Annotated in this window: 213 protein-coding genes, 2 tRNA genes, 1 other RNA gene, 6 pseudogenes and 1 riboswitch (2 of these 223 only partly in view); of the genes and pseudogenes, 50 read left to right on the top strand and 172 right to left on the bottom strand. The window is 41.5% G+C overall.

Annotation, left to right across the window (positions count from 1 at the left end):
- Nucleotides 1-1,227 carry the 3' portion of a nucleobase:cation symporter-2 family protein gene (locus GOM48_RS02525; protein WP_235098164.1) on the top strand. 36 nt of this gene lie to the left of the window's left edge, so 1,227 of the gene's 1,263 nt are visible here — the last part of the coding sequence; its start codon lies off the left edge, out of view; it ends in the stop codon at nucleotides 1,225-1,227.
- Between the two features lie 321 nt (nucleotides 1,228-1,548).
- On the opposite strand, the gene GOM48_RS02520 is transcribed toward GOM48_RS02525, so the two are convergent.
- Together GOM48_RS02520 and typA are read right to left on the bottom strand one after the other, a co-directional pair.
- A complete protein-coding gene (locus tag GOM48_RS02520; protein WP_000262659.1) occupies nucleotides 1,549-1,803 on the bottom strand; it encodes a DUF3165 family protein in 255 nt (84 codons plus the stop codon).
- A gap of 19 nt (nucleotides 1,804-1,822) precedes the next feature.
- Complete coding sequence (gene typA / locus GOM48_RS02515; RefSeq protein ID WP_235098162.1) at nucleotides 1,823-3,664, bottom strand: translational GTPase TypA; 1,842 nt, start codon at nucleotides 3,662-3,664, stop codon at nucleotides 1,823-1,825.
- A gap of 159 nt (nucleotides 3,665-3,823) precedes the next feature.
- Between typA and GOM48_RS02510 the strand changes: the two genes are divergently transcribed.
- Entirely contained in the window at nucleotides 3,824-4,549 is a 726-nt protein-coding gene (locus tag GOM48_RS02510) for a 16S rRNA pseudouridine(516) synthase (RefSeq protein ID WP_235098160.1), read from the top strand.
- A gap of 40 nt (nucleotides 4,550-4,589) precedes the next feature.
- Here GOM48_RS02510 and GOM48_RS02505 read toward each other — a convergent pair whose 3' ends face one another.
- From GOM48_RS02505 to GOM48_RS02495, 3 genes are all read right to left on the bottom strand, one after another.
- On the bottom strand, nucleotides 4,590-4,790 hold the full coding sequence (locus tag GOM48_RS02505; protein WP_235098724.1) for a DUF4190 domain-containing protein: 201 nt from the start codon (nucleotides 4,788-4,790) through the stop codon (nucleotides 4,590-4,592).
- Between the two features lie 119 nt (nucleotides 4,791-4,909).
- Entirely contained in the window at nucleotides 4,910-5,290 is a 381-nt protein-coding gene (locus GOM48_RS02500; protein WP_235098158.1) for a rhodanese-like domain-containing protein, read from the bottom strand.
- The gene (locus GOM48_RS02495; protein WP_000646473.1) at nucleotides 5,287-5,520 is read right to left on the bottom strand and encodes a YqgQ family protein; all 234 of its coding nucleotides are present in this window, start codon (nucleotides 5,518-5,520) and stop codon (nucleotides 5,287-5,289) included. The genes GOM48_RS02500 and GOM48_RS02495 overlap by 4 nt, the downstream gene beginning before the upstream one ends.
- A 102-nt stretch (nucleotides 5,521-5,622) precedes the next feature.
- Between GOM48_RS02495 and GOM48_RS02490 the strand changes: the two genes are divergently transcribed.
- A complete protein-coding gene (locus tag GOM48_RS02490) occupies nucleotides 5,623-6,531 on the top strand; it encodes a LysR family transcriptional regulator (protein WP_001222585.1) in 909 nt (302 codons plus the stop codon).
- Between the two features lie 57 nt (nucleotides 6,532-6,588).
- The gene (locus GOM48_RS02485) at nucleotides 6,589-8,388 is read left to right on the top strand and encodes an N-acetylmuramoyl-L-alanine amidase (protein ID WP_235098156.1); all 1,800 of its coding nucleotides are present in this window, start codon (nucleotides 6,589-6,591) and stop codon (nucleotides 8,386-8,388) included.
- Nucleotides 8,389-8,419: 31 nt separating this feature from the next.
- On the opposite strand, the gene GOM48_RS02480 is transcribed toward GOM48_RS02485, so the two are convergent.
- The 18 genes from GOM48_RS02480 to GOM48_RS02395 all read right to left on the bottom strand — a co-directional run bounded on the left by GOM48_RS02480 (nucleotide 8,420) and on the right by GOM48_RS02395 (nucleotide 24,583).
- The gene (locus GOM48_RS02480; protein ID WP_235098153.1) at nucleotides 8,420-8,737 is read right to left on the bottom strand and encodes a LiaF transmembrane domain-containing protein; all 318 of its coding nucleotides are present in this window, start codon (nucleotides 8,735-8,737) and stop codon (nucleotides 8,420-8,422) included.
- A gap of 189 nt (nucleotides 8,738-8,926) precedes the next feature.
- Nucleotides 8,927-8,999: transfer RNA gene (locus tag GOM48_RS02475), tRNA-Thr, on the bottom strand.
- Nucleotides 9,000-9,099: 100 nt separating this feature from the next.
- The gene (locus GOM48_RS02470; RefSeq protein ID WP_235098152.1) at nucleotides 9,100-9,885 is read right to left on the bottom strand and encodes an ABC transporter permease; all 786 of its coding nucleotides are present in this window, start codon (nucleotides 9,883-9,885) and stop codon (nucleotides 9,100-9,102) included.
- A 1-nt stretch (nucleotide 9,886) separates the two neighbouring features.
- Nucleotides 9,887-10,705 carry an ABC transporter permease gene (locus GOM48_RS02465; RefSeq protein ID WP_235098149.1) on the bottom strand — a complete coding sequence of 273 codons (819 nt, stop codon included), beginning with the start codon at nucleotides 10,703-10,705 and terminating at the stop codon, nucleotides 9,887-9,889.
- Nucleotide 10,706: 1 nt separating this feature from the next.
- Complete coding sequence (locus tag GOM48_RS02460) at nucleotides 10,707-11,699, bottom strand: ATP-binding cassette domain-containing protein (protein ID WP_235098147.1); 993 nt, start codon at nucleotides 11,697-11,699, stop codon at nucleotides 10,707-10,709.
- A 310-nt stretch (nucleotides 11,700-12,009) separates the two neighbouring features.
- Nucleotides 12,010-12,216, bottom strand: a complete 207-nt coding sequence (locus GOM48_RS02455) for a hypothetical protein (RefSeq protein WP_235098145.1) — start codon at nucleotides 12,214-12,216, stop codon at nucleotides 12,010-12,012.
- A 58-nt stretch (nucleotides 12,217-12,274) separates the two neighbouring features.
- A complete protein-coding gene (locus tag GOM48_RS02450; RefSeq protein ID WP_235098144.1) occupies nucleotides 12,275-12,679 on the bottom strand; it encodes a hypothetical protein in 405 nt (134 codons plus the stop codon).
- Between the two features lie 328 nt (nucleotides 12,680-13,007).
- Nucleotides 13,008-13,901 carry a helix-turn-helix domain-containing protein gene (locus GOM48_RS02445; RefSeq protein WP_235098142.1) on the bottom strand — a complete coding sequence of 298 codons (894 nt, stop codon included), beginning with the start codon at nucleotides 13,899-13,901 and terminating at the stop codon, nucleotides 13,008-13,010.
- A gap of 292 nt (nucleotides 13,902-14,193) precedes the next feature.
- The gene (locus GOM48_RS02440; RefSeq protein WP_001019005.1) at nucleotides 14,194-15,075 is read right to left on the bottom strand and encodes a class II fructose-bisphosphate aldolase; all 882 of its coding nucleotides are present in this window, start codon (nucleotides 15,073-15,075) and stop codon (nucleotides 14,194-14,196) included.
- A 139-nt stretch (nucleotides 15,076-15,214) separates the two neighbouring features.
- Nucleotides 15,215-16,543, bottom strand: coding sequence for a sensor histidine kinase VncS (vncS, locus tag GOM48_RS02435; RefSeq protein ID WP_235098140.1), 1,329 nt, complete (start codon nucleotides 16,541-16,543; stop codon nucleotides 15,215-15,217).
- Nucleotides 16,540-17,196, bottom strand: coding sequence for a response regulator transcription factor VncR (gene vncR / locus GOM48_RS02430; RefSeq protein ID WP_235098138.1), 657 nt, complete (start codon nucleotides 17,194-17,196; stop codon nucleotides 16,540-16,542). Before vncR ends, vncS begins: the two co-directional genes overlap by 4 nt.
- A 247-nt stretch (nucleotides 17,197-17,443) precedes the next feature.
- Nucleotides 17,444-18,823, bottom strand: coding sequence for an ABC transporter permease subunit Vex3 (vex3, locus tag GOM48_RS02425; protein WP_235098136.1), 1,380 nt, complete (start codon nucleotides 18,821-18,823; stop codon nucleotides 17,444-17,446).
- Between the two features lie 50 nt (nucleotides 18,824-18,873).
- Entirely contained in the window at nucleotides 18,874-19,521 is a 648-nt protein-coding gene (vex2, locus tag GOM48_RS02420) for an ABC transporter ATP-binding subunit Vex2 (RefSeq protein WP_000173741.1), read from the bottom strand.
- A gap of 127 nt (nucleotides 19,522-19,648) precedes the next feature.
- On the bottom strand, nucleotides 19,649-20,926 hold the full coding sequence (locus tag GOM48_RS02415; RefSeq protein ID WP_235098135.1) for an ABC transporter permease: 1,278 nt from the start codon (nucleotides 20,924-20,926) through the stop codon (nucleotides 19,649-19,651).
- Between the two features lie 267 nt (nucleotides 20,927-21,193).
- Nucleotides 21,194-21,279: transfer RNA gene (locus tag GOM48_RS02410), tRNA-Leu, on the bottom strand.
- 80 nt (nucleotides 21,280-21,359) lie between these two features.
- On the bottom strand, nucleotides 21,360-21,935 hold the full coding sequence (locus GOM48_RS02405; protein WP_084973289.1) for a cysteine hydrolase family protein: 576 nt from the start codon (nucleotides 21,933-21,935) through the stop codon (nucleotides 21,360-21,362).
- Nucleotides 21,935-22,723, bottom strand: coding sequence for a GTP-sensing pleiotropic transcriptional regulator CodY (gene codY, locus GOM48_RS02400; RefSeq protein ID WP_125394844.1), 789 nt, complete (start codon nucleotides 22,721-22,723; stop codon nucleotides 21,935-21,937). The genes GOM48_RS02405 and codY overlap by 1 nt, the downstream gene beginning before the upstream one ends.
- A 282-nt stretch (nucleotides 22,724-23,005) precedes the next feature.
- Nucleotides 23,006-24,583 carry a DEAD/DEAH box helicase gene (locus GOM48_RS02395; protein WP_235098133.1) on the bottom strand — a complete coding sequence of 526 codons (1,578 nt, stop codon included), beginning with the start codon at nucleotides 24,581-24,583 and terminating at the stop codon, nucleotides 23,006-23,008.
- A 347-nt stretch (nucleotides 24,584-24,930) separates the two neighbouring features.
- Between GOM48_RS02395 and GOM48_RS02390 the strand changes: the two genes are divergently transcribed.
- From GOM48_RS02390 to GOM48_RS02370, 5 genes are all read left to right on the top strand, one after another.
- Nucleotides 24,931-26,247 carry an FAD-containing oxidoreductase gene (locus GOM48_RS02390; RefSeq protein WP_235098131.1) on the top strand — a complete coding sequence of 439 codons (1,317 nt, stop codon included), beginning with the start codon at nucleotides 24,931-24,933 and terminating at the stop codon, nucleotides 26,245-26,247.
- 605 nt (nucleotides 26,248-26,852) lie between these two features.
- Entirely contained in the window at nucleotides 26,853-27,608 is a 756-nt protein-coding gene (locus tag GOM48_RS02385) for a hypothetical protein (protein ID WP_084852572.1), read from the top strand.
- A 291-nt stretch (nucleotides 27,609-27,899) separates the two neighbouring features.
- On the top strand, nucleotides 27,900-29,243 hold the full coding sequence (gene murT, locus GOM48_RS02380; protein ID WP_235098128.1) for a lipid II isoglutaminyl synthase subunit MurT: 1,344 nt from the start codon (nucleotides 27,900-27,902) through the stop codon (nucleotides 29,241-29,243).
- Nucleotides 29,243-30,025, top strand: coding sequence for a lipid II isoglutaminyl synthase subunit GatD (gatD, locus tag GOM48_RS02375; RefSeq protein WP_235098126.1), 783 nt, complete (start codon nucleotides 29,243-29,245; stop codon nucleotides 30,023-30,025). The genes murT and gatD overlap by 1 nt, the downstream gene beginning before the upstream one ends.
- Nucleotides 30,026-30,152: 127 nt before the next feature.
- On the top strand, nucleotides 30,153-31,235 hold the full coding sequence (locus tag GOM48_RS02370; protein ID WP_235098124.1) for a M24 family metallopeptidase: 1,083 nt from the start codon (nucleotides 30,153-30,155) through the stop codon (nucleotides 31,233-31,235).
- Nucleotides 31,236-31,337: 102 nt separating this feature from the next.
- Here the strand turns inward: GOM48_RS02370 and GOM48_RS02365 are convergent, their stop codons facing one another.
- The 35 genes and pseudogenes from GOM48_RS02365 to recJ form a co-directional block, all read right to left on the bottom strand.
- Nucleotides 31,338-31,799, bottom strand: a complete 462-nt coding sequence (locus GOM48_RS02365) for an ECF transporter S component (RefSeq protein ID WP_000814969.1) — start codon at nucleotides 31,797-31,799, stop codon at nucleotides 31,338-31,340.
- Complete coding sequence (locus tag GOM48_RS02360) at nucleotides 31,777-32,550, bottom strand: bifunctional hydroxymethylpyrimidine kinase/phosphomethylpyrimidine kinase (RefSeq protein WP_235098123.1); 774 nt, start codon at nucleotides 32,548-32,550, stop codon at nucleotides 31,777-31,779. Before GOM48_RS02360 ends, GOM48_RS02365 begins: the two co-directional genes overlap by 23 nt.
- Entirely contained in the window at nucleotides 32,540-33,289 is a 750-nt protein-coding gene (gene truA, locus GOM48_RS02355; RefSeq protein WP_235098121.1) for a tRNA pseudouridine(38-40) synthase TruA, read from the bottom strand. The genes GOM48_RS02360 and truA overlap by 11 nt, the downstream gene beginning before the upstream one ends.
- Nucleotides 33,290-33,385: 96 nt before the next feature.
- The gene (locus GOM48_RS02350; protein ID WP_235098119.1) at nucleotides 33,386-34,537 is read right to left on the bottom strand and encodes an MFS transporter; all 1,152 of its coding nucleotides are present in this window, start codon (nucleotides 34,535-34,537) and stop codon (nucleotides 33,386-33,388) included.
- A 112-nt stretch (nucleotides 34,538-34,649) separates the two neighbouring features.
- A complete protein-coding gene (locus tag GOM48_RS02345; RefSeq protein ID WP_000775202.1) occupies nucleotides 34,650-35,273 on the bottom strand; it encodes a Pr6Pr family membrane protein in 624 nt (207 codons plus the stop codon).
- Between the two features lie 2 nt (nucleotides 35,274-35,275).
- Nucleotides 35,276-35,614: a zinc ribbon domain-containing protein YjdM gene (locus GOM48_RS02340; protein WP_001061600.1), complete on the bottom strand. Its 339-nt coding sequence runs from the start codon at nucleotides 35,612-35,614 to the stop codon at nucleotides 35,276-35,278.
- A gap of 209 nt (nucleotides 35,615-35,823) precedes the next feature.
- On the bottom strand, nucleotides 35,824-36,342 hold the full coding sequence (locus tag GOM48_RS02335; protein ID WP_000229891.1) for a Dps family protein: 519 nt from the start codon (nucleotides 36,340-36,342) through the stop codon (nucleotides 35,824-35,826).
- A 149-nt stretch (nucleotides 36,343-36,491) separates the two neighbouring features.
- Nucleotides 36,492-38,273: an ABC transporter ATP-binding protein gene (locus GOM48_RS02330; protein WP_235098117.1), complete on the bottom strand. Its 1,782-nt coding sequence runs from the start codon at nucleotides 38,271-38,273 to the stop codon at nucleotides 36,492-36,494.
- 8 nt (nucleotides 38,274-38,281) lie between these two features.
- A complete protein-coding gene (locus GOM48_RS02325) occupies nucleotides 38,282-40,018 on the bottom strand; it encodes an ABC transporter ATP-binding protein (protein ID WP_235098115.1) in 1,737 nt (578 codons plus the stop codon).
- A gap of 179 nt (nucleotides 40,019-40,197) precedes the next feature.
- Complete coding sequence (gene tpiA / locus GOM48_RS02320) at nucleotides 40,198-40,956, bottom strand: triose-phosphate isomerase (RefSeq protein ID WP_000087893.1); 759 nt, start codon at nucleotides 40,954-40,956, stop codon at nucleotides 40,198-40,200.
- Between the two features lie 96 nt (nucleotides 40,957-41,052).
- Entirely contained in the window at nucleotides 41,053-41,730 is a 678-nt protein-coding gene (locus tag GOM48_RS02315; RefSeq protein WP_235098114.1) for a DnaD domain-containing protein, read from the bottom strand.
- Between the two features lie 8 nt (nucleotides 41,731-41,738).
- Nucleotides 41,739-42,683, bottom strand: a complete 945-nt coding sequence (metA, locus tag GOM48_RS02310; RefSeq protein ID WP_235098112.1) for a homoserine O-acetyltransferase MetA — start codon at nucleotides 42,681-42,683, stop codon at nucleotides 41,739-41,741.
- A gap of 186 nt (nucleotides 42,684-42,869) precedes the next feature.
- Complete coding sequence (locus tag GOM48_RS02305; RefSeq protein WP_235098110.1) at nucleotides 42,870-43,382, bottom strand: adenine phosphoribosyltransferase; 513 nt, start codon at nucleotides 43,380-43,382, stop codon at nucleotides 42,870-42,872.
- A gap of 118 nt (nucleotides 43,383-43,500) precedes the next feature.
- Nucleotides 43,501-43,937: pseudogene (locus GOM48_RS02300) on the bottom strand (GNAT family N-acetyltransferase).
- A 73-nt stretch (nucleotides 43,938-44,010) separates the two neighbouring features.
- Nucleotides 44,011-44,700, bottom strand: coding sequence for a 50S ribosomal protein L1 (rplA, locus tag GOM48_RS02295; protein ID WP_001085675.1), 690 nt, complete (start codon nucleotides 44,698-44,700; stop codon nucleotides 44,011-44,013).
- A 96-nt stretch (nucleotides 44,701-44,796) separates the two neighbouring features.
- Nucleotides 44,797-45,222 (bottom strand): 50S ribosomal protein L11, encoded by a 426-nt coding sequence (gene rplK, locus GOM48_RS02290; RefSeq protein ID WP_001085808.1) that lies wholly within the window; start codon nucleotides 45,220-45,222, stop codon nucleotides 44,797-44,799.
- A gap of 122 nt (nucleotides 45,223-45,344) precedes the next feature.
- On the bottom strand, nucleotides 45,345-46,061 hold the full coding sequence (gene ldcB, locus GOM48_RS02285) for an LD-carboxypeptidase LdcB/DacB (RefSeq protein WP_061453363.1): 717 nt from the start codon (nucleotides 46,059-46,061) through the stop codon (nucleotides 45,345-45,347).
- A gap of 15 nt (nucleotides 46,062-46,076) precedes the next feature.
- On the bottom strand, nucleotides 46,077-46,538 hold the full coding sequence (locus GOM48_RS02280) for an HIT family protein (protein WP_235098108.1): 462 nt from the start codon (nucleotides 46,536-46,538) through the stop codon (nucleotides 46,077-46,079).
- 1 nt (nucleotide 46,539) lies between these two features.
- Nucleotides 46,540-47,577, bottom strand: a complete 1,038-nt coding sequence (locus GOM48_RS02275; RefSeq protein ID WP_235098106.1) for a M42 family metallopeptidase — start codon at nucleotides 47,575-47,577, stop codon at nucleotides 46,540-46,542.
- A 100-nt stretch (nucleotides 47,578-47,677) separates the two neighbouring features.
- Entirely contained in the window at nucleotides 47,678-49,003 is a 1,326-nt protein-coding gene (gene brnQ, locus GOM48_RS02270) for a branched-chain amino acid transport system II carrier protein (protein WP_084946357.1), read from the bottom strand.
- A gap of 184 nt (nucleotides 49,004-49,187) precedes the next feature.
- Nucleotides 49,188-49,475 (bottom strand): rhodanese-like domain-containing protein, encoded by a 288-nt coding sequence (locus GOM48_RS02265; RefSeq protein WP_235098723.1) that lies wholly within the window; start codon nucleotides 49,473-49,475, stop codon nucleotides 49,188-49,190.
- A 21-nt stretch (nucleotides 49,476-49,496) separates the two neighbouring features.
- Entirely contained in the window at nucleotides 49,497-49,988 is a 492-nt protein-coding gene (locus GOM48_RS02260) for a prolyl-tRNA synthetase associated domain-containing protein (protein WP_235098103.1), read from the bottom strand.
- A 12-nt stretch (nucleotides 49,989-50,000) separates the two neighbouring features.
- Nucleotides 50,001-50,585, bottom strand: a complete 585-nt coding sequence (locus tag GOM48_RS02255) for a uracil-DNA glycosylase family protein (RefSeq protein WP_235098101.1) — start codon at nucleotides 50,583-50,585, stop codon at nucleotides 50,001-50,003.
- Between the two features lie 53 nt (nucleotides 50,586-50,638).
- A complete protein-coding gene (gene pepV, locus GOM48_RS02250) occupies nucleotides 50,639-52,039 on the bottom strand; it encodes a dipeptidase PepV (RefSeq protein ID WP_235098099.1) in 1,401 nt (466 codons plus the stop codon).
- 12 nt (nucleotides 52,040-52,051) lie between these two features.
- Nucleotides 52,052-52,657 (bottom strand): nitroreductase family protein, encoded by a 606-nt coding sequence (locus GOM48_RS02245; protein ID WP_131200184.1) that lies wholly within the window; start codon nucleotides 52,655-52,657, stop codon nucleotides 52,052-52,054.
- A 185-nt stretch (nucleotides 52,658-52,842) separates the two neighbouring features.
- Nucleotides 52,843-53,367, bottom strand: a complete 525-nt coding sequence (locus tag GOM48_RS02240) for a hypothetical protein (RefSeq protein ID WP_000720917.1) — start codon at nucleotides 53,365-53,367, stop codon at nucleotides 52,843-52,845.
- 151 nt (nucleotides 53,368-53,518) lie between these two features.
- Nucleotides 53,519-54,364, bottom strand: coding sequence for a metallophosphoesterase family protein (locus tag GOM48_RS02235; protein WP_235098097.1), 846 nt, complete (start codon nucleotides 54,362-54,364; stop codon nucleotides 53,519-53,521).
- Nucleotides 54,365-54,430: 66 nt separating this feature from the next.
- The gene (locus GOM48_RS02230) at nucleotides 54,431-56,221 is read right to left on the bottom strand and encodes an AAA family ATPase (protein ID WP_235098095.1); all 1,791 of its coding nucleotides are present in this window, start codon (nucleotides 56,219-56,221) and stop codon (nucleotides 54,431-54,433) included.
- Nucleotides 56,218-57,615, bottom strand: coding sequence for an HNH endonuclease (locus tag GOM48_RS02225; protein WP_235098093.1), 1,398 nt, complete (start codon nucleotides 57,613-57,615; stop codon nucleotides 56,218-56,220). Before GOM48_RS02225 ends, GOM48_RS02230 begins: the two co-directional genes overlap by 4 nt.
- Before the next feature lie 94 nt (nucleotides 57,616-57,709).
- Nucleotides 57,710-57,784, bottom strand: a pseudogene (locus tag GOM48_RS09895) (phosphoesterase); the annotation flags it as partial.
- Complete coding sequence (uvrC, locus tag GOM48_RS02220; protein WP_235098091.1) at nucleotides 57,774-59,621, bottom strand: excinuclease ABC subunit UvrC; 1,848 nt, start codon at nucleotides 59,619-59,621, stop codon at nucleotides 57,774-57,776. The pseudogene GOM48_RS09895 and the gene uvrC, both read right to left, overlap by 11 nt.
- Nucleotides 59,622-59,722: 101 nt before the next feature.
- Entirely contained in the window at nucleotides 59,723-60,424 is a 702-nt protein-coding gene (locus GOM48_RS02215) for a M57 family metalloprotease (protein ID WP_235098089.1), read from the bottom strand.
- Between the two features lie 104 nt (nucleotides 60,425-60,528).
- On the bottom strand, nucleotides 60,529-61,308 hold the full coding sequence (locus GOM48_RS02210; RefSeq protein WP_235098086.1) for an alpha/beta hydrolase: 780 nt from the start codon (nucleotides 61,306-61,308) through the stop codon (nucleotides 60,529-60,531).
- Nucleotides 61,309-61,377: 69 nt separating this feature from the next.
- On the bottom strand, nucleotides 61,378-63,039 hold the full coding sequence (locus tag GOM48_RS02205) for a ribonuclease J (RefSeq protein WP_223326183.1): 1,662 nt from the start codon (nucleotides 63,037-63,039) through the stop codon (nucleotides 61,378-61,380).
- Nucleotides 63,040-63,212: 173 nt separating this feature from the next.
- Nucleotides 63,213-65,435 carry a single-stranded-DNA-specific exonuclease RecJ gene (gene recJ / locus GOM48_RS02200; RefSeq protein ID WP_235098721.1) on the bottom strand — a complete coding sequence of 741 codons (2,223 nt, stop codon included), beginning with the start codon at nucleotides 65,433-65,435 and terminating at the stop codon, nucleotides 63,213-63,215.
- Nucleotides 65,436-65,612: 177 nt separating this feature from the next.
- Here recJ and GOM48_RS02195 point away from each other — a divergent pair, with 177 nt between their 5' ends.
- Genes GOM48_RS02195 through GOM48_RS02180 form a run of 4 tightly spaced genes read left to right on the top strand, consistent with a single transcriptional unit; the run spans nucleotide 65,613 to nucleotide 68,535 of the window.
- On the top strand, nucleotides 65,613-66,371 hold the full coding sequence (locus GOM48_RS02195; RefSeq protein ID WP_235098084.1) for an amino acid ABC transporter ATP-binding protein: 759 nt from the start codon (nucleotides 65,613-65,615) through the stop codon (nucleotides 66,369-66,371).
- 10 nt (nucleotides 66,372-66,381) lie between these two features.
- Complete coding sequence (locus GOM48_RS02190; RefSeq protein ID WP_235098082.1) at nucleotides 66,382-67,176, top strand: transporter substrate-binding domain-containing protein; 795 nt, start codon at nucleotides 66,382-66,384, stop codon at nucleotides 67,174-67,176.
- A gap of 12 nt (nucleotides 67,177-67,188) precedes the next feature.
- Nucleotides 67,189-67,866, top strand: coding sequence for an amino acid ABC transporter permease (locus GOM48_RS02185; RefSeq protein WP_000131156.1), 678 nt, complete (start codon nucleotides 67,189-67,191; stop codon nucleotides 67,864-67,866).
- Nucleotides 67,867-67,875: 9 nt separating this feature from the next.
- Nucleotides 67,876-68,535: an amino acid ABC transporter permease gene (locus tag GOM48_RS02180; RefSeq protein WP_235098080.1), complete on the top strand. Its 660-nt coding sequence runs from the start codon at nucleotides 67,876-67,878 to the stop codon at nucleotides 68,533-68,535.
- Nucleotides 68,536-68,837: 302 nt separating this feature from the next.
- On the opposite strand, the gene GOM48_RS02175 is transcribed toward GOM48_RS02180, so the two are convergent.
- From GOM48_RS02175 to GOM48_RS02165, 3 genes are read right to left on the bottom strand one after another with little or no spacing between them, the layout of a single operon-like run.
- Complete coding sequence (locus GOM48_RS02175) at nucleotides 68,838-69,488, bottom strand: ABC-2 transporter permease (RefSeq protein WP_235098719.1); 651 nt, start codon at nucleotides 69,486-69,488, stop codon at nucleotides 68,838-68,840.
- A complete protein-coding gene (locus tag GOM48_RS02170) occupies nucleotides 69,488-70,222 on the bottom strand; it encodes an ABC transporter ATP-binding protein (RefSeq protein ID WP_025168406.1) in 735 nt (244 codons plus the stop codon). Before GOM48_RS02170 ends, GOM48_RS02175 begins: the two co-directional genes overlap by 1 nt.
- A gap of 1 nt (nucleotide 70,223) precedes the next feature.
- Nucleotides 70,224-70,436 (bottom strand): AbrB/MazE/SpoVT family DNA-binding domain-containing protein, encoded by a 213-nt coding sequence (locus GOM48_RS02165; protein ID WP_000646903.1) that lies wholly within the window; start codon nucleotides 70,434-70,436, stop codon nucleotides 70,224-70,226.
- A 318-nt stretch (nucleotides 70,437-70,754) separates the two neighbouring features.
- On the opposite strand from GOM48_RS02165, the gene GOM48_RS02160 reads away from it, so the two are divergent.
- The 5 genes from GOM48_RS02160 (at nucleotide 70,755) to GOM48_RS02140 (ending at nucleotide 74,780) form a co-directional block, all read left to right on the top strand.
- Nucleotides 70,755-71,738, top strand: a complete 984-nt coding sequence (locus tag GOM48_RS02160) for an ROK family protein (protein WP_235098078.1) — start codon at nucleotides 70,755-70,757, stop codon at nucleotides 71,736-71,738.
- 13 nt (nucleotides 71,739-71,751) lie between these two features.
- Nucleotides 71,752-72,900 carry an MFS transporter gene (locus GOM48_RS02155; protein WP_235098077.1) on the top strand — a complete coding sequence of 383 codons (1,149 nt, stop codon included), beginning with the start codon at nucleotides 71,752-71,754 and terminating at the stop codon, nucleotides 72,898-72,900.
- 254 nt (nucleotides 72,901-73,154) lie between these two features.
- Nucleotides 73,155-73,247, top strand: a complete 93-nt coding sequence (locus tag GOM48_RS02150; protein ID WP_235098717.1) for an NAD(P)H-dependent oxidoreductase — start codon at nucleotides 73,155-73,157, stop codon at nucleotides 73,245-73,247.
- 334 nt (nucleotides 73,248-73,581) lie between these two features.
- The gene (locus GOM48_RS02145) at nucleotides 73,582-73,977 is read left to right on the top strand and encodes a VOC family protein (RefSeq protein WP_235098075.1); all 396 of its coding nucleotides are present in this window, start codon (nucleotides 73,582-73,584) and stop codon (nucleotides 73,975-73,977) included.
- Nucleotides 73,978-73,997: 20 nt separating this feature from the next.
- Nucleotides 73,998-74,780 carry a DUF4037 domain-containing protein gene (locus GOM48_RS02140; RefSeq protein ID WP_235098073.1) on the top strand — a complete coding sequence of 261 codons (783 nt, stop codon included), beginning with the start codon at nucleotides 73,998-74,000 and terminating at the stop codon, nucleotides 74,778-74,780.
- A 285-nt stretch (nucleotides 74,781-75,065) separates the two neighbouring features.
- On the opposite strand, the gene GOM48_RS02135 is transcribed toward GOM48_RS02140, so the two are convergent.
- The 3 genes from GOM48_RS02135 to GOM48_RS02125 form a co-directional block, all read right to left on the bottom strand.
- On the bottom strand, nucleotides 75,066-76,088 hold the full coding sequence (locus GOM48_RS02135) for a YdcF family protein (RefSeq protein ID WP_235098071.1): 1,023 nt from the start codon (nucleotides 76,086-76,088) through the stop codon (nucleotides 75,066-75,068).
- Nucleotides 76,089-76,155: 67 nt separating this feature from the next.
- A complete protein-coding gene (locus GOM48_RS02130; protein ID WP_084973052.1) occupies nucleotides 76,156-76,593 on the bottom strand; it encodes an Rrf2 family transcriptional regulator in 438 nt (145 codons plus the stop codon).
- A 56-nt stretch (nucleotides 76,594-76,649) separates the two neighbouring features.
- Nucleotides 76,650-77,492, bottom strand: a complete 843-nt coding sequence (locus GOM48_RS02125) for a metallophosphoesterase family protein (protein WP_235098069.1) — start codon at nucleotides 77,490-77,492, stop codon at nucleotides 76,650-76,652.
- A 195-nt stretch (nucleotides 77,493-77,687) separates the two neighbouring features.
- On the opposite strand from GOM48_RS02125, the gene GOM48_RS02120 reads away from it, so the two are divergent.
- From GOM48_RS02120 to thrS, 3 genes are all read left to right on the top strand, one after another.
- Nucleotides 77,688-78,062, top strand: coding sequence for a hypothetical protein (locus GOM48_RS02120; protein ID WP_001246988.1), 375 nt, complete (start codon nucleotides 77,688-77,690; stop codon nucleotides 78,060-78,062).
- A gap of 262 nt (nucleotides 78,063-78,324) precedes the next feature.
- Nucleotides 78,325-78,966 (top strand): AAA family ATPase, encoded by a 642-nt coding sequence (locus GOM48_RS02115; protein WP_235098715.1) that lies wholly within the window; start codon nucleotides 78,325-78,327, stop codon nucleotides 78,964-78,966.
- Entirely contained in the window at nucleotides 78,959-80,902 is a 1,944-nt protein-coding gene (thrS, locus tag GOM48_RS02110; protein ID WP_235098068.1) for a threonine--tRNA ligase, read from the top strand. The genes GOM48_RS02115 and thrS overlap by 8 nt, the downstream gene beginning before the upstream one ends.
- Nucleotides 80,903-80,949: 47 nt before the next feature.
- On the opposite strand, the gene GOM48_RS02105 is transcribed toward thrS, so the two are convergent.
- Both GOM48_RS02105 and GOM48_RS02100 read right to left on the bottom strand, forming a co-directional pair.
- Nucleotides 80,950-81,924 carry a sensor histidine kinase gene (locus tag GOM48_RS02105; RefSeq protein ID WP_235098066.1) on the bottom strand — a complete coding sequence of 325 codons (975 nt, stop codon included), beginning with the start codon at nucleotides 81,922-81,924 and terminating at the stop codon, nucleotides 80,950-80,952.
- Nucleotides 81,917-82,594, bottom strand: a complete 678-nt coding sequence (locus GOM48_RS02100; RefSeq protein WP_235098063.1) for a response regulator transcription factor — start codon at nucleotides 82,592-82,594, stop codon at nucleotides 81,917-81,919. The genes GOM48_RS02105 and GOM48_RS02100 overlap by 8 nt, the downstream gene beginning before the upstream one ends.
- Before the next feature lie 321 nt (nucleotides 82,595-82,915).
- Here GOM48_RS02100 and GOM48_RS02095 point away from each other — a divergent pair, with 321 nt between their 5' ends.
- From GOM48_RS02095 to GOM48_RS02080, 4 genes are all read left to right on the top strand, one after another.
- Nucleotides 82,916-83,485 carry a TetR/AcrR family transcriptional regulator gene (locus GOM48_RS02095; protein WP_235098713.1) on the top strand — a complete coding sequence of 190 codons (570 nt, stop codon included), beginning with the start codon at nucleotides 82,916-82,918 and terminating at the stop codon, nucleotides 83,483-83,485.
- A gap of 85 nt (nucleotides 83,486-83,570) precedes the next feature.
- Nucleotides 83,571-84,347: a ferredoxin reductase gene (locus GOM48_RS02090; RefSeq protein ID WP_235098061.1), complete on the top strand. Its 777-nt coding sequence runs from the start codon at nucleotides 83,571-83,573 to the stop codon at nucleotides 84,345-84,347.
- A 111-nt stretch (nucleotides 84,348-84,458) separates the two neighbouring features.
- Nucleotides 84,459-85,532, top strand: a complete 1,074-nt coding sequence (locus tag GOM48_RS02085) for a DUF2974 domain-containing protein (protein WP_235098059.1) — start codon at nucleotides 84,459-84,461, stop codon at nucleotides 85,530-85,532.
- Nucleotides 85,533-85,615: 83 nt separating this feature from the next.
- Nucleotides 85,616-86,245, top strand: a complete 630-nt coding sequence (locus GOM48_RS02080; protein ID WP_235098057.1) for an MBL fold metallo-hydrolase — start codon at nucleotides 85,616-85,618, stop codon at nucleotides 86,243-86,245.
- Nucleotides 86,246-86,283: 38 nt separating this feature from the next.
- On the opposite strand, the gene GOM48_RS02075 is transcribed toward GOM48_RS02080, so the two are convergent.
- Nucleotides 86,284-88,176, bottom strand: a complete 1,893-nt coding sequence (locus GOM48_RS02075; RefSeq protein WP_235098055.1) for a M13 family metallopeptidase — start codon at nucleotides 88,174-88,176, stop codon at nucleotides 86,284-86,286.
- 179 nt (nucleotides 88,177-88,355) lie between these two features.
- On the opposite strand from GOM48_RS02075, the gene GOM48_RS02070 reads away from it, so the two are divergent.
- From GOM48_RS02070 to GOM48_RS02045, 6 genes are all read left to right on the top strand, one after another.
- On the top strand, nucleotides 88,356-89,081 hold the full coding sequence (locus GOM48_RS02070; RefSeq protein WP_049479090.1) for a metal ABC transporter ATP-binding protein: 726 nt from the start codon (nucleotides 88,356-88,358) through the stop codon (nucleotides 89,079-89,081).
- On the top strand, nucleotides 89,075-89,923 hold the full coding sequence (locus GOM48_RS02065) for a metal ABC transporter permease (protein ID WP_049479091.1): 849 nt from the start codon (nucleotides 89,075-89,077) through the stop codon (nucleotides 89,921-89,923). The genes GOM48_RS02070 and GOM48_RS02065 overlap by 7 nt, the downstream gene beginning before the upstream one ends.
- A gap of 25 nt (nucleotides 89,924-89,948) precedes the next feature.
- A complete protein-coding gene (locus GOM48_RS02060; protein ID WP_000733079.1) occupies nucleotides 89,949-90,878 on the top strand; it encodes a metal ABC transporter substrate-binding protein in 930 nt (309 codons plus the stop codon).
- 122 nt (nucleotides 90,879-91,000) lie between these two features.
- Nucleotides 91,001-91,495, top strand: coding sequence for a thiol peroxidase (tpx, locus tag GOM48_RS02055; protein ID WP_000206544.1), 495 nt, complete (start codon nucleotides 91,001-91,003; stop codon nucleotides 91,493-91,495).
- An 83-nt stretch (nucleotides 91,496-91,578) separates the two neighbouring features.
- Nucleotides 91,579-92,229 carry a metal-dependent transcriptional regulator gene (locus GOM48_RS02050; RefSeq protein ID WP_049479093.1) on the top strand — a complete coding sequence of 217 codons (651 nt, stop codon included), beginning with the start codon at nucleotides 91,579-91,581 and terminating at the stop codon, nucleotides 92,227-92,229.
- Between the two features lie 107 nt (nucleotides 92,230-92,336).
- Entirely contained in the window at nucleotides 92,337-92,750 is a 414-nt protein-coding gene (locus tag GOM48_RS02045; RefSeq protein WP_049479094.1) for a hypothetical protein, read from the top strand.
- Between the two features lie 31 nt (nucleotides 92,751-92,781).
- Here the strand turns inward: GOM48_RS02045 and dtd are convergent, their stop codons facing one another.
- From dtd to GOM48_RS01935, 22 genes are all read right to left on the bottom strand, one after another.
- The gene (dtd, locus tag GOM48_RS02040; protein ID WP_049479095.1) at nucleotides 92,782-93,225 is read right to left on the bottom strand and encodes a D-aminoacyl-tRNA deacylase; all 444 of its coding nucleotides are present in this window, start codon (nucleotides 93,223-93,225) and stop codon (nucleotides 92,782-92,784) included.
- Nucleotides 93,226-93,254: 29 nt separating this feature from the next.
- A complete protein-coding gene (locus GOM48_RS02035) occupies nucleotides 93,255-95,471 on the bottom strand; it encodes a RelA/SpoT family protein (protein ID WP_235098053.1) in 2,217 nt (738 codons plus the stop codon).
- Between the two features lie 144 nt (nucleotides 95,472-95,615).
- Nucleotides 95,616-96,746, bottom strand: a complete 1,131-nt coding sequence (locus GOM48_RS02030) for an ABC transporter ATP-binding protein (RefSeq protein WP_084949178.1) — start codon at nucleotides 96,744-96,746, stop codon at nucleotides 95,616-95,618.
- A gap of 114 nt (nucleotides 96,747-96,860) precedes the next feature.
- Nucleotides 96,861-97,730: a helix-turn-helix domain-containing protein gene (locus GOM48_RS02025; protein ID WP_235098051.1), complete on the bottom strand. Its 870-nt coding sequence runs from the start codon at nucleotides 97,728-97,730 to the stop codon at nucleotides 96,861-96,863.
- Nucleotides 97,731-97,733: 3 nt separating this feature from the next.
- Entirely contained in the window at nucleotides 97,734-98,120 is a 387-nt protein-coding gene (locus tag GOM48_RS02020) for a Mini-ribonuclease 3 (RefSeq protein WP_000567912.1), read from the bottom strand.
- Complete coding sequence (gene cysS, locus GOM48_RS02015; RefSeq protein ID WP_235098050.1) at nucleotides 98,113-99,456, bottom strand: cysteine--tRNA ligase; 1,344 nt, start codon at nucleotides 99,454-99,456, stop codon at nucleotides 98,113-98,115. The genes GOM48_RS02020 and cysS overlap by 8 nt, the downstream gene beginning before the upstream one ends.
- 17 nt (nucleotides 99,457-99,473) lie before the next feature.
- Nucleotides 99,474-99,995 (bottom strand): dihydrofolate reductase family protein, encoded by a 522-nt coding sequence (locus GOM48_RS02010; protein WP_000301974.1) that lies wholly within the window; start codon nucleotides 99,993-99,995, stop codon nucleotides 99,474-99,476.
- Nucleotides 99,996-100,003: 8 nt separating this feature from the next.
- On the bottom strand, nucleotides 100,004-100,768 hold the full coding sequence (locus GOM48_RS02005) for a nucleoside phosphorylase (protein WP_235098048.1): 765 nt from the start codon (nucleotides 100,766-100,768) through the stop codon (nucleotides 100,004-100,006).
- Nucleotides 100,769-100,772: 4 nt separating this feature from the next.
- A complete protein-coding gene (locus GOM48_RS02000) occupies nucleotides 100,773-101,639 on the bottom strand; it encodes a GNAT family N-acetyltransferase (RefSeq protein WP_235098046.1) in 867 nt (288 codons plus the stop codon).
- Nucleotides 101,640-101,650: 11 nt separating this feature from the next.
- On the bottom strand, nucleotides 101,651-102,268 hold the full coding sequence (gene cysE / locus GOM48_RS01995) for a serine O-acetyltransferase (RefSeq protein ID WP_235098043.1): 618 nt from the start codon (nucleotides 102,266-102,268) through the stop codon (nucleotides 101,651-101,653).
- A gap of 15 nt (nucleotides 102,269-102,283) precedes the next feature.
- Nucleotides 102,284-104,497, bottom strand: coding sequence for a polyribonucleotide nucleotidyltransferase (gene pnp, locus GOM48_RS01990; RefSeq protein WP_235098042.1), 2,214 nt, complete (start codon nucleotides 104,495-104,497; stop codon nucleotides 102,284-102,286).
- Nucleotides 104,498-105,106: 609 nt separating this feature from the next.
- Nucleotides 105,107-105,973, bottom strand: a complete 867-nt coding sequence (metF, locus tag GOM48_RS01985) for a methylenetetrahydrofolate reductase [NAD(P)H] (protein ID WP_235098040.1) — start codon at nucleotides 105,971-105,973, stop codon at nucleotides 105,107-105,109.
- Nucleotides 105,974-106,067: 94 nt separating this feature from the next.
- On the bottom strand, nucleotides 106,068-108,317 hold the full coding sequence (gene metE, locus GOM48_RS01980) for a 5-methyltetrahydropteroyltriglutamate--homocysteine S-methyltransferase (RefSeq protein WP_235098038.1): 2,250 nt from the start codon (nucleotides 108,315-108,317) through the stop codon (nucleotides 106,068-106,070).
- 353 nt (nucleotides 108,318-108,670) lie between these two features.
- A complete protein-coding gene (locus tag GOM48_RS01975; RefSeq protein WP_049504738.1) occupies nucleotides 108,671-108,964 on the bottom strand; it encodes a helix-turn-helix domain-containing protein in 294 nt (97 codons plus the stop codon).
- On the bottom strand, nucleotides 108,954-109,319 hold the full coding sequence (locus GOM48_RS01970; protein ID WP_235098036.1) for a type II toxin-antitoxin system RelE/ParE family toxin: 366 nt from the start codon (nucleotides 109,317-109,319) through the stop codon (nucleotides 108,954-108,956). Before GOM48_RS01970 ends, GOM48_RS01975 begins: the two co-directional genes overlap by 11 nt.
- Nucleotides 109,320-109,475: 156 nt before the next feature.
- Nucleotides 109,476-109,841 carry a TIGR02328 family protein gene (locus GOM48_RS01965; RefSeq protein ID WP_235098034.1) on the bottom strand — a complete coding sequence of 122 codons (366 nt, stop codon included), beginning with the start codon at nucleotides 109,839-109,841 and terminating at the stop codon, nucleotides 109,476-109,478.
- Nucleotides 109,825-110,226 carry a YbgA family protein gene (locus GOM48_RS01960; protein ID WP_235098032.1) on the bottom strand — a complete coding sequence of 134 codons (402 nt, stop codon included), beginning with the start codon at nucleotides 110,224-110,226 and terminating at the stop codon, nucleotides 109,825-109,827. The genes GOM48_RS01965 and GOM48_RS01960 overlap by 17 nt, the downstream gene beginning before the upstream one ends.
- Before the next feature lie 81 nt (nucleotides 110,227-110,307).
- Entirely contained in the window at nucleotides 110,308-111,087 is a 780-nt protein-coding gene (locus tag GOM48_RS01955) for a hypothetical protein (protein WP_007517765.1), read from the bottom strand.
- 193 nt (nucleotides 111,088-111,280) lie between these two features.
- Nucleotides 111,281-112,495, bottom strand: coding sequence for an ATP-binding protein (locus GOM48_RS01950; protein WP_235098029.1), 1,215 nt, complete (start codon nucleotides 112,493-112,495; stop codon nucleotides 111,281-111,283).
- Nucleotides 112,473-113,519, bottom strand: coding sequence for a hypothetical protein (locus GOM48_RS01945; RefSeq protein ID WP_235098028.1), 1,047 nt, complete (start codon nucleotides 113,517-113,519; stop codon nucleotides 112,473-112,475). Before GOM48_RS01945 ends, GOM48_RS01950 begins: the two co-directional genes overlap by 23 nt.
- Nucleotides 113,520-113,663: 144 nt before the next feature.
- Nucleotides 113,664-114,425 carry a DUF6261 family protein gene (locus GOM48_RS01940; RefSeq protein ID WP_235098026.1) on the bottom strand — a complete coding sequence of 254 codons (762 nt, stop codon included), beginning with the start codon at nucleotides 114,423-114,425 and terminating at the stop codon, nucleotides 113,664-113,666.
- Between the two features lie 428 nt (nucleotides 114,426-114,853).
- Nucleotides 114,854-117,487 carry a DEAD/DEAH box helicase family protein gene (locus GOM48_RS01935; RefSeq protein ID WP_235098024.1) on the bottom strand — a complete coding sequence of 878 codons (2,634 nt, stop codon included), beginning with the start codon at nucleotides 117,485-117,487 and terminating at the stop codon, nucleotides 114,854-114,856.
- A gap of 135 nt (nucleotides 117,488-117,622) precedes the next feature.
- Here GOM48_RS01935 and GOM48_RS01930 point away from each other — a divergent pair, with 135 nt between their 5' ends.
- A complete protein-coding gene (locus GOM48_RS01930) occupies nucleotides 117,623-118,240 on the top strand; it encodes a TVP38/TMEM64 family protein (protein WP_065371614.1) in 618 nt (205 codons plus the stop codon).
- 46 nt (nucleotides 118,241-118,286) lie between these two features.
- Here GOM48_RS01930 and scrK read toward each other — a convergent pair whose 3' ends face one another.
- Both scrK and GOM48_RS01920 read right to left on the bottom strand, forming a co-directional pair.
- Entirely contained in the window at nucleotides 118,287-119,174 is an 888-nt protein-coding gene (gene scrK, locus GOM48_RS01925; protein ID WP_009729856.1) for a fructokinase ScrK, read from the bottom strand.
- A gap of 158 nt (nucleotides 119,175-119,332) precedes the next feature.
- Nucleotides 119,333-121,270: a sucrose-specific PTS transporter subunit IIBC gene (locus GOM48_RS01920; RefSeq protein ID WP_235098022.1), complete on the bottom strand. Its 1,938-nt coding sequence runs from the start codon at nucleotides 121,268-121,270 to the stop codon at nucleotides 119,333-119,335.
- Between the two features lie 377 nt (nucleotides 121,271-121,647).
- On the opposite strand from GOM48_RS01920, the gene GOM48_RS01915 reads away from it, so the two are divergent.
- Nucleotides 121,648-123,102 (top strand): sucrose-6-phosphate hydrolase, encoded by a 1,455-nt coding sequence (locus GOM48_RS01915; RefSeq protein ID WP_235098020.1) that lies wholly within the window; start codon nucleotides 121,648-121,650, stop codon nucleotides 123,100-123,102.
- Nucleotides 123,083-124,048, top strand: a complete 966-nt coding sequence (locus GOM48_RS01910) for a LacI family DNA-binding transcriptional regulator (protein WP_000225990.1) — start codon at nucleotides 123,083-123,085, stop codon at nucleotides 124,046-124,048. The genes GOM48_RS01915 and GOM48_RS01910 overlap by 20 nt, the downstream gene beginning before the upstream one ends.
- 35 nt (nucleotides 124,049-124,083) lie before the next feature.
- Here GOM48_RS01910 and GOM48_RS01905 read toward each other — a convergent pair whose 3' ends face one another.
- From GOM48_RS01905 to GOM48_RS01770, 28 genes and pseudogenes are all read right to left on the bottom strand, one after another.
- Nucleotides 124,084-125,358 (bottom strand): hydroxymethylglutaryl-CoA reductase, degradative, encoded by a 1,275-nt coding sequence (locus GOM48_RS01905; protein WP_235098017.1) that lies wholly within the window; start codon nucleotides 125,356-125,358, stop codon nucleotides 124,084-124,086.
- Entirely contained in the window at nucleotides 125,358-126,530 is a 1,173-nt protein-coding gene (locus GOM48_RS01900) for a hydroxymethylglutaryl-CoA synthase (RefSeq protein ID WP_235098711.1), read from the bottom strand. Before GOM48_RS01900 ends, GOM48_RS01905 begins: the two co-directional genes overlap by 1 nt.
- 118 nt (nucleotides 126,531-126,648) lie before the next feature.
- Nucleotides 126,649-127,104, bottom strand: a complete 456-nt coding sequence (locus tag GOM48_RS01895) for a threonine/serine exporter family protein (protein WP_131200896.1) — start codon at nucleotides 127,102-127,104, stop codon at nucleotides 126,649-126,651.
- A 1-nt stretch (nucleotide 127,105) separates the two neighbouring features.
- The gene (locus tag GOM48_RS01890) at nucleotides 127,106-127,864 is read right to left on the bottom strand and encodes a threonine/serine exporter family protein (RefSeq protein ID WP_000344526.1); all 759 of its coding nucleotides are present in this window, start codon (nucleotides 127,862-127,864) and stop codon (nucleotides 127,106-127,108) included.
- 87 nt (nucleotides 127,865-127,951) lie between these two features.
- Nucleotides 127,952-129,835, bottom strand: a complete 1,884-nt coding sequence (gene pknB, locus GOM48_RS01885) for a Stk1 family PASTA domain-containing Ser/Thr kinase (protein ID WP_235098015.1) — start codon at nucleotides 129,833-129,835, stop codon at nucleotides 127,952-127,954.
- Nucleotides 129,832-130,572 carry a Stp1/IreP family PP2C-type Ser/Thr phosphatase gene (locus GOM48_RS01880; protein WP_084946411.1) on the bottom strand — a complete coding sequence of 247 codons (741 nt, stop codon included), beginning with the start codon at nucleotides 130,570-130,572 and terminating at the stop codon, nucleotides 129,832-129,834. Before GOM48_RS01880 ends, pknB begins: the two co-directional genes overlap by 4 nt.
- A 15-nt stretch (nucleotides 130,573-130,587) precedes the next feature.
- Nucleotides 130,588-131,901, bottom strand: coding sequence for a 16S rRNA (cytosine(967)-C(5))-methyltransferase RsmB (gene rsmB, locus GOM48_RS01875; protein WP_235098013.1), 1,314 nt, complete (start codon nucleotides 131,899-131,901; stop codon nucleotides 130,588-130,590).
- Entirely contained in the window at nucleotides 131,894-132,829 is a 936-nt protein-coding gene (gene fmt, locus GOM48_RS01870; protein WP_235098011.1) for a methionyl-tRNA formyltransferase, read from the bottom strand. The genes rsmB and fmt overlap by 8 nt, the downstream gene beginning before the upstream one ends.
- 12 nt (nucleotides 132,830-132,841) lie before the next feature.
- On the bottom strand, nucleotides 132,842-135,238 hold the full coding sequence (locus GOM48_RS01865; RefSeq protein WP_235098009.1) for a primosomal protein N': 2,397 nt from the start codon (nucleotides 135,236-135,238) through the stop codon (nucleotides 132,842-132,844).
- Between the two features lie 65 nt (nucleotides 135,239-135,303).
- Nucleotides 135,304-135,618, bottom strand: coding sequence for a DNA-directed RNA polymerase subunit omega (gene rpoZ / locus GOM48_RS01860; protein WP_002874282.1), 315 nt, complete (start codon nucleotides 135,616-135,618; stop codon nucleotides 135,304-135,306).
- A gap of 24 nt (nucleotides 135,619-135,642) precedes the next feature.
- On the bottom strand, nucleotides 135,643-136,269 hold the full coding sequence (gene gmk / locus GOM48_RS01855) for a guanylate kinase (RefSeq protein WP_000775041.1): 627 nt from the start codon (nucleotides 136,267-136,269) through the stop codon (nucleotides 135,643-135,645).
- A 134-nt stretch (nucleotides 136,270-136,403) separates the two neighbouring features.
- On the bottom strand, nucleotides 136,404-138,017 hold the full coding sequence (locus GOM48_RS01850) for a ribonuclease Y (protein WP_235098007.1): 1,614 nt from the start codon (nucleotides 138,015-138,017) through the stop codon (nucleotides 136,404-136,406).
- Between the two features lie 207 nt (nucleotides 138,018-138,224).
- Nucleotides 138,225-138,377 (bottom strand): annotated as a pseudogene (locus tag GOM48_RS01845) (recombinase family protein); the annotation flags it as partial.
- Between the two features lie 129 nt (nucleotides 138,378-138,506).
- On the bottom strand, nucleotides 138,507-139,271 hold the full coding sequence (locus tag GOM48_RS01840) for a DUF6994 family protein (RefSeq protein WP_084910706.1): 765 nt from the start codon (nucleotides 139,269-139,271) through the stop codon (nucleotides 138,507-138,509).
- 109 nt (nucleotides 139,272-139,380) lie between these two features.
- Nucleotides 139,381-139,874: pseudogene (locus GOM48_RS01835) on the bottom strand (KilA-N domain-containing protein); the annotation flags it as partial.
- A gap of 5 nt (nucleotides 139,875-139,879) precedes the next feature.
- A pseudogene (locus tag GOM48_RS01830) lies at nucleotides 139,880-140,005 on the bottom strand (restriction endonuclease); the annotation flags it as partial.
- A gap of 208 nt (nucleotides 140,006-140,213) precedes the next feature.
- On the bottom strand, nucleotides 140,214-140,468 hold the full coding sequence (locus GOM48_RS01825) for a Txe/YoeB family addiction module toxin (RefSeq protein WP_235098001.1): 255 nt from the start codon (nucleotides 140,466-140,468) through the stop codon (nucleotides 140,214-140,216).
- A 3-nt stretch (nucleotides 140,469-140,471) separates the two neighbouring features.
- Nucleotides 140,472-140,726: a type II toxin-antitoxin system Phd/YefM family antitoxin gene (locus GOM48_RS01820; RefSeq protein ID WP_235097998.1), complete on the bottom strand. Its 255-nt coding sequence runs from the start codon at nucleotides 140,724-140,726 to the stop codon at nucleotides 140,472-140,474.
- Between the two features lie 131 nt (nucleotides 140,727-140,857).
- Nucleotides 140,858-141,955, bottom strand: coding sequence for a nucleotidyltransferase (locus GOM48_RS01815; RefSeq protein WP_235097996.1), 1,098 nt, complete (start codon nucleotides 141,953-141,955; stop codon nucleotides 140,858-140,860).
- Nucleotides 141,956-141,964: 9 nt separating this feature from the next.
- On the bottom strand, nucleotides 141,965-142,705 hold the full coding sequence (locus GOM48_RS01810; protein WP_235098708.1) for a class I SAM-dependent DNA methyltransferase: 741 nt from the start codon (nucleotides 142,703-142,705) through the stop codon (nucleotides 141,965-141,967).
- Nucleotides 142,706-142,812: 107 nt separating this feature from the next.
- The gene (gene rsfS / locus GOM48_RS01805; protein ID WP_235097993.1) at nucleotides 142,813-143,166 is read right to left on the bottom strand and encodes a ribosome silencing factor; all 354 of its coding nucleotides are present in this window, start codon (nucleotides 143,164-143,166) and stop codon (nucleotides 142,813-142,815) included.
- Nucleotides 143,167-143,760: a bis(5'-nucleosyl)-tetraphosphatase (symmetrical) YqeK gene (gene yqeK, locus GOM48_RS01800; protein WP_235097991.1), complete on the bottom strand. Its 594-nt coding sequence runs from the start codon at nucleotides 143,758-143,760 to the stop codon at nucleotides 143,167-143,169.
- Nucleotides 143,760-144,389 (bottom strand): nicotinate-nucleotide adenylyltransferase, encoded by a 630-nt coding sequence (locus tag GOM48_RS01795; RefSeq protein WP_235097989.1) that lies wholly within the window; start codon nucleotides 144,387-144,389, stop codon nucleotides 143,760-143,762. Before GOM48_RS01795 ends, yqeK begins: the two co-directional genes overlap by 1 nt.
- A gap of 51 nt (nucleotides 144,390-144,440) precedes the next feature.
- Nucleotides 144,441-144,752, bottom strand: coding sequence for a ribosome assembly RNA-binding protein YhbY (gene yhbY, locus GOM48_RS01790; protein WP_000060171.1), 312 nt, complete (start codon nucleotides 144,750-144,752; stop codon nucleotides 144,441-144,443).
- A 213-nt stretch (nucleotides 144,753-144,965) separates the two neighbouring features.
- The gene (gene yqeH / locus GOM48_RS01785; protein WP_235097987.1) at nucleotides 144,966-146,072 is read right to left on the bottom strand and encodes a ribosome biogenesis GTPase YqeH; all 1,107 of its coding nucleotides are present in this window, start codon (nucleotides 146,070-146,072) and stop codon (nucleotides 144,966-144,968) included.
- Between the two features lie 2 nt (nucleotides 146,073-146,074).
- Nucleotides 146,075-146,602 carry a YqeG family HAD IIIA-type phosphatase gene (locus GOM48_RS01780; RefSeq protein ID WP_235097986.1) on the bottom strand — a complete coding sequence of 176 codons (528 nt, stop codon included), beginning with the start codon at nucleotides 146,600-146,602 and terminating at the stop codon, nucleotides 146,075-146,077.
- A gap of 17 nt (nucleotides 146,603-146,619) precedes the next feature.
- Nucleotides 146,620-147,528: a magnesium transporter CorA family protein gene (locus GOM48_RS01775; RefSeq protein ID WP_000899717.1), complete on the bottom strand. Its 909-nt coding sequence runs from the start codon at nucleotides 147,526-147,528 to the stop codon at nucleotides 146,620-146,622.
- Nucleotides 147,529-147,585: 57 nt separating this feature from the next.
- Nucleotides 147,586-148,146: a mechanosensitive ion channel family protein gene (locus GOM48_RS01770; protein WP_235097983.1), complete on the bottom strand. Its 561-nt coding sequence runs from the start codon at nucleotides 148,144-148,146 to the stop codon at nucleotides 147,586-147,588.
- A 148-nt stretch (nucleotides 148,147-148,294) separates the two neighbouring features.
- Here GOM48_RS01770 and sstT point away from each other — a divergent pair, with 148 nt between their 5' ends.
- Both sstT and GOM48_RS01760 read left to right on the top strand, forming a co-directional pair.
- Complete coding sequence (gene sstT / locus GOM48_RS01765; RefSeq protein ID WP_235097981.1) at nucleotides 148,295-149,500, top strand: serine/threonine transporter SstT; 1,206 nt, start codon at nucleotides 148,295-148,297, stop codon at nucleotides 149,498-149,500.
- 66 nt (nucleotides 149,501-149,566) lie between these two features.
- Nucleotides 149,567-150,520 carry an aromatic acid exporter family protein gene (locus GOM48_RS01760; protein WP_235097979.1) on the top strand — a complete coding sequence of 318 codons (954 nt, stop codon included), beginning with the start codon at nucleotides 149,567-149,569 and terminating at the stop codon, nucleotides 150,518-150,520.
- A 199-nt stretch (nucleotides 150,521-150,719) separates the two neighbouring features.
- Here the strand turns inward: GOM48_RS01760 and GOM48_RS01755 are convergent, their stop codons facing one another.
- Nucleotides 150,720-152,264, bottom strand: coding sequence for a peptide chain release factor 3 (locus GOM48_RS01755; protein ID WP_235097977.1), 1,545 nt, complete (start codon nucleotides 152,262-152,264; stop codon nucleotides 150,720-150,722).
- Between the two features lie 143 nt (nucleotides 152,265-152,407).
- Nucleotides 152,408-153,094, bottom strand: coding sequence for a TIGR02206 family membrane protein (locus tag GOM48_RS01750; protein ID WP_235097975.1), 687 nt, complete (start codon nucleotides 153,092-153,094; stop codon nucleotides 152,408-152,410).
- 203 nt (nucleotides 153,095-153,297) lie between these two features.
- Between GOM48_RS01750 and gatC the strand changes: the two genes are divergently transcribed.
- The 6 genes from gatC to nusB all read left to right on the top strand — a co-directional run bounded on the left by gatC (nucleotide 153,298) and on the right by nusB (nucleotide 158,023).
- Nucleotides 153,298-153,600 carry an Asp-tRNA(Asn)/Glu-tRNA(Gln) amidotransferase subunit GatC gene (gene gatC / locus GOM48_RS01745; RefSeq protein ID WP_235097973.1) on the top strand — a complete coding sequence of 101 codons (303 nt, stop codon included), beginning with the start codon at nucleotides 153,298-153,300 and terminating at the stop codon, nucleotides 153,598-153,600.
- Nucleotides 153,600-155,066: an Asp-tRNA(Asn)/Glu-tRNA(Gln) amidotransferase subunit GatA gene (gene gatA, locus GOM48_RS01740; protein WP_235097971.1), complete on the top strand. Its 1,467-nt coding sequence runs from the start codon at nucleotides 153,600-153,602 to the stop codon at nucleotides 155,064-155,066. Before gatC ends, gatA begins: the two co-directional genes overlap by 1 nt.
- Nucleotides 155,066-156,508, top strand: coding sequence for an Asp-tRNA(Asn)/Glu-tRNA(Gln) amidotransferase subunit GatB (gatB, locus tag GOM48_RS01735; RefSeq protein WP_235097969.1), 1,443 nt, complete (start codon nucleotides 155,066-155,068; stop codon nucleotides 156,506-156,508). Before gatA ends, gatB begins: the two co-directional genes overlap by 1 nt.
- A gap of 128 nt (nucleotides 156,509-156,636) precedes the next feature.
- Nucleotides 156,637-157,197: an elongation factor P gene (gene efp / locus GOM48_RS01730; protein ID WP_000568640.1), complete on the top strand. Its 561-nt coding sequence runs from the start codon at nucleotides 156,637-156,639 to the stop codon at nucleotides 157,195-157,197.
- Nucleotides 157,198-157,218: 21 nt separating this feature from the next.
- Nucleotides 157,219-157,608, top strand: coding sequence for an Asp23/Gls24 family envelope stress response protein (locus GOM48_RS01725; RefSeq protein WP_000510598.1), 390 nt, complete (start codon nucleotides 157,219-157,221; stop codon nucleotides 157,606-157,608).
- Entirely contained in the window at nucleotides 157,601-158,023 is a 423-nt protein-coding gene (gene nusB / locus GOM48_RS01720; RefSeq protein WP_084971775.1) for a transcription antitermination factor NusB, read from the top strand. Before GOM48_RS01725 ends, nusB begins: the two co-directional genes overlap by 8 nt.
- 49 nt (nucleotides 158,024-158,072) lie before the next feature.
- On the opposite strand, the gene GOM48_RS01715 is transcribed toward nusB, so the two are convergent.
- The 15 genes from GOM48_RS01715 to GOM48_RS01645 all read right to left on the bottom strand — a co-directional run bounded on the left by GOM48_RS01715 (nucleotide 158,073) and on the right by GOM48_RS01645 (nucleotide 169,727).
- The gene (locus GOM48_RS01715) at nucleotides 158,073-158,798 is read right to left on the bottom strand and encodes a CPBP family intramembrane glutamic endopeptidase (RefSeq protein ID WP_000733000.1); all 726 of its coding nucleotides are present in this window, start codon (nucleotides 158,796-158,798) and stop codon (nucleotides 158,073-158,075) included.
- 18 nt (nucleotides 158,799-158,816) lie between these two features.
- Nucleotides 158,817-158,999, bottom strand: a complete 183-nt coding sequence (locus GOM48_RS01710; RefSeq protein ID WP_000148140.1) for a hypothetical protein — start codon at nucleotides 158,997-158,999, stop codon at nucleotides 158,817-158,819.
- Nucleotides 159,000-159,160: 161 nt separating this feature from the next.
- Nucleotides 159,161-159,928, bottom strand: a complete 768-nt coding sequence (locus GOM48_RS01705) for an acetyl-CoA carboxylase carboxyl transferase subunit alpha (protein ID WP_235097966.1) — start codon at nucleotides 159,926-159,928, stop codon at nucleotides 159,161-159,163.
- On the bottom strand, nucleotides 159,925-160,791 hold the full coding sequence (gene accD, locus GOM48_RS01700) for an acetyl-CoA carboxylase, carboxyltransferase subunit beta (protein ID WP_084921300.1): 867 nt from the start codon (nucleotides 160,789-160,791) through the stop codon (nucleotides 159,925-159,927). The genes GOM48_RS01705 and accD overlap by 4 nt, the downstream gene beginning before the upstream one ends.
- 35 nt (nucleotides 160,792-160,826) lie before the next feature.
- Nucleotides 160,827-162,194: an acetyl-CoA carboxylase biotin carboxylase subunit gene (gene accC / locus GOM48_RS01695; protein WP_000488665.1), complete on the bottom strand. Its 1,368-nt coding sequence runs from the start codon at nucleotides 162,192-162,194 to the stop codon at nucleotides 160,827-160,829.
- 11 nt (nucleotides 162,195-162,205) lie between these two features.
- Nucleotides 162,206-162,628 (bottom strand): 3-hydroxyacyl-ACP dehydratase FabZ, encoded by a 423-nt coding sequence (gene fabZ / locus GOM48_RS01690; RefSeq protein ID WP_000565515.1) that lies wholly within the window; start codon nucleotides 162,626-162,628, stop codon nucleotides 162,206-162,208.
- Nucleotides 162,625-163,113 carry an acetyl-CoA carboxylase biotin carboxyl carrier protein gene (gene accB / locus GOM48_RS01685; protein ID WP_001052302.1) on the bottom strand — a complete coding sequence of 163 codons (489 nt, stop codon included), beginning with the start codon at nucleotides 163,111-163,113 and terminating at the stop codon, nucleotides 162,625-162,627. Before accB ends, fabZ begins: the two co-directional genes overlap by 4 nt.
- 2 nt (nucleotides 163,114-163,115) lie before the next feature.
- A complete protein-coding gene (gene fabF / locus GOM48_RS01680; protein WP_038804087.1) occupies nucleotides 163,116-164,351 on the bottom strand; it encodes a beta-ketoacyl-ACP synthase II in 1,236 nt (411 codons plus the stop codon).
- Between the two features lie 28 nt (nucleotides 164,352-164,379).
- Complete coding sequence (gene fabG / locus GOM48_RS01675; RefSeq protein ID WP_001177612.1) at nucleotides 164,380-165,111, bottom strand: 3-oxoacyl-[acyl-carrier-protein] reductase; 732 nt, start codon at nucleotides 165,109-165,111, stop codon at nucleotides 164,380-164,382.
- Nucleotides 165,112-165,156: 45 nt separating this feature from the next.
- Nucleotides 165,157-166,077: an ACP S-malonyltransferase gene (gene fabD, locus GOM48_RS01670; RefSeq protein WP_235097965.1), complete on the bottom strand. Its 921-nt coding sequence runs from the start codon at nucleotides 166,075-166,077 to the stop codon at nucleotides 165,157-165,159.
- Entirely contained in the window at nucleotides 166,070-167,044 is a 975-nt protein-coding gene (gene fabK / locus GOM48_RS01665) for an enoyl-[acyl-carrier-protein] reductase FabK (protein ID WP_000857454.1), read from the bottom strand. Before fabK ends, fabD begins: the two co-directional genes overlap by 8 nt.
- Before the next feature lie 117 nt (nucleotides 167,045-167,161).
- Complete coding sequence (locus GOM48_RS01660; RefSeq protein WP_000257840.1) at nucleotides 167,162-167,386, bottom strand: acyl carrier protein; 225 nt, start codon at nucleotides 167,384-167,386, stop codon at nucleotides 167,162-167,164.
- A 57-nt stretch (nucleotides 167,387-167,443) separates the two neighbouring features.
- Complete coding sequence (locus tag GOM48_RS01655; protein WP_235097963.1) at nucleotides 167,444-168,418, bottom strand: beta-ketoacyl-ACP synthase III; 975 nt, start codon at nucleotides 168,416-168,418, stop codon at nucleotides 167,444-167,446.
- The gene (locus GOM48_RS01650) at nucleotides 168,418-168,852 is read right to left on the bottom strand and encodes a MarR family winged helix-turn-helix transcriptional regulator (protein WP_000386342.1); all 435 of its coding nucleotides are present in this window, start codon (nucleotides 168,850-168,852) and stop codon (nucleotides 168,418-168,420) included. The genes GOM48_RS01655 and GOM48_RS01650 overlap by 1 nt, the downstream gene beginning before the upstream one ends.
- 89 nt (nucleotides 168,853-168,941) lie before the next feature.
- Complete coding sequence (locus GOM48_RS01645) at nucleotides 168,942-169,727, bottom strand: enoyl-CoA hydratase (protein ID WP_093586704.1); 786 nt, start codon at nucleotides 169,725-169,727, stop codon at nucleotides 168,942-168,944.
- 202 nt (nucleotides 169,728-169,929) lie between these two features.
- Between GOM48_RS01645 and GOM48_RS01640 the strand changes: the two genes are divergently transcribed.
- From GOM48_RS01640 to serS, 3 genes are all read left to right on the top strand, one after another.
- A complete protein-coding gene (locus tag GOM48_RS01640) occupies nucleotides 169,930-171,294 on the top strand; it encodes an aspartate kinase (protein ID WP_235097959.1) in 1,365 nt (454 codons plus the stop codon).
- A 2-nt stretch (nucleotides 171,295-171,296) separates the two neighbouring features.
- The gene (locus GOM48_RS01635; protein WP_235097958.1) at nucleotides 171,297-171,668 is read left to right on the top strand and encodes a DUF956 family protein; all 372 of its coding nucleotides are present in this window, start codon (nucleotides 171,297-171,299) and stop codon (nucleotides 171,666-171,668) included.
- 213 nt (nucleotides 171,669-171,881) lie between these two features.
- Nucleotides 171,882-173,156 carry a serine--tRNA ligase gene (gene serS / locus GOM48_RS01630; RefSeq protein WP_235097956.1) on the top strand — a complete coding sequence of 425 codons (1,275 nt, stop codon included), beginning with the start codon at nucleotides 171,882-171,884 and terminating at the stop codon, nucleotides 173,154-173,156.
- Nucleotides 173,157-173,181: 25 nt separating this feature from the next.
- Here serS and GOM48_RS01625 read toward each other — a convergent pair whose 3' ends face one another.
- The 6 genes from GOM48_RS01625 to zapA all read right to left on the bottom strand — a co-directional run bounded on the left by GOM48_RS01625 (nucleotide 173,182) and on the right by zapA (nucleotide 179,826).
- Nucleotides 173,182-174,081: a TDT family transporter gene (locus GOM48_RS01625; RefSeq protein ID WP_235097954.1), complete on the bottom strand. Its 900-nt coding sequence runs from the start codon at nucleotides 174,079-174,081 to the stop codon at nucleotides 173,182-173,184.
- 108 nt (nucleotides 174,082-174,189) lie between these two features.
- Nucleotides 174,190-174,738 carry a carboxymuconolactone decarboxylase family protein gene (locus tag GOM48_RS01620; RefSeq protein WP_235097952.1) on the bottom strand — a complete coding sequence of 183 codons (549 nt, stop codon included), beginning with the start codon at nucleotides 174,736-174,738 and terminating at the stop codon, nucleotides 174,190-174,192.
- Nucleotides 174,739-174,868: 130 nt separating this feature from the next.
- Nucleotides 174,869-176,191, bottom strand: a complete 1,323-nt coding sequence (locus tag GOM48_RS01615) for an alanine/glycine:cation symporter family protein (protein ID WP_235097949.1) — start codon at nucleotides 176,189-176,191, stop codon at nucleotides 174,869-174,871.
- 90 nt (nucleotides 176,192-176,281) lie between these two features.
- Nucleotides 176,282-176,370: riboswitch (glycine riboswitch) on the bottom strand.
- Nucleotides 176,371-176,541: 171 nt separating this feature from the next.
- Nucleotides 176,542-178,878 carry an endonuclease MutS2 gene (locus GOM48_RS01610; protein WP_235097948.1) on the bottom strand — a complete coding sequence of 779 codons (2,337 nt, stop codon included), beginning with the start codon at nucleotides 178,876-178,878 and terminating at the stop codon, nucleotides 176,542-176,544.
- A gap of 100 nt (nucleotides 178,879-178,978) precedes the next feature.
- Nucleotides 178,979-179,527 carry a CvpA family protein gene (locus GOM48_RS01605; protein WP_235097946.1) on the bottom strand — a complete coding sequence of 183 codons (549 nt, stop codon included), beginning with the start codon at nucleotides 179,525-179,527 and terminating at the stop codon, nucleotides 178,979-178,981.
- Nucleotides 179,524-179,826 carry a cell division protein ZapA gene (zapA, locus tag GOM48_RS01600; protein WP_235097945.1) on the bottom strand — a complete coding sequence of 101 codons (303 nt, stop codon included), beginning with the start codon at nucleotides 179,824-179,826 and terminating at the stop codon, nucleotides 179,524-179,526. The genes GOM48_RS01605 and zapA overlap by 4 nt, the downstream gene beginning before the upstream one ends.
- An 86-nt stretch (nucleotides 179,827-179,912) precedes the next feature.
- On the opposite strand from zapA, the gene rnhC reads away from it, so the two are divergent.
- The 3 genes from rnhC to GOM48_RS01585 all read left to right on the top strand — a co-directional run bounded on the left by rnhC (nucleotide 179,913) and on the right by GOM48_RS01585 (nucleotide 183,930).
- On the top strand, nucleotides 179,913-180,794 hold the full coding sequence (gene rnhC / locus GOM48_RS01595; protein WP_235097943.1) for a ribonuclease HIII: 882 nt from the start codon (nucleotides 179,913-179,915) through the stop codon (nucleotides 180,792-180,794).
- 3 nt (nucleotides 180,795-180,797) lie between these two features.
- Complete coding sequence (lepB, locus tag GOM48_RS01590; RefSeq protein WP_125424831.1) at nucleotides 180,798-181,412, top strand: signal peptidase I; 615 nt, start codon at nucleotides 180,798-180,800, stop codon at nucleotides 181,410-181,412.
- 148 nt (nucleotides 181,413-181,560) lie between these two features.
- Nucleotides 181,561-183,930, top strand: coding sequence for an ATP-dependent RecD-like DNA helicase (locus GOM48_RS01585; protein WP_235097942.1), 2,370 nt, complete (start codon nucleotides 181,561-181,563; stop codon nucleotides 183,928-183,930).
- A 47-nt stretch (nucleotides 183,931-183,977) separates the two neighbouring features.
- Here the strand turns inward: GOM48_RS01585 and tig are convergent, their stop codons facing one another.
- The 17 genes and pseudogenes from tig to GOM48_RS01500 form a co-directional block, all read right to left on the bottom strand.
- Nucleotides 183,978-185,261, bottom strand: coding sequence for a trigger factor (tig, locus tag GOM48_RS01580; protein ID WP_235097939.1), 1,284 nt, complete (start codon nucleotides 185,259-185,261; stop codon nucleotides 183,978-183,980).
- Nucleotides 185,262-185,353: 92 nt separating this feature from the next.
- Nucleotides 185,354-186,011, bottom strand: a pseudogene (locus GOM48_RS01575) (DNA alkylation repair protein).
- Nucleotides 186,012-186,644 carry a response regulator transcription factor gene (locus GOM48_RS01570; protein ID WP_235097937.1) on the bottom strand — a complete coding sequence of 211 codons (633 nt, stop codon included), beginning with the start codon at nucleotides 186,642-186,644 and terminating at the stop codon, nucleotides 186,012-186,014. It abuts the pseudogene before it with no gap.
- 13 nt (nucleotides 186,645-186,657) lie between these two features.
- Nucleotides 186,658-187,653 carry a sensor histidine kinase gene (locus tag GOM48_RS01565; protein ID WP_235097935.1) on the bottom strand — a complete coding sequence of 332 codons (996 nt, stop codon included), beginning with the start codon at nucleotides 187,651-187,653 and terminating at the stop codon, nucleotides 186,658-186,660.
- On the bottom strand, nucleotides 187,650-188,348 hold the full coding sequence (liaF, locus tag GOM48_RS01560) for a cell wall-active antibiotics response protein LiaF (RefSeq protein WP_223326118.1): 699 nt from the start codon (nucleotides 188,346-188,348) through the stop codon (nucleotides 187,650-187,652). Before liaF ends, GOM48_RS01565 begins: the two co-directional genes overlap by 4 nt.
- Before the next feature lie 167 nt (nucleotides 188,349-188,515).
- Nucleotides 188,516-189,517, bottom strand: coding sequence for a type 2 isopentenyl-diphosphate Delta-isomerase (gene fni / locus GOM48_RS01555; protein ID WP_235097933.1), 1,002 nt, complete (start codon nucleotides 189,515-189,517; stop codon nucleotides 188,516-188,518).
- Nucleotides 189,501-190,508 carry a phosphomevalonate kinase gene (locus tag GOM48_RS01550; protein WP_235097931.1) on the bottom strand — a complete coding sequence of 336 codons (1,008 nt, stop codon included), beginning with the start codon at nucleotides 190,506-190,508 and terminating at the stop codon, nucleotides 189,501-189,503. Before GOM48_RS01550 ends, fni begins: the two co-directional genes overlap by 17 nt.
- Nucleotides 190,495-191,448, bottom strand: coding sequence for a diphosphomevalonate decarboxylase (gene mvaD / locus GOM48_RS01545; RefSeq protein ID WP_235097929.1), 954 nt, complete (start codon nucleotides 191,446-191,448; stop codon nucleotides 190,495-190,497). The genes GOM48_RS01550 and mvaD overlap by 14 nt, the downstream gene beginning before the upstream one ends.
- Nucleotides 191,430-192,308, bottom strand: coding sequence for a mevalonate kinase (mvk, locus tag GOM48_RS01540; protein WP_235097927.1), 879 nt, complete (start codon nucleotides 192,306-192,308; stop codon nucleotides 191,430-191,432). The genes mvaD and mvk overlap by 19 nt, the downstream gene beginning before the upstream one ends.
- A gap of 117 nt (nucleotides 192,309-192,425) precedes the next feature.
- Nucleotides 192,426-193,406, bottom strand: a complete 981-nt coding sequence (locus tag GOM48_RS01535; RefSeq protein WP_235097925.1) for an N-acetylmuramoyl-L-alanine amidase family protein — start codon at nucleotides 193,404-193,406, stop codon at nucleotides 192,426-192,428.
- A gap of 99 nt (nucleotides 193,407-193,505) precedes the next feature.
- Nucleotides 193,506-194,195 (bottom strand): DNA-binding response regulator, encoded by a 690-nt coding sequence (locus GOM48_RS01530; protein ID WP_235097923.1) that lies wholly within the window; start codon nucleotides 194,193-194,195, stop codon nucleotides 193,506-193,508.
- An 11-nt stretch (nucleotides 194,196-194,206) separates the two neighbouring features.
- Complete coding sequence (gndA, locus tag GOM48_RS01525) at nucleotides 194,207-195,631, bottom strand: NADP-dependent phosphogluconate dehydrogenase (protein ID WP_000158778.1); 1,425 nt, start codon at nucleotides 195,629-195,631, stop codon at nucleotides 194,207-194,209.
- A 75-nt stretch (nucleotides 195,632-195,706) separates the two neighbouring features.
- Entirely contained in the window at nucleotides 195,707-197,155 is a 1,449-nt protein-coding gene (gene mapZ, locus GOM48_RS01520) for a cell division site-positioning protein MapZ (protein WP_235097921.1), read from the bottom strand.
- A gap of 12 nt (nucleotides 197,156-197,167) precedes the next feature.
- A complete protein-coding gene (locus GOM48_RS01515) occupies nucleotides 197,168-198,325 on the bottom strand; it encodes a THUMP domain-containing class I SAM-dependent RNA methyltransferase (RefSeq protein WP_235097919.1) in 1,158 nt (385 codons plus the stop codon).
- An 83-nt stretch (nucleotides 198,326-198,408) separates the two neighbouring features.
- An RNA gene (gene rnpB, locus GOM48_RS01510) (RNase P RNA component class B) lies at nucleotides 198,409-198,790 on the bottom strand.
- A gap of 20 nt (nucleotides 198,791-198,810) precedes the next feature.
- Entirely contained in the window at nucleotides 198,811-199,140 is a 330-nt protein-coding gene (gene gpsB / locus GOM48_RS01505) for a cell division regulator GpsB (RefSeq protein ID WP_000146526.1), read from the bottom strand.
- Nucleotides 199,141-199,209: 69 nt separating this feature from the next.
- Nucleotides 199,210-199,737, bottom strand: a complete 528-nt coding sequence (locus GOM48_RS01500) for a DUF1273 domain-containing protein (RefSeq protein WP_235097917.1) — start codon at nucleotides 199,735-199,737, stop codon at nucleotides 199,210-199,212.
- Nucleotides 199,738-199,816: 79 nt separating this feature from the next.
- On the opposite strand from GOM48_RS01500, the gene recU reads away from it, so the two are divergent.
- Entirely contained in the window at nucleotides 199,817-200,413 is a 597-nt protein-coding gene (recU, locus tag GOM48_RS01495) for a Holliday junction resolvase RecU (RefSeq protein ID WP_125415673.1), read from the top strand.
- Nucleotides 200,410-202,557, top strand: a complete 2,148-nt coding sequence (gene pbp1a, locus GOM48_RS01490) for a penicillin-binding protein PBP1A (protein ID WP_235097916.1) — start codon at nucleotides 200,410-200,412, stop codon at nucleotides 202,555-202,557. The genes recU and pbp1a overlap by 4 nt, the downstream gene beginning before the upstream one ends.
- 174 nt (nucleotides 202,558-202,731) lie before the next feature.
- Here the strand turns inward: pbp1a and GOM48_RS01485 are convergent, their stop codons facing one another.
- The 13 genes from GOM48_RS01485 to GOM48_RS01425 all read right to left on the bottom strand — a co-directional run.
- On the bottom strand, nucleotides 202,732-211,074 hold the full coding sequence (locus tag GOM48_RS01485; RefSeq protein ID WP_235097914.1) for an SIALI-17 repeat-containing surface protein: 8,343 nt from the start codon (nucleotides 211,072-211,074) through the stop codon (nucleotides 202,732-202,734).
- Between the two features lie 172 nt (nucleotides 211,075-211,246).
- Entirely contained in the window at nucleotides 211,247-217,741 is a 6,495-nt protein-coding gene (locus GOM48_RS01480; RefSeq protein ID WP_235097912.1) for a SpGH101 family endo-alpha-N-acetylgalactosaminidase, read from the bottom strand.
- Nucleotides 217,742-218,024: 283 nt separating this feature from the next.
- The gene (locus GOM48_RS01475) at nucleotides 218,025-220,007 is read right to left on the bottom strand and encodes a peptide ABC transporter substrate-binding protein (protein ID WP_235097910.1); all 1,983 of its coding nucleotides are present in this window, start codon (nucleotides 220,005-220,007) and stop codon (nucleotides 218,025-218,027) included.
- A 246-nt stretch (nucleotides 220,008-220,253) separates the two neighbouring features.
- A complete protein-coding gene (glf, locus tag GOM48_RS01470) occupies nucleotides 220,254-221,354 on the bottom strand; it encodes a UDP-galactopyranose mutase (RefSeq protein WP_235097908.1) in 1,101 nt (366 codons plus the stop codon).
- A 13-nt stretch (nucleotides 221,355-221,367) separates the two neighbouring features.
- A complete protein-coding gene (locus tag GOM48_RS01465) occupies nucleotides 221,368-222,366 on the bottom strand; it encodes an acyltransferase (protein ID WP_235097906.1) in 999 nt (332 codons plus the stop codon).
- A 1-nt stretch (nucleotide 222,367) separates the two neighbouring features.
- Complete coding sequence (locus GOM48_RS01460; protein WP_084947341.1) at nucleotides 222,368-223,783, bottom strand: flippase; 1,416 nt, start codon at nucleotides 223,781-223,783, stop codon at nucleotides 222,368-222,370.
- 1 nt (nucleotide 223,784) lies between these two features.
- Nucleotides 223,785-224,726, bottom strand: a complete 942-nt coding sequence (locus GOM48_RS01455) for a beta-1,6-N-acetylglucosaminyltransferase (protein ID WP_084947214.1) — start codon at nucleotides 224,724-224,726, stop codon at nucleotides 223,785-223,787.
- A 57-nt stretch (nucleotides 224,727-224,783) separates the two neighbouring features.
- Complete coding sequence (locus tag GOM48_RS01450; RefSeq protein ID WP_235097904.1) at nucleotides 224,784-225,737, bottom strand: glycosyltransferase family 2 protein; 954 nt, start codon at nucleotides 225,735-225,737, stop codon at nucleotides 224,784-224,786.
- Nucleotide 225,738: 1 nt separating this feature from the next.
- Nucleotides 225,739-226,743, bottom strand: coding sequence for a glycosyltransferase family 2 protein (locus GOM48_RS01445; RefSeq protein WP_235097902.1), 1,005 nt, complete (start codon nucleotides 226,741-226,743; stop codon nucleotides 225,739-225,741).
- Nucleotides 226,744-226,751: 8 nt separating this feature from the next.
- The gene (locus GOM48_RS01440) at nucleotides 226,752-227,840 is read right to left on the bottom strand and encodes a glycosyltransferase family 4 protein (RefSeq protein ID WP_084947222.1); all 1,089 of its coding nucleotides are present in this window, start codon (nucleotides 227,838-227,840) and stop codon (nucleotides 226,752-226,754) included.
- Between the two features lie 13 nt (nucleotides 227,841-227,853).
- Nucleotides 227,854-228,684: a LicD family protein gene (locus GOM48_RS01435; RefSeq protein WP_084947225.1), complete on the bottom strand. Its 831-nt coding sequence runs from the start codon at nucleotides 228,682-228,684 to the stop codon at nucleotides 227,854-227,856.
- Between the two features lie 85 nt (nucleotides 228,685-228,769).
- Nucleotides 228,770-229,987, bottom strand: coding sequence for a polymerase (locus tag GOM48_RS01430; protein WP_084947228.1), 1,218 nt, complete (start codon nucleotides 229,985-229,987; stop codon nucleotides 228,770-228,772).
- Nucleotides 229,988-230,006: 19 nt separating this feature from the next.
- A protein-coding gene (locus tag GOM48_RS01425; protein WP_084947230.1) for a DUF4422 domain-containing protein crosses the window boundary here: on the bottom strand, nucleotides 230,007-230,686 show its 3' portion. 115 nt of this gene lie beyond the right edge of the window; the window shows 680 of its 795 coding nt (coding positions 116-795); its start codon lies off the right edge, out of view; it ends in the stop codon at nucleotides 230,007-230,009.

Below are 230,686 nucleotides of genomic sequence, written 5' to 3'. Positions count from 1 at the left end.
CTTGGCTTGCAGCACTTACTAGCCATGTACTCAGGTTCTATCCTGGTTCCTATCATGATTGCGACAGCTCTTGGCTATTCAGCTGAGCAGTTGACCTACCTGATTTCTACAGATATATTCATGTGTGGGGTGGCCACCTTCCTCCAACTCCAACTCAACAAATACTTTGGTGTTGGGCTACCAGTCGTTCTTGGAGTTGCCTTCCAATCCGTCGCTCCTTTGATTATGATTGGACAAAGCCACGGTAGCGGAGCTATGTTTGGTGCCCTTATCGTTTCAGGGATTTATGTGGTTCTGATTTCAGGCATTTTCTCAAAAGTTGCCAATCTTTTCCCATCCATCGTTACAGGATCTGTTATTACCACAATTGGATTGACCCTGATTCCTGTCGCTATCGGAAATATGGGAAATAATGTCCCAGAGCCAACTGGTCAAAGTCTCCTACTTGCAGCCATCACTGTTCTAATTATCCTCTTGATTAACATCTTTACCAAAGGATTTATCAAGTCTATCTCTATTTTGATTGGGTTGGTCGTTGGGACTACCATTGCTGCTACCATGGGCTTGGTTGACTTCTCTCCTGTTGCGGCAGCTCCGCTTGTCCATGTTCCTACTCCCCTCTACTTTGGGATGCCAACCTTTGAAATCTCCTCTATTGTCATGATGTGTATCATCGCAACGGTGTCTATGGTTGAGTCAACTGGTGTTTATCTAGCCTTGTCTGATATCACAAAGGATCCAATTGACAGTACTCGCCTGCGCAACGGTTACCGTGCAGAAGGTCTGGCCGTACTTCTCGGAGGAATCTTTAACACCTTCCCTTACACAGGATTTTCACAAAACGTTGGCTTGGTTAAATTATCAGGTATCAAGACTCGTCTGCCAATCTACTACGCAGCTGGTTTCCTGGTTCTCCTTGGACTCCTACCTAAGTTTGGTGCCCTCGCCCAAATCATTCCGAGTCCTGTCCTTGGTGGCGCCATGCTGGTGATGTTTGGTTTTGTATCCATTCAAGGGATGCAAATCCTAGCGCGCGTTGACTTTGCTAACAATGAACACAACTTCCTTATCGCAGCTGTATCAATCGCCGCTGGTGTTGGACTAAACAATAGTAATCTCTTCGTCAGCATGCCAACAGCCTTCCAAATGTTCTTCTCAAACGGAATCGTCGTGGCAAGCCTCCTCGCAATTGTCCTCAATGCAGTATTAAATCATAAGAAGAAATAAAAAAAGAGGTGCGAACCTCCAGATTGAAGAAAAGTTCATTTTGGACGATTTCTTCAATCTTTTTCTTTCGGTCCAAAATAAGACTACTCTTGAAAAAATTGGAATAATAGCCCTTCTGAGAAAATACACGTTAAATCAGAAATTAAATTATTTCCAAAATAATTGTAAGAGTATCCACTTTCTAATAGGTCGCTCAAAAAGTTTTAAAAATCATAAAAACGCATAATATCAGGCATTCAAAAACCTTGATATTATGCGTTTTATCAGGGAAAAATTTGCTAGATTTTCTCCTCAAATTGAGTCATTACCCAGCCTCTTCTATTATCTTCTTTTACCCTTTTTTACAGGCATGAGCGTAATGTCTCTCAAGCTAAAGTAGGCTAGGGCCAGCATGGCTATTGTGACAAAGAATTCTGTCGGTAATTGGAAGATCTGCAAGATGGACAACATCAGCAAGATCAAGAGTGCAACAACTACAAAGACCAAGATAACGATGTTGACTGTTCCTTTAATGCTTTGTGGTGTCGCAAATACATAGAGTAGTAATAAGAGGATTCCTATGATTAAATAAACCATCTTTATCTCTTTCTAGCTCTTATTCAGCTGATTTTTTCTTTTTGTTGGCTTTCTCACGCTCTGCCTTGTTAAGGATTTGTTTACGCAAACGGATAGACTCAGGTGTTACTTCCATGTACTCATCGTCGTTCAAGAACTCAAGTGACTCTTCAAGCGTCAAAATACGAGGTGTCTTGATAACCGCTGTTTGGTCCTTAGTAGCTGAACGAACATTGGTCATTTGTTTCGCCTTGGTGATATTCACTGTCAAGTCGTTTTCACGAGAGTTTTCACCAATAATCATTCCTTCGTAAACCTCAGTACCTGGGTTGACAAAGATAGTACCACGTTCTTCGATAGACATGATTGAGTAGGTTGTTGCCTTACCAGCATCGATGGAAACAAGGGCACCACGGTGACGACCACCGATTTCACCTGGAATCAATGGCAAGTATTGGTCGAATGTATGGTTCATGATACCGTAACCACGAGTCATTGACAAGAACTCAGTTGAGTATCCGATCAAACCACGCGCTGGAACAAGGAAGACCAAACGAGTTTGACCATTACCAGTTGAAATCATATCCAACATTTCACCCTTACGTTCAGAAAGGCTTTGGATAACAGACCCTTGGTATTCTTCTGGAGTGTCGATTTGAACACGTTCAAATGGCTCACATTTCACACCATCGATTTCTTTTACGATAACTTCTGGACGAGATACTTGAAGTTCATAACCCTCACGACGCATGGTTTCGATCAGGATTGACAAGTGCAATTCTCCGCGTCCTGAAACAGTCCATTTATCTGGTGAATCAGTTGGGTCAACACGAAGGGAAACGTCTGTTTGCAATTCTGCTTGCAAGCGTTCTTCTACCTTACGAGAAGTCACCCATTTACCTTCTTTACCAGCAAATGGTGAGTTGTTGACTAGGAAAGTCATTTGAAGAGTTGGCTCATCGATGTGTAGGATTGGAAGAGCTTCAACAGCGTCTGTCGGAGTGATAGTTTCACCGACAAAGATATCTTCCATACCAGAAACAGCAATCAAATCACCAGCTTTGGCTTCTTGGATCTCACGACGTTCCAAACCAAAGAAACCGAAGAGTTTTGTAACACGGAAGTTCTTGGTTGTACCATCTAGTTTAGAAAGGGTAACTTGGTCCCCAACTTTCACACTACCACGGAAGACACGACCGATACCAATACGACCTACGAAGTCGTTGTAGTCCAAAAGTGACACTTGGAACTGCAAAGGCTCATCTGAGTTATCTACTGGAGCTGGGATATGTTCGATGATGGTATCAAAGATTGGCGCCATTGTTGCTTCTTGGTCAGCAGGATCATCTGACAATGAAGATGTTCCGTTGATAGCTGAAGCATAAACGACAGGAAAATCAAGCTGGTCATCATCTGCACCAAGCTCGATGAAGAGTTCCAAGACTTCATCCACTACTTCTGCTGGACGAGCTGATGGTTTGTCGATTTTATTAACAACCACGATTGGGACAAGATCTTGTTCCAAGGCTTTTTTCAATACGAAACGAGTTTGTGGCATGGTTCCTTCGTAGGCATCTACGACCAAGACAACACCGTCAACCATTTTCATAATACGCTCAACTTCTCCACCGAAGTCCGCGTGTCCTGGTGTGTCCATGATATTGATACGGGTTCCCTTGTAGGCAACGGCTGTATTTTTAGCAAGGATGGTAATTCCACGCTCTTTTTCGATATCGTTTGAGTCCATAGCGCGCTCTGCTAATTCAGTACGTGCATCAAGAGTTTCAGATTGTTTCAATAATTCGTCAACGAGGGTTGTTTTACCGTGGTCAACGTGGGCGATAATCGCAATGTTACGGATATCTTCTCTTAATTTTGTCATGATTTCCTCTAATATTTTAAATTTTTATTTCTAACTGAACAATTATACCACAGTCTCATTCAAAAATCACAGTTCAGCTAAGTGTAAATGTTTTCACTCCGCTTTTCTAGTCAAGGCAACTCTTTTCAAAGTTAGAGACTTATGATAAGATAAGCTGGTATGCGTTTAGATAGATTATTAGCCCAAGAAAAGATCAGTCGCAAGGCTATGAAACGGGCACTTTTAAAAAAAGAAATCCTAGTGGACGATTGTCCAGCTCGCTCCCTGGCTCAAAATATCGATACAGGATTGCAGAAATTAGTCTTTCAAGGACGGCAAATCCAAGGCTACGAGCACAACTACCTCATGCTTCATAAGCCAAACGGAGTCGTTACAGCTAGCAAGGATAAGAAACTCCCAACCGTCATGAACCTCCTCCCACCTGACATCCAGTCTGACCAACTCTATGCTGTCGGCAGACTAGACCGCGATACAACGGGACTGCTCCTTCTGACAGACAATGGACCTCTTGGTTTTCAGCTCCTCCATCCCCAGTACCATGTCGATAAATCCTATCAAGTAGAGGTCAATGGACTGCTCACGTCAGACCATATCCAAAAATTCAAAGATGGGATTGTCTTTTTAGATGGGACCACCTGTAAACCTGCTCAGCTAGAAATTCTGTCCTCAAGTCCTTCCTCTAGTCAAGCCTCCATCACCATCTCTGAAGGCAAGTTTCATCAAGTCAAGAAGATGTTTCTATCTGTTGGTGTCAAGGTGACCTCTCTAAAACGAGTTCAGTTCGGTGATTTCACTTTAGACCCTGACCTAGCTGAAGGTCAATTCCGTCCCTTGAATCCAGAAGAATTAGAGATCATTAAAAACTATTTAGAGAAAAGTGGATAAAAGAAAAAAGCTTTATGTTTGAAGCTTTTTTTGTTTTTGCTTATCTAAAAACTATTGCAATGGCTAATATCCAGTTAAGGACAGAAACTACAAGTCCTACGATATTGAGAATCTTTTCTGTCTTATAGTCTAATTGTGACTCTTTTTGGTATGAAAAAGCCAAGACCAATCCTATGATCCCCAAAACCAGACCTACTATTGGAGATAGCAAACCGAGCACAATAGATAGGATACCTAAAATAAGTGAAGGTTTTTTCTTTTGTTATGAATTCATATTACAAAATCTCCTTAAAATTAATATAAATGATGATACCATAAAATGCTAGCTTTATCTATCATTCGACAGTTTTTTACAGAATCTTAGCTAGTCTTGACCTTCCCGTTCCAAGAATCCAATCCATAAGAAAGGATATAAATCTCAGAGAAACCTTGTTTTTTCAGATAAAGTGCTACATTGGTCACTCGTTGTCCGCGTTGGTTTTCATAGAGAAGGACAGGTTTATCCTTGCGAAGGGCTGCAAGGCTTGACTTCAACTGATTTGAAGGAATATTGCGAGCTCCGAGGATATGTTTTCTGTGAAATTCTGCTGGGTCGCGCAAATCAATCAATTGCCCTTTCCGAATCAAGGCTTCAAATTCTGCATTGTCCACAATCTTAGCCGCACGACGAATACGAAGGTAGTTATAACCCATCCATGCCGCCATCGCCAGAACGATTCCCCAAACAATCCAAATTGTCATAAGTTCTTATCTCCATTTTTCTCTATGTAATCTAATTCTATCTTGTGCTCTCTACGAAGAACAGCTTCCGCCTCTAGATAGTCTAACTTGTCCATCAGACCTGCATCATAGATCCGAGAGAGTTCGAGCTTCATCAGTTCAATATCATACAAGCGCTTCCCCATGTAAACAATAATGCCAAACTGTTTGAGAAATTGCTGCACATCATAGAATGTTTTCATAGCTTTCATTCTAACAGATTTTAGACTTTTTTTCAATACTGGACCGGCTCTTTCCCCCTATTTTCTTCGTCTTCATTGCCCATTCTTCCGCAAGTATGGTACAATAAAAACATGAGAATTCAACAACTACACTATATTATCAAAATCGTCGAAACTGGCTCTATGAATGAGGCAGCCAAGCAACTCTTTATCACCCAACCCAGTCTCTCAAATGCCGTTCGAGACTTGGAAAATGAAATGGGCATTGAAATCTTTATCCGCAATCCCAAGGGCATTACCTTGACCCGTGATGGGATGGAGTTTCTCTCCTATGCCCGTCAAGTTGTCGAGCAAACCCAGCTTCTGGAGGAACGCTATAAAAATCCTGTCGCCCACCGCGAACTTTTCAGCGTTTCGTCTCAACACTATGCCTTTGTAGTCAATGCCTTTGTCTCCCTGCTCAAGAAAAGCGATATGGAAAAATACGAACTTTTCCTTCGTGAAACTCGGACTTGGGAGATTATCGATGACGTCAAGAACTTCCGTAGTGAGGTTGGTGTCCTCTTTTTGAATAGCTACAACCGCGATGTTTTAACGAAAATGCTAGATGACAACCACCTCTTAGCTCACCACCTCTTTACCGCTCAACCCCATATCTTTGTCAGCAAGACCAACCCTCTAGCTAAAAAAGATAAGGTCAAACTGGCTGATTTGGAAGACTTTCCTTATCTGAGTTATGACCAGGGGACGCACAACTCCTTCTACTTTTCAGAGGAGATTCTTTCACAAGAGCACCACAAGAAATCCATCGTAGTCAGTGACCGTGCCACCCTCTTTAACCTTTTGATTGGTTTGGATGGTTACACCATTGCAACAGGGATTTTGAACAGCAACCTTAACGGAGACAATATCGTTTCCATTCCACTGGACATTGACGATCCCATTGAGCTGGTCTATATCCAGCATGAAAAAACCAGCCTGTCTAAGATGGGCGAACGCTTTATCGAATACTTACTAGAAGAAGTTCAATTCGATAGTTGATAAACCATCAGACATATTTTATAATATTTCTTAGAAAATAATGATTGGAGAATATCGTTGAAAAAGTTTATATTGGCAAGTGCTGTTGTCCTTTCAATAGCAGGATTGGCACAAGCACCTATCTACGCAGAGGAAAGTAATGCTAATCCTCCTGCTACCACCGAACAAAGCAACTCTAAGGAAGATAAGAAAGATCTTTCAATTAAAAATGAAGAGGAGACTACAACACTTCCAAAAGACAAGGTAAAAGAAGAAACCCCTAAAAAAGAAGGATGGCAGGAGGAAAACAAACACTGGCGTTTCTATGAAAACAATCAGCCTGTCCTCAAATGGAAAAAAATTCAAGATAAGTGGTACTATTTTGACAACGATGGAAACCGACTCAGTGATACCATCTTTGATGACTATGTTCTCAATAAAGACGGGGTTATGGTAGAAAATGGCTGGGTAGCTCTTGAGGGTAAATGGTACTACGCCAGTGAGTCTGGAAAAATAATCCAACAAAAATGGAAAAAAATCGGAGGAGTTTGGTACTACTTTGACAAGGATGGCGTCATGCTCAGTCAAACAATCGTTGATGGTTATCTCCTTACTAAAAGTGGGGCTATGGCGGAGAATGGCTGGGTAAAGGTTGACCAAAATTGGTATTATGTCACACCATCTGGCAGAATCTCGCAAGACAAATGGGAGAAAGTCAACAGTTCATGGTATTATTTTGACAAAAACGGCGTGATGCTCAGCAAAACGACCATTGGTGCTTACCTGCTAGGCAGTAGCGGGGCCATGGCGGAAAACTCCTGGGTGAAGATTGACCAAAATTGGTATTACGCTAATGAATATGGGAAATACAGCCAAGATAAATGGGAGAAAATCAAAGGAACTTGGTACGCCTTTGAACAAAATGGAGTCATGCTTTCCAATAAATGGAAAGGAAGCTACTACCTCAAATCTAGTGGAGCCATGGCGGAAAAAGAGTGGATCTTTGACAAGGCCTACAACAGTTGGTTCTATCTAAAAGCGGATGGCCGTTATGCAAATCAGGAGTGGATTGGAGCCTACTATCTCAAGTCTGGTGGCTATATGGCCAAGAATGAGTGGATTTATGACGACTATTACAAGGCTCGTTACTATTTGGACGATAGCGGCCATTATGTTTCAGGAACCTACAAGATAGACGGCAAGGAACATTTGTTCCAAAAATACGGCCAATGGATTTCTGAAGTTTCAACAGAAGGTGGATTTGTAAAAGGTCAATACAGCAATACCATTTTCCTAGATCCTGGGCATGGTGGTCGAGATTCAGGTGCCTTTTACTACAATGTAGCTGAAAAAGATCTCAACATGCAAGTCTATCGTAAACTGCGTAAGAAATTAGAAGAATTAGGTTATACTGTCCTCACATCACGTGACAGTGATATCGATGTTGATTTTAAGACTGAGCGTTCAAGAATGGTAAATAAAACCAACTCTGATATCTTTATCAGTATCCATTTCAACGCTACTGGAAGCATTCACTCAAAAGCAAGTGGTATTCAAACCTACTCCTATAGCGATGAACCTGACTATCCAAGTAAGATTAATAAATACTGGCACAACCATCCTGATCGTATGAGTGAAAGCAAGCGCCTCGCTGCTGCTATCCACTCCTCTCTCCTAGCCGAAACTGGTGCCAAGGATGCTGGCTTATTGGAAAGTAGCTTCGCCGTACTACGCGAAACTGCCAAACCAGCCGTCCTCCTAGAACTTGGTTATATGGATAATTTCACTGAAAATCAACGGATTCGTGATGATCGATACCAAGATAGACTAGTCGCAGGTATTGTGAAAGGCATCCAAAAATACTACGCTGGTAAATAAAAACAAAGTCTCGAGAAACCTCGAGACTTTTCTATTTATCTTCTTTTTTATCCTTATCAGGAAAGAGGTAGCCAAGTCCTACACAAGCTAGCACACCGGCACCAATCACCAAACCACTCGAAATTGGCAAAAGGTCCAAAATAGCATTTGCAATGATAAAGGCAATGATCAAGCACATCAGACTAGCCTTATAGTCTTTTTTCAAAAGATTTTCTAGAGTGAAATAGAGGAACAATCCCACTGGAATGAGTGACCAGAGGTTGACATCCAAACTTGGCCAACCAACAGAGCCGAAATACAATACTACCGCTGCTGCTACTAAAAATACAAGTCCCAATAATTTTTTCATTTTTTTATCTCCATTTTCTTTTTTTGGTTCTTGAGTTGTCTGATACTGACCCCTCACGCCCCTTACAAAAAACATTATAGCAGAGGATTTTTTCAAGAACAAGGCATTTTCCTATCTGGTCTATATCTCTGTCTAAGTGGTTGAATATTCGTAACAAAAGAAAAGAAGCCCATTAGGACTTCTTGATTCTGCCGATTGCAGGGATCGAACCTGTGACCTACGCGTTACGAGTGCGTTGCTCTACCAACTGAGCTAAATCGGCGATTACCCTTTTAGTATAGCACTCTGAGAATAGATGTCAAGAAATTTTCATCCCCATTAGAAAAAGCCTGTCCTGAGACGAGGCTTTGAGATTCTTCCTTTTACGAACCCGCACTTTCGTAGGCATCTAAGCCCCTGTCCCATAGTTTCAAAGAAATGACAAAGAAGACAAGGGAAATTAGAATCAAACCACCGATATTAAAGAAGACATCCTTATCCTGCAAGAAATAGCTGGCAGGATAGTAGGCCGTAAAGGCGAAAGGGATGATAAAGCTAATCAGCCAACGAAGGACCGAATTGTAAATGGAAATCGGATACTTGGCAAAGTCATTAAACATATAAAAAATGTAAATCATGGCGCCTGACTGCTTGGTCCAAAAAGCGATACTGGCTGTCGCGATTTTCAAAGAAGTATAAATCAAGGTCGCAAAAGGAATACAGACTAGGAAAAGCAGGAATTTCGGTAGAGTCCAAGCAACGCTTGATACTGTTGTCGCTAGTAAAATTCCACCGACCAATAGTTCGCCCAAGGCATCAATCTGAAAGGTCTCAACGAGGATATGGAAGAGCGGATTGATAGGACGAGTCAGATACTTATCAAACTCTCCCTTTCTCACCAATCGTTGCCCTAAAGCCCAGAGATTATCAAAAAAGAGATGATCCAATCCCTTGGGAATCAAGGAAAATCCATAAATAAAAGCTATCTCTTGAAAAGTCCAGCCTTCTAGCGAGGGGATGTGTTGAAAGATGACATTGAGAAACAAGAGGTTCAAGCCTTGAGTCAGAAAAACTCCTAGCACACCAACCACAAAATCCACCTTGTATTCCATGATTTGTTTGATGTATTGTCTGATAAAAATCAGATGCATGCGTTGATATTTTTTCATACTAACCTCCTTGAATGGTGATAAAGGACTGGACTCGTTTCCAAATCAACTTAGACAAGCCCACCATCACTAAGAGCCAGAAAAACTGTAGCAAAAGCGCTTGAAGAATCTGACTAGCATCGTATTTCCCAACAATGATCATGACCGGAGTGTAGATCAAAGATGAAAAAGGCAAGAAGGACAGAATATCTGAAACCACTTTGGGAAAGAAAGCCAAGGGAATCAAACTCCCAGACATAAAGGCCACTATGGAAGTCTTGAGTAGATTGGAACCCCAAAGATTTTTAAATACAAAGGCTGAAAATCCAAAGCAGATATTAAAGAAAAAGTTAATCAGATAGGCCAGCGTCAAGCTAAATAGATAAAGGGTAGTTAATCCCAGCACTTCTACAATACCTTGTCCAGAAAGGATTTTCATCAAGACAATAACACTTAAAAAAGGAAGACCAACAGAGATAAAAATCAACCACTTGGAGCCAAGCTCGGTGAAGAGATAAGAGGCTGCAAAATGCACAGGTCTCAGCAAGCGCATAATGATCGATCCGTCCTTGACCTCCTCTCCTATCATAAAGGAAGAATCCGACCTAGTCAAAAGATTGGTCACAAAACTCATGATGATGTAGAGGGTGATGTCCGCCATACTGAAGCCCTGAATCAAGGACTCCTGCGAGGAATCAAAGACCGCCTTCCAAAGATAAAAAGCCACAAAGGCCCCCATGACATCGCCAATTCGATAGAGAATAAAGTTGACTCGATAGGTAATCAACTCCTGAATCCCTGCATTGATAAAGGGTTTATAACGTCTCCACAATTTGACCATCTTAGAGCTCCTTTCGGTAGAAGCGACGGATAATATCCTCAATATCCGTATCCACCATTTTCAAATCGCGAATCTCAAAATCAGACAAGGTTTGTTTGATAATATCAGCTGACTGGTAGCGTGAACTATCAAATTCAATATTGAGGCTATTTCCTTGTCTATCAATGGTCATATCAGGCAAGCCTTCATAGTGAGAGACGAGATGACTTTGCCCTGGCACTAGGTCAAAGGAAAGAGTCTTCATCTTGCCAAAGGTTTCCTTGAGCTGACTGACCGTTCCATCAAAAATCTCCTGCCCCTTGTCAATCATAAAAATCCGATCACAGAGTTGCTCAATGTCGCTCAGGTCGTGAGTGGTCAAGAGAATGGTTGTTTCTTCCTCTTGATTGATCTGGGTAATGGCCCGACGAATGTTATCCTTGACGGAAACATCCAAACCAATGGTCGGCTCATCTAAAAAGAGAACCTTGGGATTGTGGAGCAAGGAAGCTGCAATATCCGCCCGCATCCGTTGACCAAGTGAAAGAGTTCGCACGGGATCCTTGATAAATTCCTTCAAATCCAAGACTTCATTCAAAAAGTCCATGCGCTTGTGGAAGAGCGAGTTCGGCACATCGTAAATCTCTTTCAAAACCGTGTAGGTCTCTTGCAGAGCCAAATCCCACCATAGCTGGGTGCGTTGTCCAAAGACCACACCAATATCCTTGACATAATCTTGGCGATTATCTTGCGGAATCTTGCCGTTAATCCGACAAAAACCAGATGTCGGTTTTAAAATCCCAGTTAGCATTTTGATGGTCGTCGACTTCCCAGCTCCATTGGCCCCGATAAAGCCTAGAATCTGCCCCTTGGGCACCTCAAAGGTTAAATCCTTGACTGCTTCAAAGGTCTGCTTTTCGGGATGAATAAAAGAGCGCAAAGCCCCCTTCAAGCCTGGTTCCTTAACAGTCTTCACAAAATTTTTCTGAAGATGTTCCACTTCTATCATTGCCATATCTATCTCCCTACCGTAAGGAATAGCAACATTGTATTTTAAACTACAAATATTCTAAATCCTTACTTTCTAAACTTTCTAATTGTTATTCTTACAGAAGGCTTTATACCAACCTATTATAGTCCAATAAAAAACGGAATGCAAGCGTTTGCCTACAGATTATGAAATTAGAAATTTCACTTTTAGAATAATACTTTTAATACAAACTTCTGGTTTAATAGTTTCCTTAAAACACAAAAAACCTGCCCAATGGGCAGGATAGATATAAAGTAAAATATTTCTAATTTAGTATGTTAAAACCCATAAAAATCTAAAAACCTAAACGTTCTGGATCCCAAATACCATACTCATCGTATCCAAATCCATCAGGATCCATTGCATCAATCCCACACTGTTCTAAAAAACGAAAGCAGTCTTTGCAATAATAAATTCCATCAATATGATCACTACCATCCCAATTAAGCTCTCTCTTAGTGAACTCTCCACCACATTCTTCACATGTATATAATTTTGACATAAAATTACCTCTCTTTGTCCTTTTTAAATTATATTTCAACCAAATATAGAGTATGAAACTACAAGTTATTCTCTTTACGGAACTCCTCTTTTTCTAGTTCTGTTCCTCCTCTTACAAAAGTATTTTCGCCTAGACGATATAAATGTACACAAGGAGATTTTCTTTCATCAGGATAAATATGATTAATAGCTTGTTCTTCTTGTAGCAGTTCAGAAAAGGTTGAATCATCTAGTGATCTGTCTTGCTCTGTATCTTCCAATTCATTAATCCGTCTTTGATTAAGACTATTCTTATTAGTTATCAAACTTAAAATAATTAATATAAATTGAGGATTGCTTACAACAAAATTTAGACATTCCCTCCCACCTTTTGACATACTTTTGCTAACAGATTTTGATATTCTCATGGTAATGTTTAGTGCACTATTTGCTTGATCTTTGATTCTTTGCGTATTAATTTTCATTCCTTTCCCCTTTTTTATTTTAATTTTATCTGACTTTTATTGAATTAACCACAATATATGAATTAATTAATCCAATTTTATATTTTTTGTTCAATATTTTTGCACATTCTAAAACACTTAAGTCACCAGATGCTATAAAGGATAATTCACTACTTCTATTATCTACAATATATCTAGCTAACTGTCTTTTAAGATATTCTAGTTTTAGAATCGATACTAACAATAAACAAACCAATATCATATTACAAATAATTATAAAATTCATTATTGAGCTCCTTAATTCTTATTTTTTAATTATATCGTATCAAACAAAATTTGTCGTTCACTTTTACTGAACTTTCTTCAGTTTATTTAAATAATTATATATACGCCCCACATATTTATTTTTCATTAAAGATAAATCACTTAAGATAGCAAACCCTATTTGTTGATTAATAGCATTATTAAGATTATTATCAACTACACCTAAAAAGTAACGTAAACACATAAAATAATCACTTAATTGAATTAATTCTTTTTGATACTTTAGTTCCTTTATTAATTCCAAAATAGTTTCATTTAAAAGATGATACTCTGACTGATCATTACCGAGTTTATTTAAATTTCTACTTAAATATATTTCCGAAATAAAACGTTTCAATTCTTTTTTTCTTAAACTTTTATTAGTAAATTCAAAACAATCTTGAATACCATCCCATTCCTTTCCAATTCTATTGTAAAAAGCACATAAAAGAAACATACTTACAAGGTTAGCTTTAGCTGAAACTGATTCCTCCTTATCAATTAGTTCCATATAAATATAACTTGTTTTATCATAATAGAAATCAAATTCCTCTTGATTATCTCCTCTAATCATACAGATTTTTAAATTCTTTTGACACTCAATTGCCTCAACTAACTTTAAATTTGATTTCTCAGACTCTAAAAGTATAACAGGAAATAAATTCATAAATAATTTTATTAATTCATCGACACTATAAACATTACAAAAATATTTTATAAAAGAAAACTCGGAAGTTAAATCATCATTCATTAATTGATCAATTGTAACTCCATATCTATTCGAGATTCTATATAAATTTTCTGACGAAGGAACATTATCACCACTTTCCCAATTTGCAACAGCACTCTTACTATTTAAATCTAGCGCATAAGCTAAATCTTCTTGAGTTTCACCCATGCTTAATCTTAAACTTTTAATATTATTTGCCAATTTATTCATTTTATATCACCTACATACTATACTGGAATAAAACAAAGTTTTCAAAATAATGAATTATAGAATATTCTATACTATGTAATTAAAATCAATGATACCAGAATATTTTTATATTCTAACTAAATAAAAACTTGAATTCAATTAATAATACTCATACTATTATTTTATCATAGATTAAACAATTTCTTAGAATCAAATTAAATACCACCTACTAAATTTGAAAAATAATTTATTTCCATCACACCAAAAAACCCACCCTTAGGGGCAGGTTTCTGTTTTATATTGTTCAGCTAGATTAAGCTTTACCTTCTGAACCGAATACGTCGATACGTTCTTCAACTGATGCTTGGATAGCTTTTACACCGTCAGCCAAGAATTTACGTGGGTCGAAGAGTTTTTTCTTGTCGTATTCTGCTTCGTTTGCTTCGTAGTCACGAGCAAATTTACGAGTTGCGTTAGCGAATGCGATTTGGCATTCAGTGTTAACGTTAACTTTCGCAACACCAAGTTTGATAGCTGCTTGGATTTGGTCATCAGGAATACCTGAACCACCGTGCAATACGATTGGGAATCCTGGTACAGCTTCAGTCAATTTTTGCAAGTGGTCAAGGTGAAGACCTTTCCAGTTTGCAGGGTATGGACCGTGGATGTTACCGATACCAGCTGCCAAGAAGTCGATACCAGTTGCAACCATTGCTTTAGCATCTTCGATTGGAGCCAATTCACCATCACCGATGATTCCGTCTTCTTCACCACCGATAGTTCCAACTTCAGCTTCTACTGATACACCATTTGCGTGAGCAAATTCTACAACTTTACGAGCTTTTTCAAGGTTTTCTTCAACTGGAAGGTGTGAACCGTCAAACATAACTGAAGTATAACCAACTTGAATACACTCAAGTGCATCTTCGTAGTGACCGTGGTCAAGGTGGATAGCTACTGGTACAGTGATACCCATTGATTCAACAAGGTTAGCGATCAAGTTGCGAGCAACTTTGTAACCACCCATGTATTTAGCAGCACCCATTGAAGTTTGGATCAAAACTGGAGCTTTTTTAGCTTCTGCTGCACGCAAGATAGCTTGAGTCCACTCAAGGTTGTTTGTGTTAAATCCACCAACTGCATAACCGTTGTCACGAGCTGCTTGGACAAATTTTTCTGCTGAAACGATTGCCATTTGTCAGGCCTCCTATATATTTTTTGGGACATCCCATTTACATTGTTCATTTTATCACTTTTTGATAAAAAAAGCTAGTTTTTCCCATACTTTAGATTGAATTTCTTCCAATCCAATCAATGTAACCCCTTTCTTCTCCTTAGTCCTGAGTGACTTTGGGATAACGTATGAAGAAGCTCAATCGATCATCTTGCATCTCAAAATGATAAGGTAATTTCTCGTGTTCTAATAGACTTTTGACCACAAAGATCCCCATCCCCGAACCCTTGGCCTTGCGACTGGCATTTTCAGAAAAAGACTGGGCCAATTTTTCTTGTTCTTCAGGACTACAGCTATTCTCGATAAAGAGTTCCCCTTCTCTTTCTCCGATACGGATCAAGCCGCCTAGAGTGGAGTGCTTGATAGCATTACTGATGAGATTCGATAGGATTAGTTTCATGACAGATGGGTTTATGTAAGCCTGCTGATGGGTCAAGCGATTGTCTATCTGAAGTTCTTTCTCCTTGGCGAGCAAAGCATAATCCTTGACTAGACTTTGTGTCATCTGAAGGAGGTCAACCTCTTCTTTCTCCTCTCGCAATTCCTGTACAGAAGAAAGAGACAATATCTGGAGAACGTGGTGACTGAGGTCGTCCACAATCCCCAAGGCAACTCCAAGATAGTGGTCTCTATCCTTATAACGGCCGATATTTTCTTTCATATTTTCGATTAAGATTTTCAAACTAGCCAGAGGTGTTTTCAATTCATGAGAAGCTCCTCGTAGGAACTCAACCTTCATCTTCTCCAGCTGGAGAATAGCTTCATTCTTCTCATGCAAGTCCTCAATAACTGTCAAAAGATGCTGGTAGAGGCTATTGATTTGTTCCTTGAGATCACCTATCTCATCCTTGGAATCCACACGTAATCGCACTTGAGCATCTAGTTCCATCATTCTACGGGTCACCCGCTTGATTTCCAAAATCGGGGCAACAATGGTCCGAGCATAAATGTAGGCCACCAAGAGGGAAATCAGAAAGGATGCCAGCAAGGTATAGGGGAGAAACTGAAGACTGATCTGCTCTGCTTCCTTTTGCAAATCCATGGAAGATAGAAACTGGAGAGTCATGGTGCCACCGTCTTGCGTTTTCACATCACGCTCCTCAATGAAGAGTGAAGTTGTCTGGCGAGCTGTATCTAGTGGAAAATTATCCTTGACTTCTAACTTATCCTCAGTCATCTCTCCCTTGACTGCCCCTTTAATATCACTAGTCTGGGAATACAAGTCTAAGACTTGCTCGATACTTTGCCTATCCTTTCCTTCCAGGGACTGGGCAATGGCTGTCGCTTTCTGGCCAATGGTTTCCTGACGATGACTTAGATAAGTCGATGGAAAGAGAAAATAAATAGCTAAATGAAGACAAATAACCAGAACACTAAAAATCGAGAAGGTATAGATAAAAATCTTTGTAAATAAACCTGTTCGTTTCATTTTCGCTCCAATTTATAACCAACATTACGCACAGTGAGAATACAATCCAAGTCTAGCTTTTTCCGCAGTTCCTTGATATAAACATCAATGACACGGTCAAAGGGAACCTCATCTGTCACCTTCCAGACAGCATCAATAATCTGAGAGCGGGTCAAGGCTCGTCCTTCATTTTTCACCAGATAGTCCAAAATTTCCAACTCCTTGGCATTAATGGCCACTTCTTCTCCTGCTAAGCTTGCACTGTAGCTCTCAAAGTCCACCTTGGTATCCTTGTAGGAGAAGATTCGTCCCGTATCGTAGTAGCGCTTGAAAATCGCGTCTACCCTTACTTTTAAAAGGGAGAGGGAGAAGGGCTTTTCCAGATAACCATCTGCCAGAGAAGCAAAGGCACTCATCTTGTATTCTTCATCCTGAAAGGCAGTCAGCATCAAGACAGGAACCTGACTGGTTTTACGAATCTCAGCTAGGACTTCTAAACCATTGAGTTTGGGCATCTGGATATCCAGTAAAACTAGTGCTACTTCATAGCTGGAAAATTGTTCTAGGGCTTCCTGACCATCCGCTGCTTCAATGGTTTCATAACCACAATCTGTCAGATAATCACTGATCCCCTCACGGATCATCTCCTCATCTTCTACAATTAAAATTTTCATAGAAAAACGTTTCACATTCCTTTAAATTTCTTGTAAATCATCTCGGTTTCACCCTGAAAGGAAGAGGCCTTATACTCAATGAAAATCAAAGAGCAAACTAGGAAGCTAGCCGCAGGCTGTACTTGAGTACGGCAAGGTGAAGCTGACGTGGTTTGAATTTGATTTTCGAAGAGTATTATCAAGATGAAATAGATAAAAATGCTACCTATATTATACCCCATTTAGGGGAGAATAGGTAGCAAGTTTTTTATTCGCTATCGAGCAAGAGCTCTTTTGGTTGTTTTCTGAGGAGATTGCTTGAGGCAAGCGCCATAACGAGAATCACTAGAACCAAGGCAAGTACAAAGACGATGATAAAGTCTGATGTCTGAATAGAAATATCTAAGCTCGACAAGGTCTTGCTAAAGCCATCTACTTCTGCACCACCACCAAGATTAGAGGCTTGAGCTGCCTTGCTGGCTTGCTTGGCAACACCTGAAGTAACATTGGCAAGAACAGTATTTCCGATGGCACGAGCTGTGTAGTTGGCTAGAAAGTAAGCAGAAACAAGAGCAGGGATGGCAATCAAGATAGATTCGGTGATGAATTGTCCCAAGATACTTACCTGCTTGAGACCGATAGAGAGGAGAATTCCCACTTCCTTGCGACGAGCATTGATCCAAAGACCGAGCAAGAGTGCAAGGAGAAGAACTGAGAAGCTCAAGCTACCCCAGAAGAGGAGGTTGGCCATCTTGTACATACCAGAGATGGATTGCTCAAGAGCTGGGTAGTTAGAGGAGCTCTTTACAAGTGTGTAGCTCTTCCAGTTGATACCACTGATACCATTCAACTCTTTCATAACATCATCCAAGTTCTTGTCTGCTGTTACAAAGAAGGTTGCATCACCATAAATAGCTGTGTCTTCTGTGTATCCATAAAGTTTTGCAGCAGTGTGAATGTCTGTGATAGCTGTGTTTTCATAGAGTTCTTGTGAGTAGCTTACTGCTGACTTATTGTGACCATCAAAGAGTCCCTTAATTGTCACTTCAACTGTTTCCTTGGCTCCTTTTTCATTGTCTGCATCATAGATATTGGAATCTAGTTTGACCTTGTCCCCTACTTTCCAGCCGTGTTTGGCTGCCAAGTCCTTATGCATGAGAATCTTGTCTTTGTCGTCGTTGGTTAGGTGCTCACCTTCAACCAGCTTATATGAGCCAGAGACAAACTTATCTTCTTTAGAGGAGTCATTGACACCTGTAATCATCAAGCTGCTTCCAAACCGTTTGGCACGGTCTGCAGTGAGATTTTTCTTGGTTTCTGGCGTTTCGATGAGATCGTATCCAGTCAAATCTCCGATAGCGTTGATGCGTTTAACATAAGACTCGATGGCCTTATTTTCGGTGATTTTTTTGATATCTTCACCCTTAATATTCCCAGCACCACGTGGCGTTCCTTGATTGACGCGACGATTGATTTGCATGGAGAAGCTATTGGTGATATTTTTAAAGGTCTCCTGAGAAGCCTTGGCAGTAGCTCCCTTGATCGACAAGCCGATCAAACTCAAGCTCGCCATGAGGAGAATAATCAGGAAGATAACAATCGATTTGAAAAACTTCCTTGTAACATAGGCAAATGCGTTGTGTAACATAGGTTCCCTTTCTAGATTTGATTTAATAATTCTATCAAAACAAGCTCATCTTATTTAGTAGTGTTGCGAGTTTCAGTCAGTTTCTTATTCTTCAATTCAAGTGTAATATCTGACGCTTGTGCCACTTCTTTACTGTGGGTGACGACAATCACACATTTACCCGTTTTCTCAGCAAGTGATTTGAGTAGTTCGATAATATCTCCAGCAGTTTTAGGGTCCAGATTTCCTGTTGGCTCATCAGCTAGAATAACTGGAGCTTCTGATACCAAACTGCGAGCGATGGCCACACGTTGCTGTTGACCACCTGATAACTGGAGAACATTCCGCTTGATCTGACTTTCATCCAAACCAAGCTCAAGAAGGGTATCCTTAGTCGCCTTTTTGTTGACCAAGCGGATATTTTCCAGCGGAGAAAGGTAATCAATCAAATTATAATTTTGAAAGACCAAGGAAATATGGTGCATGCGATGGTAAGAATATCCCTTATTCCGAATGTCCTCTCCTTGGAAAAGGATAGAACCTTCAACAGGACTATCTAGACCAGCCAGTAGGGACAAGAGAGTGGATTTCCCTGCTCCTGACTCACCAATGATACTATAAAATTTTCCGGGTTCAAAATTATACTTGATCTGATATAAAACTGCTTCAGCAGTGTTCTTATAACGGTAGGTAACATCTTGCAATTGTAATAAAGTCATGATTTCTCCTTCTTATACTCAATGAAAATCAAAGATTAAACTAGGAAGCTAACCGCAGGTTGCTCAAAGCACAGCTTTGAGGTTGCAGATAAGACTGACACGGTTTAAATTTGATTTTCGAAGAGTATTAACTAATAGATGATAAAATTTCCTTAGGCGATTTTCTAAATAGAAATACGAAACAAAGGGCTACAGACAAGCAACCAATCAGGAGCAGAAAAACATAGGATTCTGCAAAGGATAGGAGACTGGTTGATAGACCACTTGCTTTGGCCAGCGTGTCCTGTAAGGTTGCCTGATCTCCACTGGCTAGTACAGTTTGGAGCAGATAGGATGTAATGGCGTTTCCTGCAACAAATGCTGGAAGCAAAGCTCCAAGTGATACCAAAACTACCTCTAAACAGAACTGGAGGAAGATCGAACTCTTGCCTTTTCCAAGTGCCAGAAGAATTCCCACTTCGTAGACCCTTTCTCTCAACCAGAGGGACAAGACCAAAATTAAGGCTCCTGCTCCTGCTATCAACATCCCATAAAGGAAGATGGTGAGGAAGGTTTGGAAGGTTGCAACTGAGTCTTTAATTTGTTCAAAGGCCTTGTTTTCCTTCTCAACTTGGTAGCCTTGACTTTCCAAAGCCAAGTTTTCCACCTGCTTCATGAGTCCGTCCATTTCCTTAGGATTTTCTACATAGAAGCGCGCTGCACTGACTTGAGCTTCACTATTTCCCAGAAGGGTTTGGCTGCTTTCATAGTCTGTAAAGACTTGGTTTTCACTGAAGTCAGAAGACAAGCCTGTGAACTTCTCTTGTTTTTTTCCAGAAAAGATGCCGACAATTTCAAACTCTACTGTTTGCCCTTTTCCAGCTTCGGACTGACCAGCATCCAAGCCAATCTTGTCATGAAGCGAAAGACCGTTCTTCTTAGCCAACTCTTCGTGGATGAGGATTTTCTTGGAGTCCCCTTTTTGAAGGTGTCGCCCTTCTTTTAGATTGAAAGCCGAACTGGTAAAGGTGACATCCTTGGATGAATCCTCAAGAGCCGTTAAGCTAACCAAGTTCTTGTCCGCGGCTGACAAATCATCACGTTCTACACTCTGCTCACCACTCACCGCTTCCTTGTCTTTCAGTTTTGCGACCGTTTCGAGTTCAGGAGAGACATTTTCCAGTCCCTTAATCTTGCTCACGGATGCTAGGTCAGACAATTTGAAGGTCTGTCCATTTTCTATCTTTTTGATAGAAAAAGAGGTATTGAGTGATTTGTAAAGATTGCTTTCTACTGTTTTGTTGGACTTCATCAGAGTCAAACAGGCTGAAATTCCGGCCAATAGAACCAATAAAATCAGAAATAAAATAAAACTTCTCAGTCGTTTTCTGCTGACATAAGCCCAAGCTCTTTGGATTGGATTCATTTGTCACCTCCATATTTGTAAGGCTATTATAAAATCCAAATATGAAATGTTTATGAAATCGAAAAATTTTTTACTTTATTTTTTAAAAAAATGAAGAAAGCTAGCAACTGCCAACTTTCTTCATATAGAACACGTTTTACCAATCAAAAACCGACTCCATGCCATAAATGATAGTTCTTGATGCCAATACCTTCCGATATCCAAAATACCTCTTCTAGCCTTCTTTTTAAAAACAAAAAGAGCTAGCTAAAGCTAACTCTTATCCTATGCGGAGAGAGGGACTTGAACCCTCACGACCTAAAGCGGTCACAGGATCCTTAGTCCTGCGCGTCTGCCAATTCCGCCATCCCCGCGTCGATTACTTTACTAGTATATCAACTTTCAAAATCTTTGTCAACACTTTTTTCAGATTTTTTTCATTTTTCCAAGGGAATCATTCTTTAATTTCAGACAGATTTTCATCCAACAATTTGGCTCCCAGAGTATTCTTAAAATGTCCAAGAGCAAACTGATGATTTTCTGGCCAGATAGAAGCAACAGCAGGCTTGACAACCTCGATTTGATAACCTAAGTTATAAGCATCAATAGCCGTATGGAGAACACAAATATCTGTCAAAACACCCGTTAAGATGACTGTATCAACTCTACGTTCTCGCAAGCGGATATCTAAATCCGTTCCTGAAAATGCTGAATAGTGACGCTTGTCCATCCAAAAAACACGACTATCAGAAGCATGGACTTGGTAAAAATCTGCTAGTTTTCCATACAAGTTGCGACCACTAGTTCCAATGATGTTGTGAGGTGGGAAAAGTTTACTCTCAGGATGAAAATCATCCTCTTCCTCATGAGCATCAATGGTGAAGAAAACATAGTCTCCACGATTAAAAGCCAGTCTGGTCACCTGAGCAATCGCCTCTGATATGGCTTGAGCAGGAGCACCAGCAGTTAACTTTCCATGGTCTGCTACAAAATCCTCTGTATAGTCAATTGAGATTAAAGCCTTTGTCATTAGTAGTCCCTCTTTTTCACTTCCTCAAAGATATCTGAAATCAATACCTTGAGATATGTTCCCTTCATTCCTAGTGAACGGCTTTCAATAATTCCTGCCGACTCTAGCTTACGGAGAGCATTGACGATCACTGAACGCGTGATTCCAATACGGTCTGCAATGACCGATGCAGTCAATTGTCCTTCATTTCCATCCAGCTCAGCTAAAATAGCTGAAACAGCACGAAGTTCTGAGTAGGAGAGGGTATTGACTGCCATGGTTACAGCAGTACGACGACGGATATTTTTCTCATCTTCTTCACGCTGGAAGTTCAAGAGTTGAATCCCTACCACTGTGCTCGCAATCTCAACAAGAATCAAATCCTCATCTTCAAATTTCTTGTCATTACGCCAAATAATCAAGGAACCTAGGCGAATCCCTGATACATGAATGGGAGCAATGGTTGTCAAACCATCTGGAAAATCCGCACGGCTCTCTACAGGAAAAATGGTCAAATCATGTTCAACAGGAAGATTGGCTTCTGTATCATAGATCATGTTTGCCCCTTGTACATAGTCATCTGGGAACGTCTTGGTTTGGAAAAACTGCTCTACACGGTCTGTATTAGTTTTATAGCGCATAAAGTAGCCCAAAAGACGGCCCTTGCTATTGACAATGCAGGCATTGCAATCAATAATGTCTGCTAGTTGACGTGTAATGGCATTGTAGGGAAGTTCATCCTGCATTTGCTCTTCTGAGCGTTTTAAAATTGATGTAATTTTTCTTGTTTTTTCTAATAAATGTGCCATTTTTTACCTCGCATATAATCGCTTCCATTATAACATAGAAAAGTCTTTATTTCAATAATTATCTGAAAATTGCTTATTGAATTGCAATTTTTAAAAGCAAAAATATTTTATAAAAATGGAAATTTTTTATTGACATTCTGTTTTGATTTTTATATAATAATATTATAAGAAGATGGATTAAAGTTCCCCTTCCCATCTCACCTTTCCTTTACTTTTATACATCTTCTTTTACTATCGGTCTCCTTATATATAAAAGCGATTCACAGTGTGAATCGCTTTTTTCTATTTATCGCCCTTGTTACGAATAACAAAGCCTGTTTTCTTTTCACTTGAAGTGTTGCGAGGTTTTTTATTGTCTTTATTACGGTAACGTCTGTCTTTATCAAAACGATCGTTTCCACGACTACCTTTCTTGAAGTCATCACGACGACCATTGCCACGGCGATCACGGTCGCGACGGTCGTCTCCACGACGGCCTCCTCGACCTCCCTTAGCTTTGCCAGCAAAGCCATTACCTGATGGTTTAAATGGCAGTGGTTTTTCACGCGCAATCTCCACTTCAGGAAGGCTGTCTGGATCTTGGACTGTCAGACTCAAGATATACATAGCCAATTCTTCTGGACTAAATTCTGCTGCTAACTTACGAGCATCTTTAGCAAATTTCTCAAAGTTCCCACGAATAGTTTCATCCGCAAAATCACGTTCGATTTTTTTGAGAGCTACTTGTTTCTTAGCTTGGAAGGCTTCTTCAGCTGTCGCTGGTTTCAAGCCTTTCATGCGTTTCTTAGTCAAGTTTTCGATGATTTGAAGGTAGCCCATTTCATTTGGTGCTACGAAAGTAATAGATTGACCTGACTTACCAGCACGACCTGTACGACCGATACGGTGAACATAACTTTCAGGATCTTGTGGAATATCGTAGTTGTAGACATGGGTCACACCCGAGATATCCAAACCACGTGCTGCCACGTCTGTCGCAACCAAAACATCAAGATTGCCATTTTTAAAATCACGAAGGACACGAAGGCGTTTATTTTGATCCAAATCACCATGAATTCCTTCTGCACGGAAACCACGGATCTTAAGACCACGAGTCAATTCATCTACACGGCGTTTGGTACGACCAAATACAATAGCAAGCTCTGGTTGTTCCACATCCATGAGACGTGTCATGGTATCAAATTTCTCTTGTTCCTTGACACGGATATAGTACTGATCAACCAGCTCTGTTGTCAATTCCTTGGCAGCAATCTTGACATGCTCAGGGTCCTTCATAAACTGAACACCGATACGTTTGATAGCATCTGGCATGGTTGCTGAAAAGAGCAATGTTTGACGATTTTCAGGGACACGGGAAATGATGGCTTCAATGTCTTCAAGAAAGCCCATATTGAGCATTTCATCCGCTTCGTCAAGGATAAGCGTTTCAATATCTTGTAATTTCAAGGCCTTGCGTTTAATCAAGTCTAAGAGACGTCCTGGTGTTCCTACCACGATGTGGGCACCAGATTTAAGGGCCTTGATTTGTTTTTCAATGCTGGAACCACCGTAAACTGAGCGAACTTTCACTCCTTTGCTACGGCCAAAGCGGAAGAGTTCCTCTTGACTTTGAACAGCGAGTTCACGAGTTGGAGCGATGACCAAGGCTTGGATGGTCGCTTCTTCTGTACGGATTTTTTCAAGGGTTGGCAAGCCAAAGGCTGCAGTCTTCCCTGTACCAGTCTGAGCTTGACCGATAACGTCTTTTCCTTCGAGAGCCAAGGGAATGGTCTGTTCTTGGATAGGACTGGCTTCTACAAATCCAGCTTTTTCAATCTCTGCTAGCAAATCAGCAGACAAGTTAAATTCATTAAATTTCACGTTTTTCTTCTTTCTAAAGATGGTGCGAAGCCACCCTATAGGGCTTTAGTTTATACTTTTCTTTTCATGACGTATCTTCTTCAAAACGAGATACCGTGTTGCTTCTTTTCCACGAAAGAAAAGTACTAGTTTCTTTGCAACTTATCTAGTATAACACAAGAGAGAAGCAAAAGATAGTAGAATCCATTAGGAAAATCATGTAAACGATTTTCTAACAGTAAAGTGACCTGAAACTTGTTTTCAAAGGATTTGAAGAGACCATTTCAAACTCACTTCACTTCCCGTAGCAGATTTGTGCAAAAAGTGTTTTCTTATGCTAGAATGAAAATCGAATAGGAGGACTATAAATGTTAACATATGATTTAATCGTTATTGGATTTGGTAAAGCTGGGAAAACACTAGCTGGTAAATTAGCTTCAGCTGGCAAAAAAGTTGCCCTCATTGAACGTAGCAAAGCTATGTACGGTGGAACTTGTATCAATATCGGTTGTATCCCAACTAAAACCTTGCTAGTTGCTGCTGAGAAAGATTTGTCTTTTGAAGAAGTCATTGCTACCAAAAACACCATCACTGGTCGCCTTAACGGTAAAAACTATGCGACTGTTGCTGGTACAGGCGTCGATATTTTTGATGCGGAAGCTCACTTCCTTTCAAACAAAGTCATCGAAATCCAAGCTGGTGATGAAAAACAAGAATTGACTGCTGAAACTATCGTCATCAACACTGGTGCTGTTTCAAACGTCTTGCCAATCCCTGGACTTGCTACAAGCAAAAACGTCTTTGACTCAACAGGTATCCAAAACTTGGACAAATTGCCTGAAAAACTTGGTGTCCTTGGTGGCGGAAACATTGGTCTTGAATTTGCTGGCCTTTTCAACAAACTTGGAAGCAAGGTAACAGTTCTAGATGCCTTAGATACTTTCCTACCTCGAGCAGAACCTTCCATCGCAGCTCTTGCTAAACAATACATGGAAGAAGACGGCATTGAATTGCTTCAAAATATCCGTACTACTGAAATCAAAAACGACGGTGACCAAGTCCTTGTCGTAACTGAAAACGAAACTTACCGTTTCGACGCCCTTCTCTACGCAACTGGACGTAAACCAAACGTCGAACCACTTCAACTTGAAAACACAGATATTGAACTAACAAAGCGTGGGGCTATCAAGGTAGACAAACATTGTCAAACAAACGTTCCTGGTGTCTTTGCAGTTGGAGATGTCAACGGTGGACTTCAATTTACCTACATTTCACTTGATGACTTCCGTGTTGTCTACAGCTACCTTGCTGGAGATGGCAGCTACACGCTTGAAGACCGTCTCAATGTACCAAATACAATGTTCATCACACCTGCACTTTCACAAGTTGGTTTGACTGAAAGCCAAGCAGCTGATTTGAAACTTCCATACGCTGTGAAGGAAATCCCTGTTGCAGCAATGCCTCGTGGTCATGTAAATGGCGACCTTCGCGGAGCTTTCAAAGCGGTTGTCAATACTGAAACAAAAGAAATTCTCGGTGCAACTATCTTCTCAGAAGGTTCTCAAGAAATCATCAACATCATCACTGTTGCGATGGACAACAAGATTCCTTACACTTACTTCACAAAACAAATCTTCACTCACCCAACCTTGGCTGAGAACTTGAATGACCTGTTTGCGATTTAAGTTGAGACTTCTTGGTATCTCACAGCCCTCATCGGGCTGTTTTTGTTTCTGAGAAATCTCAAATCTGCCTTTTCACTCTTTTATGATATAATATACAAACTTCACTTAGCAGTCCTAATGATATAGATTGAGTCTCAGGTCACTCTTTCAAATATCAGCAATACATATGACTTTGAATAACTCGCTTCAGCTCATCGTTTTATGGGTAATTTAAAAAGTATATTTTGCAATGATTGTTTCATACCTAATTAGTAAATTATCCACTCTTTGCGCGGGTCGTATGTGTATTTTCATCGTTTGTGGAAAGGTTTTACCGTTTGCAAATTGATGGTTAAGTCGATATATTTTTTCTTCTTAAATATTTTCCAAATTATTTAATCTTTTTAAAGATAAGAATCACTTTCTAATCAATCAAAGGATACTTCAAATTTCTTCATTCTTGATAATATGAACAATACCCTGCAAAATGTTTAAACTTTATCATTGTAAAAAATATCGAAAGAAATCCCATATTACATTAGTATATATTTGGTATGGGATGAAATTGACTTTCGAAAACATTAACTATATAATGTCTGTAAACAAGAAATAATGAGGTAACGATTATGAATAAAACAGAATTACTGTTACAAAGACTAGATGATATTGGTCAGTCTCTAAAAGATTCTAGACAAGCACTAGCTTTGTTGGCACTTGGTTCTTGCGGAGTAGAAAGAGACCGATTGGATCAATACTCAGATTTGGATTTCTTTGTTATTGTAAAAGATGGCTACAAGCAGGCCTATATCCAGGATCTAACTTGGTTAAGTAATCTAGAACCAATTGCATTTCACTACCAAAATACAGTGGACGGACATAAAGTTCTATTTGAAGATGATGTTTTTTGTGAATTTGCTGTCTTTGAAGCTCATGAACTAGTAAACATTCCCTTCGCTGAAGGCAAGATTGTCTGGAAGGAGGTCGGTTTTGATGAAACAATCTGCCGGCCACAAAGATTGCCATCAAAAGAAAATAGAGACCGTGAATGGCTGTTGGGAGAAATTTTATGCAATCTATATATAGGACTAGGTCGCTATCAACGAGGCGAAAAATTGGCTGCTTATGATTTCATTCAAAACAGATCCGTCAAGCTTTGGACCGAACTAATCAATTTGGAAAAAACTTCTAAATCTGATTTTATAGATATTTTTAACAGCAACAGAAGATTTGAAAAAGGTTATCCAAATGAGGCCAAACAATTGCCTCACTTCTTGCAAGGTTACGAACGAATTTCTGAATCTGCTCAGGCACTCCTAGAATATCTTGATAAACACTATCCTCTTAACGCATTTATAAAAGAAAAAATTCGTAATTTATTATAAAAGAGACTTTCCAAAAAATGATCTAAATCCCAAAAGTTAGGTATCTTTGTCAGTTATAATGGATTAATGAAATTTTAAAACCTGTAGAGGATAATCGATGTCCTCTCCTTTCTTATGTTCAGAATAAGAAAGATTTATTTCTTAAATTTGCCAAAATTATCAAATCTAAAGATATTGTATTTGATTGGTTTAATCAGAACCTAAAAAGCACCTCTAAGGTTACTTCTCTAGTTGATCTTAGAGGTTACTTTAGTTATTGGACTGCTGGGCGCAGTATGATATAATAGAAACATGAAATTAAAAACTACTTTGGGCCTCCTAGCTGGGCGTTCTTCTCACTTCGTTTTAAGCCGTCTTGGCCGCGGAAGTACGCTCCCAGGAAAACTCGCCCTTCAATTTGATAAAGATATTTTACAAAATCTAGCTAAGAACTACGAGATTGTCGTGGTCACTGGAACCAACGGGAAAACCCTGACAACTGCCCTCACTGTCGGCATTTTAAAAGAGGTTTATGGTCAGGTTCTGACCAATCCAAGTGGCGCCAATATGATAACAGGGATTACGACAACTTTCTTGACTGCCAAATCCTCTAAAACTGGAAAAAACATTGCCGTTCTCGAAATTGACGAGGCCAGCCTATCTCGTATCTGTGACTACATCCATCCTAGCCTTTTTGTCATCACTAATATTTTCCGTGACCAGATGGACCGCTACGGTGAGATTTACACGACTTATAACATGATTTTGGATGCCATCCGTAAGGTGCCTACGGCTACAGTTCTCCTCAATGGCGATAGCCCGCTTTTCTACAAACCAGCTATTCCAAATCCTGTACAGTATTTTGGTTTTGACTTGGAAAAAGGACCAGCCAAACTAGCTCACTACAATACCGAAGGGATTCTCTGCCCTGACTGTCAAGGCATCCTCAAATATGAGCACAATACCTATGCCAACTTGGGTGCCTATATCTGCGAAAATTGTGGTTGCAAACGGCCTGACTTGGACTACCGTCTGACAGATTTGGTTGAGTTGACCAACAATCGCTCCCGCTTTGTCATTGACGGACAAGAATACGGAATCCAAATCGGTGGACTCTATAATATCTACAATGCCCTTGCTGCGGTTGCTATCGCCCGTTTTCTCGGGGCTGATTCACAACTGATCAAGCAAGGATTTGACAAGAGCCGTGCTGTCTTTGGACGCCAGGAAACATTCCATATCGGCGACAAGGAATGTACTCTCGTCTTGATTAAAAACCCAGTCGGTGCAACCCAAGCTATCGAGATGATTAAACTAGCACCTTATCCATTTAGTCTATCTGTCCTCCTCAATGCTAACTATGCAGACGGAATTGACACTAGCTGGATCTGGGATGCGGACTTTGAACAAATCACTGATATGGATATCCCTGAAATCAATGCTGGCGGTGTTCGTCATTCTGAAATCGCTCGTCGTCTACGGGTGACAGGCTATCCAGCTGATAAAATCACTGAGACAAGCAATCTGGAGCAGGTTCTCAAAACCATTGAGAACCAAGACTGCAAGCATGCTTATATCCTAGCAACCTATACTGCTATGCTTGAATTCCGCGAACTGCTGGCTAGTCGTCAGATTGTTAGAAAGGAGATGAACTAATGGTTTATACTTCACTTTCCTCAAAAGCTTGCAACTACCCTTATCAGCTCAACATCGCCCACCTCTATGGAAATCTCATGAATACCTATGGGGACAATGGAAACATCCTCATGCTCAAGTATGTAGCTGAAAAGCTGGGGGCTCATGTGACGGTTGACATCGTTTCTCTCCATGATGACTTTGACGAAAATCACTACGATATCGCCTTTTTCGGTGGAGGCCAAGACTTTGAACAAAGTATTATCGCTGGAGACCTTCCTGCTAAAAAAGAAAGCATTGACAACTACATCCAAAAGGACGGTGTGGTTCTTGCAATCTGCGGCGGCTTCCAGTTGTTGGGGCAATACTATATTGAGGCTTCTGGAAGACGCATCGAAGGGCTTGGTGTCATGGGACATTATACCCTCAACCAAACCAATAACCGCTTCATCGGTGATATTAAGATTCACAATGAAGAATTCGATGAAACCTACTATGGATTTGAAAATCACCAAGGCCGTACCTTCCTCTCAGATGACCAAAAACCACTGGGACAGGTTGTCTATGGAAATGGAAACAACGAGGAAAAGGTCGGCGAAGGGGTTCATTATAAGAATGTCTTTGGTTCCTACTTCCACGGACCTATCCTCTCTCGCAATGCCAATCTAGCTTATCGCCTAGTCACTACTGCCCTCCGGAAAAAATACGGTCAGGACATCCAACTCCCTGCCTATGAAGATATTCTCAGCCAAGAAATCGCTGAAGAATACAGCGACGTAAAAAGCAAGGCAGACTTTTCTTAAACTAAAGAAAACTATATCAAAGAACTCCGCTATCATATCGGAGTTCTTTTTGCCTGCTCTTTTACCCTTCTCTCTTGCATTTTCTCTCATTTTTTGCCAAAATAGAGGGATAGAAAGAAGGTAGCATATGTCTAAATTACAACAAATCGTAACATATCTTGAATCAGAAAAACTAGACGTCGCTGTCGTATCTGATCCCGTCACTATTAATTACCTCACTGGCTTTTACAGTGATCCCCATGAACGCCAAATGTTCCTTTTTGTCTTAGCGGACCGGGAACCTCTCCTTTTTGTCCCAGCCCTTGAAGTGGAGCGTGCAAGCAGCACTGTAGCTTTCCCAGTTGTGGGCTATGTGGATTCTGAAAATCCATGGCAAAAAATCAAAAACGCTTTGCCTCAGCACGACTTCAAACGTGTCGCTGTTGAGTTTGATAATCTCATCCTGACCAAATACCATGGTTTGAAAACTGTCTTTGAAACTGCTGAGTTTGAAAATCTCACTCCTCGCATCCAACGCATGCGCCTCATCAAATCTGCTGATGAAGTCCAAAAAATGATGGTTGCAGGTCTCTATGCCGATAAGGCGGTTAAGGTTGGTTTTGACAACATTTCTCTTGATAAGACTGAGACAGACATCATTGCACAAATCGACTTTGCTATGAAACGTGAAGGCTATGAAATGAGCTTTGATACTATGGTCTTGACTGGCGATAACGCCGCAAATCCGCACGGAATTCCTGGTGCAAACAAGGTCGAAAAAGACGCCCTTCTCCTCTTTGACCTCGGTGTCATGGTTAATGGCTATGCCTCAGATATGACACGTACGGTCGCTGTCGGTAAGCCTGACCAATTCAAAAAAGATATCTACAACTTGACCCTTGAAGCCCAACAAGCTGCTCTTGACTTCATCAAGCCAGGTGTGACTGCACATGAAGTGGACCGCGCTGCCCGTGAAGTCATCGAAAAAGCTGGTTACGGTGAGTACTTCAACCACCGTCTCGGTCACGGTATCGGTATGGATGTCCACGAATTCCCATCTATCATGGAAGGAAATGACATGGTCATCGAAGAAGGCATGTGCTTCTCTGTTGAACCTGGTATCTATATCCCTGGTAAAGTCGGTGTTCGTATCGAAGACTGCGGTGTTGTCACTAAGGATGGATTTGACCTCTTTACAAGCACCAGCAAAGATTTGCTTTATTTTGATTAATATTTTTCGAAAATCTTCCCACAATAAAACGCATAATATCAAGGTTTTTCAACACCTGATATTATGCGTTTTTCTGATTTTTAGAACTTTTCTCCAGCCGCTTTACTTAATTTTCTTAATACTTTGACTAAGCACAAACCCTACAACCATTCCCACGATATTTTGCAGGAAGTTTGGTAGGATTTCTGGTAGGGCTGCAGCCCAGCCATTCATCAAAGTTGAACCCAAGGCGTAGCCTCCTACCATCGCAATAGTAGCTAAGATAAGGCCTAGCCACTGAGATTTCCCTTTAAATCCTGCGAAAAATCCCTGCAAGCCATGGTTTACCAAGCTAAAGAACATCCACTGTGGATAGCCTGATAAGAGGTCAATCAAGAAACCTGCTAGTCCTCCAACGACAGCCCCTTCACGACTACCAAAGTAGAAGGCTGCAAAGAAGACACCCGCATCTAAGAGAGTTAGAATGCCTGTTGGTGTTGGGATTTTTAAGAAATAACCTAGAACCACAGAAAGGGCTGTCAAAAGAGATACAAGGGCGATTTTAGTTGTTTTGGTTTGCTTCATATTGTCTTACTCCATATTGATCTGCTTGTGCAATAGCACGGTAAACGAAAGCCTTAGAGCTCTCTACTGCTGGTAAAAGTTCATCACCTTTAACCAAGTGACTGGCAATGCTTGAGGCAAAGGTACAACCTGCACCAGCATTTTGACCTTGGATAACGGGATTTTCTAGGACAGTGAAGGTTTGCCCATCATAAAAGACATCCACAGCCTTGTCCTGACTAAGGCGATTACCTCCCTTGATAATAACTGCTGGCGCTCCTAATTCATGCAATTTCTGCGCTGCAGCCTTCATATCTTCCAAGGTTTTAATCTCCTGACCAGCTAATAATTCTGCTTCAGGGAGATTTGGCGTAATCACGCTAACATGAGGGAAAAAGCGGATCAATTCTTGACAGAGTTCACTCACAGCCACGTCGTGCGTTTCCTTACAGACCAAGACAGGATCTAGAACTACAGGCACCCCTGGGTGTTGCTTGATAAAGTCCAGTGTCTTCTCAGCTACACTGACAGTAGGGAGAAGACCAATCTTGATCCCCGCAAAGTCCACGTCACGCAAACTATCCAACTCATGTTGAAAAATAGTATCGTCCGTAGGAAAGACTTCAAAACCCTTTTCTGTCACAGCCGTCAAACAAGTCACTGCTACAAAGCCGTGCAAGCCATTCAAGGTATAGGTGGCCAAATCAGCTGACAGACCACCACCACTAAAAATATCATTTCCAGAAAGGGCTAAAATACGATTATTCTTCATAACGAATCTCCTTTAAATACAAGCCATTTGGTGCTGCCGTTGGACCTGCAAGTTGCCTGTCCTTCTTCTCCAAGATGAGGTCAATCTGCTCAACTGGCATTCGATTATTTCCGATTTTGAGCAGTGTCCCCACCATATTGCGAATCTGCTTATACAAGAAACCATTTCCTGAAAAGGTAAAGGTCAAAAATTGGCCTGTCTCATCAACACTAAGGCTGGCTTCTGTAATGGTTCGAACCTTGTTCTCTACACTAGTCCCAGAGGCGGTAAAACCGGTGAAATCATGGGTTCCCTCTAGCTTTTTGATGGCCGCCTGCATCCGTTCCACATCGAGTGGATAAGGAAAGTGAGTGGCATAGTGACGACGCATAGGATTTTTGGGACGCCCCCTATCCACGATAAACTCATAGGTCTTGCTATGCTTAGCATAACGGCAATGAAAATCATCCGCCACAATCTCAATCGAAATCACATCGATATCTTCAGGAGACTGGGTATCCAGAGCAAAACGGAGTTTTTCCTCATCCATCTGATAGGGCAGATCAAAATGAATGACCTGCCCCAGGGCATGAACCCCACTATCAGTCCTACCAGCACCATGAATAGTGACGGCTTGCCCCTTATTGAGTCTCGTTAACGTTTTTTCGATTTCCTCCTGAACGCTCCGCGTATGAGGCTGGCGCTGAAAGCCAGCAAAAGCGTAACCATCATAGGAAATGATTGCTTTATATCTTGTCATGTGTCTATTTTATCAAGAAATATCTGAGCAAACAAGTTCAAAGAAAGAGAATTGTCTGGGGACAAAAATGAAAAAGAAAAACTTAGGAAATCAATCCTAAGCTTTCTTTTGAAGTGCGTACATAACAAAAATAGAAGTGACAATCAACCAGCATCCTAGAATGGTGAAAACCAGCATCCCGTTTTGAGTGACCATGCCGACAGCTCCCAGGACGAAAGGTGTCGTAAAAGCTCCAAAGCTACATCCTAGCACTGCGAAGGACGTTGCCTGATTAAGGAGTTTAGCTGGAATTCTTTCAGAAAGAAGCTGAAAGACAGTGGTCAAGGCCACACTATAAGAAAAACCTGCCACAACACTTCCAACTACCATCACACCCAATGACGGAGACAAGGCAATCACAATCTGCCCCAATCCAAAGGTGATACCTGACCAAAGGAGCAATCTTTCTTTAAAGAGAGAAATCAAGAAAGAAAAACTCACGCCAGCCACAATCCCAATCAACTGCATGATACTTAAAACCAAACTCGATAACTGGGCATCCCCTAGACCTCTTTCTACCATCAAACTAGGGATACGAATGGTGATAGCTGTGTTGGTGCAGACAACAACTGCTGCTTCGACAGCCAATAGAAAAATCAAGCCTTTCATCTGTCCTGTCAAACGAGTCGTTTCGGCCTCTTTTTTCTTTGTTTCTTTCTTTTCTTTCCCATAAGGGACAAATAGCAAATAAAGAACCAATACTAAAAATCCCGCACTGTAGGCCAAGAAGGTCACTGTCCATCCCAAGGGTAAGAGCTGACCAACCACCAGAGTCAAAATCGACGCCCCGACAACTTCTGCCGATCCTCGAAGACCCAACATCTGGATTCGTGTCTTTCCATGATAGCGTTCACTGATGATAGAAATGGCCTTGGCATTGATCATCCCCACACCCAAGCCAAATAAAATCCGCATCGCAAAGACAAAGTTATAATCCTGATACCAGAAGGGGGCTGTTCCACCGATAGAAAGGATGAGAAGTCCTAGACTAATCTGAAGTCGCTCAGGAAACAACCGCTCCAAAAAACCATTTAAAACCAGCATAATCATAATTCCAAAAGAAGGAAGGCTGACCAAGAGCTCGATTTGTTCTTTGGGGTAGCCTTGATAGTAGTCAAACATAGCTGGCAGAGCACTTGAGATGGAAAAGGAGGTAATCAAAACGAGGGAGAGGGCCAAAATACTAGCCCGTTCTAAATATTGTTTCATGGATTTTCTTTCTGTATATTTCTCACTGTTGATCCTTTTAAAAGGAAGATGGCAAGAAAAGAAGGAGCCCGATTGAACTAGAGACTCCGTCCTAACTTTCCTAATAGGAAGACTATTTTCGCTTGATTTGCTTGATCAGATAGAAGATAAAGCCTGCAACCATATACGCCGCAAAAATGATCAAACACCATTTGATAACCACGTCCCAACCCTTGTTCACATTTAAAAAGAAATAAGGGAAGGGATTGTCCTTGGAATTCGGAATATTGAGTTTTAAGACCAAGCCATTGAACAAGGCAAAAATCATATAAACCAAGGGCAAGATAGTCCACAAGACTGGATCCCAGATCTTGTATTGACCCTGTTTATCAAAGAAGAGGGTGTCTGCTAAAAACCAGAGTGGAACGATATAGTGACAAAGGAAATTTTCCACACGGTAAAAATCTGTCGCAATCGGAGCAAGCATAAAATGGTAAATCACACAGGTAATCATGATACTCATGGTAACGCCACCCTTGAGACGAAGCAAGGTCGGACTTTGCCAATTTTCACCTGAGCGACTCATAACACGAAGCAGATAACCCGTGAAAATCGTTACCAAAAGATTGGACAATACTGTGTAGTAAAGGAGCATTCCAAAGCCACCGTGCTTGGTAATCTCTAAATAAACTCCTGTAAATGCCGCTAAGAACAAGAGCACACGACTATAAAAGATAAATTTATAATTCAGTTTCATGGCTAGATTTTCTTAACAAACTCTGACTTGAGTTTCATAGCTCCAAAACCATCAATCTTACAGTCGATATTGTGGTCACCTTCTACGATACGGATATTTTTAACGCGAGTCCCTTGTTTCAAATCCTTTGGCGCACCTTTTACTTTCAAGTCCTTGATAAGGGTTACAGTATCGCCGTCAGCCAATTTATTTCCATTGGCATCGATAGCAACAACACCTTCTTCTACTTCTGCAACTTCTGCAGGGTTCCACTCATAGGCACACTCTGGGCAGACCAAGAGACTTCCGTCTTCGTAGACATATTCTGAATTACATTTTGGGCAATTTGGTAAATTGTTCATAGGTTCTCCTTATAACATTTCACTATTCTTTGAAAATCAAAATTTCTCGAACAGCAACTATTATACCGTAAAATCCTACTTTTGACAATGTGTCCTAAGTCCAGCAGACAAAAAATCATGCAACTTTTTACAGTTACATGACTTTTAAAAGATGATTGATCATAGGCACTTATCAAGCACCTCATGATAAAAGGGGTAGCAACTATATCTTACAAACCAGGAGCTTGTCCAAGTTCTGCTGCAATCATCCAAACTGTTTTTTCAAGTTCAGCCTTAGCACCAACAAAGATATCGTTTGTAACATCATCACCTTCTTCATCAGTCACATCCAAAGCATTTTGGAAAAGAGCGATGAGGTAGCGATAAATCGCTAGAACACGTTCCAAGCTTTCTTCAACGTTACGGAATTCTCCTTCTTCTTCTTCGATTTCACTGTGTTGAAGGAATTCTGTCAAAGTTGAATAAGGTTTTCCACCAAGGGTGATCAAACGTTCACTGATTTCGTCAAGATAGCCATCAAGGCTATCCATGTATTCATCCATTTTTGGATGCCATACGAGGAAACCACGACCACGCATATACCAGTGAACTTGGTGAAGGGCAATGTGAGCCACATACAAGTCCGCTACTGCTTGGTTCAATACTTCCTTTGTTTTTGCCAATGCTACTGGCGCTGTTTTAGATAATGTTGTAACGTCTTTTACTGCTTCTTTTTTCAATTCAACCATATTTCTTACCTCTTTTCATTTTTTTATAACCACTTCACAGTAGCTATAATACAAGTATACTACTACCAGAAAATGATATCAAGGAAAATGTACTATCTGAGAAAAGTTGTAATAGACTGATAATTTAAGAATAGTCTGGGCAGTTTTAATTAGCCGACTTGCTCGGATTTACTTGAAAATTGGCTTTGATACAGGTCATAATAAAAACCTTTTGCTTGGAGCAAGCTTTCATGATTTCCCTGCTCAATAATCTGTCCATCCTTAAGAACGAGAATCTTGTCTGCTTCTTGAATGGTAGAGAGACGGTGAGCGATAACAAAGCTGGTTCTTCCCTTCATCAAGCGTTTCATGGCTTTTTGAATCAAGAGTTCCAAACGGGTGTCAACAGAGGAAGTTGCTTCATCCAGAATGAGAATTTTAGGATTGGCTAGGAGGGCACGCGCGATGGTCAAAAGTTGTTTTTGCCCGAGGGAAATATTGCTTGACTCTTGGTTCATCTCCATGTTGTAACCGCCAGGAAGAGTTCGGATAAAGTGGTCTACATTTGCTGCTTTGGCAGCTTCTATTATTTCCTCGTCACTGGCGTCAAGATTTCCAAAACGTAGGTTTTCTTTGATCGTACCTTCATATAGCCAAGCATCCTGCAAGACCATCCCAAACTGACGGCGATAGTCTTGACGTGACAACTGGCGAATATCCTGCCCGTCAACCAAGATTGCGCCTGCTGTGACATCGTAAAAGCGCATAAGCAGATTGATCAAGGTCGTCTTACCAGCTCCAGTAGGACCAACAATCGCCACCATCTCTCCCGGTTGAACTTCTAGATTAAAGTCTCGAATCAATGGTTTGTTTTCAACATACTGGAAGTCAACATGTTGGAAGGTCACCTGACCTGTTAAGGGTTCAAGGATTTCGAGTTCTTCTCCCTTGACTTCCTCTGTCTCATCCAAGATCTCGAAGATGCGGTCTAGCGAAGACTTAGCACTTTGCATTTGACCCGCAAGTTGTGTGATGTTTTGGATAGGCTGGCTGACCTGCCAAACGTACTGAACAAAGGCCTGCATATTCCCCACTGTCAAGCGACCCGCAATCACTTGCAAACCACCAAGAACTGCAACGATCAGATAGGTCAAGTCCGATACAGCATGAAGGGCTGGCATCATGAGCCCAGAGATAAAGCTGGCTTTAAAGCCAACACGTTGGAGGTCGTCTGTAATCTTAGAAAATTCTTTATGAGAGGATTCCTCACGACCGTAGAGTTTCAAGACATTAAAACCTGTAAGATTTTCCTGCACATAGCCATTCATCCGTCCTAAAATAGCCGCCTGCTCTTTAAAATAAGGCTGAGAACGTTTCAGGATGCTTCTGGCACCAAAATAGGTCACTGGAATGGATAGAATCACCACTATAGCCAGTTGAAAGTTCAAGTATAAAACCATTCCCATGACGAGAACAATCGTTAGAACAGCATTGACAATTTGTAGGAAAGACTGTTGAAGAGCGTTGGACACTGTCTCAACGTCACTGGTAAATCGTCCCAATAAATCACCAAACTGGTGTTTGTCAAAGAAAGATACTGGGATACGATTGATTTTCTCGGTCATTTCATTTCGCAGATCCTGAGTCATGGACTGGACCGCATTGGTCATGAAATAGTTGGAATAATAAGAACCAAGTTCATACAAGAGACCTCTAAAGAGGTAAATGATTAAAACAGTTCCGATGTAGCCAGTATTGATACCAGCACCTGAAAGGCCCTTAGCCATGTCTAAGAGGTTTTTTGTCAACTCCGTAATGGCCAGCCCCAAGACAAAAGGCTCCAAGACACTCATGACCACACTCAAAACTTTTAGAAAGACTGCAAAGAAGACAGAAAAACGGTAAGCTTTTAAATAACTCCACAAACGAGCTAAACTAGATTGTGTTTTCATATTTCCTCCTATTCTTCTGTTAGAGATGCATTTTTCAACTGCGACTCAGCAATTTCACGATAGATGTCATTGGTTTCCATCAATTCCTCATGGCGACCGCGACCCACGATTTCCCCCTTATCAAGAACGATGATCTGATCCGCATCCATGATGGTTCCGACACGTTGAGCGACAATTAAAACCGTTGCATTCTGTGTTACTTCCTTGAGACGACGACGTAAAACGGCATCCGTACGATAGTCCAGGGCTGAAAAGGAATCGTCAAAAATATAGATATCAGGATTCTTTATAACCGCTCTGGCAATTGATAGGCGTTGTTTCTGTCCTCCAGAAAGATTGCTTCCGCCTTCAGCTAGATGGGTCGCAAAGCCTTCGTCTCGGCTATCGATAAACTCTTTGGCTTGCGCCACGTCTGCTGCCTGATTTAAGTCTGCAGAACTAGCGTCTTCTTTCCCATAGCGAATATTCTCAGCGATGGTTCCAGTAAAGAGTAAGGCCTTCTGTGGAATAAAACCAATCTTTTTACGGAGAGACTTAAGTCGATAATCCCTCACATCGACACCATCTACTTTGATTTTCCCAAGGGTAACATCGTAAAAACGAGGAATCAATTGCACAAGAGAAGACTTACCAGATCCGGTCGATCCGATAAAAGCAATGGTTTCACCTGGTTTGGCGCAGAACGAAATGTTGTGCAAAACAGGATTCTCCGTCTCACCAGGATAGGCAAAGGTGACATTTTCAAATTTCAAATAGCCATGGGTTGCTGTCTCTCTAACACCTCCTTCATTTGGATCAATAGAGATTGGCATCTCCATGACTTCTTTCAAGCGCTCACTCGAAACGGCTGTACGAGGGTACATGGTGAAGAGGCTAGATAAAAAAAGGAAGGACAAGAGAGCGTGAAAACTATATTCGATAAAGGCTACCAGATCCCCAATTTGAAGAGAACCTTGTTTGATAGGATCCAGAGCAAACCAGACAATAGCCACTATCATGGCAATGATAATCTGAACAAACAAGGGTTCCGTTAAACCAGTTAGTTTAAACAGACGATTGGAATTAGCTGCATAGACCGCATTTTGCCCTGCAAAGCGTTCCTCTTGGAATTCCTCACGAGCAAAGGCACGAATGACACGGAGTCCCATCAGATTTTCTCTAGCGTATTGATTGATCTTGTCTAAGGTAGCCTGCTGTTTCTCGGATAAAGGGCGAGTTTTAATAGCAACATAAATGACCACCACAGCCAAGAAAGGTACTGCAAAAGCTACTATCCAAGCTAATGACGGGCTGGTCAAAAAGATCATTAAAATACTAGACAACATCATCATGGGAGTGATGACACCCAGTTTTAAGGTCTGTTCTGCAAACTGCATGAGAACAAAGGCATCACTGGTGATACGAGTAACCAGTGATGATACTCCTATCTTTTCATATTCATGATGAGAATACTCTTGTAATTTGGCATAGAGATCATCCCTCATATCCTTGACCATATTGGTCGTCAGCTTGCTAGCTGCGTAGGCCAAGACTATACGCCCCAAGGTTCCACATAGGATAATCACCAGCATGATAGCAGCCCAAACATACAACTGATCTTCATTCCCTTTATTCACACCTTCATCAATCATCCGAGCCAGAACAGTTGGCAGTCCAAGATTGACGATAACAAAGAAAACCGCTCCAAAGAAATCCAAGAATAACCACTTGGGATATTTTTTCAAATAAGACCAAATATAGAGCATAACTCCTCCTTTCATAACTTTTTGATACAGAAAAGAGCGCGCATCCGCACGCCTTTCTTTCCCTAAGGAACTTTCCTAATCTAGAAAACTCCCTCTTTCACAAGAATGCCCCAAATAAAAACAAGACAGGCAGTCAAAGTCACCTAGTACTTTCGACTGTCTGTCTGGAATAACCTAGATTATTTTACAAAATCAAGCAATGCCAAGAAGCTTTCAGCTTCAAGTGATGCTCCACCAACAAGGGCACCATCCACATCTGGGCAAGCCATGTATGAAGCAACGTTTTCAGGTTTAACTGAACCACCGTATTGAACACGAACTTTGTCAGCAACTTCTTGACCAAAGTCAGCCGCTACAACGTCACGAACCACTTTACACATTTTTTGTGCGTCGTCTTGTGAAGCTGATTTACCAGTACCGATAGCCCAGATTGGCTCATAAGCGATAACTGATGCAGCAACTTGTTCAGCAGTCAATCCTGCCAAAGCAGCAGATACTTGAGCACCTACGAATTCAGCTGCTTTACCAGCTTCGTAAGTTTCAAGTGACTCACCACAACAGATGATTGGAAGCATACCATTTGCAAAGATTGCTTTTGCTTTTTTGTTGATATCTTCGTCAGTTTCATGGAAGTAGTCACGACGTTCTGAGTGACCGATAACAACGTAGTCTGTACCGATTTCTTTCAAAACTTGTGGGCTTGTTTCACCAGTGAAAGCACCTGCATTTTCAAAGTAGCAGTTTTGAGCAGCAACTTTAAGGTTTGAACCTTTAGCAGCAGCAAGAACAGTTGTCAAGTCAAGAGCAGGAGCTGCGATACCTGCTTCAACAAGGTCTGATGAAGGAAGTTTTGATGCAACGGCTTCAACGAATGCTTTTGCTTCTTCTGGATTTTTGTTCATTTTCCAGTTACCAGCGATAAATGGTTTACGTGACATTTCACATACCTCTTTTTTCATTTTATTTTCTATTATTTTATCATATTTATAAAGAGCTTGCAAACCTTACTCTAATTTTCAAGATTTTTCAAGCGACTAATCTTGCCACAAATTCATGGCATCGAGAAAATCAGCTGAAGCTTGAACTTGTTTAGGATTGTTTGCTTCTCTCTCAGCTCGTTTAGCTTCCACTTGGGCCACAGACTGGATGCCTTCATGGCGCCAATTCCGAAGGATAGCCTGAATATATTTCCAGTTTGGTTTGCCATTTAGAACAGCCTCTCGGAGAGCTTCTTTGATCAAATCCGCCTTGATTCCGTCTTCTTTGACAGTCTTGGAAAGATCTTCGATTTCAAACGGCGTTAGCAAGCGTCCCAATTCCTGCTGAAAAGTCTCAACCAAATCCTTCAATTGATTTTGCGGATTTGGGGTAGTTGTAGCTGGAGTTTGGCTGTCCAGCAAGCTATCCAAGCGTTCAAAAGCCAAACTAGCATCAAAAATAAGCTCAATCTCCCCATTTAGTTCAATCGTTCGGTATTGTAGTAGCCCATTTTCAGTCAAATTTGAAATGGATTGGTTGACATCTGAAAGTTCTTTTCCAATAGTTTCTGCGATTTGGCTTGGCGACAGCTCATCCAAGGCAGATGTATTTTGTAGATAGAAAAATTGCCAGACGAGAAAATCATCACTGGAAGGAAAGAGTTCCTTAAAATGCAAGAGCAGGGCACTTGGCAAGACCAAGTTCCCTGATTTAAAAGCGTCAAAATATGTCATAATTCCTCTTATAAATATCCAAATGAAGCCGCATCGTCCTCTACCTTTTTCCAGTCAAAGGGAGTTTCCTGATAAACAGCATAATTAACCCAGTTACTGAAAAAGAGGGCAGCTGATGAAGACCAACAGAGACACGGTGTCTCATTCACATCATCATTTTTGAAGTAATTTTCTGGAATGTGAGGATTAAGTCCTGCCTCATAATCACGAAAATACTCTTTTGCTAGAGTATCACGGTCATATTCTAAATGACCAAAACTATAAATCTCCCGAAGATCCCGACTGGCTAAAATTGAAACGCCGACTTGTTCTCCCTCAGAGAGGATTTCCAGATTGGTTTTTCCTAGTATCTCTTCCTTATAGATTTCTGTATGACGAGAATGGGGAGCTACATAGCTATCATCAAAACCACGAAAGAGAAGATGGCCCTCTTTCAAGGTATCCTGCGGGTAAATGCCTGACAATTTCTGCTCCATCTGGTGTTTTTCAACTCCATAGCGAGCATAAAGACCTGCTTGAGCACCCCAGCAGATATGCAGGGTAGAAAAAACATGCGTCTTGGACCATTCGATGACCTGTTTAAACTCCTCCCAGTAGTCCACCTCCTCAAAAGGCAAGTGCTCCACTGGTGCTCCTGTGATAATCATTCCATCAAAAAAGTCATCCTTGACCTCTGGAAAGGTCTTATAGAAGGTTTCCATATGTTCGGCACGGGTTGTCTTGGAACGGTGTGTTTCCATATATAAGAAATCAATATCTAATTGCAAAGGGGTATTAGCCAAATGCCGTAAGAGTTGCGTTTCTGTTACCATTTTTTGAGGCATGAGATTTAAAATCAAAATCTTCAAGGGGCGAATATCCTGATGAGCAGCCCGTTGGTCGTCCATAACAAAGATATTTTCTGTCCTTAAAATCTCCACAGCTGGTAATTTTTTATCAATTCGAATCGGCATAATACCCTCCTAACAGTTCTTTATTTCGGGAATGATCTTGTCTGTTTGAAAGTAAAAACCTCCAAATACTTCTTCCCTTTATTATACTGTATGAAGATATAGTTTTCAATTATAGTTTTTCTCTAACTAGCTATAGTTAATTTATATAGCAAAGGAAGAGAAAACAGCCCCAAGGACTGTTTTTCATTAATAATGCATAAGTACCTTGTAATCGTAATCTCCGATTTTTTCACGGCCTTTAAGCTCATCCAACTCAATCAAGAAAGCACAACCGGCTACAACTCCACCAAGTCTTTCAATCATCTCAATCGTTGCCTTGACAGTTCCACCTGTTGCCAAAAGATCATCTACGATGAGAACACGATGGCCTGGCTTGATCGCATCAGCGTGCATGGTCAAGGTATCAATACCATACTCTTTTTCATAGTCAGCAGAAATCACTTCACGTGGCAATTTCCCTGGTTTACGAACAGGAGCAAATCCAATTCCCAACTCAAAGGCAACGGGACAGCCGACAATAAATCCACGAGCTTCTGGTCCCACGATCATGTCGATTTTCTTGTCCGTTGCATACTGAACGATTTCACGAACTGCATAGCTATAAGCATTTCCATCTGCCATCAAAGGGCTGATATCACGGAAGGTGATGCCTTCCTTGGGATAATTTTCAATCGTTGCGATATAATCTTTTAAATTCATCTTTTTCTTTCTTTCAAAGTTTTTACTCTCTATTATACCATATTTTCTGTGAAAGAAGAAATAGAAGATTTTTATTTGCTAATCCAAGATTTCGTCCTGCTGATTTAAGATTCAAGTTTTAATCCAACCACTGAATATAGGCTGTTTTATCTTCACTATTATAACCAGCTCCCTTATAAAAATTCCGAATACTTGCATTTTTAGAACCTGTCAGGAGCATCATCTTATAACAATTTTCCTCTTTAGCTATCTGTTTAGCATATTCAAGACAGGCACTTGCATACCCTTTCCCTCTATCTTCTTCTCGGGTCACCACATTTTCTATCAAAGCATAGGGCTCACACCTCTTGTCAAGTTGGGAATAATGATACAAATACAGGAGGAGACTATTCTTCCTTCCACCTCTTTCACGATAACATGATGGCGCTGGTCGGAAATCATCTCACTCCATACTTGCTGCAAATGAAGACTATCTTCTGGGATATCTTTCTCATGTAAGGACAGGTAGAGATTTAATAACTCAAATAAATCCTCCTGTACAGCTTCTCTCAACAATTTTATTTCCTCCAATCCTTTGTTGATAGATTTGAATAAAAAAACTCTGACCGAAGCCAGAGATTTTAGTTGATTAAAGTGAGTTCACGTCAACCTTGATACCAACACCTTGAGTAGTTGTGATTGTCAAGTTTGTTACGTAAGTTCCTTTAGCTGTAGCTGGTTTTGCTTTTTGGATTGTTTCGTTGAAAGCTTTAAAGTTTTCAACCAATTTTTCAGCTTCAAATGATACTTTACCGATGATTGCTTGAACGTTACCTGCACGGTCAGCACGGTAAGTGATTTTACCACCTTTAGACTCTTCAACTGCTTTAGCAACATCCATTGTTACAGTACCAGTTTTAGGGTTTGGCATCAAGTTACGTGGTCCAAGGACACGTCCTAGACGTCCAACAAGAGCCATCATGTCAGGTGTAGCGATAACTACGTCAAAGTCCAACCAACCGTCGTTGATTTTCGCAACAAGATCATCTTCACCAACGAAGTCTGCACCAGCAGCTTTTGCTTCTTCAGCTTTTGCACCACGTGCAAAAACAAGAACGCGTGAAGTTTTACCAGTACCGTTTGGCAATACCATTGCGCCACGGATTTGTTGGTCAGCTTTTTTTACGTCGATGTTCAAGTTGTAAGCAACTTCCACAGTTGCGTCAAATTTTGCAAAGTTAGTTTCTTTTGCAAGTGCTACAGCTTCTTCTACACTGTATGCTTTTGTGCTGTCGATTTTCTCAAGAGCAGCACGAAGTTGTTTGCTTTTTTTAGCCATTTTCTATTCTCCTTGTAAGTGGTTCAATCGATTTTCATCTCCCACGTCACTTCTCGAAATGATGAAGTCTTGCGGGTTATATTGGGGTGTTATTGATTAGTCAACAACAGTGAATCCCATAGAACGAGCAGTACCTTCGATCATACGCATTGCAGACTCAATGTTTGCTGCGTTCAAATCTGGCATCTTAGTTTCTGCAATTTCTTGTACTTGTGCACGAGTAACTGTAGCAACTTTAGTTTTGTTAGGTGTACCTGATCCTTTTTCAACACCTGCAGCTTTTTTCAAAAGAACAGCAGCTGGTGGTGTTTTTGTAACGAAAGTAAATGATTTGTCTTCGTATACTGAGATAACAACTGGAATGATCATACCAGCTTGGTCAGCTGTACGAGCGTTGAACTCTTTTGTGAATCCCATGATGTTGATACCAGCTTGACCAAGAGCAGGTCCAACCGGTGGAGCTGGTGTAGCTTTACCAGCAGGGATTTGCAATTTTACAAGTTTTTCGACTTTTTTAGCCATTTTTAAATCCTCCTTTGTGGTTTTGGCGGTAATGTAAGATTTTTACCTCCCACAAGTATGCTTTACACATACCTTTCCATTATACACTATTTATCTAAAAATGCAAGAGAAAAATTACTTTTTTAATCGACATAATCTCCACCTTCAAAGCCATAGTACTCTTCCAAACTGAGACCACTTGCAGCAATTTCTTTGGCTTCTTTTCCGACGTAGCGAAGATGCCATTCTTCCGCCATGTAGCCAGTCTCTTTTTCCTTGCCTTTGAGATAGCGAACAACAAAGCCATAGTCAGCTGCATGGTCCAAGAGCCACTGGGCCGCCTTCTCCTCTGTCACTAACTCTCCGTTAGTCCCAATCAAATCAAAAGCAAGACCCGTTTGGTGTTCACTATAACCTGGTCGAGCTGAGTAGCGATCTGCTGCTTCCTTACCGTCTTGATTCACATAGTCTTGATAAAGTTTGGTTTGAGTTTCATAACTTCTAAAACCACTGTAGTGATCACTGATTGGATAGCCAGCTGCTTGCATTGCTGCAATGAGCTTCAGCAACTCTGCTTTAGCTGTTGGATTTTCTCCTGGATTATAGTCTTTTGACAAAGGATAGTGCTTATTAGCTATGACGATTTCATCGTACTTCCCTTGAATACTATAGTAATCTCCCTTATTGACAACTTCTGCCTTCTTCTGACTAGAAGCTTGAGACTTGCTCCCTACAGTTCCTTCAGGTTGACTAGTTTGTTCCGTTTTTTGAGTGTTTTCTTCATTTTTAGGTTTTTCTTGAGAACATGCTGCTAGGGTTACTGCCAGCAAACCAGATAAAACGATGTATCTTTTTTTCATTTTTTTCTTCCTCTCTTAAACCACATACTTCTCTAGTTCATCGGATAAGGCTTTAATCATTTGTTCCAACTCATGGGATTTCACTTGGCATTCTTCTGCTGCCATTTCTTCCCAGGGCACCCACCAGACTGGACCACGGCCATTAAGCCCATGACCCTTCATATCACCTGACCGTCTTGGAAAGAGGTGCCAGTGAGCGTGGGCATCTCCATTTCCTAGCAGTTCGATGTTCATCTTTTCAGCTTTAAACGCTTTGGCAACAGCTTCTTGGACCAAACTCATTTCCTCTAGAAAACGAAGTTTTTCAGAAGTCTCCATATAGTGAAGTTCTGTGACATGCTCTTTTGCTAGAAATAAGGTATAACCCTTAAAGTATTGATGGTCTCCAATGACCACATAGCCTGTTTCTAGTTCTTTTACAAAGTAGGGATTTTCCCCTGCCTTGATCCATTCAATTCTTTGACAAATTAAGCACATATTAGTCCACCAAGGTGCTCTTGAGATAGGCGTCTACCATACGCTCTGTCGCCACTACTGAATCAATGTGTGTTCGTTCGTAAGAGTGACTGGATTCAATACCAGCTCCAAGGAGGGCATGTTTGACCTCTGCTCCTGCTGACATAGCTGCCGAAGCATCCGAACCGTAAAATGGATAAATGTCGAGCTTAAATGGAATATCTTTCTCCTTCGCCAAAGCTACCAAGTGTTGACGGAAGTCGTAGTGATAGGGACCTGAAGCGTCCTTGACACAGATAGACACTGTATACTCATCCGTCTGCTGGTCATCGCCCATAGCTCCCATATCTACAGCCAGATATTCCACTACCTGAGCAGGAATATTGGAGTTAGCACCATGGCCAACCTCTTCAAAGACTGAAAAAGCAAAATGAGTTGTTACTGGCAACTCAATTCCCTCTTCCTTATAAACACGAAGAAGATTGAGCAAAATCGCTGCACTGACTTTGTCGTCCAAGTGACGTGACTTGATAAAACCAGTCTCTGTCACGACAGTTCGCGGGTCAAAGCTGATAAAATCACCGACCTCAATACCCATGACGCGGGTTTCTTTTTCATTGGTCACTTTTGCATCCAAACGCACTTCCATATTGTCCTGCATACGTTCAGCAGTTCCTGCATCTTTGTAGACATGGCAAGAAGTCTGGTGGATGAGGATGGTTCCAGATACCTTTTTACCTGTGCTAGCCACATGAACCGTACAGTTTTCCCCCTCAATCATGTTCCAAGGAAAACCACCGATACGGTCCAATTTGAGACGGCCATCCGGTTTGACTGCACGAACAATAGCACCCAGCGTATCCACATGGGCTGTCACATAGCGTTGTTGTTCATCATTTTGACCTTTAATGGTCACATTGACACCACCCTTGGCTGTACGAACTGGCTGGTAGCCAAGTTTCTCTAAAGTATGGACTAGATAATCTGAGATCTCACGAGTAAAGCCTGTTGGAGATGCAATAGCGGTTAGTTCTTTGATATATTCTACAGTTTGATTCATTTCTTCACCTCTTTTGCTACCTATTATAGCACATTTCAGTAGAGAGGAAAAAAGAAAAATCACTCCTGTAGAGTTGACTTACAAAAGTGATTTCTATTTTTTATTCCATTTCAAAAACATCGCTTTCTTGCTTGTTTGGTAGAACCAATGAAAGCAAGATTCCGATAATAGCTGGCACTAGCCATGGAAGAGAGGCAGCTGCAAACGGAAGGGCATTAATCAGATTTTCTAGAAACTCAATCTTAAAGGAAGTTCCAAGGACACTTGCAAGAGCAATAGCTGTAACAAGCCCAATAGTTAACTGCATGCCTGGTTTTGATAGGGCTACAAACTTATTAACAATCACGATCATCACAATGGCGATGGTGATTGGGTACAAGATTACCAGTACTGGCACTGAGTACTTAATGATTGCATCAAGACCAAGATTTGCAATAGCAAACCCAATCAAGGTAAAGGCAGTTGCATAGACCTTGTAGCTGATTTGTGGGAAACGTCCGTTAAAGAACTCTGCTGTCGACACAATCAAGCCAACTGTCGTTGTGAAGCAGGTTACAGTTACCATAACAGCAAGGAAGAGTTGAGCTGTTGAACCAAAGATTTCCTGAGTTGCTTGTGACAAGATATAAACACCTGGTGTTCCACCCTTCATCACTTCTGCTGGTACCGGGAAATGATTTCCAAGGAATCCTAAACCAATGTAGAGGGCGCTGAAAGCAAGAGCTACAACGATACCAACAACCCAAATAGTTGAAATATACTCTTTCTTACTGGAGAATCCAAGTTGTTTCAAGGTTTGAACTGCAATCACACTAAAGGCAACTGAAGCAAGGGCATCCAAGGTATTATAACCTTCTAGGAATCCTGTACCAAAGGCAGAAGCTTGATAAGCAGCTGACGCAGTTTGAGGACTTGTTCCACCGTATTTGAAAGCTCCCAGTACAACCAAGATAACGATCAACAAGGCAAAAACTGGCGTTAAGATACGTCCGATTCGATCCAAAATCTTTGATGGATTGAGTGAAATCAGATAGGCTGCTGCAAAATACAGCACAGTAAAGATAATCAATCCTAGACCTTTATTTGCTTCAGACAAGAGGGGGCTAATCCCAACTTCGTAAGCTGTTGTAGCTGTACGCGGAATAGCAAAGAAGGGACCAATCGATAGATAGAGAACTGCAAGATAAAGAGTTGCAAACCAAGGTGAGATTTTCTTAGAAATCTCGTGAATGTATCCTTTAGGGTTTAGAGTTCCAATAATAAGTGTCAAGACGGCAATACCGACACCTGAAAAGACAAAACCTGCGATGGCAGGAAGAAACTGTTCTCCAGATAAAGCACCTAGAGAAGGTGGAAAAATCAAGTTTCCCGCACCAAAAAATATTCCAAACAGGAGCAAGCCTGTTAGGGCACCTTTTTTAGCCATAATAATCTCCTTCATATTTCTAAAATACTGACCTAGTATACCATGATTAAGACTCTGAAAAAAGTATCCAAAATTAATCATTGAATGTTTTCAATATTTTTAAAAATAAGAATTATCTAAAAACAAAATCCCTCACTCAGTTGGAACCGAGCAAGGGAAGATTAGGATCTATCTCCATATAGGTTTAAAGATTTTCAAAGGCCGTCATTCCACCTTGAACATTGATGACCTTGTATCCATGCTCCTCTAAAAATTGGCAAGCACGAGCTGAACGAATGCCCGACTTACAGATGACATAATGCAAGAGGTCCTTGTCCAACTGATCATAAGTATCCGCTAGTTGACTGAGAGGAAAATTCTGAGCACCTTCTAAATGAAGCGGCTCGAACTCTTCTACTTCTCTAACATCTAAGACTGAAAGGGACTCTTTCTGATAGAGCTGGTAAAATGCGTCGAAGGCTATTTCTTTCATCATTTCTTCTTTTTGATGCCATTAAGGCAAGATTAAAACCCCATAGGTAAATCCAATCGACTCTAAAAATCGGAACAAGTCTTGGGTTTTAATAAAAATAGTCTTTTCATTGGTATTGGGATGGAAAGTCATGATCTCTTCTGACAAAATATCTTTGTCAAAGTATACCTGAATATCTTTTTCTGCATTATTCAACAAACCAAAAGGTGACACCGTCCCTGCTGACAGGTTCATTTTCTCAGCCAAAGAATCTGCTGAAGCCATGCGAATCCGATTAGCTCCCACTTGAACTTTAAAGTCATCCATATCCAATCGTTTCTTGTCATCCATTATGAGTAGATAGTACTGGGTTTTCTTCCTATTGGTCAAAAACATGGACTTAGTCCGGACTCCTTCCATTCCTTCAATATAGCTATCTGCCTGCTCTGTCGTAAATACAGGTGGGTGCTCCACCACATCAAAGGTGATTCCCAACTCTTGCAAGGTATTAGCTACTTGTTGATAAGCGTCCATAGTTTTTCTCCTTTATTGATGAATAATCTTTTGTACCAATGCTTGCAACTCTGGCACCACTTCTACCTCAAACCAAGGATTTTTGGCCATCCAGATTTGATTTCGTGGTGACGGGTGAACTAAAGGAAAATACTCTGGCAAATAGTCTTTGTAGCATTTTACTCGCTCTGTTACCTTGCCACTAACCTTCTCATGAAGATAATAGGCCTGAGCATATTGTCCAATCAAAAGAGTTAATTCAATATTTGGACATTCCTTGAGGAGTTGTGGGTGCCATTTTTCGGCAAAGCCTTTACGGGGTGGAAGGTCGCCTGATTTCCCATGTCCTGGGAAATAAAAGTCCATAGGAATAACTGCAAACAACCCTGAATTGTAAAAGGTGTCTTCATCTACACCTAACCAATCTCGCAAGCGATCGCCGCTCTTATCCTTCCAGTAAATCCCAGCTTCTTGCGTTTTAAAGCCCGGAGCTTGTCCGACAATATTGATGCGAGCAGTCTTTGGCGCCGCAAAGAGAGGTTCGATTCCGCGTTCTGTATAACTGGTATTCTGTGGATCCGCCATAATGGCTTGTTTGATCTCTTCGATTTGAGACATCTGTTTTCCCTCCAAAAAGAAGTCCAAGCATAAAATCTCAGACTTCTATCGTTTTATTTGATCAATTCATAAATAGCTTCAGCATAGATTGCTGCTGCTCGGAAGAGATCGTCCAAGGCGATAAATTCGTTGGCTTGGTGCATGGTGTCGATTGAGTCCGGGAACATGGCACCGTAGGCAACTCCACGTTCCAGCAAGCGACCGAAGGTACCACCACCGATGACTTGTTCATGACCTTGAAGTCCAGTTTGTTTTTCATAGACATTCAACAAGGTTTGCACAAGTGGATCTTCCATTGGCACATAGTGAGGGGTGTGACCATGTTCAGAGAGGCTAACAGAAGCAACTGGTAAGTTTTCAAGAACTGATTTGATTTGCTCTGGGCTTGTTCCTTTTGGATAGCGGAAGTTGAGGGCAATCGTATTGTCAGCACTTGTTTCATCGAAGCGGAAAACACCTGCATTCATAGAAAGGGCACCCATTTTTTCATCCACATGAGCAACCTTGAGATTTTCACCCTCATGGTCATTCAAGAGAATCTTACCAGCGATGTCGAGGTAGTCTTTGGCTGGTCCAGCAAAGTTAAATTGGTTGAGGAAGAGTGCTAGGTAAGTAGCTCCATTGACACCTGAAGCAGGCATAGCACCATGAGCTGATTTACCAATGATGGTCACCTTGTATTTGCCAGCTTCTTCTTTGATCTCTCCTCTGAGTTTGTGTTCAGCAACAAAGGCATCTAGTTTCGCTTGCAAGTTATCCAAGTCACCTGAAACGACTGCTGTCGCTGATTCAGGTACCATGTTTTCACGCAAGCCACCTGTAAAACTGTGAAGACGAGCTGCGCCAGTATTTTCACCTGCAAAGTGGAGGTATTCAGTGATGTTTCCTTTTTCACCATTGATGATTGGAAACTCAGCGTCTGGAGAGAAACCGAAGTCTGGTTTTTCAAGTCCTACATGTTCAAAGTAGTAGTCCATGTCTGCCCAGCCTGATTCTTCGTCTGTTCCGACGATGAAACGAACTTTCTTAGAAGTTGGAAGGCCCAATTCTTTGATGATTTTCAAGCCATAGTAACAAGCTGTTGTAGGCCCCTTGTCATCTGAAGCTCCACGCGCATAAAGGCGACCGTCTTTGATAGTTGGTGTGTAAGGGTCCGTGTCCCAACCGCTACCAGCTGGCACCACGTCCATGTGGGCAAAGATTCCGAGAACTTCTTCTCCTTCACCAAACTCAAAATGTCCTGCGTAGTTATCGACATTCTTAGTTGGATAGCCATCGCGGTCTGCGATTTCAAGGAATTTTTCCAAGGCTTTTACTGGACCAGGTCCAAAGGGATGCTGCGCATCAGCCTTACTATCATCACGTTCTGAGTTGATTTCCAAAAGGCTAAACAAGTCAGCCAAGAGGTCTTCTTTGCGTTTTTCTACTTCTGCTGTAAAATCAATTGCTGTCATTTTTTCTTCTTTCTATCTTTTCTCGATAATTTCATCCACTGGCAAGCGGTAGCTTGGTTCCAATTTTTCGTCTGTGTAACCTACCGTAATCAAGAGTTCTGGACGGAAACGGTCTTCGATATCCAAAACTTCGTTGGCTTTTGATTTGTCAAATCCAAGAATAATGTTAGAACCAATTCCCTGATCTGTCAGAGCCAAAACCAAGTTCATGGCAACCAAACCTGCATTGAGGGCTAGGTAGTCGCTGACTTGTTGTTCACTATAACGCGCAAATTCAGCAGGCAAATTCTTCATAAAGTATTGAAGTTGCTCTTCAGAAAAGTTATTAGCACCACCAACTCTGGCAATCTTACGGGCACGTTTAGCCAAATCTGTGTCTGTAAACAAGGCAATGGTTACAGGTGCTGCTGATACCTGCTCAAAGTTCGAACCATAAGCCAATTTTGCCAATTCAGCATTTTTCTCACGAACCACCACAAATTTCCAAGGCTGGCTGTTGTGAGCGCTTGGGGCCAAGGTTGCGATTTCAATAGCTGTGCGAACATCTTTGGGATCCACCGGCTGATCAGTGAAATGCTTGGTCGCATGACGTTTTTTATTTAATTCAAGAAATTTCATAATCGATTTCCTTTTCTAATTCTACTGCTTCCATTCTACCATATTTTGAAAGAGCTTGCAGGGATTTTTCATAGAGTTAGTACTTCTTTCAAACTCTCTGCTATTAATTTGGAGCTCTTTAAGTAGGTATCGCTTTAGATTTGAAGCAATCAAAAAGCAGGTGATCGAACACCTACTTTCTTATATTATTGACCAGATGTGTATGGAGCAATTGCTTTATAAGCCGCTTCCAGCGCTTTCTTCATTGTGTCACGTCCAGTTTTCAACTGTTGAACAAATAGAGTACGAGTTTGTTCTGGCACTACTGTATCATCAGAACCAATACTTGAAAGGCTTTCGTTAAATGACTCTCTTACAGTCTCCATAGACTTAAGCGCTGGTTCAACTTGGGCGTTATATGCTTCTTTTCCACTCTCTGGAATTTTTTCCCCAATTTCAACTGCATGCTTTTTATAATTGTCGACTAATTTACCAAAGACTTTCTTCACATCTCCAACAGTTTTAGCATTGTCAATTTCTTCATCGGTGATCAAAACAACCTCATTATTTTCTGTCTTTGAACTAGACGTTGTTGATGAAGTCTCTGAAGAAGAAGTTTGTTCTACAGAGCTTGAAGTCTTAGTCGAAGAATCAGACGTTGTTTTCCCTGAACATGCTGCTAAAACAACAACAGATAAAAGAGCCATACTGGCTGTAATAATTTTCTTCATAATGTTCTCCTTTTTATTAAGAATTAAGTTCATTGTATAACAAAATAATTTCAATGTCAAACTTTAGCTAAGCCATCTTTTCTTCCTTATTGTCTGACTCTTTTCTAAGCGATTCGACTACAAACCTCACTTCAAATTAAGGGCGTCCATTTTATTTCTCACTTTGCAAGAAATCAAAATAGGTCTTTACATCCTCTACATACCCGTGCTTTTCGATTAAACTAGCTAAAAGTTCCAGATTGTGCCCCCGATAGTTGTCTTCTCGTCGTAGCTCTTCATACATTTCGATAAAGGGAAGACCCTTGGACTTGGCCAATTCTAGCTCCGCTTCATAATCATAAGCGACTTTACGAAAATGGATATTGACCAATTCCCCATCTTCCACTTCTATCACGGCATACTGGGCACGGTGATTTTTTAACGCCTCCCAATCAAAATAGGGCATGCCAATCGTACCTGGATTGATGATTTGTTGCCCTCGGCTTCCATAACGAAGCAACTGCTTATGAACATGACCATAGACTGCCACGTCCGTTTCATTATCTAGCAGTTGGTCAAATTTCTCCGTATCATTGTCAACCAGCAAGTCTCCTCCATAGTTCTTATCAGGCAAATTATGAGAAAGAGAAAAGCGCAATCCGTCAACTTCTTTCTTTTCCAGCAAAGGCAAGCTTCGTAGCCAAGCGATCTGATCGGGAGCCATTCGCTCCATTAAAAACTGGGTCATACGCAAGAGCTGGACTTCCTGTAGATCTTCCAAACCATATTGCCCATCTAAGGCCTCCAAGACACAATCATCCCAGTTTCCACGGACAGTCGCTGTGATAGGAAGGTCTTTTAGCAAGGCTAGCAAATCATTTTCCCCAGGACCAGGGAGAAAAATATCCCCTAGAAGCCAATATTCTGTCGCTTCCTGTCTTTTAGCATCTGACAGAACTGCCTTCAAGGCTGTGGTATTCCCGTGTATATCAGATAAAATCGCGATTCTGTGTTTCATATTATTACTTTCTATTGTTCATTTTCAAATGATTGTATTGATAATTCAAACTATTTATTTACAAACTTATTTATCCGCATCGGCGTTACTTATATTTTCTTTAATCATTGCTCTGACCTGCTCACGCTGTTCCTCATTAAGATTCAACTTCTGCAGTTGTTTTTCAATACTAAATTCTGAGGTATTGTATTTCTTATCATACATCTCTAATAATTTATTACGAAGAATAGGCTCGCTGATCAAATGAATTTCTTTTAATAGTTCTTCTTCATTTCCTTCCTGCTCCTCTTCTCCATTAAGTCTTTCAATCATAGAATTAATCTTTGCTAAGGCAAAATCACCATAAATGTTATCAATCAAATTTTCCTTCATGATTTCTTGTATATTTTTAGCGAAAGTATTTTGTAAAACTTTCCCTTCTGAATATCCCGTTTCTTGATTTTTTTCAATCATAATCACATTTCCTGGTTTAATATCAGATAACATATAGGGAGAGTGAGTTGTAAAGATGAGTTGGATCTTTCTACCCTTTCCCTCGTCTTCCAATATTTCAGAAAGATTATTAATCAGAATTTTAATTAATCTCCTAGACCATTCTAAGTGCATTCCCGATTCTAATTCATCAACTAGCAGTATAATATCCTCGGAACTTTCTTCATGCATATATAGATACGTATAAAGTTGTGAAAATATTTCAATTAGGTTCCCTTCCCCAGTTGACATATGATAATCAGGAGTCTCTTTTAACAAATAATAATTATTAAAGTTTTCATTTAAATCATAACAAAACTTATCTACTAATTTTTTCGATTTTGTATGCTGAAATAGTCTGTCATTAAGTTCTTCAAATAAAGATCTATTATTATTCGAGTATTTTAACAAAATTGAAGAAGATTTATTATCAATTAAAGAACCATTTTCTCGGATTTCTCTAAAAATATTAACTATATCAATTATTGATTCTACATAATCTTTTTTTACTTTTCTTGTTTCATCCTTTAATTTATTTTCTTCCTCCTTTACTTCATTTTGGTTTAATTCTTTTACTATATCTAAAAGTAAATTAAATCCAGAGTCCTCATAATCAGAAACATCTTCCTTTAAATATTTTTCGCATTCATCTAATAAAGATTCAGATAATAGTTTCTTTATAAATTCATCTTCTTCATAAAAAATATTATGTATGGACTTATATATTAAAAATCCTATGGCTTTTATCCCTCTCGGAATTGAGTTAGTATTATCTTTTAAACCATAAGTACTAATATCTAATGAACAAGATAAAACTGAACTAATAATGTTACGATCGCTTAACCACAAATATGAATGTATAAACATTGCTAATCCTTTTTGATTCAACGTTGTCCGAGATTCAATAACTCCTCCTTTGCCTTTACTTGGCAAATTAACGTATAATATATTTCGAGTCACATCATAACCTTCTGGATCACAATCAAAACTTCCATCTTGATTCCTGTAAAAAGTCTGGCCCCAATATTCTTGTAGTGTTGCAACAGATAAATTATTGGAAGAAACCTTAAATCTTACTTTGTCTTCTTGTTTTCCTATTTCAAAAAGGAAGAAATATTGATTATCAGAGTCTTGCTCGCGTTTAGCTGGTGAATAGCCACTAATTATGTTTAAAACTGTTGTTTTCCCAATCCCATTTATCCCTACAATTGGCGAAATATTATAAATAGAGTCTCCATAAAAATTTTCAATATAGTCTAGATTTTTATCAATTTTTAATTTATTTGTTTCAAAGTTAAAATCAACTTTATATTCGTCTGAAAAATTAAAAATCTGATTCTTAAAAAGCTCATCATACTGTTTAATCACCAAAGCAATTAATTTCATTCCTCTTCCCCTAGTAGTCCAATTTCTTTGCTAATATCTGTAACCATTTTTGAAAGTGGTCTTTTCCCATAATTTTCTTTGTCTGTATAATAACCAACTATCATTCTATCTATCTCATATTTTGAAAACTTTTTATCGGACGTAGCTAAAATTTCTTCTAACTTAATTTTATAGCTATTACTATAAACTTCCTGCTTCCACAATAATTCTTGGACAACATCTGTGTGTAGTTTATATAAACTTCTTGTATCAATCACATATTTGTCTTTCAATAATTTCTGTCTAACACTTAATTTATCCTTGCTTTCTAATTGTTTTAACTCCTCTTCCGATATGTCATCCTTGATTATAATATCAATACTTTCTGAATTATTAATAAAATCTGCAGACTTTATATTCAAAGAAAATTTCAACAATTCATCAATATCAGTTATACTTTCATCATAGGGAGAGATATAAAATTTACTCGTACTCTTTTTATTATTACAACCATAACAAGAAGGAATCAGATTGTAAAAACATAAAGCGAATAGAGGATATTCATTCTTAGGGAAAAAATGGTCTAACTGACTTGTATTAGCTTCCTCGGTTACATTTATAAAATTTCTATTACAATATGGACAAACTGTGACACCAGTTATGCGAACTAACTCTTTTTTGTCTATTTTATTATAATAGGATTCCAACTTTTCTTTGTATCGTTCAACAACATAATCCTTCAATACTATATGAGATTTTTTAGTATGAATTCCATCAAACTTGTAACTCTGCACTAAATCATTAAACGATTTTTTCGAGCTCATCATTTCGACCAAAGTATCCATTTTATCCGGAAATATATCTTCAAAGTCCTTTAAGAATTCAGATTTTAAATTCTTCTTAATCAAGTCGATAAATTCTCTTGTATTCTTTGTTCTATCAACAATAATCCGTATATTATCAGTCAAATTTTTCTTTTTTCGAATTTTATCTAGATTATCATCAGTCTCATATGATAATATTCTTTTCAGATTAATACTAGTACTTACTCCTCTAATATGCCCTATTTTTAACTGCTTAATTTCCTTATCACACTTTTCTATAAAATCGTTTTTTAAATGACTATAAATTTGATTAACCAAATCAGAAAATTTCTCCACATGTATTTTAAAAACCCATTCAACATCAGATGAGCTATCTATTTTTTCCTTTACTTTTAGTAAGGTAGAGTAGTCCGCCATCATAAGTTTTAGAAAGGCTCTATCTTGTTGTGTAAAATAGTCTTCCAATCCATTGTGAGATCCAAAATTCTTAAAAATTAACATATCTAATTCGTCTTTTTCTGGTAATTTCTCATAAATATCACGACAAAATTCATATACTTGTTTAGAATTGCTCTTTTTTATCGGAATCATTTTTCACCTCTAAAGCTTAGTTTAATCATAATTATACCACAAAAGACCGTTTTTACGGCCTTTTGTTTATATATTAACCACCTAAATCTGCCGAAGATTCTGCAATCACTGCTTCTAATGCAGTCACATTGCCATGAATATCTGATAAAATTGCGATTTTATTGTTCATGGTGATTTCCTTCCGTTTGGTAATCTACACTCTCTTCTGCTACTTGAGCCAATTCCACTTCTCCCTGAGGGTTCAACTTTCTCTGAACAGCTTCTGCGACTGCCCTTGGCACACCAACTTCGACAATTTCATCCACACTGGCTTCCTTGATTTTAGTTAGAGACTTGAAATGTTTCATAAGATTCTGCTTACGTTTAGGCCCCAATCCTTCAATCCCATCCAGTTGTGAAGAAAAGGAATTTTTTGAGCGCAGTTGGCGGTGGAAGGTGATAGCAAAGCGGTGCACCTCATCCTGGATGCGTTGGAGGAGGAAAAATTCCTGAGAATTGCGAGACAGCTCCACCACTTCCAGTGGATCTCCAAAGAGCAACTCATGGGTTTGGTGCTTATCATTTTTTTGCAGCCCAGCAATGGGAATATCCAACCCCAGCTCTTCTTGGATGACCTGCTTAGCGATATTGACCTGACCTTGTCCCCCATCAATGACAATCAAATCTGGTGGGGTCAAACCTTCTCGTTGTACTCGACCATAACGTCTGCGAATAACCTCACGCATACTAGCATAGTCATCTGGACCGACAACCGTTTTTATCTTGTACTTACGGTAATCCTTCTTACTCGGTTTGCCATTGACAAAGACCACCATAGCTGAAACAGGGCTAGTTCCCATGATATTAGAGTTATCGAAGGACTCGATGCGGACTGGAGTCGGTATTTGGAGCAAGCGTCCTAGATTTTCAATAGCCCCTTGGGTCTTTTCGACAGATTTTTCTAGCAGGTTAAATTTCTGCTCCAGACTAACACGGGCATTCTTTATAGCTAAATTGACCAGTTGTTTTTTCTCTCCACGTTGGGGCTTGAAAATCTTAGTATCCACCAAGGCCTCAACGGCTTCTTCATCGATATCCTGCGGAATCAATACTTCATTGGGAACCAGGTGGGATTTTTCTTGATAAAATTGTCCCACGTAGGTCAAGAAGTCCTCATCCGGATCATTGTAATAAGGGAAGAGGTTGACGTCGCGCTCGATGAGCTTGCCTTGACGGACAAAGAAAACCTGAACACACATCCAGCCCTTATCCACATAGTAGCCAAAGACATCCCGATTTTGCAAATCTTTCGCCATGACCCTTTGCTTGGTCCGAAGCGTTCCAATGGCCTGAATCAGGTCACGGTATTCCGCCGCACGTTCAAACTCCATACTTTGAGCTGCCTTTGCCATCTTCCCCTTGAGGTCATCGATGATTTTGTCATCCTGTCCTTTTAGGAAATCAGAAACCTCCTGAGCCATGGACTTGAAATAGGCCTCATTTTTCTGACAGATGGTGTGGGCCATACATTGACCGATGTGGTAATAAAAACAGACTTTAGAGGGCGGGTTGGTACACTTGCGAAAAGGGAAAATTCGATCCAAGAGTCGCTTGATTTCATTAGCTGCCCCCACATCTGGATAGGGGCCAAAATAAAGACCTCCGTCCTTTTTGACTTGACGGGTGATAATCAAACGAGGATAACGCTCATTGGTGATTTTGATGAAGGGATAAGACTTGTCATCCTTGAGCATGATATTGTACTTGGGCTTATTTTCCTTGATCAGGTTGATTTCTAGGAGAAGTGCCTCAATATTAGACTCAGTGACGATAAATTCAAAATCCACAATTTCAGACACCAGAGCCTCTGTCTTGGTATCATGACTGCCACGGAAATAGGACCGCACACGGTTGCGCAGATTTTTAGCCTTTCCTACATAGATAATGGTGCCGTTTTTGTCTTTGTGAATGTAGCAACCAGGGCTGGTTGGCAGGAGCTCTAGTTTTGATTTGATCAAGTTATTCATAGTTCCATTATAGCAAAAAGGCCATAACAGGACGAACAAAAAGCCCCACCAATCACTTGTTGGAGGAGCTTTGATTTCTTTTAAGATTGCACCGACTTCACCTAGTCGCTACTGGTATAGAGTTCTTGAACAGCTGTCACATCCTGCGGCTGAATTCCATAGTAGGAACCTGCCGGCTGCATAACAGAAGTCTCGTTGGTGTGATCCAATCCGATGGCATGCCCCAGCTCGTGCTCCGCCGTGTGCACGATCCGTTCATAAGAATAACCATAGTTTGGATTGGATAGATAATAGTGATTCAGGCGAACCGTTACAGATATAAATTGATTGGTTAACAAATTGGTTTGACTCTCAGCTTGACCTGCTACAGCAGTCGATCCATCATTCATCTCACTTGCCACAATATCTGCCTGGCTAGGATCCGCAACGACCTCAAAGGTAAAGGCTCCCGTTTGATTCCAGTTTTTTATGGCTTCTGCATAGGCAGCTTGGAAGGTCTCATCCATTTGAGGTTCAATATAGATGCGAGCTGAGGCCTGAACCCACTTGCCTTCTGCATGTTGGTGACTGTCTGTCTGAGACAAGACTTCCAGAGTTCCCGTCTCCTTCCACTGATTCCAACCACCTTGACCAATCTTACTCATTTTTTCAACCTGATTGACCGCAGAATGAAAATCACCTGTCAGATACCAAACCACTCCAAAGGCAATGAGCAGTAGAATGACCACAGTCCAAACCAGACGCCAGAAGAAACGCCAAATTCCCAACAGAAATCGGAACAATAATCGAATAATCCAGAACATGACGCTCCACCTTTCATAAAAATAAGAACCTATCTTGAAATCACATTCTACTTGTTCAAGATAGATTCTCTATTTTACTGAAGAAAGCTGAAAGAAATCTAAAACTAAGATAAGCGCTCTTCCAAAACAAAGTCAATTGGTAATGTAGCTAAAAAACGCTCCAATTGTTTTTCCCAGTAGTACCACTCGTGCTTACCTGGACTATGACTATAGGTCACCTCAAAACCAAGTTTTTTGAGGTTTTTCACTGCGAGATTATTTGCAGAGTAGAGATAGTCTTGCTCCCCACACCAAGCCCATAGTTTGGTATTTTTATCGGATTTTGCAGCTATGCTTTCAAGCGAATGAGGGCTAGCTGTCCAATCTTTGATCTCTCCAAAAACTCCTCTCCAGTAGGCAAGAGAGCCCAGATCCTGACTTTCAGGAGAAAATTCTTGAAAACTGAGCGCACCAGAAAAACTAGCCGCATGAGAAAAACGATCAGTTGCGAGAGCCAGCTTAAAGGAACCGTAGCCACCCATGGAGAGACCAGCAATGAAGGTCTTTTCTCGCTTGCTGGTCATATTGGGGAAGAAACGTTTCATAACCTGAGGCAACTCTTCTGCTAGAGCAGTAAAGTAGTTAAAACCGTACTGGGTATCTGTGTACCAGCCATTGCTAGTATTGGGCATGATGACAATGAGATTAGTCCCGCGCAACAAACGCTCGACATTGGTTCTCTTGAGCCAGCTATTTTGATTTCCCGACATTCCGTGCAAAAGATAAAGAACAGGAATATCTGTGCAACCTGGTTCAGTCACCCGACTAGCATCTGGATAGAGTACGGTAACGCCCCACTCCATATCCAAAACTTCTGAGTAATACTCAATATTCATAACTGCCATGGTTTTCTCCTTTATACTATTCTATAAGAAAAAGCCGAAATTCGACTTTTTCTGTAGGTATTCTGCTTATTATTTTGCTTCCATCACGACTGGCAAGATTGCTGGACGACGCTTAGTTTGATCAAAGAGATATTTGGTCAAATTATCACGAACCTTGCCTTTGAGATCTGCCCAATCAAAGTCGTCACCTTGAAGATACTCTTCTACCGTTTGGTTAATCAATTCTGAGCTTTCACGGAGAATGTCACGACTCTTCTTGAGATAAACAAATCCACGCGTGTGAACACGGGCCTTGGCCACAATTTTCTTCTCACGACGGTTGACAGTAATCGCCACGATAAAGATTCCATCTTCTGACAAGACCTTACGGTCACGAAGGACGACATTTCCAACATCTCCGATGGCATTTCCATCAATCAAGACATCACCTGCAGAAACTGCTCCAGCTGGGACAAAGTCTCCATGTTCATAAGACATGGTCGTTCCCTTTTTAGGGATGAAAATGCGCTCTGGCAACATCCCAACTGCCATAGCAGCCTTGGCATGCGCATCCAACTCACGGTATTCCCCTTGAATAGGGAAGAGGTAGTTTGGTTGCAAAAGATTGATCATCAACTGCAAATCACGCGCATTTCCGTGTCCGGATACTCGCAAGCTTTGGGTAATGAGTTTCACTACACCACCAGCTTGGTAGATCATGTTTTCAACACGCGCCATGACGGCTTCTTTGGCGATAGATGGAGTCGTTACGATATAGACCAAGTCCCCATCTTTGATTTCCACATAACGGTGGCGTCCGATAGACATCTTACGAAGTCCATTAATAGGCTCACCCATACGGCCCGTCTCAAGGATAATCAACTCATGGTCTTCAAAACGAGACATTTCTTTGGGTTTGATCAAAAGACTTTCGTTGGCTAGAGATAATTTTTTGAGTCGAATCGCAGTGCGGACGATATTTTCAATATCAAATCCAGTCAAAACAACTCGGCGACCTGTATCCGCAGCAGCATCAAAAACCTGCTGGATACGAGAGAGGTTGCTGGCAACTGCCGCAACGATGATACGACCTTCCCAGTCCGCAATGGTCTGGGTAATTTCCTCTCCAACTTCACTCTCGCTCGCCACTTGGATATTGCTATCCGCATTCGCAGAATCACTGAGGAGCGCCAAGACACCCTCACGACCGATTTCTGCCAAACGGGCAAAATCCGTCGCATAGGATTTACTAGCCGTCTGGTCAAATTTGAAGTCACCTGTATAAACAATGCTACCTTTCGGAGTTTTCAAGACGACTCCCAAACTTTCTGGGATGGAGTGAGTTGTACGGAAGAAGGAAACTACAGTTCCTCCAAAATCAATTTCTGTATCCTCATCAATCACATGGAAGTCATTGAATTTCTTAACCGTATCATTTCCTTTGACAAAGAGTTTTGCCAACTCGATAGTCAACTCAGAGCCAAACACAGGCACCTTCGCTTCTGCCAAAAGGTAAGGCAGAGCTCCAATGGCATCCGCATGCCCGTGGGTCAAGAAGACCCCAGCGATACGATCGCTATTTTCAAAAAGGTAGTCCATATTTGGAATGACGACATCAACACCTAGTTGTTCATTTTCAGGATATTTAAGCCCAGCATCCAAAACAAAAATAGAACCATCGATTTCAGCGATGTACATATTTTTCCCATTTTCTCGTACACCACCTAGTGTTGTTAAACTAATATTACTCATTTTCCCTCCGAAACTTAATTCATCTTGATTATAGGGTAAGTTTACCCTCTTATTCTAAAAGTTCTAAAACTTTCAGCCGAATCTTTTCCTACCATTATACCATTTTTTTGATGATTTTCAAAATGAAGATTTGTTTCCAAAAAAGAGCTGGTTGCCCAACTCTTTCCTATCTTCTAGTTTTCTTCCATCAAAAAATCATACATTTCTTGCACCGTACCCAACGCCATCATTTCTTGATTTTTTACAATTTGTTTGAGATTTTGGTAAATCTGACTTTCACTAATTTCCCTTTTTGGCGCTTCTTTATTGACTGTCATGACACCGTCTTTGATCGTCACAAAGCCTAGTTCTTCGAAGACTTGAATCATCTTGACCAGCAAGATTTGTTGGATATTGAGATAAGCCGCCAAATCTTTCAACTTGTATCGAATATCAAATTCCGGAAACTGGTAAATGGTCTTGTACAATTTAGTAAACTGCTCTCTAGTCCCATAACCTGTTAGATAATAGGCCTTGTCAATGTCATTTTTGAAATAGACCGCAGAGAAATTTTGTTCCTGAAAAACGGTCTTAAGCAGGGTAATGTCCTCAGGAATGTTTTTCACAACCACAGCTTCACTGGTCGCTAGATCTGGCAATTCTCCAGCAAAATCCAAGACTGGAACCCCTTCTGGCAAGGCTGCGTTCTTCCCACGAATATTAAAGAGTTGAACGCCTTCCACACGCGCATCCACCATCATCAACTGGAGGGCAGTTTGACCATTCCATTGATTGACAGACAGGGTGACTGCTAATTCTAGGTTTTTTGTTTGAGCAAACTCTGTTGCCCATCTACCTTGTCCAAAGGCCACCACTTCAAAACTCGCCTCACCCTTGGTGATCTTTAGTTTGAGGTGGGCATTGCCCGCTCCCATGGTACGAGCACTTTCGACACGAAAATCCTTGATATAAAAGACAGGTTTCTGATTGTCCATTCCAAAAGGTGCCAAGCGTTCAAAGCTTTTAACCGTTTCTAAACTAAGAGTCTCCAAATCCAACTCTTCATCTAGATTTAACTTGTTCTTGCCAGCAGCATCTGCGCCTTTTTCACGGATATAGTCTTCCAAGACCTGAGATAAATCTGAAAGTTTCTCAACCTCCAGTGTCATTCCTGCTGCGCCAGCATGGCCACCAAATGCGATGAAGAGGTCTCGATGGGGATCCAGAGCTTCAAAAATATCGACCGCTTCCACACTGCGTGCACTGCCCTTGGCACGACCATCTTCTATATTAAGAACGATAACAGTCTGCCCCAATTCTTCCAGCAAACGACCAGCCACGATACCTAGAACTCCAGGATTCCAGCCTTCCTTGGCCAAAACCTGAACCTCCTTCTCAGGATCCACCATGGTCTTAGCTTCTTCATAGATTGACTGAACGATTTCCTTGCGCTCTTCGTTTTTCTGGTGAATCATGAGGGCAATCTCATGAGCTTCCTCGTCGTCAAATCCAGTCAGCAAATCAATGGCAGGGTTGGGATCATCCAAGCGCCCCAAGGCATTTAAACGAGGGGCAAGCTGAAAGCCAACCGTTTCTTCTGTGACTTCATTAGCAGCAATCCCAGGCACGTCCAGCATTTCTTGTAGACCAATACGCTGAGTATGTCCCAACATTTCCAGACCATATTGAACCATGATACGGTTTTCATCTGTCAAGCTCACCATATCTGCAATAGTACCGATAGCGACCAAATCAAGCAATTCCACTTGCACTTCTTCTAAAAGGGCACAAGCCAGCTTGAAAGCCACTCCACAACCAGCTAGATATTTGAAAGGATAGTCCGCATCCGGATGCTCAGGGTGAACAATAGCATAGGCATCAGGAAGGGTTTCAGGCATGGAATGGTGGTCGGTCACAATGACATCCACTCCCATAGACTGGGCCAATTCAATGGCTTCATGGCCAGCAACTCCATTATCCACTGTCACAATCAAGGAAATCCCTTCTTGCTCGATAAAGTATTTATAGACACTGGCATTTGGTCCATAGCCATCGGTAAAACGATTTGGCAAATAAACACGGCATTCCGCGCCAAGCTGTTCCAAACTTTCCTTAACAATCGACGCTGAAGTCATACCATCCGCATCGTAGTCTCCATAGATGAGAATGTCTTCCCCTTCTTCAATGGCCTGACGAATCCGTTCCACTGCCTTATCCATATCATGGAGCAGGTAGGGATCATGCAAGTCCTCCAAGGAAGGTTCTAAAAACTTCTTTAGACTTTCTTCATCCTGAATCCCTCTCTCAAATAATAATCGAGCCACCTCAGGACCCAGTCCAGCCTTCTTGGCTATCTTTGTAAAATCCGCATCTTCAACCTGCGGGGCAAACTGCCATTCATAAGTAGGAGTTATCAAAAAAACATCCACTCTTTCTAAGAATTCTATCGTTTCATTATAACATGATTTAGGCATTTTCTCTATCCAGATTGCTTTTTTATAAAATTTTAGTGAATTTTTTTCAGATATGATTTGACAAGACAAATCTTTTGTTGTAAAATCGTGTTATAAAATCTAACACAAAGGAGATCTCTCATGGCTTTAGTAGAATTTAAACACGTCGAAAAATATTACGGAGACTACCACGCACTCCGCGACATCAATCTCCGTTTTGAAAAAGGACAAGTTGTTGTCCTGCTTGGACCTTCTGGTTCTGGAAAGTCCACTCTTATCCGTACCATCAATGGTTTAGAGGCTGTTGACAAAGGAAGTCTCCTAGTCAATGGACACCAAGTAGCAGGTGCCAGTCAGAAAGATTTAGTTCCTCTTCGTAAGGAAGTAGGTATGGTTTTCCAGCATTTTAACCTTTATCCACACAAAAAAGTGTTAGAAAATGTAACACTTGCACCCGTAAAAGTTCTAGGAATTGATAAAAAAGAAGCTGAAAAAACAGCCCAAAAATATCTGGAATTTGTAAATATGTGGGACAAGAAAGATTCCTATCCAGCTATGCTATCTGGTGGTCAAAAACAGCGAATCGCCATCGCGCGCGGCCTCGCCATGCATCCGGAGCTCCTCCTCTTTGATGAGCCAACATCTGCTCTTGATCCTGAGACTATCGGAGATGTTCTAGCAGTTATGCAAAAACTGGCGCATGACGGGATGAATATGATCATCGTTACCCACGAAATGGGCTTCGCCCGAGAGGTTGCGGACCGCATTATCTTTATGGCTGACGGGGAAGTTTTAGTAGATACGACAGATGTCGATGACTTTTTCGACAATCCAAGCGAACCCCGTGCCCAACAATTCCTCAGCAAAATCATCAACCACGAAAGTGACAAAGTCAAATAAGGAGGCGCCTATGAAAAAGAAATTCTTTTTATCCGCATTATTGATTAGCCTTTTCAGCCTTGCTGCTGCCAAACCAGTCCAAGCCGATACCAGCGTCGCAGACATTCAAAAAAGAGGCGAACTAGTTGTCGGTGTCAAACAAGACGTTCCCAATTTTGGCTACAAGGACCCCAAGACAGGGACCTATTCTGGTATCGAAACCGACTTGGCCAAGATGATTGCGGATGAGCTCAAGGTCAAGGTTCGCTACGTGCCTGTTACCGCTCAAACCCGTGGCCCACTTCTTGACAATGAACAGGTCGATTTGGATATCGCGACCTTTACCATCACAGAAGAACGTAAAAAACTCTACAACTTCACCAGTCCCTACTATACGGATGCTTCTGGTTTTTTGGTCAATAAATCTGCCAATATCAAAAGCATTGAGGACCTAAACGGTAAAACTATTGGGGTTGCCCAAGGATCCATCACCCAACGCTTGATTACTGAACTGGGTAAAAAGAAAGGTCTAACCTTTAAATTTGTAGAACTTGGTTCCTACCCAGAATTGATTACTTCGCTTCATGCCCATCGTATTGACGCATTCTCTGTGGACCGCTCTATCCTGTCTGGCTACACCAGTAAACGAACAGAACTACTAGATGATAGTTTTAAACCATCTGACTACGGTATTGTTACCAAGAAATCAAACACCGAGCTCAACGATTATCTTGATAGCTTGGTCACTAAATGGACCAAGGACGGTAGTTTGCAGAAACTTTATGACCGTTACAAGCTCAAACCATCTAGCCATACTGCAGATTAAGGAGGACACCCCATGACAGATTTATCATCTTGGACAGCCTATTTTCAGGATTTTGGACAATTTTTCAATGGTTTCCTCTTCACCCTTGCCCTAGCGGTTGGATCCTTTATCCTCGCCATGGTTTTGGGCATCTTCTTTGGGGCCATGTCAACTAGTAAACGCCCATTCTTGCGCGTTTTGGCTCGTATCTTTGTCGAATTTTATCAAAACACTCCCCTCTTGGTGCAGTTTGTCATCGTCTTTTATGGTTTGCCTCTTATCAGTGAACACACCATCATGATTCCGATTTATTGGACTGCTGTTCTCTGCGTGGGACTCTATCACGGCGCTTATATCGCTGAGGTTATTCGTTCAGGGATTCAGTCTATTCCTAGCGGTCAGATGGAGGCCGCCTTGTCACAAGGTTTTACCTATATCAGTGCCATGCGCTTGATTATCTTGCCTCAGGCCTTCCGTATCATCCTTCCTCCTTTGACCAACCAAATCGTTAACCTCATCAAGAATACCTCTACCGTAGCTATCATCTCTGGAGTAGACTTGATGTTTGTGACCAAGTCTTGGTCAGCTCTCAACGGAAACTACATCCCAGCCTTTCTAGGCGCTGCTCTTCTCTACTTTGCCCTTTGCTTCCCTGTCGCACAGTTTGGTCGCAAGATGGAGCAAGCCAACAAAAAAGCCTATTCACTTTAGGAGGTTACTATGGAATCTATTTTAGAAGTTTTAACCCCAGATAACCTAGCCTTTATCTTTAAAGGATTTGGCTTGACCCTCTACATTTCTCTGATTGCTATCGTCCTCTCGACCCTTATCGGAACAGTGCTAGCCGTCATGAGAAATGGGAAAAATCCTGTCTTACGGATCATCTCCAGCATTTATATCGAGTTTGTACGTAACGTTCCCAACCTCCTCTGGATTTTCACCATCTTTTTGGTGTTTAAGATGAAGTCCACACCAGCTGGTATTACTGCCTTTACCCTATTTACCTCAGCAGCCCTGGCTGAGATTATCCGAGGTGGCCTCAATGCCGTGGACAAGGGCCAGTACGAAGCAGGAATGTCGCAAGGATTCACCTCAGCGCAAATCCTCTACTACATCATTCTCCCACAAGCGATCCGTAAAATGCTGCCAGCTATCATTTCTCAGTTTGTAACTGTGATTAAGGATACCAGTCTTCTCTACTCTGTTATCGCCCTACAAGAACTCTTTGGCGCCAGCCAAATTCTCATGGGACGCTATTTCGAACCAGAGCAGGTCTTTAGCCTTTACATCCTGATTGCCCTCATATACTTCAGCTTTAACCTATCAATCTCTAGCCTATCTCGCATGCTAGCCAAACGTTGGCAACAAGCAGCAGAATAAAAAAAAGAAATGTGAACAAAAATAGACGTTCACATTTTTATATTTTCATTCAGGCGAATTGTTCCAATAATCGTCAATATCATAGCCAATCATAATAAATCCAACAGGAATTTCACCATCATAGGTACCAAACGGAAATAAAAATTTATTTTGCTACTCTGATACCTACAATTTTGGTATTTCCCATACATTTTTTCCATATGAAACACTGTTCTAACAGCTCCACAACTTTTAATTCTTTATCAGTACCATTTTCTATTGGATTTTCTCCGACAAAATACGGACACTTAATGTATTCAATTTTATAAATCAATTCTTTCGAAGTCTTTTATAGCTTTCTGATAAGAAAACCAGGTGCATAAGTTAAATATGGCAACACCAAAAAGTAATATTACTATCTGTGGTACGTTCAAATTTGAAGAATCATTCAAACTTTCTAATCCAGGAATATGGTGTAATATTTCTCCCATGAATATTATGACAGTTGCGACTGCGCAGAATAGGATAAAAGGCTTCCCAATCTTATAAGCTGTTTTAAAAAAGCCTTCGAGAAAAACACTGTTAAAGGTTGCAAATACAAGCATTATATAGCCAAGATATGCAGCATTTGCATTCATCAACGGATTTGTCACATACGGTGTGACATCTCCTAAGAGTCTCATCCGAATAATCGTCAGAAAAAGACATAATATGAAAGCTATGCACTCGATAAATAAAACAAATAAATATTTAGACGTAACCACATCTTGTTTTCTAACTGGCAACATGACCGTGTAGGTGATGTCATCACATTCTCGAACTTGTTGATAAGTATAAAAAATACCAAGACAGATAAAAAAGGAACCGACAAGAATAGGATACCTTGGAATCATCGTAATAGCTGAAAAAGTTATAAACCAATAGCTCAAAGGATTTGCTGTTAGTTTCATTTCTTTATAGAGAAGTTTTCTCATCACAAATTCACCTCTTCCCTTTCAATATGCACCATAATATCTTCAAGTGTGGATTTCTGCCCTATTTCTTTCGTGTAATGACTGATAAAATCCTCTTTTCTCTCAGATAAAAGCAATTCACCATTTTTTATATAAGTAATAGTATCTGCACACTTCTCTAAATCACTAGTAATATGAGTAGAAAACAAGATTGCTACCCCTTTTTCTGCTAGTTTTCGAAAGATTTCATTCATCTCATCTCTAGATACTGGATCAAGTCCACTAGTTGGCTCATCTAAAATCAAAAGCTTAGCATGATGAGAAAGAGCTAAAGTAAGATAAAATTTTACTTTCATCCCCTCAGACAGTTCCATAATTTTCTTATTTTCATCAAGCTTAAATGCATCAAGATAATGACGATACGATTCATCATCCCAGTTATCATAAAAAATACGAGTAATGGCGACAATATCCTTTAATTTTTTTCTTTTATAATAATTGGTTCCTCCCACTGCATAACCAATTCGTTGTTTGATTTCATCTTCATTATCCAGATAATCCATTCCAAGAATACGGACATTCCCTGCATCTGGATGAACAAGATTTAGAATGGATTTAATCGCTGTAGTCTTACCTGCTCCATTCCTACCGATAAATCCCATAACCTCACCTGATTTAATATGAAAACTTATAGGTTTCAATTCAAATGCTGAATATTTTTTTGTAATATCATTTACCTCTAAAACATACTTCATTTTATTCATCCTCCTTCTCTTCAAAAGCAATTTCCATCAAGTGTGCAAAGGCTCCCTTCGGCGGTATGGCAATTCCACGCTTTTCATCACCAAGAAGCAGAATCGTATCGCCAGGTTTGATATTAAAGACATCGCGCGCCTGTTTTGGTATTACTATTTGACCTTTTTCTCCAACTGTAGCCGTCCAAGCATATTTACCTTTTGGTGCTTTCACAACTATTACCCCCTTTATGGTATGATTTGTATAACTAATTATACCACTTATCCTAAATAATACAAGTGCAGACTACATCCAGTTACCATCATAATAAAATGCTCGTAAAAATCTGTACCACTCATCCCAAAACTAAGAAGGAAAAAATTTCATAAGCACATTGATACCATAAATCAAAAACAGCATTATCCTTTCCTACAAGAGAGGACCACTCCTAAAATCAGGAAAGCGAAACTAAGATTTTTAAAAATATCTTATTGCAAACAAAAATATAATATGCTACAATACTTTTGACAAAACGTGTCGAAAGGTAGAGAGATGGCAAAAATAATTGACTTAAAGCAAGAAAATATTTACAAAGTACGATCCTGTTTTTATCAAGGAGGAACATGGACCAAGAATCAGTTATCCAGTCAAACAGGGATTTCTCTGGCAGGAACTACCAATATCTTACAAATATTAGAGAATAGTGAAGAGATTGAATTTGTAGGAAATGCCAGGTCAACTGGTGGCAGAAAGTCTAAATTATATCAATTGAGAGAAGATTATATCCATATTGGAACTATTATTCTTAGTCACATCTTTTCTCAATACAGAATACGTGCAAACTCATTTAATCTGGGAGGCCATTCAGTTTATGAACAAATTTTAGTAAGTTCCACAGGGACATTAGATGAAATTCACAATGTAGTAAAAAAACTAATTACCAGTGATCCACTGATTCAGGTATTAGTACTTAGTTTTCCTGGTATTATTGGAGAACAAGGAGAAATTATCTATTCTGATTTTGAACAGATCAATCAAAAAAATCTTCTAACGTCACTTTCATCCCTTACAACGATACCCATTGTTTTAGAGAATGATGTTAATGTTGCTTCTCTTGGTTATTGTAGTATTCACCCAGAATTTAGAACATTGGCCCTTCTTTATCAGCCAGATACAGATTTTGCCGGTTCTGGTATTATCATCAATAAAAGATTGCATCGTGGAAGAAATGGTTTTGCAGGGGAAGTTGGCTATCTCATGAATGGATATAAACCTGCAGATCGCCAATCACGTTCAAATGATTTCACATTTCTTTTGTTAAATCAGATAACAGCATTAACATCAGTCATTGCTCCAGATGCTATTGCATATTATTGTCCATCTTTACAAGAAAATATAAAAATTTCTGACACCTGTCTTCCTAAAGAATTCCACCCAATCCTTGAAAGATTGACTGAGATAGACCCATTCATACTGAACGGAGTTCAATCAATTGGAAAAAACAAGATTCTAGAAATCAAAAGAAGAGCAATCTAACAAGGAGAACTAAATGATTTCGTTGTTGTTAGCGGTTATCTATCTGGCCTTTATTAGTTTAGGCTTACCTGATGCTATTTTAGGAAGCGCTTGGCCAAATATGTATCGTAGCTTAAATTCAACTATTACCGGGGCAGGTTCCATCTTTCTGATTATTTCTGTTTGTACAATAATTTCTTCTTTAAATGCAGATAGAGTAATTCATAAATTTTCTACAGCTAGAGTGACAGCAGTTTCGGTAGGGCTAACTGCTTTATCCTTATTTGGTTTTTCTTTTTGTCAAGAATATTGGCAGCTGTGCTTATGGGCTATCCCCTATGGTCTTGCTGCAGGAGCAGTTGATAGCGCACTGAATAACTATGTAGCATTGCATTTTTCTTCTAAGCATCTATCTTGGCTACATTGTATGTGGGGGATGGGGGCTTCTATCGGTCCTTATATCATGGGAATGATTTTATCAAGTGGTTACGACTGGCCTGTCGGTTACAGAATCATTGGAATCATACAGGTTATACTAACAACTATTATATTTATTTCTTTACCCTTATGGACTGCAAAAGAACAAGGGATGAACTTAGAAGATAATAGGGATATTCTTTCAATTTCCCAAGCCTTAAAACTTCAAGGTGCCCCTCAAATTTTGCTTTGTTTTTTTGGATACTGCGCTCTTGAACAGACGACCGGACTTTGGGCAGCTAGTTGGTTGAATGTGGTCAAAGATATTCCGGCAGAAACGGCAACATCCTTCGCTTCAATATTTTACATAGGAATCACTGGTGGCAGAGCAATTTCTGGTTTTATTGCAGAAAAACTTGAAGATAAAAATATGATTCGCTTAGGGTTCATTGTAATCTTCATAGGTCTGATTCTCCTTACCTTTAGCTTTCATTATACAATTGCCTTAATAGGACTTGCTACTATCGGCCTTGGTTGTGCACCGATTTATCCAAGCATTATCCATTCTACTCCAGAGCGTTTTGGAAGGGAAAATAGTCAGAGTTTAATCGGCATTCAGATGGCTTCTGCCTATATCGGTTCCGCCTTTATGCCAAAACTTTTTGGAATCCTAAGTGATGTCACCAATATTTCAGTTTATCCGTTCTATCTTTTGTTCTTTCTATTCCTGATGTTTATCATGCATGAGTGGGCTGAAAATAATTAATAGTGTAGAAAAATATTGATAAGAACTTTTTAACAGTCAATTAGCTTATGAATCGGTGGAAAAATAGGAATTTCACCTAGAAAAAGTGGTTTTGGCTATACCATGTCAATAATTAGTGGAAAATATAAATGGAACATTCAATTATTAATAGACCTTGGAATAAGGAAATCTCCAGAAGAATATACAATTCACGAATTATATAAAGAGAGTAAACATTAGTTGAATCACATCAAAACTTAGTTTTTCAATCTCCTATATTTAATTTCTCTAGTCCGTCGTTATTAAAAAAATGGATAGACGCTGTATTAATTTGTGGTTGGTTCTATGGTAAAAAATGGAGGAGATAAATTAGAAGATAGAAAAATCGCATTGGCGGTACTAGGAAAAGGATTATCAATCTGACGGGAAATACCACTATACTCTTGAACAAGTACTGGTTCCCTTTAAGATTTTATTGTCGTGGACATTGTCGTGATTTCTTTGCTTTTTATGGCTCAAAGAAGACACTCGATAGAACATATTTTCTACAAAGGGAAAAATTGAAAAAAGCGCTTCTGACTATATTCAATTCTTAAGGCATCTATATACTCTGTTGTATTGACTTCACTCTTTATTCCATTTTATCTTATCGTTTGATATTTTATCAAAGATAGCTATAACTTAACAAGAAAGGATAACACAATGACAATCTCTATTGAACACGTAGGTGTTTGGGTAAATGACTTAGAAAAAATGAAATCTTTTTATGAGAAATACTTTAATGCCGTTGCAACGAAAAAATATTATAATCCTAAAACGGAATTCTCATCTTACTTTTTAAATTTTGAAAATGGTGCACGTCTAGAACTTTGTCATCGCCCAGATATTGTAGAAAAGAATAAAAATAGTTTTGGATTTTACCATTTAGCTATTGCTGTAGGAGACAAAGTGGAGGTTGATGCATTTGCAAAACGCTTTGAAGAAGATGGTTTTCCCATTCAATCCGGTCCGAGAACAACTGGTGATGGGTACTATGAAGCAGTTGTATCTGATCCCGAAGGTAATTTACTGGAATTAACAACACATTTAAAATCGTAAAATAAAAAAGGAGAAAAATCATGATCCAAGAACTTTGCAAAGAATTCTCTCAACTGGAACAAGTAGAAGCTATTGCTCTTGGTGGTTCTCGTGCAGGACAAGCCTACGATCAAAACTCTGATTATGACGTTTATGTCTATCTCAACTCTTCTATTGATGAGGCGACTCGCCTCAAAATTTTGAGTAAATACTGCTCCTATATGGAAATTGGAAACCAGTTTTGGGAGTTAGAGGACGACTGTGTACTAAACAACGGTATCGAAATCGAGTTGATTTATCGTTCGCTGGAGTCGTTTGAACAGGAATTGAACTCAACCGTTTTTCAACACAAAGCTCAAAATGCTTATACAACTTGCATGTGGCATAATCTACTCCACAGCAAGATTTTATACGACCCGAATGGACACTATGCTTCTCTCCAAAAGACTTACCAGATTCCCTATCCACAGGAACTCAAAAAGCATATCATTGAAAGGCAACTCCTTTTGCTAGAACAAGCCATGCCTGCCTTCTCTCACCAAATAGAAAAAGCTATCAAACGCCAAGATCTTCTCAGTATGAATCATCGTACGAGTGAGTTTTTTGCTTCCTACTTTGACTTGTTATTTGCGCTCAATGAGCAAACCCATCCTGGTGAAAAACGAATGTTGGAGTACGCAAAGACCCATTGTACACTCCTCCCTAAGCAATTTGAAGAAACTATTAGCAAGTATTTCCAACTACTCTACCAACCGCAACAAGGAGAACAAGCGGTCGTGACCTTGCAAACTATCCTGAAGGAACTAAAAGCCATTTTGCCATAGACCAAAAAGAAAATGTGAACCTCTGTTGCTGTTCACATTTTTATTTGTCGTTGACTGTAAAATTCTAGTCTACTCATATTCAGTTGCCTATTTTTGACTCTCTCTGAAAATCTGCAACTAAGTTAGAAATTGTTCAATTGATTGACGAGCAATCATGAAACCGTTCCAAAAACCGCACTCACAATCACTTACCCTGCTCTTTCATTACTAGTGACAATTTTTCCCTTAGGGTTATACAAGATTTTTTAGAGATTCTAACAAGAATTACAATATGAATTTTACATATTACCATAGAACACCTCTATAGGAGAAAATCAGAGCTAAAATTAATAAAATATAGAAGGCGAGAAAAAGCCATCTCATCTTCACACATAGAGCAATGTATTCTCTGATAAAGGCCGATGGGATATAGTAGGCGGCTGTACGGCAACCAAGACCATCTCCCTTCATCCCAATACGGCGAGCATAGGTACTGGTACGAAAAACATGATAGTCATTGGTCACAAAGAGAAAACGTGGACTAGCCACCAGCTTCTCTCCCATTTCTTTTGAGAAGAGAAGATTCTCATAGGTCGTCGTTGAGTCTTCCTCTAGGAGAATCGCTTCTCTCGGAACATCCGTCTCTTCCAGCAAATAATTACAAATTGCCTGAGCCTCGGAAATCTTCTCATCCCCACCTTGACCACCACTTGCGATGAGTTTAACGTTGGGATTGGACGACTGACGATAAGCTTCTACGGCTTTGTCAATGCGGCTCTTGAGCAAGGGAGTTACTTTTTCTCCATTCAACAAGCCTGCTCCGTGAATGATGATAAAATCATAATATTTTTTCTTAGGAATGAAAAGATACAGAATGGAATAAAGCAGAAATCCTGCAAAGGCAAAACCAAAAATCAAATACGAATAAATCAAAAAGAAAAAGATAATATTCACTAGATGATTGGTGTAAAACAAGCCCTTGGTATCGCTCACTCGAATCGCCATGATCACAAAAAAGAATAGAATCACGCAGCCTAATCCTAGTGACAAATAATTTGCCTTGGATTTTCCTTCTTTTTTCAATAACACAAATCCATTATAAATAAGGAAAAAACCACTTAGAAAAACTAAAAGAGGCAGCAGGAGAAAAATCCCTGCAAAGAAAACCATGTGCACTTCTTTCTGCCCAGCTTCGTAAAAAAGATTGGCAATAGACAGGTAAGAAAAGAGCAGAGATAAAAGCAAGAGAGCTGGATTCCAGAGACTGCGATTGTCCCTAAAAAACGAAACGAGAAAAAGTAGGACAAAAAATCCTGTGATAAAGTACATAGTCTCCTCCTTTGATGACTACATTGTACCATAATTATAGCAATAGAAAAAGAGGACTCTAGCCCTCTTACTTTGTCATTTTATCCTGAGCATCTGCCACAACCTGAGCCAGACTCGTCTGACGAAGCTGGTTTTCCATCGCTTCTTGGATATCTAGCAATTTTTGATCTAAAACTTCATGAATATTGGCCCCTACTGGACAGTTGGGGTTGGGATTGTCATGGAAACTAAAGAGTTTACCAGATTTTCCTAAACATTCGACTGCCTGATAAACATCAAAAAGACTAATATCTTGTAGGTCTTTGAGAATCTCGGTACCGCCCGTCCCACGCGCAACTGATATCAGTTCAGCTTTTTTGAGTTGGGACAATGTTTTGCGAATAATGACCGGATTGACCCCGACACTGGCTGCGAGAAAATCACTGGTCACTTTGCTCTCTTGACTCTTAATGGCAATGATGATTAACATATGAGTCGCAATCGTAAATCGACTTGAAATTTGCATCTTCTTCTCCTTTCACATCCTATCTGATAACCATTATACCCTTTTACGTTGTAATGTCAATCATTACCACTATCCAACCATGCATCCAACTCGGCATCATGCCCCTGTTCTTGAGCAATTTCATACAGAAGTTCCTGATTATGAGTATGGTGAATCCCATTTACCAAACTTTCATAGTAGATTTGGAAATAGGGGAGCTTTACATCCTTAGCCAACTGCAATTCGGCTTCTACATCATAATCCACTCGACGAAAATCAACATCAGCCAAACCTGCTTCATCAATCTCTAAGATCATATACTGGGCCCGCAGGTCCTTACGCAACTTCGCATCTAGAAAGAAAGGTTGTCCAATGGAACCTGGATTAAGAATCAACTGTCCATCACTTCCATAACGAAGCAACTGTTGATGAATATGGCCATATACTGCGATAGAGGCGTGTGGATTCGTCACCAATCTATCAAAATCTTCTTGTTTTCCCGTATGAATCAACTCTCTACCCCAGTTTTTATCAGGGAGATGGTGAGTGATTCCCACCATCAAATCACCAAACTGACGATGAACTTGCAGGGGTTGATTATTGAGGTCTTCGATTTCTTCTGGGCTGACCTCCTCTAAGATGTACTGACTTTGACGCAGGAGATAACGATGGCTCGCTTTTGTAGGATCTAACTTGCGATGCAAGCCTCTCCAGAGACTATTCTCCCAATTTCCCAGAACTCTTACTGTAATAGGCAAGCTAGCTAAGAGGTCCAAGATCCTTCTACGTCCTGTTCCTGGCATCAGAATATCTCCTAAAAGCCAGTATTGGTCTACCTCTGCCGCTTTAGCATCAGCCAGTACAGCTTCCAAAGCTGTCGTATTTCCATGTATGTCTGAAAGAACTGCTATTTTGGTCATTCTTTCTCCTTACTCTCTTACTTCTTTTGTTAGTATTATAACAGAAAACACTCGAAAAGATCACTATCACTGATCACTGGATTAAATTGTAAGAGCCTCCAAATCGTGCTATAATATAAGTAGAGATTTCCCCTTCATTTAGGATTATGTGGTCTACAATATCTCTCAATTTTTCCAGATTGGAGGACTATTGCCATGCGGAATTATCTTAAGTATATCCCATACTACCTTGTCACTTTCTTTTTTTACTGGCCCCTCTATGAGCTCCTCTCTCTACTCATCTCTGACCCATATACACTGAAGGGACTGTACATTTATAACATCATCCTCTTCTCACCTCTGGTAACCTTTATCGTATCGCTACTTTATAGCTATCGATTTCATTTCTCACTTTGGTGGCTACTCGGTATTGGTCTGCTCTATTGCTTTACCATCATCACCTTTGGTGAGTTCATCCTACTTTACTTCCTAGCCTATGAACTCTTTGCCCTACTTGGGTTGGCTGCTGGTGTGGGGATCAAGCATGTCTTCCAGCGAGAGAAAAATAAAAAAATTATACAAAAACCTTGAAAATTCTCGCAATCATGCTATAATAATGCATAGAGACAAGTCACTTAGTCCCTTTCTACTAGAGAGTGCGTGGTTGCTGGAAACGCATAGAAAGCCTAAACTGATACTACTCTACTGACTTTTATGCAAACATAAAACGGTGGCTACGTTAGAGCCAATCAGAGGTGTCCCTCTTTTTTGAGGAACATAAATGAAGGTGGAACCACGTTGCGACGTCCTTTTATGGATGTCGTTTTTTGTTTTGTCAGAAGGAGGAAGAACGATGCTTTATATGATTGGCGGATCGCCTTGTAGTGGAAAGTCAACAATTGCCTCACTTCTTGCTAGACAGTATCAACTACTTCATATCAAACTGGATGATTTGGTAGAAGAGATGATGAGTCAAGCAAGTGCAGACTCACAGCCAATTTGCCTTCTTAGGAAGGATAGAAATCCAGAACAAATCTGGATGAGAAAGCCAGAAGAGATGGCAGATGAAGAATGGTGCTTTTATGAAGAGATTTTTCCTTATGTAAAATCTTACTTGATAAAAAATCAAAACAGACCTCTCTTGGTGGAGGGAGCAGGACTTTTGCCTCACTTGGTAAAGGAGCTTGAATGTCAAGTATCATCCTATCTATGCTTGACTCCGACAGCTGATTTTCAAAAAAAGCATTATATACAGAGAGAATGGGTTCCTTATGTCTTAGAGGGTACAACCAACCCTGATCAAGCTTTTGAAAACTGGATGCAACGAGACATTCTTTTTGCTCAAATGGTTCGTAAGGAAGCGGTGAAATTAGGCTATCCTAGCCTCGTAACAGATGGTAGTCAATCAGAGAATCAGAGTGCGGAAGAAGTTGCTCGGCTCTTAAAATTGTCCAACAAAAATAGAATAAATATTAAAGGAGAAAACCATGATTAAGTTTACTTTCCCAGATGGCGCTGTTCGTGAATTCGAATCTGGCGTTACAACTTTTGAAATTGCTCAATCTATCAGCAATTCCCTCGCTAAAAAAGCCTTGGCTGGTAAATTCAACGGCAAACTCATCGACACGACTCGTGCTATCACTGAAGATGGAAGCATCGAAATCGTGACACCTGATCACGAAGATGCTCTTCCAATCTTGCGCCACTCAGCGGCTCATTTGTTCGCCCAAGCAGCTCGTCGCCTCTTCCCAGATATTCACTTGGGTGTCGGTCCAGCTATCGAAGATGGCTTCTACTACGATACTGACAATACAGCTGGTCAAATCTCTAACGAAGACCTTCCTCGTATCGAAGAAGAAATGCAAAAGATCGTTAAAGAAAACTTCCCATCAATCCGTGAAGAAGTGACTAAAAACGAGGCACGTGAAATCTTTAAGAACGACCCTTACAAGTTGGAATTGATTGAAGAACACTCTGAAGACGAAGGTGGTTTGACTATCTACCGTCAGGGTGAATATGTGGATCTCTGCCGTGGGCCTCACGTGCCTTCAACAGGCCGCATCCAAATCTTCCACCTTCTTCATGTAGCTGGTGCTTACTGGCGTGGAAATAGCGACAATGCCATGATGCAACGGATTTACGGTACAGCTTGGTTTGACAAGAAAGACTTGAAGAACTACCTTCAAATGCGTGAAGAAGCCAAAGAACGTGACCACCGTAAACTTGGTAAAGAGCTTGACCTCTTCATGATTTCTCAAGAGGTTGGTCAAGGACTTCCATTCTGGTTGCCAAATGGTGCGACTATTCGTCGTGAATTGGAACGCTATATCGTGGACAAGGAGTTGGCTTCTGGCTACCAACACGTTTACACTCCACCACTTGCTTCAGTAGAGCTTTACAAGACTTCTGGTCACTGGGATCACTACCGTGAAGATATGTTCCCAACGATGGATATGGGTGACGGGGAAGAATTTGTTCTTCGTCCAATGAACTGCCCACACCACATCCAAGTCTTCAAACACCATGTTCACTCTTACCGTGAATTGCCAATCCGTATCGCTGAAATCGGTATGATGCACCGCTACGAAAAATCTGGTGCCCTTACTGGTCTTCAACGTGTTCGTGAGATGTCTCTCAACGACGGTCACCTCTTTGTTACTCCTGAACAAATCCAAGAAGAATTCCAACGTGCCCTTCAGTTGATTATCGATGTTTATGAAGACTTCAACTTGACTGAATACCGCTTCCGTCTCTCTCTTCGTGACCCTCAAGATACTCACAAGTACTTTGACAACGATGAGATGTGGGAAAATGCCCAAACCATGCTTCGTGCAGCTCTTGATGAAATGGGTGTTGACTACTTTGAAGCTGAAGGTGAAGCAGCCTTCTACGGACCAAAATTGGATATCCAGGTTAAGACTGCTCTCGGTAAAGAAGAAACCCTTTCTACTATTCAGCTTGACTTCTTATTACCAGAACGCTTCGACCTCAAATACATCGGAGCTGATGGCGAAGAGCACCGTCCAGTTATGATTCACCGTGGTGTTATTTCAACCATGGAACGCTTCACAGCTATCTTGATTGAGAACTACAAGGGTGCCTTCCCAACATGGCTTGCACCACACCAAGTAACCCTCATTCCGGTATCTAACGAAAAACACGTGGACTACGCATGGGAAGTTGCTAAGAAACTCCGTGACCGTGGTGTCCGTGCAGACGTAGATGAGCGCAATGAAAAAATGCAGTTCAAGATCCGTGCTTCACAAACCAGCAAGATTCCATACCAATTGATCGTTGGGGACAAGGAAATGGAAGACGGAACGGTCAACGTTCGTCGCTACGGCCAAAAAGAAACGAAAACTGTTCCAGTTGATGACTTTGTTCAAGCTATCCTAGCTGATATCGCCAACAAATCACGCGTTGAGAAATAAGTAATTAACACAAAAGCCTCCATTTGGAGGCTTTTTTTCATCTATGTTTACTCAATAACGAGCTTCACTTCAGCGAATTTGATCCGTACGGTCGTTCCTTTTCCAACCTCAGACTCAATGCGAATCTGATGTCCCAGTTCTTCAGAAATTTTCTTAGATAGGTAAAGGCCAAGTCCAGATGACTGCTGGGTTAGGCGACCATTATATCCTGAAAAGCCACGTTCAAAGACTCGGAGCACATCGCTGTTTTTAATCCCGATTCCCGTATCCTTGATACAAAGCTCTTGACCTTCCATATAAATCTCTAGCCCACCTTTCTTGGTGTATTTGAGGCTGTTTGAGAGGATTTGTTCAATGACGACCAACAACCACTTCTTATCGGTCACGATGATTTTGTCAAGATCATGTAGATTGACCGTCAGTCCTTTTTGGATAAAGAAAAGAGCATACTTGCGAACCACTTCCTTCACCAGATCCTCCACTTGAACCTTTTCAAATACCAAGTCATCGTGGAAGTTTTCCAAACGAAGATACTGCAACACCAGATTGGTATAGGAGTCAATCTTAAAGATTTCCTGTTCCAGTTGCTGCTTGACCTCACGATCAGAGACTTCTGCCACTAAAAGTCGACTAGCCGCAATGGGGGTCTTGATTTGGTGAACCCACAAGGTGTAGTAATCAAGCAAATCCGTCAGCTTGCTTTGCGCTTCAGACTTCTTTTGATACAATTCAGACTCTCGCTCTTCAAGTTTTTCTGCTAGCGCACATTCCAGAGGAGACTTGGGGTCTCTCTCAGCATAGAGTACTTCCTGACGGTAAACCTGAGCTTCTGCAAATATATCCCAAGCCAAAAATAAGAAGGTCAAAAAACTACTGAGCAGAAATAAATAAAGAAAGTAAGTTCCTAGACTAGCAAATAAAAACTGAAAGAGAAGGACGAGAAAGCCTAATGAAAAAATATAGACAAAGATGCGACTGCGAGAACGCAGATAGGCTAGAAAAAATGATTTCCAATCAAGCATGTTTCAGTCCGTATCCTATCCCTTTCTTAGTTTCGATAAAACCTACCAGGCCTTGTTCCTCCAGCTTTTTGCGCAAGCGAGCAACATTGACGGACAAGGTATTGTCATCGATGAAAAAGTCGCTATTCCAGAGTTCCCGCATCAGGTCATCACGCGCCACGATATTGCCAGCATGTTCAAACAAGACCCGTAAAATTTGAAATTCATTCTTAGTCAAACTCAGGATTTCCCCCTGATAGTGCAGGTCCATAGACTTGGTATTGAGGATCACACCCGCATACTCCAGCAGACTTTCATCCCGCCCAAATTCATAGGAACGGCGCAACAAGCCCTGAACCTTGGCAAGAAGCACCTGCTGGTCAAAAGGCTTGGTCACAAAGTCATCTGCCCCCATATTGATTGCCATAACGATATCCATCGCCTGGTCTCTCGAAGACAAAAACATAATGGGTACCTTGGAAATCTTGCGAATCTCCTGGCACCAGTGGTAACCATTAAAAAGAGGCAGACCAATATCCATGAGGACCAAATGAGGTTCTGACTGAACAAAAAGGCTCAATACCTCCATAAAATCCTCTACCAAAACGACCTCAAAACCCCATTCTGAGAGCAGTTTACCCACTTGTTGCCGAATGACTTGATCATCCTCTACTAGTAAAATCTTGTGCATGCGCTCCTCCTTTGCTATTACTCAAAGTATCAAAACCCTTCATATCAGAGCTACAGATTAGTATCTCATACTGTTTAGCAGCCTATTCTCCAAATTCAGATCAGTAAACAGATGCTATATAGAGAACATTCCCACTGATATCATACCTTATTTTTAAGTATAGTTCCAGCCTTATCCTATATTTTCCTTTTTGTGTTTATTTCATTAGCGTTTCTTTCACTTATTTAATAGATCTAGCCTTCTTATTGACAAGCTAGCCATGATTTGTTAGAATATGAATGAACAAATCAACTTATTCATTCATTAAACAAAGGAGGTTAAATCAGATTGGACAAAAAACAAGCTTTAAAGACAGCGGCCTATGAAGTTTTTTCGAAAAAAGGTTACAAGGCGACAGGAATTTCAGAAATTGCTAGGCAAGCTGGTGTTGCAGTTGGTTCTTTTTATAACTATTACGAAAGTAAAGAAGCCATTTTTCTAGACATCTATATAGATGAAAACAACCGTGTTCGCCAAGCTATGATCGAAGAACTGGATTGGGAAATTGACATGATCGACCTCATTGGTCAACTATTTGCTCAGTCCAGAACTCTCGTTTCTTCCAATAAAATCCTTGCAGAATGGTACAATCCTGCCATCGCAGATGAGTTGCACAGCTACTATTCCTCGGAAGAAGGCAAAGTCACAAATCCTTTTCATCAGTTTCTAGTTAAAACTTTTACAAATCGTATGCAGGCTGAAGGATACTCGCCAGAAAAGATTCAAGATATTTTACAGGTTTATAATCTTTTTTACTATATGGATATGCATATCACGGAAAAAGATTTTCCAGATATTGGCAAAACTGTTGAAATACTTGCAACCAACTTCATTAAAGGAATTCTAAAATAAAGAATGGATTTCTTTATTTTTTGAAAATATATGAATGAATTATTTTCTAGTTCATTCATAAAATTAAGAATAGGAGTCATAAAAAATGAAAAGAGGTAAAAAAATGTTTATTATCATTCTATCTTCACTTGGATTACTAGCCCTTATAACTTGGGGCACCATTACTTATCTTGGACGAGGCCAGACATTATCGATAAAATCCATCGAAAACCCCAGCGGAGATCTATATTTAATTCATATTACAAAACCGAGTCAGCAAATCTGGAAAGCTGGGGCTTATGCTAAGTTCACACTCCCTGATACGTCGTCTACTACTAGAAAAAATGAAGGTAAAGGGAATCAATCCAGTCGATGGCTAACCATTGCCTCCACACCTGATGAAGATGAAATCCTCATTTTAACTCATAATAGTGGTAGCCGCTTTAAGGAAACCTTGACACATTTACCGGCTGGCAGTGAAATTGAGATGAGTTGGCTGGATTCCTCTTTGACCGTTAAAGATACGAATCAGCCACTAGTTTGCTTTGCATCTGATGTCGGCATTTCTGCTCTACGCCCCCTTATCAAAGAATGGGTTGGTAAATGTCCGATTATTCTCAACCATCTTGACAAAGGAGTAACTATTTTTGATAAAGAGATGAAAGAACTGGCTCAGAAAACATCTAATTTTACTTATAAAACTAGCGATGAACTTTCTCAAAGTCAAGAATTTTTAAAACGTGCTATTGATGAATACGGCAATCAAGCTAGCTATCTCATCACCGGCCAACCTGATGATGTAAATGAGATGAAGAATTTTTTAAAGGAAAATGGAATCGATAGCAAAAATATTCAAGTAAGCTCATTTAGAGGTTTGAAATAGGAGCAGCCTGTCTTCTATGTATCTGAATCAAACCCTACTAGGTCATTCGAACAAGCCTACTAGCTAATTCTCTGTAAATGTGGTAGGATAAACATAGAGAAAGGAGCTTTTATGGCTAATATTTTTGACTACCTCAATGATGTAGCATACGATTCCTTTTATGACCTCCCCGTGAATGAGTTAGATGTTCTTTCCCTTACTGAATTAACCTATCTTCCTTTTGATGATTTAGTCGCTCAAGAACCAAAGCGTCTCATAGATCTAGCACCTCAAATCCCTGGAGAAACAACTATGTTGACCAATAAGAACCGTCTCCAGTTGTTGGATCAACTCTCTCAACACAAACGGTTTAAAAATTGCAAGCTCTCAAACTTTATCAATGATATCGATCCTGAATTGCAAAAACAGTTTGCGGCTATGACTTATCGTATCAGTCTCGATACCTATTTGCTTGTTTTTCGCGGAACGGATGACAGCATCATTGGTTGGAAAGAAGATTTCCATATGACCTATATGAAGGAAATCCCAGCTCAAAAACATGCCCTCCAGTATTTAGAGGACTTTTTTGCCCAACATCCTAACCAAAAGGTTATCCTAGCAGGACACTCAAAAGGGGGCAATCTAGCCGTCTATGCTGCCAGTCACCTTGATTCCCTTTTACAAAAAAACATTGTCGCTGTCTATACTTTTGATGCCCCTGGGCTTCACAAGGAACTAACCGAAACGCCAGGCTATCAAAACATGATGGAAAGAACGAAAGTATTTGTCCCACAAGGGTCTATCATCGGTATGATGCTGGAAATTCCTGATAAAAAAATCGTCGTTCGAAGCACTGCCCTAGGTGGTCTTGCCCAGCACGACACCTTTAGTTGGCAGGTTGAAGACAAACACTTTGTCCAACTGGATGAGACAAATAGTGACAGCCAGCAAGTCGATACTACCTTTAAGGAATGGGTGGAGACAGTTCCTGACGAGGAACTGCAGCTCTACTTCGACCTCTTTTTTGGAATCATTCTTGATACAGGCATCTCCTCTATCAACGATCTTTCTTCCTTCAAGGTCATTGAACATATTCATCAACTCTTTGTACAAGCTCAATCCCTCACTACCGAAGAAAGAGAAACCATGGGGCGCTTAACCCAACTCTTGATTGATACTCGCTACCAAGCTTGGAAAAATCGTTAAGGTAGAAAAATACTTTCTGATACCCTAAGCATTCTCTTCTGTGTTATACTGATATCAGTACATTCTTTGAGAGAGGAAATCCTATGAAAATCCATAAAACCGTGAATCCTGTTGCCTATGAAAACACCTACTATATAGAGGGAGACCAACACCTGATTGTGGTTGACCCAGGTAGCCATTGGGAAGCCATTCGTAAGACCATTGAGAAAATCAACAAACCCGTCTGTGCGATTCTCCTGACCCACACCCACTACGACCATATTATGAGTCTGGACTTGGTGCGTGAGACTTTTGGAAATCCTCCAGTTTATGTAGCAGAGAGTGAAGCTTCTTGGCTCTATACCCCCGTTGACAATCTCTCTGGCCTACCTCGTCACGATGATATAGCAGATGTGGTCGCAAAACCTGCAGAACACACCTTTGTCTTTCATGAAGAATACCAGCTTGAGGAATTCCGTTTTACAGTTCTACCAACCTCAGGACACTCTATTGGCGGTGTTTCTATCGTCTTTCCTGATGCTCATCTAGTCTTGACCGGAGATGCTCTTTTCCGCGAAACCATCGGACGAACAGACCTTCCTACAGGTAGCACGGAACAACTCCTCCATAGCATTCAGACGCAACTCTTCACCCTCCCTAACTACGATGTCTACCCTGGACACGGTCCAGCTACGACTATCGCTCACGAAAAGACCTTTAATCCCTTTTTCTAGCAAGCAAAAAACCAAGGATAATTTCCTTGGTTTTTGTCTTACCAAATAATCACACGATCCTCTGGTGCGCGCCACATACCATCACCTTCTTTGACATCATAAGTTGTAAAGAAATCATCGAAGTTTGGTACTTGGACATTGACACGGAGTTTAGCTGGCGCGTGCACGTCGACACTAGCCATAAGTTTCATCAACTCTGGACGACCTTTCATACGCCAGATACGAGCAAAGTTGTGGAAGAATTCTTCGGCTGAGAAGTCTTTTTCTCTCTTTGCTGCTTCAAGGGCTGCAGCAATCCCTCCCAAGTCGGCAACGTTTTCTGATACGGTTAGTTTTCCGTTGATTGTTGCGCCGTAAGATTCCAGCCCATCAAACTGGTCAATAACTTTCTGCGTTTTTTCTTTAAAGGCAGCGTAGTCACTCTCTGTCCACCAATCCTTGAGGCTACCATTTTCATCAAAAGAAGCGCCATTTGTGTCAAAGGCATGAGAGATTTCATGGGCAATAACCGCACCAATCCCACCGTAGTTAGCTGAAGACGACTGATGCAAATCATAGAATGGAGCCTGTAAAATAGCTGCTGGGAAGACAATCAAGTTCTTCTGAGGATTATAGTAGGCATTAACCATGTGAGCAGGCATGCCCCATTCCTTATAGTCAACTGGTTGATTCCACTTACTCCAGCTGTGCTTGATTTCCACACGCGCAAAGGCTAGGGCATTCTCAAAGAGACTGGCGGTTTCATCCACTACCTTGTCCTTGTAGCGTTCTGGTAATTCCTCTGGATAACCGATATAAGGCTTGATGACATTAAGTTTGACAATGGCCTTCTCACGCGTTTCAGGTGTAAGCCAGTCGTTCTTAGCCAAGCGTTCCTTATAAACGTCAATCATTGTCGCTACTTTTTTCTCCACGTCTGCCTTAGCTTCTGGAGAGAATTTTTCATGCGCATACCAAAGGCCGAGAGCTTGCTTGAAAGGACCTTGGGCCAAGTGATAAGCTGCCTTAACCTTGTCCTGAGCTTCTGGAACACCTGAAAGGGCACGTCCATAGGCACCTGACAAGACGCGAATCTCATCTGTGAGATAGCTTGTTGAGAGATTGACAACACCCAAAATCAAGGTTGCCTTAAGTAGAGGCCACGCTTCTTCACTGTAGAATTGCTCTGCTGCTTGCCAGAAACGTTCTTCATCTACAATAACCTTGTCTGGCGTTTGTCCAATCACCTTTTGGAAGAAATCATCCAAAGGGAGTGCAGGGGCAAATTTCTTGAAATCTTCATAAGCGTATGGATGGTAGAGTTTGGCATACTCTGAACTTTCTTCGTTAGAAAGCACTACAGCTGCAACTCGACGGTCCAACTCCAATCGTTTTTCTTGTAAATCTGAAATCTCATCCTCTGAAAAACCATAAACTCTGAGGAGGTTGCGATTTTTTTCTTTCCATAAAGTCAAGAGCTTTTCGCGTTGCGGATGTTCTTCCGCATAGTAAGTTGTATCTGGCAAAATCGTCCTTGGAGCGCTGGCCCAGAGAACATTGGTTCTGGCATCCATAAAGTCTGGCGATACACCAAATGGGAGGAAGTTTGGCTTGCCTGCTAGTTCAAATTCTGCAAGTTTGCTGGTGAAATCTGCAAAACTCTCCAAGTCTTGGTATTCCTTGAGTAGAGGAAGGACGGGCTTAATCCCATCTGCTTCTCTCTTATCAAAATCACGTACCATGCGGTGGTACTTAACAAAGTTTGAGAGGATAGCATCCTCTGGGATCTCTTCACCTGCCAACCACTTTTCTGTGGTTGCCAACATCAAATCTTCAATTTCCTCGTCAAGGTCAATAAAGCCACCGGTTCGAGATTTGTCAGCTGGAATCACAGCTGTTTTTTCCCATTCGCCATTGACTGCATCATAAAAATCATCTTGATAACGTGTCATCTTGTTCTCGCTTTCATTTTTTCACTTATTCTTAGCTTAGCAAAAAACACAGGAGAATGCAATTAAAAATGGTTTCTCTTTTCACTTCATTTTTCAGTTATTATTTTAAATTTTTCAAAAATTAACTTGACTTAATTTTTTTTTTAATGTATATTAAAAGATAGGAGGAAAACAACTGTATGATACGTATTAAAAACCTCAGTGTCTCCTACAAAGAAACGTTGGCACTAAAGGATATTTCACTAGTGCTCCACGGACCAACTATTACCGGAATAATTGGTCCAAACGGTGCTGGAAAATCAACTTTATTAAAAAGTATGTTGGGAATTATCCCACACGAAGGTCAGGCCTTTCTCGATGACAAAGAAGTCAAGAAATCTTTACATCGAGTTGCCTATGTCGAGCAAAAAATCCATATCGACTACAATTTCCCTATCAAGGTCAAGGAATGTGTCTCACTGGGACTCTATCCATCTATCCCGCTCTTCCACACTTTAAAGGCCAGCCACTGGAAAAAAGTGGCGGATGCACTTGAAATCGTTGGACTCTCAGACTATGCTGATCGCCAAATCAGTCAGCTCTCTGGAGGACAATTCCAACGTGTTTTGATTGCCCGCTGCTTAGTGCAGGAAGCTGACTACATCTTTTTAGATGAGCCTTTTGTCGGGATTGACTCGATCAGTGAAGAGATTATCATGAATACACTGAGAGACCTTAAAAAAGCTGGTAAAACAGTTCTCATCGTCCATCATGACCTCAGCAAAGTCCCTCATTATTTCGACCAAGTTATGCTTCTCAATCGAGAATTGGTTGCTATTGGTCCAACTGAAGAAACCTTTACCGAAGCCAATCTTAAGAAGGCCTACGGTAGCAAACTCTTTTTCAATGGAGGTGACCTATGTTAGCAGAATTTATCGATGGATTGCAACATTTCCATTTCCTACAAAACGCCTTGATAACAGCTATAGTCATCGGGGTGGTTGCTGGAGCTGTGGGATGTTTTATCATCCTACGTGGAATGTCTCTCATGGGGGATGCCATCTCTCACGCAGTTTTGCCCGGCGTAGCCCTTTCCTTTATCCTGGGAATTGATTTCTTTATTGGAGCGATCATCTTTGGCTTGATGGCTTCCATCATCATTACCTACATCAAGGGCAACTCTATCATCAAGAGTGACACTGCCATTGGTATTACCTTTTCATCTTTCTTAGCCTTAGGTGTCATCTTGATTAGTGTTGCCAAGAGTTCGACAGACCTCTTCCATATCCTTTTTGGGAATATCCTCGCTGTCCAAGATACGGACATGTGGATCACCATTGGTGTGGGGGCATTGATTCTCTTGATTATCGGGATTTTCTTTAAACAACTATTGATTACATCCTTTGACGAACTCCTGGCTAAAGCCATGGGAATGCCCGTCAATTTCTACCACTATCTGCTCATGGTGCTCTTGACCCTTGTGTCCGTCACTGCCATGCAAAGTGTTGGAACTATTCTTATCGTGGCCATGTTGATCACCCCAGCTGCGACGGCTTACCTTTATGCTAATAGCCTAAAGAGCATGATTTTTCTTTCATCAACCCTAGGGGCAACCGCTTCTGTTTTGGGACTCTTTATCGGCTATAGCTTCAATCTCGCAGCAGGATCCAGCATCGTGCTCACATCCGCCAGCTTCTTTTTAATCAGTTTCTTTATCTCTCCAAAGCAACGATACTTGAAACTAAAAAATAAAAAAATCAATAAATAAGGGGAAACCCTTCTGGAGGAATCTAATGAAAAAATTAGGTACATTGCTTGTACTCTTTCTTTCCGTCATTGCACTTGTCGCATGTGCTAGCGGAAAAAAAGATGCTGCTTCTGGTCAAAAACTAAAAGTTGTTGCTACAAACTCAATCATCGCTGATATTACCAAAAATATCGCTGGTGACAAGATTGATCTTCACAGTATCGTTCCTGTTGGTCAAGACCCACACGAATACGAACCACTTCCTGAAGACGTTAAGAAAACTTCTCAAGCTGACTTGATTTTCTATAACGGTATCAACCTTGAAACAGGTGGCAATGCTTGGTTTACCAAATTGGTCGAAAATGCCAAGAAAACTGAAAACAAAGACTACTTTGCAGTCAGCGAAGGCGTTGATGTTATCTACCTTGAAGGCCAAAACGAGAAAGGCAAAGAAGACCCACACGCTTGGCTCAACCTTGAAAATGGGATGATTTATGCTAAAAATATCGCTAAACAGCTCATTGCCAAAGACCCAAGCAACAAGGAATTCTACGAAAAAAATCTCAAAGACTATACTGAAAAACTAGACAAACTGGACAAGGAAGCCAAAGAGAAATTTAACAATATCCCTGCTGAGAAAAAACTCATCGTAACCAGCGAAGGATGCTTCAAATACTTCTCTAAAGCCTACGGTGTCCCAAGTGCCTACATCTGGGAAATCAACACAGAAGAAGAAGGAACACCTGAACAAATCAAGACCTTGGTTGAAAAACTTCGCCAAACAAAAGTTCCATCACTCTTTGTTGAATCAAGTGTCGATGACCGTCCAATGAAGACTGTTTCACAAGACACAAATATCCCAATTTACGCGCAAATCTTTACTGACTCAATTGCTGAAGAAGGTAAAGAAGGTGACAGCTACTACAACATGATGAAATACAACCTTGACAAGATTGCTGAAGGTTTGTCTAAGTAATCCATTAAAAAACGTCGTTCTCACATGAACGGTCGTTTTTTTCTCTTTTAATTTCCAGTCAAATCATTGGAAAAATCTGACAATTCTCGGTAAAATAAAAGAAAAAAGAATGGAGTAGTTTCATGACCACTTTTCTCGGAAATCCTGTAACTTTTACAGGTAAACAACTGCAAGTCGGAGACAAGGCACTTGACTTTTCTCTTACGACAACCGATCTCTCTAAAAAAACGCTAGCTGACTTTGAAGGAAAGAAAAAAGTCTTGAGTGTTGTCCCTTCTATCGATACTGGTATCTGCTCAACGCAAACACGTCGATTCAACCAAGAACTAGCTAACCTCGACAATACCGTCGTTCTTACTGTTTCTATGGACCTACCATTTGCCCAAGGACGCTGGTGCGGGGCTGAAGGCCTTGACAATGCCATCATGCTATCAGACTACTTCGACCATTCTTTCGGACGCGATTATGCCCTCTTGATCAACGAATGGCATCTCCTTGCACGTGCCGTCTTTGTTCTCGATACTGACAATGTCATCCGTTATGTAGAATACGTTGACAACATCAATACAGAACCAGACTTTGAAGCTGCTATTGCTGCAGTAAAAGAACTGGACTAAAATCAAAGCCATTAGGGCAGAAGGCTAGAGAAATCTAGCTTTTTTTGATATACTAGATGGAGAGAAAAGACAAGAGGAAACGAATGACTCCAAATAAAGAAGACTACCTAAAATGTATTTATGAAATCGGTACGGAGATGCAGAAAATCACTAATAAGGAAATTGCTGCCCGTATGCAAGTCTCTCCACCTGCCGTAACAGAGATGATCAAACGCATGAAAAGTGAAAATCTCATCCTCAAGGACAAGGAGAATGGCTATCTATTGACAGATATTGGGCTCAAACTAGTCTCCGAGCTCTATCGCAAACACCGGTTGATTGAAGTCTTTCTAGTTCACCATCTCGACTATACCAGTGACCAGATCCATGAGGAAGCTGAGGTCCTAGAGCACACTGTATCTGACCTCTTCGTAGAGAGACTGGATAAACTGCTTGGTTTCCCTAAAACCTGCCCCCACGGAGGAACCATCCCAGCTAAGGGAGAGCTATTGGTTGAAATCAACAACTTACCACTGGCAGACGTCCAAGAAGCTGGAACCTATCTCCTGACTCGCGTTCATGATAGTTTTGAACTACTCAAATATCTAGAAAAGCATGAAATCCATATCGGTGACCAAGTCAAAGTCAAGCAGTTTGATAATTTTTCCAATACTTTTACACTGGTCAACAAAGACGAAGACCTCCAAGTTAGTATGGATATCGCCAAACAACTCTATGTCGAAAAAATCAACTAACCCCTTATTCCTGAAAGAAATTCCTTTCAGGGATTTTTTATTATTTTGCTTGTAAGTCCCATTCGTTTGGTGTAGAATGAAGCTAGATAAAAGAGGGAGGTCTTCCTATGAAAAAACTCTTTAGAATCCATTTTGCAGCCATTGTAGTCAGCGATTTGCTACTGTTGGTAACTTTCAGACCCCGATACGAACTTTCTTTGGAGAGAGGCCTGATTTTTTGCTTCATTTTCATCCTTGCTCAAGGACTACTGCTATTTCGCTTGGTCTTCCGACTCAAAAAACATTTCTCTGAGATTTATCCTCAGATGAACAAAAAAATTCGCTTCTACTATTTAGGAGTGCTCATCAGCGATTTTCTATTATTTGTCTTTTTAGCCATCACTGGCCCTCAATATTTCTACTCTCTTACTCCAGTCTTTACTTCCTGTCATTCTACTTTATACTATATAACGGCTAGCCACCTAAGAGAAAACTATCCAGACTTTTACAACCGACATACCTCTTTATGGGAGTGTCTCTAAACAAAAACCAAGCCAGCCGGGCTTGGTTTTCTTATCTATTTTTAGTATCAAGAATGATGGTAACTGGCCCATCATTTACCAGCTCCACCTGCATATCCGCTCCAAAGATGCCTGTCTGAACAGGCACTTCCTGAGCTAGCTTTTGGTTGAAAGCCTCATAGAAGGCAGCTGCCATATCCGGCTTGGCTGCACCTGTAAAGGCGGGGCGATTGCCTTTCTTAGTATCCGCAAAGAGGGTAAACTGGGAAATAGAAAGGATTTCTCCTTCAATATCCTTGACAGATAGGTTCATTTTCCCTTCCGCATCAGAAAAAATCCGCATGTTGACGAGCTTTCTCACAGCATAGTCCAAATCTTCCTCTTGGGCCTCTGGACCAACACCGACCAGCAATAAGAGTCCCTGATTGATCTTTCCCTGAACCTGACCTTCGATACTGACTTGAGCTTTTTTAACCCGTTGGATAATGATTTTCATAATAGCCTTTCTAGTAAGAGCTAGGAGAATTAGCCGTTGGTCCGTTTGACAGAGTAGACCTCTGGCACACTCTTAATCTTGTCCACAACTGTGGTCAGTGTAGAGAGGTTGGAAATACCAAAGGAGACATGGATATTGGCAAATTTCATATCCTTGGTTGGTTGGGCGTTAACGGTTGAGATATTCTTGGTTGTGTTTGAGAGAACTTGCAGAACATCATTTAAGAGACCTGTACGGTTGAGACCATAGATATCGATGTGGGCGGTGTATTCCTTGCTTGAGAATTGATCTTCCCATTCCACATCAAGGAGACGTTGCTCATAGTTTTCTTGGGCACGGAGGTTCATACAGTCCACACGGTGAATAGCTACACCGCGTCCCTTAGTAATGTAGCCGACAATGTCGTCACCCGGCACTGGATTGCAACACTTGGCAATACGAACGAGGAGGCCTGAAGCACCTTCAATGACCACACCACCCTCATGCTTAACCTTGAGGGCTTCTTTGTTCTCGACTTTAACTTCGCCACCTTTGACAAGCTCTTCTGCTTCCGCCTTGGCCTTGGCACGCTCTTCCTCACGGCGTTCCTTTTCGGTCAAACGGTTAAAGACGGTAATAGCACCAATTTCTCCAAAACCAATGGCTGCGTAGAGAGCTTCCTCTGTCTTGTAGCTGGTCTTTTGAAGGACCTCGTCCATATGACGCTTGTCCATAAACTTATTGGCTACATAGCCGTTTTCTTGGAACTGGGCCATCAACATTTCACGGCCCTTGTTAACGGATAATTCCTTGTCTTGATTTTTAAAGAACTGACGAATCTTATTGCGCGCCTTGCTGGTCTTGACCATGTTGAGCCAGTCACGACTCGGACCAAAGGAGTTGGGATTGGTGATAATTTCAACCTGATCCCCTGTCTTGAGCTTGGTTGTCAGCGGAACCATACGGCCATTGACCTTGGCACCAGTCGCTTTTTCACCGACTTTGGTATGGATTTCATAGGCAAAGTCAATCGGTCCTGAATCTTTTGGTAGGGAGCGAACCGCACCATCAGGAGTAAAGACGTAAATCTCCTCCGCCAGATAGTTTTCTTTAACAGAGTCCACAAATTCCTTGGCATCATCAGCCTGGTCTTGGAGCTCCATCATCTCCTTAATCCAGTTCATTCCAATAGCAGATTCCTTGCTGTTGACCTGCCCTTTAATGCCTTTCTTATAAGCCCAGTGAGCCGCAACCCCGTACTCAGCCACTTCGTGCATTTCCTTGGTCCGAATCTGGAATTCAATCGGCCCTTTTGGCCCATAAACGGTTGTATGGATAGACTGGTAACCATTGGCCTTACGATTGGCGATATAGTCTTTGAAGCGGCCAGGCATGGGTTTCCAAAGTTCATGCACATAACCCAACATGGCGTAAACATCACTCTGGGTATCTAAGATACAGCGAATGGCAATCAGGTCATAAATTTCCTCAAAGCGTTTCTTCTTATCCTGCATCTTGCGGTAGATCGAATAGATATGCTTAGGACGACCATAAATTTTCCCTTTGAGATTGCGTTCGGTAGCATACTCCTCCAACTTGGTTACGACTTCATCGACCAAAGCCTCACGTTCTCTGCGTTTTTCCTTCATCATGTGAGTGATTTTGTAAAACTCAGTTGGATTGAGGTAACGGAAAGATAAATCTTCCAACTCCCACTTGACACTGGAAATCCCTAGACGATGAGCAAGTGGTGCGTAAATTTCCATGGTTTCTCTGGAGATCCGTTCTTGCTTGTCCTTTCGAAGGTGTTTGAGAGTCCGCATATTGTGCAAGCGATCCGATAGTTTGACCAAGATAACACGGATATCCTCTGACATGGCCATAAGCATCTTGCGGTGATTTTCAGCCAATTGTTCCTCGAGTGATTTGTACTCAACCTTACCAAGCTTGGTCACCCCATCAACGATAATCCGAACATCATGACCGAACTCTCGCTCCAAATCATCCAGCGTTGCCTCCGTGTCCTCAACCACGTCATGCAAAAAACCACAGGCAACGGTTACGGCATCCAGCTTGAGTTTAGCCAGGATTCCTGCTACCTGAATGGGGTGGATAATATACGGTTCACCTGATTTCCGAAACTGCCCACTATGACAATCAACTGCGTAAATCAATGCTTTTTGTACAAAAGCAACGTCTTCCTTTGTTAAATATTCTCTCGTTAAAGCGACTACCTGATCGCCCGTCAAATTCACTTCTTTCGGCATCTATTCTCTCCAATTCTTCCTACCATTTTATCACTTTTTTAAGAATATTAAAACTAGAAAAGCCTGTTTTCATGCCTAGCCTAAGCAATTAAAAGAAAAAACACTGCAAGAGAGACTCTGCAGTGCTTTGTTATTTTATTTATCTTAGTAAACTGTTTTTTCAGTTTCTACGTCGAAGAAGTGTGCTTTGTTCAAGTCAAATCCAAGTTCAACTGTTGCGCCTGTTTGCAAGTAGTCACGAGCATCCACTTTGGCAACAAATTCATCTTTACCAACTTGGCAGTAAAGGTGAGATTCTGAACCAAGCAATTCTGATACGGAGATAGTAGCTTTGACAACTGATTCTGGGAATGTTTCAAGGAAAGCAGGTTCTGCATTCACATCTTCTGGACGGATACCGAAAATCAATTCTTTTCCTTCGTAGCCTTTGTCACGAAGAACTTTCAAAGCACCTTCTGGCACTTTCAAGCGGAAACCGTCAGAAACAATTTCGTTGCCTTCTAATTTCACATTGATGAAGTTCATAGCTGGGCTTCCGATGAATCCTGCTACAAATTTGTTAACTGGGTTTTTGTAAACTTCTTGAGGTGTACCGATTTGTTCAACACGTCCGATAGTACCTGTACCAGCTGGGTTCTTAGTTGCTGACATGATAACGATACGGTCTGCAAGCGTCATCGCTTCTGTTTGGTCGTGAGTTACGTAGATAGTTGTAGCTCCGATACGACGGTGGATTTTCGCAATTTCAGCACGCATAGATACACGAAGTTTAGCATCCAAGTTTGACAAAGGTTCGTCCATCAAGAACACTTTTGCATCACGAACGATCGCACGCCCCATGGCAACACGTTGACGTTGACCACCTGAAAGGTCAGCTGGTTTACGATCCAAGAATTCTTTCAAACCAAGGATTGCTGCAGCTTCTTGCACACGTTTGTCGATATCTTCCTTGCTGTATTTACGCAATTTCAAACCGAAAGCCATGTTGTCATACACAGTCATGTGTGGATAAAGAGCGTAGTTTTGGAATACCATGGCGATGTCACGGTCTTTTGGAGCTACGTCGTTGACAACCACGCCATCGATAGATGCAGTACCTTCTGTAATGTCTTCAAGACCCGCAATCATACGAAGAGTTGTTGATTTACCACATCCTGAAGGACCTACGAAAACGATAAATTCTTTGTCTTTGATGTCCAAGTTGAAGTCTTCAACTGAGTAGTGTTCGCTGTTTGGATATTTTTTGTAAATGTTTTTAAGATTTAATTCTACCATGGAAGGTGAACTCCTTTTGTATTTTGATAGTTTCATTATATATGAAAACGCTTTATATTTCTATGGCAAGGTGACCAAAAAAATAAAAAAGTTCTGTGCAACTTGCACAAAACTTTAAAGAATATCTGGTAAAATCAACTGATAACACAAGGTCAGGTCGGTCAATTCCTTCAACTGTAGCCCTGTCAATTCTTCCCATTTATCAATCTTGTATTGGAGAGAATTGCGGTGCAGATAGAGTTGCTGGGCTGTTTTAGTTAAGACAGCACTGTTGTCCCAGAGAGAAAGAATAATTTCCTGTATCTGATCTTGTTCTAAAATCATCTGGTGTAGGAATTCTTTGATAACTTTGAGATTCACACTTCTTTCTCCCATACTCCAAAGATAGAGCTGTGAAAAAGTGTGAACACCTTGATGCCCCTGACGCCACCAAGTCTTAAACAAGTCTCGCTCTGCTTGGATTAAATCTGACAGAGCATGATACCCAGCCTGTGACCAAACCTGTCCTAACATGATAGACAGACGAAGACCAAAGTCATACTCCACTGCTTCAATCGTATCAGATAAGATTGAGCGAACAGAGGTGTACTTATCTTGTTGAAGCACAAATATATAATCCTGAGCACCGACCTGTAGCACTGTTTGGCAGTTGGGAAAAAGAGTCCGCATCATGTCTAGCCAAGAGGCTAGATTTTCCTGTTGGAAATAGGAAAGATGACAATAAACCAATTGAATCTTTTTGAAAGCTTGCGGTGCCTGTCCCTTCCCTTCAATCAGATAGGGATACCAAGGATTGTGCGAACAAGCCTGCTCTTGTTGGGTCAAAAGGGCAACCAGCTGCTTTTCACGCTCGCTGAGCACAGATTCCTCCAGCATAATCCACTGCTGAGAAGCTAAAGGGAGGGTGAGATAGCCTGGTTTCTCAATCGGCTGATCTGAAATCTGAGCCTCAGGAAACCAGTCTTGTAATTCCTTTGCAATCATATCCTAGCCCTCCACTTTTTGGATGCACCAAGAAATTAGGGTCTCTAGACGCTCCACATTTTCAGTCAGATGGAGATAGCCCATCACTGCTTCAAAACCTGTAGACATGCGATAGGTCACCACATCTGCATTTTTAGCCTTTGTATGGCTATTGGTATTGCGACCTCGTTTGTAGATTTCTTCTTCTTTTTCCGTCAAGACTTGCTCCTCCAACATGAGGGCAATCAGGCGAGCCTGAGCCTTGGCTGACACATACTTAGTTGCCTCTTGGTGGAGCTTGTTGGGTTTGGTCATGCCTTTAAGGATGAGATGGCGACGAATATACATGGAATAAACCGCATCTCCCTCAAAAGCTAGCGCAATCCCATTAATAAGATTGACATCAATCACGAGTCCACCTCACTCCATCTTTGGTGTCAAGGAGCTTAATCCCTTGAGCAGCCAATTGGTCACGGATTTGGTCTGCTGTCGCAAAATCACGATTCGCACGCGCTTCTTGGCGTTTTTGGATTAAGGCTTCAATCTCTACATCCAAAACTTCCTCAACAAAGACAATCCCAAAGACCTCTAACATAGCCGCAAGAGCTTCCTTAACACTTGTATCATAGTTGCCGGAGTTGATCCATTTGGCCATTTCAAAGACAACTGTAATACCGTTGGCAGAGTTAAAGTCCTCATCCATGGCTGCTACAAACTTATCTTTAAAGTTCTGCAACTCTTGAGCGTCTACCGTTCCAGAAAATGGTTGCTCGTAAGTGTTCTTTAGATACTTAAGATTTGTCTCTGCATCATGCACTGCTTTTTCCGTAAAGTTGATAGGCTTACGGTAATGTTGAGTCGCAAAGAAGAAACGCAATACTTGACCATCAATGGTCTTAAGGGCATCATGGACTGTAATGAAATTCCCCAAGGATTTAGACATCTTAACATTGTCGATATTGACAAAGCCATTGTGCATCCAGTAGTTGGCAAAGGTCTTGCCTGTTTTGGCTTCAGACTGGGCAATTTCATTGGTGTGATGCGGAAACTCCAGATCTGCTCCCCCACCGTGGATATCAATGGTATCGCCCAAAATCTCTGTCGACATGACCGAACACTCGATATGCCAACCCGGACGACCAGGTCCCCAAGGACTTTCCCAAGAAATCTCGCCTGGTTTTGCAGCTTTCCAAAGGGCAAAGTCTACAGGATTTTCCTTGCGAGCCGTTTCTTCATCGGTACGACCTGAAGCACCTAGCTCCAAATCTTCTAAGGTTTTATTGGCCAATTTAGCATAGTTATGTGATTTTTCTACACGGAAGTAAACATCCCCTTGACTCTCATAAGCATAACCTTTTTCAATCAAGTCAGCGACAAAACGAATGATGTCATCCATAAACTCAACTACACGTGGATGGCGAGTAGCAGGTTTGACGCCTAAGGCTGTCACGTCTTCACGAAAGGCAGCAATGTACTTGTCCGCAACCTCCTGTGGCGTGATGCCTTCTTCCTTGGCACGGTTGATAATCTTATCATCCACATCCGTGAAATTGGAAATATAGGCAACTTCGTAGCCACGGTATTCAAAGTAGCGACGAATGGTATCAAAGGCTACTGTTGAGCGGGCATTGCCGACATGGATATAGTTGTATACAGTTGGCCCACAAACATACATCTTGATCTTGCCGTCCTCGATTGGGACAAATTCTCGCAAATCACGAGACATGGTGTCGTAAATTTTAATCATGCGGTCCACTCCCTTCTCTATTTCTGACTTTTTCGGCTGAAAACCAGCTCTGCAAAAGGGCCAAATTGTCTGAGGCTATCCAGTTGGTAAAAGCGCTGCCCTTCCTCTTGGGTAAAGAGGGGAACCCCCTTTCCTAGGATAAGGGGCGCTATCTGAATAATGAGGTGGTCGAAAAGATCCGCATCCAAGAGCGGTCCTACCAAGGAATTACCACCAATCACAAAGACATTTTTGCCTTTGTCAATCTGGTGAACAAAATCCACCACATCCCCAGCTACTGGCTGGTAATTGCTGACAGGCAGGTGTCTATCATGCGTAAAGACATAGTTTTCCGTAGCTTGATAAAAACTTTCTACATCTTGCAAATCCTGAATTTCCTCAAAGGTCCGCTTGCCCATGATGGTGATATCCATTTGCCTGTAAAAGTCATCATAGCCTGTATCCTCTACAGAACCAAGCTGATGCAGCCAGTCTATCCTGTGCTGGCTGTCTGCCAAGTAGCCATCCATGGTGATACAGCCGTAAAAATATACTGCCATTCTTGTAGTTACCTTTCTAGTTCCTTTGCTATTGTCAAAGCGATAGTGAAAAAAGTCATGGCATCAGCTGTCCGCTCTTCATGGCGGGCATCCCAGGTTCGGTTATGATGATCCACATAGTCAGCTGTGTAGAAGAATTGATAGACCTTGCTCTTGCGGAATTGACTCCAAGCCATGATAGCTGAAGCTTCCATGTCCACCACTTGAGCCCCAGCAGCTAAGCGACGCTTGACCTTATCAGGCGTTTCCCGATAGAAAGCATCTGTGGTCCAAGACTTGGTGCGGATATGCTCAATATCGTACTTGTCAAAGATAGCTTCAAGCTTAACTAACAGAGACTCGTCATAAGCGACTTCATCACCCGGTGGGGCATAGTGGTAGCTAGTGCCTTCATCTCGCAAAGCAGCAGCCGGCAGGATAATCTTGTCCGCCTCAATTGAGCGATCCAAAACGCCACAAGAACCTAGAATGATGAAGTTCTTAAATCCTCTTGCTTTGAGTTCTTCTAAGAGTCCAACAACCATCGGGGCTCCAATCGTAGCTATAGCAACGGCTACCTTACTCCCATCTTTTTCATAGATATACCATGGAAGTCTGCCATTTAGATTGGTTAGATATCCACCTTCATAAACATCTTCAAACTTCTTTACTCGTTCTACGATTTCTCCATTAAAAGATAAAATAATCGTGTCACAGATTTCTCCACCACCACGAATACTTCGATCAGTTGGTTCGATAACAGCAGGTACATTTTCGAATTCTTCTAATAGCATTTTTCTACTCTTTCTCATTCAGATAAACTACCTGTGTCTGTTTGACAAAGCCGATTTTTTCATACAAGCGCTTGGCACCTACGTTGCTGTCCTCTACTGCAATCTGAAATTCCTTATCATTTTGCTCAATCAGTTGGTTGACTAGGGATTTTGCTAAATAGCTTCCATAGCCTTTTCCACGTTCAGGTTCCGATATTGCCAAACCATAGAGGTAATTCGTATTAGTCGATAAATCTACCGTGCAAGTTCCAATAACCTGACCGTTTTTTAATAAAATATATAGGCGACTTTCTGGATCTTTTAGAGCTTCAGCAACATATCTATCCGCAACTTCTCTCGATTCATGCTCCTCTGAAAATGCCTGAAATTTTAACTGGCTAATTTGCTCCTGATATGAACTATCTGCTAACAAAACTTCAAGATTGGAAAGTTTTGCTAACGGATAAGGTCTTCTATCCTTACCTAACCAGGTTTCTGTATTTTCATCCTCGACCAATCCCCAGTTGCTGACAAAATCAGGATGATGCTCTAGAAAAATACGTTCTGTCTGAAAAGTAACTGAACGAATAGGGAAAGAAGCCGTTTCTTTCTCAAAACTCGTAAACAAAGCACGCGCAATTCCCTGACGGCGATAATTTGGATGAACCAGTATCGTCACTTCCACATCTTGGTCATCCGCATAGACAGTTAATAGACCAACAAGTTCGCCTTTTTCATAATAAAGGAAAAAGGCGGGCATGTTTGGGTCAAAATTAAGCATGTTAGAGAGATAAGGAGCACGATAAGTTCCATCATAGGCTTGGCAACAGTCAATTAGTTTTTTCGCTTCAAATAACTCTTCTTGGCTCAACTTATTTCTTGCTTGAATCATATAGGTATCCTCTACAACCCCGACGATCTGTGACTGGCTTCTCTAGCCTGCTCTAGTTTATTGACATAGTACTCTCGTTTTTCTTCGACTTCATGGATCGTTGGTTCATCCTTCTGTCCATGAACTCGGACGATCTTAGCTGGGATTCCGACAACCGTTACATCACTAGGTACGTCTGCCACGACTACTGCAGCAGCACCGACTTTGGCATTTTCACCGATTTCCACTGGTCCGATGACTTGGGCATGGGCTGATATGAGAGCTCCTTTACGCACAGTCGGATGGCGTTTGCCAACATCCTTCCCTGTTCCACCAAGAGTCACTCCGTGATAGAGAAGAACGCCTTTTTCAACAATCGCTGTCTCTCCAATCACCAATCCTGAACCGTGGTCGATAAAAACACCTGAGTCAATCTGGGCACCCGGATGAATCTCGATTTGGGTCCAAAAGCGCCAAAACTGACTGTGCATCCGAGCTAGGAGTTTGAAGCCATGATTCCAGAGAAAATGCGAGAGACGGTGAGCAGCTAAGGCCTTGACACCTGGATAAGTCAGCAAAACTTCCAAACTGTTGCGTGCCGCTGGATCATTTTCTTTTACAATATCAATGGTTTCGCGCCACCATCCCATACATTTCTCCTTTTCTTATTCTGAATCTTTTGGTGTTTCTGTAACTTCTTTCTTAGGTTTGTGGTCCTTGTGATGACGTGGACGGTGAGGACGTTCAGCCTTTTCACCTTTTTCATCGTGTTCTGGTTTTGGCGGACGAGGAAGAAGAGCTTTCATAGAGGCATCGATACGGCCTTTTTCATCAATCTTGATAACCTTAACGTCGACTTCATCACCGATAGCTACCAAGTCTTCGACACGGTTGGTACGAGTCCAAGCCATTTCAGAAATGTGCACAAGTGCATCTGTCTTATCAAAGAGATTGACAAAGGCACCGAATTTCTCGATACGAACAACCTTAGCATGGTAAACTTCATCTACTTTGGCTTCACGAACCAAGCCAGCAATGATTTCTTTGGTACGGTTAATGGCATCTTGGTCGCTAGAGTAGATAGATACATTTCCTTCTTCGTCGATATCAATCTTAACACCTGTTTCAGCGATAATCTTGTCGATGGTTTCTCCACCTTTACCGATGACAATCTTAATCTTGTCCACATCAATCTTGATGGTATCAATTTTCGGTGCAGTTGGAGCCAATTCTGGACGAACTTCAGGAATAGTCGCTTCAATCACATCAAGGATTTCAAAACGCGCTTTCTTGGCTTGAGCAAGGGCTTCTGTCAAGATTTCAGCAGTAATTCCTTGAATCTTGATATCCATTTGAAGAGCTGTAATCCCGTCACGAGTACCAGCAACCTTAAAGTCCATATCTCCAAAGTGGTCTTCCAAACCTTGGATATCTGTCAATACTGTGTAGTTATTTCCGTCTGAGATGAGACCCATGGCAATCCCTGCTACTGGCGCCTTGATTGGCACACCACCAGCCATAAGGGCAAGCGTTCCCGCACAGATAGAGGCTTGAGATGAAGAACCGTTTGATTCCAAAACTTCTGCTACCAAGCGGATAGCGTATGGGAATTCTTCCAAACTTGGCAAGACTTGAGCAAGAGCACGCTCACCGAGAGCACCGTGACCGATCTCTCGACGACCTGGCGCACCATAACGACCAGTTTCCCCGACAGAGTATTGAGGGAAGTTATAGTGATGCATAAAGCGTTTCTTATACTCTGGGTCCAAACCATCGATGATTTGCGTTTCTCCCATCGGAGCTAAGGTCAAGACTGAAAGAGCCTGAGTTTGTCCACGAGTAAAGAGACCTGAACCGTGCACACGAGGAAGGAAGTCAACAACTGCATCCAAAGGACGAATTTCATCGACCTTACGACCGTCAGGACGAACCTTGTCTTCCGTGATCAAACGGCGCACTTCAGCGTGTTCCATTTGTTCCAAGATTTCAGCCACATCACGCATGATACGGTCAAATTCTTCGTGGTCTGCATATTTTTCTTCATAAACAGCAGTCACTTGGTCCTTAACTGCTTGAGTTGCAGCTTCACGAGCCAATTTTTCTTCTACTTGAACCGCTTTTTGAAGGTCGCTGTTGTAGGCTGAAATGATTTCAGCCTGCAATTCAGCATTTACATGAAGCAATTCCACTTCTGCTTTTTCCTTACCGACAGCAGCAACGATTTCTTCTTGGAAGACAATCAATTCTTTGACAGCTTCGTGTCCTTTCAGAAGGGCTTCCAACATGATTTCTTCTGACAATTCTTTGGCACCAGACTCTACCATGTTGATGGCATGTTTAGTTCCTGCTACTGTCAATTCAAGAAGAGATTGCTCTGCTTGTTCTTGAGTAGGGTTGATGATGATTTGGCCATCTACATAACCCACTTGTACCCCAGCGATTGGTCCGTCAAACGGGATGTCTGAGATAGAAAGTGCCAAGGATGAACCAAACATAGCTGCCATTGGTGCAGATGCATTTTCATCGTAAGAAAGAACCGTATTGATGACTTGCACTTCGTTACGGAAACCTTCCGCAAACATTGGACGGATTGGACGGTCAATCAAACGCGCTGTCAAAGTCGCATCTGTTGAAGGACGTCCTTCACGTTTCATAAAGCCACCAGGAAATTTCCCAGCCGCATACATTTTTTCTTCGTAGTTGACTTGAAGTGGGAAGAAATCCCCAGTTGCCATCTTCTTAGACATCACGGCTGCAGTCAAAACAGTCGACTCACCGTAACGCACGACAACAGAGCCATTTGCTTGCTTAGCAACCTGACCAGTCTCTACAATTAACTCACGACCCGCAAAAGTCGTTTGAAACACTTGTTTTGTCATTAAAATCCCCTTTGGATTAATTATATTATACGCCTTGCCTACAAAGATCAGGATACAAAGGGCGTAAAGAATCCCGTATGAAAATAGGAGATTGACGCAGTTGTGCGATGCACACCAGGAAATCTATCTTTTTCACTAGGGATTTAGCCCGTGTTCAACTATCAAGATACTAAGGCCGCAAAAAGCAAAGTAAAAATAGGAAACTGACGAAGTCTTCGATGAAGACAAGACAGTTTATCTTTTTTACACAGCTTTTCGGCTGGGTTCAATTACTCAAGATACAAATCATTAGAAAGGTTTGATGCTAAAGCATCTAATCCTTTTACGCTAATCGCTATCAGACGATTAGCTAAATGCTTTACTAACTCTCTCGTCAAATAATATCGATTTGACTCGTTCGTGTCGCTTCAACTAAATGCTAAAAAGAACAAATTATGGAAAATTTCTTTTATAAAGTTGAGAATTTGGAAAGCTTTTAAAACTTCAATACCCTCATCTTTGTATCAAGTACGTACAGAGTCTATTTTATCATATTTTTCTTAAAAAGTGCGGGCTTTTCTATTAAAAAGGAACCATCCCCCTCGCTTGAGAAGAATGGTTTGCTTTTTATTATCCTAGAGACTGATGATTAAACAAGGCATGAGTTGCTTGATGGATGTATTTTGCTGTTTCAGCATTGTTCATGGTGTAGAGATGCACACCAGCGACATCCTGGGTTACCAAGTCCACGATCTGATCCACTGCATAGGCAAGTCCTGTTGCTCTGAGTGACTCAGGGTCATGCTCATACTTGTCTAAGATGGCCTTAAATTTACGTGGAAGGTGGATATTCTCACAAGTCTTCAAAAGACGAAGTGCTTGGTTACGGTTAAGAATAGGCATGATCCCCGCATGAATAGGAACATCAATCCCTGCCAAGGTACACTTGTCTTGGAAATCGTAGAAGCGCTCATTGTCAAAGAAAAGTTGCGTTACAAGGCTTGAACAGCCTGCATCCACTTTCTTCTTGAGATTTTGAATATCTGAGATCTGGTTTGGCGAGTCAGGATGCCCTTCAGGATAACAAGCTCCAATAATATCAAAGTGAGGGGCTTGTTCCTTGATGAACTCGATCAAGTCCGTTGCGTAGCGGAAATCCTTTTGTGGTTCCACATCAGGGATAATATCCCCACGCAGGGCCAAGATTTTCTGTACCCCAACCTTGTCCAAGTCCGCAAGTGTCTCTGCAACCTTCTCCTTGGTCAGATAGATAGCTGGCAAGTGGGCAATGGTTGGAATCGCCAAGTCATTCTGGATAAAGTCAGCCAAACGAACCGTTGTTTCCTTGATATTAAATTTATTATTGCTGGCAGTCACACTGATAAAGTGTGGTGTCAGCTCCCGCATATCCTGCAAGGCTGAAATAATTTTATCATTACCCACTGCTGGGTTTGGAGGGAACACTTCAAATGAAAGTGACGGCGTTTGGCGTGACATAGTCCTTATCCTTTTCTTTTTGATTTCATGATTGCTGAGCCAGCTAGGGCTAAGCAGTTCCTTGATCAGTCAGGGTCAAGAGAGAAATCTTATCTTACAATTTCTCACGCGCAGCTTTTGCTGCTTCGACAAGGCGGATCAAGCTTTCTTTTGTTTCTGGAATACCGCGTGTTTTCAAACCACAGTCAGGGTTGATCCAAACTTTCTTGCTTGGAACTTTGGCAAGAATAGCATCAATCGTGTGGTCGATTTCGCCTTCATTTGGCACACGAGGAGAGTGGATATCGTAAACCCCAGGTCCCACTTCTGTTTGGAAGTTTTTCGCTTTGAGTTCGTCCAAGATTTCAAGGTTTGAACGGCTTGCTTCAAAGGAAATCACATCTGCATCCATGTTGTCGATAGCTGGGATGATATCTGTAAATTCTGAGTAACACATGTGAGTGTGGATTTGAGTATCTGGCGCTACTGTAGAGTGTACCAAGCGGAAGGCAGGGATTGCCCAGTCAAGGTAGTCTTCGTACCAGTCGCTACGACGGAGTGGCAATTTCTCACGAAGAGCAGCCTCGTCGATTTGGATGATTTTCACACCTGCAGCTTCAAGGTCAAGAACTTCATCCTTGATGGCTAGAGCGATTTGAAGAGTAGAATCCTTGATCGAGATGTCTTCACGTGGGAATGACCAGTTGAGGATGGTAACAGGTCCAGTCAACATACCCTTAACAGGTTTGTCTGTACGACTTTGAGCATAGCTAGACCATTTGACAGTGATTGGGTTGAGACGAGTGACATCACCCCAGATGATTGGTGGTTTCACCCCACGCATACCGTATGATTGTACCCAACCATTCTTAGAGAAGAGGTATCCTGACAAGTTTTGACCGAAGTACTCAACCATGTCGTTACGCTCGAACTCACCGTGTACCAGCACGTCAAATCCAACTTCTTCTTGCCATTTGATCCATTCGTCGATGGTTTCAGCAAGGAAAGCATCGTATTCTTCTTGTGACAATTCACCTTTACGGTAAGCCAAACGTTTGGCACGAACTTCCTTAGTTTGAGGGAATGAACCGATGGTTGTTGTTGGAAGTGCTGGAAGTTTGAAGGCTTCTTCTTGGATAGCTTCACGTTCAGCAAAGGCTGGCAAACGAGTGTAGTCAGCATCTGTCAAACCAGCGATACGCGCACGAAGTTCTGCATTTTCACCCACACGCTCAGTCGCAAAGAGTTCTTTGTTAGCTGCAAGAGCTTCTGCACCTTGACCATTGCGGATAGCATCCAAGTCACGAAGTTCTTCCAATTTTTCAACCGCAAAGGCAAAGTGGTTCAAGATAGCTGGTTCAAATTCTTCGTTAGCTGTTGTAAATGGCACATGAAGAAGTGAGCATGAACTTGTCAATACGATGTTTTCAGCTGGGATTTGCTCAAGAACAGCCAAGCTCTTTTCGTAGTTGTTACGCCAGATGTTTTTACCATTGACGATACCTGCATAGAGAGTCTTGTCAGCTGGGAAGCCACCTTTAACGAGTTCAAGAGTTTTCTTACCTTCAACGAAGTCAAGACCAATGGCATCAACTGGCAAGTTCACAAGGTCAGCGTAGACATCACGAACATCACCGAAGTAAGTTTGAAGCAAGACTTCAAGACCTTTTTTGTCAGCCAAGAGCTTGTTGTAGAGGTTCAAGAAGAGAGCTTTTTCTTCAGCTGTCAAGTCTTTGACAAGAGCAGCTTCGTCGAGTTGGATACGAGTTGCACCAAGTTCAGCCAATTTAGCAAAGACTTCTTGGTAGGCAGCTACAAAGCTATCTACGAAGTCTTCTGCTTTCACGCCTTCTTCAAAGTCTGACAATTGAAGGAAAGTGAATGGCCCTACAAGGACTGGACGAGTGTTGAGACCAAGTTCTTTGGCTTCTTGGAACTCATCGAAAATCTTGTGACCTGCAAGTTTAACTTGAGTGTCTTTTTCAAATTTAGGCACGATGTAGTGGTAGTTGGTGTTGAACCATTTCTTCATCGGAAGGGCACGCACATCCCCTTTTTCTCCTTGGTAACCACGACCCAAAGCAAAGTAGCGCTCAAGCTCAGACAAGTCCAAGTTTTGAACTGAAGCAGGTACTACGTTGAAAAGGAAAGCTGCATCTAGGAAGTTGTCATAGTGAGAAAAGTCATTTGATGGAATTTCAGTGATGCCTTTTTCTTTGACAATGTTCCAGTGTTTCGCGCGCAATTCTTTAGCCGCTGCCAAGAGTTCTTCTTCTGAGATTTCTTTTCTAAAGTATTTTTCAGTTGTAAATTTTAATTCGCGGAATTCACCCAAACGAGGGAAACCGATGATCGTAGTTGACATGATGTGTCCTCCAAAATTTGTTGTTGAAACTATCTTAACAGAAAAGAAACTGTCTGTATAATTGTAAATAATTAGGCTTTGATATAGTTTGAAACTATATCTCTCTTTTAAACAAAAGAAAAGGACTTGAGACCAGTGTCTCAAATCCTTTGTATAGCTTGTCTTGTGGCTGTATTTTAGTTGGAATGCTCAAACGAGCTATTGATGATTCTCATCAGTGACTATGGCTTGCTATTAGAAAAGACTATAAGTTAGTTATCCTTTGGTAATTTTGATATTTCCCTTAAAAAGTGCGGACGGGAGGTAAAATTATCCAGTGGATGATTTTAGCAAACCAAGTTATTTCATCCCTATCAACCTTTTTCCTGTTCTAGGGGGACAACTGCCAGTGTCTTGCCCAAACTGGCTAAGACTTTTAAGACCGTATCCAACTGAGGACTAGTCTTTCCTGTTTCCATTCTAGCTATAACAGGCTGGCTCACTCCACTGAGTTCTTCTAGTTTTTTCTGACTGATACCTTGCTCATGCCTAGCCTCAATCAGCTCGCTCATGATAGCCACTCGCATATCACTTTCAAGGATTTCCTCCTTGGTAAAGAGTTCAGACCTGATATCTTTCCAATTACTTCCAATAGCACTATTCTTCATCACTTAACCCTCTTTCTTTTATGTTCTTCAGTTCACGCTTGGCTTTTTCAATCTCTCTCCTAGGAGTTTTCTGAGTCTTTTTGGCAAAATGATGTAAGAGAACGAAACTCCCATCAAGCCAAGCCACAAATAATATCCTATCCCTAAGAGGTCTAAGCTCCCAAATCTCATCTTCCGAATGTTTGATATAGGGTTCACCTGCTCTAGTCCCATACTGACTAAGCAACTCGATATAGTCATTTAGTTTATTGAGTTTGATGCGGCTATCCTTACTTTTCTGACTAGCCAATTCTCTCATATAATCCAAGACTGGCTCATTTCCATTTTTGTCCTTATAGAAGTAAATCGTGTGCACCAAGCAACCTCTTTCTAATTCAATTATAACTCAAAAGTTATTGAAAGTAAATCCTAATACTCATAAAAAGAAGACCTTAGAATCATTCTAAAGGTCTCATCTTTATTATTCGAAAAAATTACGAGAAGAGTTATAATGTGGAGCCAATCCTGACTCTTACTTCAGCTCAATCCCTTTCTCACGAAGATTAGCCAGACACTCCTCATAGTAGGCAGCATCATGTTCGCTATAGATAGGACTTTTCAGCTTTTCTTCTGCTAAGTTTTCATAGGAAGGACAGGTCTTACCACGGTAGTTCTTGTCCAGCCACTCTGGACTGACATTATAGCCACGGTTAGCCATCTCCTCCATGATCAAGCGATGATAGGCATAGAGACGATAGGGCGAGTGGGTAAAGACATAGTCTACCGTCGCATGCTTTCTGCCCCAGCCATTGCCACGCAGGGCACAGCACTCTCGATGTTGCCCTAAAAGTTGTGGACGGGGAAGTTGTGAAATCAAATCCTCATGCCAAAGTCTCATGGGAGTCTCCTTTCAGTAAGGTCGAATGTTGCAAGTAGGTATTGGGATAGCGTTCAAGCAAGTCTCGAGTTTTAGCGATCAAGTCTTCCTTGGAAGCTTGAGCAAAGCGGTAGCGATCCAGCAAGAGCATATAGTCCTTACGCTCGGCATCTGTCGCTTTCTTTTTGAAATAGCCCCAAATATGCTGAAAGGCATTGCAAACCTGACCCCTGTGTTCTGGGATTTGACAGGCACGGTCAATCATCTCTTGAACCTGACTCAGCTCCACTTGTTCATTCTTCAAGTATTGGCGAATCTCATTGTAAATATTGCTGGAATGGCTCAAAACGAGGTATTTATTTCTAGCCCAGAGTTGTTGGCATTGGTATTTTTGGTTAGTTTCCATCTTTCTCCTTTTTTTCTATCAGTTTCCAGGAAATATGGAAACAAAGTAACAGTCCTATAAAGTAGACTCTTGAAGTATGCTTTATTGCTTATTAATACTATTTTCTAGTATTTCAATCTCGTTTAAAATGGTATTCAAATGATCTTGATAGTTTTTAATCATACTACTATCTAAGTAATTCTTAATTTTCTTCTGTTTTAGTCTCAACTCCCAATACTTACAAGCTAATCTCATGTAATTACAGTAGTCTTCTCTATTTATTATTGGAGACTTACTTGATTCTATCAATTCGTTAACAAATGTTTCATCAATACCATAGATATCTGCAAAGAACTCCGAAGCACAGTTATAGCTATCTAAAAAATTCTGCAACTCCAATCGATTTTTAATAAACATATTTTGAGAACCAGCATTAATAATAGGGGTTTTAAAACCATCATAATATTGATTCATAAAATAAGCAAAAGTATCAAATCGATCATTCCCTAAAGATTTTTTTGTGTTATTTAAAGCACCTTTCATAGGTAAAATACTGATGTTCATTGGAGAATAACGCATGACTTCAAGAGAATCTTTCAATACATCCGAAACATTTGTCTCATTTAATATCGACTCGTATAACCTACGCTTTCCATCAAATGATGTAGGAACTATGTTAAAAGATACATCTCCGTTAACTTGTATTTTCCTACTTCCATGCTTGAAAATGAACTTTTCTTCCTCATTTTTAAACAAAAATTCTCCATAATATTTGAGATAAAAATCCCAAGCCAATTCATCTTTATCACTACTAAATTCATGACGTGAGGTCAATGTTATTCCTACACTTGTTTGATTTTCTTCATTTTCATTTGACTTCATAAGCACACTTCCTTTGCTATATCCTTGTTTTTCTCATCAACTTTTAAATTCCTTCAAACACTTTTTAAGCTCAGCATCAGCTTCTGGTATGGTTCCGTGGAATTGATTCAGCATTTCTAATAATTTCGAAAATATTTTTAATTTTTCTACATCCCGTTCATCTTCATAATTCTGGAATCTAATATGTGGAGTATTACTTTATTTTTCCATATACCTTATTTTTCCTATACTCATCTAAAATATTTTTAACAACTTTGGTTACTGCTATTTCATCTTTATCCCATTTACTAGTTTGCTCATCACCATCATAGTTATAACCTAAGCAGATCTTCTCACTCTCTTTCTCTATTTTCATAATTATATTAGCTTTATTTTCTTCAATATATACTTCAATAGCTTTTCTTTCATCATCACTATAAAAAACAGGAATTAAGCTTAAATGTCGTCTCCATGCATCACCATCCTGCTTGAGTAGTTCCTTCAACAAATACATTAGCTTAATCTCGATAGAATCATGCAAATAGTAGTAATAAGTAGAATTTAATTTTATATTTTCAAACCCATTGGAAATTTTTAAAAAATTATACTTTGGTTGAACAGAAAAACCTCTATATTCATCAATATAATGTGAGGTAAACTCTAATAAGATTGTTTGATGGTATTTTAGACGTAAAATTTGCCAAGAACTTCTTGCGTTAGGATGAATAAGTGCATAAACTGGTGTTCTTAATTCATCGTTTTGTGGATCATCAATTAAATCAATAGTAAATTCTGGAAAAGGATCATAGTACCATGAAATACTTTCATAAGAGCTCTTCATCTTCACCCAATTCTCTGTATCATCAATATATGTGATAACTCTCTCTTTCGGAAATGGTATTATACCCAATCTAAACTTAAAAAGTTTTTCAATGTCATCTATATTACCCTGACTATCAATAGCAGTATTTTTTGCTCCCTTTCTTACATATATTTGATTTTCTTTCACTTTATTATACCTTTGAGTCAAATAAAAGGGAACCTTAGTAGACTTTTTAACTACAAGAACTTCTAAATTACCATTATTTATACTTCTCAACTCAACAGAAGGCACACAATCTCCTGCCCAAGATAAATTTTGTAAAAAATCTTGATAACTTTCCTGAGTCCATTTTTTAGTAAATTGTTTTACACCTGTAATCTCTACTGGTTTATCACTAATTCCCATTATAATGTATGCATCATGATTACTCATATTATTTGCCATACAAATAATATCATGAAGAAGGTCTCCCTTTTTCTTGTTCTTATCCTTTTCGCTTTGACCTTCATAGAAATATGGTTTTTCTTTAAAATCCCAATATTCCCCTTCAGTTTCTTGATAAAATAATTCTCTTACAATATCTTCAATTTCTTGATTCGTTAGCATAAAATCTCCTTTGGCTTTTTGACATTCTAGAAATTCCTTTTCTTCTAAGACTTTTTATTCTAGCTTTTTTACTATTTTTTGTTTTTAAAACATACAGCTGTACGAAGAAAGAATAAGCTAAAATAGCTTTCTGAACCATTAAATAATTCACATTTTTTTCATCAACCAAACCATGCATAAAGAGATTTCTATTTAAAGGGAGTGTTTCTTCATCATATTCTTCGTCTAAGTCCTCAAATCTCTTGAAGAGGTTTATCTCCCTAAAACTTTTATCATGATATTCAGAAATATAAGCAATATGAGAAATTAACTCTTTCAGGTATTCATCATGATTCAAAGAATCCATAAAATTTCTAAACGATTTTTGAGAAACTTTAATTTCAGATTGCTTTTTCTTTTGTTCTTGTATTTGGAGTTTAGCAAGTACATTTTCAATTCTTTCACAGCAAAACATGACCATTGTTTTATACATTTTTAGCTGTTCAAGATTTTGTAGTTGACAAATCTCTTTATATGTTTTTAGAGATTTAGAAACAAAATCATAAACTGTTCTACCATATTTTTCCTCCCATAATGATAGATAGTTCATCAGTACAATATTAGCTTCTTTTTGGTTTTCTATTTCATATGATCCCATTTCATCAATGAATAATAACGGAGGATAAATATCATAGTGCAAGAATTGTGCTATTTTTCTTTTATCAAGCTCCTCTAAGTCTTTTTCATATTTTTCGAAATCAATTGAAGAAAAAGTATCTATTAAGGATTTAAATGTATAGGAATACGACTCATTTATCTTATCAATCAATGAAAGCAATGGACTAAAATCTATTTTTGGTATCTCTATTTGCGATAATATTTTTAAACATGCCTCAGAAATCGGCCTCATCTTCTCAGAAATATCTAAATTGATTTTTTGAAAGTTAACTCTAACTTCTTCTAAACTTGAAATCTTTGAGTTCATTTCTTTAGAGACTTTCTCAGATTCCATTTTATTTTCTTCTTCGTTATTACAATCTACCATAAACTCTTCCTTCATTACAATAATTTATAAATTAAAATATAAGTTATACCCAATTACAATTCTAGAGAATTACTCACTCAAATTATACCACGAATCTACCAAAAAAACGTCTTTAGATAATAATATATCTAAAGACGTTTATTTTTATCCAGCTACTTGTTCTGCTTCTTCTACTTTAACTTTCTTATCCTTCTTACCTGAACCAGTCAATCGTCGCTTACTATCTCGGATTGTATTCAGGTCCTTGAGAAGTTTGGTCAGGTGTTCTTTTTCTGGATAGGCTTCTGCGCTGGCTGCGGTATAGCGCATAAAGAGGTCGTAGATGCTGGTTAGTTCGGTACGGACTTGTCTGGTCTTGCCGACCTCCTTGGCAGACTTATGCGCACGCGCCTGACTTTCCACCTTATCATACTCCTCCTGCGCACTGATCACCGCCGTCAGCATGGGTGTCAGTCCTAGACTGGTCACTGCCGTGTGGTAGGGTTCTTCGCTGAGAGTTTTGAGCAGACTCTTAATTTCTGCTGTTTCCACATCATTGCTATGTTTGGTGATATCCTTGTACTTGGCAAAGACTGGTTTCAAGGTCTCATGGGCTTCTTTGAGTTTGGTCTCCTTGATCTTAGCAAATCCTCGATGAAGAGTAAAGAGACCAACTAGGGCACTGTCACGATTGCGATCGACTTCGGTCAGGTTCGTTGCCTCTTTCTTTTCTACGATAGCGAGTTGGCCTTGGAAATCTGCTAGCTTGCTCTTGAAGGAATCAAGATGCTTGCTATACATAGGCTCGTCCTTATGTGCCTTGGCAAAAACTTCTAGTAGTTGACCCGTATCTACCATGAGACTTTCAAACTCACGATTGGTAAAGTTGGTGTAGCTTAGCGGACGGATGGTAAATGTTTTTGTCATGATGATAACCTTTCTTTTTTCATTATTTCAAAAAGGAGTTTTCCCTTAAATTTATAAATCCATTCTAACAGTTACTTTAAAAGATTTGTCCCCCTTCCTCTGAACTGTCAATATTTCCATCTAAAATGTACTTCTCAGGGCAAATCTTTTATTTCCAAAATAAAAAATCCCTATCTGACTGGACACATATCCCGTCTGTCAGATAGGGACTCTTACTTTTTTTAGATTTTAACTTTTCTAGTTTTAGAATACATTTAAACTTTAGGAAAGACGACTATTCGAAAGCTCGAAGACCTTAAAACTTTCTCAGATAGATCATTCGAAGCTTAGAATACATATAAATTTATGTATTTCTTATCATTCTAAGCTTAGAATACATCTAAACTTTAGGAAATTCATATCTTCGAAACTTCGAATAGCTACCTACCCTACTCGAATCGGCTTTTAACCTTCTTCTTAGTCAAGATACGGTCGTTTTTGTTAGAGAGAGCTTTGATACGAGCTTCGAGAAGGGTTTTCCGTCCGGCCTCTGTTCGTGTGTAGACGAGGTGATAGCGTCCGATAGTTGGCCTCAGAAAGTCGAGGAATTTCTGTGCTTCTTCCTTCCGCTTCTCAAAAAGACTAGGCACGACATAGTAAGGTGACTGACCTTGTCGGACTTTCTCTGTCTTCAAGAGATAGCGCTGGTTGTCCACTGGAGCAAAGAATTCTCCCACAGTCTGCGCAAACAATTCCTTATCTCTCATACTACCTCCCTTGAGATAGGCGAAAACCAAATAATTTTCCTTATCCTCCTCTACCTGAACACGAGATTGGTCATCTGTTAGATGCCCCGAATCTAGCAGAGCCTTTCGGATCTGCTCACCCAGAGATTGCAAACGTTTATAGGGACTCTTATAGCAGAGGTAGCGCCAAGATGCAAAGGCCAAAAAGAGGAGACAAGCTGCTGTAAGCCACCAAACTCCAGTCAGTCTCATTCTAAACAACAAAACCAATAAATCCACTGCTAACAGCAGCAAAGACATGCGTACCCATTTTAATGCATCAAACTGGAGCATGATTGGAATTTTCTGTTTTTGAGTCGCAACTTCAGTGACAATCTCAAATTGATCTGCCACTACGAGAGAATCGTACCATTTTTTGCGCAAACCTGCTCGATCCTTGGATAACATCTTAATCCGTTCGTTATACTCTCTGATTTGCTTTTTCTTAAAAGGGGGCTTTGGAAAATCCAAACGATCCAAACCGGTCTCAATACTCTCCTGATTATAGGCCAGTCCAAGAAAATGTTCCATACGACGAGACAAGGTTTGCAGATCCTGATTGCTCTCTGGTCTTGGCTCCTCACCAGGAAGAGTGATGAGCGCCTGCGCTTGAACGGCTACCAGATGCCAGATGTTACTGGTCTTTTCTGGATGTCCCGGCCAGATACGAATGGCACGCCCCCGCATCTGGTTACTCAGCATAAAGCTCCCCACAAAGCTTCCGAGGATTAGGGAGTTGACACAAGGAGCATCCCACCCCTCTCCAAGGAGAGATTTAGTTCCGACTAGGACTTGAATCCGCCCTCGTTGAAAAAGCTCCGTCACCGCTGCTACGATTCCCTTAGCTGAGCTCGGAAAAACGACTTGTACATAATGCTTTTGATCCAAGTGACCAATAGACGAAAAACTGAGACGAACCTGAGGCAAGAGCTCCTTCAACTCTGATGCCACATCAGTAGGCAAAATAACGACACTACCTGACAAGACAGCCAAAGACACAGGTATCTCTTGCTCCTGAGCTTTTCGGCGAATGCTTTCAAAATAAGGGAGAACCCCCAACTGAGAAATGGTTGCATGATTATCTCCCAGATAGATTGAAAAATCTTTACGAATATAATCCGCCAAGACAAGTTGTCGCAAATCCTGTCCCATACTCTTATACTCAGTCAGAAAAATATCTGCAATACCAGACAATTTCCCCAGAGATTGGGTTAAAAGCTGGTCAGAAGCCTTAGACTTAACCAGATAAACCTGACGTTTTTCCACCAACCCACGCGCCTTCAACTCAGCCTCTAACTTTTTCCTATATCCATCTGGATCCTCGTACCAATCTGGAGTTTGATAGAGAACGCTCTGCAACAACAGCTCGAGCCAGTAGGAGTTCACCTGAGGCAGACGTTTCGCCCTCAAAAGATTCTCTAAAGAGTCAGGAATGGTCAAGCCTTGAGAATGCATATAGATCAAAATAGCCGACAAGTACTTAGGGTCTTCTAGTAGAACATCGGATGACATGTCTCCTTTGAGTACCTTTGAACCTGACACTAGAGCTTGAAAGTCAGGATTGACCAAAAGCTGATGGATATACTCCCACTTTCTATCTTCAAACTGCCTGAGGTGTTCCGACTCTTCAGCTGTTGGTGAACAGATATAAACAAAATCCTGATGAGGACAGAGGGTGTCTTCCTTGACTAGTTCAGGTACCGTAATTTCTTGGTCAATTTCCCCACACATACGGATATAGCGTTCCCAGAGTTCAGGCTCGCTGTCATAAGGTGGTGTCGCTGTCAGGGAGACGACTTGCAACTGTCCATACTGCTTGCGAAAGGTTTCCAGACTTTTCCACCATTCATTGCGCAGGTGGTGGCATTCGTCCAAGCAAAGAGTAGCAACTTTCTGAGCTCTTAGACTTGCAAGCAAATCAAACCCCACAAAATCCTCTGCTTCTCCATCTTCTTGTGATTGCAATTGGTTCATGGCGCTATGAAAAGCCTGATAGGTCACAATCGTTAATGCCTTCATCTCCTTTAAGTTTTGGGAAACGAGGTCTGAAAGCATCTGACCATCCTCTAGAAAAGCATCTTGGATTCTATCTACCCATTGTTCACGAATGGTGACAGTCGGAACTAAGATGAGGGCTGGGTTGCCAAAACGAGCGATTAGCTCGATACCAATGGTTGTCTTTCCAGACCCTGGAGCAGCTACTAGATGAACATGGCCATCTGTTTGATAGTTCTGAAAACGATCTAAGACTTCCTTTTGGTACTTTCTCCATCTTCCTTTAAATTTTAAATCTAACATTTCTTTCACCATTATATCTCTTGACTTACTCCTTTAATTGTACCACACTTATATAAAAAGCAAGATAAGGAATCAAATTAGTCTTTATAAGAAAAATATGGTATAGTAGAACCATACTATCTATAAGGAGTTTCTATGTCACAGCATAAGCAAATGAAAGCTGTTTCTCCCCTTCTACAGCAAGTCATCAATATTTCGTCTATCGTCGGGGGAGTCGGCACCCTGATTTTCTGTATTTGGGCCTATCAGGCTGGAGTTTTACAGTCCAAAGAAACCCTATCAGCCTTTATCCAGCAAGCTGGGGTTTGGGGGCCACCACTCTTTATCTTTTTACAAATCCTACAAACCGTTGTTCCGATCATTCCGGGAGCTTTGACCTCAGTGGCTGGGGTCTTTATTTACGGACACATCATCGGAACTATCTATAACTATATCGGCATCGTGATTGGCTGTGCCATTATCTTTTACCTCGTGCGACTCTATGGAGCTGCCTTTGTCCAGTCGGTCGTCAGCAAGCGCACCTATGACAAGTACATCGGTTGGCTAGATAAGGGCAATCGTTTCGAGCGGTTCTTTATCTTTATGATGATCTGGCCTGTCAGTCCGGCTGACTTTCTCTGCATGCTGGCTGCCCTTACCAAGATGACCTTCAAACGCTATATGATTATCATCGTTTTGACCAAGCCCTTTACCCTAGTGGTTTATACTTATGGTTTGACCTATATTATTGATTTCTTCTGGCAGATGTTTTGAGAATAGAAAAATCCGTTTGGTTTCCCAAGCGGATTTTTTGTTTGTTTTATTTTGCGACACTCTTAGCAAGGACAAAGTTTCCAAGTGTGGCAGAACCATTGCCTGCGACTGCTGGAGTGACAATGTAGTCACGCACATCTGGTACTGGTAGGTAACCATTTAGAAGAGCTGTAAATTTCTCACGCACACGGTCCAGCATGTGTTGTTGGGCCATAACCCCACCACCAAAGACGATCACGTCGGGACGGAAAGTCACTGTAGCATTGACCGCAGCTTGAGCGATATAGTAGGCTTGAACGTCCCAGACAGAGCTGTTGAGTTCAATATTTTCACCGCGAACACCTGTACGAGCTTCCAAACTTGGTCCAGCTGCAAAGCCTTCCAAACATCCCTTGTGGAAAGGACAAACCCCATTAAATTCTTTTTCTACATCCATTGGGTGTTTAGCCACATAGTAGTGACCCATCTCAGGGTGACCGACACCACCGATAAACTCACCACGTTGGATAACACCTGCACCGATCCCTGTACCGATCGTGTAGTAAACCAAGTTTTCGATACGGCCACCAGCATTGTTACGAGCAACTACTTCACCATAGGCAGAGCTGTTTACGTCGGTTGTGAAATACATGGGTACGTTGAGGGCACGACGAAGGGCACCAAGTAGGTCTACATTTGCCCAGTGAGGTTTTGGAGTCGTTGTGATAAAGCCATAGGTTTTTGAGTTTTTGTCGATATCAATGGGACCGAAGGAACCGATGGCAAGGCCTGCAAGATTATCGAATTTTGAAAAGAATTCGATGGTTTTATCGATCGTCTCGATAGGAGTTGTTGTAGGAAATTGTGTTTTTTCTACAATGTTAAAATTTTCATCTCCGACAGCACAGACGAACTTTGTACCGCCCGCTTCTAAGCTTCCATATAATTTTGTCATGATAAACCTCTTATCTTTGTTTTCTCTATTATAGCACATTTTAAAGAGCTAGATTTCTCAATATTTTAGATTTTCCTCTGTAAATCTTACCATCCAAGTAAAAACGAACAAACATGATATTTGTTCGTTTTGTTTTTAGATTTGATTTTTGAAGAGGACTAGGCTTTCACTTCGATGATAGCGTCACCCTTGACAACTGAACCGCTTGCGACTGGTGTCACAGAAGCGTAGTCTGCTGTGTTGGTTACGATAACCATTGTTGTGTCGTCAAGACCTGCAGCAGCGATTTTGCTTGAATCAAAGGTTCCGAGAACATCACCAGCTTTGACCTTGTCGCCTTGAGCAACCTTTTGTTCAAAACCTTCACCATTCATAGATACAGTATCGATACCAACGTGGATCAAGATCTCAGCTCCATTTGCTGTCTTCAAACCGTAAGCATGTCCTGTGGCAAAGGCGATCGATACTTCTGCATCAGCTGGTGCGTAAACCACGCCTTGGCTTGGTTTCACTGCGATTCCTTGTCCCATTGCACCACTTGAAAAGACTGGATCGTTAACATTCTCAAGGGCAACTACATCACCAACGATAGGAGTTACAAGTGTTTCATTTTGAAGAGTATCAGACTCTTCCACTACTGGCGCTTCTACTGTAGTTTCAGCAACTGTTTCTGCAGTTGCCGTTGCGGCTTCATCAGCAAAGACACCTGCTGCTTTTGTTTTACCATAGAAATAAGTCAAGGCAAAAGCTGTGGCAAATGAAATCACTTCTGCAACTACATACATAGGGATTGAACCTGCTTTAATAGATAGGAATCCGATAAATCCAGCTGCTCCCAAAGAAACAGCAATGACATGGGTCAAGCCTGCAACAAAGGCACCGACTGCTGAACCAGCAAGAGCACAGAAGAATGGGAATTTGTATTTCAAGTTCACCCCAAATAGGGCAGGCTCAGTAATACCAAGGAAAGCAGAGACAGCTGCAGAACTTGACAAGCCTTTAGTTTTAGCATTTTTAGTCAAGAAGTAGATAGCAAGAGTGGCTGCACCTTGCGCAACGTTTGCCATTGAAGCAACAACAAAGATGTAGTCACCAAATCCAGTACCGTTATTATTGTATGCCGACAATAACTGTGTTTCAATAGCAGGGAATGATTGGTGAAGCCCTGTCATAACAATCAATGAATATGTTCCACCAAAGAGCCCCATACCAAATGCACCTGTAGTATTGTATAACCATACAATAGCATTAGTAATGGCATCAGAAACCACCAACATCACAGGACCAATAACTGTAAAAGTTAGGAATCCTGTAATCATAACTGATAAAAGCGGTGTGAAAGTAAAGTCAACTGCAGATGGCAATTTTTTGTGGAAGAATTTTTCTAAAGTTGCCAACAACCAGACAGCCACAAGAACTGGAATAACTTGGTAAGCGTAGTTTGTTTGTGTAACATGGTAACCTAAAATATCCCAAAAAGCTTCTTTACCACCTAAATCTGGTGTGGTCATAATCATACCAATAGCTGCACCAAGGAATTGGTTTGCTCCAAAGCGTTTAGCTGCTGAAATACCTACCAAAACAGGCAAGAACATAAATGGAGCAGCAGACATCAATTGAATCATCGCTGAAATCCCTTTGATAGCAGGGTACATGTCTTCAATTGATTGAGGTCCAAATAAGTCTGGTGATGTCAAGAAGTTACGCAATGCCATCAAAAGACCACCTGCAACCAATGCAGGAATAATTGGAACGAAGATATCTGACAAAAGCTTAATCAAATCCATCAATGGATTAAATTTTTTGTCTTTATTCGCAATCTCTTTTAAATCATCTGTGGAAGCTTCTTTCAAACCTGTTTTTTTGATAATTTCTGCATATACAAAGTTAACATCTCCGGGACCAATAATAATTTGGTATTGTCCGTTTGTGCTAAATGTACCTTTAATATCAGCATTGTTATCTAGAGCTGCTTGGTTCACTTTTGCTTCATCTTTTAATACCAGACGAAGGCGGGTCGCACAATGTGCTGCAGCTACAAGATTCTCTTTACCAACAGCCTCAATGACCTCGGTAGCAACTTTACTATAATCCATAGCAAAAATCTCCTTATAAAATTTTGTTCTTGTTTGAAAGCGATTTTATTCGCCCTACGACTATTATTTTATCACGTTTCTAAAATATGTCAAGCGTTTTGCAGATTTTTTATTTTCTTTCTTTTACTCCTGATTATTCTTGCTCGTTTTTGAGGGATATTTTCTTTTTCCTCAAAAAAATATCTTTATATTAGAGGATTCAAAGCTTTTTATTTACATTTTCTTTCATTTTTTCGTGAAAATTTGCCAGATTTCCTTCGCTTGGTTTCTGGCAATCGTTTGACATATTTTTCTCTTTTTTAACATAAAAGACTTGCTTTTTTTGCCGAAAACGTTTACTATTAATAATAGAATAGAACTTATGGAGGAAAGATAAAATGGAATGGACAACTGAGCGCCGTTATAGACGCTATGAAGACTGGTCTAATGATGAAATCAAGCAAATCGAGGAAAAGATGGCACAATCTCCTTGGCATACTCGTTACCATGTCGAGCCTAAAACAGGGCTTCTCAATGATCCAAATGGCTTTTCTTATTTCAATGGCAAATGGATTCTCTTTTACCAGAACTTCCCCTTTGGTGCAGCCCATGGGTTGAAGTCTTGGGTGCAGCTTGAAAGTGATGATTTAGTGCACTTTACAGAAACTGGAGTCAAAGTTTTGCCAGATACTCCATTAGATAGCCACGGTGCCTATTCTGGTTCTGCCATGCAGTTTGGCGATCAGTTGTTCCTATTTTATACTGGAAATGTCCGTGATGAAAATTGGATCCGTCACCCTTACCAGATTGGGGCTTTGATGGATAAGGAGGGCAAGATTACAAAGATTGACAAGATCTTGATTGACCAGCCAGCAGACTCTACTGACCACTTCCGCGATCCGCAAATTTTTAACTTTAAGGGACAATATTATGCTATCGTCGGCGGACAGGACTTGGAGAAAAAAGGCTTTGTTCGCCTCTACAAGGCCGTGGGCAATGACTACACAAACTGGCAAGCAGTTGGCGACCTTGACTTTGCTAACGACCGTACTGCCTACATGATGGAATGCCCAAATCTGATCTTTGTAGGGGAGCAACCTGTCCTTCTCTACTGCCCACAAGGATTGGATAAGGCTGTTCTAGACTATGACAATATCTATCCAAACATGTACAAAATTGGGGCTTCCTTTGATCCTGAAAATGCCAAAATAGTCGATGTGTCACCCCTTCACAACCTAGACTACGGCTTTGAAGCCTATGCAACTCAAGCATTCAACGCTCCAGATGGACGTGCACTAGCAGTAAGTTGGCTTGGGTTACCAGATGTTTCTTACCCATCTGACCGTTTTGATCACCAAGGAACCTTCTCATTGGTCAAAGAACTCACTATCAAAGATGGCAAACTCTACCAATATCCTGTCTCAGCCGTCAAAGAACTCCGTTCCTCTGAAGAGGTCTTCTCAAATCGGACTCAAACCAATAACACCTATGAACTCGAGCTCAACTTGGAGGCCAATAGCCAAAGCGAGATTGTCTTGCTCGCTGACAAGGAAGGCAAGGGGCTTTCAATCACCTTTGACCTTGTCAATGGACAAGTGACAGTGGATCGTAGTCAGGCTGGTGAACAGTACGCCCAAGAATTTGGTACGACTCGTTCTTGCCCTATCGATAACCAAGCTACAACCGCCACTATCTTCATCGACAAGTCGGTCTTTGAAATTTTCATCAATAAAGGAGAAAAAGTATTTTCTGGTCGTGTCTTCCCACATGCGGACCAAAACGGTATCCTGATCAAGTCTGGAAACCCAACTGGAACTTACTATGAATTAGATTATGGTCGCAAAACTAACTGATGTCGCAAAACTTGCAGGCGTCAGCCCTACTACCGTCTCACGGGTCATCAATAAAAAGGGTTACCTATCTGAGAAAACCATTCAAAAGGTTAATGAAGCCATGCGAGAATTGGGCTATAAACCCAACAACCTGGCTCGAAGCCTCCAAGGAAAATCTGCCAAGTTGATTGGACTTATTTTTCCAAACATCAGTCATGTCTTTTATGCGGAGTTGATTGACAAGTTGGAACACCAACTCTTCAAAAATGGCTACAAGACCATCATCTGTAACAGCGAACATGATTCTGAAAAAGAACGTGAGTACATTGAAATGCTGGAGGCCAATCAGGTAGACGGTATCATCTCAGGAAGTCACAATCTCGGAATTGAAGACTACAATCGTGTGACAGCACCGATCATTTCCTTTGACCGGAACCTATCACCAGACATACCTGTCGTCTCCTCTGATAACTACGGTGGCGGGGTTCTCGCAGCCCAAACCTTGGTCAAGACAGGAGCTCAGTCTATCATCATGATTACAGGAAATGACAACTCTAACTCACCGACTGGACTGCGCCATGCTGGCTTTGCCTCTGTTCTCCCAAAAGCGCCTATTATCAATGTTTCCAGTGACTTTTCGCCCGTCAGAAAAGAAATGGAAATCAAGAACATCTTGACCCATCAGAAACCAGATGCTATCTTTGCTTCGGATGATTTGACAGCCATTCTGGTTATCAAAATTGCTCAAGAGCTGGGGATTTCTGTTCCTGATGAGCTCAAGGTCATCGGCTATGATGGGACCTACTTTATCGAGAACTACTATCCTCACCTGACAACGATTAAGCAGCCTATGAAGGAGATTGCCCACCTCACTGTCGATCTTCTCCTGCAGAAGATTGAAGGCAAGGAAGTCGCGACAACTGGTTACTTCTTACCAGTCACCCTATTACCAGGAAAAAGTATTTAAACACAAGAAAACTCAGACCAATTCGTCTGAGTTTTTTACGATCTTAAGTTTTCTAGATAGCGCTGGGCTGTCTCTAAGTTGAAAGTTTTATCAGCGATGAGGCGCTCAACTAAGGGAGCAACCTCGGACTCACTAGCACCGGCTAGGAGAGCTAGGGATTTGGCCTGTAATTTCATGTGACCTTGCTGGATTCCTGTACTCACCAAGGCTTTGAGGGCCGCAAAGTTTTGGGCAAGACCGATGGAAACGATAATCTGAGCTAATTCTTTGGCTGAAGGATTTCCCAGTAGTTCATGACTGAGGGCTACACGTGGGTTGAGTCCGATAGAGCCGCCCTTGGTCGCTACGGGCATGGGTAGGGTCATCTCACCGACCAATTCTTCTCTTTCCATGTCCAGCGTCCATTGACTAAGACCTTGATAGTGTCCATCTCGACTGGCAAAGGCATGGGCCCCGGCTTCGATGGCACGCCAGTCATTACCAGTGGCAATCAAAATGGCATCAATACCGTTAAAAATCCCTTTATTATGGGTAGCTGCTCGGTAAGGATCAGCCTGCGCAAACTGGCTAGCCAAGGCCATTTTCTCCGCAATTTCTCGTCCTTGGTCCCTTTGAGGGCTCAAGTAGCGAAAGGCGATACGACAGTTTGCAGTCACCAGAGAATCGGTCGCGTAATTGGACAGGATCCCCATAAGGCTCTGTCCTTGACTGAGTTCTTCTAAGACTGGTTTCAAAGCTTCCAGCATGGTGTTGAGCATATTGGCTCCCATGGCTTCCTGGGTATCAACATGGAGATAAACAACGAGAAAGTCTGTTTCACCTTTGATCTGCTCTACATGCAAATCACGCGCCCCACCTCCACGTTTAACGATGGACGGATAGGCTTGATTGGCAAGTTCCAAGAGCTCAGCCTTCTTGCTGGCAATTTTCTCCTGCGCTAGATCTGGATCAGCAACTTGATAAAGGGCTACCTGACCAATCATCTGGCGCTCATGTACTTGAGCAGTAAAGCCACCTGCTCTCTTGATGATTTTGCTGGCATAACTAGCCGCAGCAACCACTGAGGGTTCTTCTGTCACATAAGGAACTGTGTAGTCCTGACCGTTCACCAAAAGTTCTGGAATGATAGAATAAGGCAGAGAAAAAGTTCCCACCACATTCTCACTCAGCTGGTCTGCAACAGTCAAGCTAATTTGTTCATCCTGCTCCAGACTCGTTTGCTTTTCAGGACTAAGGAGCGCCTGAGCTTTCAGCAACTCAAGGCGCTCATGGTATGATTTTTTAGAAAATCCATTCCAACTTAACTTCATTATTTTTCAACCTTGCTATAACGGCGTTGGTGGTCGAGAATTTCAACCAAGGCATAGTCTTGATGTTCATAGCCTGCAAATTGGGCTGAACCAGATTCATCCAACTGCAATTCTTCGAAGAAGACTTTTTCATAGTCTGCAACAGACAATGCTGTACGTTGCTTGAGTTTGCTCAAGCGATCCTTATCAAGGTAAGCCTCATAGCCTTCGACCAATTCACCACTAAAGAACTCTGAAACCGCTCCACTTCCGTAACTGTAGAGGGCAATTTTATCTCCAGCCTTCAGAGTCTCTGCATTTTCCAAAAGGGAGAGGAGGCCGAGGAAGAGAGAACCTGTGTAGATATTCCCAATCATCTGACTATAGAGAATGGACTTATCAAAGTTTTCTTGCAAACTATCCTGTTTTTCTTTAGACAAAGTTTTGTCCATCATCTTGCGCAAGCCTTTTAGGGCCAACTTAGGATAAGGCAAGTGGAAGCAGATAGCCGCAAAGTCATCCATAGTCCAATCGTAGCGTTTCTTGTATTCATCCCAAGTCGTTGTCAGGCAATCAAGATACTGTTGGGTCGAGTACATGCCGTTTACATAAGGAGTGCTCGAGTAGTTCGGACGCCAGAAATCCATGATGTCGCGTGTTTGAGCAACGTTATCATTGTTAAAGGCCATGATGCGCGGATTTTGGGTGATCAACATCGCCACACTTCCAGCACCCTGAGTTGGCTCACCTGGAGTTCCCACACCATACTTGGCAATATCACTGGCAATGACCAAAACCTTAGACTCTGGAGAATTCTCCACATGCAATTTAGCATAATGAAGAGCAGCTGTTGCTCCATAGCAGGCTTCTTTGATTTCAAAGCTACGGGCAAAAGGCTGAATGCCTAATAGGCCATGAACAAAGACTGCCGCTGCCTTACTCTGGTCAATCCCTGACTCGGTCGCCACGATGACCATATCGATTTCTTCTTTTTCTTTGTCTGTCAAAATAGAGTTGCTTGCACTAGCTGCCAAGGTAACAATATCCTCAGTCAGTGGCGCAATACTAATTTCATTTAACAAGAGTCCCTTGCTAAATTTTTCGGGGTCAACTCCCCTCGCTTCTGCTAGGTCTTGTAATTTCAAGACATATTGACTGGTCGCAAAACCAATCTTATCAATACCGATTGTCATATTTACCTCTGTTTTTTCATTCATTGTAAAAAATCGTTTCATTCTATTTTATCACAAATAGGGGCAAAAGAGAGAAAAAAGACTTGATTCACCAAATCAAGTCTTTGCTTTAACAGCATCAAGAGGATATTCCTCGTTGTTTTCGGATGTAGTAATAAAGCTTTAGAATTACCGTTCCACTTGCCATTCCAATAGAAATAACGAGGGCTAACATAACCACCAAAGTCGCGCTGGCAAGGGCATGACTGTAATCGCCTGTCACAAAGAAAGCTGTCGTCCGATAGGATAGATAACCTGGCACCAAGGGGGCAAGAATGGCCAAGACAAAAACCACTGCTGGTGTCTTATAGACAATACTTAAAATCTGGCTGATGCAAGAGCCAATTACTGCTGCGATAAAGGTCGCAACAATAACATTGGTCGGTTCTTTGAGTACGAGATAGAGGAGCCAGACACCCATTCCCAGAACACCACCAGGCAGAAGCATGGAGCGTTGGACATTCAGTACGATTAGAAAGTTGATAATGGCGAGCAAACTTGCCACCGCTTGGAGTAAAATACTTGTTAGAGTCATCTTATGTCATCAAAACCAGGGCGACAGAGGTGCCGGCCCCTAAAGCGAGGGTAATGAGCAGGGATTCAAACATCTTGCTCATACCAGAGTTGATATGGTTGGTCATGATATCTCGAACCGCATTTGTCAGAGCAATCCCTGGAACAAAGGGCATGACGGCTCCTGCTATGATTAGGTCTGCCGTCGAAGGAAATCCAGTATAGCGAGCCCAGAACTGGGCAATCAAGCCAAAAACAAAGGCACCTGCAAAAGCTGTTACAAAAGGAATGCGGATAAACTTCTCGACATAGAGAGAGAAGGCAAAACCAAACAAAGTCGCAACGCCTGCTCCAAAAGCATCATAGACATTGCCGCCAAACATAATCGAGAAGAAAGGGGCGCTGAGGGTTGCTGCTACAGTCACTTGGAGCTTGCTATAAGGAAGAGCTTGATTTCTGATTTCCTTCAGCTTTTTAAAAGCTGTAGAAAGATCAATCTGGCCACCCACAAGTTCTCGTGATACTTGGTTGACATCACAGACTTTTTCGATGTTATAGGAGGATGACGTCACCCGTTTCATACGAGAAATATTGGTGTTTTCAATCGAAAAGAAAATAGCCGCGGGCATGGCAAGAACATTGCAATCCACTATTCCCTGTGAATGGGCAATGCGAATCATGGTGTCCTCAACCCGATGAATCTCCGAACCACTTTTCAAGAGAATGGTTCCAGCTAGCATAATCACATCAATGACAGCATTTAACTCTTTTGATTCGTCCATTTTCTACTCCTATTTTCTACTCCCTTTATTCTATCACAAAAGTTCATGAAAAAAAATCTTTGTCATGAAATCATGACAAAGATTGGGTTAATTTCGTTCATTGCTTGACGTTCTACCGCCATCTGAAGAATCCGTTGTAGGGTTGCTACCTTGATTGTTACTCTGTGAAGGCGTCGTGTCTGTTCCTGAATTTCCGTGTTGAGACGAACTTGATGAAGAAGGAAGTGGTTTTGGTTTATAAATAGAAATCTTAACACGTGTTTTATTGAGATCTACCTTTTCTCCAGATTTAGGGTCCTGACTAACAACTGTTCCTGCAGTAGTTCCTTCAGGAGCAGTTGATACTTCCACAACTTCGATATTGGCCTCTTTTACACCAACAATCTGAGTCAAATTGTTCTTAGTAAATTCAAGACTTGAACCAATGTAACTTGGCATCGAAACGCTGGTCACCTTCTTAGCAACTGTCAATACAATACTTGTTGCCTTTGTTAGGTCGTAAGTGCTTCCTGCAGCTGGGGTTTGCCTAATGACTGTTCCTGGATCGCTTTCGCTAGATTCCTCTTCCTCGATCTTGATAAGATTTTCTGGAACCTTTTTCTCTTTGAGCTCTGCGACAACATCCGAGGACTTACGTCCTACATAGTTACTTAGTTGGAAGGATTGCTTACCTGATGAAACGATTAGATTTACTTTGCTTCCTTCTTTTCGACCGCTTCTAGCTTCTGGATCTGTTCGAATGACGCGACCTTCGGCTACTGTGTCGCTGGCCTCGGTCTTTTCTTCACCTACTTCAAAATTAGCTTTCTTCAGTGTTTCTTTAGCTTCAGCAACTGTCTGTCCCGATACATCTGGAATAGCAATAGTCGCTGGAGTTCGGGAGAAGATCCAAATCAAAGAGGCTGCAACTAGCAAGGCACTGGCCAGTAAAATCATATAGCGAGCTTTAAACTTCCGTTTTTTCGCTGGTTTTGGTACTGGTGCTTCAGCTACCACCTGCTGAGTCTGCTGTTTTGATTGAGGTCGCTCTAATTGTGGCTTAGCCTTCGGAATAGAGGTCAGAGTGCTTTGTGGAACTTTAGGCAAGGTCTTGGTATCAACCTTGCTTGCCTCATCAAAGACTAGCTTTGGTTCTCTCCTGCGATTGTGAGACAAACAACTCGACAAGTCCACATACATTTCTGATACGGACTGATAGCGATCTGTCAATTTCTTGGCCGTTGCCTTGATAACGACATTTTCCAAAGCTTGCGGTACTGCTGGATTCTCAGCAATAACAGATGGGAGTGGTTTTTGGAAATGCTGGAGGGCGATAGTCACTGCACTGTCCCCATCATAAGGAATATGTCCAGTCAACATTTCATAGAAAATAATCCCCATAGCATAGATGTCACTCTGCACAGTTGCCTTGGAACCACGCGCCTGCTCAGGTGAGAGATAGTGGACTGAACCGAGCATGGAGTTAGTCTGTGTCAGACTGGTCTCTGCAAAAGCTACGGCAATCCCAAAGTCTGTAACTTTGGCAGTTCCATCTGGTGTCAATAGGATATTTTGAGGTTTCAAATCTCGGTGGATAATCCCTCTCGTATGCGCCAGACGCATGGCCAAGAGAATCTGTCCCATAATACGGACGGCTTCTTCATTTGAGAGAGGGGAATGTTCTTTGATATAACGTTTGAGGTCAAGCCCTGCCACATACTCCATAGCTAGATACTGCTGACCGTCTTCCTCACCGATATCTGTTATTCGAACGATATGGGGATGATCCAGATCCGCCATGGCTCTCGCTTCACGTTGAAAACGTGCCACAGCAATCGGATCTGTCTGATAGTTAGTCCTCAGGACCTTAACCGCCACTTCTTCCCCGTCTAGGATCAAATCCTTGGCCAAGTAAACATCCGCCATGCCTCCTCGACCAATCTGTTTGATAATCCGATATCGTCCGGCAAAAATCTTGCCGATCTGGATCATTCTACTTCCTCCTCATTCATGTGAACAAGGGCAACCGTGATATTGTCTAAACCACCTGCATTGTTGGCAAAACGAATCAAAGTTGCCGCCTTGTCTGCCAAGGAAATATCACTTGTTACAATATCGTAGATATCGCTTCCTGAGATCATATTGGTCAAGCCGTCACTGTTGAGCAAGAGGTAGTCTCCTGACTCTAGGCTAACCATGCCAAAATCTGGTTGAATTTCATCTTTTTGCCCAATGGATTGGGTAATGATATTTTTCTGCGGATGAATTTCTGCCTCCTCTGGAGTTAGCTGGCCAGCCTTTAGCAGAGCATTAACCAAAGAATGATCACTTGTGAGCTGGCGATAATCTTCACCACGGATCAAACCGATACGAGAATCACCGATATGGGCATAAATAGCTTGATTTCCAATAATGGCTACTGCTTCAAGCGTTGTTCCCATCCCCTTATAGGCTTCGTCTTTCCCCATCTGATGAATTTTTTGATTTTCAAGTTCCAGATAGTGGGCAAACCATTCACGGACCTCATTGACGGTGTCGATTTGGGTATCAACCCAAGCCACGCCTAGGTCTGTTACCGCCATCTCACTAGCGATATTGCCTGCACGGTGTCCTCCCATCCCGTCAGCTAAGAGGATCATGGTGCGCCCTGCTCGGTTGACAAAGTGATTGACATAGTCTTGGTTATTTGTTCGTTTCTGACCAACATCTGTTAATAATGCTATTTCCATTGTGTCAGTTCCTTCCTAATCAGATATCTTGCGGAATTGGCTTATAAAGAATCCATCACTTCCGTACAATTCAGGAGTGATCAAGATACAGCCGTCCTTCAAAATATCCTTGCATTCATGTTCTAGTTTAACCTGCTCAAACTCGGGGTGACTTTCTAAAAATGCCTCAACGACGTGAAAGTTTTCCTCTGAGACGATAGTGCAGGTACTATACGTTATTATACCACCTTTTCGTAAGGTTTGACAAACACTACCTAGTATTTCCAGCTGAATTTGCTGTAATGATGCGAAATCCGCCGTTTCTTTATTGTATTTGATATCTGGTTTGCGACGCAAGAGGCCAATCCCAGAACAAGGAGCATCTACTAAAATCTTGTCAAACGAGTCACGATCGAAAAACTCATGAACTTTTCTGGCGTCCAATTTTTGCGTTTGCACTCGATCTGCTACCTCCAAACGTTGGGCGTTTTCTTGGATCAAGTCCAACTTGTGATCATAAAGGTCCAAAGCCGTCACCTTACCCGATGTGAGGTAAGAGGCCATATGGACTGTTTTTCCGCCAGGAGCGGCACAGGCATCCAGTACCTGCTCATCACCTTGTAGACGAAGGGTCGGAGCAACCAATTGACTGGACTCGTCTTGTATGGTAATGGCCCCTTCTGCGAACAAATCATGTCCTGCAAAGTGACCTTGCTCCTTGACCAGACCAGTTGCTGCCAAAGGGGAATCAGTCGCCTCTAACAAGGCTTTGATTTCCTCTTTTCGGCTCAAGTCGGTCACCCGGATGCTGGCTTTGTTACGCACCAAAAGACTTTCAAAAATAGCTTGTGCTCGCTCTTCACCGTATTCTTCCTTGAGTTTAGACACGAGCCAAACTGGGAGAGAATAGGCAATGGAATCACGCTTATTTTTTCGCTTAATGCTGTCAATATCTGGCCAGCCCTCTCGCAAAATACGACGAAGGACGGCGTTGACCAATTTTTCACTGCCTTTTTTACGGGCTTTAGCTAGCTCTACAGCTTCATTGACCACTGCGTGATTGGGAACCTTATCCAGATACCGAAGTTGGTAGGCGCTCAGAAGGAGCAGGATATAGAGCCAGTTATCCAGCTTATCCCGGTCTTTGATAAAGTGGGACAGGTACCATTCCAGAGACAGTTTGCGGGCTACCGTTCCGTAGACAATCTCTGTCACCAAGCCCTTGTCTGGTGCTGAGAGTTGACTGTCCTTGAGGTGTTTGTTTAAAGCGATATTCGAATATGCTTGGTTGACTAGAACATCCTCTAGCACTGCTAGGGCGAGACTTCTAGCCGTTTCTACTTTAGTCACCAAATCGTTCTCCTACTGTCAATGTCCGTCCAACTCCGTTGAGGAAGGAAGCAATATCCATCTTAGGCTTGCCTGCTGGCTGCACTTGTTTGAGAGATAGAGCTCCTTCAGCCGTTGCGACGATCAATTCTTTCTTGCCAATAGAGAGGATCTCACCTGGATTTCCCTGACCTTCTACAGGTAGGGCTTCATAGATCTTAAAGCGGTCGCCTTTGAGAAAAGTATGGGCAACAGGCCATGGGTTCATTCCGCGGATTTGGTTGAAGAGTTGGCGGTTGGTTTTAGTCCAATCGAGTTTCTCTTCCTCTGGCTTGATATTTGGCGAGAAAGTGACTTGACTTGGGTCCTGAGGCACAGGTTTGATCTCCCCAGCAGTATAGGCAGGTAAGGTATCCAAAAGCAAATCACGACCAACGATCGCCAATTTTTCAAACAAGGTCCCGACATTGTCTTCATCTGTGATGGGAATACTGCGGCGAGAAATCATATCTCCTGCATCCATTTCTTTAACCATTTCCATGATAGTCACACCAGCTTCCTCATCCCCTTGAATCAAGGCATAATGAATAGGCGCACCACCACGGTGTTTAGGAAGGAGAGATGCGTGAACGTTGACCGCAAAGTCCATGCTATCAAGAAGTTTACTTGGGAGAAATTGTCCAAAAGCAGCGGTCACAATCCCATCAGCCCCCAAATTCATGATAGCTTCCAGCTCTGGGCTTCCAGATAATTTTTCTGGTTGGTAGATAGGAAGACCTGCTTCTTTGGCAGCCTGCTTGACTGGGGTTTCTTGGATCACTTTTTTACGGCCGACAGCGCGGTCTGGCTGGGTCACAACTGCTAGAATCTCGTAACGATCATCTGATAACAAACCCTTCAAAACTGTCGCTGAAAAATCAGGGGTTCCCATAAAGATTAGTTTTGTCATTTCTTCTCCTTCTTATAAAAATTGTTGCGGTTCGTGGTCAATGCTGAGACGAAGCTCGCTATTTTCCCGTTCTTGAGTCAAGGTCAAGACCTGATTGAGGGTTGGACCCAGCTCATCTTCTAAACGGTATTTAATCAAAATCTGGTAATGATAAAGGTTGTGGGTACGGGCAATGGGCTTGGGCGTTGGACCCAGGATTTTACTAGTTTCCGATAAACCTGAGCGCAAAATCCCCATGACTTCATAGGCACGTTTGACAACCTCTTCTTCTTTCTTGTGAGAGAGGGTAATCCCAATAGTGAAATAATAAGGCGGGTAACCGAGTTGGCGCCTGATATTCATTTCATAAGCATAAAAGCCTTCATAATCCTGATCTTTTGCAAAACGAATGGCATAGTGCTCAGGATTATAAGACTGGATCAAGACCTGACCTGCTTTCTCCGCTCGACCTGCCCGTCCTGCCACCTGGGTCAAGAGTTGGAAGGTTCTCTCAGAAGAACGAAAATCTGGTAGATTCAAAGCTGTATCTGCATTGAGCACTCCGACCAAGGTCACATTTGGAAAATCCAAGCCCTTGGCAATCATCTGGGTTCCTAGCAAGATATCCGCTTCCCCTTGACCAAACTGGTCAAGAAGAGCTTGGTGACTGCCTTTCCTACGGGTCGTATCCACATCCATCCGCAGAATGCGGGCCCGAGGAAAGAGTTCTGCTAGCTCATCGTAGGCTTTCTGAGTTCCCGTACCATAGTAACGAATACTGCTGCTCTGACAGTTGGGACAGACATGAGGAATTTCCTTAGAATAACCACAATAATGGCAGTTCATAGTCTTGGTATCCATGTGCAGAGTGAGAGAAATGTCACAGTTGGGACAAGTATCCACAGTCCCACACTCCCGACACATAACAAAGCTAGAATAGCCCCGACGGTTGAGCATAAGGACTACCTGCTCTTTTTTATCCAGTCGGTCTTGGATAGCTTCTAGCAAAGGAGGGGTAAAGTTTGATGTCTCATTTTGTCCGATATAGTCCCGAAAGTCAATCACTTGAACCTCTGGAATCGTAGCCAAAGGATTGGCTCGTTGGGTCAGACGTAAGTGGTGATAGACGCCTTTTCCAGCCCTCGCACGGCTTTCTAAGCTCGGTGTCGCCGAACCAAGGACCAGGGCAGCTTGATTGTACTGGGCCCGTAGAATGGCGACCTCTCTAGCATGATAACGTGGATTGCTGTCTTGCTTGTAACTAGCCTCATGTTCTTCATCGATAATGATGACACCCAGATTTTTCAAAGGAGCAAAGATAGCTGATCGAGCGCCAACAACAACCTGAGCATCGCCACGCTCAACCTTGCGCCATTCGTCGTACTTCTCACCATTGGATAGGCCTGAGTGGAGAATGGCTACTTTCTCACCAAATCGAGCAATAAAACGCTCCGTCATCTGTGGCGTCAGAGAAATCTCAGGAACCAGTAAAATAGCTGTCTTACCCTTGTCCAAGGCTCCTTGGATGATCTGTAAGTATACCTCCGTTTTCCCACTCCCTGTAATCCCTTGAAGGAGGAATGGAGGCTGTTGACTACCAATAGCACTAACAACGGCATCACGCGCCTGTCTTTGCTCCGGATTCAATTCCAAAGGTTGGCTGGCTTCAATACCCTCGAAATAAGCGGCTGAGCGTTGCACTTCCTTTTGGACTAGAGTTAAAGCTCCTTGATCCACAAAGAAGTTAACTTGCTCCCGCGAGTAAGACTCTAACAAGCTAGACAGAGGAGCACTTTCTGTATGAGCAAGCAAATAATCTCTTAGCTCTGCCTTTTTCTTAGCACGAGCAGAAATCTCAATTTCTTCTAATCGCTCAACATGGACCTCATACCAAGACTGGGTCTTGACCTTCTTTTGATCAACTGCCTGATACTCTAAGCGGAGCAGACCTTTTCTGGTCAAGCCCATCATTTCTGCCTGCTTAGCAAGATCTAGAGAAGAAAAAGCTAACGAATCTTCAGAACCAAACAAGCGCTCTTTGTCTGCCTGACTTAGACCTTCTAAAGGATAGAGAATCTTATCATAGCTGGAGTTTAAAAATCCTGGAAGCATGGCTTTTAGAATGGATATTTTGTAAGAAAAGACAGACTTTCGAAGCTCCTCAGCCAGCCAGAGTTGCTCCTGAGTCAATACGGGCGAAAAGTCTAGGACTTCTGCAATCTCTTTCAGGTTCTGAACTGCCACTTCTTCATCCGACTGGGACTCCAAGCCTAGCACAATCCCTTGGATCAAACGATTGCCCTTACCGAAGGGTACATGGACCCTCATACCGGCTTCCAGCATGTCTACAAATTCCTCAGGGATCTTGTAGCTATAAGGCTGGTCCGTCTGCATCAGGGGAACATCCACGATAATCTTTGCGATCGCCATCTTCTCACCTCCTCCTTGTCAGTAAATTCTTGCAATAGAAAAAATAAGATTGAGTCCCCCCAACCTTAAATTTTTTCACCATCTTCTTTTTCTTTAGCGATTTGCTCTTTGATTTTCTTTTCTTCTTCTTCTTTGCGGCGTTTTTCTTCTTCGATACGGAGACGAACCGCTTCACGTTTTCCTTCTGGATCTGGGTGAATCGTAACGTTTCCTGACTCGATTTCTTCCAAAGCGCGAAGAGTTGATTTTTCGGACTTAAACTCTTGAGTAGCTGGCGCACCTGCTTCTAGTTCGTGGGCACGTTTTGCCTCTAAGATTACGAGTGAATATTTTGATGGTACCTTGTCCAGCAAGGTATCGATAGAGGGTTTTAACATCATTTGCTTGTACCTGTTTCCTATAGTTTATCGAGTAGTTGGAGATTTTGGCAACATCTCCTGATAGTGACCAATGACACGGTCCACACGGAAGTGTTCTGCTTCGATTACACGCTTGACACGTTCAGCAGCGAGGGGCACCTGATCGTTGACAATGGCATAATCATACTCACGCATGAGAGCAATTTCTTCCTTAGCTTTTTCGATTCGTTGGGCAATCACTTCAGCGCTATCTGTTCCACGACCTACCAAACGATCTTGCAATTCATCCAAATCTGGTGGCGTTAGAAAGATAAAGACAGCATCTGGAACCTTTTTCTTAACCTGAAGGGCTCCTTGGACTTCAATCTCAAGAAAGACATCGATTCCCTTGTCCAGAGTTTCGTTGACATAGGTCAGAGGAGTTCCATAGTAGTTACCGACATATTCTGCATATTCCAACATCTGACCTTGACGGATCAGCTCTTCAAACTCTTCACGAGTACGGAAGAAATAGTCCACCCCGTCCACTTCACCAGGACGTTGCGCACGTGTCGTCATCGAAACAGAGTATTGAAATTGATTCTCAGAACTCTCAAAAATCTCTCTTCTAACCGTTCCTTTCCCAACTCCTGAAGGACCAGAAAAAACGATTAGCAAGCCTCGGTCTGCCATTATGTCTCCTTTAGTTAGTCTGTGAAATAAAGTGAAATTTCTCTCGGATACTGATGATAGCGTCAGTTATCCTCCTACAGTCTTTCTATCTAGTGTAACAAAAAAGCAGTAATATTTCAACTGCTCTTTTTTATTTATTTAGCATAATCTACTGCACGAAGTTCGCGGATCACGGTTACCTTGATATTTCCTGGGTAATCGAGATTGTTTTCAATTTTCTCACGAACCTTGTGAGCCAAGATTGTGACTTTGTCGTCTTTGATTCGTCCTGGATTAACCATGATACGGATCTCACGTCCTGCTTGAAGGGCAAAGCTATTTTGCACGCCTTCAAAGCCATTGGCGATTTCTTCCAAATCATGGAGACGCTTGATATAGCTTTCAAGAGATTCACTACGAGCACCTGGACGCGCTGCGCTCAAGGCATCTGCTGCAGCAACGATCACTGCAATGACGCTTTCAGCTTCGACATCACCGTGGTGGCTAGCAATAGTATTCACCACAACTGGGTGTTCCTTGTACTTACGAGCCAACTCCGTACCAATCTCAACGTGGCTACCTTCAACCTCGCGGTCAATGGCTTTCCCGATGTCATGAAGGAAGCCAGCACGACGGGCAAGAGCTGCATTTTCACCAAGTTCACTCGCGATGATACCAGATAACTTAGCAACCTCAATCGAATGACGCAAGACATTTTGTCCATATGAAGTACGGAACTGCAAACGTCCCATGATCTTCATCAAGTCTGGATGGAGGTTTGGCGCACCAATCTCATAGGCAGCAGCCTCACCGTATTCACGGATTTTGTTGTCAATCTCCCGACGGTTTTTCTCCACCAACTCCTCGATACGAGCTGGGTGGATACGGCCATCCTTGAGCAACATTTCCATGGTCATACGAGCAATTTCACGACGAATCGGATCAAATCCTGACAAGGTCACCACTTCTGGCGTATCGTCGATGATAACATCGACCCCTGTCAAACTTTCAAAGGTACGAATATTGCGTCCTTCACGACCGATAATGCGTCCCTTCATGGTATCGTCTGGTAGGTGAACTGTAGAGTTTGTTGACTCCGCTACATACTCACCAGCGATACGCTGCATAGCCTGAACCAAGATATCTTTCGCGATCTTATCTGAACGTTCCTTGACCTCTTGCTCTGCCTCACGAATGCGGCTAGCAATTTCCTTAGTTAAGTTTTCCTCTGTTTGAGCCAAGATAATATCTCGAGCCTCAGTTTGGGAAAGGGAGCCGATACGTTCAAGTTCAGCTTCTTTTTGTCTTTCGACTTCCTCTAATTGCTCTTCACGTGCATCAAGGTTTTTTGCTCTATCAGAAATACTTTGTTCTTTTTGTTCAAGTGTTTTTTCTTTGTTCGTCAAATTGTCGTCTTTACGGTCAAGGCTCGTAGCTCTCTCCGTCAAACGACTTTCAATTTGCTTGAGCTCCTGACGTTCTGACTTAAATTCAGCGTCCACTTCTTCACGGTATTTTCTGGCTTCCTCTTTGGCCTCCAATAGTGCTTCTTTTTTAAGAGACTTGCTTTCGCTCTTGGCTTCGTTTAGCAATAAATCCGCTTCGCGCTCAGCTTGTCCTCGTAAATTAGTTGCTTCTTGTTCAGCATTTAGAAGCATCAACTCTGCAGCCTCTTGTGATGATTTCATCTTAGCTGAGATGCTGACATATCCAATGACTAAACCAATGATGACGGCAAAAACAGCAATCGCAAGTGTCATGATTTCCATGTTTTTACCTCATTAAATTTGTTTATCGAATGACATACATTCTTTAATATTCTATCATAAAAAACCGATTTTCACAAACCTTAAATGGAATATATTCTATTGAATTTTGGCCAAATTCCTCATTTTTTTTATGCAAACTTTCTATCTCTAAAAAAGTAAAAAGCCTACCTCTCAGTAGACTTTGTTTGATTCTATTCTAATGGGTACTCTGCCGAAACGAGATAAATCTTTTACCATAATGATAGAAAACTTTCCTTTATTCAGGTCATCAATCATATTCTTAAAATTTGGCCGCTCAAAATTAAAACCACTATATCCATCATCTACATATTCATAGGATAATTCAATAGATTTCTCTTCTACCTCAAAAGCAAAAAGGATAAATTCCCCCTACACTTTAATAGTAAAAATTTATCCCTCTTGGTAACCTCTTTTATTAATTTTTTTGATAAAGAAAACGCACATTTTATTTAACTGGTGCTGAAATCTTTATAATAATATTTTTTTAGTTCTTTCTAGAATAATGATATTAAGATTTTTCATATATCTTATATATTCTTCTTCTGTGCTAGCAATCGAAATATCTTCTTTATCTAAAAAGACAACCTGATTGTTCTCTAAATCTGATTTAATTAAATCTATAATTTTATTTTGCTCATATATAAATCCTTCTAACTTGAAAAACTCGACAAAGTTCTTAAATCCATTTTTACAATTATCATCATCAATAAATAGTTCAAACCATTCATGGTAATTCTCTATAGCATAATCTATTTTTGAATTATTATTTCTCACAAACCATTCTTTTATAGCATATAGTGTTAAATCAAAACGATCATAATATCCGTTTTTTCCACCTCTAGCCTGATTAACGGTTTCTTTTCCACCACCTCTAGGGAAAAGAATGTGTCCACCTATTGTTCTTGAAATTTTCAAATGATCTAAAATTATTCTGTCGTTTAATCCTGCCTCTTTTGCCCAATAAATAGAAGCTCCTATATAATCACTTGATAATAAATACTTATCCTTATCAATAAATAAAGTATAAAAATCTCCTTTTCCAAAGTTTTGGCATTTATTACATACAGATGTTATTTTAAGTTTTTCTTTTGAATCATCATCAAAAAACATCTCACATAAATCATCGTACAACGCCTTACTACATACATCAGGATCCTTTCTATAATCATAATCTAATGAAAAACCTTTGGGAAAATAAGGATATAAATCAAATAGATAATTTTTAAACTTCATATTTATTATTCTCCATTAAATCTTTTTAGGCAATTTAAAGTCAAATTTCCCCCCAAGCACACCCGCACTTACTCCCGCAACTACTACAAGTGTTGTACTAATTGTTCTTATTTTCTTCACGCCACTGTTTAGCTCTTTTGTTAAATAAAACAACATTGAGCATATCTGCTTCACTTGCATACTTGTAAGACAACTGTTCGTTGGTAAGATCTTTTAAGAGATATTCTTTGATTGCATCTGTATGAATTTTGTAGTTAATCTTAGAAATTTCTCTATTCAAATTCCAGCCTAATGATAGCTTAGAATTCTCATCTGACTTAAGTCTTTTGTAATCCTGAATTACATACATCTTAAATTCAGCAGAAATCCATGAAGCAAATTCAAAGGCAATATCTGTATGTGCAAATGCACCACCATATCCTCCACCTTTTGAGATAATTCCGATTGCTCCAGTTTTCTCTACCCATTTCTTAGGAGACAATGTAAATGAATTATATCCAGCTTCCGATTTAATTCGGTCGAATTGAAATTCATGTTGTTTAAGCTTTCCCATAAACCAAGAAATTCAATTGTATCTTTTCTTCTCATCCAATTTTTAATTACATCACTCGATACTTATCCGCACGATAAGCTCCACGCAAGGTGTTCGCAATCGACCAAACTGCATTGACTACATTTGAAATCTGAACATCGTTCGACTGGAATATCGGTAGTTTTTCTTTAAAATTAGACATTTGCTTCCCCTGTTTTTATGATTTACAATTCTCCTCATTATACCACAAAACAAGAGTTATAAAGCGAATCCAACGGACAAGAATCTAGCTATTATAATAAAATTTTTCACTGGATTTTTAACTTATGAAATCTGTCATTTTCCAAACAGCTTTATCTTTAATTTATTAGCTAAAATTTCTAAAATAAAAAGCCTACCTTTCAGTAGACTTAGTAGTGATCTTTGAAGGACAAGAAAGCCACGCTATCTCCATCTATCATATAAATCAAGCGATTTTCTGCATCAATGCGCCGCGACCAAGCTCCTTGATAGTCATACTTGAGTGGTTCTGGTTTCCCCATTCCTACAAAAGGATCGCGTTGAATATCCTTGATTAGCATGTTGATTCTTTTTAATGCTTTCTTGTCCTGAGTTTGCCAGTAACAATAATCCGCCCAGGCATCTTCTGTAAACTTGAGTAGCATTCCTCACTCCTCAATCACATGCACCTGAGTGCTTCCAGTACGGACTTGAGCCAGTCCTAGCAAAACCTTGTCAGAAAGTTCCTTATTTTGAGCGATTCTTAGGGTTTCTTGAATACTATCCCACTCACTCTTTGAAAGGACAACAATATCCTCATCAGGATTTTTATTGACCACCGTCAAAGGCTCAAATTCATCGTTTACCTTTTTCATATAGTCCTTTAAATGATTTCGGAATGTTGAGTAAAGAACTGCTTCCATAACCATACCTCGTTTTGCCTCTTTTCCACTATTATACACAAAAAGAAAGAAATTGTCAGGAACTTGTACAAGATTTTTCTTTTCTATCTATTTATTCGGAAAAATTTCAAAAAGCCTACCTTTCAGTAGACTTAGTTTGATTCTATTCTTATCGGCACTCTTCCAAAATTCTGCTCTGCTATACTTAGGTGTCCTAGTTGGTAAATCTGGTCTGCTTTTTGGGTCATGGCATCCCAAGGCTCTTTCCCAATTCGGCTGACTAGTTGGACTTGGTCTTTCAGAGATTTGAGATGTTGTCTGCCTTTTTCTGTAAATCCTAGGACATGAACGGCTTCTGGCAAGTCACTTTCTCTGGCCTGCACTAGGATATAGGTCAAGAGGCGTCTGACACGCGCCTTGGTGTAGCGTTTGGTCGCAACCGCCTCGACCAATTCGTCAACAGACTGGGCTGTCTTGATCGCTTCCTTGATACGCACTGCCATTTCTTGATTGACCTGATAGATGGTGGTTAGGTCTGGATTTGACAAGATTTGATAGCGGAGCAAGGGAAAATAGTCATCCCAGCTCACCTTACTAGCATTTTCAAAAAGCTCTACAGAAGGCATAAAGCGTTCTAAGAAATCTTTGTCCCTCTGGTGCTGACGGAGGGCTGTCGCCGAGGCAAAGTCCACATTCTTGTCCACAGAATGGTAACTCGCTCCCTGACGCTGAATCGGCTGGAGTTTGATGTTGCGTCCTGCAACCGCCTTGGCATAGGCCAGAGCAAGGACATGATTGGGCGTATTGCCTGAAAAATCAAGACCAGCAAATTCCTTCCACATGGCTTGGGTTTTCTGAGGATAGGAGAGAGAATCAGGCAGATTTTCCACAAAATTCTCCATCTCAGCACCTTGCTCTGTGTATAAGTCAGCAATTTTTTGGTAATCCAGAAATTCCTCTGTCCCAAAAGCTAGGCTATCAATGCCCAACCGAGCCAAGATATCCACAGCTCCTTGGCCAAAGAAATCTGCCGCCTGAACACTGACTAAAAAGGGCAATTCCACTACCAAGTCTGCGCCATTTTCCAGTGCCATCTGGGCCCTTGTCCACTTATCAACGATAGCAGGCTCGCCTCTCTGCATGAAATTCCCAGACATGGCCACGATTTTCAGCCCTTCCACCTGATCCAGCAGGTATTTGTGCCCATTATGAAAAGGATTGAACTCCGCGATAATACCTGTGATGGTCATGATGTTCTCCTACTTCTGCGCGACAAAAAACCAACGGGTAGTGGTTTCTGTTGGTTCCTTGTCCTCAAAGTCCGCATAGAGTTTGAAAGACTTGAAACCAGCCTGTTCCAGCAAAATATCATAGGTCAAGACCTCATAGGTCCGCTCCTCATGCACTTCGTCGTAGCGACTAAAGGAACCGTCAGCCTCCTTGATAAAGAAGGTCAACTCATGCACGACGGAGTGAGGAGCTTCGTCCTCATAGGTGTCCCAAAGCATGGCAAAATCTTCCGCATTTTCATGGTAAGAATAGCCTGGAAAAACCTCATCCGTCTGGTAGGTCGAATGCACATCAAAGATGAAAACTCCGTCTCCATTGAGAGCATTATACACTTCCTTAAAGACGTCTCCTACCTCCACCTCATCCTGCATGTAGCAGATAGAGTCAGAGTAGCAAGTCACAAAATCATATTTACCTGCCTTGGATAAATCCAGCATATTGCCTTCAATAAAATTAATCTTTTGCTTGGCTGATGTCGCTCTCTTTTCAGCAATCTTCAGCATATCCGCGCTCAAGTCAAGTCCTGTCACATCAAAACCTGCCTGAGAAAAGCGCACAGACTGGATACCTGTCCCGCAAGCCAGTTCCAAGAGTTTTTTTCTCTCCTTGGTCTTAGGCAAATGACGCAGAGAAAAATCCGTCCATTTATCGTATAAACTATCGTCCATCACAGCATCGTAAACAGCCGCAAAGGTTTCATAAGTTGCCATAATCATGATACCAAGAGCCTCCATGGCAAACACCACTCGCCCTCACCTTTCCATCAATTTTCTAAAATAAGCAAATAAACCCAGTTGACTGCAACTGAGTTCATCTTCTACGCCAAAGTTTCAGATAAATCTACTGAATTCGCTTCATGCCATAGCTTCTCTAGGTTATAGTGGGCACGCATTTCTTCTGAGAAGATATGCACAACGACACCGCCTAGGTCCAACAACACCCAGCCTCCAGCTGCATCGCCTTCGACATGGCTGCCTTTAAAGCCTGCTTGAGCTACTTTTTCACGGATATTGTCAGCGATAGCGTCCAACTGACGGCTATTCATCGAGCTAGTGATAACAAAGTAGTCTGTCACGCTGGTCAAATTCTGTACATCAAGTGCGAGGATATCCTCCGCGCGTTTCTCATCAGCCGCTTTCACGACTAGTTCTAGTAATTCTTTTTCGTTCATTTAGTCCTCTTTCAAATAGTGCACAAAGGCGTTATAGGTTTCAAGGGTTTGGGGATAGATGGGGAATCCCTGATGAGCTAGATGCTCCACGGTACGAGCTGTTTCGTAGGCCACTGCCTTATTGAGCGATAGCTCAGCAATCTCACGTGCCTCGTCCACTCCAGGGAAGGCACGATTATGCTCGATATAGTCTGCGACATATATAACCTTATCAAGATCAGTCATCTGGTCAGCCCCGACTGTATGGATTTCAATAGCTCGCAAGATTTCTGGATCATGCAAATCCAAATCTTCCTGAATCTTGTAGATACCAACCATGCCATGCCAGACATTATTGCCCCAGTTTTTGAGGTCAGGATTTAGCTGATAACGGTCAATCAAGTCTAGAAATTCCTGATCTGACAACTTTTTAGCATAGTCATGAAGGAGACCTGCTAGACCGGCTTTCTCAACATCGACTCCAAATCTCTCCGCTAACTCTATAGCTGCACGCTCTACACCTAGACAGTGGGTTAGGCGTTTCTCGGGTAGAAGCTCTGCCATTCTTTCCAACAAAACCTCACGGGAACAGTTGATATAGTCTTGATAGGTCATCAGTAGAGCCCCTCCTTCTCGATGTAGTCTAGCACTGACTGTGGTAATAGAAAGTTAGGTGTTCGTCCTTGGGCAATGAAGTCACGCACCATGCTGGACGAGATGTCCATGAGAGGCACATCCACCCAGATAACTGGATAGGAAGTCCCAGCCTTGTAGCGTGGGCGCTGAACCCCTACAAACTGAACCATGTCGACCAGCTCATCAATTCGGTACCACTTAGGCAGATAGTCCACCATATCAGCACCGATAATGAAGTAATAATCCGTATCTGGATGTTGCTCGGTCAAAATCTTCATGGTGTCGTAGGTGTAGGAAATGCCCTTGCGCTCTAACTCGATTGTTTCAATGGCTAGGCCTTCAATCCCCTCAATCGCCAACTCAAGCATCTTGAGCCGATGGCACTCGGGGATGGTTTCCTTTTTATCTACATGAGGAGGTTGGTATTCGGGCATGAGCAGGACCTGGTCCAGTCCTAACTGTTGTCGTACTTGGTCCGCCACAACAAGATGGGCATTGTGAACGGGATTAAAATTCCCTCCTAGAATCCCGACTTGTTTGCGTTTTTTCTCCTTGATTTCTGGCTCCAACTCTACCTTGGTAAAGGGAGTCAATAATTCGATTGCCATAGGCTCGTCTTCCTTTAATTCTCTGTAAAAACAGTTGTTTGGAGTAGGGTTTTAGATTTCTTTGACTTTTTTAGAAATCTTGCGATTTTCTTTCTTGCTGGATTGTTTATACAAAATCAAGATGCGTCCGATTTTTTGGACAGTATCCACACCGATTTCTTCTTCCAAGATTTCAGCTACTTCATGGATATTTTCATCTGTGTTTTGTAAGAGTGTAACTTTAATCAATTCGCGGGCGTCAAGAGCTTGACGAACGCTGGTCTTGATTTGGTCGTTAAGTCCATTTTTCCCGATTTGGATGATGGGTTTGAGGGTGTGTGCCTGGCTGTTGAGGAAGGCACGTTGTTTTGATGTTAATGACATAATTTCTTTAAAAGAGTTTCTTTTTATACTTTTCTGAAGTGGTGACGGACGTCAGCAAAGTCCTTCGGACTTTCATGACTAAAATTTGAGCCTAAGGTCTCAAATTTTCCGCAGTTGGTACAATCACTTGTACCAACTAACACCACGGCGAAAAGTATCTTCTACGGGCTCGCAACGCTCGCCTTAATAAAGACAACTCTTTCCTTTCTGTGTTTAAATAATGGCTTTTCGTGTGACGACAGCGACGCCTTCTGGTGCCCAGACGGCGACTTTGGCGGTGTCTGTTACGCGGATCCAGCCTAGTCCTGAGATGACTAAATCTGTCTTGTCCTTGATGGTAAAGACGTGTTGGACTAGTTTTGGAAAATCTTCTTTTTCCTTACTATTTGGTGGTGTCAGAAGGGTTCCAAGGTGCTTGTCATAAAATGCACTAGCGCCTTCTAGCTTGGTACGGTGGAGTTTGAGTTCATTGTCAAAGAAGGCTGTGAAGCCTTGTTTTTCTCCTGAAATAAAGTCAAACCGTCCTAAACCACCTAAAAACAGGGTTTGCTCAGGGTTAAGTTGATAGGTTTTAGGCTTGATTTCCTTTTTAGGGCTGACATACTTGAGGTTTTTGGCTGTCAAGTAGTGGGCCATCTGGTGTCGGTGGATAATTCCCGGTGTATCGTAAATATAAGATCCGTCGTCAAGCGGAATCTCAATCTTGTCCAAGGTTGTCCCCGGGAAGCGCGAAGTCGTGATGACATTCTGGTTGCCCGTAATTTCTTGGATAATAGCATTGATAAGGGTTGACTTCCCAACATTGGTCACGCCAACTACGTAGACATCACGGCCCTTACGATAGTGTTCAATCTTGTCAATGACTTCCTTGATAGCATACTTATTCTGGGCTGAAGTCAGGACGACATCAACAGGGCGAAGACCTTCTTCGTGGGCACGCTCCATGAGCCACTGGCTAATCTTGCTCGGTTTAACGGACTTAGGTAGAATATCTTTTTTATTTCCAACCAAGAGGACATCATTACCCGAGACAAAGCGTGGCAAGCCTGGGATAACAGAGCCATTAAAGTCAAAGATATCAATGACATTGACCACTAAGGCATCACTGTCTCCTACCTCGTGCAAGAGCTTGAGGAAATCATCGTCCGTCAACTGGACATCTGTGATTTCATTGTAATGACGGAGACGGAAACAGCGTTGGCAATAGACTTCGCCTGTCTCCAACCCTTTTTCGAGTGCCGACTGGGGAGTGAAACCAAGACCAGCCTTGTCTGTCGTCTGAATGGTTGCTCCACAACCAATACAGAGAATTTCTTCCATAGTTAAATTCCTTTTTTATATGTAATCGGTCCGTACTTTTCAGTGATTTTGCACATGACACGGCGCTCGCGAGCTCGGTTAATCTGCGTTTTGATCGAGTCGTGTTGGACCAAGGGTTTGACCAAGATCGAGCGAATGCCTGCACGATGCGCTGCCCGAATATCCGTCATGAGCTGATCGCCGACCATAACCACTTCATTTTTCTCGTAGTGAAATTCCTTCATGGCACGATCAATCCCAAATGTGAAAGGCTTCAAGGCCCAGTAGACGTAATCAATCCCAAATTTCTCAACTGCTCGTTGAACTCGTTTTTTGGTGTTATTTGAGACCACGATGACACGAATACCTGCGTCACGAAGGTCATGTAGCCATTGCTTCATCTCTGGAGTCCCATCAGGGTTGTTCCAAGCAATGAGGGTATTATCCAAATCGACCAAAACAGCCTTGATCCCCTGCGCCTGCAGGCTTGGGACTGTCAGAACATAGACCGCTTCCACAGCAAAATCTGGCATATAGTTTTCAATTGCCATTCTGGCTCCTTTTCTTTTTAATTTCTAGCAATTTTCTTTAAACATTGGGCTAAGACTGCCCATAAAATGAGACTAGCTATCAAAATATAAATCCAAGCATTCGGTTCATCTGTAAACGGTAAAGGGACATTCATTCCGAAGAATCCTGTAATAACCGCAAGGATAGCCAGCAAGACTGAGATAATTGTCAAAGTTGTCAAATTATCATTCAAATTATTATTTAGGATGTTGTTGTAAGAGGCTGAGAGTTGTTGCAAAACTTGAGAAATCAAGTCTGTCATCGAAACCAACTGATGCGCTTCAATCATAGCATCATCAAACTGCTCTCTTTCTACCTCATTAAGATTGCGATAAAGAGCATGCCCTTGGATATGTTCCAAGAGGAGACGATTTTGTTTGGCAGCAGCTGTCAAGTAAACCATACCAGTTTCCAAGTCAGAGAGGGCAAAAAGATTTTTTTTAGTTGTTTTTTGACGAAGAAGTGCACTGATTTCATCCTTACTTTTATCCATCTCTTCAATAACTGGATAATAAGCATTGCTAATAATCTCTAAACTGGCAAAAAGAAATTTGTAGATGGAAATAATTTCATGACTTTCAAGGTAGGTCGCCATGCGTTTAATCACATAAGTATTCTTGTGATTGCTGATAGTGATCAGTCGTTGTTTTTCAACGATAAAGGTCATCGGAATCGCTTCATAATATTCTTTGTCTTTTTCTAAATCAAGAACATTATAAATGAAGGTTACCGTCCCCGTTTCACGGTTATAATCCATATGGGCTCGTTCATTTCTATCTAGAGCATACTCGATGGTTTCCTTGTCCAATCCATAGACGTCAGAAAGATCTTCCATGTTTTTAATCTTGTCCACATCAAGGTCTATCCAGGTGCAATCATGACCTAGTTTTTTCTCTACAAATAGCATACTCTCTCCTTTACCAAACTCTTTCTATTGTACCACAAATCTGCTAAAATAGTCGGACTATTCAGTACGAGATAGATTGCTGACGACGGTGATATTGCGGTTGGGAACAAAGTGAAGGGCTTGATCGTCACCTCGCAGTTGCGTTGTACGAATTCCTACGCTAACAACCTTTCCAGATACGGTAATAGGACCATTTGTGAGGACCACTTCGTCGCCCACATCGAGCTGACGTTCAAAGAGGATGAAAAAGCCGTTGATGACATCGGATAAAAAGCCTTGAGCCCCCATCCCAATGGCAACCCCAGCAATCCCTGCCCCAGCAAGGAGGCTAGAAACTGGCAAACCCAAAATAGACAAGATACAGTAAATCAAAAAGAAATAAAGGGTGTAGTTAAAGATATTCTCAAGCAAACGAGAAATGGTCTTTTGTCTGCCTGCATCTCGATTGGAAAATTTAAGCGAGGGCTTGACAATCTTTCGGACAGTCGCATGAAGCATCTTTTTAGCTATATAAAATAGCAGAAACAAAATCAAAAGAGAGATCACCTTGGTCAAGACATTCTCTAATACAGTTGTTACATCCAATTTATCAAGATAACGTTGAAAAAATTCTTGCATACAAAACTCCTTTTTAGTATTATACCACAAATCATCCCGTTCAAATCCCTCATAAATATTCCGATATTCCCCCAAACTCAAAAAAAGACTTGCCTCAACGGCATATTTATACTATAATCATAAACAATACATTTTGAAGGAGACTATTATGAAAAGAATCATTCGAGCCTGGAACAAGGCCAGCCTCATCAAACGTATCCTAATCGGCATGCTTCTTGGAGCCTCTCTAGGTTTGATCTTCCCTAGTTTGTCAGGTATTGGCATTCTCGGCGATCTGTTTGTTGGGGGATTAAAAGCCATCGCTCCTGTTTTGGTCTTTACCCTCGTTGCAAATGCCCTTTCACAACATCAAAAAGGGCAAGATACCAATATGAAGACGGTTATTTTTCTCTATCTACTTGGTACCTTTGCTGCTGCCTTACTCGCTGTATTGGCTAGTTTTCTCTTTCCTGTCCAGATCACTCTTAGCAGTGCTAGTACAGAGATTGCCCCACCAGACGGCATCGGTCAAGTTCTCAGCAATCTTCTGCTAAATCTCGTAGATAATCCCCTAAACGCTATCGTCCAAGCTAATTATATCGGGATCCTATCATGGGCTGTTGTCTTTGGACTTGCTATGAGGGAAGCTAGCAAAAACAGTAAGGAATTGCTCAAAACCATGGCAGGAGTAACTTCCAAGATTGTGGAATGGATTATCAATTTGGCTCCTTTCGGAATTATGGGCTTGGTCTTCAAGACCATCTCTGATAAAGGAATTACCAGCCTTGCTAACTATGGAATTTTACTCGGTCTCTTGATTGCAACCATGGCTTTTGTAGCCTTGATTATCAACCCTCTCATCGCCTTTTTCTTTATGAGAAAAAATCCTTATCCCCTTGTTTTTAAATGTTTGCGTGTCAGTGGAATTACAGCTTTCTTTACTCGTAGTTCTGCTGCTAATATTCCTGTAAACATGAAACTCTGCCAAGATCTTGGACTCAATCCAGATACCTACTCTGTTTCTATTCCCCTTGGCTCCACTATTAACATGGCTGGTGCAGCCGTAACCATTAACATTTTGACTCTAGCTGCAGTCAATACTCTGGGAATCTCTGTCGACTTTGGTACAGCCTTTGTGCTCAGTGTAGTGGCTGCCATTTCTGCCTGCGGAGCCTCTGGAATCGCTGGTGGATCACTCCTCCTCATTCCCGTCGCTTGTAGTCTCTTTGGGATTTCAAACGATGTTGCCATGCAGGTAGTCGGAGTTGGTTTTGTCATCGGTGTTGTCCAAGATTCCTGCGAAACTGCCCTGAACTCTTCTACCGATGTCCTCTTTACAGCAGTAGCTGAGTACGCGTCGGCACGTAAAAAATAGATTTTTAAGACAAGTCTTCCAAGTCTTGTCTTTTATACTCTTATTCTAGTATTATAGGAAATTCTCATGTCTATCACCCAACGTACGACAAAACTGATCTTAGCGACCTGCCTCGCTTGTTTTCTCGCTTATTTTTTAGATTTATCATCAGCAGTTTCAGCTGGAATTATCGCTCTCTTAAGCCTCTCCGACACGCGCAGAAGCACGCTGAAATTAGCCCGTAACCGCCTCTTTTCCATGCTCCTAGCACTGGCTATAGGTGTTCTAGTCTTTCAAATGACAGGTTATCACATTTGGAGTCTCGGCCTCTATCTGGCTCTCTACGTGCCCCTAGCCTATAAAATGGGCTGGGAAATCGGCATCACACCTAGCAGTGTCTTGGTCAGTCATCTCTTGGTACAGAAGTCTACCTCTCCAGACCTCTTGCTCAATGAAGTGCTCCTCTTTCTCATCGGGACAAGCTTTGCTCTATTGGTCAACCTTTATATGCCCTCTCGTGAGAAAGCCATCCAAAGCTACCACCTTCAGGTCGAAGAAAAGTTAAAAGATATCCTGCTTCGTTTTAAATACTATCTGTCAAGGGGAGACGGACGCAATCAAGCCCAACTCGTTGACGAATTAGATAAGCTCCTTGATGAAGCCCTCAAGCTAGTCTATTTGGATCACTCGGATCACCTCTTTCACCAGACGGACTACCACATCCACTACTTTGAGATGAGACAGCGACAAAGTGGTATCCTGCGAAATATGGCCCAGCAGGTCAATACTTGTCACCTAGCCGCAAGTGAGAGTTTGATCTTAGCACAGCTCTTTTCAAAGATTGCTGTCCAGCTAAGTCAGACCAATCCTGCTCACGACCTACTTGATGACATTGAACGCTATCTGCAAGTCTTCCGCCATCGGAGTCTCCCCAAAACACGTGAGGAGTTTGAGACCCGTGCCACCCTCCTGCAGCTACTACGCGAAGCCGAAACCTTCATTCAGGTCAAGGTCGATTTTTATCAAAAATATGGAAACTAGAAAAACCTCAGAAGAATTCATGTAACATGATTTCTCTGGGGTTTTTAATTTACCTTTGACTTCAATTACCTTTACTATATGAAAAAATCCACGAATCGATATCATTCGTGGACTTTGCCTAGTGAAGCGTTTAGGTAGACCGCCATAGCGGTTACCGTCAAATGACTAGCAACAGAGAGTTGCTGTCATTTGTAACGATTTACATTTTTTCTTCCAACTCTACATCTGGATATTTATCCGCAAACCAGCGAAGGGCAAAGTCGTTTTCAAAAAGGAATACTGGTTGGTCAAAACGGTCTTTGGCCAAGATATTGCGGCTTGAGGACATCCGTTCATCCAAGTCCTCAGGCTTGATCCAGCGAACTGTCTTTTTACCCATTGGGCTCATGACCACTTCTGCATTGTACTCGCCTTCCATGCGGTGCTTAAAGACTTCAAACTGGAGTTGTCCGACAGCACCCAGCATATACTCGCCTGTTTGGTAATTCTTATAAAGCTGAATGGCTCCTTCTTGCACCAATTGCTCGATTCCCTTGTGGAAAGATTTTTGTTTCATGACGTTCTTAGCAGAAACTTTCATGAAAATCTCAGGTGTAAAGGTTGGCAGTGGTTCAAACTCAAACTTGTTTTTTCCAACCGTCAAAGTGTCTCCAACCTGATAAGTCCCTGTATCGTAAACCCCGATAATATCACCTGCCACGGCATTGGTCACATTCTCACGACTTTCCGCCATAAACTGAGTGACATTCGACAGTTTGGCACTCTTCCCAGTACGAGGCAGGTTGACACTCATTCCACGCTCAAATTCACCTGATACGATGCGGACAAAGGCGATACGGTCACGGTGACGAGGATCCATGTTGGCTTGGATTTTAAAGACAAACCCTGAGAAATCCTTGTCGTAAGGATCGACAATTTCGCCATCTGTTTTCTTGTGTCCATGAGGTTCTGGAGCAAACTTAAGGAAGGTCTCAAGGAAGGTCTGCACCCCAAAGTTAGTCAGGGCTGAACCGAAGAAGACCGGAGTCAGTTCTCCTGCAAGAATAGCTTCTTCCGAAAACTCATTTCCTGCTTCGTTCAAAAGCTCAATATCATCCTTGACTTGCTCATAAAATGGGTTACTTCCAAAGAGTTTGTCCCCTTCTTCCAGACTGGCAAAACGTTCATTCCCTTTATAAAGTTCCAAGCGTTGGTTATAAAGGTCATACAAGCCCTCAAAGGCTTTCCCCATACCAATTGGCCAATTCATAGGGTAGCTGGCAATACCTAGGACTTCTTCTAGTTCTTGCAAGAGGTCTAGCGGTTCACGACCGTCACGGTCCAGCTTGTTCATAAAGGTAAAGACGGGAATGCCACGGTGCTTCACAACCTCAAACAATTTCTTGGTTTGGGCCTCGATACCCTTGGCAGAGTCAACGACCATGACCGCAGCATCCACCGCCATCAAGGTTCGATAGGTGTCTTCTGAGAAGTCCTCGTGCCCTGGTGTATCTAGGATATTGACGCGTTTGCCGTCGTAGTCAAACTGCATAACAGATGAAGTGACCGAAATCCCACGTTGTTTCTCGATATCCATCCAGTCAGACTTGGCAAAAGTCCCTGTTTTCTTTCCTTTAACCGTACCAACCTCACGAATCTCACCTCCAAAATAGAGCAATTGCTCCGTAATGGTTGTTTTCCCGGCGTCCGGGTGGGAAATAATGGCAAAGGTACGGCGTTTCTTGATTTCTTCTTGAATAGTCATAAGTTCTCTTTCTTTGATTTTCTATTTTTAGTTGTTTCAGTAGCTAAGAATGATTTTTACATTGGATTTTACCATTCCTTTCAACTCTTCATTATATCTGATTTTAGGGAGTTTTTCAATCATCCATCAGACCAAAAACGAGGCTAGACTTTGACATCCTTTCTCTTTTTCCACCGTTTCTTGAACAAGATATCAAAGAGAAGCAAAGATAGAGAAAGAATAACCGACACAAGGAGGTACTTTATCCATAGAGGAGCATTTGAGATAAACGGTGTATCTCTTAAGAGACCATAATTTCCACCGGTCACCATATTAACCCCAACTAGAAAGAGATTGAGAACGAAAGTATAGGCTACAATCATATATTTCTTAAGTAAGCTCTTGTCGTAGTGATTCATCAAGTAAATCAAGGAATTCACCAAAAGGGCATAGTGCCCAATCAAAAATGAAAAACTGGTGATGTGTGGAAAATCATAGGGGTCAAAAACGGGGTGAACCAAGGCAAATACCGCTCCACTTGCTCCTAAGAGGGCAAAATATTGCTTGCTCCGCCATTTATCTGGCAAGAAAACCACCGCAAACATAGCCAAACGGCAATGATAAAATGGAAGGCTATTAGAAAATGGAATCCCAAAGCCAACATACCAACTATAAAGGGCTAGTAACTGGAGGATCTGAATTCCCTTAAACAAGCGGACAAATTTCGGATTTTTATGATAAACAAGTGCTCCATATATACAAAGCACTAAAGTAAGCATCATAATCCCATACCAAAAGAGCGAAATGGGAGGAGGAACGGTTTGGAATCTTGTAAAAAAATTATGTAGCATATTTTCTATCCTAACTCATCTTTCGGGGAATTCTTCCTACATTAATCTCTAGTTTCACTTAATTTTTCTTTTAGTTTAACTATTATAGCGAATTAAAAGCGATTTTTCAATTTCTATTTCTTTTCAGTTCGGCTCCCTTATTTATAGGAAAATATGATAAAATAGAACAGACTAAAAATCATCATTTCACGAAAGGATGCAAGATGAAAATTACGCAAGAAGAGGTAACACACGTTGCCAATCTTTCAAAATTAAAATTCTCTGAAGAAGAAACTGCTGCCTTTGCGACTACCTTGTCTAAAATTGTTGATATGGTTGAATTGCTGGGAGAAGTCGACACAACTGGTGTCGCACCTACTACAACCATGGCAGACCGCAAGACCGTACTCCGCCCTGATATGGCCGAAGAAGGAACAGACCGTGACCGCTTGTTTAAAAATGTACCTGAAAAAGAAAACTACTATATCAAGGTACCAGCTATCCTAGATGATGGAGGAGATGCCTAATGACTTTTAATAACAAAACTATTGAAGACTTGCACAATCTCCTTGTCTCTAAGGAAATTTCTGCAACTGAATTGACACAAGCCACGCTTGAAGATATCAAGTCTCGCGAGGCAGCTATCAACGCTTTTGTCACCATCGCTGAAGAGCAAGCCCTCGCTCAAGCTAAGGCCATTGATGAAGCTGGAATTGACGCTGATAATGTCCTTTCAGGAATTCCACTGGCTGTTAAGGATAATATCTCTACCGACGGTATCCTCACAACTGCAGCTTCAAAAATGCTCTACAATTACGAGCCAATCTTTGATGCGACAGCCGTTGCCAATGCCAAAGCTAAGGGTATGATTGTTGTCGGAAAAACCAACATGGATGAATTTGCCATGGGTGGTTCAGGCGAGACTTCTCACTACGGTGCGACTAAAAATGCTTGGGACCACAGCAAGGTTCCTGGGGGTTCATCAAGTGGTTCTGCTGCAGCTGTAGCGTCAGGGCAAGTCCGCTTGTCACTTGGTTCTGATACTGGTGGTTCCATCCGCCAACCTGCCGCCTTCAACGGGATTGTTGGTCTCAAACCAACCTACGGAACAGTTTCTCGTTTCGGTCTCATTGCCTTCGGTAGCTCATTAGACCAGATTGGACCTTTTGCTCCAACTGTTAAGGAAAATGCCCTCTTGCTCAACACGATTGCTAGCGAAGATGCTAAAGACTCTACTTCTGCTCCTGTCCACATCGCCGACTTTACTTCCAAAATCGGTCAAGACATCAAGGGCATGAAAATTGCTTTGCCTAAGGAATACCTTGGTGAAGGAATTGCCCCAGAGGTTAAGGAAACTATCCTGAACGCAGCCAAACACTTTGAAAAACTTGGTGCTATCGTCGAAGAAGTCAGCCTTCCTCACTCTAAATACGGGGTTGCCGTTTACTACATTATCGCTTCATCAGAAGCATCCTCAAACTTGCAACGCTTTGACGGTATCCGTTACGGTTATCGTGCAGAAGATGCGACGAATCTTGATGAAATCTATGTCAACAGCCGTAGCCAAGGTTTCGGTGAAGAAGTGAAACGCCGTATCATGCTAGGTACTTTCAGTCTTTCATCAGGTTACTACGATGCCTACTATAAAAAAGCTGGTCAAGTCCGTACCCTCATCATCCAAGATTTCGAAAACGTCTTTGCGGATTACGACTTGATTTTGGGACCAACTGCTCCAAGCGTTGCCTATGACTTGGATTCCCTCAACCACGACCCCGTTGCCATGTACTTGGCTGACCTTTTGACAATCCCTGTCAACTTAGCGGGTCTCCCAGGAATTTCAATTCCTGCAGGTTTTGCCCAAGGTCTACCTGTCGGTCTCCAATTGATCGGTCCTAAATACTCTGAGGAAACCATTTACCAAGTTGCTGCTGCCTTTGAAGCAACAACAGACTACCACAAACAACAACCCGTGATTTTTGGAGGTGACAACTAATGAACTTTGAAACAGTCATCGGACTTGAAGTCCACGTAGAACTCAACACCAATTCAAAAATCTTCTCACCTACTTCTGCCCACTTTGGAAATGACCAAAATGCCAACACCAACGTGATTGACTGGTCTTTCCCTGGCGTACTACCAGTTCTCAATAAAGGGGTTGTCGATGCTGGTATCAAGGCAGCTCTTGCCCTCAACATGGACATCCACAAAAAGATGCACTTTGACCGCAAGAACTACTTCTACCCTGATAATCCCAAAGCCTATCAAATTTCTCAGTTTGATGAGCCAATCGGTTACAACGGATGGATTGAAGTGGAGCTAGAAGACGGTACGACGAAAAAAATCGGTATCGAACGCGCCCACTTGGAAGAAGACGCTGGTAAAAACACCCACGGTACAGATGGCTACTCTTACGTTGACCTCAACCGCCAAGGGGTGCCTTTGATTGAGATCGTATCTGAAGCCGACATGCGTTCTCCTGAAGAAGCCTACGCTTATCTAACTGCCCTGAAGGAAGTTATCCAGTACGCTGGTATTTCTGACGTGAAGATGGAAGAAGGTTCGATGCGTGTAGATGCTAACATCTCTCTCCGTCCTTATGGTCAAGAAAAATTCGGTACTAAGACTGAGTTGAAGAACCTCAACTCCTTCTCTAACGTCCGTAAGGGGCTTGAATACGAAGTCCAACGTCAAGCTGAAATCCTTCGCTCGGGTGGTCAAATCCGCCAAGAAACACGCCGTTACGATGAAGCCAATAAAGCAACCATCCTCATGCGTGTTAAGGAAGGTGCTGCTGACTACCGCTACTTCCCAGAACCAGACCTACCACTCTTTGAAATCTCAGATGAGTGGATTGAGGAAATGCGGACTGAATTGCCAGAATTTCCAAAAGAACGGCGTGCTCGCTACGTATCTGACCTTGGCTTGTCAGACTACGATGCTAGCCAGTTGACTGCAAACAAAGTCACTTCTGACTTCTTTGAAAAAGCTGTTGCCCTCGGTGGCGATGCCAAACAAGTCTCTAACTGGCTCCAAGGCGAAGTCGCTCAGTTCTTGAATGCTGAAGGCAAAACACTAGAACAAATCAAATTGACACCAGAAAACTTGGTTGAAATGATTGCCATCATCGAAGATGGTACCATCTCCTCTAAGATTGCCAAGAAAGTCTTTGTCCACCTGGCTAAAAATGGCGGTGGCGCGCGTGAATACGTGGAAAAAGCTGGCTTGGTGCAAATCTCTGATCCAAATATTCTGATTCCAATCATTCACCAAGTCTTCGCAGATAATGAAGCAGCCGTTGCCGACTTCAAATCAGGTAAACGCAACGCAGACAAGGCCTTCACAGGCTTCCTCATGAAGGCAACCAAAGGACAAGCCAACCCACAAGTTGCCCTTAAACTACTCGCCCAGGAATTGGCCAAGTTGAAAGAAAACTAGACAGAACAAAACCAGCCCCAAGGTTGGTTTTTTCTTCTCTACCAACTCCCAATAACTATTTTGGCTTTATTTCCAGAGTATTTTATGGTAAAATGAAGAGTAATAATATTTATTAAAGAGGTAAAAACATGATTGAAGCAAGTAAATTAAAAGCTGGTATGACCTTTGAAACAGCTGACGGAAAATTGATCCGCGTTTTGGAAGCTAGCCACCACAAACCAGGTAAAGGAAACACAATCATGCGTATGAAATTGCGTGATGTCCGTACTGGTTCTACATTTGACACAAGCTACCGTCCAGAGGAAAAATTTGAACAAGCTATCATCGAGACTGTCCCAGCTCAATACTTGTACAAAATGGATGACACAGCCTACTTCATGAATACAGAAACTTACGACCAATACGAAATTCCTGTAGTCAACGTTGAAAACGAATTGCTTTACATCCTTGAAAACTCTGATGTGAAGATCCAATTCTACGGAACTGAAGTGATTGGTGTTACCGTTCCTACTACTGTCGAATTGACAGTTGCAGAAACTCAACCATCTATCAAAGGTGCTACTGTTACAGGTTCTGGTAAACCAGCAACGATGGAAACTGGACTTGTCGTAAACGTTCCAGACTTCATCGAAGCAGGACAAAAACTCGTTATCAACACTGCAGAAGGAACTTACGTTTCTCGTGCCTAATCTCTAGAAAGAGGTCATTCTATGGGAATTGAAGAACAACTTGGCGAAATCGTTATCGCCCCACGTGTACTTGAAAAAATCATTGCTGTTGCTACTGCAAAGGTAGAGGGCGTACACTCTTTTTCAAACAAATCAGTATCTGATACCCTTTCAAAACTTTCACTCGGCCGTGGCGTTTATCTTAAAAACGTGGACGAAGAACTCACAGCAGATATCTACCTCTACCTTGAGTACGGAGTAAAAGTTCCTAAGGTAGCTGTTGCTATCCAAAAAGCTGTCAAAGATGCAGTCCGCAATATGGCTGATGTAGAACTCGCTGCTATCAATATCCACGTTGCAGGTATTGTTCCAGATAAAACACCAAAACCAGACTTGAAAGACTTGTTTGATGAGGACTTCCTCAATGACTAGTCCACTATTAGAATCTAGACGTGAGCTCCGTAAGTGTGCCTTTCAAGCTCTTATGAGTCTTGAGTTTGATACAGACGTCGAAACTGCTTGTCGTTTCGCCTACACACACGATCGTGAAGATACGGATGTGCAACTCCCAGCCTTTTTGACAGAGCTCGTTTCTGGTGTTCAAACTAAAAAGGAAGAACTAGACAAGCAAATCACACAGCATTTAAAAGCAGGTTGGACCATTGAGCGTTTAACGCTCGTGGAGAGAAACCTCCTTCGCTTAGGAGTCTTTGAAATCACTTCATTTGACACTCCACAGTTGGTTGCTGTTAACGAAGCTATCGAGCTTGCAAAGGACTTCTCAGATCAAAAATCTGCCCGTTTTATCAATGGACTGCTCAGCCAGTTTGTAACAGAAGAACAGTAAATAGAAAAAGTGTTTGACAAACATCAAACACTTTTTTCTTTGCCTTCCACTATCTAAAAAAGTGGTAATAGACATAATTATAAACAAAAATCCAGATGGGTTTTGCATAAATGAGAAAGTTGAAAAAACTATGACAGAGGATGGTGATTTTTAAGTTCTTTGTCCAACGATATACTAGAGCAAAGAAAAGACCAATAAAACTATAAATAATCAAACCGATAGGGTCTCGGTGAGTTAGGATTAAATGGCTAATCCCAAAGATGAGAGCAGATAGGATAACATCCAAATAATACTTGGACTGGGGAAAGAAGGTATTCATAAAATACCCTCTATCAATTAGTTCCTCTGATATAGGTGCGACGACTACTGTTAAAATAAAACCGAGAACGGTTGATAGAAAAGTTGGTTGTCCATTTGAATAAAGGATAGAAAGTAGCTTTTGAAAAATATACTTGTTATCAACTAAATAGTGATACTGTATCTGAAAAGCATCCACCAATTGACGAACAAAATAACAAGCTACTAGACTGACTACAAGGGGAAAAATCGTTGACCAAGTCCAAGCCTTTTTTTCAAAGATAAAGAGCATCTCTTTCTTTTTTAACCAAAAGACAAATAAGACTACAAGAACTAGTTCCCAAACAAGTGAAATGATAGAATAGCCATCTATCCCCCATCCCAATATCTTAGTTAGATGCATAATCCATAACTCTGGTAGATAAACCGATAGAAATACCAGTGATGTATAGACTCCCAAGTGCCCTAGTTTTTTCATACTTATCCCTTTAATTTATTAATAGCCAATACCATAAGCACGTCTAGTCGCATGAGTCAGTATTGTACTCCATTCTGTCGCTAAACTATATGCATATGGCGAATCCCAATGTCTATCATCAACTAACCAAATCATTCGACCACCTGAAACTTGGTCTAACTCTTCAGATGAAAGAACTGTAAATGTTTCTGTACCTGTCATATCAAGTACCTCCTTAAAATAAATTTTTGTAAGCTTACATCTACAGTATACATCTTTTTTGTCTATTTTATAGTCCATCTCCTCAACTGTCAATTTTTCGTCCTGAAATGTATGTTCTCTAGAAAAAATGCTAGAACCTTTACTCAGTTCTAGCTTTCTTTTTAGTATTTTCTAAACCGTTGGTAACGCTCTTTGAGGAGCTGTTCCAAGGCTAATCCTTGCAAGCGTTCAAGCTCTGCACGCAATTCATTTTTAACGCAACCGAACAGTTCTTTACTTGACAGCCCTGCTTCTGAGATTACCTTGTCAACGATACCCATTTCTAGGAGTTCGTGTGAAGTGATTTTCATCAACTCTGCTGCTTCCATGGCACGACTTCCATCCTTCCAAAGGATAGAGGCAAAACCTTCTGGGCTGAGTACGGCATAGATCGAATTTTCCAGCATCCAGACACGGTCAGCAACGGCTAGTGCTAATGCACCTCCAGAACCTCCTTCACCGATAATAATCGCGATGATTGGAACCTTGAGGTCGCTCATTTCCATCAGGTTTCGAGCGATTGCTTCCCCTTGTCCACGTTCCTCAGCTCCAACACCTGGGTAAGCTCCAGCAGTGTTGATGAAGGTTACAACTGGACGACCAAATTTTTCTGCCTGTTTCATCAAACGAAGAGCCTTGCGATAGCCTTCTGGATGGGGTTGCCCAAAGTTCCGTTTGAGGTTGTCATGAAGACTCTTCCCCTTTTGGATACCGACAACTGTCACCACTTGGTCACCTAACCAGCCAATTCCACCAATGACCGCACCATCGTCTCGGAAAGAGCGATCTCCATGCAATTCGATAAATTCATCGAAGATGCCATTGGCAAAATCAAGGGCTGTCAAGCGACTTTGCTCGCGTGCCTCTCTGACTATTTTTGCAATATTCATCCGCGACTTCCTCCATGCAATCTCACTAATTTAGCAATTGTTTCTGGTAGTTCTCTACGTTTGACAATTGCATCAACAAATCCATGTTCAAGCAAAAATTCTGCTTTTTGGAAATCATCTGGCAAGGTCTCACGGACTGTATTTTCGATAACACGACGCCCTGCAAAACCAACCAAACTCTGGGGCTCTGCTAGGATAATGTCACCTTCCATGGCAAAGGAAGCTGTCACTCCACCTGTTGTCGGATCCGTCAAAATAGTCAGGTAAAAAAGTCCTGCCTTAGAATGGCGTTGAACTGCCGCAGAAATCTTAGCCATTTGCATTAAGCTCATGATTCCTTCTTGCATACGCGCACCGCCAGAAGCTGTGAAGAGTACGACTGGTAAGTTTTCTACCGTTGCATACTCAAACAAGCGCGTGATTTTTTCACCCACAACGGTTCCCATAGAAGCCATGATAAAGTTAGAATCCATGATCCCAAGGGCAACTTTTTGTCCCTTGATGCTAGCTGTACCAGTCAGTACTGCTTCATCCAAACCTGTCTTTTCACGCATAGTAGCCAGTTTTTTCTGGTAGCCAGGAAAGTTTAATGGATCTTGAGTTTCAATACCTGTAAACATCTCCACAAAGCTGTCAGAATCAATCGTCAAATCCAAGCGTTCCTGAGCTGAAATGCGGAAAGTATAGCTACAGTGTGGACAAATTCGTTCGCTCCCGAGATCCTTTTGGTAAATGGTGTGTTTACAACCAGGACACTGGGAGAAGAGTTCATCCGGAACCTCAGGCTTGGCTTGTGGCGCCTGCCTTACGGAACGGTTAGGATTGATTCGAATATACTTATCCTTTTTACTAAATAGAGCCATAACTCCCCCTTTTAGTTCTCATACTGTTTGAAAGTCTATTCTTTTTCTTGGTATTTTGGCAAGAAAGTTTCCATCAAGAAGGAAGTATCATAGTCACCAGCGATAACACGGCGGTCTGAAATCAGATCCAATTGGAAGTCTGCATTGGTTTGCACTCCTTCTATATCAAGTTCATAAAGTGCCCGTTGCATCTTCATCAAGGCATCAAAACGATTCTCCCCATGAACAATGATTTTGGCAATCATACTATCATAGTAAGGAGGAATGGTATAACCTGGATAGACTGCTGAGTCCACGCGCAAACCAACTCCACCACTTGGTAGATAGAGATTGGTAATTTTACCTGGACTTGGAGCAAAGTTAAATGCTGGATTTTCCGCATTGATCCGGCACTCGATAGCATGACCTCGTAGGACGATATCTTCTTGTTTGAAAGGTAAAGGTTGCCCGGCAGCAATGCGGATCTGTTCTTTCACGATATCAACACCTGAAACAAACTCTGTGACTGGGTGTTCAACTTGCACACGAGTATTCATTTCCATGAAGTAGAAATTGCCACTCGCTTCATCGAGAAGAAATTCAATCGTCCCTGCATTTTCATAGCCTACAGACTCTGCAGCTCGAACGGCCGCAGCACCAATTTCATTACGAAGGGTTTTGCCAATCGCAATGGACGGACTTTCTTCTAAGACCTTTTGATTATTCCGTTGAAGTGAACAGTCCCGTTCACCGAGATGGACAACATGACCCTCTTGGTCCGCAAGGATCTGAACCTCAATATGGCGAGCTGGATAAATCACACGCTCAAGATACATAGCGCCATTTCCAAAATTGGCCTTGGCTTCACTGGATGCTGTCTCAAAGGCTGCGACCAAGTCTTCTGCCTTTTCAACCTTACGAATCCCTTTTCCACCACCACCAGCTGATGCCTTAAGCATGACTGGATAGCCAATTTTTTCTGCAACTGCAAGGGCCTCTTCAGCCGTATGAACTTCACCATCAGATCCTGGGATAACTGGAACCCCAGCCTTGATCATTTGCTCACGCGCATTGATCTTATCTCCCATGGTATCCATTACAGCCCCAGAAGGCCCGATAAACTTAATCCCCACTTCATCACACATCGTGGCAAACTTGGAGTTTTCGCTAAGAAAACCAAAACCTGGGTGGATGGCTTCTGCTTCTGTCAAGACTGCAGCAGATAAAATCGCATTGATATTGAGATAAGATTCTGTCGCCTTACCAGGTCCGATACAGATAGCTTCATCCGCTAGGAGTGTGTGAAGAGCTTCCTTATCAGCAGTTGAATAAACTGCTACGGTTGCAATGCCCAATTCACGCGCAGCTCGAATAATGCGAACCGCAATCTCACCACGGTTGGCAATCAAAATTTTACGAAACATGGAGAACCTCCTTAGTTTCCAATTGCAAAGGTAAGAGTACCACTCGCTGCAAGCTTACCATCTACTTCAGCCTTTGCTTCAACCACAGCGATCGTACCACGACGTTTAACAAAAGTAGCCGTCATGACTAATTGATCACCTGGTACAACTTGCTTCTTGAACTTAACCTTGTCCATGCCAGCGTAGAAGACCAGTTTCCCTTTATTTTCAGGTTTGGACAATTCCAAGACACCAGCAGTCTGAGCCAAGGCCTCCATGATAAGAACACCTGGCATGACTGGGTATTGAGGAAAATGACCATTGAAGAAAGGTTCGTTGATGGTCACATTTTTAATGGCAACAATGGTATCCTCGCTCACTTCCAAGACACGGTCCACTAGGAGCATGGGGTAGCGATGGGGTAGGGCTTCTTTGATTCCTTGAATATCGATCATTTGATACGTACCAATCCTTTACCGAACTCAACCATTTCTTCATTTGAAACGAGAATTTCTGTCACCACACCATCCTTAGGTGCAGGAATCTCATTCATGACCTTCATGGCTTCGATGATCACCAAAGTCTGGCCTTTTTTAACACTGTCTCCAACTGTGACGAAGGCAGGTTTATCTGGTCCAGCAGCCAAGTAAGCCACCCCTACAAGTGGGCTCTCAACAACATCACCCTCCGGAGCAACCGTCGTTTCAGCTGGTGCTGGTGCTTCTTCCACAGAACTCTCTACTGGAGTTGAAGGGGCAGAAACTACTGGACTTGCAGCTACTGCAGTTGGCACTGGAGCAACTTGAGCTGGTGCTTCAGAAGCCATCCTTGCTTCATTCTTGCTGAACTGCAATTCGTCCGTTCCATTTTTATAAGAAAATTCTCTCAAACTTGATTGGTCAAATTGAGCCATCAAGTCCTTGATCTCATTTAAATTCATAATTATTTATTCTCCCAACGTTTGAAAGCAAGAACCGCATTGTGTCCACCAAAACCAAAAGTGTTTGAAATAGCATAAGGGATTTCTTGCTCCAAGCCTTGTCCATAAACGACATTGGCTTCGATATAGTCTGACAACTCACTTGTCCCAGCTGTTTTTGGCACGAAGTTATGGCGCATTGCTTCAATTGTAGCGATGGCTTCTACTGCCCCTGCAGCTCCAAGCAAGTGTCCTGTAAAGGACTTGGTTGAAGATACAGGTACTTCTTTACCAAGGACAGCTACGATTGCACCACTTTCTCCTTTTTCATTAGCAGGAGTTGAAGTTCCGTGGGCGTTGACGTAAGCTACTTGCTCTGGAGAAATTTCTGCCTCTTCCAAAGCAAGTTTAATCGCCTTGATTGCACCTTGACCTTCTGGATGAGGTGAAGTCATGTGGTAAGCATCACAGGTATTACCATAACCAACTACTTCAGCTAAGATAGTTGCACCACGTTTTTCAGCGTGTTCAAGACTCTCAAGAACCAGCATTCCAGAACCTTCTCCCATCACAAAACCGTTACGATCTTTATCAAATGGAATAGAAGCACGAGTTGGATCTTCTGTAGTTGATAGGGCAGTCAACGCTTGGAAACCAGCGATAGCAAAAGGAGTGATAGATGATTCTGATCCACCAACTAACATGACATCTTGGAAACCAAACTTGATAGAGCGGAAGGCATCCCCAATGGCATCATTTGATGAGGCACAGGCAGTATTGATTGATTTACAGATACCGTTTGCTCCGAAACGCATGGCAACATTTCCTGAAGCCATATTTGGTAAGGCTTTTGGAAGTGTCATTGGTTTAACGCGTTTTGGACCTTTTTCATGAAGACGGATAACCTGATCTTCGATTTCTTTAATTCCCCCAATACCAGAAGCCACGATGACACCAAAGCGATCTTTATCAATTGCTTCTACATCAAGATTTGCATTTGTCACCGCTTCTTGAGCCGCATACAAGGCATACAAAGAATAGTTGTCAAAACGGTTGGTATCTTTTTTGACAAAGTATTTATCAAATGGGAAATCTTGAACTTCTGCCGCATTGTGCACAGCAAATTCGCTGTGGTCAAATTTAGTGATTTCTCCAATTCCAATCTTCCCAGTTTGCAAACTGTTCCAAAATTCTTCTGGAGTATTTCCGATAGGAGAGGTCAATCCGTAACCTGTTACTACAACTCGATTTAGTTTCATCTGTCTTACCTATATCTTTCCTTATTTTTTACATGCTAAGTCCGCCATCAACAGCGAGAACTTGTCCAGTCAAATAATCCTGTCCAGCCAGGAACACTGTAGCATCTGCGATATGTTCTGCTTGACCGAAATGTTTCATTGGGATTTGGGCCAATGTCGCTTCCTTGACCTTATCAGATAAAACAGCAGTCATATCTGACTCGATCATTCCTGGTGCAAGAGCATTTACGCGTACATTGCGATTGGCAACTTCACGTGCTACTGACTTGGTAAAACCAATCAAACCTGCTTTAGAAGCTGCATAGTTGGCTTGTCCGATATTTCCCATCAAACCGACCACACTAGACATGTTGATAATCGCACCTTCACGTGCCTTGATCATCTGTTTCAAGACTGCTTGCGTCATATTGAAGGCACCTGTCAAGTTGATCTTAATCACTTTTTCAAAGTCTTCTTCGGTCATCTTGAGCATAAGCGTATCTTGAGTGATCCCAGCATTGTTGACCAAGACATCGACAGAACCGAGTTCCGCAATCGCTTGGTCTACCATACGTTTGGCATCTGCAAAGTCTGAAACATCACCTGATATCGGTACTACTTTGACACCGTAGTTTGAAAACTCAGCCAGCAATTCTTCTGAGATTGCTCCGCGACTATTCAAAACCACATTAGCGCCTAGTTGGGCAAATTTGTGAGCAATGGCAAGTCCGATACCACGACTTGAACCTGTTACAAAGACATTTTTGTTTGTAAGTTGCATTCTATTTCTCCTGTTTCCTGTTGTATTTTGTGGGAGAAGGGATCACTAGTTTCCTAGCAAAGCATCCAAGCTTGCTTGGTCTTCAACGTTAGCTAGCTTAGCTGTTTTATCGATTTTTTTGACAAAGCCTGATAGGACCTTACCAGGACCAATTTCAATAAAGTTGGTTACCCCAGCATCCTGCATCACAGCAATACTTTCATAAAAACGAACAGGTTCTTTGACCTGACGCGTCAAAAGCTCTTGGATTCGATCTTTTTCCATAACAGCAGCTTCAGTATTACCTACTAGAGGACAGTTAAAGTCTGAGAAACTAATCCCCTCAAGAGCTCCAGCTAGCTGTTGGCTAGCTGGCTCTAGAAGGGCTGTGTGGAAAGGACCCGACACATTTAGGGGGATCAATCGTTTGGCTCCTGCTTCCTGCAAGAGTTGGACTGCACGATCAACCGCAGCCACCTCACCACCGATAACGATTTGGCTTGGGGTGTTGTAGTTGGCTGGAGTCACTATTCCAACTTCAGAAGCAGTTTTGCAAGCTTCCTCTATCACATCTACTGGAGTATTGAGGACGGCTACCATTTTACCAGAACCAGCTGGCGCCGCCTCTTCCATATAAGCTCCACGTTTGGCAACCAGGGCAACTCCCTCTTCAAAGTCCAAGGCTCCGCTAGCTACTAAAGCAGAATATTCACCAAGGGATAAACCTGCTACCATATCTGGCTGATAGCCCTTTTCTTTCAATAAACGGTAAATAGCAACCGAAGTTGCCAAAATGGCTGGTTGCGTATATCGAGTCTGGTTTAACTTGGTTTCTTCCTTATCAATCAAGTCACGAAGGTCATAACCCAAAACCTGACTGGCTTGGTCAATGGTTTCCTTGACGATAGGATAGCGATCATAGAGATCACGCCCCATCCCTAGATACTGAGCACCTTGACCCGCAAATAGAAAGGCTGTTTTAGTCATTTCTTACAACTCCTGCCCAACGAGAGGCTTCTTCCTGAATTTTCTTGGCAGCGCCATAGTATAAATCTTTTAGGATTTCTTCAACGGTTTCTTCTTTAGAGACCAAACCAGCAATCTGACCTGCCATGACAGATCCACCTTCTACATCTCCATGAACAACGGCTTTAGCAAGAGCACCAGCTCCCATTTGTTCAAAGATTTCTAAATCTGGATTTTCTTGTCTAAAGGCATCTTTTTCAGCCTGTTCAAAGTCACGTGTCAACTGGTTTTTAATGGCACGAACAGCATGACCAAAATGCTGAGCTGAAATAGTCGTATCGATATCACGCGCCTTTAAGATTTTTTCTTTGTAGTTTGGATGGGCGTTAGATTCCTTAGCTACTACGAAACGCGTACCGACTTGAACAGCCTCAGCACCAAGCATAAAGCCTGCAGCGACACCCTCACCGTCTGCAATTCCTCCAGCAGCGATAACTGGAATTGAGACAGCCGCAGCAACTTGGCGAACCAAGGTCATCGTTGTTAGTTTTCCAATATGTCCACCGGCTTCCATTCCTTCTGCAATAACTGCATCTGCACCAATTTTTTCCATGCGTTTTGCCAAAGCAACACTTGGAACAACAGGAATAACTGTAATTCCTGCATCATGGAAACGAGTCATGTATTTACTTGGATTTCCAGCACCAGTTGTAACCACCTTAACCCCTTCTTCAATCACGAGATCAACGATGTCTTCTACAAAAGGTGACAAGAGCATGATGTTGACACCAAAAGGTTTATCCGTAAGTGATTTGATTTTATCGATATTAGCCTTTACGACCTCTTTAGGTGCATTTCCACCACCGATGATCCCTAGACCACCAGCTTTGGATACTGCACCAGCCAAGTCACCATCAGCAACCCAAGCCATTCCTCCTTGAAAAATAGGGTAATCAATGTTCAATAATTCTGTAATACGTGTTTTCATAGTGCCTCCATCATTCCTTGCTTACGTAATAGTTCGATGAGTTTATCATTTGAGTTTCAAACTATTACCTAAACAAGAGGGAGCGGGTTTCCCCTACTCCTTCTAGTAATATGTTAATTATTTTGTTTGCTCTTCAACGTAGGCAACCAAGTCACCAACTGTTTTCAAGTTATCTTCTGCTTCGATTTGGATATCGAAAGCATCTTCGATTTCAGAGATTACTTGGAACAAGTCCAATGAATCTGCATCCAAATCATCAAAAGTAGATTCAAGTGTTACTTCTGATGCGTCTTTCCCAAGTTCTTCAACGATAATTTCTTGTACTTTTTCAAATACTGCCATGATAGGACTCCTTTAAAATATAAAAAATTTATAACTATGTGTTTACCACATGATTACCTAGATTGTAAGAATGAGTGTGCCCCATGTCAAACCTCCACCGAAGCCTGATAGGAGAATCGTCTGGCTACCATCTAAACGAATCTTGCCATTCTCCACACACTCTGAGAGCAAAATCGGGATACTTGCTGCACTGGTATTTCCATATTCCATCATATTGGCAGGAAGCTTGTCTCGGTCTACACCGATTTTCTTAGCCATCTTATCCAAAATGCGGATATTTGCCTGATGAAGCAAGAGATAATCCAATTCCGATGCTGCGATTGGACCATTTTCAATGGTTTCTTTGATCGATCTAGCAACATCTCGATTTGCAAAATCAAAAACTGCTCGTCCATCCATCTTCAAAAAAGCAGGAACTGCTTCTTGATCTGAGAAAGGAGAAGCTAAAGCCATTTGGCCATAGGTCAAACACTCGCTCCGAGAGCCATCCGTATAGAGACTTTCCACAAGGAAGTGCCGTGTATCACTCGCTTCTAAGAGAACTCCACCAGCACCATCCCCGAAGAGAACGGCTGTCGAACGATCAGACCAATCAACCGCCTTAGATAAGGTCTCAGCCCCGATAACAATTCCTTTTTTGAATTGTCCAGAACTTAAAAACTTTTCAGCAGTTGAGAGAGCAAATACAAAGCCACTGCAAGCTGCTGTCAAATCAAAGGCAAAAGCTCTATGCGCTCCGATATTTGTCTGAACCCGAGCTGCCGTAGAAGGCATCATCGAATCAGGAGTAATCGTCGCTACAATGATAAAATCAATCTGATCCGCTTTTATGCTCGCCTTAGCCAGCAAGTCTTTGGCAACTTCTGTCGCCAAATCACTCGTTGACTCTGTTTTTGAGATATGTCTCTGTTTAATTCCTGTCCGACTTGAAATCCACTCATCGCTTGTATCCATGATTTGAGCCAAGTCTTGATTAGTGACCACTTGCTCTGGAACATAATGAGCAACCTGGCTTATTTTTGCAAAAGCCATTATTTCAAATCCTCCAAAAATTGATAAAGGTTAGTCAAACCCCTCCCCATCACTTCTATCTCTTCAGAGCTCATACCATCGATAATTTTTTCGACCATAGCCTTGTGGAAACGTTTATGAAGGCGGTGAACCAAACGACCTTTCTTTGTCAAATGCAAGTAGACCACACGACGATCCTGATCAGAACGAATGCGTTCAACATAACCTTTTCTTTCAAGATTATTCAAGCTGGTCGTAACAGTTCCAAGAGTGACCATCAGTTCTTTAGAAACCTTACTTGGTGTCGCCTCTGGGAACTTGCCAATCACATCAATCGTGTGCATTTCTTTGATGGAGATGTCTTTGAAACGACTACCTCGTAAGCTAACCTCCTCAATCACAAGGACATTATTAAAAATAGATGTTAAATACTCATTCACTTGTTGGTAGTCCAAAGCATTCCCTCCTTCTCAAAAAACTTCTGTATTCAAAACATTTGACACAAAAAGTATATCAAACTTCAAAGAATTGCGCAAGTATTTTTTTATTTTCCTGAAAATTTTGGTCGTCTTCTTTCAGAATGTGCTCGAACCCCTTCTTTAAAATCTTCAGTTAAAGATAACGATTCTTGCAGTTTCAATTCCAATTCAGCATAATTCTGCCAATCCTTAAATTGGCTTTCCCAAACCAACTTTTTAATGGCTGCGTATGAGTTTGCTGAGCCTCGTCTTAATTTCTTCAGAACTTGTTCTCTAGTTTTTTCTAATTTATCAGCTTCGCAGACACGGTATACCACGCCCCATTCCAGTGCTTTTTCCGCAGTCAAAGCTTCTCCTGTCATGGCAAGTTGCGCAGCTCGTGTTACCCCGATACTACGACTCAAGAGATGAATCCCACCAGCGTCCGGCGCCAATCCCACTCCAACAAAGGCTTGGATGAATTTTGCCTTATCAGTCGCCAAACAAAAATCGACTGCCACTGCCATATTGGCTGCAGCACCAGCAACTGCTCCATCTACCTCCATCAAAACAGGTTTAGGGATCTGCTTAATTTTATAGGAGATTGTATTGACTAATTCTGCAATCTTATTCAAAGAAGGAATGTCATCCTCATCCACTGCACGCTTCATCTCAACCAAATCTCCCCCAACTGAAAAGACCTTCCCATTAGCGTTAATCAAGATAAACTGAACAGCTTGATCCTGTTCTGCTAAGGTTAAAGCTTCTAAAATCTCCTCACACATTGGGATATGGAAACCATTTGCCACTTCGGGACGATTCAAAGTAATGATAGCAAGATCATCTAGGATCTGATATAGGATATGATTCATAGCTTCTCCTTTTATAAGGTGATAAAATTATTTCATTTTCAAAGTATACCTTTTTTTAGATAAAGAGGCAAGAGAAAACCAATCGAAAGTGTCTCGGCTGATCAAAACGCTCACTTTATCCTAAAAACCTTAGTATTTTCTTCATTGAAAAATGCCCCTCTTTCTGCTATAATCGTATAAAATACTTACTTGAGGAGTCCTTATGAAGGTTGTTAAATTTGGCGGAAGCTCGCTTGCCTCTGCTAGTCAGTTAGAAAAAGTTTTAAACATCGTTAAAAGTGATAAAGAACGCCTTTTTGTAGTCGTTTCTGCACCCGGCAAACGCAATGCTGATGATACCAAGGTGACCGATGCTTTGATCAAATACTATCGTGACTATGTAGCTGGAAATGACATCAGTGCTAGCCAAAGCTGGATCATTGACCGTTATGCCGCCATGGTTAGTGAACTAGGGCTAAAACCTGCTGTTTTAGAAAAAATCTCTAAAAGCATTCGCGCCTTGGCAACTCTTCCTATAGACGACAATGACTTTCTCTATGACACCTTCCTAGCGGCTGGAGAAAACAACAACGCCAAACTTATTGCAGCCTACTTTAACCAAAACGACATTGATGCACGCTATGTTCACCCAAGAGAGGCTGGAATCGTTGTCACAAGTGAACCAGGAAACGCACGCATCATCCCATCTAGCTATGACAAGATTGAAGGCTTGGCTGATAGCAACGAGGTCCTTGTCATCCCTGGTTTCTTTGGGGTCACTAAGGAAAATCAAATCTGTACCTTCTCCCGTGGTGGATCCGACATAACTGGTTCCATCATCGCTGCAGGTGTTAAGGCTGATCTCTATGAAAACTTTACGGACGTAGACGGTATCTTTGCTGCCCATCCGGGTATCATTCACCAACCACACTCAATCCCTGAGTTAACCTACCGTGAAATGCGGGAATTGGCATATGCTGGATTTTCAGTCCTTCACGATGAAGCCCTGCTCCCTGCCTACCGTGGGAAAATTCCTCTCGTTATCAAAAATACCAATAATCCTGACCATCCGGGTACTCGTATCGTTCTAAAGCATAGCAGTGATAAATTCCCAGTCGTTGGAATCGCTGGTGATTCTGGCTTTGTCAGCATCAACATGTCGAAATACCTCATGAACCGCGAGGTTGGATTTGGACGCAAGGTTCTTCAAATCCTTGAGGACCTCAATATCGGTTGGGAACACATGCCTACAGGTATCGATGATCTTTCAATCATCCTCCGTTCCCGCGAACTAACTCCTATCAAGGAAGAAGAAATCCTTCGTCAGTTGGTTCAAAAGGCTGAAGTGGACCATGCCGAAATCGAACATGACCTTTCCATCATTATGATTGTCGGAGAAAAGATGAAGAGTCATATCGGGGTAACTGCTACTGCAACACGTGCTTTGTCTGAGAATAAAATCAACATCCAGATGATGTCCCAAGGTTCAAGCGAAGTTTCCATCATGTTTGTTGTCAATAAAGATCAAGAAAAAGCAGCTATCAAGGCTCTCTACCACGCCTTTTTCGATGAAAGTAAGGAAGACTAACCATGGCCCAATCTCTCAATAAAGTCATTGACCTCCAAACCACTGGAACATCTTACCTCTCTATCTCTGGAAAAGTTGGAAAATTTCTAGTCGGGGATCAAGCCTTAGAGTTTTATCCCGATGTCAATGTTGAACAATATATCCAGATCCCCTGGTCCAGCATTCAGCAAGTCGGAGCCAACGTAAGCGGCCGCAAGATCAGCCGCCACTTTGAAGTCTTCACCGATCAAGGTAAATTCCTCTTTGCCTCAAAAGACTCTGGGGCTATCCTCAAAATCGCTCGGGAAAAATTAGGAAACGACAAGGTCGTGAAACTTCCGACTCTGCTCCAGACCATTGGACAAAAATTTAAAAATCTATTTGCAAAAAAGTAGAAACTTTAGTATAATCATAGCAACGGATAAGTAGGTTATCCTCTTCTTTCAGAAAGTCTGCGGGTGCTGCGAGCAGATAGGAGGGATAGGTGAAATTCTACCGTTATCAACAATTAAATACAGAATCAAGTGCACACCTGTGAAGTTGGATGGAACCGTGGCCCTGCCACTCCAACGCTTTGTTAGGTGTGCTTTTTTCATAAAGGAGTTCTTATGTTAGATATCAAACGTATTCGTACAGACTTTGATGCTGTCGCTGAAAAACTAGCTACACGTGGTGTAGATGCTGCTATCCTTAACGAGATGAAAGAAATCGACGCTAAACGTCGTGATATCTTGGTCAAGGTCGAAAACCTCAAGGCAGAACGTAACACAGTTTCTGCAGAGATTGCTCAAGCCAAGCGCAATAAGGAAAATGCTGATGACAAGATTGCTGCTATGCAAGCTCTCTCTGCTGAAGTAAAATCTCTCGATGCTGAATTGGCAGAAATCGATGCTAAATTGACAGAATTTACGACTACACTTCCAAACATTCCTGCTGACAGCGTTCCTGTTGGAGCTGATGAGGATGACAACGTTGAAGTTCGCCGTTGGGGAACTCCACGCGAGTTTGACTTCGAACCAAAAGCTCACTGGGATCTGGGTGAAGACCTTGGTATTCTTGACTGGGAACGTGGTGGAAAAGTGACGGGAGCTCGCTTCCTCTTCTATAAAGGACTTGGAGCTCGTTTGGAACGTGCTATCTACAACTTCATGTTGGATGAGCATGGTAAAGAAGGCTATACGGAAGTTATCACACCTTACATTGTTAACCATGACTCAATGTTTGGTACTGGTCAATATCCAAAATTCAAGGAAGATACCTTTGAATTGAGTGACACCAACTATGTACTCATTCCTACTGCTGAAGTGCCTCTTACAAACTACTACCGTGATGAAATCCTTGATGGAAAAGACCTACCAATTTACTTCACTGCTATGAGCCCATCATTCCGTTCTGAAGCTGGTTCTGCTGGTCGTGATACACGTGGCTTGATTCGTTTGCACCAATTCCACAAGGTTGAAATGGTCAAATTTGCCAAACCAGAAGAATCATATGAAGAATTAGAAAAAATGACAGCCAACGCTGAAAATATTCTTCAAAAGCTTAATCTTCCATACCGTGTGGTCGCGCTCTCTACTGGAGATATGGGCTTCTCAGCTGCCAAAACTTACGATTTGGAAGTTTGGATTCCAGCCCAAAATACCTACCGTGAAATCTCAAGCTGTTCAAATACTGAAGATTTCCAAGCTCGTCGTGCTCAAATCCGTTACCGTGATGAAGCAGACGGCAAGGTGAAATTACTTCACACTTTGAACGGTTCTGGACTTGCAGTTGGACGTACGGTGGCTGCTATTCTTGAAAACTACCAAAACGCTGATGGTTCTGTAACTATTCCAGAAGCACTTCGTCCATACATGGGTGGAGCTGAAGTTATCAAACCATAAAAAAAAAAGGTTTAGCTATTTCTAGCTAGACCTTTTTTCGTAACCAAATCAGATAAGCACCCAATACAAAGAATAAAATGACTAGGCAAAGAAAGGTTTCAGCAAACACAAGATAGTCTAAGAAAGGCAGTTTCAAGATTCCCTGAGCCATCTTGAGCGAAGTAGCTGTGATAATGGTTGGGAAGGTGAGGGCTGAGAAAGCTGGTTGAAAGCCTTGTTTTAAAATATTGGGCAAGCGAGTTAAAACAAAGAAAAAGAAAGATTGAGACGCCAAAATCATTACGATTAAGAGCCATGTTGGCAAGCTTGCCCCTCCAACCCGAACTAGTGAGGCCAAGAGTAGGGAAAAGGGAGCGCAGTAGATTCCTTCTTGTCCAAGCAAGGCTACTGGGAGTGGAGTTTTCTTTAAATCCCTATAAATAAGGGGATAAAGATAGAAGGTCAAGACAAAACCGAAACTCAAGGTTGCATAGGCAATTTCAACGATGCCTACCAGAGGATAGGTCAGGGCAGCTACTGCTATCCCCACATAGAGCACCGTCCAGCTTGGAGTCGCTTTGACCCTCCGACCCGGACAGGCAAATTTGATGGTAAAGTAAGTGATTAAAGCGAGGTCCAAGAGAAAGGAAAACCACCAGAGCCCTTGTGATATCAAAGGAAGATGAGGGAACAAACGAAAGACATAAGTCGATAAAATCATCCCAGCCATGGGAAAGGTAGCCATTCCAGATAAAAGAGGGGGCTTGGTCAATTCTTGCTTGGTTTCTTCCCAATTAAAAAGATGAAGAATCAGAAAGAAAATCCACAAAACTAAATCAGTCAGACTCAATAAATGCGAAAAAACGGGCCAAGTATCCGCAATCAAGTTTCCTGCACCTGCCAAACCTAACAAACAACCAGAAAATACCAAGGGGAGTTTTTTCATGGCAACCTCCGTTAATCATATTATTATCAGTATAGCATAAAAGTCTTTAAAATAGCATAGAAAAATGAAGACTGGATGAATCAGCCTTCATTTTATTTATGATTCGAACTAGGCATAAGGTTGCAATTCTGGATTGATTGGCGTATCAGCTAAGTTGTTTGCATAGTTGCAAAGGCTGGCTAGGCTGACACCGAGAACCACGTCCAAGGCATTTTGTTGCGTGTAGCCAGCTTCCAAAAATTCAGTCAAGGCTTCATCACCTACACGACCCTTGGTATTGATGACTGCCAAGGTAAACTTGGCTAGGGTGTCTAGTTTTGGATCTGTTTCAATCGGAGTGCGGTTGCGAAGGGCTTGAAGAAGATCATCATTCATTTGGATTTGTTTGATTGAAAAGGCTGTGTGACCAGCGACACAGAAAGCACAACCATTGGTTACAGCAGCTGTGATTTGCACTACTTCACGTTCCACTGGTGTTAAGCTATTGCGACGGTTGATGGCTCCGACAGTTCGGTAGGCTTCAAGCGCGGTAGGGGCATTGGCCAAGAGACCGATTAGGTTGGGAATATAGCCGTTGTTATCTTTTTCTACTGTTTCAAGAACTTCTTTCACTTCTGCTGGTGCTGATTCTACTGTGTGGATTGTAAATGTTGTCATAAGAAACCTCTTTTCATTTTATTGTCATTTAGTCTATCATAGAATTTTCCCCTTGGATAATATATATTTTCAATCGCCTTGATAGGAAATGTTTATGAAATGAAAAAATCACACGAAAAGTGTGATTGGGTTAGTTTTTAAAATACTTTTTAGTCTCAGCAATAACGACTGGTGACAAGACCAAAAGGGCAATCAAGTTTGGTAATGCCATCAAGGCATTGACGATATCTGCGATAATCCAGACCATATCCAGCTCGATAAATCCTCCCAACAAGACCATGACTACAAAGACTACACGATAGAGCCAGATAAAACGAACACCAAAGAGAAACTCAAAACAGCGTTCTCCGTAGTAGTTCCATCCGAGGATCGTCGTAAAGGCAAAGAGTACAAGGAAGATGGTCAAGAGGGCAGGTCCAAAGTGTGAAAAAACTGTTGAAAAGGCTGACTGGGTCAAGGCAACTCCATTTAAATCACCACTCCAAACCCCAGTTACCAAGATTGTTAGACCTGTCAGAGTACAGATAATCAAAGTATCAATAAAGGTTCCTGTCATGGAAATCAAGCCTTGCTCGACAGGCTCATTAGTCTTAGCTGCAGCCGCTGCAATCGGAGCTGAACCAAGACCAGATTCGTTAGAGAAGACTCCTCGCGCCACACCATTCTGGATAGCCATCCGAATGCTGGCACCTGCAAAACCACCTACCGCAGCAGCTGGACTAAAGGCTGAAGTAAAGATCAGGGCAAGTGTGGCTGGGATTTTCTCGATATTAAAGAGTATAACTGTAAGAGTTCCTAAAATATAGACAATAGCCATAAAAGGAACGACTGCTGTCGAAACCTTAGAAATGGATTTGAGGCCACCAAAGACGGCAATTCCTACAAAAATGGATAAAATAAGAGCCGTGATAGCTGGTTCCACTTGAGCCGTATTTTGAATGGATTCTGTAATCGAATTGACCTGGGTAAAGGTACCAATCCCTAGAAGGGCTACCAATACACCAGCTAGGGCAAAGAAGATAGCAAGTGGACGCCACTTTTCTCCCATTCCCAAAAGGATGTAGTGCATGGGTCCTCCAGCTACAGCTCCATTTGCATCCTTGCTACGGTATTTGATGGCAAGTAAACCTTCTGCATACTTGGTAGCCATCCCAAAGAATGCTGCCATCCACATCCAAAAGAGCGCCCCTGGTCCCCCAACCTTAATGGCCGTCGCAACCCCGATGATATTTCCCGTACCAACGGTGGCTGCTAGAGCCGTACATAAGGCCGCAAAGCTCGACACATCTCCATGTCCCTTGTCCTTGGTAAAGATCAACTGAAAGGCTTTAGGGAGACGAGCCACCTGCAAAAGGCCTAGTCGGATGGTCAAATAGATACCTGTTCCGACCAATAAGATCAAGAGGGGAGGCCCCCAAACGAAAGCATCAAGCGCTTTAAGCAATTCTAACATATCCTTCTCCTATCTTTTCAACCCCAAAAGAAAGAGCACATGCAGGATACATGTACTCTGGAATGCTTAGATAAATGCTAAAAAGCGGTCTATCTTAGCTCTGTCCTTTTACCTGAGAGTTTGAGCAGTTGCCTGCCTTGCCCCTTCGGTGCCTTTACGGTCTCTCCAGAGTTCCGTCCATTTACAGTCATGGAAAACAAACCTTTCTCCATTTCTATTAAACTTCATTCGGTGTTGGTATTTTATTTTTTATTATTCTACAAGAAAAGTTAGCCTTTGTCAATATTTTCTATGAAAATTTTTGATTTTTCATTTCTCCTTTTTTCAGAAAGGTTGACTCCTTCTTCTCTCTATCCTTTAAAGGTTACAATGGTGGCACCACTGCCTCCAGCATTTTGTGGAGCATAGCCAAAGCTCTTGACATGCTTGTTTCTTTGCAGGTATTTGGTGACGCCCTCACGGATGACGCCTGTTCCGATACCATGGATGATGTCGACTTGCGCCATGTTATTGAGCAGGGCTTGGTCGATAAAAGCGTCCAGCTCATTCATGGCCTCTTCGTACCGTTTGCCACGAAGATCCAGTCTTGCTTGCGGACCACGACCAGATGCACGTTTGACGACATTGACTTGTTTTTTCTTGACTGGGGCTTCTTGTTGGTTCTGAACAAGGTCAAATTCTTTCTCTTCCAAGGTCATCTTGATCAAACCAACTTGGGCTTCCCAGCGACCGTCCTTAAGCTGATTGGTCAAGGTTCCACGTTGTCCATAACTGAGGACCACAATATCATCCCCCACCTTTGGAGTCCGTTTTTTCTTGGCCTTTTGAAGGACCTTGTTTTTAGACAAGTCCACTTTTTCAGGAGCCAGTTTTTTCAGCTCAGCCTTGGCTTCAATGATTTCGTGGGGTTTAAGTTGAGACTTACTGTGGAGGTTCTTGAGAATCTGGTCACTCTCACTTAGCGCTAGTTCTACAATCTCGGCAGCCTGTTCACGCGCCTTGTTGAGCTCAGTTTCCTTTTCACGATTGAGTTCGTTGTAGAGCTTTTTAAGAGCTCGGTTCATCTTAAGGTTTTCTTGCTCCACCTCACGGATATTGTCCAAGCGTTTGCGACTTTCAAGCGTTTGCTCTTCCAATTGTTCAATGATACGGTTGACATCATTATCTTGGTTGACCTGCTGGCTGGCATCTCCTACGATGACATCTGACAAGCCCAGACGTTTGGCAATTTCAAAGGCATTACTTCGACCAGGAACTCCCTGCATAAAGCGATAGGTCGGACGCAAGCTGGCTGTGTCAAACTCCATGCTGGCATTTTGCACAAAGGCTGTCTCGATACCGTAGGCCTTGAGCTCTGGATAGTGGGTCGTCGCCATGGTCTTGACCTGACGGAGACGAAGATCCTCCAGAATAGCCATAGCAAGCGCTGCTCCTTCCTGCGGATCGGTACCTGCCCCAAGCTCATCTAGCAATAAGAGCGAATGTTGGTTGACCTTGCCAAGAATATCTACGATATTGGTCATGTGGCTGGAGAAGGTAGACAAGCTTTGCTCTATAGACTGCTCATCCCCAATATCTGCAAAGATTTCCTCGAAAACACCGACACGGCTTCCCTTATCAGCTAAAATGGGCAAGCCTGACTGGGCCATGAGTTGAGTCAAGCCCAGGGTTTTGAGCATGATGGTCTTCCCACCAGTATTAGGACCTGTGATAACAATGGCTGTTAAATCCTTACCAAAGTGCACATCGTTTGCGACAGCATTTTTGACCAAAGGATGGCGAACATGAAGGAGTTGAATCTCTTGGTTCTCTGAAAGTTGAGGAACGACTGCTTGTCTTTCTTGGATGAAACGCACCTTGGCACGAATCAAGTCTAAATGGCCGATAATCCAAGCGTCATTAGCGATCTCTGCAGCATGAGGGCGGACGCGTTCCGAGAGCTCCTGTAGGATGCGAATCATCTCATAGCGTTCGTCAGCTCGCAGACTAGCGATTTCTTCGCTCAGTTTCACGACCTCACGTGGCTCGATATAAACCGTATTACCACTAGCAGAGATATCATGGACAACACCTGCAATCTTATTGCGATAGGTATTCTTAACGGGTAAGACTTGACGGCCATTTCTGCTAGCGATTATGCCTTCCGTCAACATCTGCGCTTTTTGCCTGAGCAAGTCTTGCAAGACATCTCGAACTTGACTCTCGCTATCATGGATTTTCCGACGGATGCGTGCTAGCTCTTCACTGGCGAAATTTTCGATAAATCCTGCATCATTTAGAGATTGAAGACTCCCTTGCAAGTGTGGAAAATCATGTAGTTTTTCAAACCATCTCGCCAATTGTTCCAAGCGAACATTTTCGAGATTGGCATAAAAACCTTGCAACTCTCTGCTAGCAAGCAAAACCCGTTTGAGGAGCAGGAACTCCTCGATATTGAGGTCCGCCCCCATCTCCAGACGCTTGCAAACTGCTGATATCTCACGTGTCGCTAGGATGGTAAAGTGAGGTTGCTCCACAAAAAGCGCCTGCATCTCCTCCATCTCTATAAAGGCTTGTTTGATCTTTTCCACCTTGGCAGTTGGGGCCAAGCCTTTTAGCTCCTCTAGGCCTTGTTCTGTCAAGAGATGCGGTTCAAACAAGGCCTTGATTTTATTAAATTCTAAGGTTTCTAGTATTTTTGTATTCATATTTTTCCTTGTGTATTTGTTTACAAAATCGTAGCAACTAGAGGTTTTTGACCTAGTCCTCCAATCTGTAAACAAAGGGCTAGGAAAAATCCCGCCCTTTTTATCCGATTAAATTTGTCACCCAGAGTTGTTTGATAAGGTTTGTCGTAAAAGGGATACTTTGGATGATGTGTTTAGCTACGATACTTTTTTCAAGTGAATTTTGAATGACTGCCAGAGGCACAGTTGCAAGAATGGTCAAAGCCATCTGCAAGACGAATAAGGCTACCAATAGCGACAAAGCCCCCGCACTAACCCGGAACCACTTGCCATCTAGTGTTTTAACTGGAATCAAATGTAGAAACAAACCGATAAAACGTCCGATACTGTAACAAATTCCGAAAACTAGAAGGTAGGCCAGCCCCGCATAAAAGACCTTGTCTAGATGAAAAAGCTGGGCTGAAGGGAAGAAAAAGGTACCCTGTCCTTCCTGAGGATTAGCATAAGGAACAAGCAAGTGAAATTGATCTCCCAGCGATTTATAAAACTGCCCAGCAATAAAGGCTGAAATCACTGCCACGAGGAAATAATAAACTTGCAGCACCAAACCTCTACGGTAGCCGATGTAACCCCCCCAAGCTAGAACCAGTAAGAGAAGGATCGAAATCATAGGGAATCCTCAATCTTGCTCTGCTCTTGCTTGACAGACACTAGCTTATTTCGAAGGTCTTTAAGCTCCTGCTCCTTATCGTCAAACTCAATCTCACGACTAAGCTGCGTTGATAGGCTGTTAATCGCTAAAAGGAGAGCAATGGTTTCATCATCTGCCCCAGGCATTCGTTCCTTAATTGCTTGGTATTTTTCAGTCGCAACCTTAGCGATTTCCTCCATAAAGAGGTTGTCATGCTCGGTTGTCAAGGTTAATGTCTTTTTCCCAAATGTAAACTTATATCGATTTAGATTTGCCATAAAATTCACCTCACGATATTATACCAAATTTCGCTAACTTTGTCAGTTTTTACCAATTCTCTTGCTTTTATGGTACAATAGAGACTATGGCAAGTATCACACTCACACCAAGTGAACAGGAAATTCAGAGCTTTTTAAGTCAGTATCAGAAGGCTCTCAGTCCTAGTAAAAATCCTTATATTCGCTATTTTTTGCGACTGCCTCAGGCAACAGTTTCCATCTATACTTCTGGAAAAGTCCTCCTGCAGGGCGAAGCTGCTGAGCAATACGCCAGTTTCTTTGGCTATCAAGTCCGACAAGAAAACAGTGGACAAAATTTTCCTATGATTGGAACTGATGAGGTGGGAAATGGTTCCTACTTTGGTGGGCTTGCTGTCGTGGCTTCCTTCGTGACAGCTGACCAGCATGACTTCTTGCGAAAACTCGGCGTGGGGGATTCAAAGACCCTAACAGATCAAAAGATTCGTCAGATCGCCCCTGTCCTCAAGGAAAAAATCCAGCACCAAGCGCTCCTTCTCTCACCGAGCAAGTACAACGAAGTTATCGGAGAGCGTTACAATGCTGTTTCTGTAAAAGTTGCCCTTCACAATCAGGCTATCTTTCTCCTTCTCCAAAAAGGAGTCCAGCCAGAAAAAATCGTGATTGATGCTTTTACAAATCCTAAAAACTATGACAAATACTTGGCGCAAGAAGCCAACCGTTTTCCAAACAAGGTTAGTTTGGAAGAAAAAGCCGAGGGAAAATATCTGGCTGTCGCAGTCAGCTCCATCATCGCGCGGGATCTCTTTCTCGAAAACTTGGAAAATCTTGGACGAGAACTAGGCTATCAACTGCCAAGCGGCGCAGGAACTGCTTCTGATAAGGTTGCTAGCAAAATCCTTCAAGCCTATGGCATGAAAGGGCTCAACTTCTGTGCCAAGCTTCATTTTAAAAATACTGAAAAAGCCAAAGCACTTCTAGAAAGGTAAATTATGAATTATTTTAAAACATTTCTAAAAGAGTGGGGACTTACGTTCCTTATCATTATACTCGTTGGTCTCAGTCGTCTCTTTCTCTGGACCAATGTCCGTGTGGAAGGACACTCTATGGACCCGACTCTAGCTGATGGAGAGATTCTCTTTGTCGTCAAACACCTCCCTATCAACCGTTTTGACATTGTAGTTGCCCATGAAGATGATGGAAATAAAGACATCGTTAAACGCGTCATCGGCATGCCCGGAGATACCATTCGCTACGAAAACGACAAGCTCTTTATCAACAATCAAGAAACCGACGAACCTTACCTAGCAGACTACCTCCAACAGTTTAAAAATGACAAACTTCAGAGCACCTATTCAGGGAAAGGCTTTGAAGGGGATAAGGGTGTCTATTTTAGAAGCCTTGCTCAGAAAGCTCAGGCCTTTACTGTTGATGTAAATTTCAACACCAGCTTCAGCTTTACCGTACCCGAGGGTGAGTACCTCCTCCTTGGAGATGACCGTTTGGTTTCTAGCGACAGTCGCCATGTTGGAACCTTTAAAGCCAGTCAAATCAAAGGAGAAGCCAAATTCCGTTTCTGGCCACTCAACCGTATCGGAATCTTTTAAAACCAGCAACTAGATGCTGTGATAGTCTTTTTGAGTTAGCTTTTAGAATTAGATTGCAACTTGGCAATATCTTGTACCAAGTCCCAAATCAAAGGAAAGCCTAACTGAAAGCTCTATCCCAGCTCTTTTTCTATCAAAAAGGAAATCTATGGAAGTTTATTTTTCAGGCACTATTGAACGCATTATTTTTGAAAATCCCAGCAATTTTTATCGTATCCTCCTCTTAGATATCGAAGATACCAATGCGGAGGACTTTGACGATTTTGAAATCATCGTTACAGGAACCATGGCTGACGTGATTGAGGGCGAAGACTACACCTTTTGGGGACAAATCGTTCAACACTCCAAGTACGGAGAACAACTGCAAATCAGCCGTTATGAGCGGGCAAAACCAACTAAAAAAGGGCTAGTTAAGTACTTTTCGAGTAGCCACTTCAAGGGAATTGGTCTCAAAACGGCCCAAAAAATCGTTGATATCTATGGTGAAAATACCATAGACGAAATTCTGGAGCATCCTGAAAAGCTGGAAAACATTGCAGGACTCTCTGCCAAAAACCGTGAGGCTTTCGTCTCTACACTTCGTCTTAACTATGGGACAGAAATGGTCTTGGCAAAACTAGCTAACTACGGCATTCCCAATAAACTAGCCTTTCAGATTCAAGACTTTTACAAGGAAGAAACGCTTGATGTGGTTGAAAATTATCCCTACCAGCTGGTCGAGGATATCAAGGGATTGGGTTTTACCATTGCAGACCAATTAGCTGCCGAACTAGGTATCGAAAGCCAAGCTCCTGAGCGCTTCCGTGCTGGCCTTGTCCATAGTCTCTTTCAGGGCTGTATGGATACGGGCGATACCTACATGGAAGCCCGAGATTTGCTGGAACAGACCCTGACTCTCCTCGAGTCTTCCCGACCCGTAGAACTGGATCCCAGCCAAGTAGCCCAAGAACTCTCCTACCTCATCGAAGAAGACAAGGTTCAGCAGATTGATACCAAAATCTTTGATAACAGCCTCTTTTTCGCCGAAGAAGGCATTCGCAGTCACTTGGTTCGTATCCTTGAAAAAGGAAAACAGAAAAATCAGGATTTAGAAACCATTCAAAAGCATATCGCTACTGTTGAGGAAGAATTAGGTATCCAATACGATAGCATCCAAAAACAGGCTATCTGCGATGCCATCCAGAACAAGGTCTTTATCCTAACAGGTGGACCTGGTACAGGTAAAACCACTGTTATCAATGGGATTATCGCTGTTTATGCTCTCTTAGAGGGACTTGACCTCAGGAAGAAAAGCAACTTACCAATTCTTCTCGCTGCCCCAACTGGTCGAGCAGCTCGACGCATGAATGAATTGACAGGTTTGCCTAGCGCGACCATACATCGCCATTTGGGAATGACGGGAGATGATGATACTAGTCATCTGGAAGATTATCTGGATGCTGACTTTATCATTGTAGATGAGTTTTCTATGGTAGATACTTGGCTAGCTAACCAACTCTTCTCCAACATCTCTTCTAACAGTAAAATCCTCATCGTGGGTGATAGCGACCAGCTACCTTCTGTTAGTCCTGGACAAGTCCTGGCTGACCTGCTCCAAATACCTCTGATCCCTCAGACTCGCTTGGAGCGGATTTACCGTCAGAGCGAAGAATCAACTATCGTTACCTTAGCGAGTCAGATTCGACAGGGAATCTTGCCAGCCGACTTTACCCAGAAAAAGGCCGATCGCTCCTACTTTGAAATCATGAGTAACCATATCCCTGCAACCATTGAGAAAATTCTTGGTGCTGCCCTCAGAAGTGGCATTCCAGCTCGTGATATTCAGGTGCTAGCGCCTATGTATCGAGGAACTGCTGGTATTGACGCCATCAACCAACTCATGCAAGACCTGCTCAATCCTCAGCAAAAGGGGCAAGTTAGCTTTGAAGCAACTCAGTGTTACTATCGAACAGGGGACAAGGTCATTCACCTAGTCAACGACGCTGAAGTCAATGTCTTTAATGGAGACCTAGGCTACATCACAGATTTGATTCCTGGAAAATACACTGAGTCCAAACAAGACGAGATTGTCATTGATTTTGACGGCAATGAGGTCGTCTACCCACGTAACGAATGGTACAAGATTCGACTGGCCTATGCCATGAGCATCCATAAGTCTCAGGGAAGTGAGTTTCCCGTTGTCATCCTGCCCATCACCAGTGCTAGCAAGCGCATGCTGGAACGCAATCTCATCTACACAGCTATCACACGGGCCAAGAGCAAGCTTATCCTTCTTGGTGAATTACAGGCCTTTGACTATGCAGTCAAGCATATCGGGACTGCTCGCAAGACCTATCTGATTGAGCGTTTCAGTGATTTAATTGAAAATAATATTGAAGAAAGTAAACAAGCCTTCTCTGAAACTGCCACAGCAAGTGACTCTGAACAATCCTACATCCTTACCGAGGAAAACTGGTCTAGTATTCCCGCTATGATTGGGATTACAGACGCAGACCTTAAAGAGATTTTTGGAAAATAGACCAGCAGAAAGCCCACCTAGTCAGGTGGGCTTTTTATCTTTTAAGATTATTTTACTGTTGCAGTACTTGTGATCAATTCAACAGCTTTTTTGATTGCGATATCGTGTTTCAACATATCAGCTGAAAGCAAGTTTTGAACTTGTGCAACTTCCATGTTGTAGTCTGCTGCCAATTGCTCAATTTCTTTTTGGATTTCTTCTTCTGAAGCGTCAAATCCTTCAGCTTTGGCAACTGCTTCGATAACAAGGTTAGTCTTCGTACGTGACTCAGCTTCTGCTTCGTATTGTTTGTGAAGGTCTTCTTGAGTAGTTCCAGTGATTTGGAAGTACATGTCAGGATTGATACCTTGACGTTGCAAGTTTCCAAGGAATTCATTTACTGAACGGTGAACTTCTTCGTGGATCATTTCTTCTGGAAGTTCTACGATTTCAGCATTTTCTACAGCTTTATCGATTGCTGCGCCTTCAAGGGCATCTTTGTATGCTTCTTCTTTAGCAGCAGTCAATTCTTTGCGGTATTTTTCTTTCAATTCGTCAAGAGTTTCCACTTCTTCGTCGATATCTTTTGCAAGTTCATCGTCAAGAGCTGGAACTTCTTTTGCTTTTACTTCGTGAATAGTTGTTACGAATTTAGCTTCTTTACCTGCAAGGTCTTCTGCTTGGTAGTCTTCTGGGAATGTCACAACTACGTCAACAGTTTCGCCAGCTGAGTGACCAACCAATTGGTCTTCAAAACCAGGGATGAATTGTCCTGAACCAAGTCCAAGTGAGAAGTTTTCACCTTTTCCGCCGTCAAATTCAACACCATCGATAGAACCAACGAAGTCAATCACAACAGTGTCGCCATTTTCAGCAGCAGCTTCCTTGATAACCAATTCAGCCAAGTTGTTGCGTTCGCGTTCGATACGCTCTTCAACGTCAGCGTCTGTTACTTCTTTTTCTACATCAACTGATACTTCAAGGTTTTTATAGTCACCCAATTTAACTTCAGGTTTTGTCACGACTTCAGCTGTGATAACCCAGTCTTGACCTTTTTCCATTGAAGTTACGTCAATTTTTGGTTGCGCAACGACTTCAAGACCAGCTTCTTTTACAGCTGCTTCATAAGCGTTTGGCAAAAGAGCGTTCAATACATCTTGGTAAAGTGTTTCTTCACCAAATTTTTTATCAAAGATAGGACGTGGAAGGTGACCTTTACGGAAACCTGGAACGTTAAGAGTTTTCTTTACTGAGTTGAATACACGGTCCACTTCTGGTTTGATTTGGTCTTGAGAGATAGTGAAAGTCAAGACTCCACGGTTTGTTTCTTTGTTTTCAAATGATACAGACATTCTGTCATTTCTCCTTAAAATTTTTTAAATACAGTCTATTATAACATAAACGGGCGACTTTTTTCAAGTAATGAATGCGCTTTTCAATGATGCTAGAGATACTTGCTCGCTTCCTTGATACTAAGTTCAGCCATTCTTTTCTTATTCTTTTCAATAAAACGTGCTACCCATTCGGTATTGGTCTTGGAGTAGTCTCTTAGGACCCAGCCGATAGCTTTGTTGATGAAAAATTCTGTCTGGTCCAGATTGTTCAGTAGGACCTTTTCCATCAGTTGGACATTCGTTTTCTCTTTTCTTAACAACTGGTGGTCAATGGCAACTCGTCTCAGCCAGATATTGTCCGATAGGCTCCATTTTAAAATCACTTCTTCAAGTTCCGAATGGTCGGCTACCAAACTCCCTACTACTCTGTCTAGAATATCTACCGTGTCCCACCAAGACTTGGTCACGACCAGACGCTCAAGCTTAGGCAAATCATCCTTCGTTAGATAAGATTGCATAGCTTTCAAATAGTTGGCGCCCACATATTGGTATTCTCTAGGCTCCTTTTCCCAGCAAGTGTCTACAAAATCCCAATCGATCATCTTTGTTTTTTTTCGCGCTTGGAAAGTATTTTCTATAGAGCGCATTTCTTTCAGGACCTGCAATCCCTAAAAAGGGAAATTGATGACGCATATAGGCTTCCATTGGGCCCGCTTTTTCAGGATCTTTTGCCACCTCTAGCTCCTCAAGTAAATCTACAAGACTCATCTAAAAATCCTCCTGCCTGACCAAGTGGTGCTGAAAGGCATAGACCGCAGCTTGAGTGCGATCACTGACCTCAAGCTTGGCAAGGATATTGGACACATGGGTCTTGACCGTCTTGAGAGAGATAAAGAGTTCATCTGCAATGCGTTGATTTTCGTAGCCCTTAGCGATCAGTTGAAGTACGTCTCGCTCACGCGCAGTCAGCTCCTCATGAAGCTCCATATGATTACGGTGGTATTCAACCTTCTTGCTGACCTCTTGTTCAATGGCCAGCTCGCCAGCAGCCACCTTACGGACAGCATGGAGCAATTCATCTGCACTTGAAGTCTTAAGCATATAGCCTTTTGCACCAGCATTCAAGACTGGCATGATTTTTTCATTGTCCAAGTAAGAGGTCACAATCAAAATCTTGGCTTCAGGCCATTCTTTGAGGATGGCCAAGGTAGCATCAATTCCATTCATCTCAGGCATAACAATATCCATGACAATGACATCTGGACGCAATTCCAAGGCCAAGTCAATACCTTGAGCCCCATTGGTAGCCTCGCCCACAACTTCTACATCGTCTTGGAGGTCAAAATAGCTTTTCAAGCCCAATCGAACCATTTCATGGTCATCTACCAGTAAAATTTTCATCTCTACTCCTTTATCATTCCTTGTCTAGCAGGGGAATACGGATATCAACTGCCAATCCTTGCTTTGGAGCTGTCAAAAGTTGAACCGTTCCTGCCATATCTTCAACCCGCTCCTTGATATTTCGCAGTCCATAACTCAAGTCATCTAACCCCCCTAACTGGAAACCAATCCCATTGTCCACTACCTTCAGCTGCAATTCAACATCTGTTTGATAGAGATAAACATCCAAACAAGATGCCTGAGCATGGCGGAGGGTATTGCTGATTAACTCCTGTAAAATACGGAAGATATGTTCTTCAATCTTCTTGGGCAATTTAGACACATTCTGCTTGAGACTAACCTTGAGATCACTCTTGTCCTCAAGCTCTTTTAAGAGGATTTGAATCCCCTCAATTAAACTCTTCTCTTCCAACTCAACAGGTCGCAAATGTAGGAGCAAGACCCGCAAATCTTTCTGGGCTGTTTCAAGGATGGCTGCGACACTTTGCAACTGGGTCTGCATCTTTTCTCTATCCAGCTTCAAAGCCTGCTGACTGACACCTGATAAAATCATATGGGCTGCAAGCAACTCCTGACTAACCGTATCATGTAAGTCACGTGCTATCCGCTTCCGCTCTTTCTCGATGATTGCTTCTTCCTTGACCAGACTTTGATTTTCAGCCTTTTGAACAGCCTCAGTCAAGAGATTAAGCTTGCCAGACAAGGACTTGAAACTGGCATCCAAGTCTGGATCTGCAAAGGAAAATACCTCTTTTCCTGCTAGCAGTCGCTTGAGATTAACCTGCATTTTTCTGCGAGAGATTTCTTCTATCACGCGCCAAAAGAGGACAAAAAAGAAGGTCATGGAAAGGCTAAAGACCAAGATTAAGAAGATTAACTTCTCTGTTTTCTCAATATCTTGTAGTAAATAGGACCAGTCTAGTTCAAAAATATCAAGTAGACTATTGGTCAAAAAGAGGATAAAGAGGAAAGAAGTCAGCCCAATTAACAGATACGATTGCTTTTTCATCCTCTGACCACCTCCACATCGCCAACCATAGTAGTTAGGAAAATCTTGACACTCTTGTTACTCTTGAGGTAGTCTCTGGTTTCCTGATGATAGTGTTCATTGCGGAGGGATCTCTTAGGTTGATGAAGGAAGGTAAGATCTCCATAAAGACAGTTAACACTGAGGCTGATTTCCACATCTACAGGTACGATAATCCTAGTCGTTCCGACCATCTTTCTAAGGATAATGACATTGTCATGATTGGTTAGGATAACTCTTTCTAAATGAATGGTGTCCTTGCCCATGAGGCGAAAGAGGTTGATATCGTCAAACTGGCAGGTCTGGTGACTAGAGAAATGATGGAGATTGCCAAACCAGCGATTCTTTTCATTTTTAACCGTCACCACCTCTTCAAAGACCAAGTCGGTCTCCTCTTTTTCTTGATTCATCATGGGATAGAGAAGAAAGAGACTGTAGATCACCGCTACAAAGATAGCTAAAATCACAAAGGGATTGAGCATGACGATGAAAAAGAAAAGAATGGTAGCCACAAGGAGGAGAAAGTTGTTGCCCTCTTTGCCTGCATAATAGCGTATCAGGAGAAGAAAGAGGAATAGAATCAGCAGAAAACGCGAAAAATGCTCTGATACCATCAAAATCAGAGCTCCCGTCAATAGACAGGCTTCAATAAATAAAAAGATTTGAAATTTTTTCATAGACGCACCTTCTCCCTTCTATTTTATCACAATTCAAAAAAGTCACCTCGGTCTGAGGATGGAAAAAGGAGATAGAACAGAAATCGCTCCTACAAGCTAGGTTTCATCAACTCACTACAATTGACAAAGAGATACAAAAAAAGGGCGGGATTCTTGTCCCGACCTCTTTATTTCTGATCATTCGCTTCTTTTAGTTTTCCATAAAGAATATAGTCTACGCTTTGCAGATCAGTTATGGTAGCACAATTAAGAGCACACATGATCAAGCGCAGGGCTTCTTTCCAGCCTTGGATGATGCTAATCACTTCCTCGACTGAGTAAGTTTCAACCAACTCCAGAACGGTACGTGACAGTCCTACAGCCTTGGCACCAAATATCAAGCACTTAATCATATCTAGCGGGTTCCGAACGCCTCCGCTGACCAAAAGTTCGACCTTGTCTTTCCAGTCTTGGGCATTGAGGAGGGCTTGCATGGTGGACTGCCCCCATTGATTGAGGTAATCACGCTGGCCACTGCGACGATTTTCGATATAGGCAAAGCTGGTGCCACCACGACCTGACAGGTCAACGGTTCGAACCCCCAATTCATAGGCTCTTTCGATGGTCTTCACATCCATCCCAAAGCCGACTTCCTTTAGGACAATAGGAACGGGGATTTGCTTGCTATAATCTGCTAGATGCGATTGCCAGCTTCGAAACTTTCTTTCTCCCTCAGGCATGAGTAATTCCTGCATAACATTGACGTGCACTTGCAGGAGAAGTGGATTCATCTCTTGCACAGTCTGAAGTCCTAACTCGACAGGCTTGTCCAAGCCAATATTAGTTCCAAGGAGGAGCTTTGGATGGCTAGATTTGACAGAAAAAGAGTCATCTGTTGGATCTTTTAGGGCTGCACTATAAGAGCCCGTTACAAACAAAATCCCACATGCTTCTGCCACCTGAGCTAGTTTTTGATTGATTTCTTTACCTTTGTCGCTCCCACCTGTCATGGCATTGATATAAAAAGGAAAGTCCCACTTTCGACCTGCAAATTCTGTCGAAAGATCAATCTCATCTAAGTCATAGAGCGGTAGCGAAGAGTGGATTAACTCCACCTCATCAAAGCTATTATAGGAACTTTTCTGCTCAAGGGCATAGCGGATGTGCTCGTCCTTACGATTTGTCGTCATGTCCTATCCTTTCTTGGTATAAGAGCTCAATCCCCAGATCGGCCCAGCGATTTTTTAAGGTTTCAGTTGATTGCACATCAAAACTCAAGGCAATACCACAGTCACCACCACCAGCACCACTACTCTTGGCAACGGCCTGCAAATCTTGACTAGCTTGTTTCAACTGTCTCAGCGAAGGCGTGTAAATATCTGCGCTCAATCCTTCTAAGAGCTTGCTGGCTGTTTCCACCTGTTCGATAATTTTTTCTGCATTCCCCTGCTCCAAGGCTTCTACCAAAGCAGCCACCGTTGCTTTTGAGGAAGTTAAAAAATTCTGATTGATGTTTTGTTTGATTTGCTGGACCATTTGACTCGATACGGCCACTTCCTTGGTCCATCCCACTAGAAAGTCACATTCTAGGGCTGGTTTTACTCGTGAAATAGAAAATCTCCAGTCACGCTCCAAAACTGTCGCCAAATTTTCTTCTTCCAACCAAGCAGCCACCTTATTGCGATCAAAAGACTGATAGAGAACCAAATCCTCTGCAACGATACAGGCAAGGTCTCCCATGGAACCATTGTCGCCACGCTTGAGCAAGACCGCGCTAGCCAGCTTGAACAAGAGTGCCGTATCAACCGTAATATCATATAGAGTCAGCAGGGCCTTGATAACCAAGACAACAACACTACCACTAGAACCCAGACCAAACTTTTTACCTTCTCGTTCCATTTTTCCACGAATTTCCAAGGAAAAAGGTCGCAAAGTCTGACCACGATTGGCGAGGAAGTCCCCCATCAAAGCAATCGTTTCTTGAATCAAGCTGTAGTCAGGATTTGGCGTCAAGTCCACTGCGAAATCAAACATATCTGAGTAGATACGGTAGCTATCAGAAAAGGTAATCTCAGCCTTCATATAGATGGGAATGGCCTTTATCAAGGCCAACTGTCCTGGCTCTAGAATAGCATACTCCCCTGCCCAATAGAGTTTCCCGCAAGTTTTAACAGCAATCATCTTGGCTCAAATCCTTTGTTTTTGACACAATCAAGCGGTAACGTTGACCGAAAATTTCTGACAAATGCTCCAAGTCTTCCTCTTGACAGAGGACCTTGACATTGGGACCGGCATCCATGGTAAAGTAGCAGGCTTCCCCTTGCTTACGAAGCTGGCGAACAAAGTCCATCGCTTCATAGGAAGCATCCGTCAGATAAGAAAAGGCTGGTGATGCTGTTTTGGTCGTAGCGTGCATGGCTAGGGCATTTCTCTCCGTTAATTCCCCAACCTTGGCAAAGTCATTTTCCTTGAGATAGAGCAACATGTCCTGATAATCCTTCTCAGACTGGCGTACCCAGTCATCAAAGGTCGTCGAGGTTTCCACACAGAGTTTCATCCCATCACGGCTAGAGATTGGTTTTTTCTTGTCCTCCAGCACCAACATAATCATAGCTAGTTTCAGGTCTGTCTCCACAGGGTAAATTTCCCCACTATCCTTATCCCAAGCACCTAGTGGTCCATAAAAACTGCGAGAAGAAGAGCCTGAGGCAAACTTAGCCTCCTGAGCCAACTGACTCCGATTCAAACCAAGCTGGAAATAAGCATTGCAGGCCTTGACCAAGGCGGACAAACCACTGGAACTGGAGGATAAACCAGCCGCAGTCGGCATATTGTTTTGAGTATCGATACGGACAAAGCCCTCACCTTCTGGACGGTAACGGTCAATGATTTTGCTCATCTTAGCATGCTCAGCCTCATTTTGGAGCTGACCATTGATATAAAAGGCATCAGCAGTCGCATGGGCTGGTAGAGGCGACAAGGTCGTCTCTGTGTACATGTTTTCCAAAGTCAGAGAGATGCTGCTAGTAGCAGGAACCATCTCTTTTTCTTTTTTCTTTCCCCAATATTTGATAATGGCAATATTTGCGTAGGAACGTACTGTTACAGGCTTTCGATCCATGTCTGAACAGCTCCTTTCTCTTCTAATCGTTTTGCTAGTTCTTGCGCTTGGTCCAGATTGGCTACCAAGGCGATAATACAGCCTCCTAACCCACCACCACTCATCTTGGCACCTAGAGCACCATGGATAAGAGCCGCTTCAACGAGGGAGTCTGCCTCAGGACTGCTGACACCAATTTCTTTTAAATGTAAATGCGCTTGACTGAGGATTTGTCCCAGTCCTTCAGCATCTTTTCGTCTAATCGCATCTTCTGCTTGCTGGGTCAATTCTCCCAAGGCATGCAAAAACGGCAGAGCATCCTTCCCCTTGCTCTGAACCACTTGGATGGCTTCACGAGTATGACCATAAACTCCCGTATCAGCAATCACCAAATAGGCAGATAGGTTCATCTCAAGTTCTGTAAAACCAAGGTTCTTGATAAAGCGAATGGGTTGATCACTGAGACAGGTCTTGGCATCCAACCCGCTTGGATTCATATGGGCAATCATCTCAGCCCGATTGACCAAGATTTCTAGTACATGATGAGGCAGGTCGGCTTGATAGTAGTCAAAAACAGCTCGAATGGCTGCTATGCTGATAGCAGCTGACGAACCCATCCCCCGTTTTTCAGGGATAGCCGAGTCAATCACACATCGAATGCAAGCTTCTTTGATATCCAAATACTCCAGCGAGGCATACACTGCCATGGACAAGGTATCCTCCTCATAAAGACGCCACGGGCTTTCAGCAGGGACCACCTTGCAGGTCACCTCCACCTCTATGAGAGGCAGAGAAATAGCTGGATAGCCGTAGACTACCGCATGCTCTCCTATTAAAATAATCTTACTATGTGCCTGACCGACACCAACTTTTTTTGTCATGTTTTCCTTTAACCAGACGGAAAGACCGTCTCATTTCATACAGTAGTATTTTCTCCTATCTATTTTATTATATTTTCACAAAAAAAGCGATTGTTTCCTTCACAATCGCCTCTTTCATTATTGGATCCATTCGCCATTATAGTTGAGCGAATAGCCTTCTACGGTCGTATTCACTGCTAAAGCACCGGAGCTATAAGCGTAGTACCATTTGCCATTAACCTGGAACCAACCAGTCTTCATATCTCCATTACCTGCATTTAGGTAGTACCAAGTTGAACCATCTTGATACCAACCGGTTGCCATAGCTCCTGATGAACGGAAGTAGTACCACTTGTTACCGACATAAGCCCAGCCAGTTTTCATATCACCATTTGATTGGTCTAGGTAATACCAAGTTGAACCATCTTTAATCCAACTAGTTGCCATAGCTCCCGATGAGCGGAGGTAGTACCACTTATTACCTAGATATTGCCAACCAGTTTGCATAATACCAGTTGTTGGATCTAGGTAGTACCAAGTCGAATCATCGTTTATCCAACCCGCACGTCTTTCACCATCAAGGTAGTCTTTCCCTAAATGACCTGTTTTTGCTAGATAGTACCAGTTAGATTGATCGTAGAGCCAACCTGTTTTTAAAGAATGATCTTCATTAAAGTAATAATTTGCTAATTTAAGAACTTCTGGGCCTTCAAAGCCTTCACCATGTTTTTTACCAACAGTTAATGAATCCTTAACCTCTAATTGTTGCCAGCCAACAAATTCTTGAAGTACCCCATCTTGGTTAAAGTAGTACCATTTATATTGAAGGCCAATTTCGAAAACTGGACGATTATCAAATAAATCGTCACGATAACCCGTCCCAGGAATTTCTAAGTATTGCCAGCCGACTACCATTTCTCCATCATCATCAAAATAGTAGATTTTACCATCTATTTTATGCCAATAGATCGCTTTATGGTCATCTTTTATATAGTATTTTCTATTGCCCTTATCAACAAACTGTCCACCTGTGGTATCCGCCAATACTGTACTTGTCGCTAGCAAAGCAAAGAAAAAGACTGCGAGTCCAACTTGCATCATTATTTTAAATTTTTTCATTAGTTCTTTCCTCCGCAACTGATTGTAGCAAAGACTTTACCGTATGTCAATATATAGGAATTCCTCAAAAAAAGCAGTTACACAACTGCAACTGCTTTTCTATTCTTGCATGGTGTAACCAACACCACGCACTGTTTTAATGTAGCTTTTTTGACCTTTTACATCAAGCTTGCTACGTAGATAACGAATATAAACATCCACGATATTAGTTTCTGTCGCACTTTCGTACTTCCAAACACTTTCCAATAACTGCTCACGAGTCAAGACCTTCTTGCTTCCCATGAGAGTGGCCAAAAGGTCATACTCACGGCGCGTCAGAGCAATCATCTCCTCGCCACGATAAACGGTATGATGTTCTACATCCATACGCAAATTGCGGTAAGACGTTGGGACCTTCATCTGACTACAGTGTTGGTCGATAAAGTCCCGACCTCGGAAAATCGCTGAAATACGAGCCACCAGCTGATCAATAATCACTGGCTTATAGATGTAAGAAACGGCGAAGCGCTGGATTGTCTCAATCTGGTCTCGCAATTCTTCGCGATGGTCCAAGACCATGATCACTGAGGCTGGTTTGGTTCGACTCAGCCTCTCTGCAAAATCCTGGGCCGTCATATCCCCCAGACGAGCATTCAGTAAAATCAAGTCATAATCTATCTGGAGAGCCATGGAGAGGGCTTTTTCCCCCTCCTCGACCAGATCAACACGGTATTGCTCTTTTTGGAGTTCCAGACTGAGAAAATGAGCGAGATTTCGTTCTTTCTCAAGTAATAAAATCCGTTTCCCCATGGCAGACCTACTTATTTTTCGTCATACCAAGAGTAGTGGAATGTTCCTTCTTTATCTTTACGTTGGTAAGTGTGGGCACCAAAGTAGTCACGTTGTGCTTGGATCAAGTTAGCTGGAAGGTCCGCTGAACGATAGCTATCAAAGTAAGTAATGGCTGCTGAGAAGGTTGGTACTGGTACACCAGCTTGAACCGCAAGAGCTACGATATCACGCACTGCTTGTTGGTATTTAGCAGTAACATCCAAGAAGTACTCATCCAAGAGAAGGTTAGCAAGATCTGCATCACGGTTGTAGGCATCTGTAATCTTTTGCAAGAAACGAGAACGGATGATACATCCATCACGCCAGATAGATGCGATGTCCGCAAATGGCAAGTTCCAGTTGTTTTCTTTAGAAGCCACACGCAATTGAGCAAAACCTTGTGCGTATGAAATGATTTTTGAGAAGTAAAGCGCTTGACGGATTTTTTCAATCAACTCAGCCTTGTCACCTTCAAACTTGAAAGCAGCTGGTTTTGGAAGCACCTTGCTAGCATGTACACGCTCTTCTTTGTAAGTTGAGATATAGCGGGCAAATACTGACTCAGTAATGAGTGACAATGGTACACCAAGATCAAGTGATGATTGGCTAGTCCATTTACCAGTTCCCTTGTTACCTGCAGCATCAAGGATGTAGTCTACGATTGGTCCATCTTGGCCTTCATCGTCTTTACGGCTCAAGATATCAGCTGTGATTTCGATCAAGTAGCTGTCCAATTCACCCTTGTTCCACTCAGTAAAGATTTCAGCCATGTCTTCTGCAGAAAGACCGAGCAAGTGTTGCATGAGGTCATAGCTTTCTGCGATTAATTGCATATCACCATACTCAATACCATTGTGGACCATTTTCACATAGTGACCAGCTCCATCAGGACCGATGTAAGTCACACATGGTTTACCATCTTCTGGTGCTTTAGCTGAAATTTCTTCAAGGACATCAGCAACCAATTCGTAAGCTTCTTTTTGTCCACCAGGCATGATAGAAGGACCTTCAAGGGCACCTTTTTCACCACCAGAAACTCCAGTACCGATGAAGTTGATGCCTGAGTTTGCCAATTCTTCATTACGACGGATGGTATCTTTGTAGAAAGTGTTTCCTCCATCGATCAAGATATCACCCTTATCAAGGTGTGGAAGAAGAGCTTGGATAGTTGCATCTGTACCAGGTCCAGCTTGAACCATCAGCATGATACGACGAGGTTTTTCGATTGAGTTTACAAAGCTTTCAACGTCATAGCTTGGCACAAAGTTCTTTTCAGGATGGCAGGCAATTACGTCTTCTGTTTTTTCTTTACTACGGTTGTAAATGGCAACTGTATAACCACGAGATTCGATATTTAGGGCAAGGTTACGACCCATTACGGCCATACCTACGACACCAAAGTTAGCTTTTGTCATGTGACACTCCTCTTGTTTAATATGTTTTATTTTATCATTTTTACCTATGAAAGGAAAGAATTTTGTAACGGACTCCTAGTAGTCCAAGTCATCCGCGTGACCAGCTCCATTACCGACAAAGTATCCAGTCTTACAGTTGAGGGTGAAGAGATAGGTTCCATCTGGTTTATAGAGGTTGTAATAACCATTTCCGTTTACGATATTGACACGTTCTAGGATATATTGATTACCAGTGATATAGCCACGAGCACGTGAAGTTGCTAGGATTTGTTCCAAAACACCATCGGCAAAATTCCAGGCAGGGTTGTTGCTATCGTCTACAGCGGATTGGTTGTACGGTACACGACTAGCACTTCTTTGAAGATTGACACCATCGCTAGACAAACCTCCACTTTCTGGTCTGCTGGCAGGCGCTGAACTTGATGAAGCAGACGAACTGCTCGTACTGCTATCAGTCGTTGTACTTGAACTTTCCTGACTACTGCTACTTGAACTTGAACTAGAGGCGCTTGTTTGCTGGCTCTTACCAAGGCTAATGGCCTTATCTAACAGTTTATCTAGCTCTGTATTTCCTGTTTTAATTTCTGTAAATTTAGCATCTGCCTTGACCTTTGCATTGGTATCCAAGACACCGTCGGTAATTGCTGGAGTTTCAAACTGATTATTCACTTCTTGCACAGCCTTGATTTGAGTTTCTAAACTATCATACTTAGACTTGGCCAGAGTGTGCTCTCGGCTACCTTCGAGTTTATCTAGTTGAGCCTTGAGTCGGTCCAACTTGTCAAACTGACTATTTTTCAAAGCTGTTTTATTAGCATCCGTATAAAAAGCATCGTAGAGGGCATTAAACTCTTGTAGAGCCGCTTGTGTTTCCTGATTACTAGAAGATGATTGAGAAGACTGGATAGCTTGGTTGGAGCGATTTACTTGTCGATAGATATAGTAACTACCTGCCAAGACAAGGGCTGCTGCCAAGGCTGAACCGATAACAAACATGCGCTTCTTTTTAGAATTAGAAATTGTTTCTGATTCTACCTGAGCTGAACGTGAAAGTAGAGCCGTCCCTTCCTCTTCTTTCCCATCAGCAACCTCTGCTGACTCTTGCTTTTCCAACACAAGCGGTTCCAAGTCTTGATTTTCCTCTCCCAAAGGAGGCAAAATCACATCCGAGCTTGTAGTTTCCACTGAGTCTGACACCGTTTCTTCTGAAACTGTATCGGGTTCCTCTATGATTGGTGCCGACTCTTCAGTGATTTCTGAGACTTCCTGTGTCAATTCTTCTTGTGTCTGAGCTTCCTGCAGTTCTTCTTTTTTAAATTGACGTGTTTCAAACTTGTCGGCTTCGATTTCCTCGCGGTGCTGTTTGATGTATTTATCCAAGATATTGTCCTCAGGCAATACTCCAGCTTCAACTTCTTCATTTTTACGGATGACTTGACCAACTGTCAGATCTTTCGCCTCGTCAAAATCAAATTTGGATTCTTGATGCTCTTTTTTATGACGATTGTGTCTTTTTTTACTCATCTGTCTTCCTTTCTACTTTACCTCTTGGCGCTTCACACGCTGACCAAAGTATTGATACAAATCCACTTTTAAGGTTCCGTTATAAAGTTTGCGCTTTTTATCCGCTGGACTTCCGTACTTACTTTCAAAAGCTTCATCACTCGTCAGGATAAATTTGCTCCAGGTTTTCAATGGCGCAAAGACCTGCCCCATTTCTGCATAGAGCTTGGTAACTCCTGCATCATCAGATAAACGCTCTCCATATGGTGGATTGGAAATGATGACGCCATTTATCTTGTCTGAGCGCAAGTCCTGTACCCGCATTTGTTTAAAAGTGATATCACCTGCCACGCCTGCTGCTTGAGCATTGGCCTTAGCAATCTCAACCATCCGAGCGTCTATATCACAGCCCATGATATCCAGTTCAAGTTCACGGTCAATTTTCTTAGCCGCCTCTGTGCGAACTTCTTGGATTAACCGATCGCTGACCCAGTTCCATTCCTCAAAAGAAAAGGAACGGCGAAGGCCAGGAGCCATCTTTCTAGCTATCATAGCCGCCTCGATACAGAAAGTTCCTGAACCACAGGTCGGATCAATCAAGGGCTTGTCTGGATACCAGTTAGAGAGTTGTAAAATCGCCGCTGCCATATTTTCTTTTATAGGCGCTCCACCCTTTTCCGTACGATATCCACGTTTAAAAAGGCTAGAACCTGTCGTGTCAATCATGACAGTTGCCACATCTTTCAGGATGGACACCTCAATCTTAAACTCAGGACCAGTTTCCATCAAGGGAATTCCTTCTGGACGGGCATAGTGTTTTTGTAGTTTCTTGACAACAGCCTTCTTGGAAATGGCCTGAACACTGGGCTCATTATGAAGTTTAGACTTAACACATTTTGCCTTTGAGATAGGGAAACGCGCCCCAAGCGGGAGATAGTTTTCCCAACCTAGAGCAAAAACGCCTTGAAAAAGCTCTTCAAAGGTCTTAGCTGGAAAACTTCCAACTACAATCTTGATACGGTCAGCTGCACGAAGCCAAAGATTGGTCTCGATGATTGCCTTCACATCTCCTTGAAAACGGACACGGCCGTTTTCAACCTGGCAATCATAGCCTAACTCTCGCATCTCACGTCCAACGACAGCCTCGAGACCCGCAGCAGCAGTTGCGATTAAATTAAATTGTTCTTTCATTTCTAGTCTTGCAAGACCTTTCTCTTGTTCACTTTAAAAAATGAGGTTGAGAAAAAATTCTCAGCCCCAACCTATATGCAATTTTCTATAAGCCATGTTTTGTTCCAGAAGTGACTAGGACCACTTCCTTCGATAATCATCTGTCTACCGCTAGCAGCCTATAGCTGATAGCAGTCAGAGTACTACGTTCGTTTCCGTGCACTCCATGCCCCGACCAAAATTTGGGTTGCTAGCTTGAGGGGTTTACCGCGTTCCACTCTCTCTGTTTCCAGAAAGACTCCGTCACTGTGGCACTTTCAAGCCTACTCTGACTTATCCGAAGACTTAGCCATTTCGACTGCCGTAACGATCTCTCGTCCCTAGGCTTATGGTTTCGCCTAGCACAAACACTACAGGCATCACAGCCTGTGCTAGCATGGACTTTCCTCATGAAAAGGGATTCTCTTCACGCGATTATCCAAAAATTGCATCTAATAGACACCTAATTACAACTCAGAATTGTCTACGATTTGTTTACCGAATACTTCTTTTTCAAGTCGATTCAATCGTTTCAAAATATCAAAATTTGTCATTGGAGTAGAACTTGTTACTTCGATAGAACTTTGTTGAGTAGAACTTGCCTGTGGCTTGTTAGACAATTCCTCCTTCAAATCAGCAATCTCCTGACGAAGAGATTTGACCAAAGCTGCGTAAGTCTCATAATCCTTGATCACATCATCTAGGAACTCGTCTACCTCTGCCTTACTATATCCGCGAACTTCACGCCCAAACTCTTGTTCAAAAATATCTTTTGCTGAAAAAATAATACTTGCCATTTCTCTCTCCATTCTTGATTGCTATTCTTATTATATAAAAAAAGACAAACAAAAATCAAGGTCAAAGCCTCACTTTTCGGAAAAATTTTCCACTATTTCGTTCAGATCCTCAAATGTTAATCTTTTTGTAACATAGCCTTCTTGATTTTTCATCATCTGGTAAAAATACTGTAACTTGGTTTCATTTTCTTCGTCATAAAAGAGATAGCACCCTTCCGTATTTTCCAGCAGAAATTTCTGATAATCACGTAGTTGCCCCTTGTGCTCATATTGTGGATAGGCATATTTAACAAAATCAACTTGCTTGAATTCGCTCAACTTCACTTGATTGGCTTCATTCCAGTTACTACCATGGGTTTCAAAATCAAAAATGGTCGCCAGCTGAAAGCCATAGTCTGCTTGCATGTCTTTTGCCACTTGAAGCACCCAGTACTCAAATCCCAGAGTCCCTGTAAAGACAAGCCAGGTCACCCCTTCTTCTGCTAGACGTTCTAGATCTCTCCGAATGGCTGTTTTGATAATATCAACGCGAATATCCTTGTCATTAAAGAGACCAAGGTCGAAGGCTGAATAACCTAAAATCAAGGCTGTTGTCATTTTTAACCCTTTCTTTTAACCCTTTCTTTGTAAATTTATGATATAATAGAGTGATGTTATTGTACCAATAAGGAGAATTATGGTCAACTATCCACATAAACTTTCATCACAGAAGAGACAAGCGCCCCCGTCACAAACTAAAAATTTCGCAAATCGGGGAATGTCTTTTGAAAAGATGATCAACGCTACGAACGACTACTATTTGTCGCATGGGTTAGCAGTTATTCACAAGAAACCGACTCCCATCCAAATCGTACGTGTCGACTATCCCCAACGAAGTCGAGCCAAGATCGTTGAAGCTTATTTTAGACAGGCCTCAACGACTGACTATTCAGGGGTTTATGATGGATACTACATCGACTTTGAAGCAAAGGAAACCAGGCAAAAACATGCGATCCCGATGAAGAATTTCCATCTCCATCAGATCCAACACATGGAACAAGTTCTTGCCCAGCAAGGAATCTGCTTTGTCCTCCTTCACTTTTCTTCTCAGCAAGAAACCTACTTATTGCCGGCCATTGATTTGATTCGTTTCTATCATCAAGATACGGGACAAAAGTCAATGCCACTTGGATATATTCGAGAAAATGGATATAGGATTGAGCCTGGTGCCTTTCCACAGATTCCCTATCTCGACGTTATCAAAGAACATTTACTAGGTGGTAAAATAAGATGAACAAACAAACTTTCCTGCGAATAGTTAAGTATGTCAGTATCTGCCTCTTGACTGTATTTATCGCAGCTATTATGCTAGGTGGAGGCCTTTTTCTCTACTATGTAAGCAAGGCTCCGGCTCTATCCGAAAGCAAACTAGTCGCTACAACGTCTAGTAAGATCTATGACAGCAAAAATGAACTTATCGCTGATCTGGGTTCTGAGCGCCGTGTCAATGCACAGGCTAATGAAATCCCTACGGAGCTGGTCAATGCAATTGTCTCTATTGAAGATCATCGTTTCTTCAGTCACCGAGGAGTAGATACGATTCGTATCCTAGGCGCTTCCTTACGAAACCTCCGTGGCGGGGGTGGTCTTCAAGGTGGTTCTACCTTGACACAACAGTTGATTAAACTAACCTATTTTTCAACGTCAACATCTGATCAAACACTTTCACGTAAGGCACAGGAAGCTTGGCTAGCCGTTCAGCTAGAACAAAAAGCGACTAAACAAGAGATCCTAACTTACTACATCAACAAGGTCTATATGTCCAACGGAAATTACGGGATGCAAACGGCAGCCCAAAACTACTATGGTAAAGACCTCAAAGATTTAAGTCTACCTCAATTGGCTCTCTTAGCCGGAATGCCCCAGGCTCCAAATCAATATGACCCCTATTCTCATCCAGAAGCGGCACAGGAACGCCGAGATCTGGTTCTCTCCGAGATGAAAGGACAAGGCTACATTACAGCCGAACAATACGAAAAAGCCATTAACACTCCGATTACAGACGGACTTCAAAGTCTAAAATCTGCTAATAGCTATCCTCCGTATATGGACAATTACCTCAAAGAAGTGATTGTCCAAGTCGAACAAGAAACAGGCTACAATCTTTTGACAACGGGAATGGAAGTTTATACCAATGTTGATCCAGCCGTTCAACAACGTCTCTGGGATATCTACAATACCGACGAATACGTTAATTATCCAGATGATGAGTTGCAAGTAGCTTCTACCATCGTTGATGTCACAAATGGAAAGGTGATTGCCCAGTTAGGCGCACGCCATCAATCTAGCAATGTTTCCTTCGGTATGAACCAAGCTGTCGAAACAAACCGCGACTGGGGTTCAACCATGAAACCAATCACAGATTACGCGCCAGCCTTGGAGTACGATATCTATGACTCAACCGCTTCGGTTGTTCACGACGTACCATATAACTATCCTGGCACCAACACACCTGTCTACAACTGGGATAAGAGTTACTTTGGAAACATCACGTTGCAGTATGCTCTTCAACAATCACGGAACGTTACAGCTGTAGAAACCTTGAATAAAGTCGGTTTGGATAGAGCCAAGACCTTCCTAAATGGACTCGGTATTGACTACCCAGATATGCACTATGCCAACGCGATTTCAAGTAACACAACCGAATCTAACAAAAAGTATGGGGCAAGCAGTGAAAAAATGGCCGCAGCCTATGCTGCCTTTGCCAATGGCGGTATTTACCATAAGCCAATGTACATCAACAAAATCATCTTTAGTGATGGTAGTTCAAAAGAGTTCTCTGACCCTGGTACTCGGGCAATGAAAGAAACTACTGCCTACATGATGACGGAAATGATGAAAACAGTCCTAACCTACGGAACTGGTCGTGGTGCCTACCTTTCATGGCTACCACAAGCTGGTAAGACTGGTACATCAAACTATACAGATGACGAGATTGAAAAATACATCAAAAACTCTGGTTATGTAGCTCCAGACGAAATGTTTGTCGGCTATACTCGTAAATACTCGATGGCTGTCTGGACCGGTTACTCTAACCGACTCACTCCTATCGTTGGCGATGGCTTCTACGTTGCTGCTAAGGTCTACCGTTCGATGATGACCTACCTCTCAACAGATGACCATCCAGGGGATTGGACCATGCCTGAAGGCCTTTACAGAAGCGGAGAATTTGTCTTTAAGAATGGAGCACGCAATACGTGGACCCCTTCATCATCTACACAACAAAGTTCGACATCTGAAAGTTCTAGCTCAACATCTGAGAGCTCGACTTCTCAGTCAAGCGCAACTTCTCCAAGCACAAGTCAAACGCAGACGATTCCTCAACAATCAGGCACTGCACCTGCTGAGCAAAACCAACCAAGTCAACCGCAACAATAAGCAAAATCCTGAGAATTTTACTTCTCAGGATTTTTATTCTTTATAGCTCAATAGTTTATCCCAACAGCACCATAACTCTTTTGATAGTTTCTCTAACTATTATAGAGGTTATGGTGCTGTCTTTTTCACTTTCTCTTGATGCTAAAATTTGTCAAAAACAAAGGTAATTAGAAGCTATTCCTTTTTCCCTTTCGCGATAAAGATAGCGGATAGAGCTAGGCTAACGCCTGCAAGGAAGAGAGCTGTGTCAGATTTGCTTTCACCTGTTGCCGGAAGCTCCTTCTGATCATCCTGTTTAACTTCTGGAGTCTTAGTATCAGCGAGTGGACTTAAGTTCAATTTGTACTCTGGTTTTTCAACTGTCGGTGCTGGTTGGTCTCCTGCTGTACCAAGTGGACCTGTGTACTCTGGTACTTCATGTACTGCTGCTTCTACCGCGTTCACACCACCTGTAAACTCTAGTTTCTCAACTATCGGTGCTGGCTGATCTCCGGCTGTTCCAAGTGGACCTGTGTACTCTGGTACTTCATGTACTGCTGCTTCTACCGCGTTCACACCACCTGTAAAGTCCAGTTTCTCGACCGTCGGTGCTGGTTGATCTCCTGCTGTACCAAGTGGACCTGTGTACTCTGGTACTTCATGTACTGCTGCTTCTACCGCGTTCACACCACCTGTAAACTCTAGTTTCTCAACTATCGGTGCTGGCTGATCTCCTGCTGTACTAAGTGGGCCTGTGTACTCTGGTACTTCATGCACTGCTGCCTCAGCCGCATTCACACCACCTGTAAAGTCCGGTTTGCTCAAAACTGGTGGTTCTTCTTCACCCTTGCTTGATTGAACCGATTCTTCTGTTAATGCTTGATGGAAGCTTGCCAATTCATAAAACTCAGCCTTGCCACCTTCCCAGACTAATTTGACATCTAGAAGAGAGCCACCATTTCGGATAGCAAAGGTTTGGAGACTAGATGTAATGGCACCGAGGTCTGTCCAACTGTCTTGACCATCCTTGAGTGTTCTAGCAAGAACACGTGCTTTCGCTCCTTCAGGAAGACTGGAAACGAGACGAAGGTGGTTGGCATTGGTTGGTTCAGATAAGTGATAAACTAACTCGCCCTTGTCTTTTTCAGACTTATAGCTGGTCAAGACTTTGCCGTCTACAAGATTATTGTAAAGATTACCTTGGCTTTCTCCACCGTTTCCTTCTACCGTTGGATCATTGATTGGTTTGACAAATTCACCGTCATTGATGACCAATTCTGTAAAGCCTACAAACCGGGCATCATAGTCTGCCGTATAGAGAACACGGAGATAGTTCGCTTTGACTGGTGTCGTCAATTCTCCTTCGATGTAGCGATTTCCTGGCATCTTAGAATCATGTGTCCAACCATCTGTCAGAGAATCATCGTGTTGGCTATTGGCCACACCATCTCCTACTGTCACGACATCTGTCCAAGTTTTACCATCTTGGCTGACTTGGATCTTGCCATCACGAAGGTAGTTTTGAGTTCCGTCTTGGATGTAGGCTCTGATTTTCTTGATGGTACGTTCGCTACCAAGTTTCAAGGTTACGTGGCCATCTTTATGGGCATAGTCTGAAAACTCAACGAAGTTGTTGTAAACACCGTCAAACAGTTGATCTAGGTTGTTCAGTTTACGAACATCATTGCTTCCGTATGTTGGATGAATGCCCATAGTTGTAGATTCTAGTTTGGTTGGTTGCACTTCTTTGGTTGTCACAAGGAGAGAAGTGGCTGTCACAGCTTGTTCCTGATCCGTTTTGTTGACCAGACGAACATAACGTACCAAGTGGGTTGCGACAGATCTGTCTTTCAACTGGCTAGCTGACGTCCACTCTTGCGCATTTGCAGAATACTCTAGGCTAAGAGCAGGGTTGGCTTGGCCTTTGAGCTGGATGCTCTTGATCTGATGGATACGGTCAAGCTTCATACCTAGATAGCTATGAGCAGGGAGTTTGGTTCCAGCTGGAATTTGAAGCTCGTAACTGCCCAAGCTATCCACTACTGGTGTTTCCTTCAAGGCGTCGACGTTGGTGTCTGTTAACTCACTGTTTCCAGAGCGTGTCTCAACAGAGAAGTCCTGAATACGCCACCAGAGATCGAGGGCCTTGGTATTGCGTACTCGGATGTAACGAGCATTGATCGCTTTGGTCACTTCCTTGGTTTGTTCTCCTGATAGGCGATCCAACTCTTGCCATGCAGTTCCATCTGTAGAGTACTCAAGTACACCTGTGGCAAGCTTATCACCCGTTCCTTGGCGAAGTCGTACTTTAGTGACTGACTTGACTTCACCGAGGTCAAGTTGTGCCCAGGCATCTACTGGTGTCGTATTGCTACCGTCAGCGTTTGCCATCATGGCTTCTGTATTGTCCTTGCCATCAGTGATTTGACGAGCTGAGGTATTTAGTTTGTAAACTAAGTTTGAGCTTAGACTAACTGTCGTTGCTTGTTGGCTACGAGCTTTTTCAACTGGACGGTTGACTGCAATTTCCTGAACTGCAAACCAAGTATTCTCGCGATCTACTGTCGCAATCATGCGAACTGCCTTGGCCTTGATATTGAGATTTTCAAACTTAAGAAGGGATTCATTTCCGACATAGCTTGGCTCTTTCAAAGTTACCCAGTTATCATTTTCATCTTGATACTGTACTTCTGCCTTACTAAAGGTATCACGTGGATTTGCCTGCGTTCCCATAGCAAAGGTCAAGGTTTGAATCGCTACTGGTTTGTTGAACTTCATACCGATATAATCACCTGTTTTGATGCTATTTGGTGATTTAATAATCGCATGAGTTGCCAAATCGCCATCCGTTACTTCTGCCAAACCACCTTCTACACCTGTTCGATTGGTGATAAAGGTACTGATGATTTGGTCTGGATGCAAGACTTTTTGAACTTCAGACGCTAGAACTTCTTTCAAGGATAGGATAAATGGACGAATATGTTGAACACCCAATTCAGCCTTTTCCATATGGTCTACATAATGGAAGGTGTGAGTTTGAGACTGTTCGTACAATTTCAAACCTTTATAGTAGCTATCCCAAAGTTTGGCTGCATCGTTGGTAGCCATGGCTTCAGTTCCTGTAAGGAAGGCATCGAGAGCATTCATTTGGTCGATTGCATTATCCAACCAATAGTGGATTTGGGCAACCATTTTTTTATCGCCTGATGCTTTATAGAGTTCGGCTGCTTCTTTAATCTTGGCAAATTCAGCTCGCAAGGCTGCACGTTCTGCAGTCACATCCTGACCTGCTTTGAGCTTGGTCATGAAGTCTGTTAATTTTGGAGCCAAGTCTACAGATTCTTCCAGTTTGACGACACGATTATCCATGTTTTGGTTGATCATGTGCTTACCAAGTTCGCGGAAGGCTGCTGATACCTTGCTATCTTCAAAATGACCATTTTCTACAAAGTTGAAGGCAATGTCATTGATTTTCTTAGCTTCTTCTTCTGATTTCCATTGTTTCCATGAGTATTGAGCTCCTGCAAAGAGGGCAATCTTAGATGGTTCAGACTGTTGCATTGGATTCAACATGATACCAGACAGCAAGCTTGGATCCACATTTGGATGAAGGAATTTTTCACCACCACCTAGAATCAAGTGTTGTTTAGAGTTATCTGTTACAGGCCAGTTAATCCAAAGCGAAACTGGGCGATAGGTCTTACCTCCTGCAGATAGATTGTTCTTGAGAGTTGAAAGGAAGCTTTCAGAGACTTCACCCCAAATCTTACCACCCGTCAAGGTCATGGATGTTGAACTTGGGAGATTTTCATTGAGGGACTTCAACTCATCTTCACGTCCATTACCCCAATACTGGCCAGGAACAAAGATCATTTCTTTACGAAGACCGCTGTAAGTTCCCTGCATTTCAGTCAACCACTTGGTCATATCTTGCATCAAGCGGTTGTAGCTATTGTAGCCTCCGACTGGGCTTGGTGCATCATCTGCTAGGATACCAAATTCGCGGACACCCACTTTCATCAACTGGGTAAATTTAGCCTTGATGGTTGCCAAATCTTCTTGGTAATGCGCTTCATTTCCAAAGCGGATGCGGTTGTTCATGAATGGATGGATAGTCCAGACATAGCGGGTTTTACTTTGATTTCCAACACGAGCAAGTTCACGGATTTCAGCTAGTTTTTCTTCTGGATAGAGTTCACGCCATTTCTTGTTGTGGTATGGATCATCTTTTGGTGCAAAGAAGTATTGGTTCAATTTCAAATCGCCACCGTAACGCATGAGCTCTGCACGATCGGCATTAGACCATGGATTTCCATAGTAACCTTCGATGAAACCACGGTTCTTGAGCTCTGCGTAATCTTCTACTGTCACATTACGAAGGACTGGCACTTGACTTTCCTTGAGCATGTGTTTCAAGGTTGTCAAACCATAGAAGACCGCATCTGTGTCTTTTCCGACGATGGAAATCGAATTATCCTTGATGCTCAAGACATAGGCGTCAATCTTGTCAAAGAGACCTGCTGAAACATTGGACAAGTTTTGCTCTGCTTGTGAACCTTGTCCACGCACCCCAAGATAGATATTGGTTGCGCCAGCGATTGCTGTCTTACCGGTTGTATAAGATACTTGATTGTCCTGCAAGACACTCTTCAAGCGATTGCGAGTATAGATATCGAGTTGATCGCCCATAACCAGATTGACTTGCTTACGAAGGGCTGTGACTCCTTCTCCATAAGTCACTTTTTGTGGCGTTGGGAAAACCTTGTACTCTTTCTTGAGATAGTCTGCGCTCTTGCTGGCAGCTACAATACTATCTTCACTAGCTGGTTTACTTGCAGTGAATTGATCTGCCAATTCAACTGTTCCATCACCTGTTTGCTCTACCTTTGGTTTTTCAGGAGTAGTTGGTTTTTCTGGTTGACTTGGTGCAGGCGTTTCTTGCTCTTCTTTGACAGGTTTCAATAGATGAACTTCAGCTGCACTTGCAAAACCACCAACGCCTTCCAATACTTTCAACTCAATCTTGTTGGTATGTACCGCCGCAAAGTTGACTGTTTTTTCTTGGGCGTTGTTGTCCCAGCTTCCTTCTGAAACCTTGACCATTTGGCCATCTTTTTGTGCGTAGATTTCGTAGCGCGTCACAACACCATTTCCACCACCTGGGCGTGGGAGATAAGTCAAACCATTGACTTTTTCTGCTTCTTTCAAGGTCATAGTAAGAGTGTATGGCGCAGTGTCACCGGTCCACTTAGTATGCCAGAAGGTATTTGGATCATTGTCAAAGGCCTTTTCAACAGCGCCTTCAGTCGCATTTCCTGGAAGCTGCTGACTGCTTGCGGTTGCTGTAATCTTATCATTTGAAATCAAACGAGGATTTACAAAAGGCTTATCAGTCAACTCAGCGCTGTGCAAGATTCCTTTGAATCCACCGATGCTTTCAAGTGGTAGTACCAAGCTATTGTGGGCAAAGCGAGGGTGGGCTGGATTTGTGATACGCTCAATCTTTTCACCATCTACATAGACTTCGGTTGACTGTGGTTTGGTTACGATGGAGATTTGATAACGTTTGTTCTTTTCAAGTTTTTTATTGAATTGGATATGGAACTGTTCAAATTGATAGGCAAGGTAGCCATCTTTATCAGCTAGATAGATACGGTTGTCCCCACTTGTTGAGAAGGTTTGTTCCCCGTCTCCAGTGACAGTTACATCAAACTTCAAAACGTGACTTGGACCAACATCACCAGCTAAGCCTTCGATACTGCTGTCTTTCTCAAAAGCCAATCCTTGCTCGCTTGTCTTCACCTTCTTGCTCGCATAGTTCTTGACTGTTTCAGGATTGATGGTAAACAAGTCGCTTTGATCAATCTCTTTATCAGGATTTGACTGTGGCGCATAAGGGCTCGTTGGTAGGGTGCGTTCTGCAAAGGTCGCAGCTGCACGATCAGATCCCCAAGTGCGCTCTGCAGTGGTTTGCATGCTCTTGAAGAAGCGTTTAAAGATATCATAAGAGGTCAAACCTGTCTCATGAAGGTCGATATTGTCATTCCAAACTGCGTGCCCACCACCAATAATACTTGGATGAGAAGCAGCTAGAAGCGGACCTCCACCTGTTCTAAAATCATTCGGTGTCCAGCTATTGTACTGACGTTCGTAGTTAGCATAGTCCCCGTAGGCTGCTTGACTATTGCTTCCACTTGGCACACTATAGGTCGGTACATCCGTGATGTTGATAATTTTAGCTCCCTGAGCAATGGCTTCATTTGGTCGTTGCCAGCTAATACTCCAGATATCAACTTCTACTCCGTTCCAATCAACCGCTGTTTTACCTCGTTTCGCACTGAGCGATCCCCAGATACGAGGGGTATAGCCCTTTCCTTTAATGTATTTGATAAGGTCATTGACATAGCGGCGATAGCTTTCTCTACTGCCATAGTATTCATCCGTTCCGATATGAACAGTGGACACGCCATGAAGCGGTGCATCTGGACCATCGAGGAGTTTGTCATAAACTGATTTGACAAATTTAAGAGTTTCTTCGTACTTGTTATCCAAGTCTAGCATAGCTACGCGCTCAACATTGTGCTTGCCTGCATAATCGCTCAAACTACCTTGATACATGAGGTCTGGGCGAACTTTGACAAAGGATAAGGCGTGACCTGGTGTGTCAATTTCTGGCACTAGGTTGATATGCAAGGCCTTGGCAAGTTTGATCAGATTTTGCATTTCTTCCTTGGTATAATGCTCATCTGATGTCAATTTTTGACCATTCTTACCGACAATGTCTGTCTCCACACGGAAACCAGTCTTGGCATGTTCAAGGACATACTTGAGTTCTTCTTCTTTAGAAAGGTTCTTACCTGCCAAGTGTTCCTTTAGGAAGATATAGTTATCGTTGAGGTGCAACTGCAAGTCGTTCATCTTGTAGTAAGCCATGTTGAGCATGATGTCTACAAGAGTGTCGTAAGGGATAAATTTACGACCTGTATCCAGCATAAAGCCACGATGACTGAAACTTGGGAAGTCTCGAATTTCACCGTTTTGCAGATCCTTTTCTCCCATCTGAAGGAGCGTACGAGTCGCATAAAAAGCTCCTGTATTTGTCGCTGCTTCTACAGTGATAACATCATCTTGAATGGTGATGCCATATCCCTCTTTACCATAGCCCTTGTTTTCAACCTTTTTAAATTCGATTCGTTTTTGAGCTTGCTTGTCACCTGTTGCTAGTTCCAATCCACGGCTGGCAAGGTCTGACTGATAGAAGGTTGCAGCCTGATCAAAGCCAGAATCACCCGTCGCAAGGACTGTATCTGAAGTGATAGAAGATTGTCCTTCTTTCCCATACCATTGTTGAACAGCTGGTGCAACTTTTGGTTTCACACCCACACCCTCATCTTGATGTAGCCCCTTGATAACAACTTCAAACTCTTTGGTAAAGGTATGGCTGTCTTTGATTTGTTGTACCATGACCTTGACACGTTGATCTGTCAGAGGTTGGTAGATGCGGTTTTGAAGGTCAATCACACCCTGCTTGTTACTGCCAATCAGACTAACCTGACCCGGCAAACTTGGTAGGACAAGAGACTTGCCATCTTCAGCCACATCCAACTGGTTAACTTGGCGGATATCCGTTACCTTACTATGGTCCGGAACGTTAGAATAAGCTCGAATTTCTTGGATTCCAACGTTTCTCCATCCCATTGTTCCCGCTTGATAATCATTGACCTCCAATTTGAGGTACTTAGCTTTGATACTTTCAGCTAGGTCTACTTTCTCATCTAAAACAGGATCTCCAGCCTTGGTATGCGCTAGTTTCCATTGTTTTTCTCCATTAGCGCCCACGTCTTCTTGACCTGCGTAATAGAGACTCCAAGATTTGATATTTGGGTCATTTTGCCCATTGCGAAGACGACGATCCCAGTCAATTTCCACATGCTTGATGAGGGTAGTTTTTGGAAGAGTTAATTCGAAGGTTGGTTTCGGTACATCTTTGTCCGTAGCCCAACGAGTATTGTCATCTCCATCAATAGCCTTATCTGCAGTAAAGTTGGTTCCAGCCTCATGGTTGTTTGCTGAAGCAGTAGCACCTTCGAGATGGTTGACATCTTCTCTATCTTCGATTGTCTTTTCAGCTGGTTTTACTGCTGGTGTAGTGGTTTCCGCAGGCTGTTTGTCTGCCTTTGGTGTTTCAACCGGTTTCGGCGTTTCTGCTGGCTTGGGACTTGCAGGACTTGTCTCTGGTTTTGCCTCTTCACTTGCTGCAGGTTTTGTTCCTTCTTCGGTTGCCTGACTACCCTCTTGATTTCCTTCTGTTGCAGCTTCTGCATCTGCTTTTTCAAGCGCAGCGGCTAAATCATCTGGTAACTTATCCAGAGCTTGAACATGAGTGATACTTCCCTCTGTCTCTGAAGGCGCTGCTGTTTCTGCTGCCTGAACCATATTGGCTCCAAAGATACTAGCACCAATCATAACTGAGGCTGCACCAATTGCAAATTTGCGGATACTATAATGACAGCGTTTCTCAAAAAAGTGTTTGTCCATATTTCTCCTATTTCCTTTCATCCGCTTACGCTAGTAAGCGTTATCATTTCTCCTTTTAAAAAGGAGAGAACCAAGAGGTCCTCTCCAGGTGTTTGATTCATTTTCCAACTCTGACTCCCATAGAAGTCCAAGCCACTTATCCAAACAATATAGTTGTGGAATAAATAAATATCTATTCTTTTTTACTGTTAATAGCAAAGAGGGCGGCTGACAATGCTAGGCTGATTCCTGCTAGGAAGAGGGCTGTATCAGACTGGTCTTCTCCTGTTTCTGGGAGTGTCTTTTTGCTTTCTTCATTTTTCAGAGTATCTTTGATTTCTGATGTCTTTGTATCAGCTAGTGAAGCTGGTGTCAACTTATACTCTGGTTTCTCAACAGTTGGTGCTGGTTCATCACCTGCTGTACCTAGCGGTCCTGTGTACTCTGGTTTTTCATGTACGGCTGGCTCTGCTGCATTGACACCGCCCTTGAACTCAGGAACTTCATGTACTGCCGCTTCTACTGCATTGGCTCCTCCCTTGAACTCAGGAACCTCATGTACAGCTACTTCTACTGCATTGACTCCTCCCTTGAACTCAGGAACCTCATGTACAGCTGCTTCTGCCGCATTAACGCCGCCCTTGAACTCTGGGACTTCATATACAGCCGCTTCTGCCGCATTAACGCCGCCCTTGAACTCAGGGACTTCATGAACAGCTGCTTCTGCCGCATTGACTCCGCCTTTGAATTCTGGTACTTCAAGAACTGGTGGTTGCTCTTCACCCTTGCTGCTTGTAGGAGCGTCTGGTTTCGGAGCAGAATCTTTTAATTGATTGAGATAATCTGCAAAGTATTTCACCATTCTTTCCGTCAAGAGATCGTTATCCGTCGCATATTTCATGCTCGCCTGAACTCCAGCCACTTCCTCTTGATTTTCTTTGTCTGTCAATTTTTGAGCATTAGCTAAAGCCGCTTCATAAGCAGACATGTCAAGCGGTGTTTCTGCTACCTGTGGACGGTTAAAGATGAGTTCTGCTGCAGATTGGTATTTATCTCCACCATCTCCGTATGTCTTGGTTCCCGTAAGGACAATTTTCTTAGCCTTGATTGTCTTGCTAAAGTTAATGTCTTTTGGCTTATTATTATCAGGCCAGTCCGTCGCAGTGAAAGTGTGCTCCTTGCCAGACTCATCTGTTACAACCAGTTTTACATCTCGCAAGTTGCCATTTGAACCTGAACCACGTGGTACATAACGAAGTCCTGTGATTTCAGTCGGTTCTTTCAATACCATGGTTGCAGGCTTGCCTACATCTCCACCATTCCAAGATGTATGCCATAGGCTAGACACATTACCATCAAAGGCATTCTCAAGACCTTCGCCTGGTTGAGCTGGCGCATCCAAACTTTCAAAGTCTTCTGCTACCAAAGCTGTCTTCTTCTGAACCAAAGCATTCTTCAAGGCTTCAATCTTGGCAATCTCTGCACGCGCTTCTTCCACGCTAATGTCATCATCTGCCTGACTGAGGTTAAAGACCGCCTCTTTCAAAGCATCCATAGACTCTTTGGTGTAGTTAGTCATGGCAACAGTTGGCAAGTAGTTCTTCAGAGCATTTTCTGTCAACATCTTACCTGTTAGGGTAATTTCTTCGATGTGAAGATTATCCATCATGAAGTCGTTATAACCACGGAAGTTGGCATTTCCACCAGAATCACCACGAGTATTGCTTGCATTTCCAGTTGAGTAGATACCTACCCAAGTATCACCTGTTTCTGCACCAGTCACGAGGAAGGTTGCCTTCTTGGCTTTCTTAGAATCTGTCCAGGTATTTGGCAATTCATGCATTTCCAAGTTGCTTGCTTTCGTACCACGGTTACCAGATTGGAATTCTCCCTTACCAACTACAAAGGCGTAGGTATTGTCTGATCCTGCTTCGTATTCAAAAGTTACACGATAGGTCTTACCTGCTTCAAAGCGGAAGTTTTGTGGAATGGTTTGGTAAACCAAGTTACGACGGCTAACCAGTCCATTTGTCTTCAATGACCAATTTCCTTCAATAACATCATCGACTTTCTTACCGTTCCAACCACGTTGTGTATATGGATCGTGTTTTTCAGACAAGTGAGTGCGGTTGTCTTCAACACCTTCGACACCGCCCACTACGAATGGGAAGATACCTTGAGCAACATTTTCAAAGTCTTGTTTGAAGGTGCCTTTACCTGTATCATGGTTTTCTCCGTACATGCTTGAATTGTTTTCAAAGGTACGAATTTCATCAAAGTAAGTTGCTTCATCACCAGCTTCACGACTCAATGTCAAAGTAACATTTGATACATCTGAACCAGTTGTAAAGAAGGCGTACATGTTTTGGAAGTAACTTGTATCGTCAACTGTAGCATTGTCACGACGATTGTTATGAGCATAAGCTTTGATATAGTTGAGAGCGAGTGACTTATTGGTATAAGTAGTCACTTCTTTCTCGCCAGTATTTACAGTGATACTTGCCTTGGCATTACTACGGTTATCGACACCAACATAAACGGCATACTTGGTATTTGGTTTCAAGCCAGTCAGTTTCTGAGTAAGGCTGACCTTGCTCTTATTGCCTTGGATACGAAGCATTTCATTTGCGCCTTGTGATTTGACAATTTCTGCCTTAGAAGCATCACCAGAAATGGTCCAGTGTTTCAAGGTTCCACTGTTAAATCCTTGGTCATAGATATGCATGCCTTCGCTCCATGACATTTCAGGATTGGTTTGTTTTGAACGGTAGAGAACGTATGGTTGATTTGCTAGAAGGTCTAGGGTAATCTTGCCATCTTTTACAGTTAGTTCTTGCTCTTCTGTCTTACCTTGGTCAGTTAGCTTGTAAAGGTAAACCTTGCTATTTGCCCAATCACTCGGAAGTGTCCAAGTTGTTGCACCAGCTTGCGTATTGAAGTAGTACATTTTTTCCTTATCAGCAGGAAGTTTCTTACCATTTGCATCCCAGTTCCAAGGAGTCAAGTAAGCTGAACCATCTTGGATCACACGTCCGTTGAGTGTTACTGTACGTTCGCGGTATTGCGGGCTATTGACATCGTTTGACTTACGAGTCACAACAACCTTATTACCTGCTGCATCGACTAGCTCAACCTTCATTTCTGGAGTCCATTTATAGGTGCTACCGTTATCAGACATGGTAACTGGTGTACCATTTTCCCATTTACTTACAGTGAAGTGTTGGAAATACTTGGTCATCAAGTCATGGGCAAAGAGGTTAGTTACATAGCCATTGTAATCACTTCGTCCTTGCCAGCCTTCAAAGTCTTTCATGCTGTAGCCACCTAGAAGTGGATAGTCTGCTGCACCACCGTAACTTCTGTAGTCTCCTACCCAAGCATCTTTTTGGTGGTTACGGATAAAGCGGGTGATGGCACTGTTGATACCTTTATTGGTGTAACCACCATAGGTCAAGTCAGCTGCCCAGTGATGGAAGGTAGAGTCGTACTCACCACCATGTCCCCACTCGATTGCAAAGCGCCAGCCTTGCTTGTTGATTTCTTTTGCAAGAACGTGGGTAGCCCAGGCACCGTTATCACCTGATTGACCATTACCCCAAACGTCCACATAGATAAAGTCGAGGCCTTCACCAAGTTTTTTCTTCAAATCTTCCCAGCGAGCCAAGCGCCCATGCGCCAAGTCATAAGCAGCATCAATGTTGATACCTTGGTCTAGCCAGTTCCATCCGTAGCTGTAGCTTCCATCTGGATTCTTACGGAGAATATTTTCATTAAAGTACTTAGACTCAGGATAGGTTTCAGAAGCGTTAACGTGGATACCTAGATGAGCTCCATATTTCTTCGCTTTCGCAATCAAGGTCTTGAAGTCTTCAACACCACCAATACGTTTACCAATATCAGCATAATTCAAGTGACCAGAGTCATGGCCTTCGCTACCATATCCTTTAAGGAGAACACCTTGCCCAAGACCATCTGTATGGAGATTGATCTTCTTGATACCATCCAAGGTCATAAGGAATGGGTTTTGTGCTTGTGAACCAAAGTTCATCGCGATACGGTAAGCAGTGATATCCTTAACCTTTTCCCAACCTTGAGGGTTGTTCATGATGCTACGATAAGCAATAGCTCCATCTTGCCAATCCACTTTATTGTCTGCATTGGCATCTTCAGTGATAACAACCTTAGCACTTGGAAGTTCCTTGGTATACTCTGGGAAGACAATGCCTTTATAAGCTTTTTCCCATTGCCATTCAGAGCTATGAATTCCGACATAGTTAGCATTTCCGACCGTTTCCTTGTAGGCTGTCAAGCGGGTCCAGTCATAAGAACCTCCACCGTAGCTGTTCTGAGAGTTACTCCAAACACCTGCAGCAAGCTTGTCTGTAGAAACAAATCCATACATGTAACCCTTGGCTAGGTCTTTCATTGGATTGGTTACATCGATATGATCATCTCCGCTGACATGGGTATTATTTGACATGGTTGCCCCGTCAAACTTAGCACCAGCTTGGTCACTTGAAACAGATACTAAAGCATTGCCAAGGAAACTAATGGAAGAAAGCAGTTTTCTTTCATCATCAATCTTTTGACCTGGAGTAACTTGATTATGGTTGACAATCTTGGTCACATCAAAGTGCAACTGATTATCCACAACTTGCAGACGAACTGTCATTTCTGCATTGATAAGATTAGCATCATCGCGAAGCTTCATCAAGTATTCTGCAGTTGTCTCATTGATTTTTTTGTAAGTAACTTCTGGTGTGACTTCGTGTTTGTTGATAAATACTTTATTGAATTGTTGAACTTGTCCTGGCAAGGTATGCCCGTTCAAACTGTATTCTTTAATACGTGGGAAGGCTTGGTCAATCACTGCTTTGAGTACCTTAGACTGGATCGTGTCATAAGTCACCTTGCTATCATCAACGGCCGGACCTGTTTCTTTCTGGGCAGGAGTATCATCTGCTTTTACACCTTCTTGATTGTCCGTTTTAACACTGACAACTGTTCGCTCATTGCCATAGGAACCAGCTTTTAGGACGATTTTCTTCTCATTTTTAAGAGTTTCATTAACAGCTGCTGGCAAAGTAACCGTATCAAAGAGTTTCTCATCATTATTCGTTGCATTGAGTTGTCCATCTGACTTGAGGGTAATTGATAGGCGGTTAATTGATCCTGTCTCAGGCGCTGCTACACGCCCCCCCTTATACCAGGTGCTATCGGTTGGAGATTTATACTCCCAGAACCAGCCATCTTTGTCATAACCAACAAAAACATTGTTCTTGGTATCTTTAAATTTCAAGAAGACACCAAAGCGTGATTTGCCCTTTTCAGAATCATCTTTGAAGGTTAAATCAACCGTCGCATTTCCATTAGCATCAACTGTCAATCCTTGTTTTTCAAACAAGGCTGGTTTATCGCCATTGTCGTTCTGTGCAGTTGAAGACAATTGATTGTAGCGGACACCTTTTTCTTCACGAACCGTAACTGTTCCCTGTTGTTCTTTTTTCTCTACTGTTTGCCATTCAGCTGTTACTTTTTCAGGTGTTTCAGGTTTAGCAGCTGCAGGTTTGTCCTCTTTTGGTTTGTCTTCGGCTGGTTTTTCTTTCTCTTCCAAGTCTGCAGGTTTGACACTTGAAATTCCCTTCATGTGATCTTGGATCCATTTCAATTGAGCAGGTGAGAAGAGAATACCACCACTCCGTTGGCCAACAACTCCATTTTGATGAACACCGACTAGTTTGCCTTCTGTATCAAAGATACCACCGCCACTAGCACCCGGTTTCCCTCCTTGATAACCGATTCCTTGGACACCTTCTCCATATGGTTCTGCAAAATCAACTGTAGTATTGACAATCGGATTCAATTTCCCTTCTGGATAACCAAAGACATGGAGCTTATCTCCGATTTTCTTAACTACTGGCTTTTTGGTTACTTCAACAGGCGTATTTTCGAGAACTGTACGTAATCTCACAAGAGCCAAATCATTCTTGTAACCTTTTAGGAAACCTTCACGATCCCAGTGAATAATGTCTTTTTTACTAAATTTAACATCTGGTAAGCCTGGATAAGAGATGCTATAGATATCCCCATCACCCTTATCATTATCAACAACCTTGCGATTATTACCATCTGGAACATCTTTTATAAAGTTATGTGAAACAGTTAAAACAAGATTTTCGCCAATGACAATCCCACTACCTTCACCTGATGGTGTCTTGATTTTGACAGTTGCTCCGTAGTTTAATTCACCATTCTTGGTTTTAGCTACATCTTCTGGAACGAGATTCTCAGTATTCTTAGCTAATTGATCCTTATCAACTTCTTTCCCTTTATCTTCAGCCTTATCTAATTTGCCCTCTAAGCCTTCTGGTAACTTATCTGAACTAGCTGATTTTGCTTTTTCAAGTGCTAATAGTTCTTCTTCTGTCTTAGGTCCATCAGTAACTTCTGGAGACCCTTGGTCTTCTCCCGCCTTTGGTGCTTCAAAATCACGCCCATCATTCTCTTTTGCTGTTGCAAGAGCAGCGGCTAAATCCGCTGGTAAATTCGCTGTGGAGCCAGACTGCACGCTATCTGCAAGAACTGTACTTGTCCCAAAGAATGCAGCCCCAATCATAACAGAAGCAACACCTAATGAAAATTTCCGAATACTATATTTACAACGTTTTTCAAATAATCCTTTATTCATAAATTCCTAAATCCTTTCATTTTTGAGTAAGCGTTTACATTCTTTTTTTAAAAAATACTCCTTCCTCTGAAAGTGCAATGCTTAACCCTGATAAATAAAAAATAATTGTGCTTTTAATATAACAAATAATAGCTAAGAAAGCAATAGAAAACAAGTAAAATTAACGAAAATTTTCTCTATTCTGACAAAAACAGGCTCCAAATTTAGAATCTTTCTTTACAAATGTAAAAAAGGATTCAGCATTCAAGAGAAATACTAAATCCTTTCTTATATTTTGCAACAGTTATTTCACATGTTTTGCAAGATCTTCTTGGGCCTTTTTATTCGACTCTTCTTTTTCTTTCATCCATTTATCTTGAGCTTTTTGGTATTCATCTGCTGTCACTGCTTTATCTTGTACGTCTAGGTATTTATACAAGAGAGCTTCGCTTGTACCCTTGTTACCAGAGTATGCAAACGGAAGCGTAAATGGTACCATCTTAGACAACATTGGACGACCAGTTTTAGAAGTTGTTGGGATGATCAAGGCACTGTCGGTCAACCAAGCTTGGGCTGCAGCATATTTCTCATAACGTTTTGAAACGTCACTCACTTCTTCCCCGGCTTCTACAACCATTTTTTCGTAGTCTTCCAAACCAACTTGCTTAGCTGCAGCGTTGTTTGTTCCAGAGTCAAATCCTAGGTAAGTCTTTGTATTTTCTCCGACAGATGGCTTGATGATATCAAGGTAAGTAGATGGGTCTGCAAAGTCTGGAGACCATCCCACATTATCTGAGATATCCCAGTCTTCTCCAGCTGCAGTTTCAGCAAAGTAAGTGATATTCAAGACATCATCTTTTTGAAGTTGTTGGATATCGACAACGACGTTCTCTGACCCTAGAGTAGCTTCAAGCGATTGTTTGAAGGATTGAACACGTTGGACTTTCGTCGTGTTTGTTTGGTCTACTGGCATATCCAAGTGGATTGGGAATTTCACACCTTCTGCTTGAAGAGCTGTCTTAGCTTTGGCAAATTCTGCTTTAGCCTTATCTGCGTTATAGAGTCCATCCTGAGCATCAGCTAAGTTCACATCCTTCCACTCGTCTCCATAAGTCACCAATTTTTCTTTGACCAACTCACCAAAGTTTTTGCCATCTGCTTGAACAAATGTAGGTGGGACAAACAAGTTACGAAGCAGTTTAGTTGCACCACTTGCACCGTTTACTTGAGAGGCATAGGCGGTTCTATCAAAACCAAAGGCAAGAGCTTGACGGAAATCTTTGTTTAGAAGAGCTTTCTTGGTTGATGTTTTTTCTTCATCCGTTGTCTTAGAAGTATACTTATAAGACTGGCGATCAATATTAGTACCTACTAAATAAGTAGTAGAATCTTGTTGTGTGTAAACAATATTGTCTTTAAATGCTTTTTCAGTCTCTGGGTAGCTAGCGCTTGTTGGGAAGAGACGGGCCATAGTGAAACTTCCATCCTTGAAGGCTTCAGTCGGTTTGTTGGTATCTTGACCATCCCAGAATGATAATTTAACCTTATCGATATGGACATTGTCCTTATCCCAGTAGTTTGGATTTTTTTCAAACTCAACAGAAGATTTAGCTACGATAGATTTGAGCAAGAATGGTCCATTGTATAGGATGCTACTTGGATCTGTTCCTTTAGCGAAATCATCCCCTTTAGAGTTTAAGAACTCTTCATTTACTGGAGCCAAAACTCCCATCGTTGTCTTAGAATTCCAGAAGCTTTCTGGCTTGTTCAAAGTGTACTGAATTGTTTGATCATCAAGAGCCTTAATACCAACTTGTGAGAAATCTTTAATTTCCCCTTTCACATAAGCATCCAACCCTTTGATTGATTCCTGAACAAGATAAAGACCATCTGATTTTTTATCAGCAGCATATTTAAGACCTGTTACAAAGTCTTGAGCTTTGACAGGCGCATACTCTTCTCCTTCAGATGTGTACCACTTGGCATCTTTACGGATTGTATAAGTGTAAGTCAAGCCGTCCTTAGATACAGACCAATCCTCAGCCATAGATGGCACAAAGTTACCATAGCGGTCATTTTCAAGCAATCCATCAATCACATTACTAGTAATGTCAGCAGTTGCTGCCTTACCAGTTGTCAAATAGTTGAGGTTGTCAGGGTCTGTTTCATAGATATATGAGAATGTCTTCTCTCCTTTAGCGCTCGAACCTGATCCAGAGCATGCAGCTAAAGTAGTAGCCGCCAATAAGGTTACACCTGCAAGAGCAAATAGTTTTGAACTTTTCATCATTTTCTCCTTTAAAACTTTCTATCTATTATAGAACCTTTTCAGAAAGATGTCAACAGAATTTTCAGAATTTTTGGGTTAATTTGGTATATTCTGAAAAATCAAAAAGGAGAAGACAGTGATTGTCCTCTCCAGATGTTAGTTGACATCAACCCACTATAGCTGACAAAGAGCAGCTTTTTCAATCTCCTCTTAAGATGAATAAAATGAGGAAACGAAGTAGTCCCTCATTTTAACATCAAATCTTTAGTTACCTAACTCTTTCCCTACGACCTCTAGCGCTCGCTCAATCACCACATGCATATCGTAATATTTATAATCTGCTAAACGCCCACAGAAGATAACTTTATCATTCTGCGCTGCTTCCTCTTGGTACTTAGCAAACATAGCATTATTTTTCTCATCGTTGATCGGGTAGTAGGGCTCGTTCCCGCGCTTCCAGTCAGCCGGATATTCACGCGTGATAACTGTCTTTGGTTGCGTTCCATATTCAAAATGTTTGTGTTCGATGATACGAGTATAAGGAATCTCACGCTCTGTATAGTTCACAACTGCATTTCCTTGATAGTTTTCCTCATCTAAAACTTCATGTTCAAAACGAAGACTACGGTATTCTAACTCACCGTGTTTGTAGTCAAAATACTGGTCGATCATCCCTGTGAAGACAACTTTGTTAGCAGATGCTTCCAACTCTTCACGATGAGCAAAGAAATCTACTCCAAGTTTAACTTCTACATCTTTCAGCATATTTTCGATGATAACATTGTAACCACCGATAGGAATTCCTTGGTAACGGTCGTTAAAATAGTTATTATCAAAGGTTAAACGAACTGGAAGGCGTTTTATGATAAATGGAGGAAGTTCCGTTGCTGAGCGCCCCCACTGCTTTTCAGTATAACCCTTAATCAACTTTTCATAGATATCCGGACCGATCAACTTAATAGCCTGTTCTTCCAGATTTTTCGGCTCAACATCCTTCATATCAGCTGTCTGCTCAGCAATCTTATCTTTTACTTCCTGTGGAGTTTTTGTGCCCCACATAGCATAGAAGGTATTCATATTGAAAGGCAGATTGTAAAGACTACCTTTATAGTTGGCTACTGGTGAATTGATATAGTTGTTAAATTCAGCGAATTGATTGACATAGTCCCAAACTTTTTTATTAGAGGTATGAAAGATATGGGCACCATATTTATGAACATTGATACCTTCTACATTCTCACAGTAGATGTTCCCACCGATGTGATCACGTTTATCAATAACTTTTACTTTTTTTCCACGCTTGGTTGCTTCATAAGCAAAAATTGCTCCAGACAAACCAGCTCCGACGATTAAATAGTCGTACATATTATTCTCCTTTTTATAATTTAACGATTCGATTGAAATAAGGAATTTTCATTAACATTCCAACAATAATAAAACTAACACTTAAAGTAAATATAGCAAAAAGTAAATATGATCCTACAAAACTAAAACCAAATAATTTTTCCCATACCTTCATAATATATGTGTGTATTATAAAAACTCCCATAGTTTGATTAGAAAGGGAAACAATCCATTCGCTCCGTTTTTCATTCACAGTAAGCGTGAGGATAGTTAAAAAAATTCCCAAGCTCACAACTTTTACAAATAAAATATCATAAAAATATTCAGCAAAAAGATTATGATAAGTAGTCTTCGCTATAAAAAATAATATTATTGGTGAAATCAATAACAAAAGTATGCTAACTATTTTCATCCAATTCTTAAACCTGGATTTGAGTTCTTCCATAGTGAATTGCGCTATATAACCACCTAAAAGATAGTAGAAAAACCACGTCCATAATCTAAAAGTTTGTATCACATATGTTTGTATTGGCATTTGAAGTACAATATTTGTTAACTCAAAAATCAAACCAATAACTGCCAATAAAGATAGAATATAAAAATATCTTCTTTTTGAATTAAGAATTTTTTTCAAAACGGGTAGACATAAATAAATAAGTATAAGCGAACCAAAAAACCAAAACTGAAAGAAATAACCTTTTTGTATTAAAGAACCTACAATTTTTTTAATTAGGTTCTCTGTGAAGTCTCTTTTAAACAGCCAAACGATAAAGGTCCATGACGACACTGTTATTAGAACCCATTTTACTTTCTGCAGTATGTAAGAATAGGTAATCTCTCTCTTTCCTAACAATAAATAACCATTGACCATAAAAAATAGAGGAATAGAATAGGTTCCTAAATAATATAAATATGTCAAAAGATTCCATGAACCTGTCTCTTTAAACCCACCCATCGTTGTATGAAGTAGAACAACTCCAACACATGCAAGTACTTTTAGTAGATCTAAGTTAATATTTCGATATTTGCGCATTCTAATTTTTCCTAATCATTTGTTTTAATTCTTTCACATCTATTACTTTCATAGATAAAATAGCAAAAAGATAAATGATTCCACCAAGCACTGCAAATACTAGAACATTTATAGTCGGCGAAAAATGTATAAATGTTTTTGAACCTAGCAAAATGCCATACATAATAGCGGATGCTAGGACAATTTTTGTCATAGATCCAATTATAGGAACTTCTTTTAGGTATTTACGAGTAAAGTATAATTGTATCGCCCATACCAACGCCTCTGTCAAAACAGAAACAATGGCCGCTCCGATATATCCAAGTTTAGGAAGGAATAGTAAATTCAAACCAACACTGAGAATCGCAGGAACAGTTGTTGAAATCATATATTCTTTATTCTTATTGTGTGGGATTAGCATTTGAAAGCCCATAATATTGGTCCAACCGATAAAGAACATGCGAAAAATCATTATTGCTATCGCATAGCGGGCATCCTGAAAATCTTTCCCAAGAAAAAATTGAACAAAATCGTTGTTTACAATCAACATTCCTGCCATAATTGGAAAAATAACCAAATTATAAATTAAGAAGGATATCTCATGCATCTTATTAACAGCTTTATGATTTCCCGTCCCCAATAGACTAGATACTCTTGGCAACATAACGCTCCCTAGAGAGGTTACCAAAGTCAACAAAATACTAATTAACTTAAGCGCCTGATCATAAATTCCTACATCCTTTGTAGAAGCCAAGGCACCAAGCATTGTACGATCCAAAGTGACATACAAGGAAATCGCTATCTGAGGGAGGAATAATAAAAGAATTGGCTTTAAATGATATTTGGCATATTCTAAGTCAAAATGCGGTTTTCCAATAAATTCTCGAGCAGGCAACCACATACTTAATTGTCCCAACAACTCAAATATCGTCAAAAGAAAAACATAAAGGTAGAGGTCGGTAGCTGATTTTACAAACAAAAATATTGAACCTACACCAACGAGTTTCACAGTGATATTTCTTACTGTAATTTTACGAAAATCTTCTAAACCCTGAAAAAGCCAAGAAATATCTAATCCTTTGGAAAACAAACTCAAACACAATATATAGGCTACTGGATTTCTCATTGTCCCAACTCTCAGACATAAGAAAATGTATAAGAAAATTGATAACAATGTTGCACCAAATTGGAGTGTATATATCCCCCAGAAATTCTGTGGGATATTTCTCCTATTCGCCGAAATTTCCTTCGTTCCATAACTAGCAACTCCCAAAGTAGCTAATAAAATAAAATAAGTAACAATAGAATTAAAATACCCATATGTCCCTAAATCCTCTGAAGAAAATACTCTAGTTACATAGGGAGTTGTAATAATGGGTAGTACAATGAGTAATAGTTGATAGGAGAGGTTATAAGCGTAATTTTTTAGTACTTTCATATCAATCGGTCCCATTTATGATAGTTAGAATTTCTTCTTTAAGATTCGGATATTTCTCTAAATCAAATTTCCTAGAAAACTTATGACCTAAAGCTTTGCCACGCTTCAATTGTTCTATATCATGCTCAGAGTCAGTCCAGGTATGAGGATCTCCATCCCACCAATTGATATATCTTAGATTTCCTTGAAAATCATCTGGGGCATCTGTTATCGGTGAAGACGAATATAACGATTCCATCAAATTGTATTTATACATTATCGTAGGAATGAACAGCTCATCATTTACTATCGAATATTTAAATATTTTTTCAATATTTTTCTCTTCTTCTAGTATTATTCTAACTAAATCCTGATTAATAGATAACCAGTTAGATGCATAACCCAATCTCATGTTATATTTTTTAAAACAGTCTATTTTCACTAAACGTTGAATTTTAATCTCTAGCTTACGGTAATATGCTACAAATTTACGAACATATTTGTTCTGAATATTTCTAGCTAAGAATCTAGGAAATAAGTATCTAAATTGTACACGCTCATATACTTTATTTGATTTCAAAATCTCATCAGAGACCATGCTCAGAAAATTCTTTGATTTGTTCTGATTAAAGAATTTAAACAATTTATCTGCCGGCACTAATGGTAAATCTACACCTGACAACAAATGGAACATACTATAGTTATCGTAATTATATGCATAACGAAATCCTAACATCTCTGCAGAAATTTGTGAATAGCTTCCCCAATAAATAGGAACTCTATCTACGAGAATGACATTGGAATGTATTACACTGGACTTAAGCGAAGTAATTGTAGTTTTCTCCACATTAACTTTGCTGTCTATAATAATAAAAATATCATGTTCTTTATAATCCAACAGAGAAATTAAAAATTTCAACTGTTCAAACTTATTATGTGCAATTATTATATAAGCTTGTTTCATAATTCCTCGTTTCTTAAAATACTCGATATTCTTATTCAAATAAATTGATCTACTATACTATCTTAATCTTAAATACATTTTAGATGATAGCATAAATATAGTATATTTTAATTTTAGTCTCCACGATATTTTTTTATTTAATAACATGTTCTTAAAATCAACTTTCAATAATTCTCGATCTTTCGAAAAATCTGTTAAACCAGAGTCAGCCTTTGCACCAATTACAACAAAGCCTCCTCGTAATTTTTTAGCTTGCAGAGATTGTTTTAATTCTATACTTTGAGTGTATTCTTTCTTTATAACTTCCTCGTTTTTCGAAACGGCATCAAAAAAATCATATCTTTTCTCAGTAAAAGTCGAACGGACAATACTACCTTCTCTACGGTAATAGTTATATGTTTCAAGTGGACTAATCACAATTTTATCCGCTAAGGCAAGGTGATCCGCTACCACATAAAAGTCTTCATAGATTTTTCCAACAGGAAATGGAATTTTTTCCAAGATATTTTTGTGATAAAGCTTAGCACAAGCAGAAACTGTCGCAATCTTGTCGTCTAGCATTAGCTCAAGAGCCTTCTCTTTTGTAACAACACACAAATCCTTATAATCTGACTCCTCAAGTTGATAAGGACTATAATCATTATACTTAGACGTTGCCTTCACTTTGGTAGAAATCAAGTCTGCTTGATGCTCCTGCTTAATTTTCACTATCAATTCTAGAGTATAATCTTCCAAATAATCATCTGGGTCTAAAAAGAAAATCCACTCTGATGACGCTTTCGAAACTCCTAAATTACGGGCATCAGACAAGCCTCCATTTTCTTTATGAAAAACAGATACGTTTTCATACTGCTTAGCATACTCTTCACATAACTGAGGGGAGTTATCTGTTGAACCATCATTTACAAGGATTATTTCGAAATTTTGATACGTTTGTTTTTTCAGACTGTCCATGGCAAAATGTAAATAATCAGAAACATTATAAACTGGAACAACAACACTAATAAACATCCTAAACTCCTCTCTCTTTTTCTTTCTTTTTAGAATATTTTTTCAATATTGGATTGAATACAAAACCTAGAAAATAATGAGATTTATAGTTCAAATAAGACAATCTATCAAATTTTTTTGTAGGCGTATACTCATAAGAACTCTGCTCAATTTGTCTATATAATTCTTTTGATAGTATCTTTGAGTCCTCAACCATCCATGACAAATCGATTTGTAAACTAATAAGATAGTTCAAAGTATCTGCAACTACGTTTTTTAAAATAGGATCCTCTGAAATTTTTGAAAAAAAATCTAGCACAGAATTTGTCACAGTCAAATGATGGCGAACATTTCGTTTCATACTTTCAATATTCATACTCTGCTCGGGTCGTCCGATATAGTATTGGTAAACATCATAATTCCAATAACCGAAACTATGAACATACTCTAAAGGAAAAAGAGTGTACTGAATGTCAACATAAAATGTCTTTTCACTTAAACGAATTTTATTCTCAACTAGGATAGATGTTCTGTAGGTTACCGAGTGCATTGGGATTCGTTTCTCTGGAATTCCAGAATATTCCTTACCAACCTCATACTTCTCAGCAAAATCATTTCGAACAGTAGTATTGTTATAAACATGTTGTTCTGTGAAGTCCGTAAGAACCATATCCGCATCAGTAACTGTAAGGGCATCTAAAAATTTTTCAAACTCTGATGGGATAACCCAGTCATCCCCATCAATAACTTTAAAGAACTTCCCCTTTGCCTCCTGGATACCACGATTAATTGTTGAGCCATGACCTCCATTTTCCTTTGTGATAATACGACCATTCAGCAACGAATCTTTTCTTAGAGCCTCTTCTGCTACTTTGGCTGTGTCGTCCGTACTTCCATCATTCACAATTAAGACCTCAAATTTTTGTTTGTAATCTAGGTGTACTTGCTGGAATGATTCGATTCCTTTGGAAATATAGTCCTGAATATTATAACTAGGCATTACAATTGTCAATAAACACTCTTGCATCTTATCTCCTAAATTGTCTCAATTAATTCTATCCACTGATTAAGAATTTTATTTTTATCAAATTTATCCATATTGTCTTTGGCATGTTCTGAAAAAGATTGTCGCAAATCATCATTTTCCATCAATTCAAGCAATTTCTCACTCATCTGATCCACGTCATAGCAATCAATCAGATATCCGTTGATTCCATCTTCAACAATCTCACTAGGTCCCGTCGGACATCTAAAGCTAACAATAGGAAGATTGTATTGTTGTGCTTCTAATAGGACTAAAGGTAAACCCTCATAGCGAGAAGTCATGACGTAGATACTATGATTGGGATAGATATTTTCAGTTCCTTTTACATTTCCTTTAAAATTAACTTGTGAAAAAACACTACCTTCTTCAAGTTTTCTTTTCAGCTCCTGTTCAATGAGCTTATCCCCTGAACCATATATATCCCACTGCCAATCTGTATGTCGGGATAATACTTTTATAGCTACTTTGGCAAGATAATCATACCCCTTTTGACTGTGAAATCGACCCACTGTGAGGATCTTTTTAGAATCATTATTCAAGCCTGTTTTATGGTGCTTGGTTTCTTCTATCCAATTATAAATTGTAGCTACTTTCTCTATAGGAATCTTATATTTTTTTGAGTATTTTATCCGGTCTTCCTGCGTTAAAGTAACAACCTTATCAAAATACTTCGCTCCAATATATCTCTGTATTTTTCTGCTTCTTCCATCTTGAAACTCTAAGCTGTGATGATCACAAAAAACAATTTTCACATCTAGACCCAGAGTAGCTAACCGTATCATGATATTTGTTAAAGGAGCTATTGAAAAAATCACTTCTATTCTTTCTTTTTTTATATACTCTCTGAGCTTAGTAGTTAATTTTAAAATAGCAGTTCTAATACGAATGTCACCCTTGTAAAAATTCACCAATTGAACATCTGGATGAATATCATAATTTATGAATCCATCCTCATCCAATAGAATAGACAAAAGTCTTACATCATAATGGCTTGACAACTCATTAGCCATACTGATAGCTACTTTTTCAGCTCCCCCAATTTTACTTAGATTGTATCTAACTATTGCTATTTTTTTCATATTTAACCTATTCTTATCCTTCTTTCTCACCAAGCGATATTATTTTATAGTGGTGTTGGACTCTCTGTTCTTCTGGAGGCAATTGCATGTAATTTTCCCCATAGATCGCTGTCAAATATTCTTTATACCTACAAGGACAACTCAAGGCAATTCCTTCAAATTTTAATAAGACTGGTGTTCCAAAATAATCAGAGGGTACAATCTCCCTCAATTTATATGCCCCAGTATAATTTCCTGAAAATTCTTCATAAAATGAATATCTTTTAATGGTCTTTATATATTTTTTTTGCGCCCAGTCAAAAGAAAGTATCTTTTCAATTTTAACTATGTTTGCAAAAGCAATAATCACTTTTTCAACTAAGGGCCGATTTTCTTTCTTCTGATTTACTAAACTATTAAACTGAGAAAGTTGAACCATCATCCGTCTATATAAGTATCTATACTCATGCATTTTTCTCTTAAAAGGGGCAGCAGGCATACCATCAAGTGGAAAAATGTCTATCCACAAACTCTCTACCAATTCCTCTTTACTATAATTCATTATGATTTTCGTTGAATCGTCCCGAATTACAGAGAAAGCTTTTTTATAACCCGCAGTATTTTCACTCAAAAATTTATAATTACTTGGTAACAGGTCTGGGGCTAGTTTTTTAAATTTTTCATAATCTTCTCTGGGCATGCCGATATCGATGTCATCATCCCAAGGTATGAAACCTTTATGACGTACCGCTCCTAGCAAGGTTCCACCAAGAGCATAGTAGGTTAGATTATTTTCTTCGCAAATACTAATAAACTCCTTTAAGATAGATAAAATCTTATCTTGAATGATTTTGATATCCGACATACTTTCCTCCTATATAAATCGAAATAAAACCGCCTTCCCAGTCCATGATCTTTTAAGTTCTCGTTAAATACTTCTTAGCATTTCACTATATGATTTTTTCAAACGAATTTCCCCTTAACTCTTCATCACTTTCATCAGAAAACTGATAATCTGGGTAGATTAAACTACCTAACAATATCCAAAAAATATTGTAATGAAGGTACAAATTCAAATCATCAATCATGGAATGAAAACTCATCAATATCAAAATAAAAGCAAGAACCCATTGGCGACTTTTAATTACTTTAAATAAAGTTAAAGTTAGAAGCGAGATCATCAATGCTAGAATTAGTAAACCGTATTTTTGTGAAATTTGAATGTATAAATTGTCCACATACAAGTATGTCTGATCATTTCTTACACCTTCAATAGTAAGAGCATTACCATTCCATTCAACTGATCTACCGAACAAGCCATAACCATAAAGTTGGAGAGATTTGTTTGCTAAATAAATACGACCACCCAACATATAGTTTAATTTAAAAAGAAAATTATTGACAAAAGAATTAGTTGAATTTAGATAGATTTGCACAAGCCAAAAACTTGCTATTGCATTTACAATAAAAGTTAGTTTAAAAATATTAAATATATTTCCTAAGTTAGTGAATAAATTGGGAATCCATTTTATTAATAAATTGCAGACCAATAGTATACAAGAACTATAAAATGTCAACCGGGAATCGGTTTGATCATATACCCAGTAAGTACAAAGTGCCAAAAAGAACCACTGCCAATAATAAATCTTATCTTTCTTTAAGTACAATGAAATGGCAACTATATTCATCAGTAAAATTGACGGAAATAATGCATACCTAAAACCTAAATAGCTACGGACTCGAGCCCCTGATATCTCTAGATAATTAGATATAACCCCTAATTTTGCACTGATTATTACAAATGATAACAAGAAAATACTTATTATGATGGATGTTTTTGCTACACTCTTAAAAGAAATATCACGCAATGCATAAATGAATAATATCCCTATTGCAACATTAGAACTAAAACCATTTATTTTTCCTACAATGAGATAAATTAAAGATGTTATACACAATCCTATAACAGCTCTATAATCATAATTTCTTTTAAACAATTCTTTTATAGATAATATAAAGAGTGATAGAGCTATCACTAGTTTAGATACTATTCTAGGTAGATATTGAGCATAAAAAGTCACATCTAATATTGAAACGATTAAAAACATTCCTAAGGCAACAAGAGCCAAAAGTTCTGGTACAGATTTTATTTTTAGTACTACTTTCATCCTTATTATTCATCCCTATCTAAAAACTCTGTCCATATTTTTTCCCGAAGAATTTTGCTTGTAGGAAGGATTTTCCTTTTTGAATCAAGTCAATTTTCTCCATATAGATAAACGGTATCTCTTTTACCCGCAAATCTTGTTTTGCCAACCAAACATTGAACAATCGTTCACTAATACGACCAAATAATCTAGCGTCAAAAGCAGAATAGCCTGTAACGTCCAATCTTCTATAGAGTTCATCGATAATCGGGAACAACCATTCACAATAGGCTGCTACATTTTCTTTGGACATGATAAACATATTGAACATATAGCCACTGCGTTGCTTCATGACCTGATCAAAAGCGACGATATAATCCGGTCTCAATTCGCTAACAATCTGACGTGTCACGTCTAAATGATTGGCATCATGAGTATGTGCATAGTGTGAGTATAGCGTTTCAATATAATATTTCCTTTTTTTAGGAACAACAACATCGTATTTTGACAGCAAGTTTTTGACTTCTGACTTTGAAAGAATAATATCATCCATACTAATTGCTTCTCTATATGTGTGTCGTTTTGATGTGAAATATCTACGGTAATGTACCAATCCAAGATAATCACATTCTAAATTTTTCCAAGCCCAGTATAATCCTGTCAATTCACAATAATAAGGATTGAGGTGTGAGATATGATTACCTTGATCATCTCGTTGGT

The organism is Streptococcus oralis, assembly GCF_021497885.1.
GTDB classification, from domain to species: domain Bacteria; phylum Bacillota; class Bacilli; order Lactobacillales; family Streptococcaceae; genus Streptococcus; species Streptococcus oralis_BQ.
This window is presented reverse-complemented; position numbering and strand designations above follow the sequence as displayed.

What these genes read in the sequence shown, in the direction of transcription:
- GOM48_RS02520 (WP_000262659.1), bottom strand. Translation starts at nt 1,803, where the DNA reads ATGGTTTATTTAATCATAGGAATCCTCTTATTACTACTCTATGTATTT.
- typA (WP_235098162.1), bottom strand. Translation starts at nt 3,664, where the DNA reads ATGACAAAATTAAGAGAAGATATCCGTAACATTGCGATTATCGCCCAC.
- GOM48_RS02510 (WP_235098160.1), top strand. Translation starts at nt 3,824, where the DNA reads ATGCGTTTAGATAGATTATTAGCCCAAGAAAAGATCAGTCGCAAGGCT.
- GOM48_RS02500 (WP_235098158.1), bottom strand. Translation starts at nt 5,290, where the DNA reads ATGACAATTTGGATTGTTTGGGGAATCGTTCTGGCGATGGCGGCATGG.
- GOM48_RS02495 (WP_000646473.1), bottom strand. Translation starts at nt 5,520, where the DNA reads ATGAAAGCTATGAAAACATTCTATGATGTGCAGCAATTTCTCAAACAG.
- GOM48_RS02490 (WP_001222585.1), top strand. Translation starts at nt 5,623, where the DNA reads ATGAGAATTCAACAACTACACTATATTATCAAAATCGTCGAAACTGGC.
- GOM48_RS02480 (WP_235098153.1), bottom strand. Translation starts at nt 8,737, where the DNA reads ATGAAAAAATTATTGGGACTTGTATTTTTAGTAGCAGCAGCGGTAGTA.
- GOM48_RS02470 (WP_235098152.1), bottom strand. Translation starts at nt 9,885, where the DNA reads ATGAAAAAATATCAACGCATGCATCTGATTTTTATCAGACAATACATC.
- GOM48_RS02465 (WP_235098149.1), bottom strand. Translation starts at nt 10,705, where the DNA reads ATGGTCAAATTGTGGAGACGTTATAAACCCTTTATCAATGCAGGGATT.
- GOM48_RS02460 (WP_235098147.1), bottom strand. Translation starts at nt 11,699, where the DNA reads ATGGCAATGATAGAAGTGGAACATCTTCAGAAAAATTTTGTGAAGACT.
- GOM48_RS02455 (WP_235098145.1), bottom strand. Translation starts at nt 12,216, where the DNA reads ATGTCAAAATTATATACATGTGAAGAATGTGGTGGAGAGTTCACTAAG.
- GOM48_RS02450 (WP_235098144.1), bottom strand. Translation starts at nt 12,679, where the DNA reads ATGAAAATTAATACGCAAAGAATCAAAGATCAAGCAAATAGTGCACTA.
- GOM48_RS02445 (WP_235098142.1), bottom strand. Translation starts at nt 13,901, where the DNA reads ATGAATAAATTGGCAAATAATATTAAAAGTTTAAGATTAAGCATGGGT.
- GOM48_RS02440 (WP_001019005.1), bottom strand. Translation starts at nt 15,075, where the DNA reads ATGGCAATCGTTTCAGCAGAAAAATTTGTCCAAGCAGCTCGTGACAAC.
- vncS (WP_235098140.1), bottom strand. Translation starts at nt 16,543, where the DNA reads ATGAAACGAACAGGTTTATTTACAAAGATTTTTATCTATACCTTCTCG.
- vncR (WP_235098138.1), bottom strand. Translation starts at nt 17,196, where the DNA reads ATGAAAATTTTAATTGTAGAAGATGAGGAGATGATCCGTGAGGGGATC.
- vex3 (WP_235098136.1), bottom strand. Translation starts at nt 18,823, where the DNA reads ATGTTACACAACGCATTTGCCTATGTTACAAGGAAGTTTTTCAAATCG.
- vex2 (WP_000173741.1), bottom strand. Translation starts at nt 19,521, where the DNA reads ATGACTTTATTACAATTGCAAGATGTTACCTACCGTTATAAGAACACT.
- GOM48_RS02415 (WP_235098135.1), bottom strand. Translation starts at nt 20,926, where the DNA reads ATGAATCCAATCCAAAGAGCTTGGGCTTATGTCAGCAGAAAACGACTG.
- GOM48_RS02405 (WP_084973289.1), bottom strand. Translation starts at nt 21,935, where the DNA reads ATGACAAAGGCTTTAATCTCAATTGACTATACAGAGGATTTTGTAGCA.
- codY (WP_125394844.1), bottom strand. Translation starts at nt 22,723, where the DNA reads ATGGCACATTTATTAGAAAAAACAAGAAAAATTACATCAATTTTAAAA.
- GOM48_RS02390 (WP_235098131.1), top strand. Translation starts at nt 24,931, where the DNA reads ATGTTAACATATGATTTAATCGTTATTGGATTTGGTAAAGCTGGGAAA.
- GOM48_RS02385 (WP_084852572.1), top strand. Translation starts at nt 26,853, where the DNA reads ATGAATAAAACAGAATTACTGTTACAAAGACTAGATGATATTGGTCAG.
- murT (WP_235098128.1), top strand. Translation starts at nt 27,900, where the DNA reads ATGAAATTAAAAACTACTTTGGGCCTCCTAGCTGGGCGTTCTTCTCAC.
- gatD (WP_235098126.1), top strand. Translation starts at nt 29,243, where the DNA reads ATGGTTTATACTTCACTTTCCTCAAAAGCTTGCAACTACCCTTATCAG.
- GOM48_RS02370 (WP_235098124.1), top strand. Translation starts at nt 30,153, where the DNA reads ATGTCTAAATTACAACAAATCGTAACATATCTTGAATCAGAAAAACTA.
- GOM48_RS02365 (WP_000814969.1), bottom strand. Translation starts at nt 31,799, where the DNA reads ATGAAGCAAACCAAAACAACTAAAATCGCCCTTGTATCTCTTTTGACA.
- GOM48_RS02360 (WP_235098123.1), bottom strand. Translation starts at nt 32,550, where the DNA reads ATGAAGAATAATCGTATTTTAGCCCTTTCTGGAAATGATATTTTTAGT.
- truA (WP_235098121.1), bottom strand. Translation starts at nt 33,289, where the DNA reads ATGACAAGATATAAAGCAATCATTTCCTATGATGGTTACGCTTTTGCT.
- GOM48_RS02350 (WP_235098119.1), bottom strand. Translation starts at nt 34,537, where the DNA reads ATGAAACAATATTTAGAACGGGCTAGTATTTTGGCCCTCTCCCTCGTT.
- GOM48_RS02345 (WP_000775202.1), bottom strand. Translation starts at nt 35,273, where the DNA reads ATGAAACTGAATTATAAATTTATCTTTTATAGTCGTGTGCTCTTGTTC.
- GOM48_RS02340 (WP_001061600.1), bottom strand. Translation starts at nt 35,614, where the DNA reads ATGAACAATTTACCAAATTGCCCAAAATGTAATTCAGAATATGTCTAC.
- GOM48_RS02335 (WP_000229891.1), bottom strand. Translation starts at nt 36,342, where the DNA reads ATGGTTGAATTGAAAAAAGAAGCAGTAAAAGACGTTACAACATTATCT.
- GOM48_RS02330 (WP_235098117.1), bottom strand. Translation starts at nt 38,273, where the DNA reads ATGAAAACACAATCTAGTTTAGCTCGTTTGTGGAGTTATTTAAAAGCT.
- GOM48_RS02325 (WP_235098115.1), bottom strand. Translation starts at nt 40,018, where the DNA reads ATGCTCTATATTTGGTCTTATTTGAAAAAATATCCCAAGTGGTTATTC.
- tpiA (WP_000087893.1), bottom strand. Translation starts at nt 40,956, where the DNA reads ATGTCACGTAAACCATTTATCGCTGGTAACTGGAAAATGAACAAAAAT.
- GOM48_RS02315 (WP_235098114.1), bottom strand. Translation starts at nt 41,730, where the DNA reads ATGACATATTTTGACGCTTTTAAATCAGGGAACTTGGTCTTGCCAAGT.
- metA (WP_235098112.1), bottom strand. Translation starts at nt 42,683, where the DNA reads ATGCCGATTCGAATTGATAAAAAATTACCAGCTGTGGAGATTTTAAGG.
- GOM48_RS02305 (WP_235098110.1), bottom strand. Translation starts at nt 43,382, where the DNA reads ATGAATTTAAAAGATTATATCGCAACGATTGAAAATTATCCCAAGGAA.
- rplA (WP_001085675.1), bottom strand. Translation starts at nt 44,700, where the DNA reads ATGGCTAAAAAAAGCAAACAACTTCGTGCTGCTCTTGAGAAAATCGAC.
- rplK (WP_001085808.1), bottom strand. Translation starts at nt 45,222, where the DNA reads ATGGCTAAAAAAGTCGAAAAACTTGTAAAATTGCAAATCCCTGCTGGT.
- ldcB (WP_061453363.1), bottom strand. Translation starts at nt 46,061, where the DNA reads ATGAAAAAAAGATACATCGTTTTATCTGGTTTGCTGGCAGTAACCCTA.
- GOM48_RS02280 (WP_235098108.1), bottom strand. Translation starts at nt 46,538, where the DNA reads ATGTGCTTAATTTGTCAAAGAATTGAATGGATCAAGGCAGGGGAAAAT.
- GOM48_RS02275 (WP_235098106.1), bottom strand. Translation starts at nt 47,577, where the DNA reads ATGAATCAAACTGTAGAATATATCAAAGAACTAACCGCTATTGCATCT.
- brnQ (WP_084946357.1), bottom strand. Translation starts at nt 49,003, where the DNA reads ATGGCTAAAAAAGGTGCCCTAACAGGCTTGCTCCTGTTTGGAATATTT.
- GOM48_RS02265 (WP_235098723.1), bottom strand. Translation starts at nt 49,475, where the DNA reads ATGAAAGAAATAGCCTTCGACGCATTTTACCAGCTCTATCAGAAAGAG.
- GOM48_RS02260 (WP_235098103.1), bottom strand. Translation starts at nt 49,988, where the DNA reads ATGGACGCTTATCAACAAGTAGCTAATACCTTGCAAGAGTTGGGAATC.
- GOM48_RS02255 (WP_235098101.1), bottom strand. Translation starts at nt 50,585, where the DNA reads ATGTCTCAAATCGAAGAGATCAAACAAGCCATTATGGCGGATCCACAG.
- pepV (WP_235098099.1), bottom strand. Translation starts at nt 52,039, where the DNA reads ATGACAGCAATTGATTTTACAGCAGAAGTAGAAAAACGCAAAGAAGAC.
- GOM48_RS02245 (WP_131200184.1), bottom strand. Translation starts at nt 52,657, where the DNA reads ATGAAATTTCTTGAATTAAATAAAAAACGTCATGCGACCAAGCATTTC.
- GOM48_RS02240 (WP_000720917.1), bottom strand. Translation starts at nt 53,367, where the DNA reads ATGAAGAAAATTATTACAGCCAGTATGGCTCTTTTATCTGTTGTTGTT.
- GOM48_RS02235 (WP_235098097.1), bottom strand. Translation starts at nt 54,364, where the DNA reads ATGAAACACAGAATCGCGATTTTATCTGATATACACGGGAATACCACA.
- GOM48_RS02230 (WP_235098095.1), bottom strand. Translation starts at nt 56,221, where the DNA reads ATGAAATTAATTGCTTTGGTGATTAAACAGTATGATGAGCTTTTTAAG.
- GOM48_RS02225 (WP_235098093.1), bottom strand. Translation starts at nt 57,615, where the DNA reads ATGATTCCGATAAAAAAGAGCAATTCTAAACAAGTATATGAATTTTGT.
- uvrC (WP_235098091.1), bottom strand. Translation starts at nt 59,621, where the DNA reads ATGAATAACTTGATCAAATCAAAACTAGAGCTCCTGCCAACCAGCCCT.
- GOM48_RS02215 (WP_235098089.1), bottom strand. Translation starts at nt 60,424, where the DNA reads ATGTTCTGGATTATTCGATTATTGTTCCGATTTCTGTTGGGAATTTGG.
- GOM48_RS02210 (WP_235098086.1), bottom strand. Translation starts at nt 61,308, where the DNA reads ATGGCAGTTATGAATATTGAGTATTACTCAGAAGTTTTGGATATGGAG.
- GOM48_RS02205 (WP_223326183.1), bottom strand. Translation starts at nt 63,039, where the DNA reads ATGAGTAATATTAGTTTAACAACACTAGGTGGTGTACGAGAAAATGGG.
- GOM48_RS02195 (WP_235098084.1), top strand. Translation starts at nt 65,613, where the DNA reads ATGGCTTTAGTAGAATTTAAACACGTCGAAAAATATTACGGAGACTAC.
- GOM48_RS02190 (WP_235098082.1), top strand. Translation starts at nt 66,382, where the DNA reads ATGAAAAAGAAATTCTTTTTATCCGCATTATTGATTAGCCTTTTCAGC.
- GOM48_RS02185 (WP_000131156.1), top strand. Translation starts at nt 67,189, where the DNA reads ATGACAGATTTATCATCTTGGACAGCCTATTTTCAGGATTTTGGACAA.
- GOM48_RS02180 (WP_235098080.1), top strand. Translation starts at nt 67,876, where the DNA reads ATGGAATCTATTTTAGAAGTTTTAACCCCAGATAACCTAGCCTTTATC.
- GOM48_RS02175 (WP_235098719.1), bottom strand. Translation starts at nt 69,488, where the DNA reads ATGAGAAAACTTCTCTATAAAGAAATGAAACTAACAGCAAATCCTTTG.
- GOM48_RS02170 (WP_025168406.1), bottom strand. Translation starts at nt 70,222, where the DNA reads ATGAAGTATGTTTTAGAGGTAAATGATATTACAAAAAAATATTCAGCA.
- GOM48_RS02160 (WP_235098078.1), top strand. Translation starts at nt 70,755, where the DNA reads ATGGCAAAAATAATTGACTTAAAGCAAGAAAATATTTACAAAGTACGA.
- GOM48_RS02155 (WP_235098077.1), top strand. Translation starts at nt 71,752, where the DNA reads ATGATTTCGTTGTTGTTAGCGGTTATCTATCTGGCCTTTATTAGTTTA.
- GOM48_RS02145 (WP_235098075.1), top strand. Translation starts at nt 73,582, where the DNA reads ATGACAATCTCTATTGAACACGTAGGTGTTTGGGTAAATGACTTAGAA.
- GOM48_RS02140 (WP_235098073.1), top strand. Translation starts at nt 73,998, where the DNA reads ATGATCCAAGAACTTTGCAAAGAATTCTCTCAACTGGAACAAGTAGAA.
- GOM48_RS02135 (WP_235098071.1), bottom strand. Translation starts at nt 76,088, where the DNA reads ATGTACTTTATCACAGGATTTTTTGTCCTACTTTTTCTCGTTTCGTTT.
- GOM48_RS02130 (WP_084973052.1), bottom strand. Translation starts at nt 76,593, where the DNA reads ATGCAAATTTCAAGTCGATTTACGATTGCGACTCATATGTTAATCATC.
- GOM48_RS02125 (WP_235098069.1), bottom strand. Translation starts at nt 77,492, where the DNA reads ATGACCAAAATAGCAGTTCTTTCAGACATACATGGAAATACGACAGCT.
- GOM48_RS02120 (WP_001246988.1), top strand. Translation starts at nt 77,688, where the DNA reads ATGCGGAATTATCTTAAGTATATCCCATACTACCTTGTCACTTTCTTT.
- GOM48_RS02115 (WP_235098715.1), top strand. Translation starts at nt 78,325, where the DNA reads ATGCTTTATATGATTGGCGGATCGCCTTGTAGTGGAAAGTCAACAATT.
- thrS (WP_235098068.1), top strand. Translation starts at nt 78,959, where the DNA reads ATGATTAAGTTTACTTTCCCAGATGGCGCTGTTCGTGAATTCGAATCT.
- GOM48_RS02105 (WP_235098066.1), bottom strand. Translation starts at nt 81,924, where the DNA reads ATGCTTGATTGGAAATCATTTTTTCTAGCCTATCTGCGTTCTCGCAGT.
- GOM48_RS02100 (WP_235098063.1), bottom strand. Translation starts at nt 82,594, where the DNA reads ATGCACAAGATTTTACTAGTAGAGGATGATCAAGTCATTCGGCAACAA.
- GOM48_RS02090 (WP_235098061.1), top strand. Translation starts at nt 83,571, where the DNA reads ATGAAAAGAGGTAAAAAAATGTTTATTATCATTCTATCTTCACTTGGA.
- GOM48_RS02085 (WP_235098059.1), top strand. Translation starts at nt 84,459, where the DNA reads ATGGCTAATATTTTTGACTACCTCAATGATGTAGCATACGATTCCTTT.
- GOM48_RS02080 (WP_235098057.1), top strand. Translation starts at nt 85,616, where the DNA reads ATGAAAATCCATAAAACCGTGAATCCTGTTGCCTATGAAAACACCTAC.
- GOM48_RS02075 (WP_235098055.1), bottom strand. Translation starts at nt 88,176, where the DNA reads ATGACACGTTATCAAGATGATTTTTATGATGCAGTCAATGGCGAATGG.
- GOM48_RS02070 (WP_049479090.1), top strand. Translation starts at nt 88,356, where the DNA reads ATGATACGTATTAAAAACCTCAGTGTCTCCTACAAAGAAACGTTGGCA.
- GOM48_RS02065 (WP_049479091.1), top strand. Translation starts at nt 89,075, where the DNA reads ATGTTAGCAGAATTTATCGATGGATTGCAACATTTCCATTTCCTACAA.
- GOM48_RS02060 (WP_000733079.1), top strand. Translation starts at nt 89,949, where the DNA reads ATGAAAAAATTAGGTACATTGCTTGTACTCTTTCTTTCCGTCATTGCA.
- tpx (WP_000206544.1), top strand. Translation starts at nt 91,001, where the DNA reads ATGACCACTTTTCTCGGAAATCCTGTAACTTTTACAGGTAAACAACTG.
- GOM48_RS02050 (WP_049479093.1), top strand. Translation starts at nt 91,579, where the DNA reads ATGACTCCAAATAAAGAAGACTACCTAAAATGTATTTATGAAATCGGT.
- GOM48_RS02045 (WP_049479094.1), top strand. Translation starts at nt 92,337, where the DNA reads ATGAAAAAACTCTTTAGAATCCATTTTGCAGCCATTGTAGTCAGCGAT.
- dtd (WP_049479095.1), bottom strand. Translation starts at nt 93,225, where the DNA reads ATGAAAATCATTATCCAACGGGTTAAAAAAGCTCAAGTCAGTATCGAA.
- GOM48_RS02035 (WP_235098053.1), bottom strand. Translation starts at nt 95,471, where the DNA reads ATGCCGAAAGAAGTGAATTTGACGGGCGATCAGGTAGTCGCTTTAACG.
- GOM48_RS02030 (WP_084949178.1), bottom strand. Translation starts at nt 96,746, where the DNA reads ATGGTAGAATTAAATCTTAAAAACATTTACAAAAAATATCCAAACAGC.
- GOM48_RS02025 (WP_235098051.1), bottom strand. Translation starts at nt 97,730, where the DNA reads ATGATTGCAAAGGAATTACAAGACTGGTTTCCTGAGGCTCAGATTTCA.
- cysS (WP_235098050.1), bottom strand. Translation starts at nt 99,456, where the DNA reads ATGATTAAAATTTACGACACCATGTCTCGTGATTTGCGAGAATTTGTC.
- GOM48_RS02010 (WP_000301974.1), bottom strand. Translation starts at nt 99,995, where the DNA reads ATGGCAGTATATTTTTACGGCTGTATCACCATGGATGGCTACTTGGCA.
- GOM48_RS02005 (WP_235098048.1), bottom strand. Translation starts at nt 100,768, where the DNA reads ATGCTATTAGAAGAATTCGAAAATGTACCTGCTGTTATCGAACCAACT.
- GOM48_RS02000 (WP_235098046.1), bottom strand. Translation starts at nt 101,639, where the DNA reads ATGATTCAAGCAAGAAATAAGTTGAGCCAAGAAGAGTTATTTGAAGCG.
- cysE (WP_235098043.1), bottom strand. Translation starts at nt 102,268, where the DNA reads ATGGGATGGTGGCGCGAAACCATTGATATTGTAAAAGAAAATGATCCA.
- pnp (WP_235098042.1), bottom strand. Translation starts at nt 104,497, where the DNA reads ATGACAAAACAAGTGTTTCAAACGACTTTTGCGGGTCGTGAGTTAATT.
- metF (WP_235098040.1), bottom strand. Translation starts at nt 105,973, where the DNA reads ATGTCACGCCAAACGCCGTCACTTTCATTTGAAGTGTTCCCTCCAAAC.
- metE (WP_235098038.1), bottom strand. Translation starts at nt 108,317, where the DNA reads ATGTCAACTACGATCATCGGTTTCCCTCGTTTGGGTGAATTCCGCGAA.
- GOM48_RS01975 (WP_049504738.1), bottom strand. Translation starts at nt 108,964, where the DNA reads ATGAAGAATAGTGCTATTGGAAGTAATTGGAAAGATATCAGGTCTGAA.
- GOM48_RS01965 (WP_235098034.1), bottom strand. Translation starts at nt 109,841, where the DNA reads ATGAGACTTTGGCATGAGGATTTGATTTCACAACTTCCCCGTCCACAA.
- GOM48_RS01960 (WP_235098032.1), bottom strand. Translation starts at nt 110,226, where the DNA reads ATGGAAACTAACCAAAAATACCAATGCCAACAACTCTGGGCTAGAAAT.
- GOM48_RS01955 (WP_007517765.1), bottom strand. Translation starts at nt 111,087, where the DNA reads ATGAAGTCAAATGAAAATGAAGAAAATCAAACAAGTGTAGGAATAACA.
- GOM48_RS01950 (WP_235098029.1), bottom strand. Translation starts at nt 112,495, where the DNA reads ATGCTAACGAATCAAGAAATTGAAGATATTGTAAGAGAATTATTTTAT.
- GOM48_RS01945 (WP_235098028.1), bottom strand. Translation starts at nt 113,519, where the DNA reads ATGGTAGATTGTAATAACGAAGAAGAAAATAAAATGGAATCTGAGAAA.
- GOM48_RS01940 (WP_235098026.1), bottom strand. Translation starts at nt 114,425, where the DNA reads ATGACAAAAACATTTACCATCCGTCCGCTAAGCTACACCAACTTTACC.
- GOM48_RS01935 (WP_235098024.1), bottom strand. Translation starts at nt 117,487, where the DNA reads ATGTTAGATTTAAAATTTAAAGGAAGATGGAGAAAGTACCAAAAGGAA.
- GOM48_RS01930 (WP_065371614.1), top strand. Translation starts at nt 117,623, where the DNA reads ATGTCACAGCATAAGCAAATGAAAGCTGTTTCTCCCCTTCTACAGCAA.
- scrK (WP_009729856.1), bottom strand. Translation starts at nt 119,174, where the DNA reads ATGACAAAATTATATGGAAGCTTAGAAGCGGGCGGTACAAAGTTCGTC.
- GOM48_RS01920 (WP_235098022.1), bottom strand. Translation starts at nt 121,270, where the DNA reads ATGGATTATAGTAAAGTTGCTACCGAGGTCATTGAGGCTGTTGGTAAA.
- GOM48_RS01915 (WP_235098020.1), top strand. Translation starts at nt 121,648, where the DNA reads ATGGAATGGACAACTGAGCGCCGTTATAGACGCTATGAAGACTGGTCT.
- GOM48_RS01910 (WP_000225990.1), top strand. Translation starts at nt 123,083, where the DNA reads ATGGTCGCAAAACTAACTGATGTCGCAAAACTTGCAGGCGTCAGCCCT.
- GOM48_RS01905 (WP_235098017.1), bottom strand. Translation starts at nt 125,358, where the DNA reads ATGAAGTTAAGTTGGAATGGATTTTCTAAAAAATCATACCATGAGCGC.
- GOM48_RS01900 (WP_235098711.1), bottom strand. Translation starts at nt 126,530, where the DNA reads ATGACAATCGGTATTGATAAGATTGGTTTTGCGACCAGTCAATATGTC.
- GOM48_RS01895 (WP_131200896.1), bottom strand. Translation starts at nt 127,104, where the DNA reads ATGACTCTAACAAGTATTTTACTCCAAGCGGTGGCAAGTTTGCTCGCC.
- GOM48_RS01890 (WP_000344526.1), bottom strand. Translation starts at nt 127,864, where the DNA reads ATGGACGAATCAAAAGAGTTAAATGCTGTCATTGATGTGATTATGCTA.
- pknB (WP_235098015.1), bottom strand. Translation starts at nt 129,835, where the DNA reads ATGATCCAGATCGGCAAGATTTTTGCCGGACGATATCGGATTATCAAA.
- GOM48_RS01880 (WP_084946411.1), bottom strand. Translation starts at nt 130,572, where the DNA reads ATGGAAATAGCATTATTAACAGATGTTGGTCAGAAACGAACAAATAAC.
- fmt (WP_235098011.1), bottom strand. Translation starts at nt 132,829, where the DNA reads ATGACAAAACTAATCTTTATGGGAACCCCTGATTTTTCAGCGACAGTT.
- GOM48_RS01865 (WP_235098009.1), bottom strand. Translation starts at nt 135,238, where the DNA reads ATGGCGATCGCAAAGATTATCGTGGATGTTCCCCTGATGCAGACGGAC.
- rpoZ (WP_002874282.1), bottom strand. Translation starts at nt 135,618, where the DNA reads ATGATGTTAAAACCCTCTATCGATACCTTGCTGGACAAGGTACCATCA.
- gmk (WP_000775041.1), bottom strand. Translation starts at nt 136,269, where the DNA reads ATGGCAGACCGAGGCTTGCTAATCGTTTTTTCTGGTCCTTCAGGAGTT.
- GOM48_RS01850 (WP_235098007.1), bottom strand. Translation starts at nt 138,017, where the DNA reads ATGGAAATCATGACACTTGCGATTGCTGTTTTTGCCGTCATCATTGGT.
- GOM48_RS01840 (WP_084910706.1), bottom strand. Translation starts at nt 139,271, where the DNA reads ATGAAGTTTAAAAATTATCTATTTGATTTATATCCTTATTTTCCCAAA.
- GOM48_RS01825 (WP_235098001.1), bottom strand. Translation starts at nt 140,468, where the DNA reads ATGCTACTCAAGTTTACAGAAGATGCCTGGGCGGATTATTGTTACTGG.
- GOM48_RS01820 (WP_235097998.1), bottom strand. Translation starts at nt 140,726, where the DNA reads ATGGAAGCAGTTCTTTACTCAACATTCCGAAATCATTTAAAGGACTAT.
- GOM48_RS01815 (WP_235097996.1), bottom strand. Translation starts at nt 141,955, where the DNA reads ATGACCATCACAGGTATTATCGCGGAGTTCAATCCTTTTCATAATGGG.
- GOM48_RS01810 (WP_235098708.1), bottom strand. Translation starts at nt 142,705, where the DNA reads ATGGCAACTTATGAAACCTTTGCGGCTGTTTACGATGCTGTGATGGAC.
- rsfS (WP_235097993.1), bottom strand. Translation starts at nt 143,166, where the DNA reads ATGAACGAAAAAGAATTACTAGAACTAGTCGTGAAAGCGGCTGATGAG.
- yqeK (WP_235097991.1), bottom strand. Translation starts at nt 143,760, where the DNA reads ATGACCTATCAAGACTATATCAACTGTTCCCGTGAGGTTTTGTTGGAA.
- GOM48_RS01795 (WP_235097989.1), bottom strand. Translation starts at nt 144,389, where the DNA reads ATGGCAATCGAATTATTGACTCCCTTTACCAAGGTAGAGTTGGAGCCA.
- yhbY (WP_000060171.1), bottom strand. Translation starts at nt 144,752, where the DNA reads ATGTCATTAACATCAAAACAACGTGCCTTCCTCAACAGCCAGGCACAC.
- yqeH (WP_235097987.1), bottom strand. Translation starts at nt 146,072, where the DNA reads ATGGAAGAAATTCTCTGTATTGGTTGTGGAGCAACCATTCAGACGACA.
- GOM48_RS01780 (WP_235097986.1), bottom strand. Translation starts at nt 146,602, where the DNA reads ATGGCAATTGAAAACTATATGCCAGATTTTGCTGTGGAAGCGGTCTAT.
- GOM48_RS01775 (WP_000899717.1), bottom strand. Translation starts at nt 147,528, where the DNA reads ATGCTATTTGTAGAGAAAAAACTAGGTCATGATTGCACCTGGATAGAC.
- GOM48_RS01770 (WP_235097983.1), bottom strand. Translation starts at nt 148,146, where the DNA reads ATGCAAGAATTTTTTCAACGTTATCTTGATAAATTGGATGTAACAACT.
- sstT (WP_235097981.1), top strand. Translation starts at nt 148,295, where the DNA reads ATGAAAAGAATCATTCGAGCCTGGAACAAGGCCAGCCTCATCAAACGT.
- GOM48_RS01760 (WP_235097979.1), top strand. Translation starts at nt 149,567, where the DNA reads ATGTCTATCACCCAACGTACGACAAAACTGATCTTAGCGACCTGCCTC.
- GOM48_RS01755 (WP_235097977.1), bottom strand. Translation starts at nt 152,264, where the DNA reads ATGACTATTCAAGAAGAAATCAAGAAACGCCGTACCTTTGCCATTATT.
- GOM48_RS01750 (WP_235097975.1), bottom strand. Translation starts at nt 153,094, where the DNA reads ATGCTACATAATTTTTTTACAAGATTCCAAACCGTTCCTCCTCCCATT.
- gatC (WP_235097973.1), top strand. Translation starts at nt 153,298, where the DNA reads ATGAAAATTACGCAAGAAGAGGTAACACACGTTGCCAATCTTTCAAAA.
- gatA (WP_235097971.1), top strand. Translation starts at nt 153,600, where the DNA reads ATGACTTTTAATAACAAAACTATTGAAGACTTGCACAATCTCCTTGTC.
- gatB (WP_235097969.1), top strand. Translation starts at nt 155,066, where the DNA reads ATGAACTTTGAAACAGTCATCGGACTTGAAGTCCACGTAGAACTCAAC.
- efp (WP_000568640.1), top strand. Translation starts at nt 156,637, where the DNA reads ATGATTGAAGCAAGTAAATTAAAAGCTGGTATGACCTTTGAAACAGCT.
- GOM48_RS01725 (WP_000510598.1), top strand. Translation starts at nt 157,219, where the DNA reads ATGGGAATTGAAGAACAACTTGGCGAAATCGTTATCGCCCCACGTGTA.
- nusB (WP_084971775.1), top strand. Translation starts at nt 157,601, where the DNA reads ATGACTAGTCCACTATTAGAATCTAGACGTGAGCTCCGTAAGTGTGCC.
- GOM48_RS01715 (WP_000733000.1), bottom strand. Translation starts at nt 158,798, where the DNA reads ATGAAAAAACTAGGGCACTTGGGAGTCTATACATCACTGGTATTTCTA.
- GOM48_RS01710 (WP_000148140.1), bottom strand. Translation starts at nt 158,999, where the DNA reads ATGACAGGTACAGAAACATTTACAGTTCTTTCATCTGAAGAGTTAGAC.
- GOM48_RS01705 (WP_235097966.1), bottom strand. Translation starts at nt 159,928, where the DNA reads ATGAATATTGCAAAAATAGTCAGAGAGGCACGCGAGCAAAGTCGCTTG.
- accD (WP_084921300.1), bottom strand. Translation starts at nt 160,791, where the DNA reads ATGGCTCTATTTAGTAAAAAGGATAAGTATATTCGAATCAATCCTAAC.
- accC (WP_000488665.1), bottom strand. Translation starts at nt 162,194, where the DNA reads ATGTTTCGTAAAATTTTGATTGCCAACCGTGGTGAGATTGCGGTTCGC.
- fabZ (WP_000565515.1), bottom strand. Translation starts at nt 162,628, where the DNA reads ATGATCGATATTCAAGGAATCAAAGAAGCCCTACCCCATCGCTACCCC.
- accB (WP_001052302.1), bottom strand. Translation starts at nt 163,113, where the DNA reads ATGAATTTAAATGAGATCAAGGACTTGATGGCTCAATTTGACCAATCA.
- fabF (WP_038804087.1), bottom strand. Translation starts at nt 164,351, where the DNA reads ATGAAACTAAATCGAGTTGTAGTAACAGGTTACGGATTGACCTCTCCT.
- fabG (WP_001177612.1), bottom strand. Translation starts at nt 165,111, where the DNA reads ATGCAACTTACAAACAAAAATGTCTTTGTAACAGGTTCAAGTCGTGGT.
- fabD (WP_235097965.1), bottom strand. Translation starts at nt 166,077, where the DNA reads ATGACTAAAACAGCCTTTCTATTTGCGGGTCAAGGTGCTCAGTATCTA.
- fabK (WP_000857454.1), bottom strand. Translation starts at nt 167,044, where the DNA reads ATGAAAACACGTATTACAGAATTATTGAACATTGATTACCCTATTTTT.
- GOM48_RS01660 (WP_000257840.1), bottom strand. Translation starts at nt 167,386, where the DNA reads ATGGCAGTATTTGAAAAAGTACAAGAAATTATCGTTGAAGAACTTGGG.
- GOM48_RS01655 (WP_235097963.1), bottom strand. Translation starts at nt 168,418, where the DNA reads ATGGCTTTTGCAAAAATAAGCCAGGTTGCTCATTATGTTCCAGAGCAA.
- GOM48_RS01645 (WP_093586704.1), bottom strand. Translation starts at nt 169,727, where the DNA reads ATGAATCATATCCTATATCAGATCCTAGATGATCTTGCTATCATTACT.
- GOM48_RS01640 (WP_235097959.1), top strand. Translation starts at nt 169,930, where the DNA reads ATGAAGGTTGTTAAATTTGGCGGAAGCTCGCTTGCCTCTGCTAGTCAG.
- GOM48_RS01635 (WP_235097958.1), top strand. Translation starts at nt 171,297, where the DNA reads ATGGCCCAATCTCTCAATAAAGTCATTGACCTCCAAACCACTGGAACA.
- serS (WP_235097956.1), top strand. Translation starts at nt 171,882, where the DNA reads ATGTTAGATATCAAACGTATTCGTACAGACTTTGATGCTGTCGCTGAA.
- GOM48_RS01625 (WP_235097954.1), bottom strand. Translation starts at nt 174,081, where the DNA reads ATGAAAAAACTCCCCTTGGTATTTTCTGGTTGTTTGTTAGGTTTGGCA.
- GOM48_RS01620 (WP_235097952.1), bottom strand. Translation starts at nt 174,738, where the DNA reads ATGACAACATTTACAATCCACACAGTAGAATCAGCACCAGCAGAAGTG.
- GOM48_RS01615 (WP_235097949.1), bottom strand. Translation starts at nt 176,191, where the DNA reads ATGTTAGAATTGCTTAAAGCGCTTGATGCTTTCGTTTGGGGGCCTCCC.
- GOM48_RS01610 (WP_235097948.1), bottom strand. Translation starts at nt 178,878, where the DNA reads ATGAATACAAAAATACTAGAAACCTTAGAATTTAATAAAATCAAGGCC.
- GOM48_RS01605 (WP_235097946.1), bottom strand. Translation starts at nt 179,527, where the DNA reads ATGATTTCGATCCTTCTCTTACTGGTTCTAGCTTGGGGGGGTTACATC.
- zapA (WP_235097945.1), bottom strand. Translation starts at nt 179,826, where the DNA reads ATGGCAAATCTAAATCGATATAAGTTTACATTTGGGAAAAAGACATTA.
- rnhC (WP_235097943.1), top strand. Translation starts at nt 179,913, where the DNA reads ATGGCAAGTATCACACTCACACCAAGTGAACAGGAAATTCAGAGCTTT.
- lepB (WP_125424831.1), top strand. Translation starts at nt 180,798, where the DNA reads ATGAATTATTTTAAAACATTTCTAAAAGAGTGGGGACTTACGTTCCTT.
- GOM48_RS01585 (WP_235097942.1), top strand. Translation starts at nt 181,561, where the DNA reads ATGGAAGTTTATTTTTCAGGCACTATTGAACGCATTATTTTTGAAAAT.
- tig (WP_235097939.1), bottom strand. Translation starts at nt 185,261, where the DNA reads ATGTCTGTATCATTTGAAAACAAAGAAACAAACCGTGGAGTCTTGACT.
- GOM48_RS01570 (WP_235097937.1), bottom strand. Translation starts at nt 186,644, where the DNA reads ATGAAAATTTTACTGGTAGATGACCATGAAATGGTTCGATTGGGCTTG.
- GOM48_RS01565 (WP_235097935.1), bottom strand. Translation starts at nt 187,653, where the DNA reads ATGAAAAAGCAATCGTATCTGTTAATTGGGCTGACTTCTTTCCTCTTT.
- liaF (WP_223326118.1), bottom strand. Translation starts at nt 188,348, where the DNA reads ATGAAAAAATTTCAAATCTTTTTATTTATTGAAGCCTGTCTATTGACG.
- fni (WP_235097933.1), bottom strand. Translation starts at nt 189,517, where the DNA reads ATGACGACAAATCGTAAGGACGAGCACATCCGCTATGCCCTTGAGCAG.
- GOM48_RS01550 (WP_235097931.1), bottom strand. Translation starts at nt 190,508, where the DNA reads ATGATTGCTGTTAAAACTTGCGGGAAACTCTATTGGGCAGGGGAGTAT.
- mvaD (WP_235097929.1), bottom strand. Translation starts at nt 191,448, where the DNA reads ATGGATCGAAAGCCTGTAACAGTACGTTCCTACGCAAATATTGCCATT.
- mvk (WP_235097927.1), bottom strand. Translation starts at nt 192,308, where the DNA reads ATGACAAAAAAAGTTGGTGTCGGTCAGGCACATAGTAAGATTATTTTA.
- GOM48_RS01535 (WP_235097925.1), bottom strand. Translation starts at nt 193,406, where the DNA reads ATGAAAAAATTTAAAATAATGATGCAAGTTGGACTCGCAGTCTTTTTC.
- GOM48_RS01530 (WP_235097923.1), bottom strand. Translation starts at nt 194,195, where the DNA reads ATGGGGAAACGGATTTTATTACTTGAGAAAGAACGAAATCTCGCTCAT.
- gndA (WP_000158778.1), bottom strand. Translation starts at nt 195,631, where the DNA reads ATGACAAAAGCTAACTTTGGTGTCGTAGGTATGGCCGTAATGGGTCGT.
- mapZ (WP_235097921.1), bottom strand. Translation starts at nt 197,155, where the DNA reads ATGAGTAAAAAAAGACACAATCGTCATAAAAAAGAGCATCAAGAATCC.
- GOM48_RS01515 (WP_235097919.1), bottom strand. Translation starts at nt 198,325, where the DNA reads ATGAAAGAACAATTTAATTTAATCGCAACTGCTGCTGCGGGTCTCGAG.
- gpsB (WP_000146526.1), bottom strand. Translation starts at nt 199,140, where the DNA reads ATGGCAAGTATTATTTTTTCAGCAAAAGATATTTTTGAACAAGAGTTT.
- GOM48_RS01500 (WP_235097917.1), bottom strand. Translation starts at nt 199,737, where the DNA reads ATGACAACAGCCTTGATTTTAGGTTATTCAGCCTTCGACCTTGGTCTC.
- recU (WP_125415673.1), top strand. Translation starts at nt 199,817, where the DNA reads ATGGTCAACTATCCACATAAACTTTCATCACAGAAGAGACAAGCGCCC.
- pbp1a (WP_235097916.1), top strand. Translation starts at nt 200,410, where the DNA reads ATGAACAAACAAACTTTCCTGCGAATAGTTAAGTATGTCAGTATCTGC.
- GOM48_RS01485 (WP_235097914.1), bottom strand. Translation starts at nt 211,074, where the DNA reads ATGGACAAACACTTTTTTGAGAAACGCTGTCATTATAGTATCCGCAAA.
- GOM48_RS01480 (WP_235097912.1), bottom strand. Translation starts at nt 217,741, where the DNA reads ATGAATAAAGGATTATTTGAAAAACGTTGTAAATATAGTATTCGGAAA.
- GOM48_RS01475 (WP_235097910.1), bottom strand. Translation starts at nt 220,007, where the DNA reads ATGAAAAGTTCAAAACTATTTGCTCTTGCAGGTGTAACCTTATTGGCG.
- glf (WP_235097908.1), bottom strand. Translation starts at nt 221,354, where the DNA reads ATGTACGACTATTTAATCGTCGGAGCTGGTTTGTCTGGAGCAATTTTT.
- GOM48_RS01465 (WP_235097906.1), bottom strand. Translation starts at nt 222,366, where the DNA reads ATGCGCAAATATCGAAATATTAACTTAGATCTACTAAAAGTACTTGCA.
- GOM48_RS01460 (WP_084947341.1), bottom strand. Translation starts at nt 223,783, where the DNA reads ATGAAAGTACTAAAAAATTACGCTTATAACCTCTCCTATCAACTATTA.
- GOM48_RS01455 (WP_084947214.1), bottom strand. Translation starts at nt 224,726, where the DNA reads ATGAAACAAGCTTATATAATAATTGCACATAATAAGTTTGAACAGTTG.
- GOM48_RS01450 (WP_235097904.1), bottom strand. Translation starts at nt 225,737, where the DNA reads ATGTTTATTAGTGTTGTTGTTCCAGTTTATAATGTTTCTGATTATTTA.
- GOM48_RS01445 (WP_235097902.1), bottom strand. Translation starts at nt 226,743, where the DNA reads ATGCAAGAGTGTTTATTGACAATTGTAATGCCTAGTTATAATATTCAG.
- GOM48_RS01440 (WP_084947222.1), bottom strand. Translation starts at nt 227,840, where the DNA reads ATGAAAAAAATAGCAATAGTTAGATACAATCTAAGTAAAATTGGGGGA.
- GOM48_RS01435 (WP_084947225.1), bottom strand. Translation starts at nt 228,684, where the DNA reads ATGTCGGATATCAAAATCATTCAAGATAAGATTTTATCTATCTTAAAG.
- GOM48_RS01430 (WP_084947228.1), bottom strand. Translation starts at nt 229,987, where the DNA reads ATGAAAGTAGTACTAAAAATAAAATCTGTACCAGAACTTTTGGCTCTT.